The organism is Marinobacter sp. KM021 (genome assembly GCF_050707965.1).
GTDB classification, from domain to species: Bacteria; Pseudomonadota; Gammaproteobacteria; order Pseudomonadales; family Oleiphilaceae; genus Marinobacter; species Marinobacter shengliensis.
Genome location: NZ_CP136129.1, coordinates 224,878 through 452,826 on the forward strand (window position 1 = coordinate 224,878; position 227,949 = coordinate 452,826).

The 227,949-nt window shown below is 57.1% G+C and carries 218 protein-coding genes and 2 pseudogenes (2 of these 220 cut by a window edge); 118 read left to right on the plus strand and 102 right to left on the minus strand.

The features are described from left to right. The 8 genes from xerD to ung form a co-directional block, all read left to right on the plus strand. On the plus strand, positions 1–75 hold the 3' end of the coding sequence (xerD, locus tag RVM24_RS01160; protein ID WP_431474828.1) for a site-specific tyrosine recombinase XerD. It extends 831 nt beyond the left edge of the window; the window shows 75 of its 906 coding nt (coding positions 832–906); its start codon lies beyond the left edge, outside the window; it ends in the stop codon at positions 73–75. A 90-nt stretch (positions 76–165) separates the two neighbouring features. Next, the gene (locus RVM24_RS01165) at positions 166–900 is read left to right on the plus strand and encodes a thioredoxin fold domain-containing protein (RefSeq protein ID WP_431474829.1); all 735 of its coding nucleotides are present in this window, start codon (positions 166–168) and stop codon (positions 898–900) included. 143 nt (positions 901–1,043) lie between these two features. Beyond that, positions 1,044–2,345 carry a homoserine dehydrogenase gene (locus RVM24_RS01170; RefSeq protein ID WP_106693506.1) on the plus strand — a complete coding sequence of 434 codons (1,302 nt, stop codon included), beginning with the start codon at positions 1,044–1,046 and terminating at the stop codon, positions 2,343–2,345. 11 nt (positions 2,346–2,356) lie between these two features. After that, complete coding sequence (thrC, locus tag RVM24_RS01175; RefSeq protein WP_286922233.1) at positions 2,357–3,757, plus strand: threonine synthase; 1,401 nt, start codon at positions 2,357–2,359, stop codon at positions 3,755–3,757. Between the two features lie 6 nt (positions 3,758–3,763). Beyond that, the gene (recJ, locus tag RVM24_RS01180; RefSeq protein WP_230713723.1) at positions 3,764–5,497 is read left to right on the plus strand and encodes a single-stranded-DNA-specific exonuclease RecJ; all 1,734 of its coding nucleotides are present in this window, start codon (positions 3,764–3,766) and stop codon (positions 5,495–5,497) included. Positions 5,498–5,842: 345 nt separating this feature from the next. After that, positions 5,843–6,938 (plus strand): peptide chain release factor 2 gene (prfB, locus tag RVM24_RS01185; protein ID WP_230713722.1). Its coding sequence is split into 2 segments (ribosomal slippage): positions 5,843–5,914 and positions 5,916–6,938, totalling 1,095 coding nucleotides; the frame shifts between segments, so codons are not numbered across the junction. 51 nt (positions 6,939–6,989) lie between these two features. Beyond that, on the plus strand, positions 6,990–8,525 hold the full coding sequence (gene lysS, locus RVM24_RS01190; RefSeq protein ID WP_431474830.1) for a lysine--tRNA ligase: 1,536 nt from the start codon (positions 6,990–6,992) through the stop codon (positions 8,523–8,525). Positions 8,526–8,529: 4 nt separating this feature from the next. Beyond that, a complete protein-coding gene (gene ung, locus RVM24_RS01195) occupies positions 8,530–9,264 on the plus strand; it encodes a uracil-DNA glycosylase (RefSeq protein ID WP_286254157.1) in 735 nt (244 codons plus the stop codon). Between the two features lie 168 nt (positions 9,265–9,432). On the opposite strand, the gene RVM24_RS01200 is transcribed toward ung, so the two are convergent. From RVM24_RS01200 to nadB, 5 genes are all read right to left on the minus strand, one after another. Then, positions 9,433–10,266, minus strand: a complete 834-nt coding sequence (locus tag RVM24_RS01200) for an HDOD domain-containing protein (RefSeq protein WP_431474831.1) — start codon at positions 10,264–10,266, stop codon at positions 9,433–9,435. A gap of 102 nt (positions 10,267–10,368) precedes the next feature. Then, positions 10,369–11,352, minus strand: coding sequence for a YgfZ/GcvT domain-containing protein (locus RVM24_RS01205; protein ID WP_431474832.1), 984 nt, complete (start codon positions 11,350–11,352; stop codon positions 10,369–10,371). Between the two features lie 28 nt (positions 11,353–11,380). Further along, positions 11,381–11,842 carry a hypothetical protein gene (locus tag RVM24_RS01210; RefSeq protein ID WP_286922237.1) on the minus strand — a complete coding sequence of 154 codons (462 nt, stop codon included), beginning with the start codon at positions 11,840–11,842 and terminating at the stop codon, positions 11,381–11,383. Next, complete coding sequence (locus RVM24_RS01215; protein ID WP_061332284.1) at positions 11,826–12,098, minus strand: succinate dehydrogenase assembly factor 2; 273 nt, start codon at positions 12,096–12,098, stop codon at positions 11,826–11,828. Before RVM24_RS01215 ends, RVM24_RS01210 begins: the two co-directional genes overlap by 17 nt. A 43-nt stretch (positions 12,099–12,141) precedes the next feature. Beyond that, the gene (nadB, locus tag RVM24_RS01220; protein ID WP_286922238.1) at positions 12,142–13,749 is read right to left on the minus strand and encodes an L-aspartate oxidase; all 1,608 of its coding nucleotides are present in this window, start codon (positions 13,747–13,749) and stop codon (positions 12,142–12,144) included. A gap of 139 nt (positions 13,750–13,888) precedes the next feature. Between nadB and rpoE the strand changes: the two genes are divergently transcribed. The 13 genes from rpoE (at position 13,889) to pdxJ (ending at position 27,279) form a co-directional block, all read left to right on the plus strand. Beyond that, positions 13,889–14,578 (plus strand): RNA polymerase sigma factor RpoE, encoded by a 690-nt coding sequence (rpoE, locus tag RVM24_RS01225; protein WP_061332282.1) that lies wholly within the window; start codon positions 13,889–13,891, stop codon positions 14,576–14,578. A gap of 15 nt (positions 14,579–14,593) precedes the next feature. Continuing rightward, positions 14,594–15,157 carry a sigma-E factor negative regulatory protein gene (locus RVM24_RS01230; RefSeq protein ID WP_061332281.1) on the plus strand — a complete coding sequence of 188 codons (564 nt, stop codon included), beginning with the start codon at positions 14,594–14,596 and terminating at the stop codon, positions 15,155–15,157. 16 nt (positions 15,158–15,173) lie between these two features. Further along, positions 15,174–16,226 carry a MucB/RseB C-terminal domain-containing protein gene (locus tag RVM24_RS01235; protein ID WP_230713718.1) on the plus strand — a complete coding sequence of 351 codons (1,053 nt, stop codon included), beginning with the start codon at positions 15,174–15,176 and terminating at the stop codon, positions 16,224–16,226. Continuing rightward, positions 16,223–16,672, plus strand: coding sequence for a SoxR reducing system RseC family protein (locus tag RVM24_RS01240; RefSeq protein WP_061332280.1), 450 nt, complete (start codon positions 16,223–16,225; stop codon positions 16,670–16,672). Before RVM24_RS01235 ends, RVM24_RS01240 begins: the two co-directional genes overlap by 4 nt. 81 nt (positions 16,673–16,753) lie before the next feature. Further along, a complete protein-coding gene (locus RVM24_RS01245) occupies positions 16,754–18,232 on the plus strand; it encodes a DegQ family serine endoprotease (RefSeq protein ID WP_431474833.1) in 1,479 nt (492 codons plus the stop codon). Between the two features lie 116 nt (positions 18,233–18,348). After that, positions 18,349–21,075: a bifunctional diguanylate cyclase/phosphodiesterase gene (locus RVM24_RS01250; RefSeq protein WP_431474834.1), complete on the plus strand. Its 2,727-nt coding sequence runs from the start codon at positions 18,349–18,351 to the stop codon at positions 21,073–21,075. 103 nt (positions 21,076–21,178) lie between these two features. After that, on the plus strand, positions 21,179–22,981 hold the full coding sequence (lepA, locus tag RVM24_RS01255) for a translation elongation factor 4 (RefSeq protein WP_061332334.1): 1,803 nt from the start codon (positions 21,179–21,181) through the stop codon (positions 22,979–22,981). Between the two features lie 15 nt (positions 22,982–22,996). After that, positions 22,997–23,785 carry a signal peptidase I gene (gene lepB / locus RVM24_RS01260; protein ID WP_061332277.1) on the plus strand — a complete coding sequence of 263 codons (789 nt, stop codon included), beginning with the start codon at positions 22,997–22,999 and terminating at the stop codon, positions 23,783–23,785. Between the two features lie 25 nt (positions 23,786–23,810). Beyond that, positions 23,811–24,197 (plus strand): DUF4845 domain-containing protein, encoded by a 387-nt coding sequence (locus tag RVM24_RS01265; protein WP_106693647.1) that lies wholly within the window; start codon positions 23,811–23,813, stop codon positions 24,195–24,197. After that, a complete protein-coding gene (rnc, locus tag RVM24_RS01270; protein ID WP_061332276.1) occupies positions 24,194–24,883 on the plus strand; it encodes a ribonuclease III in 690 nt (229 codons plus the stop codon). The genes RVM24_RS01265 and rnc overlap by 4 nt, the downstream gene beginning before the upstream one ends. Continuing rightward, complete coding sequence (era, locus tag RVM24_RS01275; RefSeq protein WP_106693523.1) at positions 24,883–25,800, plus strand: GTPase Era; 918 nt, start codon at positions 24,883–24,885, stop codon at positions 25,798–25,800. The genes rnc and era overlap by 1 nt, the downstream gene beginning before the upstream one ends. Before the next feature lie 7 nt (positions 25,801–25,807). Continuing rightward, a complete protein-coding gene (recO, locus tag RVM24_RS01280; protein ID WP_286922240.1) occupies positions 25,808–26,548 on the plus strand; it encodes a DNA repair protein RecO in 741 nt (246 codons plus the stop codon). Beyond that, positions 26,545–27,279 (plus strand): pyridoxine 5'-phosphate synthase, encoded by a 735-nt coding sequence (pdxJ, locus tag RVM24_RS01285; RefSeq protein WP_061332273.1) that lies wholly within the window; start codon positions 26,545–26,547, stop codon positions 27,277–27,279. Before recO ends, pdxJ begins: the two co-directional genes overlap by 4 nt. 7 nt (positions 27,280–27,286) lie before the next feature. On the opposite strand, the gene RVM24_RS01290 is transcribed toward pdxJ, so the two are convergent. Next, positions 27,287–30,157 (minus strand): ATP-binding protein, encoded by a 2,871-nt coding sequence (locus RVM24_RS01290; protein WP_286922241.1) that lies wholly within the window; start codon positions 30,155–30,157, stop codon positions 27,287–27,289. A gap of 226 nt (positions 30,158–30,383) precedes the next feature. Between RVM24_RS01290 and cysM the strand changes: the two genes are divergently transcribed. The 5 genes from cysM to RVM24_RS01315 all read left to right on the plus strand — a co-directional run bounded on the left by cysM (position 30,384) and on the right by RVM24_RS01315 (position 36,314). Then, the gene (cysM, locus tag RVM24_RS01295) at positions 30,384–31,277 is read left to right on the plus strand and encodes a cysteine synthase CysM (RefSeq protein ID WP_058091714.1); all 894 of its coding nucleotides are present in this window, start codon (positions 30,384–30,386) and stop codon (positions 31,275–31,277) included. A gap of 41 nt (positions 31,278–31,318) precedes the next feature. Then, positions 31,319–32,662, plus strand: coding sequence for a 23S rRNA (uracil(1939)-C(5))-methyltransferase RlmD (rlmD, locus tag RVM24_RS01300; protein WP_106693528.1), 1,344 nt, complete (start codon positions 31,319–31,321; stop codon positions 32,660–32,662). A gap of 85 nt (positions 32,663–32,747) precedes the next feature. After that, positions 32,748–34,985, plus strand: a complete 2,238-nt coding sequence (gene relA, locus RVM24_RS01305) for a GTP diphosphokinase (protein WP_106693529.1) — start codon at positions 32,748–32,750, stop codon at positions 34,983–34,985. Next, positions 34,982–35,821, plus strand: coding sequence for a nucleoside triphosphate pyrophosphohydrolase (mazG, locus tag RVM24_RS01310; RefSeq protein ID WP_431474835.1), 840 nt, complete (start codon positions 34,982–34,984; stop codon positions 35,819–35,821). The genes relA and mazG overlap by 4 nt, the downstream gene beginning before the upstream one ends. Positions 35,822–35,969: 148 nt before the next feature. Further along, complete coding sequence (locus RVM24_RS01315) at positions 35,970–36,314, plus strand: hypothetical protein (protein WP_061332269.1); 345 nt, start codon at positions 35,970–35,972, stop codon at positions 36,312–36,314. Between the two features lie 80 nt (positions 36,315–36,394). Here RVM24_RS01315 and RVM24_RS01320 read toward each other — a convergent pair whose 3' ends face one another. Then, positions 36,395–36,628, minus strand: coding sequence for a hypothetical protein (locus tag RVM24_RS01320; protein ID WP_138437761.1), 234 nt, complete (start codon positions 36,626–36,628; stop codon positions 36,395–36,397). A 104-nt stretch (positions 36,629–36,732) separates the two neighbouring features. On the opposite strand from RVM24_RS01320, the gene ppc reads away from it, so the two are divergent. From ppc to RVM24_RS01350, 6 genes are all read left to right on the plus strand, one after another. Next, a complete protein-coding gene (gene ppc / locus RVM24_RS01325) occupies positions 36,733–39,378 on the plus strand; it encodes a phosphoenolpyruvate carboxylase (RefSeq protein ID WP_286922242.1) in 2,646 nt (881 codons plus the stop codon). A 57-nt stretch (positions 39,379–39,435) separates the two neighbouring features. Beyond that, positions 39,436–40,806 carry an HDOD domain-containing protein gene (locus RVM24_RS01330; protein WP_286922243.1) on the plus strand — a complete coding sequence of 457 codons (1,371 nt, stop codon included), beginning with the start codon at positions 39,436–39,438 and terminating at the stop codon, positions 40,804–40,806. Positions 40,807–41,034: 228 nt separating this feature from the next. Next, positions 41,035–41,688, plus strand: a complete 654-nt coding sequence (gene adk, locus RVM24_RS01335; RefSeq protein ID WP_286922244.1) for an adenylate kinase — start codon at positions 41,035–41,037, stop codon at positions 41,686–41,688. 33 nt (positions 41,689–41,721) lie between these two features. Next, complete coding sequence (gene tsaB, locus RVM24_RS01340) at positions 41,722–42,426, plus strand: tRNA (adenosine(37)-N6)-threonylcarbamoyltransferase complex dimerization subunit type 1 TsaB (protein WP_106693534.1); 705 nt, start codon at positions 41,722–41,724, stop codon at positions 42,424–42,426. Positions 42,427–42,529: 103 nt separating this feature from the next. Further along, positions 42,530–42,904, plus strand: coding sequence for a hypothetical protein (locus RVM24_RS01345; protein ID WP_061332265.1), 375 nt, complete (start codon positions 42,530–42,532; stop codon positions 42,902–42,904). After that, positions 42,904–43,728, plus strand: coding sequence for a class I SAM-dependent methyltransferase (locus RVM24_RS01350; RefSeq protein ID WP_106693536.1), 825 nt, complete (start codon positions 42,904–42,906; stop codon positions 43,726–43,728). Before RVM24_RS01345 ends, RVM24_RS01350 begins: the two co-directional genes overlap by 1 nt. Before the next feature lie 29 nt (positions 43,729–43,757). Here the strand turns inward: RVM24_RS01350 and plsB are convergent, their stop codons facing one another. Further along, entirely contained in the window at positions 43,758–46,229 is a 2,472-nt protein-coding gene (plsB, locus tag RVM24_RS01355) for a glycerol-3-phosphate 1-O-acyltransferase PlsB (RefSeq protein ID WP_431474836.1), read from the minus strand. Positions 46,230–46,369: 140 nt separating this feature from the next. On the opposite strand from plsB, the gene nudC reads away from it, so the two are divergent. Both nudC and murI read left to right on the plus strand, forming a co-directional pair. Next, complete coding sequence (nudC, locus tag RVM24_RS01360) at positions 46,370–47,200, plus strand: NAD(+) diphosphatase (RefSeq protein WP_061332262.1); 831 nt, start codon at positions 46,370–46,372, stop codon at positions 47,198–47,200. Continuing rightward, positions 47,200–48,045 (plus strand): glutamate racemase, encoded by an 846-nt coding sequence (murI, locus tag RVM24_RS01365; protein ID WP_082780564.1) that lies wholly within the window; start codon positions 47,200–47,202, stop codon positions 48,043–48,045. The genes nudC and murI overlap by 1 nt, the downstream gene beginning before the upstream one ends. Here murI and RVM24_RS01370 read toward each other — a convergent pair. From RVM24_RS01370 to RVM24_RS01385, 4 genes are all read right to left on the minus strand, one after another. Then, positions 48,023–49,030, minus strand: coding sequence for a DUF2156 domain-containing protein (locus tag RVM24_RS01370; RefSeq protein ID WP_061332260.1), 1,008 nt, complete (start codon positions 49,028–49,030; stop codon positions 48,023–48,025). The genes murI and RVM24_RS01370 overlap by 23 nt on opposite strands. A 45-nt stretch (positions 49,031–49,075) precedes the next feature. Continuing rightward, positions 49,076–49,729, minus strand: a complete 654-nt coding sequence (locus tag RVM24_RS01375) for a class I SAM-dependent methyltransferase (RefSeq protein ID WP_061332259.1) — start codon at positions 49,727–49,729, stop codon at positions 49,076–49,078. Positions 49,730–49,963: 234 nt separating this feature from the next. Beyond that, positions 49,964–52,141: an EAL domain-containing protein gene (locus RVM24_RS01380; RefSeq protein WP_061332258.1), complete on the minus strand. Its 2,178-nt coding sequence runs from the start codon at positions 52,139–52,141 to the stop codon at positions 49,964–49,966. A 21-nt stretch (positions 52,142–52,162) separates the two neighbouring features. Further along, on the minus strand, positions 52,163–54,139 hold the full coding sequence (locus tag RVM24_RS01385) for an HDOD domain-containing protein (protein ID WP_431474837.1): 1,977 nt from the start codon (positions 54,137–54,139) through the stop codon (positions 52,163–52,165). Positions 54,140–54,366: 227 nt separating this feature from the next. On the opposite strand from RVM24_RS01385, the gene RVM24_RS01390 reads away from it, so the two are divergent. The 5 genes from RVM24_RS01390 (at position 54,367) to RVM24_RS01410 (ending at position 61,875) form a co-directional block, all read left to right on the plus strand. After that, a complete protein-coding gene (locus tag RVM24_RS01390; RefSeq protein WP_286922247.1) occupies positions 54,367–55,683 on the plus strand; it encodes an AAA family ATPase in 1,317 nt (438 codons plus the stop codon). A 254-nt stretch (positions 55,684–55,937) separates the two neighbouring features. Further along, positions 55,938–57,476: a fatty acyl-CoA reductase gene (locus RVM24_RS01395; protein ID WP_286922248.1), complete on the plus strand. Its 1,539-nt coding sequence runs from the start codon at positions 55,938–55,940 to the stop codon at positions 57,474–57,476. Positions 57,477–57,776: 300 nt separating this feature from the next. Next, positions 57,777–59,726: an acetate--CoA ligase gene (gene acs / locus RVM24_RS01400; protein ID WP_431474838.1), complete on the plus strand. Its 1,950-nt coding sequence runs from the start codon at positions 57,777–57,779 to the stop codon at positions 59,724–59,726. Positions 59,727–59,767: 41 nt separating this feature from the next. Next, positions 59,768–60,433 carry a LuxR C-terminal-related transcriptional regulator gene (locus RVM24_RS01405; RefSeq protein WP_058090659.1) on the plus strand — a complete coding sequence of 222 codons (666 nt, stop codon included), beginning with the start codon at positions 59,768–59,770 and terminating at the stop codon, positions 60,431–60,433. 353 nt (positions 60,434–60,786) lie between these two features. Beyond that, positions 60,787–61,875 carry a fatty acid desaturase family protein gene (locus RVM24_RS01410; RefSeq protein ID WP_431474839.1) on the plus strand — a complete coding sequence of 363 codons (1,089 nt, stop codon included), beginning with the start codon at positions 60,787–60,789 and terminating at the stop codon, positions 61,873–61,875. Between the two features lie 351 nt (positions 61,876–62,226). Here the strand turns inward: RVM24_RS01410 and RVM24_RS01415 are convergent, their stop codons facing one another. Beyond that, entirely contained in the window at positions 62,227–63,204 is a 978-nt protein-coding gene (locus RVM24_RS01415; RefSeq protein WP_286922252.1) for a D-2-hydroxyacid dehydrogenase, read from the minus strand. 204 nt (positions 63,205–63,408) lie between these two features. Between RVM24_RS01415 and RVM24_RS01420 the strand changes: the two genes are divergently transcribed. From RVM24_RS01420 to RVM24_RS01430, 3 genes are all read left to right on the plus strand, one after another. Continuing rightward, the gene (locus RVM24_RS01420) at positions 63,409–64,635 is read left to right on the plus strand and encodes a pyridoxal phosphate-dependent aminotransferase (RefSeq protein WP_058090650.1); all 1,227 of its coding nucleotides are present in this window, start codon (positions 63,409–63,411) and stop codon (positions 64,633–64,635) included. 6 nt (positions 64,636–64,641) lie between these two features. Further along, positions 64,642–64,833 carry a CPXCG motif-containing cysteine-rich protein gene (locus tag RVM24_RS01425; protein ID WP_058090649.1) on the plus strand — a complete coding sequence of 64 codons (192 nt, stop codon included), beginning with the start codon at positions 64,642–64,644 and terminating at the stop codon, positions 64,831–64,833. Between the two features lie 85 nt (positions 64,834–64,918). Next, on the plus strand, positions 64,919–65,491 hold the full coding sequence (locus tag RVM24_RS01430; protein WP_058090648.1) for a DUF1439 domain-containing protein: 573 nt from the start codon (positions 64,919–64,921) through the stop codon (positions 65,489–65,491). An 83-nt stretch (positions 65,492–65,574) separates the two neighbouring features. Here RVM24_RS01430 and RVM24_RS01435 read toward each other — a convergent pair whose 3' ends face one another. Together RVM24_RS01435 and RVM24_RS01440 are read right to left on the minus strand one after the other, a co-directional pair. Next, entirely contained in the window at positions 65,575–66,834 is a 1,260-nt protein-coding gene (locus RVM24_RS01435; RefSeq protein WP_058090647.1) for an aspartate aminotransferase family protein, read from the minus strand. 43 nt (positions 66,835–66,877) lie between these two features. Then, on the minus strand, positions 66,878–68,032 hold the full coding sequence (locus RVM24_RS01440; RefSeq protein WP_431474840.1) for an isocitrate/isopropylmalate dehydrogenase family protein: 1,155 nt from the start codon (positions 68,030–68,032) through the stop codon (positions 66,878–66,880). 199 nt (positions 68,033–68,231) lie between these two features. Between RVM24_RS01440 and RVM24_RS01445 the strand changes: the two genes are divergently transcribed. Continuing rightward, entirely contained in the window at positions 68,232–68,996 is a 765-nt protein-coding gene (locus RVM24_RS01445; protein ID WP_208622790.1) for an EAL domain-containing protein, read from the plus strand. A gap of 25 nt (positions 68,997–69,021) precedes the next feature. Further along, entirely contained in the window at positions 69,022–69,378 is a 357-nt protein-coding gene (locus tag RVM24_RS01450; RefSeq protein ID WP_431474841.1) for a hypothetical protein, read from the plus strand. Here the strand turns inward: RVM24_RS01450 and RVM24_RS01455 are convergent. Continuing rightward, positions 69,372–70,274: a LysR family transcriptional regulator gene (locus RVM24_RS01455; protein ID WP_106693559.1), complete on the minus strand. Its 903-nt coding sequence runs from the start codon at positions 70,272–70,274 to the stop codon at positions 69,372–69,374. The genes RVM24_RS01450 and RVM24_RS01455 overlap by 7 nt on opposite strands. Before the next feature lie 147 nt (positions 70,275–70,421). Here RVM24_RS01455 and RVM24_RS01460 point away from each other — a divergent pair, with 147 nt between their 5' ends. The 5 genes from RVM24_RS01460 to RVM24_RS01480 all read left to right on the plus strand — a co-directional run bounded on the left by RVM24_RS01460 (position 70,422) and on the right by RVM24_RS01480 (position 75,371). Continuing rightward, positions 70,422–71,633 carry an acyl-CoA dehydrogenase family protein gene (locus RVM24_RS01460; RefSeq protein WP_431474842.1) on the plus strand — a complete coding sequence of 404 codons (1,212 nt, stop codon included), beginning with the start codon at positions 70,422–70,424 and terminating at the stop codon, positions 71,631–71,633. Between the two features lie 356 nt (positions 71,634–71,989). Further along, positions 71,990–72,811, plus strand: coding sequence for an SDR family oxidoreductase (locus tag RVM24_RS01465; RefSeq protein WP_431474843.1), 822 nt, complete (start codon positions 71,990–71,992; stop codon positions 72,809–72,811). A 21-nt stretch (positions 72,812–72,832) separates the two neighbouring features. Then, a complete protein-coding gene (locus tag RVM24_RS01470; protein WP_431474844.1) occupies positions 72,833–73,897 on the plus strand; it encodes a phosphotransferase family protein in 1,065 nt (354 codons plus the stop codon). Further along, complete coding sequence (locus RVM24_RS01475) at positions 73,897–74,586, plus strand: histidine phosphatase family protein (protein WP_431474845.1); 690 nt, start codon at positions 73,897–73,899, stop codon at positions 74,584–74,586. The genes RVM24_RS01470 and RVM24_RS01475 overlap by 1 nt, the downstream gene beginning before the upstream one ends. A 14-nt stretch (positions 74,587–74,600) precedes the next feature. Beyond that, positions 74,601–75,371 carry an SDR family oxidoreductase gene (locus RVM24_RS01480; protein WP_431474846.1) on the plus strand — a complete coding sequence of 257 codons (771 nt, stop codon included), beginning with the start codon at positions 74,601–74,603 and terminating at the stop codon, positions 75,369–75,371. Between the two features lie 77 nt (positions 75,372–75,448). Here RVM24_RS01480 and RVM24_RS01485 read toward each other — a convergent pair whose 3' ends face one another. Continuing rightward, positions 75,449–76,315: a DUF6279 family lipoprotein gene (locus RVM24_RS01485; RefSeq protein WP_431474847.1), complete on the minus strand. Its 867-nt coding sequence runs from the start codon at positions 76,313–76,315 to the stop codon at positions 75,449–75,451. Positions 76,316–76,681: 366 nt separating this feature from the next. On the opposite strand from RVM24_RS01485, the gene RVM24_RS01490 reads away from it, so the two are divergent. The 7 genes from RVM24_RS01490 (at position 76,682) to RVM24_RS01520 (ending at position 82,791) form a co-directional block, all read left to right on the plus strand. Continuing rightward, positions 76,682–78,079: a DUF4397 domain-containing protein gene (locus RVM24_RS01490; protein WP_431474848.1), complete on the plus strand. Its 1,398-nt coding sequence runs from the start codon at positions 76,682–76,684 to the stop codon at positions 78,077–78,079. A gap of 145 nt (positions 78,080–78,224) precedes the next feature. Continuing rightward, positions 78,225–78,401 (plus strand): periplasmic nitrate reductase, NapE protein, encoded by a 177-nt coding sequence (locus RVM24_RS01495; protein ID WP_072677854.1) that lies wholly within the window; start codon positions 78,225–78,227, stop codon positions 78,399–78,401. A gap of 8 nt (positions 78,402–78,409) precedes the next feature. Beyond that, entirely contained in the window at positions 78,410–78,907 is a 498-nt protein-coding gene (gene napF / locus RVM24_RS01500; protein WP_431474849.1) for a ferredoxin-type protein NapF, read from the plus strand. Beyond that, a complete protein-coding gene (locus tag RVM24_RS01505; RefSeq protein WP_138437734.1) occupies positions 78,900–79,223 on the plus strand; it encodes a chaperone NapD in 324 nt (107 codons plus the stop codon). The genes napF and RVM24_RS01505 overlap by 8 nt, the downstream gene beginning before the upstream one ends. Further along, the gene (gene napA, locus RVM24_RS01510; protein WP_431474850.1) at positions 79,220–81,724 is read left to right on the plus strand and encodes a nitrate reductase catalytic subunit NapA; all 2,505 of its coding nucleotides are present in this window, start codon (positions 79,220–79,222) and stop codon (positions 81,722–81,724) included. Before RVM24_RS01505 ends, napA begins: the two co-directional genes overlap by 4 nt. 12 nt (positions 81,725–81,736) lie before the next feature. After that, entirely contained in the window at positions 81,737–82,207 is a 471-nt protein-coding gene (locus RVM24_RS01515; RefSeq protein WP_058090636.1) for a nitrate reductase cytochrome c-type subunit, read from the plus strand. After that, positions 82,207–82,791 (plus strand): NapC/NirT family cytochrome c, encoded by a 585-nt coding sequence (locus tag RVM24_RS01520; RefSeq protein ID WP_072677850.1) that lies wholly within the window; start codon positions 82,207–82,209, stop codon positions 82,789–82,791. Before RVM24_RS01515 ends, RVM24_RS01520 begins: the two co-directional genes overlap by 1 nt. A gap of 25 nt (positions 82,792–82,816) precedes the next feature. Here the strand turns inward: RVM24_RS01520 and dacB are convergent, their stop codons facing one another. Beyond that, positions 82,817–84,391 (minus strand): D-alanyl-D-alanine carboxypeptidase/D-alanyl-D-alanine endopeptidase, encoded by a 1,575-nt coding sequence (gene dacB, locus RVM24_RS01525; protein ID WP_396631692.1) that lies wholly within the window; start codon positions 84,389–84,391, stop codon positions 82,817–82,819. 267 nt (positions 84,392–84,658) lie between these two features. On the opposite strand from dacB, the gene RVM24_RS01530 reads away from it, so the two are divergent. Further along, positions 84,659–85,429: a glutathione S-transferase N-terminal domain-containing protein gene (locus RVM24_RS01530; RefSeq protein WP_106693583.1), complete on the plus strand. Its 771-nt coding sequence runs from the start codon at positions 84,659–84,661 to the stop codon at positions 85,427–85,429. 92 nt (positions 85,430–85,521) lie between these two features. Next, positions 85,522–85,935, plus strand: coding sequence for a GFA family protein (locus RVM24_RS01535; RefSeq protein WP_230713674.1), 414 nt, complete (start codon positions 85,522–85,524; stop codon positions 85,933–85,935). On the opposite strand, the gene RVM24_RS01540 is transcribed toward RVM24_RS01535, so the two are convergent. The 8 genes from RVM24_RS01540 to RVM24_RS01575 form a co-directional block, all read right to left on the minus strand. Then, entirely contained in the window at positions 85,936–87,057 is a 1,122-nt protein-coding gene (locus tag RVM24_RS01540; RefSeq protein WP_431474851.1) for a PQQ-dependent sugar dehydrogenase, read from the minus strand. It lies immediately after the preceding gene. 134 nt (positions 87,058–87,191) lie between these two features. Then, entirely contained in the window at positions 87,192–89,330 is a 2,139-nt protein-coding gene (locus RVM24_RS01545; protein ID WP_431474852.1) for a TonB-dependent siderophore receptor, read from the minus strand. Positions 89,331–89,527: 197 nt separating this feature from the next. Further along, positions 89,528–90,331, minus strand: coding sequence for a (2Fe-2S)-binding protein (locus RVM24_RS01550; RefSeq protein ID WP_286254244.1), 804 nt, complete (start codon positions 90,329–90,331; stop codon positions 89,528–89,530). Then, on the minus strand, positions 90,318–92,348 hold the full coding sequence (gene fhuB, locus RVM24_RS01555; RefSeq protein ID WP_431474853.1) for a Fe(3+)-hydroxamate ABC transporter permease FhuB: 2,031 nt from the start codon (positions 92,346–92,348) through the stop codon (positions 90,318–90,320). The genes RVM24_RS01550 and fhuB overlap by 14 nt, the downstream gene beginning before the upstream one ends. After that, positions 92,338–93,276, minus strand: a complete 939-nt coding sequence (locus tag RVM24_RS01560) for an iron-siderophore ABC transporter substrate-binding protein (protein ID WP_106693591.1) — start codon at positions 93,274–93,276, stop codon at positions 92,338–92,340. The genes fhuB and RVM24_RS01560 overlap by 11 nt, the downstream gene beginning before the upstream one ends. After that, complete coding sequence (locus RVM24_RS01565; protein WP_106693593.1) at positions 93,266–94,039, minus strand: ABC transporter ATP-binding protein; 774 nt, start codon at positions 94,037–94,039, stop codon at positions 93,266–93,268. The genes RVM24_RS01560 and RVM24_RS01565 overlap by 11 nt, the downstream gene beginning before the upstream one ends. A 62-nt stretch (positions 94,040–94,101) precedes the next feature. Then, a complete protein-coding gene (locus RVM24_RS01570) occupies positions 94,102–95,904 on the minus strand; it encodes an ABC transporter ATP-binding protein (RefSeq protein ID WP_286254250.1) in 1,803 nt (600 codons plus the stop codon). A gap of 84 nt (positions 95,905–95,988) precedes the next feature. After that, entirely contained in the window at positions 95,989–96,441 is a 453-nt protein-coding gene (locus RVM24_RS01575) for a YaiI/YqxD family protein (protein ID WP_106693594.1), read from the minus strand. Between the two features lie 272 nt (positions 96,442–96,713). Between RVM24_RS01575 and RVM24_RS01580 the strand changes: the two genes are divergently transcribed. Genes RVM24_RS01580 through RVM24_RS01590 form a run of 3 tightly spaced genes read left to right on the plus strand, consistent with a single transcriptional unit; the run spans position 96,714 to position 98,203 of the window. After that, a complete protein-coding gene (locus RVM24_RS01580) occupies positions 96,714–97,280 on the plus strand; it encodes a histidine phosphatase family protein (RefSeq protein ID WP_286920518.1) in 567 nt (188 codons plus the stop codon). A 40-nt stretch (positions 97,281–97,320) separates the two neighbouring features. Beyond that, entirely contained in the window at positions 97,321–97,659 is a 339-nt protein-coding gene (locus tag RVM24_RS01585) for a zinc ribbon domain-containing protein YjdM (protein ID WP_431474854.1), read from the plus strand. Positions 97,660–97,693: 34 nt separating this feature from the next. Beyond that, on the plus strand, positions 97,694–98,203 hold the full coding sequence (locus RVM24_RS01590) for a phosphate-starvation-inducible PsiE family protein (protein WP_061333350.1): 510 nt from the start codon (positions 97,694–97,696) through the stop codon (positions 98,201–98,203). Positions 98,204–98,294: 91 nt separating this feature from the next. On the opposite strand, the gene RVM24_RS01595 is transcribed toward RVM24_RS01590, so the two are convergent. Continuing rightward, a complete protein-coding gene (locus tag RVM24_RS01595) occupies positions 98,295–99,014 on the minus strand; it encodes a tellurite resistance TerB family protein (RefSeq protein WP_061333349.1) in 720 nt (239 codons plus the stop codon). A 250-nt stretch (positions 99,015–99,264) separates the two neighbouring features. Here RVM24_RS01595 and pdhA point away from each other — a divergent pair, with 250 nt between their 5' ends. From pdhA to RVM24_RS01615, 4 genes are all read left to right on the plus strand, one after another. Continuing rightward, positions 99,265–100,344, plus strand: a complete 1,080-nt coding sequence (gene pdhA, locus RVM24_RS01600) for a pyruvate dehydrogenase (acetyl-transferring) E1 component subunit alpha (protein ID WP_061333348.1) — start codon at positions 99,265–99,267, stop codon at positions 100,342–100,344. Continuing rightward, a complete protein-coding gene (locus tag RVM24_RS01605; protein WP_431474855.1) occupies positions 100,341–101,345 on the plus strand; it encodes an alpha-ketoacid dehydrogenase subunit beta in 1,005 nt (334 codons plus the stop codon). Before pdhA ends, RVM24_RS01605 begins: the two co-directional genes overlap by 4 nt. Positions 101,346–101,355: 10 nt before the next feature. Then, positions 101,356–102,480, plus strand: a complete 1,125-nt coding sequence (locus RVM24_RS01610) for a dihydrolipoamide acetyltransferase family protein (protein WP_431474856.1) — start codon at positions 101,356–101,358, stop codon at positions 102,478–102,480. A gap of 114 nt (positions 102,481–102,594) precedes the next feature. Next, positions 102,595–103,092 carry a copper chaperone PCu(A)C gene (locus RVM24_RS01615; RefSeq protein ID WP_061333345.1) on the plus strand — a complete coding sequence of 166 codons (498 nt, stop codon included), beginning with the start codon at positions 102,595–102,597 and terminating at the stop codon, positions 103,090–103,092. Between the two features lie 74 nt (positions 103,093–103,166). Here RVM24_RS01615 and RVM24_RS01620 read toward each other — a convergent pair whose 3' ends face one another. Next, positions 103,167–104,894 (minus strand): alkyl sulfatase dimerization domain-containing protein, encoded by a 1,728-nt coding sequence (locus RVM24_RS01620; protein WP_431474857.1) that lies wholly within the window; start codon positions 104,892–104,894, stop codon positions 103,167–103,169. 83 nt (positions 104,895–104,977) lie between these two features. Between RVM24_RS01620 and RVM24_RS01625 the strand changes: the two genes are divergently transcribed. Next, complete coding sequence (locus tag RVM24_RS01625) at positions 104,978–105,931, plus strand: arsenic resistance protein (RefSeq protein WP_431474858.1); 954 nt, start codon at positions 104,978–104,980, stop codon at positions 105,929–105,931. Positions 105,932–105,946: 15 nt separating this feature from the next. Here the strand turns inward: RVM24_RS01625 and RVM24_RS01630 are convergent, their stop codons facing one another. Continuing rightward, positions 105,947–106,225, minus strand: a complete 279-nt coding sequence (locus tag RVM24_RS01630; RefSeq protein ID WP_106693606.1) for a SelT/SelW/SelH family protein — start codon at positions 106,223–106,225, stop codon at positions 105,947–105,949. A 98-nt stretch (positions 106,226–106,323) separates the two neighbouring features. Between RVM24_RS01630 and RVM24_RS01635 the strand changes: the two genes are divergently transcribed. From RVM24_RS01635 to RVM24_RS01645, 3 genes are all read left to right on the plus strand, one after another. Then, a complete protein-coding gene (locus RVM24_RS01635; protein WP_431474859.1) occupies positions 106,324–107,556 on the plus strand; it encodes an RNA polymerase sigma factor in 1,233 nt (410 codons plus the stop codon). A 142-nt stretch (positions 107,557–107,698) separates the two neighbouring features. Next, positions 107,699–108,058, plus strand: a complete 360-nt coding sequence (locus tag RVM24_RS01640; protein ID WP_374787264.1) for a YciI family protein — start codon at positions 107,699–107,701, stop codon at positions 108,056–108,058. A 15-nt stretch (positions 108,059–108,073) separates the two neighbouring features. Next, a complete protein-coding gene (locus RVM24_RS01645) occupies positions 108,074–108,427 on the plus strand; it encodes a DUF1428 domain-containing protein (protein ID WP_061333341.1) in 354 nt (117 codons plus the stop codon). A gap of 25 nt (positions 108,428–108,452) precedes the next feature. On the opposite strand, the gene RVM24_RS01650 is transcribed toward RVM24_RS01645, so the two are convergent. Next, entirely contained in the window at positions 108,453–110,639 is a 2,187-nt protein-coding gene (locus RVM24_RS01650; protein ID WP_431474860.1) for an OsmC domain/YcaO domain-containing protein, read from the minus strand. Positions 110,640–110,663: 24 nt separating this feature from the next. Between RVM24_RS01650 and RVM24_RS01655 the strand changes: the two genes are divergently transcribed. Beyond that, complete coding sequence (locus tag RVM24_RS01655; protein ID WP_138437715.1) at positions 110,664–110,891, plus strand: hypothetical protein; 228 nt, start codon at positions 110,664–110,666, stop codon at positions 110,889–110,891. On the opposite strand, the gene RVM24_RS01660 is transcribed toward RVM24_RS01655, so the two are convergent. Further along, complete coding sequence (locus RVM24_RS01660; protein WP_374813251.1) at positions 110,888–111,721, minus strand: zinc-dependent peptidase; 834 nt, start codon at positions 111,719–111,721, stop codon at positions 110,888–110,890. The genes RVM24_RS01655 and RVM24_RS01660 overlap by 4 nt on opposite strands. 42 nt (positions 111,722–111,763) lie before the next feature. Continuing rightward, positions 111,764–112,183, minus strand: a complete 420-nt coding sequence (locus RVM24_RS01665) for a universal stress protein (RefSeq protein WP_374813253.1) — start codon at positions 112,181–112,183, stop codon at positions 111,764–111,766. A gap of 86 nt (positions 112,184–112,269) precedes the next feature. On the opposite strand from RVM24_RS01665, the gene RVM24_RS01670 reads away from it, so the two are divergent. Further along, positions 112,270–112,590 carry an antibiotic biosynthesis monooxygenase family protein gene (locus RVM24_RS01670; RefSeq protein WP_374813255.1) on the plus strand — a complete coding sequence of 107 codons (321 nt, stop codon included), beginning with the start codon at positions 112,270–112,272 and terminating at the stop codon, positions 112,588–112,590. On the opposite strand, the gene RVM24_RS01675 is transcribed toward RVM24_RS01670, so the two are convergent. Then, positions 112,591–113,562, minus strand: a complete 972-nt coding sequence (locus RVM24_RS01675) for a ribonuclease Z (protein ID WP_374813358.1) — start codon at positions 113,560–113,562, stop codon at positions 112,591–112,593. 71 nt (positions 113,563–113,633) lie between these two features. Here RVM24_RS01675 and RVM24_RS01680 point away from each other — a divergent pair, with 71 nt between their 5' ends. From RVM24_RS01680 to RVM24_RS01690, 3 genes are read left to right on the plus strand one after another with little or no spacing between them, the layout of a single operon-like run. Continuing rightward, positions 113,634–114,005, plus strand: coding sequence for a YidH family protein (locus RVM24_RS01680; protein ID WP_058090609.1), 372 nt, complete (start codon positions 113,634–113,636; stop codon positions 114,003–114,005). 37 nt (positions 114,006–114,042) lie between these two features. Beyond that, the gene (locus RVM24_RS01685) at positions 114,043–114,897 is read left to right on the plus strand and encodes a crotonase/enoyl-CoA hydratase family protein (RefSeq protein WP_374813256.1); all 855 of its coding nucleotides are present in this window, start codon (positions 114,043–114,045) and stop codon (positions 114,895–114,897) included. Positions 114,898–114,900: 3 nt separating this feature from the next. Continuing rightward, positions 114,901–115,485, plus strand: coding sequence for a CPBP family intramembrane glutamic endopeptidase (locus RVM24_RS01690; protein WP_374813257.1), 585 nt, complete (start codon positions 114,901–114,903; stop codon positions 115,483–115,485). Here the strand turns inward: RVM24_RS01690 and RVM24_RS01695 are convergent. Beyond that, positions 115,475–116,374 carry a LysR family transcriptional regulator ArgP gene (locus RVM24_RS01695; protein ID WP_374813259.1) on the minus strand — a complete coding sequence of 300 codons (900 nt, stop codon included), beginning with the start codon at positions 116,372–116,374 and terminating at the stop codon, positions 115,475–115,477. The two genes, RVM24_RS01690 and RVM24_RS01695, sit on opposite strands and share 11 nt — an antisense overlap. An 88-nt stretch (positions 116,375–116,462) precedes the next feature. Between RVM24_RS01695 and RVM24_RS01700 the strand changes: the two genes are divergently transcribed. Both RVM24_RS01700 and RVM24_RS01705 read left to right on the plus strand, forming a co-directional pair. Further along, the gene (locus RVM24_RS01700) at positions 116,463–117,068 is read left to right on the plus strand and encodes a LysE/ArgO family amino acid transporter (protein ID WP_374813261.1); all 606 of its coding nucleotides are present in this window, start codon (positions 116,463–116,465) and stop codon (positions 117,066–117,068) included. Between the two features lie 94 nt (positions 117,069–117,162). Then, the gene (locus RVM24_RS01705; RefSeq protein ID WP_374813262.1) at positions 117,163–119,361 is read left to right on the plus strand and encodes a putative bifunctional diguanylate cyclase/phosphodiesterase; all 2,199 of its coding nucleotides are present in this window, start codon (positions 117,163–117,165) and stop codon (positions 119,359–119,361) included. 7 nt (positions 119,362–119,368) lie between these two features. On the opposite strand, the gene RVM24_RS01710 is transcribed toward RVM24_RS01705, so the two are convergent. After that, positions 119,369–120,424 carry an alpha/beta hydrolase gene (locus tag RVM24_RS01710; RefSeq protein WP_072677821.1) on the minus strand — a complete coding sequence of 352 codons (1,056 nt, stop codon included), beginning with the start codon at positions 120,422–120,424 and terminating at the stop codon, positions 119,369–119,371. An 85-nt stretch (positions 120,425–120,509) separates the two neighbouring features. On the opposite strand from RVM24_RS01710, the gene RVM24_RS01715 reads away from it, so the two are divergent. From RVM24_RS01715 to RVM24_RS01725, 3 genes are all read left to right on the plus strand, one after another. Continuing rightward, the gene (locus RVM24_RS01715) at positions 120,510–120,824 is read left to right on the plus strand and encodes a DUF2007 domain-containing protein (RefSeq protein WP_374813264.1); all 315 of its coding nucleotides are present in this window, start codon (positions 120,510–120,512) and stop codon (positions 120,822–120,824) included. A gap of 92 nt (positions 120,825–120,916) precedes the next feature. Continuing rightward, positions 120,917–121,921, plus strand: a complete 1,005-nt coding sequence (locus RVM24_RS01720) for a CobW family GTP-binding protein (RefSeq protein ID WP_374813266.1) — start codon at positions 120,917–120,919, stop codon at positions 121,919–121,921. A 3-nt stretch (positions 121,922–121,924) separates the two neighbouring features. Next, a complete protein-coding gene (locus RVM24_RS01725; protein WP_072677818.1) occupies positions 121,925–122,584 on the plus strand; it encodes a hypothetical protein in 660 nt (219 codons plus the stop codon). A 33-nt stretch (positions 122,585–122,617) separates the two neighbouring features. Here RVM24_RS01725 and RVM24_RS01730 read toward each other — a convergent pair whose 3' ends face one another. The 3 genes from RVM24_RS01730 to RVM24_RS01740 all read right to left on the minus strand — a co-directional run bounded on the left by RVM24_RS01730 (position 122,618) and on the right by RVM24_RS01740 (position 126,648). Then, positions 122,618–123,460 carry a DUF6160 family protein gene (locus RVM24_RS01730; RefSeq protein WP_374813268.1) on the minus strand — a complete coding sequence of 281 codons (843 nt, stop codon included), beginning with the start codon at positions 123,458–123,460 and terminating at the stop codon, positions 122,618–122,620. A gap of 102 nt (positions 123,461–123,562) precedes the next feature. Further along, positions 123,563–125,377, minus strand: coding sequence for a choice-of-anchor D domain-containing protein (locus tag RVM24_RS01735; RefSeq protein ID WP_374813270.1), 1,815 nt, complete (start codon positions 125,375–125,377; stop codon positions 123,563–123,565). Between the two features lie 248 nt (positions 125,378–125,625). Then, positions 125,626–126,648: a helix-turn-helix transcriptional regulator gene (locus RVM24_RS01740; RefSeq protein ID WP_374813272.1), complete on the minus strand. Its 1,023-nt coding sequence runs from the start codon at positions 126,646–126,648 to the stop codon at positions 125,626–125,628. Between the two features lie 192 nt (positions 126,649–126,840). On the opposite strand from RVM24_RS01740, the gene RVM24_RS01745 reads away from it, so the two are divergent. Continuing rightward, the gene (locus RVM24_RS01745; RefSeq protein ID WP_374813274.1) at positions 126,841–127,500 is read left to right on the plus strand and encodes a class I SAM-dependent methyltransferase; all 660 of its coding nucleotides are present in this window, start codon (positions 126,841–126,843) and stop codon (positions 127,498–127,500) included. On the opposite strand, the gene RVM24_RS01750 is transcribed toward RVM24_RS01745, so the two are convergent. The 5 genes from RVM24_RS01750 to RVM24_RS01770 all read right to left on the minus strand — a co-directional run bounded on the left by RVM24_RS01750 (position 127,497) and on the right by RVM24_RS01770 (position 131,981). After that, positions 127,497–128,519: a PA2778 family cysteine peptidase gene (locus RVM24_RS01750; protein WP_374813276.1), complete on the minus strand. Its 1,023-nt coding sequence runs from the start codon at positions 128,517–128,519 to the stop codon at positions 127,497–127,499. The genes RVM24_RS01745 and RVM24_RS01750 overlap by 4 nt on opposite strands. After that, a complete protein-coding gene (locus RVM24_RS01755; protein WP_374813360.1) occupies positions 128,516–128,875 on the minus strand; it encodes a PA2779 family protein in 360 nt (119 codons plus the stop codon). The genes RVM24_RS01750 and RVM24_RS01755 overlap by 4 nt, the downstream gene beginning before the upstream one ends. A gap of 135 nt (positions 128,876–129,010) precedes the next feature. Next, positions 129,011–130,483 carry a phospholipase D family protein gene (locus RVM24_RS01760; protein ID WP_374813278.1) on the minus strand — a complete coding sequence of 491 codons (1,473 nt, stop codon included), beginning with the start codon at positions 130,481–130,483 and terminating at the stop codon, positions 129,011–129,013. A gap of 10 nt (positions 130,484–130,493) precedes the next feature. Beyond that, positions 130,494–131,237, minus strand: coding sequence for a glutamine amidotransferase (locus RVM24_RS01765; protein ID WP_374813280.1), 744 nt, complete (start codon positions 131,235–131,237; stop codon positions 130,494–130,496). 15 nt (positions 131,238–131,252) lie between these two features. Beyond that, positions 131,253–131,981 (minus strand): YebC/PmpR family DNA-binding transcriptional regulator, encoded by a 729-nt coding sequence (locus RVM24_RS01770; RefSeq protein ID WP_374813282.1) that lies wholly within the window; start codon positions 131,979–131,981, stop codon positions 131,253–131,255. Between the two features lie 182 nt (positions 131,982–132,163). Here RVM24_RS01770 and RVM24_RS01775 point away from each other — a divergent pair, with 182 nt between their 5' ends. Then, positions 132,164–132,586, plus strand: coding sequence for a tetratricopeptide repeat protein (locus RVM24_RS01775; RefSeq protein WP_374813284.1), 423 nt, complete (start codon positions 132,164–132,166; stop codon positions 132,584–132,586). A 25-nt stretch (positions 132,587–132,611) separates the two neighbouring features. On the opposite strand, the gene RVM24_RS01780 is transcribed toward RVM24_RS01775, so the two are convergent. Together RVM24_RS01780 and RVM24_RS01785 are read right to left on the minus strand one after the other, a co-directional pair. Next, the gene (locus RVM24_RS01780; protein WP_058091691.1) at positions 132,612–133,412 is read right to left on the minus strand and encodes an MBL fold metallo-hydrolase; all 801 of its coding nucleotides are present in this window, start codon (positions 133,410–133,412) and stop codon (positions 132,612–132,614) included. Positions 133,413–133,601: 189 nt separating this feature from the next. After that, on the minus strand, positions 133,602–134,030 hold the full coding sequence (locus RVM24_RS01785) for an SRPBCC family protein (RefSeq protein ID WP_374813285.1): 429 nt from the start codon (positions 134,028–134,030) through the stop codon (positions 133,602–133,604). 168 nt (positions 134,031–134,198) lie between these two features. On the opposite strand from RVM24_RS01785, the gene RVM24_RS01790 reads away from it, so the two are divergent. The 9 genes from RVM24_RS01790 (at position 134,199) to RVM24_RS01830 (ending at position 144,266) form a co-directional block, all read left to right on the plus strand. Further along, entirely contained in the window at positions 134,199–136,319 is a 2,121-nt protein-coding gene (locus tag RVM24_RS01790) for a type VI secretion system Vgr family protein (RefSeq protein WP_374813287.1), read from the plus strand. After that, the gene (locus RVM24_RS01795; protein WP_342632017.1) at positions 136,316–137,113 is read left to right on the plus strand and encodes a DUF4123 domain-containing protein; all 798 of its coding nucleotides are present in this window, start codon (positions 136,316–136,318) and stop codon (positions 137,111–137,113) included. Before RVM24_RS01790 ends, RVM24_RS01795 begins: the two co-directional genes overlap by 4 nt. Next, positions 137,110–139,227 (plus strand): LysM peptidoglycan-binding domain-containing protein, encoded by a 2,118-nt coding sequence (locus RVM24_RS01800; protein WP_342632018.1) that lies wholly within the window; start codon positions 137,110–137,112, stop codon positions 139,225–139,227. The genes RVM24_RS01795 and RVM24_RS01800 overlap by 4 nt, the downstream gene beginning before the upstream one ends. Before the next feature lie 13 nt (positions 139,228–139,240). Continuing rightward, entirely contained in the window at positions 139,241–140,179 is a 939-nt protein-coding gene (locus RVM24_RS01805; protein ID WP_342632019.1) for a formylglycine-generating enzyme family protein, read from the plus strand. A 20-nt stretch (positions 140,180–140,199) separates the two neighbouring features. Continuing rightward, positions 140,200–140,520, plus strand: coding sequence for a hypothetical protein (locus tag RVM24_RS01810; protein ID WP_431474861.1), 321 nt, complete (start codon positions 140,200–140,202; stop codon positions 140,518–140,520). Positions 140,521–140,754: 234 nt separating this feature from the next. Next, the gene (locus RVM24_RS01815; protein ID WP_431475389.1) at positions 140,755–141,969 is read left to right on the plus strand and encodes an IS256 family transposase; all 1,215 of its coding nucleotides are present in this window, start codon (positions 140,755–140,757) and stop codon (positions 141,967–141,969) included. 4 nt (positions 141,970–141,973) lie between these two features. Next, positions 141,974–142,843 carry a hypothetical protein gene (locus RVM24_RS01820; protein ID WP_431474862.1) on the plus strand — a complete coding sequence of 290 codons (870 nt, stop codon included), beginning with the start codon at positions 141,974–141,976 and terminating at the stop codon, positions 142,841–142,843. 86 nt (positions 142,844–142,929) lie between these two features. After that, complete coding sequence (locus tag RVM24_RS01825; protein WP_342632021.1) at positions 142,930–143,628, plus strand: DUF3592 domain-containing protein; 699 nt, start codon at positions 142,930–142,932, stop codon at positions 143,626–143,628. A 26-nt stretch (positions 143,629–143,654) separates the two neighbouring features. Further along, on the plus strand, positions 143,655–144,266 hold the full coding sequence (locus RVM24_RS01830; protein ID WP_072677804.1) for a DUF3592 domain-containing protein: 612 nt from the start codon (positions 143,655–143,657) through the stop codon (positions 144,264–144,266). Between the two features lie 140 nt (positions 144,267–144,406). Here the strand turns inward: RVM24_RS01830 and RVM24_RS01835 are convergent, their stop codons facing one another. Next, entirely contained in the window at positions 144,407–144,772 is a 366-nt protein-coding gene (locus tag RVM24_RS01835) for a thiol-disulfide oxidoreductase DCC family protein (RefSeq protein ID WP_342632022.1), read from the minus strand. 215 nt (positions 144,773–144,987) lie between these two features. Between RVM24_RS01835 and RVM24_RS01840 the strand changes: the two genes are divergently transcribed. The 5 genes from RVM24_RS01840 to RVM24_RS01860 all read left to right on the plus strand — a co-directional run bounded on the left by RVM24_RS01840 (position 144,988) and on the right by RVM24_RS01860 (position 152,976). Continuing rightward, complete coding sequence (locus tag RVM24_RS01840) at positions 144,988–146,091, plus strand: AI-2E family transporter (RefSeq protein ID WP_342632023.1); 1,104 nt, start codon at positions 144,988–144,990, stop codon at positions 146,089–146,091. A 252-nt stretch (positions 146,092–146,343) separates the two neighbouring features. Next, positions 146,344–147,495 (plus strand): alcohol dehydrogenase catalytic domain-containing protein, encoded by a 1,152-nt coding sequence (locus RVM24_RS01845; RefSeq protein ID WP_374813292.1) that lies wholly within the window; start codon positions 146,344–146,346, stop codon positions 147,493–147,495. After that, complete coding sequence (locus RVM24_RS01850) at positions 147,492–148,565, plus strand: proline racemase family protein (protein ID WP_374813293.1); 1,074 nt, start codon at positions 147,492–147,494, stop codon at positions 148,563–148,565. The genes RVM24_RS01845 and RVM24_RS01850 overlap by 4 nt, the downstream gene beginning before the upstream one ends. Positions 148,566–148,756: 191 nt before the next feature. Then, positions 148,757–149,866 carry an efflux RND transporter periplasmic adaptor subunit gene (locus RVM24_RS01855; RefSeq protein WP_374813295.1) on the plus strand — a complete coding sequence of 370 codons (1,110 nt, stop codon included), beginning with the start codon at positions 148,757–148,759 and terminating at the stop codon, positions 149,864–149,866. After that, on the plus strand, positions 149,863–152,976 hold the full coding sequence (locus RVM24_RS01860) for an efflux RND transporter permease subunit (protein WP_374813297.1): 3,114 nt from the start codon (positions 149,863–149,865) through the stop codon (positions 152,974–152,976). The genes RVM24_RS01855 and RVM24_RS01860 overlap by 4 nt, the downstream gene beginning before the upstream one ends. Before the next feature lie 27 nt (positions 152,977–153,003). Here RVM24_RS01860 and RVM24_RS01865 read toward each other — a convergent pair whose 3' ends face one another. The 4 genes from RVM24_RS01865 to RVM24_RS01880 are packed head-to-tail and all read right to left on the minus strand — an operon-like array spanning position 153,004 to position 156,976. Beyond that, positions 153,004–153,822, minus strand: a complete 819-nt coding sequence (locus tag RVM24_RS01865) for an ABC transporter permease subunit (RefSeq protein WP_374813299.1) — start codon at positions 153,820–153,822, stop codon at positions 153,004–153,006. Beyond that, complete coding sequence (locus tag RVM24_RS01870; RefSeq protein WP_431474863.1) at positions 153,815–154,744, minus strand: ABC transporter permease subunit; 930 nt, start codon at positions 154,742–154,744, stop codon at positions 153,815–153,817. The genes RVM24_RS01865 and RVM24_RS01870 overlap by 8 nt, the downstream gene beginning before the upstream one ends. A 4-nt stretch (positions 154,745–154,748) precedes the next feature. Beyond that, positions 154,749–155,831 (minus strand): polyamine ABC transporter ATP-binding protein, encoded by a 1,083-nt coding sequence (gene potA / locus RVM24_RS01875; protein ID WP_374787662.1) that lies wholly within the window; start codon positions 155,829–155,831, stop codon positions 154,749–154,751. Positions 155,832–155,869: 38 nt separating this feature from the next. Further along, complete coding sequence (locus RVM24_RS01880; protein WP_431474864.1) at positions 155,870–156,976, minus strand: polyamine ABC transporter substrate-binding protein; 1,107 nt, start codon at positions 156,974–156,976, stop codon at positions 155,870–155,872. A 266-nt stretch (positions 156,977–157,242) separates the two neighbouring features. Here RVM24_RS01880 and RVM24_RS01885 point away from each other — a divergent pair, with 266 nt between their 5' ends. After that, positions 157,243–158,208, plus strand: a complete 966-nt coding sequence (locus RVM24_RS01885) for a hypothetical protein (RefSeq protein ID WP_431474865.1) — start codon at positions 157,243–157,245, stop codon at positions 158,206–158,208. Positions 158,209–158,319: 111 nt separating this feature from the next. Then, positions 158,320–160,818, plus strand: coding sequence for a penicillin acylase family protein (locus RVM24_RS01890; protein WP_431474866.1), 2,499 nt, complete (start codon positions 158,320–158,322; stop codon positions 160,816–160,818). Positions 160,819–160,919: 101 nt separating this feature from the next. Here RVM24_RS01890 and RVM24_RS01895 read toward each other — a convergent pair whose 3' ends face one another. The 5 genes from RVM24_RS01895 to RVM24_RS01915 form a co-directional block, all read right to left on the minus strand. After that, on the minus strand, positions 160,920–161,357 hold the full coding sequence (locus RVM24_RS01895) for a DUF7282 domain-containing protein (RefSeq protein WP_431474867.1): 438 nt from the start codon (positions 161,355–161,357) through the stop codon (positions 160,920–160,922). Between the two features lie 104 nt (positions 161,358–161,461). Next, the gene (locus RVM24_RS01900) at positions 161,462–162,220 is read right to left on the minus strand and encodes an anti-sigma factor (RefSeq protein WP_431474868.1); all 759 of its coding nucleotides are present in this window, start codon (positions 162,218–162,220) and stop codon (positions 161,462–161,464) included. Continuing rightward, complete coding sequence (locus RVM24_RS01905) at positions 162,217–162,825, minus strand: sigma-70 family RNA polymerase sigma factor (RefSeq protein ID WP_431474869.1); 609 nt, start codon at positions 162,823–162,825, stop codon at positions 162,217–162,219. Before RVM24_RS01905 ends, RVM24_RS01900 begins: the two co-directional genes overlap by 4 nt. A gap of 7 nt (positions 162,826–162,832) precedes the next feature. Continuing rightward, entirely contained in the window at positions 162,833–163,366 is a 534-nt protein-coding gene (locus RVM24_RS01910; protein WP_431474870.1) for a hypothetical protein, read from the minus strand. 82 nt (positions 163,367–163,448) lie between these two features. Further along, positions 163,449–164,429, minus strand: a complete 981-nt coding sequence (locus tag RVM24_RS01915; protein ID WP_431474871.1) for an XdhC family protein — start codon at positions 164,427–164,429, stop codon at positions 163,449–163,451. A 100-nt stretch (positions 164,430–164,529) separates the two neighbouring features. On the opposite strand from RVM24_RS01915, the gene RVM24_RS01920 reads away from it, so the two are divergent. Continuing rightward, a complete protein-coding gene (locus RVM24_RS01920) occupies positions 164,530–166,002 on the plus strand; it encodes an amidohydrolase family protein (protein ID WP_431474872.1) in 1,473 nt (490 codons plus the stop codon). Positions 166,003–166,023: 21 nt separating this feature from the next. On the opposite strand, the gene RVM24_RS01925 is transcribed toward RVM24_RS01920, so the two are convergent. After that, positions 166,024–166,944 carry an AraC family transcriptional regulator gene (locus RVM24_RS01925; protein WP_061333501.1) on the minus strand — a complete coding sequence of 307 codons (921 nt, stop codon included), beginning with the start codon at positions 166,942–166,944 and terminating at the stop codon, positions 166,024–166,026. A gap of 115 nt (positions 166,945–167,059) precedes the next feature. On the opposite strand from RVM24_RS01925, the gene RVM24_RS01930 reads away from it, so the two are divergent. From RVM24_RS01930 to mmsB, 5 genes are read left to right on the plus strand one after another with little or no spacing between them, the layout of a single operon-like run. Further along, complete coding sequence (locus tag RVM24_RS01930) at positions 167,060–168,553, plus strand: CoA-acylating methylmalonate-semialdehyde dehydrogenase (protein ID WP_431474873.1); 1,494 nt, start codon at positions 167,060–167,062, stop codon at positions 168,551–168,553. A gap of 15 nt (positions 168,554–168,568) precedes the next feature. Then, a complete protein-coding gene (locus RVM24_RS01935; RefSeq protein WP_431474874.1) occupies positions 168,569–169,735 on the plus strand; it encodes an acyl-CoA dehydrogenase family protein in 1,167 nt (388 codons plus the stop codon). Between the two features lie 29 nt (positions 169,736–169,764). Then, positions 169,765–170,544 (plus strand): enoyl-CoA hydratase, encoded by a 780-nt coding sequence (locus RVM24_RS01940; protein WP_431474875.1) that lies wholly within the window; start codon positions 169,765–169,767, stop codon positions 170,542–170,544. A gap of 14 nt (positions 170,545–170,558) precedes the next feature. Continuing rightward, positions 170,559–171,644 carry an enoyl-CoA hydratase/isomerase family protein gene (locus RVM24_RS01945; RefSeq protein ID WP_431474876.1) on the plus strand — a complete coding sequence of 362 codons (1,086 nt, stop codon included), beginning with the start codon at positions 170,559–170,561 and terminating at the stop codon, positions 171,642–171,644. A gap of 42 nt (positions 171,645–171,686) precedes the next feature. Beyond that, positions 171,687–172,574: a 3-hydroxyisobutyrate dehydrogenase gene (mmsB, locus tag RVM24_RS01950; protein WP_072677785.1), complete on the plus strand. Its 888-nt coding sequence runs from the start codon at positions 171,687–171,689 to the stop codon at positions 172,572–172,574. Between the two features lie 38 nt (positions 172,575–172,612). Here mmsB and RVM24_RS01955 read toward each other — a convergent pair whose 3' ends face one another. The 5 genes from RVM24_RS01955 to RVM24_RS01975 form a co-directional block, all read right to left on the minus strand. Continuing rightward, a complete protein-coding gene (locus RVM24_RS01955) occupies positions 172,613–173,953 on the minus strand; it encodes an acyltransferase family protein (protein WP_431474877.1) in 1,341 nt (446 codons plus the stop codon). Between the two features lie 7 nt (positions 173,954–173,960). After that, positions 173,961–174,665 (minus strand): SGNH/GDSL hydrolase family protein, encoded by a 705-nt coding sequence (locus RVM24_RS01960; protein ID WP_431474878.1) that lies wholly within the window; start codon positions 174,663–174,665, stop codon positions 173,961–173,963. A gap of 79 nt (positions 174,666–174,744) precedes the next feature. Further along, positions 174,745–175,770 carry a DUF2235 domain-containing protein gene (locus RVM24_RS01965; RefSeq protein ID WP_431474879.1) on the minus strand — a complete coding sequence of 342 codons (1,026 nt, stop codon included), beginning with the start codon at positions 175,768–175,770 and terminating at the stop codon, positions 174,745–174,747. A 155-nt stretch (positions 175,771–175,925) separates the two neighbouring features. Next, positions 175,926–176,222 carry a type II toxin-antitoxin system RelE/ParE family toxin gene (locus RVM24_RS01970; RefSeq protein ID WP_286921772.1) on the minus strand — a complete coding sequence of 99 codons (297 nt, stop codon included), beginning with the start codon at positions 176,220–176,222 and terminating at the stop codon, positions 175,926–175,928. Further along, a complete protein-coding gene (locus tag RVM24_RS01975; RefSeq protein WP_058091653.1) occupies positions 176,222–176,461 on the minus strand; it encodes a type II toxin-antitoxin system ParD family antitoxin in 240 nt (79 codons plus the stop codon). Before RVM24_RS01975 ends, RVM24_RS01970 begins: the two co-directional genes overlap by 1 nt. A 113-nt stretch (positions 176,462–176,574) precedes the next feature. Here RVM24_RS01975 and RVM24_RS01980 point away from each other — a divergent pair, with 113 nt between their 5' ends. Together RVM24_RS01980 and RVM24_RS01985 are read left to right on the plus strand one after the other, a co-directional pair. Next, positions 176,575–177,249, plus strand: coding sequence for a thioesterase domain-containing protein (locus tag RVM24_RS01980; RefSeq protein WP_286921771.1), 675 nt, complete (start codon positions 176,575–176,577; stop codon positions 177,247–177,249). Between the two features lie 55 nt (positions 177,250–177,304). Then, on the plus strand, positions 177,305–177,892 hold the full coding sequence (locus RVM24_RS01985; protein WP_286921770.1) for a DJ-1/PfpI family protein: 588 nt from the start codon (positions 177,305–177,307) through the stop codon (positions 177,890–177,892). 30 nt (positions 177,893–177,922) lie between these two features. On the opposite strand, the gene RVM24_RS01990 is transcribed toward RVM24_RS01985, so the two are convergent. Then, the gene (locus tag RVM24_RS01990) at positions 177,923–178,387 is read right to left on the minus strand and encodes a hypothetical protein (RefSeq protein WP_286921769.1); all 465 of its coding nucleotides are present in this window, start codon (positions 178,385–178,387) and stop codon (positions 177,923–177,925) included. 227 nt (positions 178,388–178,614) lie between these two features. Between RVM24_RS01990 and RVM24_RS01995 the strand changes: the two genes are divergently transcribed. The 7 genes from RVM24_RS01995 (at position 178,615) to RVM24_RS02025 (ending at position 185,572) form a co-directional block, all read left to right on the plus strand. Beyond that, complete coding sequence (locus RVM24_RS01995) at positions 178,615–180,264, plus strand: AMP-binding protein (RefSeq protein WP_286921768.1); 1,650 nt, start codon at positions 178,615–178,617, stop codon at positions 180,262–180,264. Beyond that, complete coding sequence (locus RVM24_RS02000; RefSeq protein WP_061333513.1) at positions 180,261–180,677, plus strand: PaaI family thioesterase; 417 nt, start codon at positions 180,261–180,263, stop codon at positions 180,675–180,677. Before RVM24_RS01995 ends, RVM24_RS02000 begins: the two co-directional genes overlap by 4 nt. A gap of 88 nt (positions 180,678–180,765) precedes the next feature. Beyond that, the gene (locus tag RVM24_RS02005; RefSeq protein WP_061333514.1) at positions 180,766–181,569 is read left to right on the plus strand and encodes an ABC transporter ATP-binding protein; all 804 of its coding nucleotides are present in this window, start codon (positions 180,766–180,768) and stop codon (positions 181,567–181,569) included. Continuing rightward, complete coding sequence (locus tag RVM24_RS02010) at positions 181,566–182,288, plus strand: ABC transporter ATP-binding protein (protein WP_061333515.1); 723 nt, start codon at positions 181,566–181,568, stop codon at positions 182,286–182,288. Before RVM24_RS02005 ends, RVM24_RS02010 begins: the two co-directional genes overlap by 4 nt. 79 nt (positions 182,289–182,367) lie before the next feature. After that, entirely contained in the window at positions 182,368–183,579 is a 1,212-nt protein-coding gene (locus tag RVM24_RS02015) for an ABC transporter substrate-binding protein (RefSeq protein WP_061333516.1), read from the plus strand. 107 nt (positions 183,580–183,686) lie between these two features. Further along, a complete protein-coding gene (locus tag RVM24_RS02020) occupies positions 183,687–184,574 on the plus strand; it encodes a branched-chain amino acid ABC transporter permease (protein WP_061333517.1) in 888 nt (295 codons plus the stop codon). A 2-nt stretch (positions 184,575–184,576) separates the two neighbouring features. Further along, positions 184,577–185,572 carry a branched-chain amino acid ABC transporter permease gene (locus RVM24_RS02025; RefSeq protein ID WP_106693751.1) on the plus strand — a complete coding sequence of 332 codons (996 nt, stop codon included), beginning with the start codon at positions 184,577–184,579 and terminating at the stop codon, positions 185,570–185,572. Positions 185,573–185,678: 106 nt separating this feature from the next. Here RVM24_RS02025 and RVM24_RS02030 read toward each other — a convergent pair whose 3' ends face one another. The 10 genes from RVM24_RS02030 to RVM24_RS02075 form a co-directional block, all read right to left on the minus strand. Beyond that, complete coding sequence (locus RVM24_RS02030) at positions 185,679–186,500, minus strand: YciI family protein (protein WP_286921767.1); 822 nt, start codon at positions 186,498–186,500, stop codon at positions 185,679–185,681. A 143-nt stretch (positions 186,501–186,643) separates the two neighbouring features. Next, positions 186,644–187,951 (minus strand): short-chain fatty acid transporter, encoded by a 1,308-nt coding sequence (locus RVM24_RS02035; protein WP_286921766.1) that lies wholly within the window; start codon positions 187,949–187,951, stop codon positions 186,644–186,646. 155 nt (positions 187,952–188,106) lie between these two features. After that, positions 188,107–188,967, minus strand: coding sequence for a LysR family transcriptional regulator (locus tag RVM24_RS02040; RefSeq protein WP_431474880.1), 861 nt, complete (start codon positions 188,965–188,967; stop codon positions 188,107–188,109). Continuing rightward, complete coding sequence (locus RVM24_RS02045; RefSeq protein ID WP_286921764.1) at positions 188,961–189,971, minus strand: phosphonate dehydrogenase; 1,011 nt, start codon at positions 189,969–189,971, stop codon at positions 188,961–188,963. Before RVM24_RS02045 ends, RVM24_RS02040 begins: the two co-directional genes overlap by 7 nt. A 9-nt stretch (positions 189,972–189,980) precedes the next feature. Beyond that, on the minus strand, positions 189,981–190,811 hold the full coding sequence (gene phnE / locus RVM24_RS02050; RefSeq protein WP_286921763.1) for a phosphonate ABC transporter, permease protein PhnE: 831 nt from the start codon (positions 190,809–190,811) through the stop codon (positions 189,981–189,983). A gap of 8 nt (positions 190,812–190,819) precedes the next feature. Beyond that, positions 190,820–191,680, minus strand: a complete 861-nt coding sequence (gene phnD, locus RVM24_RS02055; protein ID WP_431474881.1) for a phosphate/phosphite/phosphonate ABC transporter substrate-binding protein — start codon at positions 191,678–191,680, stop codon at positions 190,820–190,822. Further along, positions 191,677–192,522: a phosphonate ABC transporter ATP-binding protein gene (gene phnC / locus RVM24_RS02060; RefSeq protein ID WP_286921761.1), complete on the minus strand. Its 846-nt coding sequence runs from the start codon at positions 192,520–192,522 to the stop codon at positions 191,677–191,679. The genes phnD and phnC overlap by 4 nt, the downstream gene beginning before the upstream one ends. A gap of 245 nt (positions 192,523–192,767) precedes the next feature. Then, complete coding sequence (locus tag RVM24_RS02065; protein WP_286921760.1) at positions 192,768–193,154, minus strand: hypothetical protein; 387 nt, start codon at positions 193,152–193,154, stop codon at positions 192,768–192,770. A 111-nt stretch (positions 193,155–193,265) separates the two neighbouring features. After that, a complete protein-coding gene (locus RVM24_RS02070) occupies positions 193,266–194,030 on the minus strand; it encodes a dioxygenase family protein (protein ID WP_286921759.1) in 765 nt (254 codons plus the stop codon). Positions 194,031–194,067: 37 nt separating this feature from the next. Continuing rightward, entirely contained in the window at positions 194,068–194,508 is a 441-nt protein-coding gene (locus RVM24_RS02075; RefSeq protein ID WP_058092349.1) for a DoxX family protein, read from the minus strand. Between the two features lie 109 nt (positions 194,509–194,617). Between RVM24_RS02075 and RVM24_RS02080 the strand changes: the two genes are divergently transcribed. After that, positions 194,618–195,508 carry a LysR family transcriptional regulator gene (locus RVM24_RS02080; protein WP_286921758.1) on the plus strand — a complete coding sequence of 297 codons (891 nt, stop codon included), beginning with the start codon at positions 194,618–194,620 and terminating at the stop codon, positions 195,506–195,508. Between the two features lie 37 nt (positions 195,509–195,545). Then, a complete protein-coding gene (locus tag RVM24_RS02085; RefSeq protein WP_286921757.1) occupies positions 195,546–196,823 on the plus strand; it encodes an MFS transporter in 1,278 nt (425 codons plus the stop codon). Positions 196,824–196,848: 25 nt separating this feature from the next. Here RVM24_RS02085 and RVM24_RS02090 read toward each other — a convergent pair. The 4 genes and pseudogenes from RVM24_RS02090 to RVM24_RS02105 all read right to left on the minus strand — a co-directional run. Beyond that, positions 196,849–196,986: pseudogene (locus tag RVM24_RS02090) on the minus strand (aspartate/glutamate racemase); the annotation flags it as partial. 67 nt (positions 196,987–197,053) lie between these two features. Beyond that, positions 197,054–197,788 (minus strand): hypothetical protein, encoded by a 735-nt coding sequence (locus RVM24_RS02095; RefSeq protein ID WP_286921756.1) that lies wholly within the window; start codon positions 197,786–197,788, stop codon positions 197,054–197,056. 285 nt (positions 197,789–198,073) lie between these two features. Then, on the minus strand, positions 198,074–198,376 hold the full coding sequence (locus RVM24_RS02100) for a CopG family antitoxin (RefSeq protein ID WP_286921755.1): 303 nt from the start codon (positions 198,374–198,376) through the stop codon (positions 198,074–198,076). Between the two features lie 227 nt (positions 198,377–198,603). Further along, positions 198,604–199,074 carry a DUF2971 domain-containing protein gene (locus RVM24_RS02105; protein WP_286921754.1) on the minus strand — a complete coding sequence of 157 codons (471 nt, stop codon included), beginning with the start codon at positions 199,072–199,074 and terminating at the stop codon, positions 198,604–198,606. Between the two features lie 424 nt (positions 199,075–199,498). Here RVM24_RS02105 and RVM24_RS02110 point away from each other — a divergent pair, with 424 nt between their 5' ends. Then, on the plus strand, positions 199,499–200,542 hold the full coding sequence (locus RVM24_RS02110; RefSeq protein WP_431474402.1) for an IS110 family transposase: 1,044 nt from the start codon (positions 199,499–199,501) through the stop codon (positions 200,540–200,542). 463 nt (positions 200,543–201,005) lie between these two features. On the opposite strand, the gene RVM24_RS02115 is transcribed toward RVM24_RS02110, so the two are convergent. The 6 genes from RVM24_RS02115 to RVM24_RS02140 all read right to left on the minus strand — a co-directional run bounded on the left by RVM24_RS02115 (position 201,006) and on the right by RVM24_RS02140 (position 207,447). Continuing rightward, on the minus strand, positions 201,006–201,380 hold the full coding sequence (locus tag RVM24_RS02115; protein ID WP_431474882.1) for a hypothetical protein: 375 nt from the start codon (positions 201,378–201,380) through the stop codon (positions 201,006–201,008). 75 nt (positions 201,381–201,455) lie between these two features. After that, on the minus strand, positions 201,456–202,211 hold the full coding sequence (gene istB, locus RVM24_RS02120; RefSeq protein WP_061334047.1) for an IS21-like element ISSpu5 family helper ATPase IstB: 756 nt from the start codon (positions 202,209–202,211) through the stop codon (positions 201,456–201,458). Positions 202,212–202,222: 11 nt separating this feature from the next. After that, complete coding sequence (gene istA / locus RVM24_RS02125; protein WP_061334049.1) at positions 202,223–203,764, minus strand: IS21 family transposase; 1,542 nt, start codon at positions 203,762–203,764, stop codon at positions 202,223–202,225. Between the two features lie 425 nt (positions 203,765–204,189). Further along, a complete protein-coding gene (locus RVM24_RS02130; protein ID WP_286921752.1) occupies positions 204,190–204,885 on the minus strand; it encodes an aspartate/glutamate racemase family protein in 696 nt (231 codons plus the stop codon). A 441-nt stretch (positions 204,886–205,326) separates the two neighbouring features. Next, positions 205,327–205,668 (minus strand): hypothetical protein, encoded by a 342-nt coding sequence (locus RVM24_RS02135; protein ID WP_286921751.1) that lies wholly within the window; start codon positions 205,666–205,668, stop codon positions 205,327–205,329. Between the two features lie 207 nt (positions 205,669–205,875). Beyond that, positions 205,876–207,447 carry a transposase gene (locus RVM24_RS02140; protein WP_286921750.1) on the minus strand — a complete coding sequence of 524 codons (1,572 nt, stop codon included), beginning with the start codon at positions 207,445–207,447 and terminating at the stop codon, positions 205,876–205,878. 230 nt (positions 207,448–207,677) lie between these two features. Here RVM24_RS02140 and RVM24_RS02145 point away from each other — a divergent pair, with 230 nt between their 5' ends. After that, positions 207,678–208,721 (plus strand): IS110 family transposase, encoded by a 1,044-nt coding sequence (locus RVM24_RS02145; protein WP_431474402.1) that lies wholly within the window; start codon positions 207,678–207,680, stop codon positions 208,719–208,721. 470 nt (positions 208,722–209,191) lie between these two features. Here RVM24_RS02145 and RVM24_RS02150 read toward each other — a convergent pair whose 3' ends face one another. The 19 genes and pseudogenes from RVM24_RS02150 to RVM24_RS02240 form a co-directional block, all read right to left on the minus strand. Continuing rightward, the gene (locus tag RVM24_RS02150; RefSeq protein ID WP_286921749.1) at positions 209,192–209,596 is read right to left on the minus strand and encodes a hypothetical protein; all 405 of its coding nucleotides are present in this window, start codon (positions 209,594–209,596) and stop codon (positions 209,192–209,194) included. Between the two features lie 120 nt (positions 209,597–209,716). Continuing rightward, a complete protein-coding gene (locus tag RVM24_RS02155; RefSeq protein WP_286921748.1) occupies positions 209,717–210,001 on the minus strand; it encodes a hypothetical protein in 285 nt (94 codons plus the stop codon). Between the two features lie 67 nt (positions 210,002–210,068). Continuing rightward, positions 210,069–210,749, minus strand: a complete 681-nt coding sequence (locus RVM24_RS02160) for a hypothetical protein (protein ID WP_286921747.1) — start codon at positions 210,747–210,749, stop codon at positions 210,069–210,071. 158 nt (positions 210,750–210,907) lie between these two features. Further along, the gene (locus RVM24_RS02165) at positions 210,908–211,942 is read right to left on the minus strand and encodes an AAA family ATPase (RefSeq protein WP_286921746.1); all 1,035 of its coding nucleotides are present in this window, start codon (positions 211,940–211,942) and stop codon (positions 210,908–210,910) included. Then, positions 211,927–212,232 carry a hypothetical protein gene (locus RVM24_RS02170; RefSeq protein WP_431475428.1) on the minus strand — a complete coding sequence of 102 codons (306 nt, stop codon included), beginning with the start codon at positions 212,230–212,232 and terminating at the stop codon, positions 211,927–211,929. Before RVM24_RS02170 ends, RVM24_RS02165 begins: the two co-directional genes overlap by 16 nt. Before the next feature lie 42 nt (positions 212,233–212,274). Further along, a pseudogene (locus RVM24_RS02175) lies at positions 212,275–213,491 on the minus strand (ATP-dependent nuclease); the annotation flags it as partial. 150 nt (positions 213,492–213,641) lie between these two features. Further along, positions 213,642–213,908, minus strand: a complete 267-nt coding sequence (locus RVM24_RS02180) for a hypothetical protein (protein ID WP_286252655.1) — start codon at positions 213,906–213,908, stop codon at positions 213,642–213,644. A 99-nt stretch (positions 213,909–214,007) separates the two neighbouring features. Next, complete coding sequence (locus RVM24_RS02185; RefSeq protein WP_022992354.1) at positions 214,008–214,307, minus strand: type II toxin-antitoxin system RelE/ParE family toxin; 300 nt, start codon at positions 214,305–214,307, stop codon at positions 214,008–214,010. Then, positions 214,308–214,577 (minus strand): type II toxin-antitoxin system Phd/YefM family antitoxin, encoded by a 270-nt coding sequence (locus tag RVM24_RS02190; protein ID WP_022992353.1) that lies wholly within the window; start codon positions 214,575–214,577, stop codon positions 214,308–214,310. Positions 214,578–215,174: 597 nt separating this feature from the next. Next, entirely contained in the window at positions 215,175–215,759 is a 585-nt protein-coding gene (locus RVM24_RS02195; RefSeq protein WP_431474883.1) for a hypothetical protein, read from the minus strand. Between the two features lie 119 nt (positions 215,760–215,878). Next, positions 215,879–216,163, minus strand: coding sequence for a hypothetical protein (locus RVM24_RS02200; protein ID WP_230714368.1), 285 nt, complete (start codon positions 216,161–216,163; stop codon positions 215,879–215,881). Positions 216,164–216,264: 101 nt separating this feature from the next. Then, on the minus strand, positions 216,265–216,717 hold the full coding sequence (locus tag RVM24_RS02205; protein ID WP_431474884.1) for a hypothetical protein: 453 nt from the start codon (positions 216,715–216,717) through the stop codon (positions 216,265–216,267). Positions 216,718–216,920: 203 nt separating this feature from the next. After that, positions 216,921–218,492, minus strand: coding sequence for a transposase (locus RVM24_RS02210; protein ID WP_431474885.1), 1,572 nt, complete (start codon positions 218,490–218,492; stop codon positions 216,921–216,923). A gap of 541 nt (positions 218,493–219,033) precedes the next feature. Then, positions 219,034–219,606: an abortive infection family protein gene (locus tag RVM24_RS02215; protein ID WP_431474886.1), complete on the minus strand. Its 573-nt coding sequence runs from the start codon at positions 219,604–219,606 to the stop codon at positions 219,034–219,036. A gap of 70 nt (positions 219,607–219,676) precedes the next feature. Beyond that, a complete protein-coding gene (gene tnpC, locus RVM24_RS02220) occupies positions 219,677–221,242 on the minus strand; it encodes an IS66 family transposase (protein ID WP_061333257.1) in 1,566 nt (521 codons plus the stop codon). A gap of 75 nt (positions 221,243–221,317) precedes the next feature. After that, positions 221,318–221,653 carry an IS66 family insertion sequence element accessory protein TnpB gene (gene tnpB / locus RVM24_RS02225; protein ID WP_061333258.1) on the minus strand — a complete coding sequence of 112 codons (336 nt, stop codon included), beginning with the start codon at positions 221,651–221,653 and terminating at the stop codon, positions 221,318–221,320. Further along, a complete protein-coding gene (tnpA, locus tag RVM24_RS02230) occupies positions 221,640–222,023 on the minus strand; it encodes an IS66-like element accessory protein TnpA (RefSeq protein WP_431474396.1) in 384 nt (127 codons plus the stop codon). Before tnpA ends, tnpB begins: the two co-directional genes overlap by 14 nt. Positions 222,024–222,518: 495 nt before the next feature. Further along, a complete protein-coding gene (locus RVM24_RS02235; protein WP_084342486.1) occupies positions 222,519–222,818 on the minus strand; it encodes a hypothetical protein in 300 nt (99 codons plus the stop codon). Positions 222,819–222,941: 123 nt separating this feature from the next. Beyond that, positions 222,942–223,271 carry a hypothetical protein gene (locus tag RVM24_RS02240; protein WP_431474887.1) on the minus strand — a complete coding sequence of 110 codons (330 nt, stop codon included), beginning with the start codon at positions 223,269–223,271 and terminating at the stop codon, positions 222,942–222,944. 112 nt (positions 223,272–223,383) lie between these two features. Between RVM24_RS02240 and RVM24_RS02245 the strand changes: the two genes are divergently transcribed. Together RVM24_RS02245 and RVM24_RS02250 are read left to right on the plus strand one after the other, a co-directional pair. Further along, a complete protein-coding gene (locus RVM24_RS02245) occupies positions 223,384–224,409 on the plus strand; it encodes an IS110 family transposase (RefSeq protein ID WP_058091130.1) in 1,026 nt (341 codons plus the stop codon). Positions 224,410–226,433: 2,024 nt separating this feature from the next. Next, positions 226,434–227,459 (plus strand): IS110 family transposase, encoded by a 1,026-nt coding sequence (locus tag RVM24_RS02250; RefSeq protein WP_431474888.1) that lies wholly within the window; start codon positions 226,434–226,436, stop codon positions 227,457–227,459. 352 nt (positions 227,460–227,811) lie between these two features. Here the strand turns inward: RVM24_RS02250 and RVM24_RS02255 are convergent, their stop codons facing one another. Further along, on the minus strand, positions 227,812–227,949 hold the final stretch of the coding sequence (locus RVM24_RS02255) for a hypothetical protein (protein ID WP_213480196.1). It continues 273 nt past the right edge of the window; only the last 138 of its 411 coding nucleotides appear in the window; the start codon falls outside the window, past its right edge; its stop codon occupies positions 227,812–227,814.

The window sequence follows — 227,949 nt, forward strand, 5'->3', positions numbered from 1 at the left end:
ACGACTCAGATCTACACCCATGTGGCGCGCCAGCGGCTTCAGGATTTGCACCAGGCACACCATCCCCGGGGCTAATCTGGTATGTTAGCCGGATGAACTTTTGCTGAGTGGCGGTGTCGCATCACAAGGTTTCGAAATTACAAACACAGAAGGTAAGTTAACCCTATGAATCTGAATATTGTGGCCGTTGTGGCGGGTCTGGTGATGTTGCTGACCTGGGTTTCCGGGGCGAGTGCTGCCGACGCCGAGGATCGAATTGCCAAGCGCCTGATGGATGCGGTGCCTGGTCTGAAAGTGACCTCGGTGCGGGAATCGGAGGCGGCTGGCCTTTACGAAGTGCAAAGCAACAATGGCGACACCATTTACACCACGGCCGACGGTGTATACCTGCTGACCGGAGATCTGCTGAAGATTACCGACAGCGGTATAGCTAACGTGTCAGAGGCGTCGCGGGCCGGGCAACGGAAAGAGCAGATGGCCGCGTTTGCCGGCAAGGGTGTGATTACCTACCCGGCGAAGGGGGAGCAGAAGGCGGTCATTGATGTGTTTACCGACATTGATTGCCCCTACTGCCGGAAAATGCATGACGAAGTGCCGCAGTTAAACGACTATGGCATCACCGTGAACTACTATGGTTTCCCTCGTTCCGGCCCTGGAACTCCCTCGTTCACAAAGTACGTGTCGGTCTGGTGCGCTGAGGATCAGCAGGAAGCGATGGACGCAGCCAAGGGTGGAAAGTCCGTGCCCCAGAAAAGCTGTGATAACCCGGTCGAGGAACAGTACCGCCTGGGTGGCCAGGTAGGGGTCACCGGTACACCGGCCATTCTTCTCGAAGACGGTAACATGGTCCGGGGCTACGTACCTGCGCGAAACCTGGCCGAGGGTCTAGGGATTCTGTGATTTACCCCGGAGCTGTCGCACAGCTCCGACGTTTATCGTGTTAACTGCAACGGATTCAGGGCTTATTCAGAGGGCCCCGAATCGGTATACTATTGCCCTTTGTTGCAATCCATCAGCACCCCATCGGGATCAGAGGTGAGAGCTTGAAAGACGTTAATGTCGGAATTTGCGGACTGGGAACCGTTGGCGGCGGTACATTCAATGTCCTGACTCGCAATGCCGCGATTATTGCGGGGCGTGCGGGCTGCAATATCCGGATTACCCGGGTGGCCAGTCGCCATAGCCGGGATGACCTGGAGCTTGGCAGCGTTCCTTTCAGTACCGACATCTTCGATGTGGTGAATGATCCTGATATTGATATCGTGGTTGAACTGATTGGTGGTTATGATGCCGCCAAAGAGCTGGTGCTGGCTGCTATTGCCCAGGGCAAGCATGTGGTGACCGCCAACAAGGCGCTGATTGCTGTGCACGGCAACGAGATTTTTGAGGCGGCGGAGAAGGCCGGCGTTGTTGTCGCTTACGAAGCCGGCGTTGCCGGTGGCATTCCGGTGATCAAGGCGGTACGTGAAGGCCTGGCGGCCAACCGCATCGACACCATTGCCGGCATCATCAACGGCACAGGTAACTACATCCTGACCGAGATGCGCGCAGGTCGTGAATTCGGTGAAGTGTTGAAAGAGGCCCAGGCCCTGGGTTACGCAGAGGCAGACCCGACCTTCGATGTGGAAGGCATTGATGCAGCCCATAAGCTGACCATCCTCGCAGCGTCAGGTTTTGGCGTTCCGCTGCAGTTCGAGAAAGCCTACACCGAAGGCATTTCCGGCATTACGCCTTACGACATTTCCCATGCCGAGCTCCTCGGCTACCGGGTAAAGCACCTGGGTATTGCTCGTCGCCGTGATGACGGTATTGAATTGCGTGTCCACCCAACGCTGGTGCCGCAAAGTCACCTGATTGCCCAGGTGGATGGCGTGCTCAATGCGGTGCTGGTAGATGGCGATGCGGTAGGGCAGACCATGTACTACGGCCCTGGTGCCGGTGACGAGGCCACAGCATCTGCGGTGATCGCAGACATCGTTGACGTAGCCCGCGCGGTTGCAAGCAGCAGTCAGCAGCGTGTTCCCTATCTGGGCTTCAGCCCGGAGGCTCTGGAAGACCTGTCGGTTCTGCCTATGGAAGATGTGCAGTCGGCTTACTACCTGCGTATTCAGGCCTTCGACCATCCGGGTGTGCTGGCCAAGATTGCCGCGATCCTGAGTGAGCATGGCATCAACATCGAATCGATCATGCAGAAAGAATCCGAATTCAAGGATGGCCGCATCCCGGTCATCATCCTGACCCACACCGTTCAGGAACGCCAGATGAACCTGGCCATCGAGGAAATGGAAGCCCTGGCCGACATCGATGGCAAGGTTGTCCGCATCCGCGCTGAAAACTTTAACTGACAGGTACGCACGTGAGATACATCAGTACACGGGGTGAAGCGCCCGCTCTGGGCTTTGAAGACGTTCTTCTGACAGGCCTGGCCACAGACGGCGGCCTGTATGTGCCGGAATCACTGCCGCACTTCAGTGTGGAAGAAATCCGCAGCTGGCGTGGGCTCCCTTATGCAGAGCTGGCTTACAAAGTGATGTACCCGTTTGTGGAAGACGCCATTCCAGCGGATGATTTCCGCAAGATGCTGGGCGAAACCTACAGCGTATTCAGTCATCAGGCGGTCGCGCCCCTGGTTCAGCTGGACACCAATGAATGGGTGATGGAGCTGTTCCGCGGCCCCACGCTGGCGTTCAAGGACTTTGCCCTGCAGCTGCTGGGTCGGCTGCTGGATTACGTCCTCGAGAAACGCAAGCAGCACGTGGTGATCATGGGTGCCACCTCCGGTGATACCGGCTCTGCCGCCATCGAAGGGTGCCGCCGTTGCGAGCATGTGGATATTTTTATCCTGCATCCGTACCAGCGAGTATCGGAAGTACAGCGCCGGCAGATGACTACGGTGCAGGGTGACAACATCCATAACATCGCGGTCAAGGGTAACTTCGATGACTGCCAGCGCATGGTAAAAGAAAGCTTCGGCAACCAGTCCTTCCTGAGTGGCAAAACCCAGTTGGCAGCGGTGAACTCCATTAACTGGGCGCGGATCATGGCCCAGATCGTTTACTACTTCCAGGCGTCCCTGGCCCTGGGTGGCCCGGATCGTAGCATGGCGTTCTCGGTACCCACCGGCAACTTCGGTGACATTTTTGCCGGTTACCTGGCCAAGAAAATGGGCCTGCCGATTTCCCAACTGGTGATTGCCACCAACCGCAACGACATACTGCATCGCTTCATGAGCGGCAACAAGTATGAGCAGCATCAGTTGGAGCATACCCTGTCGCCGAGCATGGATATCATGGTGTCCAGCAACTTCGAGCGCCTTCTGTTTGACCTGCACGGTCGTGACGGTGCGGCGGTGAAAGATCTGCTGGAGCGGGCAGCCAAGGGTCCGGTCAGCATCGAAGACTACCGCTGGAAGCATGCCCGTAAGCTGTTCGACAGCGATGCGGTGGACGACAAAGCCACCTGCGATACCATCCGGGACATCTACGAGCAGAACGAATACCTGCTGGACCCGCATACCGCCATCGGTGTGCGCGCCGCCCGCAACTGCCGCCGTGACAGCGCCGTGCCCATGATTACCCTGGGTACCGCCCACCCGGCCAAGTTCCCGGACGCCATCTCCGAGTCTGGCCTGGTTGTGAAGCCGCAACTGCCTGCCCACATGGCGGATCTGTTTGAGCGGGAAGAGCGCTACACCGTGCTGGATAACAGCGTGTCCGAGGTGCAGGGCTTTATCGCCAAGCATTGGAAGAACGCCTGATCCGGCATGACTCCTAAAAAGATCCTGCGTCGCCCCCAGCCGTCCGATGTGACGGGCTGGGGACAAAACCTGCCGCCCATCCTTCGCCGCCTGTACGCCGCTCGCGGTGTACAGTCCGACGATCAGCTCCAATACACCCTGAAACACCTGGCGTCGCCGATGCAGCTTCGCGGTATTGATCGCGCGGTTGAACTGCTGGCCGAGGCCGTTGCCCAGAAGCAACGGGTGATGGTGCTGGGGGATTTCGATGCCGATGGCGCTACCAGTACTGCCGTCGCCATGCTCGGCTTATCCATGTTGGGCGTGGCTGCGATCGACTTCCGGGTACCCAGCCGCTTCTCCGACGGCTACGGCCTGACGCCGGGCATCATTCACCGGTTGCAGGACGAAGGCGATTTACCCGACTTGCTCGTTACGGTTGATAACGGTATTTCCGCCATCGAAGGCGTGCGCGCCGCCCGGGAGTTGGGCATCAAGGTGGTCATCACCGATCACCACCTGGCCGGTGACGAACTGCCAGACGCCGATGCCATCGTTAACCCCAACCAGCCTGGCTGCCCGTTCCTGAGCAAGAACGCTGCCGGTGTTGGCGTGATGTTCTACGTGCTCACCGCCCTGCGCAAACACCTGCGGGACAACAACCTGCTGCCAGACCCGGAGCCCAACCTGGGTAACCTGCTGGACCTGGTGGCCCTGGGTACCGTGGCAGACGTAGTACCGCTGGACCACAACAACCGGATTTTTGTAGAGCAGGGCATCCGCCGCATCCGCAAAGGCGAAGCCCGACCGGGCATCCTGGCCCTGCTGGAAGTGGCTGGCCGCGACTACACCGAAATCAGCGCTACGGACCTCGGCTTCGTGGTTGGCCCGCGCCTGAACGCCGCCGGCCGGCTGGACGACATGAGCATCGGCATCGCCTGCCTGCTCGCCGACAGCCGCGACGAAGCCCTGCGCCTGGCCCGGGAACTGGACAACTTCAACCGCGAACGCCGCAGCATCGAAAAAGACATGAAAACCCAGGCCCAGGACCTGCTTGCCTCCATGTCCCTCGACATCGAAGGCCTGCCCTGGGGCCTGGCCCTGTTCGACCAGGACTGGCACCAGGGCGTGATCGGCATCCTGGCCGCCAGAATCCGCGAGCAGACCCACCGCCCCACCATCGCCTTCGCCCCCGATGACGACGGCGAACACCTGAAAGGCTCCGCCCGCTCTATCCCCGGCCTGCACATCCGCGACGCTCTGGCCGTGGTAGACGCGAAAAATCCAGGCCTGATGAAAAAATACGGCGGCCACGCCATGGCCGCCGGCATGACCATCGTCCGGGACGACCTGGAACGATTCAGCAACGCCTTCGACCAGGCCGTGCGCGATACCTTAAAGGCGGAAGACCTGGAAGCCGCCATCACCACCGACGGACCCCTGGCCCCGGAAGAGTTGAACCTGGACACCGCCTACCTGCTCAAACGCGCCGGCCCCTGGGGGCAGCATTTCCCGGAGCCGGTGTTTGACGGTGAATTCCGGGTAGTGAGCCAGCGCATTGTGGGCGAGAACCATCTGAAGCTGGTGCTGCAGCCGGTGGATGGCGGTGGCATCATTGATGGGATTGCCTTCAATACCGGCCCGGAAGTGCCGGACTTTACCCGGAGTGGCGCGCGGGTGGTTTACAAGCCGGATGCCAATACCTTTCGGGGGAGAACCAACCTTCAGTTGTTGGTGGATTATCTGGAGCCATTGGGCTGAACTCTCTTTGGAGATTGGCGCTAGAGAAGGGTGGGGTCTGACCCCGAGGGTCAGACCCCTTTGAATCCGTCGAGTGTGGGCGCCCCGAACGCAGTATGGGTGCAGGGTGGCTGGTAGCCTTTCCGGGAGTATCGAAAACAGGGATGTTTTCGCTAAGCGTACACGGACGTATTCACAGCGTCTCCCGGAAAGGCTACCAGCCACCCTGTGCTTGCACTGATCTCGGAAAGCCCTACCTCGCACGGTGCTTACTCCAAGCCATGAATAGCTGATTTAACCCACAAATTCCGGTAGAATCCGCCCTCTGTTTTTATCGCACCATTTTCCAAAGCGAGACAAGGTTTCATGGAAATTAATCCCATAGTGACGAAGATCAAAGAGCTTCGCGAGCGCACCGAAGCGCTGAGGGGGTATCTTTGACTACGATCAGCGCAGTGAACGACTGGTCGAAGTAGAACGGGAACTCGAACTCCCCACCGTATGGGACGATCCCGAGCGGGCTCAGAACCTGGGTAAAGAACGCTCCGATCTTGAGCTGATCGTCAAAACCATCGACAACCTCACCAACGGCCTGGCAGACGCAGAAAGCCTGCTCGATATGGCCGTGGAAGAGGACGACGAAGGTACCGTCGACGAAATTCAGGCTGACCTGGAAAGCCTGGATGGAGAGCTGGAAAAACTCGAATTCCGCCGCATGTTCTCCGGTGAAATGGACGCCAACAACGCCTACCTGGACATCCAGGCCGGCTCCGGCGGCACTGAAGCCCAGGACTGGGCCAACATGCTACTGCGCATGTACCTGCGCTGGGCCGAGCGCCGAGGTTTCAAAGCCGAAATCGTCGAACTGCAGGAAGGTGAAGTGGCCGGCATCAAGAGTGCCACCATTCACATCCAGGGCGACTACGCCTACGGCTGGCTGCGTACCGAAACCGGCGTACACCGCCTGGTGCGCAAATCCCCGTTCGATTCCGGCAACCGTCGCCACACCTCCTTCTCTTCCGTGTTTGTGTCACCGGAAGTGGACGACAGCTTCGAAATCGAAATCAACCCGGCGGATCTGCGGGTCGACGTGTACCGCGCCTCCGGTGCCGGTGGTCAGCACGTTAACCGGACCGAATCCGCGGTGCGACTGACCCACAACCCCACAGGGATCGTTGTTGCCTGCCAGGCCGGCCGAAGCCAGCACCAGAACAAAGACCAGGCCATGAAGCAGCTCAAGGCCAAGCTCTTTGAGCTGGAAATGCAGAAGCGCAACGAAGAGAAACAGAAAGCCGAAGACTCCAAGTCTGACATCGGCTGGGGTAGCCAGATCCGTTCCTACGTGCTGGACGACAGCCGTATCAAGGACCTGCGCACCAAGGTGGAAACCAGCAACACCCAGTCGGTGTTGGATGGCGACATCGACAAGTTTATTGAAGCCAGTCTGAAGATGGCGCTGTAATCAGCGTCATTCACCCACACCCGGACAATCCCGACTTCTTAGTGAGCCAACATGACTGAACACACCCAGAACGCTGCACAGCCCGAGGACAACAAGCTGATTGCCGAGCGCCGCGCCAAACTGGCAAACATGCGCGAGCAGGGCAACCCGTTCCCGAACGACTTCCGTCGCGATGCCACCGCTGCCGAGCTGCAGGAAAAATACGGTGACAAATCCAAGGAAGAGCTGGAGTCCCTGGGTATCAAAGTGGCCATTGCCGGCCGCATGATGCTCGACCGCAAGGCGTTCAAGGTGGTTCAGGACATGACTGGCCGCATCCAGATCTACGCGTCCAAGGATGTCCAGAAAGACACCAAGCACTGGGATATGGGCGACATCGTGGGTGTGCGCGGTACCCTGTCGAAATCCGGCAAGGGCGACCTGTACGTCACCATGGACGAATACGTGCTGCTGACCAAGTCCCTTCGCCCGTTGCCGGAGAAGCACAAGGGCCTGACCGACACCGAAGCCCGCTACCGTCACCGGTACGTGGACCTGATGGTGAACGAAGACAGCCGCCGCGTGTTCCATGCCCGGTCGAAGATCATCAACGCCATGCGCCAGTACTTCACCGAGCGTGACTTCATTGAGGTGGAAACCCCCATGCTGCAGGTGATCCCCGGCGGCGCCACCGCCCGTCCGTTCGTGACCCATCACAACGCCCTGGGCATCGACATGTACCTGCGCATTGCCCCGGAGCTGTTCCTCAAGCGCCTGGTGGTTGGCGGCTTTGAGCGGGTGTTCGAGATAAACCGCAACTTCCGCAACGAAGGGCTGTCGACCCGGCACAACCCCGAGTTCACCATGGTCGAGTTCTACCAGGCCTACGCCGACTACCACGACCTGATGGACCTGACCGAAGACATGCTGCGCACCATCGCTCAGAAAGTGCTGGGTACCACCACGGTGATCAACACCCGGGTGCTGAAAGACGGTAGCGAAGAAACCATCGAATACGATTTCGGCAAGCCGTTCGAGCGCCTGACCGTGGTGGACGCCATCCTGCGCTACAACCCCGACATCACCCGCGAGCAACTGGCAGACGACGCACAGGCCCGTGCCGTGGCGAAGAACCTGGGTATCCACGTGAAGGACATCTGGGGCCTGGGCAAGCTGCAGATCGAGATCTTCGAGGCCACGGCTGAGCATCGCCTGATGCAGCCCACCTTTATCACCGAGTACCCGAAAGAGATCTCTCCGCTGGCCCGTTGCAAAGACAGCGACCCGTTCGTCACCGAACGCTTCGAGTTCTTCGTCGGCGGCCGCGAAATCGCCAACGGCTTCTCCGAGCTCAACGACGCCGAAGACCAGGCCGAACGCTTCCAGGCCCAGGTGGCCGAGAAAGACGCCGGCGACGACGAAGCCATGTTTTACGACGACGACTACGTGATGGCGCTGGAATACGGCCTGCCGCCGACCGCCGGTGAGGGCATCGGTATCGACCGCCTGGCCATGCTGCTGACCAACTCGCCGTCCATCCGCGACGTGATCCTGTTCCCGGCCATGCGCCCGGAGCACAAAGCCGAACAGAAACCGGAAAGCGAGTAAGCCCATGCACCCTGCCGAGGCACTGGCTCAACAACTGAAGCCCGGCCGCGGCTGGGATGATTGGCTGGCGGACGAGTTCCGCCAGCCCTACATGCTGCAACTGGCCGAATTCCTGGCCGCCCAGGAACAGGCGGGCAAAGTACTGTTCCCGGAGCAGAGACACTGCTTCAACGCCCTGAACAGCACACCGCTGAACCAGGTCAAAGTCGTCATCCTCGGCCAAGACCCCTACCACGGCCCCGGCCAGGCCCACGGCCTCTGCTTCTCCGTCCGACCGGGCGTGCCTACACCGCCGTCGCTGGTGAACATCTTCAAAGAAATCGAAACCGACCTGGCCATCACCCCGCCAGACCACGGCTGCCTCCAACCCTGGGCAGAACAGGGCGTTTTACTCCTGAACGCGGTGCTTACCGTCGAACAGGGCAACGCCGGTGCGCACCAGAACAAGGGATGGGAAACCTTCACCGACAAAGTAATCGAAACCGTCAACCGGGAGCGGGAGGGCGTGGTGTTTCTGCTCTGGGGCAGCTACGCCAGGAAGAAAGGCCGGCACATCGACCGCAATCGTCATCTGGTTCTGGAAGGACCGCACCCGTCACCGCTGAGTGCTTATCGAGGGTTTTTCGGTTGTCAGCACTTCTCGCAAGCTAATGACTGGCTGCAGAAACAGGGAATAGCTCAAGTTGATTGGGCTCTGCCAGATAAAGTGCAGCTTATCCAGAGATATGCGAAGAGCTGAAGGCTCTCTTGGAAGTAGTCTTTGCGGCGGGGTTGAGCTCACAAAACCTTGCGGAGCCAGGGATGGCGGAGCAGAGCGTACAGGGAAGTATTCACAGCGTGTTTTGGGAGCTCAACCCCGCCGTAAAGACGGGCGTCAAGCTCCTTGATTCTATGGGTGATGTGAAGCTTACTGAAGCAACGCCATCGCCGCTTCCATCTGAGCGTTGAGATCCTCCTCCTCGCTCATGTCGACATTCGGGTCCAGCCCCAAACGCCCAAAGGCCGGAATCGTGTTCCAGTCCATCTCGGTCCAGGGATTGTCCGTCCCGGCAACCAGCTGCAAATTCGCCACCATCACCAAATCGGCATAATCCGCCGCCGGCACCTCACGCTGGAAATTGGCATACTCCAGCGGCACATTCTGAAGATCACTCGGGAAATCCCACTTCTTCAGAATCAGCGCGCCAATGCGCGGGTGCAGCTGATCAATCACATTATCCAGCATGATACTGCTGATCTGGATGTCCCGGTCCTCCACATAGCGCAGAATCGGCAGCACCCCAATCAGGTGAACAAGCCCTGCCAGCGTGGCCTGATCCGGTTTGAGCTTGGTGTAATGCTGGGCCAGAACGTGGCACACGCCGGCCACTTCAGTGCTGGTTTGCCAGGTGGCGCGCAGCCGCTTGTCGACCATGTCTGAGGTGGCCTGGAACATCTGCTCCATGGCCAGACCCATGGCCAGGTTGCTGGTGTAGGCCATGCCAAGGCGGCTGACCGCCATGTTCAGGTTTTCAATCGCGCGGCTACCCCGGAACAGCGGGCTGTTGCACACGCGGATAATCCGGGCAGAGAGGGCTGTGTCGTTACTGATGACCTTGACCAGGTCAGCGATTGCCGAGTCTTCGGACTCGGCGATGTCCCGAACCTGAAGCGCCACCTCCGGCAGGGTTGGCAGCACCAGTTTGTCATTCTCAATGGCGTCGGTCAGGTCAGCCTTGATGGTATCTACAATGTTGGCCATGGTCAGTAACGTTCCGCTTGTCTGGGTGCGCTGCTCGCGCGCACGGGGTAAACCGGTATGTGGTTTAATTTATAGCAAATTTTTCCGGTTTTTCCTGTCAACTTATGTATCTGCCTGCGTTGCGGGCTGTTGCTCGGGCACCGGGTAAGGCAGCGGTTGCATGGTCACGGTCACCGTGTTCATGCCTTCCAGGGCCAGGGTGCCTTGCTGAGCGTCGTGCCGGATAACCGCCAGCATCTCACCCGCCTGTTCAGACGTGAGCTCTGCGTTAACTACCTCGCCAACGCTCTTGCCCTCGCACAGCAGCCTGGTGCCGGGTTCCGGCGCAGTGTCGGAACCCTCAAAACGCAAGCGGAACAGGCTCTTCTTGAGCTGCCCCAGAAAGTGCATTCTGGCGATCACTTCCTGGCCGGTGTAGCAGCCCTTCTTGAAATGAACGCCTTGCAGGTGTTGCAGGTTGAGCATCTGCGGAACATAGGCCTCCCGGGTCTGGGCCGTTAGCCAGGGCACGCCGGCGGAAATGCTGGCAGCGTTCCAATGTGCCATGGGCAACTCGGGCAGTTCCTCCGGCAGCGGTTGATCTCCCTCAAGCTGCCACCATTCGTAGCGGGCCGTCTGGTCACTGGTATCCTCGATTCGAATCAGGATTCCGGAACCGGTGGCCAGCGTCTGCCCCGGCCGGGAAAGCGATTCGGCTGCGTCGCCGCAGGCAGTGATGGCGGCTGGTTTACCGGTCAGGCCAAGGATTCGGGCGGAAGGCAGCACGTCCATGCTGGTCCCACGAAAAAGCATCAGGTACTTGCGGAGGTGGCTCAGGGTGTCATCCGCCAGCTCTGCATCCAGATCCATCAACAGGTCCTGGCCATGCCGTACCATGCGGGTCACGCAGTAAGCTCGTCCCTTGGGTGTGCAGGCGGTTGCCCGCAAAGACTGGGCCTGTGTCACCTCTTCCACATGCTGGGAAAACTGGCCCTGGACAAACTTGTCGGCACCGGGGCCGCTGATGCGTACCACCCGTCTGTTGGTGAGCTGGGTGTACCCGGCGTCAGACGAATAGTGTGGCCGAGGGTTTTCCGTGGGGTTCATCGTGATCTCCATGTTGGGTCAGCGGAGTTCAGTGTGCGTTACGAGTATGGCCGATTCTCAGCCATACCCGCAGGCGTCGGAACTCAGGCTCGGGAGCATTGGCTTGGAATGGCCCCATCTTGCCGGTAATCATTACCATGATGCTACCTGATCTGGAGTCTTGGGGGTGGAGTTTCAAGATCAGACAGGACGCACCCAGGGTACTTGAGGCGCAGACCCGAACGGGTGTCTCGTGGCCATCGCCGAACTGGCAGGTTATGCCGCCGCTGTCGGTGCGCAGGGCCTTAACGGCCCTGGGGCTGCGTAACAGGCCATAGCGCCGGAAGTTTCGCCAGGCGAAAGCGATTGTGACCGGTCCTACCATCAGTAACCAGAGGCTGGTTTCCAGTGCCGCACCAATGGCAAAAGCGCTGAGCAGTATCCAGGGTGCACTGGCCAGCAGGCCCGTGATGCCGGAGGGGGATAGAGTCAGATCAATCCGGCTGGACACGGTTCAGGATGATGTCAACGATGCGCTGAAGATCCGGGTCTTCCGGCCGGCTGCGTTGCATGAACCATTCGAACATATCGGTGTCTTCGCAGCTCAGCAGTTTCTTGTATCGGGCCTGGTCGTCCGGCTCGAGATCCCGGTACGCTTCCTCCAGGAAGGGCAGCAGCAGAACATCCAGTTCCAGCATGCCCCGGCGGCTGTGCCACCACAGGCGGTGAAATTCGGTATGGTCGTTGGACGCATTGGTGTCTGACATAGTCGGTTGCCTTGAAAAAGAGTGGAGTCTCCCTGTCAGCCCGTCAGGGAGACAGCGTGCGATAAGTGGTGGGTACCAGAACCGTGTCTTGCGGATCGTTCAGCAGGCCCGGGTAGTCCAGTGTGTAATGCAGGCCGCGGCTTTCCTTTCGCTGCAGGGCTGAGCAGATGATCAGATCGGAAACCGTCACCAGGTTACGCAGCTCGATCAGGTCATTGGTAACCCGGTAATTGCTGTAGAACTCGCTGATCTCCCGGGACAGCAGATCCACCCGGTGCTTGGCCCGCTGCAGACGTTTGGTGGTGCGCACAATGCCCACGTAGTCCCACATGAAATGACGTAATTCGTCCCAGTTGTGAGAAATCACAACGTCTTCATCGGAGTCCCGTACCTGGCTTTCATCCCAGTCCGGTGCGATGGGCGGCTCCGGTATGTCGGATTCCCGCCGGGCGATGTCAGCGGCGGCAGCGCGGCCGTACACCAGGCATTCCAGCAGGGAGTTGCTGGCCATGCGGTTGGCACCATGCAGGCCGGTGAAGGCAGCTTCGCCCACCACATACAGCTGGTTGATGTCGGTGCGAGCCCGTTCGTCGCTGACAATACCGCCGCAGGTGTAATGGGCGGCCGGCACCACCGGAATGGGCTCCCTGGTGATGTCGATGCCAAACTCCCGACACTTTTCGTAAATGGTGGGGAAGTGGTGCTTGATGAAATCCGCCGGTTTGTGGCTGATGTCCAGGTACAGATGGTCCGCACCCAGGCGTTTCATTTCATGGTCGATGGCCCGGGCGACGATATCCCGGGGCGCCAGTTCGGCACGTTTGTCGAACCGGTCCATGAATCGGCTACCGTCTGGCAGTTTCAGCACGCCGCCTTCGCCACGAACCGCTTCGGTAATCAGAAACGATTTGGCATGTGGATGGTACAGGCAGGTGGGGTGAAACTGGTTGAATTCCATGTTGGCCACCCGGCACCCGGCCCGCCAGGCCATGGCGATGCCGTCGCCGGATGCACCGTCCGGATTGGTGGTGTAGCGGTAGGCCTTGGAGGCGCCCCCGGTGGCAATCACGGTAAACCGGGCGCGGAACAGTTCTACGTGGTTGTCTTCCAGGTTCAGTATGTAAGCGCCTACGCATCGGTTGCCTGGCAGGGCGAGTTTGCGGTTGGTGATCAGGTCTACTGCTACCCGGCCCGCTTTAAGATCAATATTGGGGCGAGCCTGGGCCTGGCTGGCTAGTGTGGTCGACACCGCATGGCCGGTGGCGTCGGCGGCATGGATGATGCGCCGGTGGCTGTGGCCACCTTCCCGGGTCAGGTGGTAGTCTTCGCTGTCGTCCTGGCGGGTAAACTTTACGCCCGAATCAATCAGCCACTGGATGCTCTCTTTGCTGTGCTCCACGGTAAAGCGCACGGCATCTTCATGGCACAGGCCGCCGCCGGCGTTGAGGGTATCCAGGATATGGTTTTCAACGGAGTCGGCATCATCAATCACCGCAGCAATGCCGCCCTGGGCCCAGAGTGTGGCGCCGGAACTGATGTCTGCCTTGCTGACCACGCACACGCTGAGGTGCTCCGGCAGATTGAGCGCTACGGTCAGGCCGGCAGCGCCGCTGCCGATAATGAGAACGTCGTATTCGAAGGACTGTGGCATTGAGTCGTTATCGCGGGCCATAATGTGGACGTGTATTGAACTAAACTTTACGCTTGCTGTCTATTTGGCCTGATGGATAAGCCGCCCGCCGGTTGCTGTCCAGGACCATGGGTTCATGATCGAACGCCGGAAGAGCCGAATGACACAAGCAGCAAATCTTATCAAGGCCACTCCGTTGGCCACCAAGACAGGACATTCTGTTACGTCGTCCATGACTCCTGATAACGACTGGAAACCGGGTGAGCAGACCGACAGTCAGACGGATCTGCAGTTGGTGCGCAAGGTTCGCAATGGCGATCGTGCGGCCTTTGATCTGCTTGTGGTCAAGTATCAGTCGCGGGTGGCCTCCATCATCAGTCGATACGTCTACGACAGCCAGGAAGTAATGGACCTGACTCAGGAAACCTTTGTCAAAGCGTTCCGGGCGGTCGAGCGGTTTCGTGGCGACAGCGCGTTCTACACCTGGCTGTACCGGATTGCCGTTAACACCGCCAAGAACTATCTGGAAGCCCGTGGTCGCCGGCCGCAGGGCTCGGCGGACTCAGCGGATGCAGAGAACTTTGACGATGGTGGTCGGCTGCGGGATGTCGCTTCTCCAGAGCGGCTGTTGCAGCGGGAGCAGCTGCAAAAAGCACTTTCGGAAGCAATAGCAGGCCTGCCTGAGGAACTTCGTTCCGCTTTTCTGCTCAGGGAATATGATGGCCTGAGTTATGAGGATATCGCCCGGATTCTGGAATGCCCGATCGGAACCGTTCGGTCGCGGATATTCAGGGCCCGGGATGCAGTGGACCGGCACTTGGGTCCCTTGCTCAATCATTCAGTGACGTAAATGAGGTTGCATCCGATGGATGAGCGTCTCAGAGAAACCCTGTCCGCGATGATGGACGACGAAGCAGATGAACTATCGGTTCGTCGCCTGTTGTCTCATGGTAATCAGGATGAGGTCAGAAACCAGTGGCAACGCTGGCAACAGGTTCGTGACCTCATGCATGAAAGTCATGGCCCTGAAGAGAGCGTCGATGTGGCGGTGGCTGTACGTGAGGCCCTCGATGGTCATGTACGCCCTGAACCTTCAAGGCTCAAGACTCAGGTTGCCGCAGGCTCCTACTGGCGATGGCCGGTGGCGGCGATGGTCGTTATGGCTCTGGTCATCGGATTTGGCGCCGGCGCCGGATGGGATGGGCAAACCCAGGAGCCGGTGGCTGCGGTGGCAGTGACTGAGCTGTCTGATGAGGATGCACTGGCTTTGTCTGCCAGGGTAGAGGAAGTTGCCTTGCAGCGCCTGGACGAAGAACAGCTTAAACAGATGCGCCAGTTTATGCTCGAACACGCGCAGCATAACAGCGTTGGCGCAGGCCGGGGTTCTGTTGGTTATGCCCGGCTGGTGAGTGCCAGCAGTGGCTACTGACGTTGGGGAACGGCCGATGACGTGGGTGGTGAGCAGCCTGGTGTCCCTGGGCCGAAGCGTGTTCGCCGGTGTGCTTGCCGGAATGTTGATCATGCTGCCTGTTCACGGAGCCAATGCTGAGACGAGCAACGAACCTGCTTCTGCGGATCCCGCTGATGCGATGTCGTGGCTGGAGCGCCTGGGACCGGCTTTGAACATGACCTCTTACCGGGGTGTCTTCGTCTATGCCCGTGGGGATCAGGTCCATTCCATGAAGATTGCCCATCGTTTTCGGGATGGCCAGGTGGAAGAGCGACTGGTCATGCAGGATGGCGGCAGTGGCGAAATTGTCCGTAAAGGCATGAATGTGGTTTGTGTGCTCCCTGACCGTGGTCGTGTGAGCCTTAACGAAGTGATTCCTTCTGGCCCGTTTGCCGAGGCGTTCACTAGTCAGCTGATGCCGTTTGGGCAATGGTATCGCTCAGAGCTCGCGGGTGAAGATCGCATCGCCGGTTATGACGTGGTGACCATTGCGTTAACCGCCCGTGATGACGAGCGATACAGCCATCGGCTGTGGATGGAGAAAGACACCGGCTTGCTGGTCAAAAGCCAGGTGCGCGACGGTGACGGGGAAGTGCTGGAGCACTTTCAATTTACCAGTCTCGAAATTACCGATGAGATCGCCGACGAGGAGCTGGAAATACAGACCCAAGGGCGCGAAATAACCCGCACGCTGGCGTCCAGGGATCCTCAACAGTCGGTGGTCGGCCGCATGAGCGGCTGGACTCTCAACTGGCGGCCGGAGGGCTTCGCGCCAGCGGCCGCGCCGCGGTCTGGCAAGGGCAAAGCGGTCGCGTTCTCTGACGGGCTGGCGGCCTTTTCGGTGTTTGTCGAACCGGTTGGCCAGTTGAAAATGCCGACAGGGGCCTCGCGGGTGGGGGCAACCACCATATACATGCGCGAGATCCTGGTCGCCGACAGACCGTTCCTGGTTGCCGTTGTGGGCGAGATTCCCCCGCGTACGGCCCGGAAAGTGGCAGATGCCGTTGAAATAGATGACGCCCTGGCCCTGGAGTTATCAGGCCTGTGATCACCGAGACTGGCAAAGTGGTGGCCCTGAGTGGCGACAGCGTCTGGGTGCAAACCATCCGTGTCAGTGCCTGTCAGAGCTGTTCCGCCAGGGCCGGTTGCGGCCAGAGGGCGTTGGCCAAGGTATCCGGAGGGCGAGCAAATCAGGTTCTGGTGGCGAATACCGTGGGTGCCAGGGTTGGGGATGAGGTGGTGATCGGTATCGATGAACAGTCACTCCTCGCGGCATCCCTGGCTGTGTACGGTGCTCCGCTGCTGATGATGGTGCTGGCCAGTATCGCCGGTTATCGATGGTTGGGTGGTACTGACGCTGCGGCCATCTTGGGCGCTCTTGCAGGGCTGGGGGCAGGATTCTGGTGGGTACGTCGATGGCAGCGTCGGAGTGGTGATAAATACCAGCCGCGGCTGATCAGGGTGAACAGCACTCATTCCGTGACATGTCTGTGAACCCTACCGTTTTGTAAGTTGAAAAACGGGTTTCCGGCCCCAGAATTACGACGTGATTACAAGCAGAACACGGGGGTCCACATGCCGAGATCAAACACAGAGGTTGCCCGTCTTGCTCCAGTCCGGAGCGCAGGACACTACTGGGCGACCCTACTGATGCTTTCCGTCATGGTTTCAGTTTTCTGGAGCCAGTCCCTCGCCGCGCGCGGCTTGCCGGACTTTACCGAACTGGTTGAAGAGAACTCCAGCGCGGTAGTGAATATCAGCACCACAAGTGAGCCGCGTAATCAGGGCTCCCGTTTCCAGGGATCGCCGTTCGATGAAAGGCAGCTTGAGCAGTTGCCGCCGTTCCTTCAGGAATTTTTTCGTGGCCCGCAATCACCGTTCGGCGGCTCGCCCCGTTCGCAGCAGCCCCAGCGTTCCATGGGCTCTGGCTTCATTGTGTCAACAGACGGTTATGTACTCACCAACAACCATGTAGTGGAAGGTGCTGACGAGGTCATAGTGCGGTTGAACGACCGCCGTGAGTTTCAGGCCACGATTGTTGGCACCGACCCCCGTTCAGACATGGCCGTGCTGAAGATCGAGAACGGTGAGGATCTGCCCGTGGTCAAGGTGGGGCGTTCACGTGACCTCAAGGTTGGCGAATGGGTGTTTGCTATCGGCTCTCCGTTCGGTTTTGACTACACGGTTACGGCAGGCATTGTCAGCGCCCTTGGCCGTTCATTGCCCTCCGAAAACTACGTGCCATTCATCCAGACAGACGTGGCAATCAACCCCGGCAACTCCGGTGGGCCACTGTTCAATCTTGATGGTGAGGTAGTGGGTATCAACTCCCAGATCTATACCCGCTCTGGCGGTTTCATGGGGGTTTCTTTCGCCATTCCCATTGACGATGCGATGAACGTATTCAACCAGATCCGGGACAAGGGCAGCGTTGCGCGGGGCTGGCTTGGTGTGTTGATTCAGGAAGTAAACCGGGACCTGGCGGAATCTTTTGGCCTGAAACGCCCGAGGGGCGCGCTGATTGCGGAAGTCATGCAGGGGTCGCCGGCTGAGAAGGGAGGCCTGGAATCCGGAGATATCGTGCTGGAATACAACAGCGAGCCGGTTCAGTTGTCATCAGACCTGCCGCCGCTGGTGGGCCGGACACCGGTGGGCGAATCGGCCCGGCTGACGGTACTGCGGGGTGGCCGGGAAATTGAGTTGGATGTGACCATTGGCCGCTTGCCGGAAGATGGCGATGACAGCTCAGACCCCGTGGTTGGTGAAAACAATGCGCCGTCACAGGAACCGCTGGGCCTGGCGGTTGAATCCCTGACGCCGGAGCAGGCCAGTGCTGCCGGTGTTCAGGGCGGCGTGCTGGTGACCCGGGTAGGCCAGGGGCCGGCAGCGGAAGCCGGGATTCGTTCCCGGGACATCATCACCGAGATTAATCGCGAACAGGTGCGCTCTGTGGAGGATTTCCGGAACGCCACCCGCAAGCTGCCGTCTAACCGGGCGGTTTCGGTCAGAATCGTCCGCCAGGGCCGTGCCATCTATCTGGTGATGAAGCCCTGACACCCTAGAAAACAGGCGTTTCGCAAGCCCCCGGTGTCTTTGACGACAGGCCCGGGGGCTTTTGCTATAATCGCCCGAACTGATAATAAATGGGGTCATGGAACGGACCGTAAACAATGATGACCAGCAAGGAACTTCCCCTCAGACAGCTTCTGCAATTACGCCATGCCTGGATTGCCTGGCTTGTGTTCTTTGTTGCCGTAGCCGCCACCGTGCTTCTATGGCAGGTTTCAATCCGCCTTGTGGAGGACCGCACCGAGGCCCACTTCCGAACCCAGTCCCTGCAGTTGAAAAGCGCCATTGAAGAACGGTTGCTCAATTATGAGCAGGTGCTGGCAGGCAGTTCCGGTTTGTTCTCGGTAGCCGGGGAAGTCACCAGGGAGCAGTGGCGGGAGTATGTCGAAAAAGTCGATATCGACCGTTACTACCCGGGTATTCAGGGTATCGGTTATGTGCAGCGGATTGGCGTTCGGGATATGGCCGATCACATTGCTTCGGTGCGGGCCGAAGGTGTCTATAACTATCTGGTCAAGCCGCTTGGTACAGGCCCGTTCTATTACCCTATGGTGTACCTGGAACCGGGCACAGATCGCAACCGCAGGGCGCTGGGTTATGATGCCTTCAGTGATCCCATCCATCGGGTAGCAATGGAAAAGGCCCGGGACGATGCTGTGCCAACCGTGACGGGGAAGGTGGTTCTGGTTCAGGAATCGTTGGCGGAAGACCAGGCCGGGTTCCTGATGTACTACCCGGTGTACCAGGGCGGAGAAATTCCGGACATCCGCGCAGAACGGCGAATGATGCTGTCTGGTTATGTGTTCAGTGCCTTCCGGATGAATAACCTGATTGATGGCATTGTCGGCCTTATCTCTCCCTTTCTTGACGTGCGGATCTACGACAGCGGTGTGGTCGCCCGGGATACTCTGATGTATGGCTCCAACCTGGGATCGCTGGACAATGAATTCAGCTTTGAAATGAGCCAGACCATTTCCCACGGCGGCCGGGATTGGCTGTTGCAAACCCGTTCAACACCCGCCTTCGACTTTCTGGCTGCAGACCCTCGTCCACCGATTGTACTGGGTTCCGGGTTGGCCATCAGTGCTTTGTTGTGCCTGTTCGTCTTGGCGCTGACTCGTTCACGGCTGATCGCCCAGATCAGTGCTGGTCGCTACCGGGCCATCACCGAAGGGGCTGCCAATGTCACGCTGGTGATGGACCGCCGTGGTGAACCGCTTTATGCCAGCCCATCCAGCCGGGACATTCTGGGCTTCGACCCCGACAACGTTCATTCCATGCAACTGGAAGCCCAGGTGCATCCGGACGACCTGCCCCTGTTGCAACGCGGTTTTGCGGAATCCATGCGTGCACCTGGCAAACAGATGCCGGTTGTCCGGGCCCGCATCCGGGATGCTGAGGGCCAGTGGCGTGACATGGAAGGCACCTTTACTGCCATGTTGTCGGTGCCGGGTGTTAATGGGGTAGTACTGAGCCTGAGGGACCTGACCCAGCTCAAGGCTGCCCAATCCGAGTTGCATCGACTGGCGTTCTACGACCCGCTCACCGGGCTGGCAAACCGTCAGTTGTTCCGGGACCGTCTGAACCACGTGGTACGCCGGAGTCGCCGCAGCGGTGAACCCGCGGCCCTGATGTTCCTGGATCTCGATGGCTTCAAGCGCATTAACGACACCCTGGGGCACGACGCCGGGGATGAGCTGCTGAAACAGGTGGCGCTGTGGTTGGAAGGCTGTGTGCGTGAGGAAGACTCAGTGGCCCGCCTTGGGGGTGACGAGTTTGTGGTGCTGTTGTCCCAGATCAGCGGGCCGGATGCCGCCGGCAAGGTGGCAGAATCCATACTTCGGCGCCTGTGCCAGCGAATACGCCTGAATGACCACGAAGTGGGCATTACCGTGAGTATCGGCATCACCATGATTCCCCATGACAGTGAGGATGCCGGTACCCTGATGAAGTACGCCGACCTGGCCATGTACCGGGCCAAGGAGCTGGGTCGCAATACTTATCAGTTCTTCACCCCTGCCATGAATATCAAGGCCGCCCGGCGCCTGTTGCAGCAGGAAGAACTGGCCACGGCCCTGGACGGCGAACGGTTTGTTCTGCATTACCAGCCGAAGATCGACCTTGTCAGCCAGCGGGTGATCGGTGTGGAAGCCTTCCTCCGGTGGCACCACCCGGAGAAGGGGCTGGTTTCGGCGCAGCAGTTCATCAACCTGGCGGAAGAGACCGGCCTGATTGTCCGACTGGGCGAGCTGGCCCTGCGGCAAGCCTGTATTCAGGTGCAGGCTCTGGAACGGGCCGGCTTCGAATCCCTGAAGATGGCAGTGAACCTGTCGGTGCGACAGCTGACCGATTCCGGTTTCCTGGACATGATTCGCCAGGTCATTACGGAAACTGGCGTGTCGCCGGAGCGTCTGGAACTGGAAATGCCGGCAGAGTTGTTGAACGAAGACCCTCGCATGCTGCGTGAACTGCTGGTGTCGCTGAATGATCTCGGGGTTTGCCTGATCCTGGATGACTTCGGGACCGGTTCATGCTCGCTGGTCGCGTTACAGCAGCTCCCGCTGGACGTTATCAAGATTGATCATCGCTTCATTCGGGACATTCCCTATAACGTCAGTGCTACCGATGTGGCGTCTGCTGTGATCGCGCTGGCGAAGAAACTGCACCTGACCGTGGTAGCCGAGGGCGTGGAAACCCTGCAGCAGCTGAGTTTCCTGAAATCCGCCGGGTGCGCCCAGTGTCAGGGTAATCTGTTCAGCTACCCTCTGGATGAGGACGCGTTGATCGGGTTCCTGATCCGGCAGTACGAGAAGCCGCTTATTTCCTGATCATGGCAATAGCGGCCGGTAACCGGTAAAATCACGCCGTTCCCGGACCCGGTAGCGGCCATTCCGGGCTCAACCCTACGTCTTATATGAGTAATCATTGTCTGTGACTGAACTGAGCCGAATCCGTAACTTTTCCATTATTGCCCACATTGACCACGGTAAATCCACACTGGCGGATCGTTTTATCCAGATATGCGGTGGCCTGACCGACCGCGAAATGGCCGAACAGGTGCTTGACTCCATGGATCTGGAGCGGGAACGGGGCATTACCATCAAAGCCCAGAGCGTAACGCTCAACTACACCGCCAAAGATGGTGAAACCTACAAGCTGAATTTCATCGACACCCCTGGCCACGTGGATTTTTCCTATGAGGTATCCCGTTCCCTCTACGCCTGTGAGGGTGCGCTTCTGGTGGTAGATGCAGGTCAGGGTGTGGAAGCCCAGTCGGTGGCCAATTGCTATACCGCCATTGAGCAGGGGCTTGAAGTGGTGCCGGTACTGAACAAGATGGACCTGCCCCAGGCGGAGCCGGAGCGGGTGGCGGCGGAAATTGAGGATATCATCGGCATCGAAGCCGCCGATGCAGTGCGCTGCAGTGCCAAAAGCGGTCTGGGCGTGGAAGATGTACTTGAGGATCTGATCAGGAAGATTCCGCCGCCGAAGGGTGACCGCAGTGCACCTCTGCAGGCGCTGATCATCGATTCCTGGTTCGATAACTATCTGGGCGTGGTATCCCTGGTTCGGGTGACCGAGGGCGTTCTGCGCAAAGGCGACAAGATTGTCATTAAATCCACCAAGAAAGCGTGGAATGCCGACAAGGTAGGTATCTTTAATCCGAAGCCCACCGACACTGATGTTCTGGAAGCCGGTGACGTAGGCTTTGTGGTGGCGGGTATCAAGGATATTCACGGTGCACCGGTGGGCGACACCATCGTGCATCAGAAGTTCGCCGACGAAACTCCGATGCTGCCGGGCTTCAAGAAAGTTCAGCCGCAGGTTTACGCAGGCCTGTTCCCGGTCAGCGCTGACGATTATGACGACTTCCGGGATGCCCTCGAAAAGCTGACGCTGAACGACGCCTCCCTGTTTTTTGAGCCTGAGAATTCTGACGCCCTCGGTTTCGGGTTCCGCTGTGGTTTCCTGGGCATGCTGCACATGGAAATTATCCAGGAGCGGCTGGAGCGTGAGTACGATATCGATCTGATTACCACGGCACCCACGGTAATCTATGAAGTCATTACCAAACAGGGTGAGACCCTGTCGGTGGACAACCCCTCGCGGCTTCCGGATATTGGCTCTATCGAGGAAATGCGTGAGCCCATCGTGGAGGCGAATATCCTGGTGCCCCAGGAACACCTGGGTAACGTTATTGCCCTGTGTGAAGAGAAGCGGGGTGTTCAGAAGAACATGCACTTCATGTCGACCCAGGTTCAGCTCACCTACGAGTTGCCGATGGCGGAAGTGGTGATGGATTTCTTCGATCGGATCAAGTCTGCCAGCCGAGGTTTTGCCTCGCTGGATTACCACTTCGTGCGGTTCCAGCAGGCCAATCTGGTTCGCCTGGACGTGTTGATTAACGGTGAACGGGTCGACGCCCTGGCATTGATCGTTCATCGGGATCTGGCGCACCGGAAGGGGCGCCAGCTGATCGAGAAGATGAAAGAGCTGATTCCCAGGCAGATGTTTGATATCGCCATCCAGGCGGCAATCGGAACCCAGGTGGTGTCACGGGTTACGGTCAAGGCATTGCGCAAGAACGTTACCGCCAAGTGTTACGGTGGTGATGTCAGCCGGAAGAAGAAACTGCTTCAGAAGCAGAAAGAAGGTAAAAAACGTATGAAGCAGCTGGGCAATGTCGAGGTGCCTCAGGAAGCGTTTCTTGCTGTATTGAAAGTGGATAACTAAAACTAAGGCTCCCGGATGGATATTGATTTTCCGCTGGTACTGGTGGTTCTGACCTTCGCGACTGGATTGATCTGGCTGGCGGATAAAGTGTTTTTCAGCAAACGGCGGCAGGCAGCTGGCCCGGACGTTGGCGGTGCCGCGTCCGATGAAACTGCCGAGACCAGTGAACCCTGGTTGGTCGACCTGAGCCGATCGTTCTTCCCGGTACTGGCCATCGTTCTGGTGCTTCGTTCGTTTCTGGTAGAACCCTTTCAGATTCCCTCCGGTTCGATGCTGCCGACCCTCGAAGTTGGTGATTTTATCCTGGTAAACAAGTACGCCTACGGGCTTCGGTTGCCAGTGGCCGGCACCAAGGTGGTGTCGATGGGTGATCCCGAGCGTGGTGATGTCATGGTGTTCCGTTATCCGGAGGATGGCGCCACCAATTACATCAAACGCGTGATTGGTTTGCCGGGTGACCGGGTGCGCTATCGCGATAAACAGCTGTTTATCAATGATGAACCAGTGGCCAGGGAGTTTGTGGCCCGTCTTCCGCCAATGGAGCGCTGGCGTGAGGAAGTGGGCGGCGTTGAGCACGATGTGTATCTGACCCTGGGCCGGGTTGCAGGCAACGGGGAAGGTGAATGGCTGGTGCCTGATGGCCACTACTTTGTCATGGGGGACAACCGGGACAACAGTAACGACAGCCGGTTCTGGGGCACTGTGCCCGATGAGCTTGTGGTCGGGAAGGCCTTTGCCATCTGGATGCACTGGAAATCACTGACAAGTCTGCCATCTTTTGATCGAGTGGGTAGCATTGACTAACCCCGTTGTGCCGGAGACAAACATGATGAAAAAGAATAATCCCGTCGGATTGCAGCAGCAGGGCGGCAGCGCTCTGACCATGCTGATTGTGGCGATGTTTTTTGGCAGCCTGCTGGCCCTCGGGCTGAAAATCGGCCCTGCCTACCTGGACGATTTCACCATTCAGGAGGCACTGGAAGGTCTTGATGGCACCGAGGGTTTGTCGCGCATGGGGCCGGCTGAGGTGCGTAGCCTGATTAACCGGCGCCTGAGCGTCAATAACGTCAGGGGCTTCGACGCCAAGCAGATCAGCGTTGAGAAAAGTGGCGAGTTCGTGGTCATCAAGGTGGACTACGAGGTTCGCAATCATCTATTCGGAAACGTGGACACCATCGTTCATTTCCAGCACGAGTATGAGTTAAAGGGACAGTGAGTTCACAACCAGATCTGGATCAGTTGCAGCGTCGTATCGGATACACCTTCAAGGAGCCCGAGCGGTTGCTGCTGGCCCTGACCCACAGAAGTTACGGGAACCAGAATAATGAACGTCTGGAGTTCCTTGGGGATTCCATCGTTAATATGGTGATTGCAGAGCACTTGTACCTGCACTTCGAGAAAGCCCGGGAAGGCCAGTTGAGCCGGCTCCGGGCGCGGATGGTCAAAGGCGTGACCCTCGCCGAGATTGGTCGCGAATTCCAGTTGGGCCAGTATCTGAGGCTGGGCTCCGGTGAGCTCAAGAGTGGTGGCTACCGGCGCGAGTCGATTCTGGCGGATGCGGTGGAGTCCATCATCGGTGCTATTTACCTGGACAGCGATTTTCATACCTGCCGTGAGCAGGTACTGCGCTGGTTCGAGCATCGCCTGGCCAATCTGGACATTCAGGACACCCAGAAAGATCCCAAAACCCGGTTGCAGGAATACCTGCAATCCCGGCAGTTCCCGCTGCCTCGTTACGAAGTGATATCCGTCGACGGTGAAGCCCATGAGCAGACGTTCCATGTCTCCTGTGCCTTACCGTCACTGGATCGAAAGACCAGCGGCACCGGTAGCAGTCGGCGAATTGCTGAACAGCAGGCTGCCCGCAATGCCCTCAAGCAACTGGGCGTGGAGAACTCCTGATGAATGATATTACCCGCCCGGAAGATCCGGACAGCCGTTGTGGTTTTGTCGCCATTGTTGGCCGGCCGAACGTGGGAAAATCCACGCTTCTGAACCATATCCTGGGCCAGAAACTGAGTATTACCTCCCGCAAACCCCAGACCACCCGACATCAGGTGCTGGGTATCAAGACAGACGGACCTGTGCAGGCCATCTATGTGGATACCCCCGGCATGCACGAAGACGAGCCCCGTGCGCTGAACCGTTATATGAACAAAGCGGCGTCGTCTGCCCTGATTGACGTGGACGTGGTGGTGTTTGTGGTGGACCAGCTGGCGTGGACCACTGCCGATGACATGGTGCTGGAGAAATTGTCGCGGTTGAAATGCCCGGTTATCCTTGCAGTTAACAAGGTGGACAAGGTTGAGAACCGTGACAAACTGCTGCCACACCTTGAGGCACTGTCCAAAAAACGGGAATTTGCCGAAATTATCCCTTTGTCTGCGTTGAAAGAAACCAACCTCCAGCCACTGGAGGAAGCTGTGGGACGTTTCCTGCCCCAGAGTGTGCACTTCTACCCGGACGATCAGATTACGGATCGCAGCGAGCGCTTTATGGCGTCAGAGATGGTGCGGGAGAAAATTACCCGCCAACTCGGTGCTGAATTGCCTTATTCCGTGGCAGTAGAGATCGAAGAGTTCAAGCACGAGGGGAAAACCCTGCATATCTCGGCCCTGATTCTGGTGGAACGGGAAGGCCAGAAGAAAATCATTATCGGTGACAAGGGCGAGCGCCTGCGCCGCATTGGCCAGGAAGCCCGGGTGGATATGGAGCGCATGTTCGGCTCCAAGGTCATGTTACGTTTGTGGGTCAAGGTAAAACGCGGCTGGGCAGACAGCGACCGGGCATTGAAAAGCCTTGGTATGAGCGATTTCTGAGGCCGTTATGAAGGGAGCGGTGCAGCAGGAGCCCGCTTATGTGATTCACCGGCGCCCCTGGCGGGAAACCGCCTTGCTGGTGGATCTGTTTACCCTGAATCATGGTCGAATGAGTCTGGTGGCGCGCGGCGCCAACAGTGCCAAAAGCCCCCTCAAGGCTCAGTTGCAGCCGTTTCAGCCGTTAATGGTGGACTGGACCGGAAAAAGCGATCTGAAGACACTGGTGCAGCTTGAGGTTCGGTCGGCGCCGCTGCTTTCGCAAAGCCGTGCCTTGTACAGCGGCCTCTACATCAATGAACTGCTTCAGCGCGTTCTGCCAGCGGCAGACCCTCATCCCACCCTGTTTGCCAGTTACATAGAAAGCCTGCAGGCTCTCGCGGCACTGGCGGCCAAAACCGATGTAGAGCCAATATTGCGGCACTTTGAACGGGCGTTTGCCGGGGCCCTCGGGTATGACTTTGCCTGGGATGAAGCCACTGATACCGGCTTGCCAGTGGTGGCCGGTGGTTACTACGGTTATGATCCGGTGCAGGGCATTGTGTCTGCCGCCGCCACCGGGGTTCGCTTGCAGCAGATTCCGGGCGAGGCTCTGCTGGCCCTGGCCGAAGGCGACTTTACCGGTGAGTTACCGCGCAGGACGGCCAAGCGGATCATGCGTGTTCTGGTGGACTACCTGTTGCAGGGTAAGCCGTTACACAGCCGCAATCTGTTCAGCCATTCCGTTTCATCATCAGGGAGAACCCCATGAATTCCAGAGTGTTGCTCGGTGTGAATATTGACCATGTGGCCACATTACGCCAGGCCCGCGGCACCCGCTATCCAGACCCGGTTCAGGCGGCATTGGTGGCCGAGGAAGCGGGCGCCGATGGCATTACCATTCACCCCCGGGAAGACCGCCGGCACATTCAGGATCGTGACGTACTGTTGCTGCGCGAAGTCCTGCAAACCAAGATGAACCTGGAAATGGCGGTAACCGATGCCATGCTGGCCTTTGCCGAACAGGTGCGTCCGGAGTGTGTCTGCCTGGTGCCGGAGAAGCGCGAAGAATTAACCACCGAGGGTGGGCTGGATGTAGACGGTCAGGAGGAGCGTGTGGCCAAGGCCTGCGACCGGCTGGCAAAGATCGGGGCCGAAGTGTCACTGTTCATTGACCCGGACCCGGTGCAGATAGACGCCGCTGTGCGCTGTGGTGCGCCGGTTGTCGAGCTGCACACTGGCGAATACGCCGAAGCGCAGGACCCGGCTGTTCGGGAAAAAGCGTTCAAACAGCTGGCCGATGCCGTGGCCTATGCCCGAAAGAAAGGGTTGATTGTGAACGCTGGCCACGGCCTGCATTATCACAACACCGAGCGGGTGGCGGCGATTCCGGGTATTAACGAGTTGAACATCGGCCACGCCATTGTTGCCAGGGCAGTGTTCACCGGACTGAAAGAGGCGGTCAGGGAGATGCGCGCCATTCTTGAGCGCGCCCGGCCCTGATCCGACCTCAGGTGGTCTCCGGCTGGCGTTGCTGTTCCCTGAACAGTTGCTGCCAGTCGGTTTGTTCACTCCAGATCTGCAGTCGGTCCATGGCTGCCAATAGCTGGTCTTTCTGTAGTTCCATATCCGGCGCCTGGCACTTCAGTGCGGTTTCAAAACGGTTGGCGGCGGTTCTCAGCTCCGGTACGCCGCAGTAGCGGGTTGCGCCGTGGAGCTTGTGTACGCATTCAAGCAGCTCGTCGGTGTCATTGTTGTTCCACAGATCGGCTACCCGCTCGATGTCGGTGTGCAGCTGTTCCAGCAACATGCTGAACAGTTCCTCTGCCAGGTCGGCCTTGCCAGCGGCCAGCTGAATACTTTCATCAACACTGACGCAATCCTGCTGCATGCGACGGTTTGATGGCCGCAGGGTGCGGCGGGTGTCCCGGACTTCCGAGATTTTGAAACTGTCGTTGCTGCTCTTGCAGTCGTAACCCGTGTATTCACGAATCAACTGGACCAGTTGGCTGCTGCTGATCGGTTTTGGCATGTAACCGTCGAAGCCCTGCTGGGTCAGCCTTTCCTGTTCATCGGCCAGGGCATGGGCGGTCAGGGCGATGATCGGGGTATGATGAGAGCCGGTATCCAGATCCCGGATTCGGGCCGTGGTTTCCACACCATCCATGCCCGGCATTTGCAGGTCCATGAACACCAGGTCAAAGGGTTTCTGCCGGGCCTTGGTCAGCGCCTCGAAGCCGCTTGAGGCCCCCTCTGCTTCAAGCCGGCAGTCCTGCAGCAGGGTCATCACCAGTTTCAGGTTGGCGTCATTGTCGTCCACGGCCAGTACACGAGGGACTCTCGAAGGGCCGCTGCTTCTCAGTGGCAGGGACACTTCTCCTGCTCCCCGGTTGCTGGCCTGGATGCCGTGGATCAACAGCAATAGCTCGTCGTAGAAGGCGTCCCGGCACACCGGTTTGGTAAGGTGTCCGCTGGACAGTCCGGACAGCGGCGTGTCGTGGGTTTCCAGGGTGGGGGTCAGCAGCAGTGTTCGGCAGTCCCGCTCCACTTCCAGCGAACGCACCATGTTGCAGTACTGGCTGGAGTTCAGCAGGTGGCGGGTAATGCCGATAATGGCGGCGGCGTAGCCTTCCTGCTTCCGTTGGGCTTCCTCCACGTGTTCCACCAGGGCGGCTGGCGAGGACACCCGTTGTACCGCCACGCCCCAGTCCCGTAACAGGTGTTCGACCGCGAGCCCGGTGGTTTTCTGCTGTTCGAGGTAGATTATCCGCTCGCCGCGCAGGGCGTCTTTTGGCGCGCTGGTATCGGCAGCGGCAGACAGTTCCGGCGTGAGGGTAAACCAGAAGGTAGAGCCTTTGCCGAGTTCGCTTTCCAGGCCAATCTTGCCGCCCATCTCTTCCACCAGCCGCTTGGAAATGGCCAACCCCAGACCGGTGCCGCCATACTGCCTGGCGGTTGAGGCGTCAGCCTGGCTGAAAGCGTTAAACAACGATTGTTGCTGGGCCCGGGACAGGCCCACGCCGGAGTCCGTGATGCTCAGGCGCAGGGTTACCCGATTGCTGTCGGGTGTTTCGTCTTCCAGGCTGGCCCGCAGCACCACTTCACCGGTCTGGGTGAATTTGATGGCGTTATTGACCAGGTTGGTGATGACCTGCTTCACCCGCAGCGGGTCACCCATGACGTTGTCCGGTACATCGTTATAGACCAGTGGCACCAGGTCCAGGTTCTTGGCGTGGGCTGCCGGTGCCAGCATCACCATCACCTCTTCCACGATATCCCTTAGCTGGAACGGTACCCGGTCAAGAATCAGCTTGCCGGCCTCGATCTTGGAAAAATCCAGGATGTCGTTAATGATCGTCAGCAGAATCTCGGACGATTTCCGGATGGTGTTCAGGTGGTCCCGTTGCTGGCGGGGCAGGGGGCTTTTCAGCAGCAATTCGGTAAAGCCGATGATGCCATTCAGGGGCGTGCGGATTTCGTGGGACATATTGGCCAGGAATTCGGACTTGATCCGGCTGGCTTCCAGGGCTTCCTTGCGGGCGAAATCCAGTTCGATATTCTGAATTTCAATGGTTTCCAGGGTCTCCCGGAGGTCCTCTGTGGCCTGGTCGATGTTCTGCTGCATTTCCGCCTGGGCCTTGCTGAGCTCGGAGGCCATGTCATTCAGGCCGGATTCCAGTTGTTCGAACTCCGGGCCAGCACTGGTGTACACGCGGGTGTCCAGCTTGCCTTCCTTGAGCCTGGCTACGGCTTCATTGAGCTGGAACACAGGATCGGTGAAGGCCCGGCTCAGGCGCAGGGCTATGGCCATGCTGAGCAGTACCCCGCCAATCACCAGGAGCAGGGAAATCAGTAGCGCCTTGTAGGTTTCCTTTTCGGTGCGGACATGGGACATCTCCACCGCAACCCAGCCCAGGGGTTCCTGTAGCCGGGTGGCCGACTGCCGGACATCCGGGTCGAGCATGGTTTCGATCATCAGGTCCTGCAGGTAAACCGGGGTGACAAACCGGGTGCTGCTGTCCCGGGTAATCTTTACCGCCAGGTCCGGCTTCAGGGAGGATTCGTCGATGGCATCGGCGCCACCGGGACCGGTGTGGAGCAAGCGGCGGCCATCTGGCGAGAAGAAGGTGATCGAGCGAACGTCCTGCTCTTCCAGCAGGGCGTTGGACAGGCTGCTCAGCAGGCTGCGGTTGGCGGTGAACAGGCCATACTCGGAGCCGGCAGCAAGCTGGCGGGACAGGGATTCGCCCCGATCCCTCAGCAGGTTCTCGATGTTGTTAACCCAGCTGTAGGTGAAAAACAGCCCCAGCAACAAAGTGGTCAACAAGGTGGGAACCAGCGTTACCACCAGTACTTTTTTGCGAATGCCCCAGCGCCGCATAGATATGTTCCTGCAAGTTTCCTGAGCCTGACCGGGCCGATCTTTCCCGGAACCGGCACTTCCCTGTGTTATGAGCATAGTTGATCTGATTCCCGAAAACTGTGGTAAAGGTTCCGGGAACAAACAGTTATAGCCGCGGGTCATGGATATAGCGACAAGCTGTATTGGGACAATGCGGCCATAAAGCGTATGATTCGAACCCAAAAGTGTATCACAGGGTTTCGCTATGATTTTCCCGACCATTGAAGATTATGTAGGGCATACCCCTCTGGTTCGTTTGCAGCGTCTGCCGGGGGAAACCTCCAATGTCATTCTGGCCAAGCTGGAAGGCAATAACCCGGCCGGGTCGGTGAAGGACCGGCCTGCCATCAGCATGATTCAGGAGGCCGAACGCCGTGGTGAAATCAAGCCAGGCGATACCCTGATTGAAGCGACGTCCGGTAACACTGGCATCGCCCTGGCAATGGCTGCGGCAATCAAAGGTTACCGGATGGTTCTGATCATGCCGGCTCACATGAGTGAGGAGCGCCGCGCTTCCATGCGGGCATACGGAGCGGAGATCGTTACCGTCAGCAAGGAGGAAGGCATGGAAGGGGCGCGGGACCTCGCTGCGCGGATGGAATCTGAAGGCAAGGGCAAGGTGCTGGACCAGTTCAGCAATCCGGATAACCCACTGGCCCATTACCGCACCACCGGCCCGGAAATCTGGGAGCAGACCCAGGGCAAGGTGACTCACTTTGTCAGCTCCATGGGGACCACCGGGACCATTATGGGCGTGTCCCGTTATCTGAAAGAGCGAAATCCTGATATTCAGATTATTGGGTTGCAGCCGGAAGATGGTGCATCCATCCCCGGTATCCGCCGCTGGCCCGAGGCCTATTTGCCGTCGATCTACGACGCTGCCCGGGTAGACCAGGTTCTGGACATTGGCCAGAAAGAAGCAGAAGACACCATGAGGGCGCTGGCCGCCAAAGAAGGAATTTTCTGTGGCGTGTCGTCCGGTGGCTCCATTGCCGCTGCCCTCAAATTGTCCCGTGAGGTTGAAAACGCGGTGATCGTGGCCATTATCTGTGACCGCGGCGACCGATACCTGTCTACCGGTGTTTTTCCCGGCGCCTGAACCGGTCATCCAAGCCGGCTACACAAGAGAGATTAACCCCTATGAGTAAGCGTCGCCGCAAGGTTCTGCCTCAGGAACCGGTGCGTTGTGAAATTGAAACCCTTGGCCACGACGGCCGGGGCATTGCCCGGGCCGAAGGTAAAGTCCAGTTTGTGGACGGTGCTCTGCCGGGTGAAACGGTGATGGCAAAGATGGTCAGCACCCGAAGCAAGTTTGATGAGCTGCGTACCCTGGAGGTTCTGGAAGCGGCTCCAGACCGCCAGCAACCGCCCTGTGACTTTGCCGACCTTTGTGGTGGCTGCAGCCTTCAGCACATGAGTGCCGATGCGCAGATCCGGTTCAAGGAAGACACGCTGAGGGAGCATTTTGCCCATTTTGGGGGCATCGAACCCCAGGAGTGGGTTGAACCCATGCGCTCACCCGCTACCCTTGGCTATCGTCGCAAAGCCCGCCTGGGCGTGCGCTATGTGAAAGCCCGGGAGTCGGTGCTGGTAGGATTCCGGGAAAAGCGTAACAGCTTTCTAACGGATATTGACCGTTGTGTGGTGCTGGACCCGCGTATTGGTGATCGCATCAAGCCCCTGCGGGAACTGCTGCATGGTATGGTGGCCTTCGACCGGATTGCCCAGGTAGAAGTGGCCTGTGGTGATGATGTGGCGGCCATGGTGTTCCGTAACATGGATGAACTGGTTCCCGAAGACCGGGAAAAACTGATTGCCTTTGGCCAGGCCCATGACTTGCATATCTATCTGCAGCCCAAGGGCCCGGATACGGTGCACCGCATCTGGCCGGAATCGTCTGGTCGTGATGGTGAGCGCCTGAGCTACAGCCTGGATGAGTTTGATCTGACCATGAAGTACCATCCGATGGACTTCACTCAGGTCAATGCCGGTATCAATCAGAATATGGTTCATCGTGCAGTGGAGTGGCTGGATGTTCAGCCCGGTGAGCGGGTGCTGGATCTGTTCTGTGGCCTGGGTAACTTTACCCTGCCATTGGCTCGCAAAGGTGGCCGGGTGGTTGGCGTCGAAGGCGATGATGCCATGGTGGTGCGTGGCCGCGAGAACGCACAGCTCAATGGTCTGGATAATGTGGAATTCTTTGGGGCCGATCTGCACGGTGACTTTACCGGGCAAAGCTGGGCCAAAGAGGGTTTCGACAAGATTCTGATCGACCCGCCCCGGTCTGGCGCGGAAGACATCTGCAAGTACCTCACGGCGTTCGGGGCCAGCAGGATTGTCTATGTTTCGTGTAATCCGGCCACTCTGGCAAGAGATGCCGGCGTTATGGTGCGCAACGGTTATCGCCTGGTGCGCGCAGGTGTGATGGATATGTTCCCCCACACCACCCATGTCGAATCCATTGCTCTTTTTGAGCGTGAATGACTCTGACTGATCAGTCGACAGTCAGATGCCGGGGCGCCAGGATCGCGACCCGGGTAACCGGAAAATCAGCGGGTATGCCTCTGCTATGGTAAAAGTTCGGGAAGATTATTCGGTCACTGGTGATGGCGAGATCGACATTGATCGTTGTGTTCGCCACATCGCTGAACAGACGCACCTGGATAATCCGGAGCAGCTCCGGCAGGCCTGTGAAAAAGCGGCCAGGATTGCCGTGCAGGCATTCAGAGAGGATCGCCTCTGGGCGCCCGGCTCCAGTAGTTTCCGTACGGGTCTGGAAATGGCACAGGTGCTGGCCGAACTGCATCTGGACCAGGCCAGTCTGGTGGCTGCGGTGTTGTACCGGGCAGTGCGTGAAGAGCGGGTACCCCTGGAAGAGATCCGCAAAGAATTCGGTGACGAAGTCGCCGGGCTGATCAATGGTGTGCAGCAGATGGCAGCCATTTCGTCGGTGCACCACCCGCTCAAGGGCAATGTGCTGGGCCAGAGTGAAGGGCAACTCGACAATGTCCGGAAAATGCTGGTTACCATGATTGACGACGTCCGGGTGGCGTTGATCAAACTGGCCGAGCGGACCTGTGCGATTCGGGCCGTCAAGGACGCGCCGGAAGAGAAGCGCATGCGGGTGGCCAGGGAAGTCTTCGATATCTACGCGCCCCTGGCACACCGGTTAGGTATTGGTCACATCAAGTGGGAACTCGAAGACCTGTCTTTCCGGTACCTGCACAGCTCAGCGTACAAGAAGATCGCCAAGCTGCTGGATGAGAAGCGGCTGGACCGTGAAGGCTATATCCGGCGAGTCATCGAGACCCTGCAAACCGAACTTCAGGCCTCCGGTATCAAGGGTGAACTCTCTGGCCGGGCCAAGCATATCTACAGTATCTGGCGCAAAATGCGCCGTAAGGGTATCGACTTTTCCCAGGTCTATGATGTCCGTGCAGTGCGTATCCTGGTGCCGGAAGTCCGGGACTGCTATGCCGCTCTGGGCATTGTTCATACCTTGTGGCGGCATATTCCCAACGAGTTTGACGACTACATCGCCAACCCCAAGGAGAACGGCTACCAGTCGCTCCATACCGCGGTGATCGGCCCCGAAGGCAAGGTGATGGAAGTGCAGATCCGCACCCATGCCATGCACGAGGAAGCTGAGTTAGGTGTTTGTGCCCATTGGCTGTACAAGGGCACCGACAAGAACAACAAGTCCACCGGTTACGACGCCAAGATCAACTGGCTGCGGCAGGTGCTGGAGTGGCAGGAAGAGTTGGGCGACTTGTCTGGTTTGGCTGATCACCTGAAGTCAGACGTCGCCTCGGACCGGGTTTATGTCTTCACCCCCGAAGGCCACGTGGTTGACCTGCCCCAGGGTGCCACACCGGTGGATTTCGCTTATCGGGTACACACCGAAATCGGTCACGCCTGCCGGGGTGCCCGGGTGAACAGCCGAATAGTTCCTCTGACCTATCCGCTGAAAACCGGCGACCAAGTATTTATCTTAACCTCCAACAACCCGGCGCCCAGCCGGGACTGGCTGAACCCAAGCCTGGGCTATATCCAGACATCCCGGGCCAGGGCCAAGGTTACCCACTGGTTCAAGCAACAGAATCGTGACCGTAATATCACTGACGGCCACGCTATCCTGGAAGACGAATTCAAGCGTTTGTCGCTGTATGATGTTGATCTGGGGGATTTGGCCAAAAAGGTGAATTACCACTCGCCAGACGATATGTTCGCCGCCATTGGGGCCGGCGATTTGCGGCCTGCGCACGTGGCGAACGTGGCGCAGCAGATGCTGGAGCCGAAGTCTGAACAGCTCGACCTGAAGCTGACCACGGCCCGCAAGAAGGATTATGACACCGAGTCAGACATCCAGATTCTGGGTGTGGGCAAACTCAAGACCCAGGTGGCCAAGTGCTGCAAACCGTTACCGGGTGATGCGATTGGCGGATACATCACGGTTGGGCGTGGCGTCACCGTGCACCGTCAGGACTGCCTGACCTTCCTCAGCCTGAGGGAATTCGAGCCCAACCGGATCATCGAGGTGAACTGGGGTGGCAAGCCGGCCTCTGTTTACCCTGTCGATATCGAAATCGAAGCTTACGATCGCTCGGGGCTGTTGCGGGACATAACCCATGTGTTGTCGTCGTCCCGCAGTGACGTGCTGGCCCTGAATACCTTGACCAACAAGGATGAGAACATCGCTACCATGAGGGTGACGGTGGAAATCTCCAGCCTGGAACAGTTGGCGCGGTTGCTGGCCCAGATTCGCAACCTGCCGAACATCATCGACGTAAGGCGAAAGCGCGGATGAGCTATTCCATTGATGACCTGAAAACCCTGATGGCCCGGCTCCGGGAGCCGGACACGGGCTGCCCCTGGGACACCCGGCAGACGTTCGCCAGCATCGTGCCCCACACGATAGAAGAAGCCTACGAAGTGGCCGACGCCATTGAACAGGCGGATTATCCGCATCTGAAGGATGAGCTGGGAGACCTGCTGTTCCAGGTGATCTTCTACGCTCAGATGGGGCGTGAGGAAGGGCATTTCGATTTCGATAGCATCGTTGATCACCTGGTTCGCAAACTGATTCGCCGGCATCCCCATGTCTTCCCGGAAGGCACTCTGGAAAGCCGCATTGACCCGAGCAACCGTCCCAGCGAAGCCTGGATCAAAGAGAGCTGGGAGCGTATCAAGGCGGAGGAGCGGGCCGAGAAACTTGTTGTTGAGTCGTCGGTCAGCCGGCTGGATGGCATTGCACGAACCCTGCCGGCCATGGCCCGTGCCGAGAAATTGCAGCGCCGGGCTTCGCGCCATGGCTTTGACTGGCCTGAGATTGGCCCGGTCTTCGACAAGCTTCACGAGGAGATCGATGAGCTGAAAGACGCATGGCAGGCCGCCCAGAATGGTAGTGGCGACCAGGATGCGGTCGAGGATGAACTGGGTGATCTGCTGTTCGTGTGCGTGAATTTGGCACGATTCATGAAAGTGGATCCTGAGCAGGCCCTGAACCGAACGAACCGCAAATTCGACGCACGTTTTCGGGCGATCGAAGCGGTGCTGGAAAGTGAGGGGCGTGATCTGGATGAGGAGTCCCTTGAAGCGCTGGATGCCATATGGCAGAAGGTCAAGGGGGTTGAAAACCGTTAACGGTCAGTGCCTCGGAACAGTCGCCGATAAGTACAATCCGTTACCAATTTTCAGTCACTGAAATGTCATTCTTCGTCTACACTTCTAGTACGGCTTGCACCATATCGGTGCGCTGTACCGTCAGATAAGATGCAGGGGTGAAGGCACCATGAAAATCAAAGATCTGGTCAAGCATTGGGACAAGCACGGTCGTGGTCGGCTCACTCGTGATGCCGCGTACCTATCGTTGTCTGACCAGCATCACGAGCTGTTGCAGAAAGTGGCAGCGATGTATCCGATGAAATCCTCTCAAGACCTGATGCGTGATCTGATCTCCGCTGCGCTTGATGAGCTGGAAACCAGCTTTCCCTACGTTCAGGGCGACAAAGTGGTTGCTTATGATGAGGATGGTTTTGAGATCTACGAAGACCAGGGGTTGACTCCGCGGTTTGTAGCCCTTAGCCAGAAGCATATCAAGCGGATCAAAGCCCGCCAGCTTGAATCCGTGGCCTGACGCCAGCACCGATTCAGCTCACCACCGGGTTTCCATCAACCCAGGCGCCGTGCGCTTGGGTTGATGCCTGCTCATCTATATTACTTTCCCTTGTCTGCCAGGCGATCCTTCAGCGGCCCCTGAGTAATCAGGTCGTCCAGGGCAGCGGCAATCATGTCATTGAGAATCTCGCTTTCGCTGCGATCTGGATAGAGTTCCGCCAGCGCGGCTACCCGGGCGGCGTCTTCAAGGGGCAGGCGCAGATTGTATTCGTGTGTACGTTCCATCGCCTGTTTTTCCTGTTCCCAGTGCTGGGGCAAATCGGTCACTTTCATGGTGGCTCCTTGGGGCGAGGGGATTGAATCGCCAATAGACTTTTCGAACGGATCCTTAGTATCGTAAGTTTACTTCGTCTCCGTCAATTCAGAAGGAACTCAACGTGACCGAACTGCACCCCGATCTGCGAGAAAATGTGCGTCTGCTGGGCGAATTGCTGGGCCAGAGCATCCAGCGTTTTCCCGGGCAGGACTGCTACGAGCGGATTGAGGAGATTCGGGCTGCGGCCAAAGCCGACCGTCGGCAGGAGAGTGGCTCCGGGCAGCGCCTGGTAACACTCCTGGGGCAACTGAGCGACGATGAACTGTTGCCGGTCACCCGCGCCTTCAACCAGTTTCTCAACCTGGCGAACCTGGCCGAGCAGTACCATGGCATTCGCCGTAAGCAGGGCCACCCTTCCGACCTGATGGTGGAGTCCCTGGGCGAGGTCTTCGAGCGATTGAAATCCGGGGGCGTTGATCCTGAGGAATTGCACCAGCGGGTGGCTGACCTGCGGATCGAGTTTGTGCTGACTGCCCACCCGACAGAAGTTGCCCGCCGTACCCTGATTCTCAAATACGACGAAATGTCGGATTGCCTGGCCCGGCTCGACCACGACGATCTGATGCCGGCGGAGCGTGATGAGATTGTGGCCCGCCTGTCACAGCTGATTACTGAGGCCTGGCACACCGACGAAATCCGCCATGAGCGGCCGACGGCTGTGGACGAGGCCAAGTGGGGCTTTGCGGTCATCGAGAACAGCCTCTGGCAGGCATTGCCCAGATTCCTTCGAAGCCTGGACCAGTCACTTTCTGATGCAACGGGCAAAGGTCTGCCCCTGCAGAACTCCCCGATTCGCATTGCCTCCTGGATGGGAGGGGACCGAGACGGTAACCCGAACGTGACTCACGATGTGACTCGTCAGGTCTTCCTGCTGGGCCGCTGGATGGCTGCCGATCTTTACCTGCGGGATATTCAGGCTCTGAGGGCCGAGTTATCCATGTGGCAGGCCAGTGATGAACTGAGGGCGCGGGTTGGTGATTGCCGGGAACCCTATCGTCAGGTACTGGCCGAGTTGCGGGAGCGCCTGGTCCGTACCCGGGACTGGGCCGAGGCCGGCGTTAAAGGCCACGTAGTGGACGAGACCGGTATCCTGTTTGAGAACGAAGACCTGACGGCCCCTCTGGAGCTGTGTTATCGATCGCTGATGGATTGCGGCCTGGCGCAAATTGCCAACGGCCCGCTGTTGGACACCATTCGCCGTGCTCACACATTCGGACTGCCGCTGATTCGCCTGGATATCCGGCAGGAGGCTTCCCGGCATGCGGAGGCAGTGGCAGAGATGGTGGATTATCTGGGGCTGGGAGACTATCTGTCCTGGTCGGAAGACGACCGGCAGGCATTCCTGCTGCGCGAGCTGCAAGGCCGCCGGCCACTGGTGCCCCGCAACTGGGAACCCTCAGAGTCCGTCAAGGAAGTGCTGGCTACCTGCGAGGTGGTGGCGGGCCAGACCCCGGAAGCGCTGGGCTCCTACGTTATCTCCATGGCCAGCAAGCCTTCGGATGTATTGAGCGTGATCCTGCTGTTGCGGGAAGCGGGAATGAAGTTCCCGATGCGTGTGGTGCCGCTGTTTGAAACCCTCAGCGATCTTCAGGGCGCGCCAGACAGCATGGCTGCCCTGTATCAGGTTGATTGGTACCGCGAATACTGTCAGGGCCGCCAGGAGGTGATGATCGGCTATTCGGACTCGTCCAAGGACGCCGGCCAGCTGATGGCAGCCTGGGCCCAGTACCAGGCCCAGGAAAAACTCACCCAGGTGGCCCGCCAGTATGGCGTGCACCTGACCCTGTTCCACGGTCGCGGCGGCACGGTGGGCCGTGGTGGCGGCCCGGCGAACCGGGCGATTCTGTCGCAACCGCCGGGATCGGTGAACGGCAGTTTCCGGATTACCGAGCAGGGGGAAATGATCCGATTCAAGTTCGGTTTGCCCCGGCTGGCGGTTCAAAGCCTTACCCTGTACACCACTGCCGTCATTGAGGCGACCCTGGCACCACCGCCACAACCCGAGGACAGCTGGCGTGAGATGATGGACTGGCTGACGGAGCGTTCCCTCAAATCTTACCGGGAAGTGGTGCGGGAGAACCCGGATTTCGTGCCTTATTTCCGGCAGGTTACACCCGAAACTGCGCTGGGTAAGCTGGCCCTGGGCAGTCGACCGGCGCGCCGGAAAGCCACCGGTGGCGTGGAGAGTTTGCGAGCCATTCCCTGGATTTTTGCCTGGACCCAAATGCGCCTGATGCTGCCCAGCTGGCTGGGCAGCGATGTGGCCCTGGAGGAAGCCGCCCGGCACCAGCGCCTGCCAGAGCTGCGCGAGATGATGCGGGGCTGGCCGTTTTTCCGCACCTATGTCGACATGCTGGAAATGGTGCTGGCCAAAGCCGACCTGCGCATTGCCAGTTATTACGAGCAGACCCTGGTGGAGGATGAAAGCCTCAGGGCCCTGGGGAGTAGCCTCAGGGAACGGCTGAACGGCTGTATCGAGCGTGTGCTGGAGCTCAAGGATCAGCAAGCCCTGTTGGAGAGCGAACCGGTGTTTGCCCATTCCATGAGAGTGCGCAACCCCTACACGGACCCATTGCATTACCTTCAGGCGGAGTTGCTCAAACGCGACCGCGAAAGTGAGGGCAAAGGTGAGGTGCCGGATATGGTGGAGCGGGCGCTGAAAGTCACCATGGCAGGCATCGCCGCTGGTATGCGTAATACGGGCTAACGTGCATAATAACGCCGGGGCCGGAAAGCCCTGAACCGGATAAAGGAGTCTTCCCCGTTGGCACTGTCAGAGCGACTGTCGCATTACCTCGCCCGTAAGGGTATCAGCTATCAGCAGATCGAAATTGCACCGGTAAGCAATCTCGATGCGGCGGTTCTTGCCTCTGGCAAGCCCCAGCATGATTTTATCCAGCCCAGGCTGCTGATCGACATCAATGGTGTGGTCATGGCGGTGCATCGCTTCGACAGTACGTTGGATATGGACACCCTGCATCAGTTTACCGGGCGTCGCCTGCAGCCGCTGACCGCGCGCCAGACGGCGAGGCTGTTTGGCGACTGCGAGCCAGGATTCGTGCCACCGGTCGGGAATGCCTGGGATCTGCCGGTGCTGATTGACGAAGATCTCACCACCGCCGACCAAGTGGTGTTCTCAGCTGGCACCAACGATACCCTGGTTGTGATGGATGGCCGCTCGTTCCGGTTGGCACTGGCGGGTGCCCGCGAAGGGCACCTGGTTATCCGGGGGCAGGGTAATGGTTCCCGTGGCGCGCTGAGCCTCGACGAAGTGGCTGACAAACTGCAGAAACTCTATCGTCTTCCGCCCATGCCGGCGCTGGCGTTGCGGATTCTGCGCCTGACCGCCAATACGGAAGCCACCGCCAGAGAGCTGGCGGAACTGATTGAGTTTGACCCGAGCATGACGGCCCAGATCATGCGCTACGCACGGTCGGCACTGTTCAATTACCCTGGCCAGATCAACTCGGTTCAGGAGGCCGTTACCCGGGTGCTGGGGTTTGATCGGGTCGCCCATATTGCCATGGGTATTGCATCGGTGAGGGCTTTTGATGTGCCCAGGGGTGGAATGCTGGGCATGGATAATTTCTGGCGTCACTCACTTTACTGTGCCTTCCTGTGCCAAAGCCTGGCGGCGCGTTCGGGCCGGGACAAGGGGCTGGCGTATCTGTGCGGGCTGTTGCACAACTTTGGCCTGTTGCTGGTGGGGCACCTGTTTCCCTCTGAATTTCAGGAACTGAACGCTCTTCGGGAGATCAACCCTGAAGCAAGCATGCATTCACTGGAACAGGAAGTGTTTGGCCATAGCGAGCGCCAGGATATCCTGGCGGTTGGCCATGGCGCCATTGGCGGTATTCTGCATCGGCTCTGGCAACTGCCGGAACCTGTCATCAAGGCTGCAGGCATGCACCAGCACCCGGGTTACCATGGTGAGCATGAAGAGTATGTTTTGATGGTCCAACTGGCGAATGCCCTGCTGAAAGAGCAGGGTATTGGCGACGAGTTCAACCCGGATGATATCCCCGCACTGACAGAAGCGCTTGGCCTGGAGCCAGCAACACTGGCGCTGGTTCAGGAGGAAATCCAGGCCGTTGCAACCGACCTGGATGTGCTGGCGTCGTCGCTTGCATCCTGAGCAAAACGGCGTCAGGCTTCTGTGCCTGAAGCCCCCTGTGTTCCGGTAATTCCAACCATGATACGGAGGTCGACTTTCTCTGTCGGGGCGGACTTCGTATAATGCTGCCTCAATTTTGGGCAGGCGCGCCAGCAAGTGGGCCTGGAGGCCCTGAGAGGTTGTCGCAAAGGCGACGGTTTTTGCCGCAACTTTTCAAACGATAATATAAGACAACGGGAGCACAACGTTATGAGAATCATCATGTTAGGCGCGCCAGGCGCTGGAAAGGGTACTCAGGCTCAGTTCATTACCGAGCGTTTCGAGATCCCCCAGATCTCTACAGGCGACATGCTCCGTGCCGCCGTCAAGGCCGAGTCCGAGCTGGGCAAACAGGTCAAGGAAGTGATGGCCTCCGGTGGTCTGGTGTCTGACGATATCATCATCGCCCTGATCGATGAGCGTATTCAGCAGCCGGATTGCAAGAACGGTTTCCTGCTGGACGGCTTCCCACGCACCATTCCCCAGGCTGAAGCGCTGAAGAACCAGGGTATCGCCATCGATTACGTGGTGGAAATCGCCGTTGAAGACGAAGAAATTGTCAGTCGTCTGTCTGGCCGTCGTGTGCACGAGGGCAGTGGCCGTATCTATCACGTGAAATACGATCCACCCAAAGTAGAGGGCAAGGACGACGAGACTGGCGAGCCGTTGGTACAGCGTGAAGACGACAAGGAAGAAACCGTACGCAAGCGCCTGAACATCTACCACGAGCAAACAGCGCCGCTGATCGGCTTCTACCAGGACTGGGCCAGCAAGGCACCTGCCGACGCGCCCAAGTACGTGCGCGTGGACGGCATTGGTAGCCTGGACAGCATCCGCGACCAGATCCTGTCCCAGCTTAAGTAATCGAAACCGGAGTAGCCCGGGAGGCTTGATTCTGTGAAGCTTTTAGCACTGGATACGTCTTCTGAGGGCTGCTCCGCCGCTCTATGGCTGGATGGCCAGATCAGCGAGCGGTTTGAACTGGCCCCACGGGGCCACACCCGCCTTCTAATGCCCATGGTTCGCGAACTGCTCGCCGAACAGGGGCTTTCCCCGAACGATCTTGACGCCCTGGCTTTTGCCCGTGGCCCGGGCTCCTTCACCGGTTTGCGTATTGCGACCGGGGTTATCCAGGGGCTGGCCTGGGGGCTTAACTTACCGGTTGTGCCGGTGTCGTCGCTGTCGGCTGTCGCCCTGGACGCCATTGAACAGCACCAGTTGGCCGATGGTGAACACATTGCGGTGGCCTTTGATGCCCGTATGGGCGAAGTGTACTGGGGTACCTTCCTGTGTCAGCAGGGGTTGCCGGTGTTGATCGGCGAGGAGCGGGTCTGCCCGCCCGGGGCGGTGAGCCTGCCGGACTCAGACGTATCAGCGAACTGGACTGGTGCCGGCCAGGGCTGGACATTAAAGGGCGATATGCCCGAAGTGGTGGTCTGCCGGATCAGAGCGGTGGATGACACCCTGGTGCCCCGGGCCGCCATGGTGGCACGATTGGCAGAACAGGATTTTCGCCATGGCATCGCGGTGCCGGCGGAGCTGGCGCAGCCGGTCTATATCCGGGATGAAGTGGCCTGGAAGAAACTGCCCGGTCGTGCGTGAAAGGTCGTTTTCTGATCAGAAATGTTGCCGCCTGCCTTTCCAAGAGGCCCTGGTTCTTCCATAATGCAGCAACACACTTGAACCGTTTCTGTGGTTGCGCATTATGATCGGTGGTATTAATCCGGCCAATTCCTCCCTGATTCAAACGGGTAACAACAACCCGGCACGAGAGCGTACCGATGTCGCCAGGTCCCCGGCCGCTTCTCCCCAGGCCCCCGGCGCCGAGTCGGTTCGCCGTGACCTGAATGCGCCCCAGCAAAGCCGGGATACTGCTCCCGGTAACCAGACGGCTAGTGAAGCGACCGATCGTCGCGTTGAAGCCCGCAGGGCCGCTGAGGATGCCCGGCTTGAACGATTCCGCGCCGACGAGCTGCCTTTGCCAGCCTCAAGAGCGCTTTCGACCTTTGCCGGTGTGGCCGCCGCCGGGCAGGAATTCGAGGGTGGCTCGGTTATTTCCGGTATCGACATTCTCGTCTGATGCCAAACCCTTCCCATGATACTTGCCACTCCCTGACGGCGACCGTTGCCGTTGGTTGCAGCCCGCTGGGTGACCAGATGGCTGCACGACAGTTGGCGGAAGAGCTGGAGTTGCGTTGGCTGGGTATCGTCAAACCCAAACAGGTCCGGGAATTTCCGGTGCTGCTGTACATGGACGACGAAGGGCTTGCCCTCCAGTTGACCGGCAAAGGGGCGCCAGGACCGGTGCGGGCGGAGTTCGTGACCGGCAAAATGGGCTACCGTCGAGAGCATGGCGGCGGTACCGGCCAGTTGGTGGCCCGGGCGGTTGGTTTGCAGAAAACCAGGGCCCAGCTGCACGTACTGGATGCCACTGCCGGCCTCGGCCAGGACGCTTTCGTGCTTGCCAGCCTGGGTTGCCGGTTAACCCTGCTGGAGCGAAACCCGGTGATCCATGCCTTGCTGGCAGATGGCCTGGCAAGGGCCGCACTGAATATCGATTGCGCGCCCCTGGTGGCGCACATGCAGCTTGAAGCCGGCAGTTCCATTGACTGGCTTGAGAGCGCCGGCAAGGATGCGGCGGATGTGGTGTATCTGGACCCGATGTTCCCCCACCGGGACAAAGCCGCCCTGGTCAAAAAGGAAATGCAGGTGTTCCGGCAGGTTGTGGGAGACGATGACGATTCTGAACAGCTGCTTGCCGCAGCCCTGGCCTGTGCCCGTTACCGGGTGGTTGTGAAACGCCCCCGGAAGGCGCCCGCGGTGGCGGGGCCGGAGCCCACTACGCGGCTGGAAGGTAAAAGCAGCCGATACGATATCTATTCCATCAAGGCGCTGCCGGCCTGAGATAACCCGGGCCGGCCCGCCTCAAAGACTCACGCATCCAGCATGGTGACCTGCTGAATGGCTTGTCTTTTCTCAACGCTCAATACCAGCCGGGCATCTTCGGCCACCTCATCCAGACCTTCTCCGTAACAAAGCAGGCCGTTGTCATCGGTGGTCAGCACGCCGGTTTTCTGCATATTGGCGATGAAGTTCCGGAACAGGGTTTTGTCGAAGAACTCCGGCGCATTAAGGCCAAACAGGATAGACATCCGCTCGGCCAGCAGCGTGCTTTGCTCTTCCAGTTCCGCCGCGGTCAGTTTGCCCGAACCATACTTGCGCAGAATGCCCAGGGTAATGTGGTAGCGCTCCAGGGTCTGGATGATAAACCGGGACAGGATGCGGGCCCGCAGCATGGCTTCGGTGCCTACTTCGGGGCGACCCAGGCGCTCGTCATCCAGTTGGATAACCAAGCCCTGATCAATCAGCACGTCGATCCACTTGTTAATAACCGATTCCACTTCATCCTGACCGAATTTCAGGAACAGTTCGGACTGCAGGTAAGGGTAGGCAACACTGGTAAGGAACAGAACCTTGTCTCTGCGCAGGCTGGTTTTGTTCTCGAACAGGCTGACAATCAGCGCCGGCAGTGCAAACAGGTGCTGGATGTTGTTGCGGTAGTAAGTCATCAGAATGGCGTTGGCGCCTTCCAGGGCAATGATATCGCCCAGTTTCTGGGGTTGGCGGGTGATCAGCCCCATGTTCTCACAGTAAGCAACCCAGTCCCGCGCAGAACCCTCTGGCAAGGTGACGGTGTTGGCGTACGGGTAGGCCCTGAGCAAGTGGGCATACTGGTCCATCAGCCTGATCAGCTGCCCCTCATCCATGGCCAGGCGCTCGGTGCCCAGTAAAACCGTGGCGGTCATACCAATCGGGTTGACCGCCACCGAAGCGTTGATGTTGCTGGCTACCCGCTTGGACAGTTCATCCACGGCCTCGGTGAGCCACGTAGGCCGGTACTCGGCGTCGTAAGCCTCGCTGCGCCAGCTTTCATGGACTTCGTCCAGAACATCGGCCAGTGGTATGGCGTCACCAAAGTTCACCGCTACCCGGCCGAACGAGTTGGTCAGTTTCCGGGCCGTCTTGGCCAGGCCGAAGACGCTCTCCTTTTGTTTCTTCTTGCCGCGCAGCTCGCCCAGGTAGGAGCGGCCCTCCATCACTTTCTCATAACCGATGTAAACCGGCACGAAGACGATGGGTTTGCGGTGATCCCGCAGGAAACTGCGCACCGTCATCGACAGCATGCCCGGACGTGGTGGCAGCATGCGCCCGGTGCGGGAGCGGCCGCCCTCGACAAAGTATTCCACCGAGTAGCCGCGGGTGAACATCACGTGCATGTATTCGTTGAAAACCGTGGCGTACAGCGGGTTATCCCGAAAGCTGCGGCGCATGAAGAAAGCTCCGCCCCTGCGCAGGATAGGGCCAACAACAGGCATGTTCAGGTTGATGCCGGCGGCAATGTGGGGCGGCATCAGGCCGTTCTTGTAAAGCACGTAGGACAGCAACAGGTAATCGATGTGCGAACGATGGCAGGGAACATAGACCACGGCATGGTCCTGGGCGACTTCCTTGGCCACCTTGATGTTGTTGACGGCGATGCCGTTGTAGATGCGGTTCCAGAGCCAGGCCAGCGCCAGTTCCAGGAACCGGATGGTCACGATGGACATGCTGGCGGCAATTTCGTCCGCGTACTTGTAGGCTTTGGCGCGAACCTTTTCAGGCGGGATGTCGTCTTTGGCGGCGGTTTCCCTTATCGCTTCCTTGACAGCCTGGGTGCGCACCAGGCCTTCCACCAGGGTACGGCGGTGAGACAGGTCAGGCCCCAGCACCGCCTGGCGAACCCGGCGGAAATGGGTGCGCAGAATACGTGCGAGTTTCCGCTTGGCTTTTTCTTCGTTGTTCCGGTATTCGTCGACCACCTGCTTGAGTGACAGGGGCTGGTTAAACTGCACATAGGTGTTGCGACCATGCACCAGAATGATCAGGAACTTCTGCAGCCGCCCGGCAACCGACCAGGTGTCTGACAACAACAGCTTGACCAGGGATTTCTCTTTATCCGGAGAACGGCCCCAAAACAATGAGACAGGAACAATCTGTACGTCCTGTTCGGGATGCTCCAGGCCAAACTGCACGAGGCCGGTGAACTCTTTGGTGGGAACCGGGGTTTGCCGACCTCCGCTGAACGGCCCGCCAATGCGTTTGTACAGATAGAAAAAGGAGTGGGCCGGCCCGTTTTTTACGGGCAGGCTGTCGGTTGCGCCGGGCAGTCGGGCATGGATGACCTCTTGCTCCAGCACCAGGCGGCTGGACAACGAGCTGTATTGGAGCACATAGCACACCGGTTTGTCCGGATCGAGCCCCAGGGCCTCCAGGGTATTGCCGCTGACATCGGTCCTGACCCATAAAAACAGGATCTTGCGGAAAAGAGACAGGATCAGGCTGCGAATGCCCTGATAAAGTCGCATAAGATGTTACTCCGGTACTGGAAACAGGCGCCAAGTTTAACGGGTTGAGGCGGGTGCGGAAAGCGGTATACAGATTCTTGGTAGTGATTGTGATGTGTTACATTGCCGCTCAGACAAACGGTTGCTGATAAGGCAAAAGCATGGTGAGCAAAAGCGAGCAGTGGTTGCCGGGCTGGCATGAGGACGCCCCAGTGCAGGGGGACCTGCTTCTGGCGTTTTCCGGAAACAATGTCCTTAAGCCGGATAACGGCTGGTTGTTGGCCTGGGGCGGTCCGGAAATGGGCGACAGTCGCCCGGAGGCCCTTGCGCTGGGTACCTGGAATGGTCGGCGTCTGTTTGTTTGTACCTTGCCAGACTCCGGGCTACCTGGCGCCCAGTTGGTTACCTTGAGGGACGCCCTGCTGGTGTCACCCGACGCGCCTGCAGATTTGCTCAGTACCGGCTTCCAGGTATTGCAGTGGTGGCAGGATCACCGCTTTTGCGGTCGCTGTGGAGAGCGAACCGAGTCACATCCCCGGGAGCGGGCTCGCTGGTGCAGCCGTTGCAATATTCCCTGGTATCCCCGAATCGCACCCTGTGTGATTGTGGTTATCCGGCGCGGCAGCCAGTTCCTGCTGGCGAGGTCTTCCAGGGTGACCCGGAATTTCTACAGCCTGATTGCCGGTTTTGTCGAGCCAGGGGAAAGCCTTGAGCAGGCCGTGGCCCGGGAAGTAAAAGAAGAGACCGGATTGGACGTTGGCAACATCCGCTACCGGAGTTCCCAACCCTGGCCTTTTCCCCATCAGATGATGGTGGGCTTTTTTGCCGATTTTCAGGGTGGCGAACTCAGCCTGCAGGAAGATGAGCTGGCGGATGCCGGCTGGTTCAGTGCCGACGATCATCCACCCATTCCGCCCGATACCACCATTGCCGGCCGCCTGATCAGTGCCATGAAACAGGAAATTGCCGAGAATGGGAGCGATGCCGGATGATGGCCGGGGCGTCTCCTCGGGTGCTGGTATTTGATTCCGGGGTTGGCGGGCTCAGCGTGGCTGCCCGAATTCACCAGTCGCTTCCCGGTGCGGACCTGGTGTATCTGGCGGACAACGCTGGTTTTCCCTACGGCGGTCAGAGCGAACAGGTGGTGATTGAGCGCTGCTGCTCTCTGATCCGGCAAAGTCTGCAACAGTCGCCTTGTGACATCATCGTGGTGGCCTGCAACACCGCCAGCACGGTGGTGCTTCCGCACCTGCGGGCCATGACGGAGCTGCCGGTTGTGGGTGTGGTGCCAGCTATCAAGCCCGCCGCCGCCTGCACCGTAAATGGTCGGGTTGGGCTACTGGCAACGCCGGCAACGGTACAGCGACCCTATCTGGACAAGCTCATTGCCGAGTTTGCCAGTGACTGCGACGTGGTGCGGCTTGGCCACCCTGGGCTCGTGTGCTGGGCAGAGCAGCTGGTGCAAGGCGCAGAACCGCCCCAGGCAGAACTGGATGCGGCTATGGCGCCACTGCGTGAGGCGGGTGTCGATACCGTAGTGCTCGGCTGTACTCACTATCCGCTGTTGTTACCCTGGCTCCGGAAAAGCCTGCCGGAGGTCACTGCATGGGTGGATTCCGGTGACGCCATCGCTCGCCGGGTCGCCTTTTTGCTGGGTGAATCCGGGCGTTTGGCGGCAGCGGAAACCCCCAGAGCGGATACCGGTGGCGTGGTGTCAGAGGCCCGCTTCACCGGGGACGCCCCGCCGGATGTTGCCCTGTTCATGGCCGAAATGGGGATTTCAGTGGCGCGGGTTTGCGAGCATTGGCCCGGCGTTACAACAGCCGGGTCAGCTTGAACATGGCGAGGAATTCCAGAGCCGGAATAGCGCGTTTATGGCAGCAGTAGGTTTTGAAGTTGTCACCCCGGAAGCGGGATTTGGTGAACTCCAGGCCTTTGAAGTTGTATAGGAAATTGCCTTTCTCGTAGATGCCGTGCATCAAACGTTTCAGTAATCGGCTTTCCTGGTGTTCCGTGGCCTGGTCCAGCGAGAGCGGAATCAGGCCCAGGTCCAGGAAGGGCACACCTTCGGCCTTGAAGGTGTCCATGGCGTGGGCCATCAGGGTGTAGAAAATGCCCTGTCGAAAATCGGCGTTGGCGCGGGAGATATTCGGTACGTAACTGATGATCTCGTTGTTGCGGTAGATCGGATCAAAATAGATGAAGCCCACCGCCTTGCCGTCCTGGTAGGCGTAAAAGTGTCGCTCGTTTTCCCGGTAGTCCATTTCCATGGGGCGAATCAGGAAGCGGATCTCGTTGCTCTTGCATTTGCGGGTGCGTATCCAGGCCTCGGAGATTTCTCGGGTGTGGTCGTCACTGAACCGCTCCATGACCGTAATGCCACTCTTCTCAGCCTGATTCAGTGCAGTGCGCAGAATCTGCTTTTTCTTGCCGGTCAGAGACCAGGACTTGAGATCAATCCGGGATTCGCAGCCAAACTGGGTGCCATACAGGCCGAAGCGAAGGTGTAGAAAATCCACCACCGATTTCGAAACCTGGATGTAGCAGGCGTTGGGAAAGGTCTGCTGGAACTTCTCCAGCATGGCGGGGAAATGTTCGGGTGCGCTCACTGGATCTGACAGGACAAAGGTACCGCCCCATTTGCGCATATAGGCAATGTAGCCCATACCCGGCACATCAAAATACTGCATGCCCGGCTGCAGGGTTGAGAACGACTGAGAGTGCTGACCGTATTTCTTGAGGTAGTTGACGCGCTCGGCGAAGCTGAACTGGCCGTCTGCCAGTTCCCTGATGTTGTCGAGGGCAAGAATCTGATCTGACATGATGAGGCTCCCGGTAACCTGTTGTTATTTTGAGTCGGAAGAGATTCAGGCTTGCTTGCGGCCAAGAATCGACCAGTAGCAATCCATGTTCAGAAGTTTGAAATGCTTTTTCTCGGTAACCTGAAGGCCCAGGCGCTGCATGTGTTCCGGGTAGTTGTAGATCTTGTGGAAGGCGTTGTTGGCAAACAGCCAGAAGATGAACACCGCCATGTACCAGTAAAGCTTCTTGAACATGCGGGAGAGGATGTTGCCGGTGGGGTAGCAGAAGTCACCAACCACCACGCTGGCGTCTGCCTTGCCCAGGCGAATCAGGTGTTCCAGCACTTTCACCATCATGTCTTCGTCAAACACGTTGAGGAAAAAGTTCGCCACTACCATGTCGTACTGCTCGAACTCGTTCACCTTCATGATGTCGCTGTGAATGCGGCGGATGGTCAGGTTCGGCGCTTCTTTCTGCTGGGCATCGGCAAACTTGCGGAGCATGGTTTCAGACAAGTCGACCACGGTCACATCGGCGCCCAGTTCGGCGGCGCGGATGGCGTCCCGGCCGTGCCCAACGCCGGCAAACAGGATGCGGTCACCGGGTTTGACGGTTTCCACGTCGAGCATGGCGGTTTTACAGCGGTGAATGTTCTTGCCGCTGTACAGGTTGCTCAGAAAGTCATAGACGGGGCCGATGTACTTGTACTTGTCGCGCATGATGACTGCTGCCTTCTTCTTGTTCGCTGGTTGAACGTCACCGTTATTGTGATTGTTATTCCGACAGCCTGTCGGACAGTCCGGTGATCGGTTACTGATAACCTGAGCTTAGAGAAGGGGTGGGTTCAAAGATGTGCAGTACTGCGCAATTCCAGATACACAAAGTAACGTATCGAAACACTTTGCAAACCGGGTCAATGTTTTAGTTAGGAGTGTCCTACAATCGAAAACCGGTTATCCGGTGTGGGCGAAGGCCAGGCCATCGCGGCTCAGCAGCCGGTCAATATCGGCCGCTGGTCGGGCGGGGCCGTAGAAGAATCCCTGCACCTGATGGCAGCCCAGGCTTGTCAGGTAGTTGAGCTGGTCGTCTGTTTCCACGCCCTCTGCGACGATCTCCAGTTTCAGGCCGTGGGCCATGGCAACGATGGCGTTCACTATGCAGGCGCCGTCCTCTCCGCTGCGAATGGCCCTGACAAAGGATTGATCCACTTTCAGGGTGTGGATGGGCAACCGGTGCAAATAGTTGAGGGAGGAGTAGCCGGTGCCGAAGTCGTCAATGGCGATGCGTACACCGCAATCCGCCAGTTCTTTCAGTTTCCGGCTGATCTGTTCCAGATCGTTCATGATCACGTTCTCGGTGATCTCGATTTCCAGATTGCCGACAGGAAAACGATGGGACTGGACCTGCTCCAGCAATGTCTCGACAAAGCGCGGATGCTCTACCTGGCTGGGTGACAGGTTGACTGCCAGGCGCAGGTTCGGATGCCCGCTGTTGATCCAGTGTCCTACGTCTCTGCAGGCCTGGTCCAGCACCCGCTCACTGAGCTTGCCGATTAGCCGGGTTTCTTCCGCCAGTGGCAGGAAGTCGCCCGGATAGATCAGCCCCCGTTCCGGATGTTGCCAGCGCACCAGAGCCTCCAGCCCCACCACCTGGTTGGACTTGGAGCAGACTTGAGGCTGGTAGAACACCCTGAGTTCGTCTCGCTCCAGGGCCAGCCGTAAATCCCGCTCAAGGCTGAGCCGGTTGGCGGTATTGATGCTCATGCTGTCGGAATAGAAACGATAGCCATCTTTACCGCGGGCTTTGACGTGATACATGGCAATATCCGCGTTCTGGATCAGCTGGTCCATGGAGTTTCCAGCATCCGGGAACACTGCGATGCCAATACTGACCCCCACAAAGACTTCGTGGTTACCCAGCTGGAAAGGATCTTTCAGGGTCTGTATCAGTTTCCTGGCAATGCCCCGGGCGTCTTCCGGGCTGTTTACCGAGGGCAGCAGCAGGGTGAATTCGTCACCGCCGAAGCGCGACAGGGTGTCGCCACGCCGCAGGCACTTTTCCAGCCTGTGGGTGACGGCCTGTAGCAGGCGGTCACCCATGGCGTGGCCCAGGGTGTCGTTGACCACTTTGAACCGATCCAGATCCAGGAACATAACCGCCAGTTTTTGCTTGGCCCGCCGGGCCTGGGTGATGGCCAGCTCCAGGCGGTCCTTGAACAGGGCGCGGTTGGGCAGTCTGGTGAGCAGGTCGTGGTAGGCCTGGAAATTGATGAACGCTTCGGCCTCCTTGCGCTCTGTTACATCCCGGGCGATGCCGTAATAACGGGCCGGCTGGGTGGTCGAGCCGCCCCGGGTGTCGCCGGTCTGGGGCCAGGTTTGCGGGTCTACCGGGAAGGCGGTGATTTCGAAATGCCGGGTTGCCTTGCTACTGCCTCGGGTTTTCAGGCGCACTTCCAGCGTTCTGGGGTTATCCACCGAGATATCCGGCCCCTGCAGGGCATAGGTGCCCCTGGCCACGTCCCGGTCGTCCAGAATGTGCCCGAAATGACGACCGCAGAGCTCCGAAGGCTGATAGCCCAGCAGGCTTTCCACCTTGTTGTTGATGAAACAGATATGGCCGGTTTTATCGAGCATGAATACGATATCCGGTGAACTGTTGACGATGTAGCGGTGCAGGGCTTCGGATTTCTCCAACCGGGTCTGGATCATTTCGTGGGCTTTGATCAGAGACTGTTTGCCCAGTACGCCCTCAACCGTGGTCAGCAGTTCCTCGGGATCAAACGGCTTGCGTATGTAGTCCAGGGCTCCCCGGCGCAATGCCCGACTGACGGTACCGAAAGATCCTTCGCCGCTGACCACAACCACACCGCAATCCGGCTGCTGGCTGGCGATGCGCTCCATCACTGCGAAACCATCGGTGTCTGGCATGTTGAGGTCGAGCAGTGCCAGGTCAAAGGCCTTCCCGGCCAGTTGTTCACAAGCCTGCTTTCCGCCATTGGCTTCGGTTACCTCGAAACCTCGGCCTCTCAGTAACTTGGCCAGGCTGGCCAGGAGGCGTGGTTCGTCATCGGCTATCAGAATCCTGGCCGGTTCGGACCCATGGAAGGGCTGCTTGCTCTGCTCTAATGCCATTGGTCTGCTTCCGCTAATTCGTCAGTCGGTACCATGCTTGTTGTGGCCTGCCGCCGGGAGCAGAATCCGGAAGGTAGTGCCTTCCTGCCCCGTGTGACAAGCGATGATGCCCTCCATGTCATCAATCAGCTGCTTGACAATGCTCAGGCCAAGGCCGCTGTGGCCCTGACCCTTCGAACTGGCTGCCGGCGCATACAGGTTGCGCCTGACGGCCTCGGGAATGCCGGGGCCATTGTCGGTAATCTGTAATTCAACCCAGCGGCGCTGGTTCTGGAATATTGGTGCCGCAGTACTCAGGGAAATCTCGCCATTGCCGGGCCCCAGGCTCTCAACGGCGTTGCGGATCAGATTGATGATGATCTGCCGGACGGCAGAGGCGCTGCCCTGCACTTGGGTGTCCTCACGGCATGGCTTCAGTTTGAGGGTGCGGTCGTTGCTGTTGAACAGGCTGTCCTGAAGGATGCGGGCAAGGCTTTCAAGTTCCCGGTTCAGGTCTGTACCACTGGCAGTGCCGGGTGCATCGCCGGTGCTGATTTGCAGCAAAAGGTAGCCTGCCCGATCCAGTTCCTCCTGGATTATGTCGAGGTCTTCCTGAACGGTCTCGTCATGCATCCGGGCACGAAGCTGGAAAATGTACTGTTTGATGATGGTCAGGGGGTTACTGACTTCATGTACCTGGCGACGTATCCGGTCGTGGGCGATCTGGCTGTCGACGCCTGGCCCTTCGGTTGTCTGACTCTCAATCAGCTGGGTAAGCTCGTGGATGAACAGCCGAACCAGCTGGGTAGTGACCTCCATTGATTCGGAGTCCGTGCCCAAGGCAAAGATCGCGTGTTTTTGCCCACCCTGTTGAACAGGAATCGCCAGGAGAGACGGCGTTCTCAGAATGGCCAGCAGTTGTCGGTCAAGTACGCTGGGCTCGCGTTCGTTCAGGCTGACCAGGGTGCCGCCGTTCCACGCATCGGTCAGGACGCTGCCGCCAGGCTGGGGCGACAGGCGCAGGTCCGGAAGGTTGGTGCCGGTACCGGAAAGCAGCCTGAGCTCCTCTGCCTCGGGGCCAAAGCACAGGGCCGGCAGTCCGGTCAGGACGCCTAGACCGCTGACGGTACTGGCGATCAGATCGCACGGGGTCGCGCTGTCTGTGGCTCGCAGCTCAAGGGTTTTGCTGGCGATCGCCTGGTGTATCAGCGTTTGCCTGAGCTGCCGGGCGCCTTCCTCACTTTGGTAGGCGGTGTCCAGAGGAATTCCGAAGGAGGCCGCCATGGTGGCTACTTCTTCGTTGATTCTGTCGCAGATTTCCCGTGTCAGGTCTTCCTGCAACCCAAAGATCGTTCCTGCAGCAGCAATGCCCGCTGAATCTGAGAGGGCAAGCCGGGTCGACAGGCTGATCAGTTTCACCAGGTGGCTGGCGTCCCGGAGCTGGGTTGGTAGCGACTGCTGATATCGCATGGCGTCTGCCGCCAACGGTCCTAACCCCCATACGGTTACAAAATGGGCGGCAATCTCATTCTGGTGGTTGAGGATGTCCTGTTTGCGTTCCTGGGGCTGGGTCTTGATGGCGATCAGTTCACCAATGTTGTGAACCATGCCAAGCAGGAACGCTTCTTCAGGGCTCGGATAGCGTGTCAGTGTGGCCAGGGCCCGGGCGGTCAGGGCTGTGGTCAGAGAGTGGCGCCAGAAATCCCTCAGTTGCTGCCACTCGTCGCCGCCGAGTTCAAATAGCAATTGTCGCAATGCCGATGTCAGCAGCAGGGTCTGGAAGCGGCGGGTGCCCAGGCGAAGCAGTGCCTGCTCAACGGAGCGGATGGGAGGATTACTTCTGTACAGGGCGGAGTTGGCCAATGACAGAAGTCGGGCGACGAGTGCGGTGTCCGTGGCGACAATCTGGCTGATCTCGCGGTAACTGTCTCCGGCATGACATGCTTTCAGCGCCCGCAGGGTTACCTCCGGCAGGCTCGGTAGTTGAAGATCAGCTGCAATATCCATCGCATTAGTCATCGCGCGCCCTTTGTCCTTGCTCCGTGCCATTGTGTTTGCGGGGCAAGGTTCCCTGTTCTGTATCAGAGTTTTATGACAGGGTGTTCATTCTTCTTATAAGTCAGTGAGCTTAGACAATAATCCACCTGTGTTAAACCTTTATTGCTGATTTTTTAAGCAGGGTATTTCAACTCTGTGATATGTGTACCCTTTTTACAGGTTAAAATGTCGCTTATAGTGACAAGCCTATGGATTCGTCTGTTTTCGGTTGCTCAAGCTACGAGGGAAGGCAAAAGTTGCGCCAACCAAGAACCATCGCGGTAACAGGCGGTAAAGGTGGAGTGGGAAAGACCACCGTTGCCGTCAATCTGGCGCTTGCCCTGGCCAAAGCCGGGCAGAAAGTGCTGTTGCTGGACGCGGACACAGACCTTGCCAACGTGAGTCTTCTGGTGGGGCTCTATCCGGAACGCACGCTTGCCGATGTGATTGCCGGCCGGAGTGGTCTGGCTGATGCCATTCTGCAAACCCACTATGGGCTGGACATTGTTCCAGGTGCCTCCGGGGTTCAGACGTGTATGGAGATGACCCGCGAAGACAGCCTGAAGCTCCTGAAGTCGCTGCATGAGCTGGAGCATTGTTACGATTATGTGATTATTGACACGGCATCAGGACTGCAGACTGTAGGTCTTCATATGATCGCAGCGGCAGAGTTGGCCTGTGTGGTCGTAACCCCTGACCCAGCCTCACTCACCGATGCTTTCTCCCTAATGAAAGTTCTCAAGCGCCGAGGGTACAGGCGCAGGCCGTCCGTGATCGTCAACATGGCACAAGGCGCCAGCCAGGCAAGATCGGTGTTCCAGCGTCTGAACGGTGCCTGCCAGCGGCATCTGCAGTGGACATTGCATTACCTGGGGGCACTTTGGCGGGATGAAACACTTCGGCAGTCCGTGCTCAATCAACACCCTGTGACCCTGCTGCCCACCTCTGACCCCTCATGCCGGCAGTTTCACACCCTGGCGGAAATGCTCAATGTTCACCTGGCGGCACTGCCTCGGCGCAAAGCCGGTATAGCGGCTTACTGGCATCAGGCCGCGCGCCGGCAAGCCGGGCAGGCTGAAGCCGCCATTCCCGGTGGTGAATCCGTCGGCGAGCAATGTCGGGCCCTGGTCGGGCAGTTGGAAAAATTGCTGGCGGCAAAGCCGGACGATGCCATGCTCCGGTATGACGCATTTACCCGTCTTTTTGCACTGTTGGGGCGCAACCCTGATGCCGATACCGTGGAGATCGTACAAACCGGGTTGGCATCAATGAAATGGGAGCATCTGCGCCAGGTTGACCGAGATAGGCTGGCGGCTCACCTGCGGCACCTGGCCGAGGATCTGGCGTCACCCCCGGCTCAGCCGGAGCCTGCTGCATTGCCCCAAGGGGTGGAGGGACCACTGTACGATCGAATCAGTTTTGGCGAGCAGGATCAATTACTTCGTGTGCTGCGGGAGAAACCTTCGGATGTTTCCCTGGATGACCTCTTGCGTTCACTGGCAGGCAGGGATCCTACCCGATCGTGAACGAGCCAAGAGTATGTGCCCACTTGCTGGTCATTTTTTTAAGGATTTATGTGTCGTAATTTTGCAGTCTGTCACCGCCCTGTAACGATCATTGTGCAAGAATTGACCGAAATCGTGGCCCGCATTATGCAGGCAGCTCTGACAGGCGGATGCAAAACGGATGCATACATGTCGGGGCAAAGGAAACCGGCCCCCCGCGACTTTTGACCGGCGTTGATCGCTGGTGACATCGATCTCAGAGAAGGAGTTCTACCATGGCAAACCAGCAAGTGAATCAAAAAGAGTCTTCGTCGAAGGTGCTCGGGCAGCTCCGCGGCAAGCGGGTGCTGATTACCGGAACCACCGGCTTCCTGGGAAAGGTGGTTCTGGAGAAGCTGATCAGGTCCGTCCCGGACATTGGTGGCATTTACTTGCTGATTCGGGGCAATAAACGTCATCCTGATGCCCGCAGCCGCTTTGACAATGAGATTGCCACGTCATCGGTATTTGATCGCTTGAGGAGTGTCGATGCGGACTGGTTTGAAACCTTCCTCGAAGAGCGGGTTCATTGCATTACCGGTGAAGTGACGGAACCTTGTTTCGGTATGGGTGAGGACGCCTGGCAGAAACTGGCCGGAGAACTGGATGCCGTGATCAACTCTGCTGCCAGCGTGAACTTCCGGGAGGAGCTGGACAAAGCCCTGACGATCAACACCCTGTGTCTTGAGAATATCGCCGGGCTGGCCCGGCAGAATGCGGAGCTGGCAGTTCTGCAGGTGTCTACCTGCTATGTTAACGGCATGAATTCCGGGCCGGTCACCGAATCGGTGATCAAGCCTGCAGGTGAGTCAGTTCCCCGCTCAAGCGAGGGGTATTACGAGATTGAAGAGCTGGTGCAGTTACTGCAAGACAAGATTGCCGATGTTCGCGCCCGCTACTCTGGCAAAACCCTTGAAAAGAAACTGGTGGACCTGGGTATTCGGGAAGCAAACCGCTACGGCTGGAGCGACACTTATACCTTTACCAAGTGGTTGGGCGAACAGCTGTTGATGAAGGCGCTGAACGGCCGAAGCCTGACTATTGTTCGGCCCTCCATCATTGAAAGTGCCCTGGAAGAGCCTGTCCCTGGCTGGATTGAGGGGGTCAAGGTAGCGGATGCCATTATCCTGGCCTATGCCCGGGAGAAGGTGACCCTGTTCCCGGGTAAGCGCTCGGGTGTGATTGATGTCATTCCGGTGGACCTGGTGGCCAACGCGATTGTTTTGTCGCTTTCCGAAGCCCTGGCAGAACCTGGTCGGCGGAGGATCTACCAGTGCTGCAGTGGCAGCTCCAATCCGGTCTCACTGGGGCAGTTCATCGACCATCTGATGGCGGAATCCAAAGCCAATTACGCCGCCTACGATCATCTGTTCTACCGGCAGCCCAGCAAGCCGTTCATTGCGGTTAACCGTACCCTGTTTGACCTGGTGGTCAGCGGTGTGCGCCTGCCCCTGAGTGTGACAGACAAGGTATTGAAGTTGTTGGGTAATTCCCGTGACCTGAAAATGCTCAAGAACCTGGATACCACCCAGTCACTGGCCACTATTTTTGGTTTTTACACAGCCCCGGATTACGTCTTCCACAACGATGAACTGCAGGCGTTGTCTGCCAGAATGGGTGAGGTCGACAAGGGGCTTTTCCCGGTGGATGCACGCCAAATTGATTGGGAAGTCTATCTGCGCAAGATCCACCTGGCGGGTTTGAACCGCTATGCCCTGAAAGAAAGAAAGGTCTACAGTCTTCGGGCTACCAAGCAGCGCAAAAAAGCTGCCTGATCATCCTTCCTGGGTCCGGCCAGCGGCCGGGCCTGCTCTCCCCACGTCATGTTTTGCCATTCCCCGATCTGCAACTATTCTTGATAAAGCCGCTGTTAAAGCTGCTAAGCCCTGCCTTGATCGACGCATTGCTGAACAGGTTAGCCCGAAAATGGCGGTAGGTTAGGACGTTAGTCTAATTCATTGTGCGGTGGCACACATGTTGAACTACATGCATCTGTCTTAAGGGCAAAAATCGCCCGATCACCCTGAATTTAAAAAACCGACAATGACAACAGACTCTGATTAAGGGGGAGCACAATGACTAATAAACAGGTATATCCGGTGAGTCCGGAAGTTGCAGAGCGTGCACTGGTCAGCAAAGAGCAGTATGAAGCAATGTATCGCCAGTCAGTAGAAGACCCGGATACGTTCTGGGGTGAGCACGGCAAGCGACTTGACTGGATCAAGCCCTACAGCAAGGTCAAGAACAGCACCTACGATTACAACAACCTGTCCATCAAATGGTTTGAAGACGGTGTACTGAACGCCTCCGCCAACTGTCTGGACCGCCACCTGGAGAAACGCGGCGATCAGACGGCCATCATCTTTGAAGGTGACGATCCTTCGGTATCCCGTAACGTTACCTACCGGGAGCTTTACGAAGAGACCTGCAAGTTTGCCAATGCGCTCAAAGCCCAGGGCGTTAAGAAAGGTGATGTGGTCACCATCTACATGCCGATGATCGTGCAGACCGCGGTTGCCATGTTGGCCTGTGCCCGGATCGGTGCGATTCACTCGGTGGTGTTCGGTGGCTTCTCCCCGGAAGCACTCGCGGCCCGGGTGGTTAACGGCAAATCCCGTTTTGTGATTACCGCTGATGAAGGTTTGCGCGGTGGCCGTGCCATCCCGTTGAAGAAGAACGTGGATCACGCGCTCAAGCACGAGGAAGACGCCAAGGTCGACAAGGTGATCGTGGTTACCCACACCGGCAACAAAGAAGTCCCCTGGACCGAAGGCCGTGACGTTCGTTACGAAGACCTGATCAAAGATGCGCCGGCCGAGTGTAAGCCGGAGCCGATGAAGGCGGAAGACCCTCTGTTCATGCTCTATACCTCCGGTTCCACCGGTGCGCCGAAGGGCGTTCTGCACACCACTGGCGGTTACATGGTCTATGCCTCCATGACCCACCAGTATGTGTTCGACTACCACGACGGTGACGTTTACTGGTGTACCGCCGACTTTGGTTGGGTAACCGGCCACAGCTACATTCTGTACGGCCCGCTGGCCAATGGCGCCATCACCCTGCTGTTTGAAGGTGTGCCCAACTACCCGGACAGCTCCCGCATGGGCCAGGTTGTCGACAAGCACAAGGTCAACATCCTGTACACCGCGCCCACCGCCATCCGTGCGCTGATGGCCCAGGGTGAGTCCTGTATGGACGGCACTAACCGCGAAAGCCTCAAACTCTTGGGTTCGGTGGGTGAGCCGATCAACCCGGAGGCGTGGGAGTGGTACCACCGGGTCATTGGTAACAGCAAGTGCCCGATTGTGGACACCTGGTGGCAGACCGAGACCGGCGGCATTCTGATTTCTCCGCTGCCTGGTGCGGTCGACCTGAAGCCGGGTTCCGCCACCAAGCCGTTCTTCGGCGTTCAGCCGGCATTGGTGGATAACGAAGGCAACATCCTGGAAGGTAAGACCGAGGGTAACCTGGTCATCCTGGACAGCTGGCCGGGTCAGATGCGCACCATTTACGGTGATCACGAGCGGTTCATCCAGACCTACTTCAGCACCTACAAGGGCATGTACTTCACCGGCGACGGTGCCCGTCGCGATGAAGACGGCTACTACTGGATCACTGGCCGTGTGGATGACGTTCTGAATGTGTCCGGCCACCGCCTGGGTACTGCCGAGGTTGAGAGTGCCCTGGTGGCTCATGACAAGGTGGCCGAGGCTGCGGTGGTTGGCTACCCCCATGAAATCAAGGGGCAGGGCATCTACGTGTACGTGACCCTGGTACAGGGTGAGGAGCCATCGGACGAGCTGAAGAAGGAGCTGGTTCAGTGGGTTCGTAAAGAAATTGGCCCGATTGCGTCTCCGGATGTGATTCAATGGGCGCCTGGACTGCCGAAAACTCGTTCTGGCAAGATTATGCGCAGGATTTTGCGTAAGATTGCTGCTAACGAGCACGATCAGTTGGGTGATACGTCTACCCTGGCTGATCCGGGCGTAGTGGATGATCTGATCAGCAGCCGGGCGTTCCAGTAACGCCGGCGGTTGACAGCCCTAACCTGTGAGGAATCTGTTGAATGACACAAACAATTATCGTCGCTGATGATCACCCGTTGTTTCGGGCTGCATTGAAACAAGCGGTCAATCAGGCGGTGCCGGATGTCGAGACTGTAGAGGTCGACAGCATCAAGTCACTGCAGGCGGCGGTAGAGTCGCACCCGGATGCAGACCTGATCCTGCTGGATCTGAATATGCCGGGTGCCCATGGTTTCTCGGGGCTGGTGTTCATGCGAGGCCAGTATCCGGGGTTGCCGGTGGTGGTTGTGTCTGGCTCCGAAGACTTGCAGGCCATGCGTCGCTCGATTGACTACGGTGCCTCCGGGTTTATTCCCAAGAGTGCACCGCTGCCAACCATTACCCTGGCCATTCAGGCGGTTCTGGAAGGCGATGTCTGGCTGCCTGAGGGCATAGCCGACAAGATTGAGCGGATGCAGTCTGAATCCACCGATTTCTCGGAGCGCCTGGCGTCTTTGACGCCGCAGCAGTTCCGGGTGTTGGGTATGTTGGCTGAGGGGCTTCTGAACAAGCAGATTGCTTATGATCTGGATGTGTCTGAGGCTACCATCAAGGCGCACATCACGGCGGTGTTCCGCAAGCTGGGTGTTCGTAACCGGACTCAGGCGGTGATTGCCATTCAGCAGATGGAGCTTGATCCTTCGGAGCAGTCGCTTTCGGGGGGCTGACTTTCAGATTTTTGAGTTCTTATCGAGAAAAGGAGCCTCCGGGCTCCTTTTTTGTTCTCGGGTTTTGGCGGCAGGGATAAGGTTGGAGGGCTTTTCTGAAACACGCTGTGAATACGTCCGTGTACGCTCCGCTCCGCCATCCATGGCTCCGCAGGGTTTCAGAAAAGCCCTCCAACCTTCTCCCCCGTAGTCCGGCAGTGAATTTAGAGTACATATGTAACCCCCTATGTCTGGAATGATTAACAAAAATCCGCTGTAGCCATTGTTTAGTTGATTTTCTTGTTATAAATTCGGCGCACACATGTACGCTGTAAATTTATTATTGTCGAAATTCAACTAAGCAAAGGTGCAAAATGAACGCAGCAGTGAAACCGGGAGCGGCGGAGGCCGTGGTGTATGGTAAGCCGGACGAGCGGGAGCTTCGGGACCGGATGAAGAAGGAGCTTCCCGCTGATACGTTCAAGGCCCAGACCTGGCGGGTGATCTGGTTCTTGCCCCTGCAGGCGATTATCTGGGGTGGGCTAGCGGCGATTCTGATGGCGGGGTTGCCGTGGTATGCCAATCTTGGCCTGGCGTTGCTGGTGGGGCATACCATTGGTTGCCAGGCTTTGTTGGCTCATGAGGTGTTGCACGGGGCATTGGGCATGAGCCGGCGTTGGCAGAATTTTTTTGGCTGGCTGGGGTTTGGTCCGTTGATGGTGCCGCCGGAGTTCTGGCGTAAGTGGCACAACGTGGTGCATCACGGTAATACCAACACCGGAGATACAGATCCGGACAGCTTCGGCACGCTGCGCCGTTATAAAACCAATCCCGGGCAGAAGAAGTTTCACAAGCTGGCGCCGGGTTCAAGCACCTGGTACAGCTATCTGTTCCTGACTTATTCGTTCACTTTTCACGCCCAACTGGTGCTGTGGATTCAGGCGAAACATCGAAAGCAGTTCAAGGGCTTTAACCGCAATCTGGCCATTGCTCAGGTGTTTCTGTGTCTGGCGTTGTGGGTTGCTTTGGCGGTTGTCTCGGGCCCGCTGGCGGTGTTCACGGTGCTGATTCCGTTCATGACGGCCAATGCCTTGGGGCAGGGCTATATCCTGACCAATCACTTCCTGCGGCCGCAAACGCCCACAAACAATCCGTTGGATAACTCTATGAGCCTGCGCAGCAATCCGGTTCTTGATCGATTGCATTTCCGGTTCAGTCATCACATCGAACACCATTTCTTTCCGAAGATGGCCCACAACATGGCACCGCGGGTTCGGAAGTGGTTGGAGGAGAATGAGCCTGAGCGCTATATGGCGATGCCTCATGGCAAGGCTCTGAAAATGCTCTACACCACGCCTCGGGTATACAAGTCCGCCACAGAGCTGGTGGACCCCAACGACGAGACTCGCGTTTTTGATTTGTTGCCGTTGCAGCGGGAGTTTTCTGCGGCCAATCGGGTGTAGGTTTCGGAGTGGGAGCGTGTTGGGTGATGCCGTCCAAAACACGCTGTGAATACTTCCCTGTACGCTCTGCTCCGCCATCCCTGGCTCCGCAAGGTTTTGGACGGCATCACCCAACACGCTCAATCTGACTCCATCCGTGGATTCAGAGAGGCATAGGCGAGAACTTATGTTGAACGGCAAACTCGTAGGAGCGGATGACCGGTAGGGCTTTTCAAAACTCTGCGGAGCCATGGATGGCGGAGCCGAAGCGTCACATGGATGTGCCGAAGGAGCGTGTTTTGGAAAGCCCTACCGGTTAGCCGCTCCGGGCTTTAACCAAAAGGCAAAGAACCCGAGCGGCGATCACAAAGGTTAACCGGCGTACCCAAGCTCCTTGTTAACAAGATTGAACAGCTCGCCACCCTTGTGCCAGCGGTCAAAGTTCTCCAGGAACTGGTCCGTCAGCGCCCGCTTCCAGCCGATGAAATCGCCCGCCATATGCGCCGTCATGATCACATTCTCCCGCTCCCAAAGCGGATGATCTTCCGGCAATGGCTCCTCCTCGAACACATCCAGGGCCGCGCCGGCAATCTCGCCGTCGTCCAGCGCCTGGATCAGGTCATCCGTCTTCACAATGGGCCCGCGGCCAATATTGATCAGCCTGGCCGACTTCTTCATCGCCGCAAACGCCTTGCTGTCGAACAGTCCCTCAGTTTGCGGTGTCAGTGGTGCGGCAATCACCACAAAGTCCGCATGGCTCAGCTGGTCATACAATTCATCGTTGCCGTGCACCGCTACAAAGTCCGGGTCTTTCTGCCGGGGTGTGCGGGCAATGCCATGGGCATGCATGCCTGCGGCGTTAACCAGTCGGCCGATTTGGCGGCCGATGGAGCCGGCGCCCACCACCAGCACCTGCTTGCCTTCGGCCCGCTCCGTGTCTCGATGCTTCCACTCGTGCTTCAGTTGTAAGCGGATGGACCGGGGGAAATCCTTGGCGAACATCAGAATGCTGCACAGCACATACTCGGCGATGGTCCGGTCGAAGATGCCCCGGGCATTGGTCACGGTAACGTCGCCTTTGATCAGCGCCGGGAACATGAGTGCATCGACACCGGCGCTGGTGGCGTGAATCCATTTCAACCGGTCTGCGGTTGGCCAGGCGGCTTCCAGAGCTTCAGTCCGGAAATCAGTCACCATCATGACATCGGTGCCGGGCAGGGTGTCCCGGAGTGTCTGTTCATCGCAGGCGAAGCGAACTTCCGCTCTGGCCTGAACGGCTTCTATGCCGGGAGGCGGTGCCTCGCCAGGCGCTGTCAGAACCGTGACAACCGGTTTGTTGGACGCTGTCATTTCACCTCCGCAGGAATCGCAACGATTAGTTTTAGTCCATCGTTGTAGTCTGGTAGGCGAGTGGGTGTGGGTCAACCTGGCTTGACGGATCCATTGCCTCGGCGGCTTTGTTCAGTCTTTCGTCCCACGGGCCTTGTACCGCTGATTTTTACTGACTAACCTGCAGGGGTAGGTCTTTATTTACCCTGTTATCGGGAGGTGCGTATGGCGGAATCCGCGAACAAGGATACCGGCGAGACCAAGCCGCGGAAAGTGAAATACCGCAAGACCAAGGCCAGCTGGAACCCGGCCATGCAGGCCATTCCTGTTTCGGGGATTCGCCGGCTGGTGAATATGGCATCCACCATGAAGGATGTGATTCACCTGTCGATAGGGCAGCCAGACCTGCCAACACCAAAGCATATTATTGATGCCTACATTGACGCGCTGAACGCCGGCCAAACCGGCTACACCATGGATGCCGGCCTGCCGGAACTGCTGGTGGCCCTGCGGGATTACTATGGCAAGCGCTACAATCGCAAGCTCACCCGCGATAATATTCTGGTGACAAGCGGTGCCACCGAGGCCATGTACCTGGCCATTTCGGCGACTTCGGCGCCCGGTCGGCAGTTTATCGTGACGGACCCGTCGTTCCTGCTCTATGCACCCCTTATCCGGATGACCGGCGGTGAGGTGAAGTTTGTGCCCACCCGGGCTGAGAACAACCACCAGCTGGACCCGGATGATGTGATCCGGGCCATGGGGGCACGGACATTCGCCCTTATCCTGAATAACCCCAACAATCCGACCGGAGCGGTGTATCCCCGCAGTACGGTCGAGACGATTCTCGAGGAGTGCGCCTATCGCGGGATTCAGGTATACGCAGATGAGGTCTATGACCACCTGATCTTTGATGATGATGATTTTGCCAGCGTCCTGAACTGTTCTATGGATCTGGATAACATCATGTGCATCAGCAGCTTCTCCAAGACCTACAGCATGGCGGGTTTGCGGGTTGGTTGGGTCATCTCCAGCCAGGCGGCAATCAAGTCGCTACGGCGCTACCATATGTTTACCACCTCGGTGGCCAATACACCGTCGCAGTTTGCCGGTGTGGCTGCCCTGACGGCAGACCAGCAGTGCGTGCGCGACATGGTGGATATTTATCGCGAGCGTCGGGACAAGATTGTGGAGCTGATCGACCAGACTCCCTATCTGACCGGCTACAAGCCCGGCGGCGCGTTCTTCGCTTTTCCGGATTTGCCGCCCCATGTGGATGGTTCTGATCTGGCGCTCCGGATGCTGAAGGAAACCGGGGTATGTGTGGTGCCGGGTGACGCCTTCGGTGAGCACTGCACCAATGCCCTGCGCTTCAGTTTCTCGACGACCTGTGAGCGGATGGAAGAGGCGTTCGACCGGATCATCCCCTGGATGGCCAAGCAGCAGTTCTGAGCTCGCATGTCTGCGCTTGATTCAGTTCTCGTTCAATGCCCTTACTGCTGGGAGACGCTGGAAATCAGCGTCGACCCCTCGGTGGCTGAACAGGAGTATGTCGAGGATTGCCAGGTGTGCTGTCAGCCCATCGTGCTGACCGTAACGTTTGATGAACGGCTGACCCCAACCGTGCAGGCCCGTGCTGAGAACGACTGACTCCCTCACCAATCGTTAATCAACACGGCTTGCGTGGAAGGCATGCCTGCCGCAGGATAGGGGGCTCGGTTTCAGAGGAAGAAAAATGAAAACATTCATGCAGGTTCGGGCCTGGTTCCCGGTTCTGGTGCTGGCGGTACTGGCCAGTGGTTGTGCGAGCATTTCACCTTATGCCATCTCCGAGGGCGAGATTGAGCGGCATCTCAAGCGGGCCGTGGCCGACTATGATCGGCAGCATTTGCAGAGTGGATCGCCGCTCAGCCTGAGTCTTAGTGATGCAGATATTACCCTGGGGCCGGATGGTCGCGATGTGGCGGTGATTGATCTTCGAGGGCAGGTGGCTTTGAATGCACTGATGGCCAAGCTGCCGGTGGACCTGGCGCTCAAGGTTGAAGGTGCACCAGTGTATGACAGTCAGGAAAAAGCGGTGTACATCCGCCGGCTCCAGCTTCTGGAGAGCTCCATTGATTCACCCTTTTTCAAGGGCGACCTGGCGCCGGTCACGGACAACGTGATGCGGGTGGTGGCCCAGATGCTGGAAACCATGCCGGTGTATCGCCTCAATGAAGAAGACTTTGCCCAGCGGATGCTGGGCATTGTACCCGTGGATATCCGGGTTGCTCCCGGGCGCCTGGAGTTTGTCACCGCCGACAGATGATACCGCCGCGGTTCCAGGATAGGTTCTGTGAGAAAGGCCGAATGATGGATGTCATCCGGCCTTTTCGTTTCTCGAAATGGGTCTCAGGCGGTGGCTTTCAGAGCCTCCTCGAAGATGCCGGTCGCTTCATCAATCTGGTTCTGGGTGACGATCAGTGGCGGCAGCCATCGGACGATTTCCTGGTAAGGCCCGCAGCGCAGCATCAGTAACCCCCGGTTTTCGCATTCCTTGAGGATCTTGCCGGCGCGTTCGCCATCGGGGCAGTCGCCCCGGCGCATTTCAACTCCTACCATCAGGCCTTTGCCCCGGACATCGGCCATCTCCGGATAATCCTTTTTCAGGGCGTGCAGGTTGTCCCACAGGCGTTTGCCCATGCGGTCTGCATTCTCCACCAGGCCTTCTTCGCGAATGACATCAATGGTAGCAATAGCCGCCGCCGCAGCCACGGCATTGCCTCCGTAGGTGCCACCCTGTGAACCGGGCCAGCCTTTGGACATGGTTTCCTCGGAAGCCGCCAGGGCAGAGATCGGGAAGCCGCTGGCCAGGCCCTTGGCGATCATGATGGCGTCCGGGGTTACACCAAAATGCTCATGTGCCCAGAACTTGCCGCTGCGGCCGAAGCCGGCCTGAACTTCATCGAACACCAGCATGATACCGTGTTTGTCGCACCGTTCCCGAAGGCCCTTCAGGAAGCGGGCGTTGGCGGGTACGTAGCCGCCTTCACCCTGAACCGGCTCAATCAGCATGGCGGCGGTTTCCTTGGGGGCGGAATAGGTCACGAAGATTCTGTCCAGCTCCCGCAGGCAGAAGTCGGTGGCTTCATCCAGGCTCCAGCCATAGTGAAAAGCGTGTGGAAAGGGGGCAACCACAACGCCACCCATCATCGGGCTGACACCGGCCCGAAGGGCAACGCTGGAGGTGGTCATGGACAATGACCCCATGGTGCGGCCATGGAAACCGCCATGGAATACAATCACGTTGGGTCGTCCGGTGGCCTGGCGAACCAGTCGAACTGCACCCTCGGCCACCTCGGTGCCAGAGTTGGAGAAGAAAAAGGCATTCAGAGGGTCTGGTGTCAGCTCTCCGAGTTTTTCCGCCAGTTCCGGCAGCCTGGGGTTCATCACCGTGGTGGCCTGGGCGTGAATCATGGTAGCCACCTGTTTTTGGGCAGCGGCCACCACTTTCGGGTGGCAATGGCCAGTGCTGGTGACACCGATGCCGGAGGTGAAATCCAGATACCGACGGCCCTCGGGGTCAATAATATAGGCGCCTTCGCCCTTGGCGGCAGTAATGCCGGTAGCCTGCTTGAGCAGGGGAGACAATTTGCCTTTGTGGTCGGTCATGGGCACCTCCCGAAGTGAATGAAATACCTCTTTAGCAGACTAGTCAGGCCTGCAGGCGTTTACAAATGGCATCGCCAATCTGGCTGGTAGCCCGTTGCTGGTTACCCTGTTCGGCAAGGTCAGCGGCTACTGCGTCGAACAGCTCCTTCCCGGCCTGTGCCAGTTTGGGGTCTTTACGGCCAAGCCAATCGAGCATGCGTGCCGTGGTAAACAGCATGGCGGTGGGGTCTGCAATGCCCTGGCCGGCAATATCCGGTGCGCTGCCATGGGTGGGCTCGAACATGGACGGCATGTTCGGTTCGGTCGGGTTGAGGTTGCAGGAGGGAGCAACGCCCATGCCGCCAGACAAGACGGCTGCCAGGTCGGTCAGGATATCGCCCTGCAGGTTGCTGGCCACCACCACATCAAAGGCCCAGGGGCACTGAACAAACTTCATGCAGGCGGCGTCTACCAGTTCGTGATGGGTGGCGACGTCGGGAAAGTCGTGGCTGACTTCCTCAAAGACTTCGGTGTACATGTCACCCCAGTAACGCAAGGCATTGCGCTTGGTCACCAGACACACCTGGCTTTCACAGCTTCGGCCATCGAGTGTGCGGAAGGCGCGGGTACGGCCTTCCTGCACCCGCTCACCAGCCCGCTTGCGGGCCTGCTCAAAGCCGTAACGGATGATCCGTTCGGTGGCCCGGCGGGTGAAGACCTCCATCTGGGTGGCCACTTCGTCTGGCTTGCCCTGACGCAGTCGCCCGCCCTGACTGACGTACTCGCCTTCACTGTTCTCGCGAATCACCAGCATATCGATGTCCTTGGCGCGATCATCTTTCAGGTACTGCCTGGCGCCGGGCAACAGTCGCGCAGGGCGTTCACACACCCACTGGTCGAAACCTTTACGCATGTCCAGCAGGGGGGCGAGGGAAATGCTGTCTGGCAGGAGGTACCGATTGGTGTCGTCCATAGGGCCGGGATCGCCCAGGGCGCCCAGCAGGATGGCATCATAGGCCTTTAGCTGGGTAAGCGCGTCTTCCGGCCAGGATTCTCCGTACTCTTCGTGCCAGGCATGGGATGGCCAGGGAAATCGGGTCCATTCCAGTGCCAGGTTGTGCTTCGCGCGCAGGGTCTCCAGACAACGGACTGCCTCGGCGACAACTTCCGGGCCGATGCCGTCTCCGGGGGTAACTGCGATGCGAGTGGTCTGGGCCATTCCGGAGCCTCCTAACGTGCGGTGTTTGCGGGTTTTGAGCAACAACCCCAGTGTAGTCCTCGGGCTGGCAGATGCCAGTGGTGGTGGCTTTAATTAATTGACGAAGTTTTACGACCCGTTGGTTGATAGCTATAGTGGAAACTAATTGATTCTTTTAAGCTTCAAGTGACATGTATCTGTTTTTTGTTCCGGAGCCCGTGTGAATAAACCCGAAGTACTATTTGATGAGTCACATTGTGAGCAGTGTGCCTGTGGGAACGGTCTGGATTTTGCGTTCAGTTTTGCTTTCCAGCCCATCGTGGACGCGGACAACAAAACGGTGTTTGCCTACGAGGCGCTGGTGCGCGGCCCCGAAGGAGAGGGCGCCATGTCGGTGCTGTCCAGGGTCAATGAAAACAACCGTTATGCGTTTGACCAGATTTGCCGGGTCAAAGCGGTCAAGCTGGCAGCCAAGCTCGACATGCAGCCGCTTCTCAGCATCAACTTCATGCCGAACGCGGTGTACAAGGCTGAATATTGCATCCGGACCACTCTGGCTGCGGCGAAAACCTACAACTTTGATACCCGGAAAATCATCTTCGAGATGATTGAAAACGAAGACCTCAGTTCGGTGGAGCATCTGTCCTCCATTATTGAAGCCTACCAATCCATGGGGTTCAGCACTGCGATTGACGATTTCGGGGCCGGTTACTCCCGCTACAACATCATGATGCTGAGCCCGCCGGATCTCCTGAAGCTGGATATGGCGCTGGTGCGGAATATTCATGACGATTCCAATAAACAGGCGGTTGTGCTTGGAATCATCACCATGATGCGCCATCTTGGTGGTCGGATTATCGCGGAAGGCGTAGAAACCAAAGAGGAATACTTCTGGCTGCGCTCCCAGGGAATTGCGCTCTATCAGGGCTACCTGTTCGCCAAGCCGGGGTTTGAGTGCCTGCCGGAGCCCGTGTTCCCGGACTGACCACCTAAATGTAAAGGATAACTCTGTGCTGTACCGGATTATTACGCTTGTTGGCGGCCTGGTCTTTGTGGTTGCCCTGTTTGCCCTGCTGTGGTTCTTCTGCAAAAAGTTTCTGGAACACCACGGTGTAAAAGAGCAGAGTTCGGATCGGGCCATGGTGCTGGCTACCTGGACCTTTGCCGGCATTGCAGTTGGCCTGGTATTTGCTGTCGTGGGCTCGTTTGTGCTCGGCCCCTGGGCTTTCTATCGCACCTTGCGGGGCCACGACGTGCCTGTGTCAGACGCCGCCGCCATCTGGTGGGGTTTTGGTATTGTAGTGCTTTCCCTGGGCATTACCGCTGCCGGTTTCTTCGGCTTCCTTGCCCTGGTAGCCGCCTACTGATGTTGTGGCAGGCTGCGTAGCAGGTCCCGGAACCACACCAGCGCAGGCTCCCGCTCATAAGCCTTGTGCCAGTACAGATGCACATCAATGGAGGGCATCTGTGCCGGCGGGCTCATCACTTCTATCTCCCCCCGCTCGGCAATGATCCGTGCGTAGGTTTCCGGCATGGTCAACAGCAAGTCGGAATTCTCCACCACCCGGCAGGCAGCATAATAGTGCTGGCAACGCAGCCTTATGCTGCGCTGCACGCCGTGCCGGGACAGCTCAAAGTCCTCAATACCCGGGCCCTCGGTACGGGACGAAACCAGTACATGTTTTGCCTTCAGGTACGCCGGCATATCCAGCCCGTCTTTAATGGCCGGGTGCCCCTTGCGCGCCAACACCACCAGGCGGTCCTGCCGAAGCAGTTCATGGCTGGTCTGATTGCTGACCGGCAGCAATACATCAATGGCGAAATCCAGTTTGCCGGCGGCTAACTGGGTTTCCATATCCCGCCTTGGTATCCGCTGGGAGACAATCTCCATGTCAGGGTAGGGTGCCAGTTTGCCCATCAACTGGGGCAGAAAGGTAGACTCCAGTACATCCCGCAACCCCAGTGTGTAAGTCTTGCGCTGACTGGCCGGATCAAAGGCGTGGAACTGGTTTACCGCGCTTTGCACCTGATTCAGTCCCGGCCGCATCGACTCCAGAAACCGGCGTGCTAACGGAGTGGGCACCATCTGGTTACCCTGGCGGGTAAACAATGGGTCATCAAAGTGATCCCGCAGCCGCGCCAGGGAATGGCTCACCGCGGGCTGCGTCAGGTGCAGCGCCCTGGCGGCGCGGGTCAGGCTGCCCTCCCGATAAATGGTATCGAAAACATGCAGCAGGTTAAGGTCCAGTCGATTCAGGGCCATAAGGCGCGTCCGGTTTCGGAATAAGTAAGGGTAATGATAAACGATAAGAACAATTCAGTCGCGTAATAGCGCGTTGGCTCCTAGACTGTTTTCCATCTGAACAAAAGTGCGCCCCGGTTGGGGCAGGCAAGCGCGAGGAGCTGCACCATGGATTTCAATATTTCCGAAAAAGGCCAGGATTACCTCAAGCGCGTGAAGCAGTTCATGCGTGACGAGATCTTTCCCATTGAAGAGCAGTACCACAAGGAGCTTGCCTCCCTGGAAAACCGCTGGGTGGTGTTGCCGATCATCAAAGAACTGAAAGAAAAAGCCAAGGCCCAGGGCCTGTGGAACATGTTCTTCCCGGACGACAAATACGGCTGCGGCCTGCTGAACTCCGACTACGCCCTGATTGCCGAAGAAACCGGCCGCAGCTTCATCGCCCCGGAAATCTTCAACTGCAACGCGCCGGACACCGGCAACATGGAAGTGCTGATCCACTACGGCTCTGAAGAACAGAAAGCCGAGTGGCTGCCGAAACTGCTGAGCGGCGAAATCCGCTCCGCCTTCTGCATGACCGAACCGGCGGTTGCCTCCTCCGACGCCACCAACATGGAAGCCACCGCGATGGTTGAAGGTGACGAAGTGGTGCTCAACGGCCGTAAATGGTGGAGCACCGGTATCGGCCATCCGGACTGCAAAGTGGGTATTTTCATGGGCGTGACAGACCCGGACGCCCAGAAACACCGCCGCCACTCCATGGTGCTGGTGCCGCTGGACACCCCGGGCATCACCGTTGAGCGCATGTTGCCGGTTTTCGGGGCCTACGACGAACCCTACGGCCACGGCCAGGTGTTGTTCGACAACGTACGCCTGCCCAAAAGCGCCATCATCGCCGGCCCCGGCCGCGGCTTCGAAATCGCCCAGGGCCGCCTTGGCCCGGGCCGCGTACACCACTGCATGCGCGCCATCGGCGCCGCCGAACGCACCCTGGAGATCATGATCAAGCGCGCCATGACCCGCGAAGCCTTCGGTCGGCCCATCGCCAAGTTGGGTGGCAACCCGGATGTCATCGCCAATGCCCGCATGAACATTGAGCAGGCGCGTTTGTTGACGTTGAAGTGTGCCTGGGCGTTGGATACCAAGGGCATTATGGGCGCGCTGCAGGAGGTGTCGATGATCAAGGCGGTGGTGCCGGCGATGTTGCAGCAGATTGTGGATGATGCGATTCAGATTCACGGTGGGGCCGGTGTCAGTGACGATGATTTCCCGCTGACCGCATTGTTCGGTTACGCTCGGGTATTAAGGTTGGCCGATGGCCCTGACGAGGTTCATCGGGCGATGGTGGCTCGGCTGGAGCTTCGGAAGTATAAGTCCTGAGCCTGTAACCCAAACATTGAGTGCCGGGAGCAGGTGGGAGAAGCTTTCTGAAACACGCTCCTTCGGCACATCCATGTGGCGCTTGGGCTCCGCCATCCCTGGCTCCGCACAGTTTCAGAAAGCTTCTCCCACCTGCTCCATCAGACATGGTCAGGGAATTCTGAACAGCTAACGCAACTGTTTGGGAGCTGATGCCGGGTAGGCCTTTCCAAAACCTTGCGGAGCCATGGATGGCGGAGCAGAGCGTACACGGACGTATTCACAGCGTGTTTTGGAAAGGCCTATCCGGTAGCAGCTCCTACTCCAAAACAAAGAACACGAACTCCAGAACATAAACATAACGGAGAGAAACACCGATGACACAACGGGTATTTATAACCGGCGGGGCCAGTGGCCTGGGCCGGGCGATTGCATTGCGGTATGCCAAAGAGGGTGCGAAAGTCTGCATTGGGGACATTAACCCGGAGCAGGGCGTTGCCGTTGAGGCGGAACTGAACAACGCTGGGGGCGAGGGCTATTTCGTTGAATGCGACGTTCGCCGCCTGAGCGACTTCGAGAAAGTCCGTGATGACCTGGTTCAGAAATGGGGCGGCGTGGACGTTGTCGTCAACAACGCTGGCGTTGCCTCCGCAGGCTCCATCGAAGACACCACCATCGGCGACTGGGAGTGGATCCTCGATATCAACGTACTGGGCGTGGTGCGTGGCTGCAAAGCCTTTACGCCGCTGTTCAAGGAACAGGGTTCCGGCGCGTTTGTGAATGTGGCCTCCATGGCCGGGCTTATGCTGGCGCCGTTGATGGACAGCTACAATGTTTCCAAGGCCGGGGTGATTGCCCTGTCTGAAACCCTCAGCCAGGAGCTGCGGGATTCCGGTATTCACGTCAGCTGTGTGTGCCCGGCGTTTTTCCAGACCAACCTGGCCAGTACCATGCGCTCAGATATTCCCGGCATTCAGCAGAACGTCAACAAACTGATGAAGCGGTCCAACATCACCGCCGAAGACGTGGCCGAAGATATCTTCCGCAGTGTGAAAGACAAAGACTTCTGGGTACTGCCCCACGCCAAAGAGCGCCGTATGTGGATGCTCAAGCGCCATGCGCCCTGGGCGTTTGACTGGTTGATGCACCAGGAAACCAAGCGCTGGATGAGCAAGATGGGTGGCAAGGCGAACGCCTGAATACATCACAGGAGAGATTGAATGACTCAGATCGACCAGGCCGTAGACATCCGGGAAGGCGAAGAGCTGGATATCAGCGCCGTCGACCAGTTCATGAAGCAGGCCATTCCCGGCCTGGAAGGGCAGCCGAGTATCAAACAGTATCCCGGCGGCGCGTCCAACCTGACCTATCAGGTGGACTACGGCGAGCAGTCTTACGTATTGCGCCGGCCGCCGTTCGGCAAGATTGCCAAGTCCGCCCACGACATGCTGCGGGAAGCGCGGGTGATGGACGCGTTGAAGCCGGTTTACCCCTATGTGCCCAACATTGTCGCCATCTGCGATGACCACAGCGTACTGGGGTGTGATTTCTATGTGATGGAGAGGCTCAAGGGCATCATCCTGCGTCAGGATTTCCCCAAGGATTTCGAGCTGAGTGCCGAAGACACCCGCAAGCTGTGCCTGAACGTGATCGACAAGCTGGTAGACCTGCACACCGTGGATGCCACGGCAGCCGGCCTGGACAAACTGGGTAAGGGTGCCGGCTACGTGCAGCGCCAGATTGGAGGCTGGAGTGACCGTTTCCGCAAGGCCCGCACCGAGGATGTTGGTGACTTTGAACAAGTGATGGCCTGGCTGAACGACAAAATGCCCGATGATATCGCTCAGGTGGTCATCCACAACGATTTCCGTTTCGACAATGTGGTGCTGAACCCGGACAACCCGTTTGAAGTGATTGGCGTGCTGGACTGGGAAATGGCCACCATCGGTGACCCGCTGATGGACCTGGGCAACAGCCTGGCGTACTGGATTGAAGCGGACGACGAAGGCCCATTCCAGATGCTACGGCGCCAGCCCACCCATCGCCCGGGCATGCTGGCCCGCAAGGAAGTGGTGGACTATTACATGGAAAAGTCGGGATTTCGTGCCGAAAAGTTCGATTTTTACGAAATCTATGGCCTGTTCAGACTGGCGGTGATCATCCAGCAAATTTATTACCGCTTCTACCACGGCCAGACCAAAGACAAGCGTTTTGCTGCCTTCGGCCACGCTGCCAATTATCTCGAGAAGCGTTGCCAGCGCCTGATTAGTGAGAGTTCCCTGTAATGGCCACGATCTATCTGGTGCGCCATGGCCAGGCCAGTTTCGGCAAGGAAAATTACGACCAGCTCTCTCCGCGGGGCTGGGAGCAGGGCAGGATCCTGGGCCGCTGGCTGGCGGACAAGGTGGAGCCGGGTGCCATTTTTGGCGGTAACCTGCAGCGCCATCGGGAAACCGTGGAAGCGATCACCACCGGTTACGGTGCAAGCCTGCCGGATATGCAGGTGATGGAAGGCTTGAACGAGTTTGATCACGTTGAAGTGGTGGAGCGCCTGCGCCCGGAATGGGCGGACAAACAGGTGATGGCCCGGGACCTGGCGAGTTTCCCGAAACCGGCGAGAGCGTTTCAACAGGCCTTTGAAAAAGCGGTCGCCCGTTGGGTGAGTGGTGAACACGACCACGAATACGCGGAGTCCTGGCAGTGTTTCCGGCAGCGGGTGAGCAGTGCGCTGGATCAACTGATTGAGCTGGCGGACGGTGCCGACGTGATTGTCTCAACCTCCGGCGGGCCCATTGCGGTGATTGCCCAGCACCTGCTGGATTTGTCCGACCACAAGGCGCTGGAGATGAACAACGTGATTGCCAACACCAGCGTGTCCCGCATTCTGTTTTCCGGCCCCCGGCGCAGCCTGGCCGTATTCAACAACTATAGCCACCTGGAAGCGGAAGACCCCGCCCTGGTGACATTCCGATAAGCTGAGGGAATTCCATGAGCAACAAAAACCTGTTCGACCTGACTGGCAAAGTCGCCCTGGTAACCGGTGCCAGCCGCGGCATCGGTGAGAGCATCGCCCGCACACTGGCCCACTACGGCGCCCACGTGATCGTCAGCAGTCGCAAGATTGACGGTTGTGAAGCCGTGGCCAGTAGTATCCGTGCCGATGGTGGCAGCGCCGAGGCCTTCGCTTGCCACATCGGTGAAATGGATCAGATTGAAGCGGTGTGGGAGCATATTGCCAAAGCGCACGGCAAGCTGGATATTTTGGTCAACAACGCCGCTGCCAACCCCTACTTCGGCCCGGTAGAAGATACCGACCTGAGCGCTTTCCACAAAACCGTGGACGTGAACATCCGTGGTTACTTCTTCATGTGTGCCCGTGGCGCCCAGTTGATGAAGAACAACGGTGGCGGGTCCATTGTGAACGTGGCGTCTGTAAACGGTGTAAATCCCGGCCACTTCCAGGGCATCTACTCGGTGACCAAGGCGGCGGTGATTTCCATGACCAAGTCCTTCGCCATGGAGTTGGGTCAGCAGAATGTTCGGGTGAATGCCCTGCTGCCGGGCCTGACCGACACCAAGTTCGCCAGTGCCCTGACCACCAACGAAGCCATCAAAAAACAGGCCATGGCCCACATTCCGATGAAGCGGGTGGCAGATCCGGACGAAATGGCCGGTACGGTTCTGTACCTGGTGTCCAATGCTTCCAGCTACACCACCGGCGCCTGCATTAATGCTGATGGTGGTTACCTGACGGTTTAATATCCGCCGAAACGAAAAAGGGCCGGAGAGTTCGTTAGCTTCGGCCCTTTTTTGTGTCTGGTGGTTAGCTGGCCAGATCAGGAGCAGGTCAGGGCGGTGAAGTCCTGGTTCAATTTGCTTGCCCGGGCCTGTAGGTGCTCCCGGTGCTGTTGATCGCCAGCCTGGATCAATTCATGCATCAGGTTCGCCATGGCTTGCTGGCTCTCCGTCATCATGGCCTGGTATTCCGGGCCCCGGGCTTCCTCTGAGTTAACCACCAGTTCTCGGATAGCTCCTTCAAAACCGGGCTGGCCCCGGTTTTCCAAGGTCTCCAGCAGGGCCTGTTGCCAGTTTTCGCGGCCCTGCAACCAGATTTCCGTCTGCCGGCCTCGATCAGCAGACCATTCTTCAACCAGAGCCTGCTGCTGCCCATTCAGGCTGCCCAGCCACCGTTCAACCCGTTTGGCGGTTCGCTCTGCCCGCGCCTTGGCAGTTTGCTGCGGGTCACCAGCCAGCATTTCCTGCTCAAGCTCAGACTGATCTTCCGCCATGTTTCGAGCCAACTCGGTCACCTGATCATCAGACAGACTGGCCAGCAGATTCACAGCCACTGGTACGGCTCTATCCAACAAGTCCGGTACAAAGACCAGTAGTTGTTGTTGGTGATACTCAATGGTGTCGATATCCGGTGCGCCATCGGCTATGTCGGCCTCAAGTTCGTCCAGCCAGGCGCGGTAGCGGGGTAGCTCCGTTGAGCAATGCCACTGGCGCAGGCTATCCAGGTCCTGGTTCAGCTGCTGTTTCTGCGCCCGGCTCAGGGTGACATAATCTTCTACCCACCAAACCACACCCCAGTCCGCATAGCGATAGGCCATGCGGGTAGAGCTGCAGCCAGCCAGGACGAACAGGGCGACAAGGGAAAGCGTTGTCAGCTTCAGGGTTTTCGTGCGGTGCCGCTGATCCATGGTGCCTGTCTCTCGGTGGTAAAACTTTACATCCCTATTATGATGTTGCGATCGCCTATCTGCGCGCTAATCACTTTAGTCTAGGTACGGATTGGCGAAAATTTCAGATGCTGTTCGCGCACAATTGCCGAGGAGGTGTCATGTCTTCCGATAAAATGACGCGTGTAGAGGATCGTTTCTGAGTGCCTGCCAGCATAGAGAAAATTGTATTCAGCTCACATTCGTGAGCTCGAATGTAAAAAATTGTGAATCCGTTTTTTTACCCTCCCCGTAGATTGCTTTGACGCATTAGTCAGGGACTGAACTGATGCAGGTTCGAACCAAATAAACCGATCGTCAAGCTTTGTACAGTGAGGAACAGCGACAATGAAAACGATAGTGGCTTTACCGGTTTTGATGGCCGGCAGCGTTTTGCTTTCTGGTTGTTTTGATGGTTCGAGCAGTACTCCAAGAACCGATGTTCGGGTTGTTCATGCCGTATCCGACGCCCCTTCTGTTAACGTCAGTTTCAATGGCGAGGCACTGGTTACCGGTGCGGATTTCAAGCAGGCTGCGACCTTGCGGCCAAATCGCGGCAATTATTCAGTTGATGTTGATGCGCTCTTACCAACAGGCGATCAGTTGACCGTCATCGAGGTCGGAAGCACCCGGTTTGAGGCAAACACCCGATACGATATTATTGCGACCGGTACCGTTGGCGGCAGCGACATCGAGCCGGTGGTGCTGACAGACGATGGCCAGCGGGATGATCCGAACTCGGCTCGCTTGAGGGTGGCCCACCTGTCACCAGCGGCTGACAGCCTGGTGCCGGCTGTGTCTGTTTATGTGACCGCTGATGGCGCCGACCTGCCAGCAGAACCCGCTTTCAGTTTTGCATTCCGTGATTCCGTTGGGCCGCTGGAGCTGGACGCCGGAACCTACCAGATCCGGGTGACCGCCGAGGGCAGCACCGATGTGGTGTATGACAGCGGTGCCGTCGAATTGCCTGCAGGCTCTGATCTGTTGATTGCCGCTATCGATAACACGGTGTACGGCCAGTCTCCGGTCAGCCTGCTAGTGATTAATGGCAGCGAGACGTCTGAAATTCTGGACAAGGATACCGGAGCAGGCATTCGCGCGGTTCACAACTCTTCAGATGCACCTAATGTTGATATTTATCTGAACGAAGACCCGGACGGTTCCGCAGCCGCTACCGACGTGGCCTTCGGTGAGACAGTGCCGACGTTCGCCAGACTGGGCGAGTACGTGGGATTGGAGACCGGCGATAACCGCGTCGCGGTGACAGCAACTGGTGAACTGACTGCGGTGTTGGATGAAGACCTGGCCCTCGATAACGGTAGCCTTCTGACCATTCTGGCAGCCGGTTCTGTAGGGGCGGGAACACTCGAAGCCCTGGCCTTTGCAGACGACAACCGCCGTATTGCCACAGAGGCTCGCCTCCGGGTTATCCACGGCGCGGTAGAAGCACCGCTGGTGGATGTATTCCTGGTTCCTGCGGCGGACGCCGGTACCAACCAGGGCAATGCCATGCCGGCACTGGATGACTTCGCCTATGGGGACTCGTCGGGCTATCTTGGAGTGCCGGCCGGTGATTATGTCGTGTTTATCACCTCCGCCGATGGCACCGAGGTGCTCTTCCGTTCCGGTGAAATCAGTCTCGCAGCCGGTGGAGTTTATACGGCAGTTGCTCGTCTCGCTCCTGAAGATACCGAGAATACAGCTGGTCTGACGCTGCTGGACGATTTCGTGCCGCCAGCGACCTGATTCCTGCCTCCAGGACCCAGATGAAAGCCCCGGCCCCGTCCGGGGCTTTTTCGTCTATACCCCCAAAGAAATACCAAATTTGATTTTTGCCAAGTTTGCTCTGTTTGACTAGGGTAATGAATACACACATAAAAAAGGCGGGTTTATGGACGACCTCCAACAACTGACGCCGGAGCAGCGCAAGAGCAGCGAATTCCGGTTATTTGTCTTCATCATCGTCTTCCTGTTTCCCATCCTGGCCGTTGCCGTGGTGGGCGGCTACGGCTTCCTGGTCTGGATGTCCCAGGTATTCATGGGCCCGCCGGGGCCACCCGGGGGATAGGGGCGAACATGGCTGTGAACGAGTCCCGCCGGCTTTTTCTGCGCGGCGGCAGAGCGGTTGCGTCGAAGTGGCGACCGCCCTGGACAAGCCAGGCCATCACTGACCAGTGCACCCGTTGCGATCGCTGCATTGAGGCCTGCCCGGAAGACGTGCTGTTTCGTGGTGATGGCGGTTTTCCGCAAATCCGCTTTACCGGCGAAGGCTGCACATTGTGTGGGGAATGCGCCAGGTCCTGCCCGGAACCGGTGTTTGACCTGGCCCCTGAGGCATTCCCCTGGCGTGCCCAGGTGCAGGATAACTGCCTTGCCAAAGCCAATATCCATTGCCAGACCTGCCGCGACGCCTGCGAGCCAATGGCCATCCGATTTCCACCCAGGCTTGCTCATGTCGCCGTCCCGGAGATTGCCGAAGACGAGTGTACCGGATGCGGTGCCTGCGTCGCCGTGTGCCCTGAAGATGCCATCAGTCTGATTACTCAGGAACAGAGAGAGCCAGCCCATGCCTGATTCGCAGAAAGCCGAAATTCACATTGCCAGTTTTCTGGTACACGTGCGCCCGGAGTCTCTGGATGCTGTTCTTGAACTGCTTGAGCAAACGCCGGGCCTGGAGGAGGGCACTCGAGACCCGATTGGCAAACTGGTGGTTCTGGCAGAGGGTAGTAGCCATCAGGATTTGCTCGGTGCCATGGAGTTGATTGAGAGTGCGCCAGGCGTTCTGGAATGCATTCTGGTTTACCACGAAGTGATGTCGCCCGAAGAGGCGAGGCAACAGTTGATTGCTACAGGACAGTCAGAAACAGAACAACAGGAAGCAATGTCATGAACCTGACACGACGTGAATTCGCAAAAGCCAATGCGCTGGCCATGGCGGCATCTGCTGCCGGCCTGTCGATACCGGCGGCGGCCAGTAATCTGATCACGAATGCTGAGCTCACTGAGCTCAAGTGGAGCAAGGCGCCCTGTCGTTTTTGTGGCACCGGTTGCAGTGTGATGGTCGCAACCAGGGACAACCAGATTGTGGCGACCCATGGCGACACGCAATCGGAAGTGAACCGTGGTCTGAACTGTGTGAAGGGCTACTTTCTGTCGAAGATTCTGTACGGTCGCGACCGGCTGACCAAGCCCTTGCTGCGTAAACGCGACGGTAAATTTCACAAAGAGGGCGATTTTCAGGAGGTCAGCTGGGACGAAGCCCTGGATGTGATGGCAGAAAAATTCACCAGTGCCATCAAGGAGCACGGACCGGAAAGCGTTGGCATGTTTGGTTCCGGCCAGTGGACCATCTGGGAAGGTTACGCGGCCAGCAAGCTGTTCAAGGCCGGCTTCCGCTCCAACAATATCGATCCTAATGCCCGCCATTGTATGGCATCGGCGGTGGCAGGCTTCATGCGGGCCTTTGGGTCCGATGAGCCGATGGGGGTCTATGACGACATCGAAAGCGCTGATGCCTTCGTGCTTTGGGGCGCCAACATGGCGGAAATGCACCCGATCCTCTGGACTCGGGTAACGGACCGTCGCTTGTCCCATCCCGGTACCGAAGTGGCCGTGCTCTCAACCTACGAACATCGCTGCTTTGATCTGGCCGACCTGCCGATGGTGATGGAGCCCCACGCCGATGTGGCAATTCTGAACTACATTGCCAATTACATCATCCAGAGCAACGCGGTGAACCGGGATTTCGTCAGTAAACATACCCGGTTTGTGCGTGGCGCAGACGACATTGGCTACGGTCTGAGGCCGGAAGACCCGCGCGAGCAGAATGCCAAGAACGCCAATAATGCCAACGACTGGGAAGACATGTCGTTTGAGGATTTTGCCCGGCATGTCCGTGAGTACGATGTGAAGAAGGCCGCCGAGATCTCCGGCGTCTCTGAAGCACGGCTCGAACGCCTGGCAAAGCTATATGCTGATCCGGACAAGCGTGTCACCACCTTCTGGACCATGGGCGTAAACCAGCATACCCGCGGCGTTTGGGTGAACAACCTGATCTATAACATCCACTTGCTGACAGGCAAGATTGCCACCCCGGGCAACAGCCCGTTCTCGCTGACTGGTCAGCCTTCCGCTTGCGGTACCGCCCGTGAAGTAGGCACCTTCGCCCATCGCCTGCCAGCCGATATGGTGGTGGCTAATCCGGAGCATCGGGCCAAGGCCGAGAAAATCTGGAAACTGCCGGAGGGCACCATCCCGGCCAAGCCAGGTTATCACGCAGTGCTGCAAAGCCGGATGCTGAAAGACAGCAAACTGAAGGTGTACTGGACCCAGGTCACCAACAATATCCAGGCTGGCCCCAATACCATGCAGGAAACCCTGCCGGGCTGGCGTAATCCCGACACCTTTATCATTGTCTCCGACATTTATCCCACGGTTTCGGCGCAGGCCGCAGACCTGATTCTGCCCGCCGCCGGTTGGGTTGAAAAAGAAGGGGCGTTTGGTAACGCTGAGCGCCGGACTCAGCTCTGGCGCCAGCTTGTGAACGCACCAGGAGACGCCCGCTCAGACCTCTGGCAAACCGTGGCCCTGTCTCAGCGAATCAAAGTGGCCGATGTGTGGCCAGAGGATCTGATTGCCAAGGCACCCGAAACGCGGGACAAAACCCTGTTTGACGTGCTATTCCGCAACGGCAATGTGGACCGTTATCCACTGGACGACCTGCACCCGGATTATGAGAACCAGGAGTCGAAAGACTTTGGTTTCTACATCCAGAAGGGCATTTTCGAGGAGTACCGCCAGTTTGGTGCCGGCAAAGGCAAAGACCTGGCCGATTTCGAGACCTACCACGCCACCCGCGGCCTGAGATGGCCAGTCGTTGACGGCAAGGAAACCCTGTGGCGCTATCGCGAAGGGTCAGACCCATACGTGGCGGAGGGCAGTGGTTTCCAGTTTTACGGCAACCCGGACAACCGGGCACGAATCTTCGCGGTACCCCATGAGCCGCCTGCGGAATCTCCGGACGACGAATACCCGTTCTGGCTGTGCACTGGCCGGGTATTGGAGCACTGGCACACTGGTTCGATGACCCGCCGTGTGTCCGAGCTGCACAAGGCAGTACCGGATGCGCTGTTGTACATGAACGCCGATGATGCCCGTGACAGGGGCTGGCGGCGCGGCAGTGAGGTGAAGGTGATCAGCCGCCGGGGAGAAGTCCGGGTTCGGGTGGAAACCCGTGGCCGTGTTCGTATGCCCAAGGGCATGGTGTATGTGCCTTTCTTTGATGCCGGAAAGCTGATCAACAAGGTCACGCTGGACGCAACTGACCCCATTTCCAAACAGAGCGACTTCAAGAAGTGCGCTGTCCGTCTGGAACTGGTTAACCTGGCTTAAGGAGACGTCACCATGAGAACGCTTGTATTTTTTCTGGCCGCCTCCCTGGCCTTCCTGGCGTATGCCGAGAGCGATCATTTGTCACCCTCTTCACCGGATGGACTGCGCAAAGGCGGAACTCTCGGACAAGATCTGCCCGCACCGCCTATCGCCGGTGATCCCAGAGAGGTGAAACGGGAAGTGCGTAACTATCCGGAGCAACCGCCGGTGATTCCCCATGCCATCCGCGACTATCAGGTAGACAAGAACTTCAACCGTTGCCTGGATTGCCACAGCCGCGAGGCAGCCGTGCAGGCGGGTGCGCCCATGGTGAGCGTGACTCACTTTATGGATCGTCACTTTCAGGTGCGGGCTGAGGTAACGCCGGGGCGCTATTTCTGTACCCAGTGCCATGTGCCCCAAACCGATGCCCAGCCGCTGGTGGAGTCAGATTTCAAAGCCGTGGATGAAGTGATCCGTGCCTCCAACAGAGGAGATCGCTGATGATGAAACGGCTGAAGCTCTACTGGAATCTGTTGCGCAAGCCCAGTGTGCACTACAGCCTCGGTTTCCTGACGCTCAGCGGCTTTATTGCCGGGATCATCTTCTGGGGTGGTTTCAACACGGCGCTGGAAGTGACCAACACCGAGCAGTTCTGCATAGGGTGTCATGAGATGTACAGCAACCCGTATCAGGAGCTGAAAACAACCATCCATTACACTAACCGATCAGGTGTACGTGCCGAATGTTCAGATTGCCACGTGCCCCACGGCTGGACTCACAAGATTGGCCGAAAGATGGAAGCCTCGAAAGAAGTCTGGGGTTGGATATTTGGCTCCATCAACACCCCGGAGAAATTCGAGGCCAAGCGACGTGAGCTGGCGGAGCGGGAGTGGCAGCGGCTGAAAGCCAACGATTCCCTTGAGTGTCGTAATTGCCATGAGTTCGATTCGATGGACTTCACGCTGCAGGATCCAAGGGCGTCCCAGGCGCACTCAACGGCATTGGCAGACGGCGAGCAAACCTGCATCGATTGCCACAAGGGTATCGCGCACAAGCTGCCTGACATGGCTGGGGTATCCCGGTAGGTTCAGGCTTTTACTGGCCGGTGCCTTACTGGATGGAAGGCCCCGAGCCATCAGCCGGTGACTGGGACAGGGACGTTCCGACCGGTGGCCGGAAATGCAGGGAGTAAAGCACGCGATCCAGCACCGCCTGGCCATTCCATGCCGGGTTGTTATTGACCATGCCGACGATGGCCCAGGTGGTGTTCCTGTCATCACGAGTAAAGCCGGCGATGGAGCGCACATGCTCAAGGTAGCCGGTTTTGATCCGGCCCTGGCCGTCCATGCCGGTATTTCTCAGGCGCCGGGACATGGTGCCATCCATCGCAATGATCGGCATGGAGGCCATCAAGTCTGAAGAATAGGGACTGTTCCAGGCGTGCTGCAAAATCTGGGCGCCCTGGCGCGCGGTAATCCGGCCGTGGCGTGTCAGTCCTGCGCCATTATCAATCACCATGCCCGCCGTATTGATGCCAAGCCCTTCCAGCCAGTCATATATGGCGCGGATGCCCGCCACCCGGTCATCCTGTTCATCATCCTTGCGAAATTCGGCGCCAATGGTCAGCAGCATTTGCCGGGCCATGACGTTACTGCTCCACTTGTTGATGTCCCGCACCATGGTTACGAGGTCTGGTGAGGTGGTGCGCATAACCAAGCGTGCTTCATCCGGTGTAGTCTCGAAGCGATCGCCGCCACTGACAATCACGCCCATTTCAGACAGCACGGAACGGATCAGGGAGGCGGAATAGCGCTCATGGGGCAGCAAAGACAGATAGGTTGTGGTCCGGCAACCCTGCGGAAGTTCGCCGGTAACCTGAACGGTTACCCTGTGATCGTTATGGAACACCGGTTTCCAGTCAAAGCGGCTGCGAGCGGGGCAGGGGCCTTCCGGCAGGGCGGTTACCCGGTTATCAATGGTGACTTCACCAAGATCGGGCGTAGTCCAGGCCTGGGTACCCCGTTCATCTGCGCGCACCTGAAAATGCAACAGGTTAAGGTTGGTCAGGTAAGCGGAGGGCTCCACCAGAAACGGCGCGTGGGGATTGTTGCCGTTGTCTTCAAAGGCAGGGAAACCACCATCCACCCGAAAATAACTGCCATCCAGAACCAGATCGCCTTCAATCCGGTTAATACCCATGCTGCGCAGTTCCCGAAGGGTACCCCAAAGTCGCTCAAAGGTGAGTTTGGGGTCGCCACCGAAACGCACATACAGGTTGCCCTGCAGGGTATCGCCAACCATGGTACCGTCGGTCAGGAAGTCGGTATTCCAGTGATGAGTCGGGCCCAACAATTCCAGAGCGGCGTAGGTGGTGACCAGTTTCATGATGGAGCCAGGGCTCATCAGTTCGTCAGCGTTCACATACTGCTCAATGCCCGGCCCGTTAAGGGGAATGGCTGCAACACTGAGGGCCTGCTCGCTATTCAGGGACTTGTTTGCGTAGTCTTTGATCTGACTGGCCCAGAGACGGGATTCCGCAAAGGCTGCGGCAGCGGTATTGCTTTCCTGGGCCAGGGCCGGCGTGCTTGCCATGGTGCAGGCAGCCGCAATGGCCAATACCAGCCGCTTGGGTGAGGTTACACACCTTGAAGCGCAGGTCCTCGCCTGCAAACCCTGAATCAGCATCACACCAGCCCGTTGTTATGTTCTCTTTGTACAATAGCTCATCCCGTGGTTTTGTACTATGCAGAAAAGCTATACATGACGTTAAAAAATGGCAGTAGAGTCGTTGTTTATATTGAGTTTTTGTGACAGCACGTAAGTGCCTTTCAGAATCATGGGGTTAGCTTTGACCGGACCTTGCTGACACCCAGGCCAATGGGGCAGACAGCGATTGTGAGACAATGCCGCCCCAGAGCCCGTGAACCGAATACAACGAACAAAGGGAACAATATGCTCAAAGCGATCAGACATCAGGTGAACGTACTGGAATCCGTGGCAACCTCTTCCTTTGCTGCCTGGCGTGGATGCCTGGTGATCAAGGCTATTCCGCAGCCGGAGAAACCTATCATTCTGTATGATATGGAAGCCTGCCCCTACTGTCGCCGTGTGCGGGAAGTGCTGACCGCGCTGCACCTGGATGTGGAAATACGACCCTGCCCCAAAGGCGGCCGTTTCTTCCGCCCGGAAGCCGAGGCCCTGGGCGGCAAACAGCAGTTTCCGTTGTTGGTGGATCAGAACACCAACAAGGTGATCTACGAATCTGAGGATATTGTTGCGTACCTGTTCAGTCAGTATGCCGGTCGGTCTGTGCCCGGCTACTATCAGTCCAAAGCCTGGCAGCCAGCTTTAAATTCAATCGGATCGGCCGCCAGTGAACTGCGCGGCTTGCGTGCCACCTCTGGTAGCCGCCCGGAGCAGGGGCTGCACCTTTGGAGTTTTGAGGGTAGCCCGTATTCGCGTCTGGTGCGGGAAAGATTGTGCGAGTTGGAGATTCCCTACACACTGCATAACCTGGGCAAGGAGCACTGGACCGAAATCGGCCCGGCCAAACAACGTTTAAAGCCAGGCGAGTACAGGCCCATACCGGGCGGCAAGCGGGATGCGTTTTTTCAGCAACACGGCCGTGTTCAGGTGCCTTACCTGGAAGACCCCAATACTGGCCAGCAGCTGTTTGAATCAGGCCGGATCATGGCTTACCTGAACAGTCAGTACGGCGGCTGAGAGTCGCGCAATGGCTGGCCCGGGGTGGCATTCCGGGCCCGACACGGTATGATCAGCGCCCATAGTTTGTGAGCCAGAATCGGGAGCGCGTGATGTACTCCGGCCAATGCCTTTGTGGTGATATCCAGTTTGAATACGATGGCCCGCTTGGCCCGGTTGCCCTGTGCCATTGCAGCCAGTGCCGTCGGGCGCACGGCAGTGCTTTCTCAGCCAGTGTGCCGGTTCAGACGGTGCGCTTCCGGTATGTTGCCGGACAGGATCAAGTGCGTGAATTCGAATCCCGGCCCGGCAAATACCGGGCTTTCTGCCCCCGTTGTGGCAGTCAGCTATACAGCCGTGTTGACGCCATCCCCGGTATCCTGAGACTGCGTGTGGGCGTGATCAACGAACCCCTGGGAAAAAAGGCGGCCCAGCACGTCTACGTGGGGTCAAAGTCTGACTGGTTTGATATCACCGACAACCTGCCCCAGTTCGAGAAAACCGAACGCACCAACGATCCGCACTGATCACTCGGCCGGCACCACCCGGTACACCTTGCCCTGGCGTGAATCGGTCAGCAGCCACAGGGCGCCATCCGGCCCCATGCGCACATCCCGGATTCGCTCACCGAGATTGGTGAGCAGATCTTCTTCCTCAATCACTTGTTCGTTGTTAATGGTCAGACGCACCAGTTTTTGACTCCTCAGGGCACCGACAAACAAATCCCCCTGCCATTCGGGGAAAAGGTCGCCGGTATAAAAAGCCATGCCAGAGGGGGCAATAGACGGGTCCCAGTAGTGCAGTGGATCGGTTACACCGTCCATAGTGGTCTTGTCTGAGATGGGGATGCCGGAGTAGTCGATGCCGTAGGTGACCTTCGGCCAGCCGTAGTCATTCCCCGCCCTGATGATGTTGATCTCGTCACCACCCCGGGGGCCATGTTCATGGCTCCAGACTTCACCGGTGTCCGGGTGCAGGGTCATGCCCTGGATGTTGCGGTTGCCGTAGGTGTAGAAGGTGTTGTTGGTGCGGGAATCATCTATAAAAGGGTTGTCTGGAGTTGCGTCACCGTTGGTGGAAATGCGATGAACACCACCGGCATCGTCCCGATTGTCCTGGGCTCTGTCCATTTCACCCCGGTCACCGATGGCCACGTAGAGATGGCCGCTCCGGTCAAAAACCATCCTGCCCGCAAAGTGCCTGCCATTGCTGGAGCGGGGTAAAGCTTCAAAAATCACTTCAACCTTCTCAAGCGCTTCGCCGTTGTACGTGGCACGGGCAACCCGGGTAGTCATGCCGTCACTGTTGCGGTGTGCGTAACTCAGAAACAGGGTCTGATTGTCGGTGAACTGCGGGTGCAGCACCACATCCAGAAGGCCGCCCTGGCCGGAGGCAACCAGCTCCGGCAATCCCTTCACCGGCTCTCGCACAAGATTGCCGTTTTCAATCTGGCGAAGCCGACCCTCACGTTCGGTGACCAGCATGGTGCCGTCGGGCAGGAAAGCCAGGCTCCAGGGGTGCTCAAGGCCCTGGGCGACGGTTTCTATCCGGAAATCGGTTTTGTTGGATGAGAACGTCTGGTCAGACCATACTGGGGACGTTACCAGTACTGATAAGCCCGCGGCGATGACGATAGTCGAGCGGTTCATGAGGTCTCCTCCACGCTAAGGTAGTGTCAGCGGTGCCACGCCGACGACTAGTGAGTAATCTAGACGATACCAGAGTGTACGACACAAAAAAGCCACCGGTTTGCGGTGGCTTTTTCGTGTTCGTCAGGAAAGACTCAGAAACGGTAACTCAAGGTGCCCGTTACTGTGCGTTTGGTGCCTATGAAACAATCGCCCCGAGCCAAGCAGGTCGTGAAGTAGGTCTCATTGGTCAGGTTGTTGACGTTCAAAGCCAGTTCCCAGTTGTCACGACCGTAGGCAATCATGGCGTCCAGCAGGGTTTCTGCGGGGGTCTTGAGTTGGTCTGTGCCATCCCAGCTTGACCCGACATAGCGCACACCGGCACCGGCCCGAAGCCCCGGAATACCAACTGAACGCAGGTCATGTTGGCTCCAGATCGATGCTGTGTGGGCGGGAATGCTTGGCAGTCGGGCACCTTTGTTGTTGCCCTCCTCAACCTCGGTATCAGTGTAGGCATAGTTGGCGATCAGGTCCCAGTGGGCATTCACGTCCACTTTCGCTTCCAATTCGATGCCACGGGCGCTGGTCTCGCCATTCTGAATCTGATTGTTCGGATTCACGGGGTCAGGAGCCTGGCGGTTCTTTTCGCGCAGATCGTATACCGTAGCGGTATACAGGCTCGCGGAGTCAGCCGGCTGATACTTTACGCCGACTTCAACCTGCTCACCTTTTAACGGCTCGAACGGATTGTTGAAAGCATCAAGACCGGTGACCGGTTTGAAGGATTCCGAGTAGCTGATGAAAGGCGTGATACCGTTGCTGAACTTGTACATCAGGCCAGCCCTGCCGGTGACCTCCTCGTCGGTGAAGGCCGAGCCGCCCTCGGTCTTGTTGCGGGCGCTGTCGTGCCGAAGGCCCAGCACGGCAATCCAGCGATCATTAATGGTCATCTGATTCTGGGCGTAGAACCCACTCTGGATGATGGTATTTTCCGGCGTGTCACTGAAATCACTTTCGGTCAAACGGTCATAGTTTCCGTAGACCGGATTAAACACGTTCAAGTCGCCGATGTCTGCCTTGTAGGCTCGGCGGCTGCTGCTGACCGCATGCTGGTAATCCCAGCCAAGCAGTACCGTGTGATCCACATTGCCCGTTGAGAACAAAGCCTCTGCCTGATGATCTGCGGTCAGGGTGTCCAGGTTTGGCTTGTTGGCGTAGGCGACCCGAGCGATATCCCCGTTCTCCTTGAGGGCAGGAGTAAATTGAGGGTAGATGCTCTGGTAGTCTACCTCGGTCTCCGAGTAACGGAGGCTTTGCCGCACTGTCCAAACGTTGTTGAGCTGGTGGCTTAACAACGATGTCACCGCGTTTTCCTTAGTGTTGTAGCGGTCGAAATCTGGTTCGCTGATGAACAGATCGATGGGGATCTGTGGCAGGCCAAATGGTGACGGTTTCAGGGTCCCTTCGATAGGCAGGAACTGCGTGGTGGTGCCTGAACGGTCCTCCTGGTGCAGCGCCATAACAGTCCACTCGGTCTGATTCGTTGGGCGCCAGGTGATCGAAGGTGCGATGACCACTCGATTGTCCTCAACCTTGTTGACCTGTGTGTCGCTATCGCGGCCCAGGGCAATAAAACGATAAAGCAGGGTGCCGTCCTCATTAAGCGCCCCTGTTGAATCGACTGCTGCCTGCTTTCGGGAGTGGTTCCCTACCTGCAGTTTCAGTTCGGTAGACTGTTCTGCCTGTGGGCGTTTGGTGGCGAGATTTACCAGGCCCCCCACGTTGCCCTGGCCGTAAAGCACGGAAGAGGGCCCACGAATGACTTCAATGCGTTCCAGCAGGTAAGGCTCTGTGCGAGGGCTCTGATAGAAACCGAAAGTCTTTTGCATGCCATCGAGGAAGATCACTGGATCGCCGCCGCGCACGGACTGCCAGTCGCCCCGGCTATCAAGACCAAACTGCTCGGCTCCTACGCCCACGGTGTAGCGTAAGGCTTCCTGAACACTGGCAACGCCCTGGTCTTGCATCTGATCGGCGGTAACCACAGAGATAGACTGTGGAATTTCGGTAATCGGGGTGTTGGTTTTCGTTCCTGCCCGGCTAGAGGTCGCAATATACCCATCTACTGGGGCAGATGGGTCTTCAATACGCTCGCCACTGACATCGATTGGAGTAAGCGTTTCCTGGGCCAGAACCGGTGTGGTTGTCACTGCTAGCGTCAGGAGCCCTGCGGTCCACGAACCGCGCGGCGGATGCTTGTATTCCTTGTTGTTGGTGGAATTGGGCAACTGCATTCCTGGATATTCCTCTGATGGGTTGGGGGTCGGGTGTAAAAATTGTAACGCGGATTGTAATGATAAAGGTTGTCGTTTACAAATGGTGTTTGTGGCTGATCAGGTGATCCATTGTTTGTCCATTGGAATGGGAGCAAGTATGGCTATGGAGCATGAAGTACGGGAAGGGCTGAAAATTGCGGTGTCTGCCATCAGTGTTATGTCGGTGGCCCTGGCTTGTCTGATGCTGATTCCCTGACGTTGCCCATGCGGTCGCGACGGTAGATCCCGCAAGTCCCGCAGTATCCGCCGTCGGGTAAGAGGTACTTCAGGCAGCAGCCTCGCCGTTGAGGCAGTGCACAGCGCTGTTGGCTGAATTCAGCCGGTATCCAGTCGATGTATCTGTTTGCCTCACACTCAAACCGGGCCAGCCAGCTGGTGGCCAGGGCGCAGAGCGCTTCCGGGTCCACCTGATTCCAGACCGCGGAAAATGGTGCACCCAGTGCCAAGCCAACACTGCTCCAGTAGGCGCCGGGACTGACCCCGAAAGACTGCCGGAAGACCGGATACCACGCCTGCATCTGATCAGCGGTTATCTCAATAAATGCCCCGGGCGCCAGGGGTGTCTGGCCGTCATTCAAGTTAACCCAGCGAGACGGCGCGTCAGCGAGTTCCAGCGGGCACAGGAAAATTCGATCGGGGTTCAGGGGGGCGCAGACTCCATCCCGGAACAGCTGTAGCACCCGGGGGGCGATGACCTGCAAAGCCAAGCTCTGGTGTAGCACCGACACGCGGGCCTTGTGCATCCTGGGGCGGCACGCGTCCGGATAATCCTCCAGCAGCTGATTTTCCAGCAGCTCCGGCTTAGCCAGAACCTGTGCCAGGGAAAACAGCGCAGGGCGCTGCCCGGCGTCTTGAGCCAGTGCGCTGTTCAGGGTGTTCTGTGGGCTCAGGCCATGTCCGGTTAACAGATGGCGATAACTGGCCAGCCAGGGATCACCACAAACCTCAGTGACGGCCATGGCGGCTCAATCCCCAGAGAAAGTACAGGCCGCCCACCAGGGCCGCTAATAGCCCGGATGGCAACTGGTTGGGAAACACGACGACCCGCGCCAGATAATCGGCGATGGCCAGCAGCAATCCGCCTGCCAGCGCCGCAACCACAAGCTGACGCCCCACCGTTTGCTGGCCCAGCACCCTGGCAAGATGGGGTGCGATCAGCCCAACAAAGCTCAGCGGGCCGATCACCACGGTGGCGGCTGCAGTGAGTACCGAAGCCATAAGCAGGAGCAGAAGCCGGGCCCGCGCAACCGGCAGCCCCAGTGATGATGCGGCCGAATCCCCCAGAGGCAAAAGGGTAAGCGGTCGTATAACCAGCGAAAGCAGTGCTCCAAGCCCCAGCACAAGTGCCAGCAAACCAATGGCTTCCGGTTCAGACACCAACCAGGTGGAGCCGTACATCCAGTTCAGCAGTCGCGACGCAACGGTTCCCCCGGAAGCCATTACCAGCCTCAACCCGGCATCCATAAAGACGTAAAGCGCCAGCCCGCCCAACAACAGTTGGTTGCCGGCAAAGCGATGACGGCGGGCCAGCAGAATCAACAGGCCCAATGCAGCAGCGGCCCCCGCAGTGGCTCCGACCAGTTGGCCGCCACGGCCGATGTCGAGGCCGGTGAGCACCAGGACCACCATCACTAAAGCCGCACCACCGCTAATACCCAGTAATTCCGGGCTGCCCATGGGGTTGCCGGTCATGCGCTGTATCAGGGTGCCGGCCATGCCCAGAGCCATGCCGGCAAGAATGGCCGCCATCAGCCGGGGGCCACGCCACACCCAGGCATCGCTCCAGTTCGAAACCGGTGTCCAGTTCCAGGAACTCAGGCCGGGCGACCAAGCCATGGACACAGCGATGGTAAGCACCAGCAGCGCCATTAGAATGCCGGCGATCAGAACTGTTGGCTTGCGGGTGGGCATGAACCCGGCCGGGCTCGAATCTGCTCCGGGCATATGGTGAGTGTTTCGAATGCCCTGCAATGCCATCAGGATAATGGGGCCGCCGATCAGGGCGGTGGTGGTGCCGGTGGGCACAATGGAGCCGTTACCCAGGGTTGTTGCCCAGTGCGCCAGGGTGTCTGCCAGCAGCAAGAGCCCGCCGCCGGTGATCGTGCTCCAAAGCAGTCTCTCACCCAGCGTGCGGGCGCCCAGTAGCTTGGCCAGCACCGGGGCGGCCAGCCCCACGAATGCCACCACACCTACCCGGCTGACCACCACGGAACTCATCAGCACCACCAGAATCAGGGCGCCGCCCCGAACCAGCGCAACCTTGGCCCCGAGTGCCGAAGCCGAAGCCTGCCCCAGTTGCAGCAGTGCCAGTGGCCGCATCAACATCAGCATGGCAATCGCCAGAATCAGTACTCGCGGCAGCAACTCCAGGAAGGGCCCCCAGTTATTCTGGACCAGTGAGCCTGCACCCCAGATGAACAGGTTGCCCAGCCATTCGCCTTTGAGCAGAAGAAAGGCCATGTTCATGGCGCCGAGGAAGAAGGTAATCACCAGCCCCGCCAGAATGACGGTGACCGGTGAAAAGCCCAGGCGCCATGTCAGCGCGATCACCAGGCCAATGGCCAGAAGGCCACCCGCCACGGCGGCAAGGTCGGGGCTGAAGGCCAGCAAACCCGGTACAAAAAGGGTGGCAATGGTCACCCCGAACTGCCCGCCGGCTTCCACGCCCAGCGTGGTGGGCGAGGCCAGGGGGTTGCCAAGGATTTGCTGAGTAACAGCGCCTGCCAGGCCCAGTCCGCAGCCGATCAGAACGGCTATTGAGACCCTGGGGGCCCAGCTGTAGTGAGCGAGCACAGATGGGTAATGATCTTCGGTATAGCTCCAGAACGCCGCGAACAGCTCGCCTGGTGTCATCTGGCCCAGCCAGGGAAGGGAGCTGGCCGCCAGGGCGACAAGCCAGAGCAGGGCAATGGCAACCGGAAGTCTTCTGGGGAGGGACGGGGCGGTTGCAGGTACGCGTGCCGAGTCAGCGAACATTGTTGCGGCCTCCCTCCAACAGGGCATCAGCCAGCAAGATCGCCAGGCGTTTTACCGGGTACACCCCGCCGAATGGCCACACCGGCTCAATTTGATAAACCTGGTTTCGCTTGACGGGCGGCAGATAGGTCCAGAAGGGACTGCCTGCCAGGTGATCCGAGAGCCCGGGCAGGGTGGGTGAAATGACAACGATACGACTGTCGTGGTAGGGCGCAATGGCCTCCAGGCCAACCACAGAGAACCCCCAATAGTTACCCTCGTGTGGCCATGCATTGCGCAGCCCCAAGGCTTTGAGGGTGGTCTGATATAGGCCGTTGTGCGCGTAGATACGAACATGTCGGTCATCCAGAAAGTTGACCAGGGCCACCGGCTGCTGATTCATGCCGGCCTCGGCCAGGCGGGTGCGTTGCTCCTCGAGAGTTTGGTCAATATCCGTAAGGATAGCCTCGGCCTGGTGTTCGAGGTTCAGCATCTCGCCAAGCGTGGTCAGCATTTCCCGGGCTTTGGCGAAGGGGGCGGAGCCCTCTTTGTAGACGCTGATGACGTAGGTGGGGGCAATGCGTTCCAGTAATTCGGCCGCAGGCGCCATTTCGGCACTGGTGACAATCAGGTCTGGCTTCAGCTCGGCAATCGCTTCCAGGCTGGGAGCGACCCGGGTACCAACATTGGCAATGCCGCCGGGTAATTCCGGGGCCTGGACCCAGGCGCTATAGCCGTCCCGGTCTGCCACGCCCACCGGGGTCACCCCCAATAGCAAAAGCGCCTCGGTTGCGGCCCAGTTGAGGGCAACGATGCGCTCAGGCGGCCGGGGCAGGGTGATTGAGCCATTTTCGTGGCTCCAGGTTCCGGGGTGCGCGGGTTGGCTGATCATCAATGCAAGTAAGCAGAGATACGCCAGTGGGCGGTAAGCCCGTTGTTCAGTGCACATAAGACACCCACTGGCCGGGCGCCCGTTCCATTACACCCATGGCGACGCCGTAGATGGATTCCAATATGCCACTGTCCATAATCTCATTGGGCGTTCCATCCGCCACAACCTGTCCGGCCTTCAGGGCCACGAGGCGGTCGCAGAATCTGGCCGCGAGATCCACATCGTGTAATACCACAATGACGGTCAGTTCCCGCTCCTCGGCAAGGCGGTGGACAAGGCGCAGGGTCTCCACCTGGTGCTTCACATCCAGGGCGGAAATGGGTTCATCCAACAGCAGGCAGCGGGTTTGCTGGGCCAGCAACATGGCTATCCAGGCCCGTTGCCGCTCGCCACCCGACAGGGTGTCGACCGCGCGGCCAGCGAATCGTGCCAGGCCGGTGTCATGGATGGCCTGATCAATCAGTGTCTGGTCGCCGGCAGTGTAACGGCCGAGGGGGCCGCGCCAGGGATAGCGTCCGAGTGCGACCAGCTCTCTCACTGTGAGTCCGTCGGTTGCCGGGGGATGTTGTGGCAGGTAGCCCACGGTTCTTGCGAATGCTCGGGCACCTGTAGCCCGGAAAGACTGGCCATGGAGCAGGACTTCGCCGTGGGAGGGCGATATCTGCCGGGCCAGGGTCTTCAACAAGGTGGATTTGCCCGAGCCGTTATGACCGAGCAGCGCCGTTACCTCGCCTTCCTGAAACGCCAGGCTGACATTGTGCAATATGGCGGTGTCACCCAGGCGAACCGCCAGTTGGTCGACTTCAAAAAACGCTGGCATTCAGACTCTCCCTTGGCTTTGGCGGGCAGGATAATCTAAATGCGAATTACTATCAATGTATATCAGGTGTCAGCATTGTTCACCTGGCCGGTTTGAACGCGCCATTGCGCAGCGTAGGCGCCGTTTAGCGCCAGCAGTGTCTTGTGGTCGCCTTGTTCGACCACCTGGCCTCCGTCGATCACCGCGATGTTGTCCGCGTCAACAATGGTCGACAATCGGTGGGCGATCATGATCACGGTTCGGTTGTGGCCAATGCGCCGGAGCGAACGCTGAATTGCCGCTTCGGTTTCGTTGTCCACGGCGCTGGTGGCTTCATCGAGTACCAGAACCGGAGGATCTTTCAACAGCGCACGGGCCAGAGACAGTCTTTGGCGCTGGCCGCCGGAGAGGCGTACCCCGCGTTCGCCAACCGGAGTATCCAGGCCCTGGGGTAACTGGCTGATGAACGACCAGGCCTCTGCTGTTCGGGCCGCTTCGATAATCTCTTCATCGGTGGCGTCGGGCTTACCGTAGGCCAGATTGTCGCGAATGCTGCCTTCAAACAGGTAGACATCCTGGCTGACCAGACCGATGGCGTCCCGCAGGGATTTCAGGCTCACGTTCCGAATAGCCTGACCATCCAGGCGGATCTCGCCGTGGGTGGGGTCATAGAATCGCAACAGCAGTTTGATCAGGGTTGATTTGCCAGAGCCGGTTGCGCCCACCAAGGCCAGGGTATTGCCGGCGGGTACCTCCAGGCTGATGCCGTTAACACCAGCACCGCTACTGGCATAGTGAAAGCCCACCTGGTCAAACGCCACGCTGCCCTGAACCGGTTGTTCAAGGTCTTTGCCAGCCTGGTCCCGAACGTTGACCGGTTCTGCCAGCAGATCGAGAATTCGTCGGGTGCTGGCCATGGCGCGCTCGAACAGGTCAATAACCTCAGCGAGGCCCGTCAGGGGCCAGAGCAGGCGTTGGGTCAGGAATACCAGCACGCCGTAGGCACCGACGTTGAGGTCGCCGTTCAATGCCATCATGCCACCGACTGTAAAGGTCGCCAGAAAGCCGGCGAGAATGGCCATGCGAATCACGGGTATGAACGCTGAACTGATACGGATGGCTTGCCGGTTGGCCTCCACATAGGCCTCGCTGGCCTGTTTCAGTCGGCGAGCTTCACGCAGTTCCGCGGTAAAGCTTTTGATGGTGGCAATACCGCCGAGGTTATTGGCAAGACGGCTGGACAAATCACCAACTTTCTCGCGCACATCGGCGTACAGCGGCCCGGCTTTACGCTGGAAATAGAAGGCGCCCCAGATAATCAGGGGGATCGGTGTAAACGCCAGCAGGGCAATCAGCGGGGACAACACAAAGAACACGGCACCCACCGCGACCACAGTGACCACCACCTGAATCATGGCGTTGGCACCCCCATCGAGAAAACGCTCAAGCTGGTTAACGTCGTCATTCATGGTGGCAACCAGCTGCCCGGAGCTTCGAGCTTCAAAGAAGCTCATATCCAGACGCTGGGCGTGCTCATAGGCGTCTTGCCGAAGATCCGACTGCAGGCGTTGGGCCAGATTGCGCCAGAGGATCTGGTACAGGTATTCGAACAGGGATTCGCCCGCCCAGATGAAAAAGGTCAGTACCGCCAGGATGGTGATCTGTTGCTGGGCGGTCTCAAACCCAAGCCGGGCGACAAAGCTCTGTTCCTGGTTCACAACCACATCGATGGCCACGCCAATCAGGATTTCGGGGGCAATATCAAACAGTTTGTTGATCACGGAGCAGGTGGTGGCGGCGATGATCCGCCGACGATAACCCCGGGCATAACGCAACAGGCGGCCGAGTGCCGCAAAGCTGCTGGTGTGTTGGCTGCTTGTGGCCATGTTCCGCTTCCTTCTCGCCGTGGCTGATCTCACTGAAGGCGGGAAGGTTAGCGGATTTTTGACTGAGTTAAAATAGAATCATTATCACCTTCGGCCGTTGCGTTGCAGCCAGCGGTCCAGTTGATCGGCGAATTCTTTGCGGTCTGCCTGGCCGAAGGGGGCGGGCCCGCCGGTGACTTGCCCGGCGTTGCGCATCTCTTCCATGAAGTTTCTCATGGCCAGGCGCTGGCGGATGTTTTCCTTGGTGAAGGCCTGGCCTCTGGGGTTAAAAACGTCGGCGCCTTTTTCGATGGCTTCAGCAGCCAGGGGGATATCCTGGGTGATGACCAGGTCGCCTTTGGTCATCTGGTCCATGATTTCGTTGTCGGCGACGTCAAAGCCCTGGGGTACCTGGCGGCGGCTGATGTAGGGGCTCGGCGGCAGGGTGATGGCGTGGTTGGCGATGAAGGTGGTCTGGATTTGCCAGCGGGTGGCGGCGCGGCAGAGAATTTCCCGGATGGGGACGGGGCAGGCGTCGGCGTCGACCCAGATTGGCATTTTGGTGTTCCTTTGTTGGCTTGTCGTTGGTGCATTTTAACTGTTCATCGGGTGAGCTTGTTAGATTTGGGTCGCGTATTTACTTCCATGCCGTCTGGGTTTGGCGATAGGCGCGGTTAGAGATAGCTTCCAAAAAACCGCTACGAGCACATCCATGTGCGCTTCTCTCAGGCCGTCCCTGGCCTTCGAGATTTTTTGGAAGCTATCTCTAACCACGCCAATGAGAGTTGTCAGTACCTCCGCGGATTTCTAATGACTTTGAGGTTGGGACTATGAAAGCCACGTTGACCTGCATCTTCATTATCTTGGGCCTGCTGCCTGCTAATAGTATTGCCTCTGAGGATCAGGCCTGGACCGCCCTGCGCGAAGGCCGAGCGGTGTTGATGATGCGCCATGCTTTGGCGCCAGGTACCGGCGATCCCGGCGGGTTTGATCTGGAGGATTGCAGCACACAGCGCAATCTCAATTCGGTTGGGCGGGAGCAAGCGCGTTCGTGGAAGCCGTTTCTGGAGTCTCGGGGTATTGCCGAGGCCAGGGTGTTTTCCAGTCAGTGGTGTCGGTGTCTGGATACGGCTCGGGAAATGGAGATGGGTGAGGTGACGGGGTGGCCGGCGTTGAATTCGTTTTTTCGGAATCGAGGTGATGGCGATACCCAAACGCGGCAAACGATTGCGTTGGTGAATGAGCTTGAGCCGGGGGCGGCGGTGATTTTGGTGTCGCATCAGGTGAATGTGACGGCGCTGACCGGGGTTTTTCCGGCTTCCAATGAGGGGGTGATTCTGGCGTTGCCGCTGTCGGAGAATCCGACCGTTCTTGCGAGGGTGTCTCCCGGGCGGTAGTGGTATAATCCTGTGCTCATTTAATTAACAGGAAATGATAATGTCTCAATTGCCCCCATGCCCCCAGTGCAATTCTGAATACACCTATGAAGACGGCGTTCAGCTGGTTTGCCCCGAGTGCGGGCATGAGTGGAGCGCGGCGGAACAGGCTGAGGCCGAGGCCGGTAAGGTGGTTCGGGATTCCAACGGTAATGAACTTCAGGATGGTGATACGGTCACTGTGATCAAGGACTTGAAGGTTAAGGGGTCCAGTCTGGTGGTTAAGGTAGGCACCAAGGTCAAGAACATTCGCCTGGTGGATGGCGATCACGATATTGATTGCAAGATTGACGGTGTTGGTGCTATAAAACTCAAGTCGGAGTTTGTGAAGAAAGCCTGATTCCCGTCGTCATCGGCAGCACAGGAGCGGTGCCATGGTGGATAAAGAAAAGGACGTTTTGCCGGAGCAATCTGCCCGGAATCATGAACTTCATCAGGAGCTGCCGATTGATTTCCCCGACCCTTTCTTCCGGGGGCTGCACCGGGTTATTCGCTTTGCCATAAGGGTGCTCGCGGTGCTGATGGTGGCGGTAATCCTGTGGGGCGTGGGTGATGTAGTGTATATCATTTACGAACGCCTGCTGACGCCACCTTTTCTGCTGTTGGATATCAACGATATCTTCTTCACCTTCGGTGCCTTCATGGCGGTGCTGATTGCGGTGGAGATTTTCATCAACATCCGGCTTTATTTGGGCACCAATGTGTTCCCGGTTCAGCTGGTGGTTGCTACGGCACTGATGGCGATTTCCCGGAAGGTCATTGTTCTGGATTTCGATACGCTTACTCCCATGTACCTGCTGGGTATTGCCGCAACCACGCTGGCTCTGGGTATCACATACTGGTTGCTCAGCCGAAAGAATTCTGGTGAACACTGGCACGACTAAGTTATATGCCAAGTACTTGATGTGTTCGATATCGGGTAGAAACAGGCTTCTGCCCAGATTCCCTAAGCCTGTCTCTTTTAACCGCGGATAGTTAGGCCTCTAAAGCCTGCACCTGCTGTTCCAGCTCCTTAGCCAGACGGGGGTCGAGCTTCAGGGCTGCGGCGAGTTGGTCAAGCCAGGCCCGCTCCATTGGGTTCTGGTCGTTGATCATCACCGCGCTGACGACATAGATTTCACGGCTTGCTTGTGGCGAATCGGAGTTTCTGGCGAGGGCTTGCGCATCCAGGGGGCCGTCAAACTGTTGCTGAATCCAGGCGTGTAATTCGTCGTCTGGTCCTAATTTCTCGATTTCCTGAGTGAGCAAAGCCCGTTCATTGGCGTCTATGTGGCCATCGGCCCTGGCGGCCATGATCATGGCCTGGAGTATTTCCAGTCCTCGCCTCTCCTGGTCAGCACCTTGAAGCTGTTCCAGAGGTCGCCCTTGTTGGGTGGGCGCTTGTTGCGGTACCCCCTGGGCGTTGTTCTGATAATTTTGGTAAGCCTTGTAAGCCAGCGCGCCAACGCCAGCCAGGGCCCCGTATTTGAGCGCAGTGCCTCCCATTTTCCTGCCGCGTTTAGAACCCAGCATCAGGCCCAGGGCGCCGCCGCCCAACAGGCTTTTCACGTCAACCCCGCTGCTGCCACCTTTGCTGCCAGAAAGCTGGTTGCCTAAACCTCCCATGAGGCCCTTTACATCCATTCCGCCGCCGCTCTGGGATTGGCCACCCTGAGCCTGACCCATGATCTGATTCAGTACCGACATGACATTCATTACTCATCTCCTGATGACGTTGTTGCCCGTGGCTTGTTGGTTGATTGTAGCTTCAGTAAACCATGACCAACAAGAACCGGGGGTGAACGTATTGTCAGGCGCCCGCCGGTAAAGTTCCTTTGATCATTCGTGGACCTTCGACTAAACCTTAAACAGAGTGCCAACCACCCCAACGCTGCCGCTGCCCGCCACAAGCAGGTTGTCTGTGCAGCCAGGCTTTTATCCCGAGGCCGGGGGACAGGAGGATGGAATGAGACGAATCCACGAATTCCATGTGGATAGCACCCGCTATCTGGATGACCACGGCAGACCACTTGCGGAACTGCCACCGCAGGCCGAGAACATTGACAGAGTGTTGGATGCCTATCGAAATATGGTGCTGACACGCACCTTCGATGCCAAAGCCATTGCGCTGCAACGCACTGGAAAATGCGGTACCTATCCGTCTGTGCTGGGGCACGAGGTGGTGGGCACAGCCATTGGTCAGAGCATGGCGAAATCTGACGTGTTCGTGCCCTATTACCGGGATCAGGCTAGTCATATTTTGCGGGGCGTGAGCCTGACTGAATTGCTGCTTTACTGGGGTGGCGATGAGCGTGGAAGCGCCTGGAAGAATTGCCCGGAAGACCTACCAATATCCGTGCCGATTGCCACCCAATGTTGTCATGCGATGGGCGTGGCGGCGGCCATGAAGATCCGGGATCAGAGCCGGGCTGTGGTGTGTTGTATTGGTGATGGAGGCACATCAAAAGGCGACTTTCTGGAGAGCATTAATCTGGCCGGTGCCTGGCATTTGCCCGTTGTATTTGTAGTGATCAATAACCAATGGGCGATTTCCACGCCGCGTAGCCTGCAAAGCGGCGCGGAGACCATTGCGCAGAAAGCCATCAGCGCCGGATTGCCGGGCCACATTGTCGATGGTAACGACTATTTTGCGGCGGTTGAAGCCATGGATGCTGCCATTGAGCGGGCCCATGCGGGCAAAGGTGCGACGGTGATTGAAGCCGTTACCTATCGCCTGGGCGATCACACCACCGCCGATGATGCTACCCGCTACCGAACCGCGGAGGATCTCAAACGTGCCTGGGAAAAAGATGGCATCAAGCGCTTGCAAAACTGGTTGCATGACAACGCTTTGTGGAGCCCGGATCAAGAAAAAGCCCTGCAGGCTGAGTGCAAGCAAACCGTAGAAAAGGCCGTTGAATCCTACCTGGCCACCGAGGCCGAGCCGCCCACTGTCATGCTGGATTATCTGTTTGAAGCCCTCCCCGCCGCGCTGCAACAACAGCGTGAGCAGATTGCCACTAAATACCGGGAAGGTGACGTATGAGCAAGGCGCAGGTTGTTGGATATACAAGAGATGTCACTCTGGTGGAAGCCGTCAATATGGCCTTGCACCGGGCGATGGCAGATGATGCTAACGTGGTGGTGCTGGGCGAAGATATTGCCACCAATGGTGGCGTGTTCCGGGCCACCGTTGGTCTGAAAGAAGCGTTTGGCTTCAAGCGGGTGATGGATACACCCCTGGCGGAAAACCTGATTGCAGGCACGGCTATCGGTATGGCCACTCAGGGTTTGAGGCCGGTGGCGGAATTTCAGTTTATGGGGTTTATCTACGCCGGTATGGAGCAGATCATCAGCCACGCCGCCCGCATGCGTAACCGCACCCGGGGCCGGCTGCATTGCCCGCTGGTATTCCGCGCTCCATTCGGGGGCGGCATCCACGCCCCGGAACACCATTCCGAAAGCACCGAAGCCCTGTTTGCCCACATCCCCGGCCTGCGGGTGGTCATTCCAAGTTCACCGCAACGGGCGTATGGCCTTCTACTGGCGGCCATCCGCAATCCGGACCCGGTGGTCTTCCTTGAGCCCAAGCGTATTTACCGGGCCGTCACCCAAAGTGTGAAAGATGACGGCGAAGGGTTACCGCTGGACACTTGTTTCACCCTGAGGGAGGGAGATGATGTCACTCTGATTACCTGGGGTGCCTGTGTGCAGGAAACCCTGCAGGCGGCCGACAAACTGTCGGAGCAGGGCGTCAGCTGCGAGGTGATCGACGTCGCCACCGTCAGCCCACTGGATCGGGAAACCCTGCTGAGCTCGGTGGCCAAAACCGGCCGGGCCGTGATCATCCACGAAGCCTGCCGTAATGGCGGTGTTGGTGCGGAGGTGGCTGCCTCCATTGCCGAAGGCGCCTTCCTGGACCTTCAGGCCCCGGTGGTGCGAGTCACCGGGTACGACACCATCATGCCTTACTACCGAAACGAGCAGTATTATCTTCCGCAGGTGGAAGACATCGTTAAAGCCGTCGAACAGGTGATCGCGCTCTAGGAGGATAACCATGAAAAACTTCAAACTCCCAGACCTGGGCGAAGGCCTCCCCGAAGCCGAAATCGTCGAATGGCACATCAAGGTGGGTGACACGGTGGATGTGGACCAGGTACTGGTCAGCGTCGAAACCGCCAAAGCCATCGTTGAAGTGCCGTCGCCCCAGGCCGGTACCATTGCCAAACTTTATGGCGAGCCCGGGGACATCATTCACACCGGCGAACCCTTGCTGGCTTTTGAAGGAGAGGGTGACGACACAGGCACTGTGGTGGGGGAACTGAAATCATCCGGAAAAGGCGATGGCAACGGCGCGCAGCAAGATCAGTTTATCGTCGGTGCGGCCCCTTCCAGCAAGCGGGCCCGGGCCAATCGCGCCACACCCGGAGTGCGTGCACTGGCAGAACGACTGGGGGTTGGCCTGGAATCCATCAAGGGCAGCGGCCCGGGTGGTCTGATCACCACTGACGACGTGCACAAACAGGCCAGCCACCAGAAACAACTGGGCGACGCCGCCCCCCTGCGCGGCACCCGTCGCACCATGGCCAAGAACATGGCGTTGTCCCACGCCCAGGTAGTGCCGGTGTCTATCTTTGAGGACGTGGATATCGGTGACTGGAAAAAGGGCACCGACATCACCATGCGCCTGGTGCAGGCCATCGGCAAGGCCTGCGAAACTGTGCCGGAACTGAATTGCTGGTTTGATGGCGACAACCTGAGCCGGCAACTCCTGAACGAGGTGCATGTGGGCATCGCCGTAGACACTGCGGACGGCCTGTTTGTGCCGGTGTTGCGGGACATTACCCATCGTAGCCAGAAGGACCTGCGCCAGGGCCTGGAGAACCTGCGCGAGGCGGTAGCCACCCGCAAGATACCGCCGAAAGAGATGCAGGGCGCCACCATTACCCTGTCCAATTTCGGAACTATGACCGGCCAGTACGCCAACCCTATTGTCAGCCCGCCACAAGTGGCCATCGTGGGGGCTGGGCGAATCCGGGATAAGGTTGTGCCACATAACGGCACTGCGACCATTCGTCGCATCCTGCCGCTGTCGCTTACCTTCGACCATCGGGCGGCAACCGGCGGAGAAGCCTCGCGGTTTCTGGGGGCGATGGTCCAGGCCCTGAATAACGCATCGTGACCAGCCAACACTATTTGATGAAAACGGGTTAAAACACACTTGCCATCACGGCAAGTGATGGCAACACTTACTTCGAAAAGACTTCAAGACCACATAACAACAGAGTTAGTACCCATGAAACGCACACATTTATTCAACGTCGGCCTCCTGTTGGCTGCCGCGACACTGGCTGCTCCTGTCCTGGCTCACGATTACAGCCAGGGCGACATTCACATAGAGCACCCCTGGAGCCGACCAACCCCCCCGGGCACGCCCATGGGCGTGGGTTACATGATCATCAGTAATCACGGTAATCAGGATGTCACCCTCACCAGTGCCCAATCACCCCGGGCGGGTAACGTGTCGATCCACGAAACCCACATGCACGACGGCGTGATGCGCATGAGCCCTGTCAAAGGCGGTCTCGTGATTCCCGCCGGGGAGACGGTTGAATTGAAACCTCACAGCTACCATCTGATGTTGGAACAGCTCACCCAGCCATTGGCGGAGGGTGAGTTCATTCCTGTGGAATTGGCTTTTGACGGTGCTGAGGGCATGGCCGTAGAGCTGGAGGTGCATCCCCTGGACGGCAAAGAAAAGGCAATGGACCATTCCGGGATGCATCATCACTGACTTTACGCCACGCTCCAGGTAAATGGTGCCTGCCTCTGTCTGCGGTGACCTGGTGGTTACTGTTCTGCGTTGAATCAGGTTTCCAGATTCGGCTCAAACAGCTGAATAAACCGGGTAAAGCCAATCCGCCCCCCTTTGACATACTCAAAATCCGACAGAATGGCCAATGCGGGGTTGCGGATGCCGGCAAGCATCCGCTTGAAGTCGAGGCTGTCAATGCGCACATGGATGCTGGCATCTTCCGAGACGCCCTTCCGGAGTTCTGACGCGCCACCTCTCACCGTGAGCGTGAAGCTCTGCTCCAGGTCGGGAAACTCAAACACGACGGATTGATAGATGTCCCATGCGGCTTCACCTTCAAGGTTGACACTCATACCGTCGAAGAAGGCCCTGATGGGAATGCCTTCAAGCATCGTATCGTTGGGAGTTACCGCCATCAGTGGCAGGATGATGTCGCCCGCCAATTCGGCGGCGGAGGTCAGGTAGTAATGGCGGGCTCCGGGATTGGTTTCGGCTGACGCCAGGGCATGCAAGGCGAGAATGCGATGCTCTGTGGCGGCCTGGTGTTCCGGACTCAGCCGCAGCACATAGTCCGTCAGCTCCAGCACCCATTGATGGTCTTCGTTATTGGCAGCCTTCTCCACAGCAGTCATCAATGCATCTTCACCGCCGGCCAGTTGGGCCATGCGCTTGGCTTTTTCTCCGGGTGGCGTAGGGTGCAGATTGCTGGGGTTGCCATCGAACCAGCCAAGTGTTCCGCCAAAGACCATACGGGCAGACCACTCCGGTTTGCCATAAAACTCCTGCAGGAACGGGGACCGTGCCAGGCGGGGTGGCAGACGGATTTCATGAGCGATTTCACTAGGGGTTTTGCCGGCATTCATCATTCGGATGGTCTGATCATAAACGTAGCGAATAGCATCCCGGTAGTCGGTCAGGTGCTTGCGGATCTCCGCTTTGCCTGTCACCGGGCGTGAGTGGCCGGGTACCAAATATTCCGGCTCCAGATCCCTCATCATTTCCAGGCTGTCAGCCCAGGTTTTCGGGTCGCGGTAGCTGGTGCCGCGAATGGTGTAGAGGTTGGGAAAGGCGCGGTAGAAGTTGTCGCCCGGCAGCAGCACTTTCTGTTTTGGTAGCCACACCACCACCTGGTCGTCGGTCTCGCCAGGTGCGTGCTTGAGTATCATCTCCACACCGCCTACGGTAATGCTCAGCTCGTCTTGAAAGGTCTGAGTCGGTCGCAGAATCTGCAGGGTGCTGTGTTCCTGTAAATCCACAAAGGGGCCGATACCCACATTGGTTCGGTCGGCATCGGGCAGCCGGCTGCCGTACATACGAAAAGAACGCTGGGTGATGATGGGCTGGAGTACACTCACGGTCTGGTCGACTGCTTTCTCCAGAGAGTGGTGAGCATAAATTTCGACCGGGTCGCCGTTGTTGATAAAAGCTGGCGCCCCATGGATATGGTCTGGATGCGAGTGGGTATAGATAATGGCCCGCACTGGCTTGTCAGTGATTGCCCTGAAGCGCTTGGCGATTCGTTCCGCCGCTTCCAGGGATTCCATGGTGTCGACAATCGTGACGGCATCATCGCCTTCGATCATGATGGAATTGGCGATGCCGAAGCCAACGGCAACGTAAACGCCGTCGGTGACTTCAATCACGTCTTCCCGGAATTCTTCGCCATGGCGGTCAAGCGCTTCGGGTGTCAGGGTTCCGGATGCCGGCGGCCTGTCGGTGCCGGAAGGGCTGCAGGCGGAAATCAGGAGGACGCTCAGTAACAGGAAGGCGATGCGGGGCATGGTGAGATCCTTAATGTTGTTGTTTCTGGTAGCGCACATGAGTGTTGCACTGATCGTGACTGTTGAACCAGGAGGCTTTACTGTTGGCCCGTGAAGTGATGGAAGAGTATCAGGTCTTTATCTATCTGATGGCTATCTGCCTGGGCCTTTTGGTGGGAGTGTGGGTGCCCGACCTTGGTGGGCGTCTGGAATGGATTCTTTGGCCTCTACTGGGCTCTTTGCTCTACGCGACTTTTACCCAGGTGCCTCTGGTGCGCCTGCGGGATGCGTTTGCAGCGCCTCGATATATGTTCGCGGCGGTGATTGGCAACTTTCTTTTGCTACCGTGCATCGTCTGGGGATTAATGGCGCTTGGCCCGGCTATTCCAGCTCTCCAGTTGGGTCTGTTGCTGGTCTTGTTGGTGCCCTGTACTGACTGGTTTATCACCTTTACCCATCTGGGGGGCGGTGACACCAGAAGTGCCATTGCGTTCACGCCCATTAGCCTTTTGCTCCAGCTGCTGCTGTTGCCATTTTACGTGTGGTTGTTCCTGGGCACAGAGATCACCGCCAGTGTGGCCCAGCAGGAGTTGATACTGGCATTCGTCGGGTTGATAGTCGCGCCCTTGATTGCGGCTTATCTGACGGAAACCTGGGTGGCGCGGAGCAAAAACCGGCAATCTGTTGTGATAGCTCTTGGTTGGCTGCCGGTACCGTTGTTGGCCCTGGTGGTCTTCTGTATTGCAGCCGCGCAAGTGAATCTGGTCTTGGCGTCGGTTGGAATTCTTCCCTGGCTATTGCTGCTCTTTGCCGCATTCTTGCTGGCTGCCGGGATGTTGTCGGTGGTCGTCGCCAGGGTTGCGCGGTTACCGGTCAAGCAGGGCAGGGTGTTGGCGTTCAGCTTTGGCAGCCGGAATTCGTTTGTCGTCCTCCCACTGGCGCTGTCATTACCCGCCTCGTATGAGCTGGCCGTCGTTGTGGTGGTGTTTCAATCCCTGGTGGAGCTTTTCGGGATGGCTTTTTTCCTGTGGTGGGTTCCCAAGAAGCTCCACCGTTAACCTCCCTGGCCTGAATTACGCTGGTTTGTCTGAATGCCCGAGGGAGTGCTCCGGCGCTATCTGATCCCGCACCAATTGCTTCAATTGCTTGATGTCCGGGAAACCTCCCTGTTCCTTGCGGGACCAGATACGGGTGTCGTTTACCCAGACTTCGAAGATGCCGCCGGTGCCGGGTTTCAGGGTAAGTTCGTCGACCATGCCGTCGAAGGTGGTGAGGAGTTCCTGGGCCATCCAGGTGGATCTCAGCATCCAGTTACAGCCGGTGCAGTAATGTAGGGTGATTCGCGTTGCCATTTGTTAATGCTTCCTGCATGGAAAAATCTATGTGCCATGCTATCAAATGATGTGTGGTGTTTCCTTCGCTCAAGGCAATGGACGGCAGTGTGCAATCAATGTCATCAGACTATCCGGCAATCGGCCAACTATACCATCAGCATTCCCGGCAGGTGCTGGCTACCCTTATTCGTTTGTTAGGCGACTTTGAACTGGCCGAGGAAGCCATGCAGGAGGCGTTTGCCGCTGCTGTGCGCCAGTGGCCTGAAGAAGGGCATCCGGATAATCCGGTTGCCTGGCTGATCCGGGCCGGCCATCACAAGGGCATTGATCATATCCGCCGGGGTCAGACCGCCAGGCGCTATTCGCATCTGATGGCGGTAGACGAAGAAAACTCTGAAGCTGCCGCTCCAGAGGGTATCGAAGACGACCAGCTTCGGTTGCTGTTTATCTGTTGCCACCCGGCGTTATCGTTGAATGCACGAGTTGCGCTAACCCTCCGGGAAATGTGCGGCCTGACCACAGAGCAGGTAGCCAGCGCCCTTCTGCAAAAGCCGGCCACCCTGGCCCAGCGGATTGTACGAGCCAAGAAGAAGATCCGTGAGGCGGGGATTCCCTACGAGGTGCCGGAACCGAGGCAGCTTTCCGAGCGCTTGCCCGGGGTGCTTCGGGTCATTTACCTGGTGTTTAACGAGGGCTATTCCCGGAGCGATGGGGATTCGCTGGTGGATGTGAGCCTGTCGGGCGAGGCCATTCGGCTGGCTGAGGTGCTGGCAAGATTGCTTCCCGAGGGTGAAGTGTTCGGCCTGTTGTCACTGATGCTACTGCACGATTCCCGCCGAAGCGCCCGTGAGGACGAGCAGGGCGATCTGATTACGCTCGAGGATCAGGACCGTTCAAGGTGGGACCAGAAGCAGATCGAACTCGGGCTGAAGTGGCTGGAGCAGGCACTGGCGAGAACGCCGGCCTCTCCGTATACCCTGCAGGCATCCATAGCGGCGGTGCACGCCCAGGCTCGCCGGGCGGAAGACACGGATTGGCGGCGAATTGCCCGGTTATACGATGCCCTGTATCGCCAACACCCATCGCCGGTAATAGCACTTAACCACGCTGTGGCCGTTGCCATGCGGGATGAGCCGGAAGCCGGACTGGCGCTCCTGGATGGCTTGCTGGGCAACAAGGAAATCCTGACCTACCACCTGTTCCATGCGGCCCGTGCCGACCTGTTGCGCAGAGCCGGTGATTTCGAATCTGCGATCGTTGCCTACCAGCGTGCCCTGGAACTTGCGACTCAGGGGCCGGAGCGCCGTTTTCTGAAGCGACGGCTTCAATCCCTTTCTGGCGGTGTTTGAAAAAATATTCCCGACCTGTCGATTTCCGGGGTGTTGGCTCGACTAAACAGTAGAACACCCCCCGCAGGAGACGTTTATCGCGCAAAGCGGGCGAACCCAGTTCAAACCAGATCCTGCCCCACTGGCAGAAGGAGGGTAATCCATGAAATACGTTGCTCTGGTGTATTACCAGGAGAGCATTATCAACGCCATGACCGATCAGCAGTGGCATGACCTGAACCAGGAGTGTGTGGCCGGAGTAGAGCGGCTGACCGAACAGGGAAATTACGTCACCGGCCAGCCTCTGCAGCCAACCGACACGGCAACCACCGTGCAGGTTCGCAATGGTGACGTGTTGATATCCGACGGCCCGTTTGCCGAAACCAAAGAGCAGCTGGCCGGGTTTTACCTGCTCGAGGCCAGAGACCTGAACGAAGCCCTGCACCTGGCCAGCCGGATTCCACCGGCACGCTTCGGCAGCATTGAAGTGCGGCCGGTACGGGAGCTGCCACCGAAGGACTGAATCAGGAGAAAGATTATGAGCTATATCGATGGATTTGTGGCCGCCGTGCCAACTGCAAACAAACAGAAGTACATCCAGCACGCCAGCGATGCCGCAGCGGTGTTCAAGGAATACGGCGCTACCAAAATGGTGGAGTGTTGGGGGGATGACGTGCCAGACGGCAAGGTCACGTCGTTTCCCATGGCTGTGAAGTGTCAGCCCGAGGAAACGGTCGTGTTCTCATGGATTGAATGGCCGTCCCGCGCAGTGAGGGACAAAGCCATGCCCAGAATCATGGACGATCCGCGCCTGCAGCCGGATGTGAACCCTATGCCGTTTGATGGCAAGCGACTGATCTACGGCGGCTTTGAAGCGGTGGTGCTGGAGTAGCGGTGCCTGCTGGCACCGCCTGTGGTCAGAGCCCGGCTTTGCGGGCCCTGGCCGCATGCAGCTTCTTGTAGCTCTCGATCATCTTCAGGTGCCGGTCCAGGCCGCGCAGGTCCATGCCGGTTTCCTCCAGGCCATAGAAGCGCACCGTGCCGTTAATGGAGCCGACCACGGCGTTCATCACCTCATCGCCAAACATACGGCGGAAGTTGTAGAGGTAGTCATCCAGCTCCAGTTCTTCGTTCAACGTGGCTTCCAGCGCCGCGTTCATGGCCTGATAGAACAGGCCCCGTTCGACGGTGTTGTCATTGAACTGCAGGAACATATCCACCAGCTCCTGGGCCTCTTCCAGTTCGCCCAACGCCAGGTAGATCAGCAGTTTCAGTTCCAGAATGGTCAGCTGGCCCCACACGGTGTTCTCATCAAACTCGATGCCGGTGAGGGTGACGATAGTCATGTACACGTCCAGCTCAGCCTCTTCCAGGCGCTGCACCAGATCGGTCAGTTCGTCTTCATCCAAACGGTGCAGGTTCAGGATGTCTTCCCGGAATGCCAGCGCCATGTTGGTGTTGTCCCACACCAGGTCTTCCACCGGATACACCTCGGAGTAGCCCGGCACCAGAATGCGGCACACCGGAGCGCCCAGGTCTTCGAATACCGCCATGTAACATTCCTTACCCATGTCCGCGAGGATGCCGAACAGGGTGGCGGCTTCTTCTTCGTTGGTGCCGGAGAAATCCCACTCCACAAAATCGTAGTCGGATCTGGCACTGAAGAAGCGCCAGGACACCACGCCGCTGGAATCGATAAAGTGCTCAACGTAGTTGTTGGGCTCAGTTACCGCCATGGAGTTGAACGTAGGCGCGGGCAGGTCGTTCAGGCCTTCAAAGCTGCGGCCTTGCAGCAGTTCGGTCAAACTGCGTTCCAGTGCCACGTGGAAGCTGGGGTGCGCACCGAAGGAGGCAAACACGCCGCCGGTTTTTGGGTTCATCAGGGTCACGCACATCACCGGGAACTGACCACCCAGTGAGGCATCTTTCACCAGTACCGGGAAACCCTGTTCTTCCAGGGCTTTGATGCCCTCAACGATCTCCGGGTACTTGGTCAGCACACTCTCGGGCACGTCCGGCAGGGCGATTTCGTTTTCGATGATCTCTTTCTTCACCGCCCGCTCGAAGATTTCCGACAGGCACTGTACCTGGGCTTCCTGCAGGGTGTTACCGGCACTCATGCCGTTGCTCAGGTACAGGTTCTCGATCAGGTTGGAGGGGAAGTACACGGTTTCCCCATCCGACTGGCGCACGTAGGGAATGCTGCAGATACCCCGCTCCGGTGTGCCGGAGTTGGTGTCGAACAGGTGGGTACCGAGCAGTTCGCCATCCGGGTTGAAGATCTCCAGGCAGTAATCGTCCAGGATGCCCTCGGGCAGCTCGCCGTCCGGGCCGGGCTGGAACCATTTCTCGTTCGGGTAATGCACGAACTCGCTGTTGGCGATGTCTTGGCCGAAGTACTGGTCGTTGTAGAAGAAGTTGCAGTTCAGCCGCTCAATAAACTCACCCAGGGCAGAGCACAGGGCGGCCTCCTTGGTGGCGCCCTTGCCGTTGGTAAAACACATGTGGGCGGCGGTATCGCGCACGTGCAGGGACCACACGTGAGGCACAATGTTGCGCCAGGAGGCAATTTCGATTTTCATGCCCAGGTCTGCCAATATGCCGCTCATATTGGCAATCGTGGTTTCCAGGGGCAGGTCTTTGCCTTCGATGTAGGTGCTGGAGTCGGTGCCCGGTGCAGCGGTGAGCAGGGCCTGGGCGTCTTCGTCCAGGTTTTCGACCACTTCAATCTGGAAGTCCGGACCGGTTTGCACCACCTTTTTGACCGTGCAGCGGTCGATGGAGCGGATGATGCCCTGGCGGTCCTTATCGGAAATGTCTTCCGGCAGCTCCACCTGAATCTTGAAAATCTGCTTGTAGCGGTTTTCCGGGTCTACAATGTTGTTTTGCGACAGGCGGATGTTATCTGTGGGAATATCCCGGGCGTTGCAGTAAACCTTTACAAAGTAGGCTGCGCACATGGCGGACGAGGCCAGGAAATAATCAAAGGGGCCGGGTGCCGAGCCATCGCCCTTGTAGCGGACGGGCTGGTCTGAGACGACGGTGAAATCGTCGAATTTGGCCTCAAGCCTCAGGTTGTCGAGATAATTGACTTTGATTTCCATGGGCAGCTTACCGGATTCAGAAATATGAGCAGTTTACGCGGAATAGACGAGGTAATCCCCGATGCGCGGGATGGTCTCACAAAAACCGAAAGGACGATACTTTACGTCCTCAGTGAAACCCAGAAGGAGCTGGGTGGCCGCAATGTGCCGACGGTGATGCTCTACGGCCGAGTGCTGGAGCATGTGAACATCAGCGAGCAGGAGTTGCACCTGTACCTGGACCGGCTTGGTGTAAAGGGTGATGGCTGTTAACGGCGTTGGCGGCTGAAGTCTCTCGGGTCCAGCCGATAATAGCCGCACAGGGCTTTGTAGACATCTGGTTGGGCTTCAAGCAGGTGCTCCGGCTGTTGAAAGAAGGTTTCCGTCAGTACCGCAAAGAACTCAGCGGGTTCAGTGGCGCCGTAAGGGTCAAGCCAGGGCTTGTGGTGGTGTGCCAGCCGATGTTGCAGGTGGTCCCAGGCCTTGGTCATGGTTTCCTGCCAGTTCCGGGCCTGCTCGCCATACAGTGGTGGTGCGCCATCAGCGGTGCCGTCCAGGTAGTCCAGCTGGTGGGCGAATTCGTGAAGGATCACGTTATGGGGGCTGTGTGGCTCGGCGATGGCGTTTTCGCACTCGCTCCAGGCCAGTACCACCTGGCCACGGGAGGAAGCTTCGCCGGCGCGGACCTGGTCACTGTGGCTTACCACCAGGCCGTCGCTCTCAGTGCCCTGAGCCCGGTAGACGTCCGGATACACCAGAATACTCTGCACCTCGTCGTAGTCTGAAAACGGCCGTTCCAGAATCAGCAGGCAGGCGTGGCCAGCGATGGTCACGCGTACTCTGTCGTCTACCTCAAAGCCATCGCAGCCGTAATAGTCCTTCTCTGAGACAAACAGCTGCACCAGGCGCTCAAGCCGCTTCCTTTGCTGCGGTGCCAACCGTTTGTAGGCGGGTACCTGCTTTTTCAGATAGCTTCGCCAGGGTTTGGGGAAGGGCTGCTGCAGTTCCCGCTTTCGCCGCCAGGTGCGATAGAAAAACAGGTAAAACAACGACCCGGCAAGCAGAGTGGTGGCAAAGACAGCAAAAATGACAGGCGCAGACATCAACAACTTCCCTAGGCGTGTCTGGCCAGTCTACCTCAACGATCAGCGAACCACGAAAACCGAAATGTCGCTGTGTTTTACGATCTCAGCGGCGTTAGAACGCAGCAGGTGCAGCTTATCTCCCAGTCCGGGCGTGTGCGATGCCATCACAACAAGGTCTGCGCCAGTATCTTTGATGGCGCCCAGTAACTTGGAATCCAGTTCCACGGCCGTATCGGCAGACTCAAGTACCTTGGCGTCCGTTTTTATGCCGTGGGCTTGGCCTTGCTCATGGGCAAACCCGGCAAGTTTCTCGGCAAGCTCTTTCGGGTTGTGGGCGGCGGCGCCGGGCGTGCTATTGGTGACCGTCACGTAGCACAGGCTTGCCTGATAGTGCTTTGCCATGTCGATGGCGGTGCTCAGGGTTTTGGGAATCTTGTCCATGTGAGAAAGATCCACAGGTACGAGTATTTTTTTGTACATGGTTCAGTCTCCATTGCTCAGAATTTGAACTTATGTCTTCAAGTCTGGACCATGAAACGACAGGTCGGCAAATCAGAGGCAGCTTTATGAAGTATATTTTTGAAGTCACCGTGAAGGACGGCCACACGGCGGAGGATTATGCAGATGCTTGGGTAAGAGCCAGCGAGCTGATTCAGCAGGCGCCGGGGGCGCGGGGCACTGAACTGCACCGCAAGATCGGCGAGCCGAACAAGCTGATTGCCATCGCCAGCTGGGACAGCAAGGCAGACCGGGATGCCATGGACGCAACCAAGGACCCCCGGATTATGGACATCATCAAAAGCGCGGCGCCGTTTGTGGAGATCCGGCCTTTGGGTGAATTTGAAGACCCGGAATGGGTGGTGATGCCGCCCGGGGGCAACGGGTAATCAATGGCCATCGAGCTTGTTCAGCGTCAGGTCTTTGTCCAAACGATAGGTATCAAAATCTTTGGCCAGAAACAGGTGACCTCTGTAGTGCTGTAACGCCTCCGCTGCTAATTGATTAATATGGGGCGTGCCACCAGGTACCGACTGGTAGCGTGAGCTGAAATGAGTCAGCACCAGGTTAGGCAGTTTCGCGCTCTGGGCGAATCGGGCTACCTGTTGGGCTGAGCTGTGTTGGGGCCAAGGGCCAACCCGGTCGGCCACGTCCTGTGTATAAGTGGCTTCGTGGATGAGTACATGAGTGCCTTGGCTGGCCTCTTTCAGAAGCTCCGGTGTGTCGTTATCGCCACCCACAATGATGCGCCGGGCGGTTCTGGGTATGTGCGTGTAATCATCGCTCCGCAACAACCGGCCGTCATCCAGCAACACGTCTTTGCCCTTCTGCAGATCGCCCCAGGCCGGGCCGGCCTCTATGCGGTCCGCCGCCAGTTTCTCCTGCTTTAGCTGGCGCTCCAGGTTTCTTTCGGTAAAGACATAGGCCCGGCAGGCCACGCGGTGGGAGAGCGCCACGTTGGTAACGCCCATATGGTCATCTTGCCAGTAGAAATCCGGCGCCTCGGAGTTGATGAAGTTCAGCGGGTAGCTCAGGCTCGAATCACTGTTTTCGATCACGGCATCAATAAAGCGGCGCACCTGTGGCGGCGCAATGATATCCAATGGTTCTGTGCGGCCGAGCATGGAGGCACTGGTGAGCAGACCGGGCAGGCCGAAAATGTGGTCGCCATGGATGTGAGTGATGAAAATGGCGCGTAGCTGCATCACCGAATACCGGGTGCGCATCAGTTGGTGCTGGGTACCCTCACCGCAGTCGATCAGGTACCAGGGTTTCGGGCCGGAGCGGCTCAGGGCCAGCCCGGTGACATTGCGTGACCGGGTTGGTGTTCCGGCGGATGTGCCCAGGAAAGTAAATTCCATCATGCCTCGTTTCGCGGTAATGTGCCCCCTGATGATACGAAACCTTTTACCGAGAGGATACGTGCCGCACCATGTCCGACCTGAAAGACCCCCGGGTACTGTTCGCCGCAGAGCGCACTCTACTGGCCTGGAACCGCACCAGCCTTGGGCTGACAGCCTTCGGCTTTCTGGTAGAACGGGCGGGTTTGCTGCTGGCGGCATTAGCTCCGGAGACGGGCAACAGCATGAACCTGGTGGCCATGTATTGGTTGGGAATGCTGTTCATTCTGCTGGGTGCCGCAACAGCGTTTTACGCCACCCGCCAGTTTGCAGCGGTGTTGAAAACCCTGAGCCCGGAAGAATTTCCCAATGGCTATAACGCCCGCTGGGGAATGACCATCAACCTGATCGTGGCGTTCCTCAGCCTGGCACTGGCAGCCGCCCTGTTTGTCAGCCAGTACTAACACAATCCAAGAACGACAGAATCAAAGGAGTCACACCTTGTCTGAACTAGCGAACTACGAAAGCTTCGATATCGAAGTAAAAGACCAGATTGCCCACGTGCAGTTCAGCCGCCCGGATGCCCTGAACACCATGAACAAGGCATTCTGGCTGGAGCTGCCCCGCTGCGTGCAGGACATCGAAGCCAATACCGATGCCCGAGTGATTGTGATTTCCTCCACCGGCAAACACTTTTCCGCCGGTATGGATCTGGGCGTATTCTCCGATCCCAAATCTGTGCCCATGAGCGGTGATCCGGGCCGGATGGCGGAGAACCTCCGCCGGGTGGTGCTACAGCTGCAGGATACCCTCACGTCTCTGGAGAGAGTGCGTTTGCCGGTGTTGGCAGCGGTTCATGGCGGCTGCATTGGCGGTGCCCTGGATCTGGTGTGTGCGGCCGACAGCCGTTACTGCACCGCCGATGCCTATTTCACCATCAAGGAAACCGAACTGGGCATGACCGCCGATGTGGGCACCCTGCAGCGCCTGCCCAAGCTGATGCCCGAGGGCGTGGTGCGGGAACTGGCCTACACCGGGCGTAAGTTCGGGGCAGAGGAAGCTCATCGTCTTGGTTTCGTAAACACGGTATACGAATCCCAGGAAGCGATGCTGGAAGGCGTCATGGCCATTGCAGCGCAGATTGCGGCCAATTCGCCCCTGGCGGTAACCGGTTGCAAGGAAATGATTAACTTCAGCCGTGATCACAGTGTGGAAGACAGCCTCAAGTACATGGCTACCTGGCAGTCTGGCATGTTTCGCCCCACCGACATGATGAAATCCTTCCAGGCAAAGGCCCAGAAACAGGCGCCCGTTTACGATGACCTGTTCCCGGTCAAGGATTTGTTCTCTAACTGATCCATGCCTGACCGCCGGAGCTCTTCAATCTCAACATCTGCCGCCCTGTTGTTTCAGGGCGGCATTGGTGTGGTTGGCCTTCTGGCCATCTGGCTGTTCGGTATTCCGATACTGTCGGGCGGCCTGAGCCTTGCCGAGGCGGTTTTGTTTGGCGTGATTGGTGCTTCTGTTACCTATCTTTCGCTGCTGTTGCTGACCCAGAACTCCTGGTTGTTTCCCGATGACCTCAGCAGCCAGATGCAAGCGCTCTATGATTTTGTGTCCGGTTACCGCTGGCCGGTGTTACTGGCATTGGCTGTGCTCGCCGGCGTTGGTGAAGAACTCCTGTTCCGGGGCGCGGTTCAGGGCTGGTTGCTGCAATACACCGGGCCCTGGACGGCGGTACTGGCGGCCTCGGTGCTGTTCGGACTTGTACACTATGTGTCATTCACCTACTTTCTGGTTGCCACTGGCCTGGGCCTGGTGTTGGGGGCTGCTTACCAGTTCAGCGGCAGCCTTGAGCTGGTGATGGTGTGGCATGCGGTTTATGACATGTTGGCGATATACTGCCTGCTGAGGTATCCGCACTGGTTTGGTGTCAGGGCCTGACCTGCGTGTGGGGACTTTGCCCTAGTAATCGGTTGTTGGTAAGTGCCTGAGTCAGCCGTTCCAGAGCTTCCCCGCTATGGCGCCAGAAATGCCAGTAGAGTGGTACCTCCAGTGATTGCCCCGGGGCGAGACTGATCAGTTCCCCGGCTTGCAGCTCCCTGCTTGCCTGTATCTCCGGGATCATGCCGTATCCCAGCCCCGCGCAGGCGAGCTTGACGAAACCCTCCGATGACGGACAAAGGTGATGGGGGAAGGCGCCATCGTATCCACATTGCGCAAGAAAACGGTGCTGGAGCAGGTCGTCTGGCCCGAAGACAATTGCCGGGGCTTGTTTCAGGCTTTGAGGATTGATGCCATCCGGAAAATAACGGCGGACATAGTCGGGCGTTGCCAGGGGGAGATAATACATTGTGCCCAGCGCAACGCATCGAGCGCCGGCAAGGGGTTGCGGGCTGCTGCAAAGACAAGCGGCGACATCGCCCTCCCGCATCCGCCGCAGGCCAATATCCTGATCTTCAATCACCAGATCCAGCAGTAATTCGTCTTCAATGCATACTTCGCCGATGACATGGGCCCACCAGGTCGCCAAACTGTCCGCGTTCAGCGCAATGCGTAATCGGCTGGCTCGTTCGGTCAAAGCGGGCAAAGTTCTGGCCAGGTCTCTTTCGAGTAGTTGTACCTGTTGAACGTGATTGAGCAGCCGCCGGCCGGCGGGGGTTGGCGCGAGCGTGGGACTGCGAACCAACACCGGTTGGCCCAGTCTGATCTCCAGTGTACGAATGCGCTGGGAAACTGCGGACTGAGTGAGCCCCAGGGTGTCCCCGGCACGCTCAAATCCGCCGCATTCAACCACGGTTGCCAGTGCTTCCAGCAGCTTGTAATCAATCATAAGTATAATTAATGCAGTATTAGCAGGATGAATTTCAAGTATATAGGTTTGCGGTTAGTCTGGCCCCTCAATCTTCGGAGGAGCGGGCGTGTTTGAAAGTTATCTAACCGGCTTGCTGGTGTGTGGCGGTATTATTGTCGCAATTGGTGCACAGAATGCCTACGTACTGAGCCAGGCGATTCGTCGCGAGCATCACTGGTGGTCGGCCGGCGTATGCATGACATCCGATATCCTGCTGTTCACTCTGGGTATGTTTGGAGTAACCGCTGCCTTGATGGCTATGCCAGAAGCTCTGGAGATGTTGCGCTGGCTCGGTGTGGTATTCCTGAGCTGGTTGGCAATTCAAGCGTTTGTCAGGGCCGGCCGGGGCAGGGCAGCGCTTGAAGCTGGGGCAGAGGCCCGAAGAAGTCTGAAAGGCGTGCTGTTGACTACTCTGGCGGTCACCCTGCTCAACCCTCAGGTATACCTGGATACCTTATTGTTGATCCCGGCCGTAGGCGCCCAACAATCCAGTGCCCCCAGTTTTGTTGCAGGCGCAAGCAGCGCGTCCGTTATCTGGTTTGGTGGGCTGGCCTGGCTGGGTTCTTCATTGGCGCCGTTACTGTCGCGGCCGGGCGCCTGGCGGGTGATTGATGGTGTTATTGGTTTGATGATGCTCGCTATCGCCCTTCAACTGGCGTTTTCAGGTCTGTGAAATTCAAGTGATCGTGCGAAGTCCGTTTTTCTGCCTATACTCACGTCAGTAACAGAGGAATAGCTTTAACAACAACCACTCTGGCGGAGTTAATTTGGGAATCTTCAAACGCAATCTTTGGATGTTGTTCTGGCTGGTTGTTGCTGTTGGTGTGCTTGTCCTGTCGTTTATCCTGACCAGTATCTGGCAATCCACACTGCGTGCCCAGGAAGCTTACCATCAGTCCCGCGTTCAACTGATCAGTCAATCTGCCATCAACGTGTTACGTACCCAGGAGTTGATCCTGGATGTAGCCGCCGCTGAGCTTGTGCGCCTGGATCTTGTCAACGCCACCCCCGAGGTGTTGCCCTTTCTCGACAATATCATGGAGGCCAGCCCGGCGCTCGCAGGTTTCGGTATGGCCTTGCCGGATGGGCAATTGGTGAAAGTGACATCCACTGTGGATGTCAGCCTGATGCCGAATCTGTTGGAGCAGGAGGAATCCCGGGACGGCTTCCAGCGGGCTATGGAGTCTGATCGGTTGGTGGTGGGCCGCACCTACTATTTGCCGGCGGTCGGAGCCTGGATTATTCCCGCCCGCAAAGCCATCAGGGATGCCAACGGCCAAGTGATTGCGGTGATGTCTGCCGGAATCCGCGCCGATGGCGAAAAAGGGGTGTTCGGAAACAATCTGCACACCGGCGCGGACGACTCTGTGATGATCTTCCGGGAGCACGATGGCTATTTGCAGTTTATGTCCAGCGAAGGCGTCACGCCGGATATGTACGCCCACATCCAGCGGACACCGGAACAGCGTGAAGAGGACAGGCAAAGTCTGATAGCGGCCAACGATGCGTCTCTTGAGGAACTGAAAGTAAGCCCGGAACCCAGTATCTATTACAGCCATAGAGACGGTGATACGTTCATTGGTGGCGCCTGGTATTCCCCGGACTATGAACTCTGGATTGTTTCGGAATCCAATATTCGTTCGGTCTGGAGTACCTTTCTGGATCGTGCCCTGATGTATCAATCTCGTCATGATGACCTGACGTCGTTACTCAACCGGGTAGGCATGATTGACCAGATCCAGCAGCTTGTGAATCGCGACGAGGGCTTTGGCGTTGTCTTGCTCGACATCGATAATTTTCGAGGTATCAACGATCGGTTCGGGCAGGAACACGGCGACAAGGTACTGAACGAGTTCGCCCGGTGTTTACGTGAGCTGACCAGTGAACAATACGGCGCATCGCGACTTGGCGGTGATGAGTTCGCAGTGATCAGCCGTATCCGTGAGCCTGAAAAGCTGCTGGCGTTCTGTAGCGATCTGCTGCGAGGGCTGGCCCGCCATATGGCCACCGGCCCGCTGGGGCTCCAATTGGGCGCCAGTGTGGGGGCTGCTGCGTTTCCGGACCACGGAGATTCATTCAACAGCGTTATTCGAAGTGCCCACCTGGCGCTATACCAGGCCAAGAGGACCCGCAACGATGTGTGCCTGTACCGGAACGAATTTGAGGCAGGCTATTTGCGGCGCGTACACATTGAACAGCGACTTCGTGGGGCCATTCACCAGGGAAGGATATTTATGGCGTACCAGCCGCAGCTGGACGCCTGTGGCCGGGTAGTGGGCGTCGAGGCGCTGGCCCGATGGGATGATGAAGAGCTAGGGTATGTGCCGCCCAATGAATTTGTTGAAGTGGCAGAATCCTGTGGCTTGATGGTGGAGCTCGGCAACTATGTGTTGGGCCGGAGTCTCTCAGACTTCCGGACGATTCTTGACCAGGCGCGAATGCCATTGGAGCTGTCGGTGAACATCTCCGCCATGCAGTTTATGCAGTCAGGCTTTGCCGAACTGGTGTTGTCTGAATTGCAAAAGCATGGCGTGCACCCCCATTACCTGACCCTGGAAATCACCGAAACGGTTTTCATGGCAGGTTTTGACCAGGTCATCCCCGTGCTGGAACACCTTCGGCGCGAAGGCATCAGTTTGTCCATGGACGATTTCGGTACCGGTTATTCGTCCCTGAGCCTGTTGCGCAAGCTGCCGATTGATGAACTGAAGATCGACAAGAACTTTGTGGATAACATCATTGATGACGAGCCTGCCCGAAACATGGTCGAGAGCATCATTGCCATTGGCAAGAATCATCGCATGCGGCTGGTGGCCGAGGGGGTGGAAGAGCAAGCGCAGTTTTCAACGCTGGTAGCGATGGGGTGCGGTCGCTTCCAGGGTTACCTGTTCAGCCGTCCGGTGCCGGCGAGCAACGTGGCTTCCGTGGTCCGTCAGTGCAATGACAAGGCTATGCCCTCCGCCTGAGCCAACCTCAGGCATGTTGGTTCTCCACCTGGCTCAGAAACTCCCCGATGTCCTCAAAGGCTTGTTCCGCTTCCGGCAATAGGGGTGAGAAGATGTGCCACACGTGCACCATGTTCTGCCAGGTGTGAAGTTGCACCGGTGAGCCTTCGGCCCGGGCTTTGGCGGCATATCGGGTGGCGTTGTCCAGCAGCATCTCCGTGCTGCTGGCGTGAATCAGCGTGGGCGGCAAGTCGTTAAGGTTTCCGCGCAGGGGCGACGCCACGGGATTGGTGGGGGAAATGCGAAACGCCGCCAGGGTACCCCACCAGAGTACCGGTAGCGGAATCTTCGACAACCCTCCGAAAACCGGCCCAAGTAAGGGATCGGTACGGATGTTTTCCCGGTTGCTGGGGGCGGTCAGGGTGAGGTCGGTGGACGGTGACAGGGCAATAGCGGCATCGGCCTGGCGCACCCCGTTATCCCGAATCCAGGCCAGCAGAGACAGGGTATGGCTACCGCCGGCAGAATCGCCCGCTACCACTATGAACTCCGCCTTCTCTTCGCCATCCGGGCCGTGGTTCAGCAGCCAGGTATAGGCCTGGCGGCAGTCGCGAATGCCGTCCATAAAACGGTGTTCCGGCATCAATCGGTAATCCAAGGCAAACACCGCCGCATTGGCCAGTTGTGAGAACCGGTCGGTAATGGCGCGATGACTGCGGGGGCTTCCTGCGGCCCAGGCGCCACCGTGAATGTAGAGCACCCGGCGACGGGTGTCGGCACCCGATGCAAGCACCCATTCGCCCCGGGGGTGCTCGCTGTGGCGAATCTCGGATTTAACCTCCACACCTTCACCGAGACTGTCCAGATGGTTTCTCAGTGCAATCAGGCGGGCTTTGCCCTTCAGGCCCCGGGACGCCCGCCCCATGTCTTTGATGCGTTCCATCACCTCGTCGTGGGCGGGGTTCGGAGCCACTTCCCGCACCGCCCAGTCACCGCCATCGTAGTGGGAAAGGTCATGCACCCGGAACAGCAAGAAGGTTGAGAGAACGATGAGCGCAACAACAGCGAGCAGAATCCAGAGCATGGGTTTTCCTTTTGGGGCCCTGTAAAAAGGGAACTATGCTGAAACTATATTCGTACCATGGCCAAGCATACAGAGGAAAGTCATCTTGCAAATAGCCTATCGGGCCCGGGATATCACCGAGGCACACATTGTTGCCGGCATGTTGGAGGCCAATGGCATCGACACCTATGTGGGCGGGCACTACCTGCAGGGTGCGATGGGGGAGATTGGTGCTGCCGGATTCAGCAATGTTCATGTGGACGATGAGGATGTTTACCGGGCCAGAGTTCTGATTGACCAGTACGAATCCGAGCGGGCGGTAGCGGCCTCGCAACGCGACGAGCAGGACAAGCCGGATCATTATGCTCGCTGGTTTATTGTTGTAATCGTTGCTTTGGCCTGGCTTCTATGGCGATTCTGAGCTGATCGAATGGTTTGGCTTTTGTTGTTGCGCTCCCACTGGTACTGGGTGCCTCATTTTTGTTATGTTGTAACGCTTTTGAGGCCGCACTCATGTCTGATCCCGTCCGTCCTGTTCCTACCAATCTGATCCTTGGTTTTCTTGGTGTAGGCAAAACCACCGCCATCCTTGATTTGCTCCGGCAGAAGCCGGAAGGCGAGGTTTGGGCGGTTCTGGTCAACGAATTCGGTGAAGTTGGTATTGATGGTGCCATTCTGGAAACCGAGGGTGCCGTGGTTCGCGAGATTCCCGGGGGCTGTATGTGTTGTGTTGCCGGCCTGCCCATGCAAATCGGCCTGAACCAGCTTATTGCCCGTGCCAAGCCCGACCGGCTGTTGATTGAACCCACCGGTCTTGGCCATCCCTCCCAGATTCTGGACACCTTGACGGGCGAGTATTATCAGGACGTCTTGAAGCTGGGACCGGTGATTACCCTGGTTGACCCCCGTAAACTGGAAGACCCCAGGGTGCTGGACAACATTCAGTTCCGAGACCAGGTGGCGGCGGCGGATATCCTGGTCGCGAACAAGACGGACTTGTGCACAGACAACCAGGTGCACGCATTTGATCAATGGGCGGCCCGGCTTGCACCGGAGGGCCGCCCGGTGTATCACACCGACCATGGCCACCTTTCGGTTGCCTGGCTTGATGGCGCGGCCGCGTTACCCGAGGTGTCTGAGCCTCATGCGCACCATCATCACCATGCCAAGGAGGGGGATACACCACCGCCGCCGTCAATTCATGAGAACCCATGGCAATTGGTTACCAACCGGGGGCAAGGTCACAATAGTATAGGCTGGCGGATTCATCCTGAGTTGATGCTGGAGGAAAATGTGATACTGGCGATGGCCATGGATGACCGGCTGCTGCGCTTCAAGGCCGTTATTCATACCCGGGATGGCTGGCGCGTTGTAAACGTTGTGGACGGCGCTGTTACCATCCTGCCGGGCGAGCCCAGGGAGCTTTCCCGGGTGGAATTGATTTCAGCCGAGGCACTGGATGCCTCGGAAATGGACCAGCTGCTGCGGGCCGCAGCCGGGCTGACCGACCAGGATTAAGGTATGAGAATTCGGATTACTCACCAGAGAATCACCCTGTTTCTGCAATCCATTCTGTTGCTTGAGGCGGTGCTTGCGATCTGGGGGCAGCGCTGGTTTACCGCTTTCCTGACCAGCATGATCATTGTGATCACGCTGTTCCCGATACTGTTTGAGCGGCGGTTCCGGATTCACATTCCCCCGGAACTGCAGTTGGCGGCCATTGGGTTCGTGTTCGCGTCACTGTTCCTTGGGGAGATTCACGACTACTACAACCGGTTCTGGTGGTGGGACATGGCGCTGCATACTATGTCTGGCTTCCTGCTGGGGATTCTCGGTTTCTTGCTGGTTCACATCATGAACGAGACCGAAAAGATCCACGTTCACATGAAGCCCGGGTTTGTAGCGTTCTTTGCCTTTATGTTCGCGCTGGGCGTTGGCGCCCTGTGGGAGATTTTCGAATTTACCATGGACAGCCTGTTTGGCATGAACATGCAGAAGCCGATGCTGGGCGATCCCTCGGGGCTGACCGATACCATGTGGGACCTGATCGTTGACGCACTGGGCGCGCTGATTATTTCGATCCTTGGCTGGCGATACCTGAAAAACCCTGAGCGGAACTCGTTCCTGGAACGCTGGATTGATTCGTTTATCGAGCGTAATCCACGCTTTTTCAGAAAGTGAGGGAAAGCCCGGCAAGCGCCGGGCTTTTGGGTTTTAATGGCCGTAGATGCGCATGGTGGTGTCTTGAACCACCAGGTTGTCCATCATCACCGAGCCGATCGAGGTGCCGCCCACCAGCACTTGGTCAATCGACATGTCCGCCGCGAAGGTGTTCAGGTCGATGGCCAGGGCGTCGCCGGCACCACCCAGGCGGGTACCCTTGTACACGTCCATATCAATGGTGGCGCCAAGAGTCAGGACGCCCGGGTTCGCGGCGGAGCCGTCGAGCCGGGTGCCCATGTAGTCAGCGCCGGTCATCTTCAGGCCGCGGATGCCCAAGGCCAGGAAGTCGAAATCAACGTTCAGCTCGGAGATGCCCACCTGGGTATTCAGGTTGAGGGTGTCGGTGGCGGTATCAACGCGGATGCCAACCTTGGTGAAGGCGCCAACCATGTTGAAGTTGCTGGCCAGCAAGGTCGAATCGGTATGACCCTCCAGCGTCCAGTCACCGGTGCTGATACCGAAATCGATCGGCGCTGCGGTGATCGGGAAGATGTTGATCAGTGCGTCACCGTCATCCGCGATGTCGATGTCGATCTTGATGTTGTCGATCAAATCACTGGTCTGACCGAACAGGGCGTCGCGGAAATCGGTGATCTCCTCGAACAGATCGGTACGGTTGGCGCCACCAATCTTGATGTCTTTGATGGACAGTGAGCCCTCATCGGTGTACCGGAATTCGCCGATGTCCAACCGGGTTTCCAGCTCAATGGTGACACCGGCCTGACCAGTGATGTTGCCCATATGGGCGTCGTCAAGAGGCTTGAGGTCGGCTTGTGCGGCAAACGGCAAACCCGCCATGGCCAGCACTAACGCAGTTTTTTTCAGGCTTTTCATTGTATTGTTCCTTTTTGGATTTGTTATTCGACGTTTTCAACGACACAGCCACAGCCGGCGATCGCCAGCTGTGGCTGTGTTATCCGGCTAAGCCGGATTTCCTTACTGTTCCGGGGTCAACTCCAGTTCAATGGTGTTGCCGGAACCGGTGAGGAACTGGTTGAGCAGACCAGTCAGCAGTCCGCAGTTCTCCAGCGGTGGCAGATCGTAGACACCGTTGACGGTGCCGCCGGTCGCTGGCGAGAAGTTGGAGCCTTCAACCGAAGCGAGGTCGATGCTGACGGGCTCGCGAGTCATACACTCGGAACCCCCTCCAACCCGAAGCGGCAGGCCGAAGATCTTGATAGCCACCTTGGGCACTTTCACGTACAGCTGTGAGTTGGCGGTGAGCTTGCCGTTGATCAGCGTGCCGGTGGTGACGTCTGCCTGTTCAAATTCAACATTGGCTGAGGCATTCAGCCTGCTGAAAAGCAGTTTGATGGAGAAGTTGCCATACGTTGGGTCCAGTTCCAGGTCGGCTTCGAAGGTGCCCGCCGCGAGATCCAGCAGGGTGGCAATGGAACCGTTCAAGGGCAGGGTGCCGCCCGAGGACTTAATGAAGGTAGAGCCTTCCAGGCCGAGTAGCAGCTCAAGTTCTGAACCGGTTTGCTCAAAGGCCTCAGCGGAGACAGGAACGTTGACTTCCGGTGTTTCCGGGTCGTCTGAACGGATCACCAGGTTGGCGTTGCTGACGCCAACCGCGTTGGCGGTATAGCTCAACTCAACGGTACAGCTTTCGTTGGCGGCAATGGTTGTGCAGTTGTTGGTTTGAACAAAGTCTGCAGCGCCGGCACCTTCAAGCGCAACGCTGTCAATCAGCAGGACTTCATTACCGCTGTTGCTGATGGCCACTTCCGCCGATGCGCTCTGGCCCAGCTGGATTCGGCCCAGGTCAATAGCGTCTGGATTAACGCCGATTTCCGGTGTCGGGGCCAGTACACCACGGCCGGTCAGCGCCACATCAACCGCAGGGTTGTCGGCATCGGTCGACTCGATGGTGAGGGTTGCATTGCGAGTGCCTTCGGTGCTTGGAGCGAAGGTCACGTTCACGTCACAGGATTCACTCGGAGCCAGGCTTGCGCAGTTGTTGGTCTGCAGGAAGGCGTCGGCATCGGTGCCGCTGATGACAACGTTGTTAATGCCCAGCGCGGCACTACCGGTGTTGGAAACGGTGACGGTTTGCTCTGCCGTCAAACCCGCTTGCACGTTTCCGAAGGCCAGGTCTTCCCGGTTTACGCCAATACGCGGCGCTTCGGACACCTCACCGCTAACCAGAATGGTTTGCAGCAGATTGTCCTGATCCGGAAGTTGCACGCAGTCGGTGAGAATCTCGCCGATGGGGGCCGGCGCAATATCGCCATTCGGGGTGCGGGCTGTCAGGTCAAGGGTAAGCCCGCCAACGCGAATCTCAGCTTCACCGATATCGTCTTCGGTAAAGAGCACTTCAGGCGCCTGGCCTGAGGCTGGAACATCGAATTCGCCGCTTACATTGGGAATGAATGTGGGCGGAATCGTCAGTTCGACAATCTGTTCCAGACTGCGATTGGCGGTCACCACGGTGTTGAAGCTGGTTGCGATGCCTTCGACCGTTTCCGAGCCAACCAGCTTGAGCCCGGTGCGGGCGTCGTCGTTCACTACGGTAATGGCGGTGACTTCAAACTGCGGGGTGGGCTCACCAACGTTGGCCACTGTGGGAATGTCTGCGCTGATCTGGGCGCGGATGGGTTGGGTTCCGATCAGGGGGAACGGGCATTCGAACGCCAGTTCAATGGATACCGGCTCTGCGGCTACGTTGCTTGCACCACCGGCCATCAAGGCCGCTGCCGCAACGGCCGGGCCGAGCTTGCGGACACTCGTATTGAGGTTCCTGAGTTTCATGAGTTCGTCCTCTGTCTATCTGTAGTTGTTGTAGTCGGGTTGCAGACAACACCGATGACGGACCGCTCAATCGGACTTGCAAAGATCCCTTTGCCACACGTGCGGGGCACGCATGAGTGCAGGGTCATTTAACGGTCTTGGGGCGGCGTGGGTCATTGCTTGCCCCGGCAGGGTTTTTGTCCAAAACGGAGAAGAGGGGAGGGATTGCCTAAAGCGTGAACAGCATCAACCTAATAGCTGAACCCTGTTCACTTTTTTTTGCGTGCCTTGCGACGAACGTCGCCGGGCGTATGGCCGGTCCATGACCGGTAAGCTTTGGTGAAGCCGGCCTGATCACTAAAGCCCAGTTTTTCAGCAATGGATTCCAGTGGCACATTGGTGTCTTTCAGGTACAGCGTGGCAAAGCTTTCCCGGATGTCGTTTCTCAGTTCGCGGAACGAGGTGCCTGCGCTGGCCAGGTGTTGCCTGAGCGTCCTCGGGCTGATGTCCAGGCGCCGGGCAATGTTTTCAGTGGTGCAGGGGCGGCCGGGCTGGCTCATCATCAGTTCCCGCACCTGCATGACCGTCTCGTCAGCCTCCAGGATATGCTGTTTGCGGTCGTGGCGGGTGCGGGCCACCAGGAATTCCAGGCTGGCGTCGTCTTTTCGGATCGGTAGTCCGTTGAGCGGCATGGTTACCTGGCTTACGTTGGCATTGAATTCAAACTCGCAGCCGGGCGCGAGCCGTTTCCAGTCCTCTTCGGGTATGACACTGGGGAAGTCGAACTGGAAGCTGAAATGGCTGCACACCTGGCTGGATACCCGGTGAATGCTACCCATGTAAATTTTGGTCAGGCAGGGGCGAAGGCTCCCAAGCCCCCAGGTATCTATCAGCCGGATTCGAAAGGTAGAGCCGGTGGAAGCCAGTTCCATATCCATCAATGGCAGCCCCACCCGGAGATACTGCACGATCATGCTGATCAACCGCCTCGGATTCTCCTGGCCGAGCACCGCAAACCCCAGCAGCCCATGGCTTGGGAGATCCAGTTGCTGGCCGAACTCGAAGGCGGCTCGTTCATCGGTCATTAACCAGTCCGCTTTGCCGAGCACCGCCAGAACCTGGTTCATCGACAGGCTGGCCTCCGGACTTTCGAGCATGTCTTCAGTAACGCCGGTATCCTCAAGAATGGTGTGGCGCTTTACGCCCCGGCTTTCCATGAACCGGATGAACCGGTAAGCATAGCGGGCCGACACAATTGGCACTTCCAGGGCAAGACTGTTCAACGTATCCATGTTTTGTCTCTGGGCCGGATTACCCCGGCGTTTCGTCATAAACCATACTGTTGTTATTATTCATGCCTTTTACAGGCTGCTTCAGGCGCCAGTATAGGCACCGTAAGGGAGTGGTTTTCCGGCAGCTGGTCACAAACTGGTTTCATGGCCGGATATGACAATGAAACTTTCGACAGGTTGGGAATTGCCAAAATGGTAGAGGGTGATGGCGGCCGGCTCCTGTGCCCGGTGTGTGATTCGGGCACTTTGCAGACGTTTCGCACGGTTATGGAAAAACGCTACCTGCGCTGCGGGCAATGCCTGGCAACGGTCATGGCGCCTGAGTGTCACCTGACGGCAGATGAGGAGCGCGCCATATACGCGCTGCATAACAATGACACCGGGGACGCCGGCTATCGCCGGTTTCTGTCGAAGCTGTCAGAGCCCCTGTTGGCGAAGCTGGCTGATGGTGCCCGGGGGCTGGACTTCGGCTGTGGGCCAGGGCCGGCGCTTGCGGACATGATGCGGGAAGCGGGTTTTGACATGACCCTGTACGATCCGTTCTTCCACCCTGCCAGGTCGGCTCTTGAGCAACAGTATGATTTCATCACCTGTACCGAGGTGGTAGAGCACCTTCATCGCCCCGCCGAGGTGTTCAGGCAACTGGATTCACTACTCATGCCGGAAGGCTGGCTCGGGATTATGACGTGCTTCCAGACCGACGATGATCGGTTTGATCAATGGCACTATCGGCGCGACCCAACCCACGTGGTGTTTTATCGGGAACAGACGTTCGCCTGGCTGGCTGGCCGCTACGGTTGGCAGTATGAAGTGCCTCGTAAAGACGTGGTGCTGATTCGCAAGCCGGGCTAGCGCTCTGTCGTGTCAGCGGGGCAATCCGGTATCGGCGGGCACGAGCTTCGGCTACCTCCGGTTGTGCCTTTTGGCAGCTCCGGTGCCTGGCCAAAACGTTCCGGGTTCAGGTTTGCCGCGCAGGCCATAGCCTTGCTGGCCTGCTCTGGGCAAGACCGGGCGCTCAGGGCGTAGGCCAGGTTATTCCAGGCCTCCGAGAAGCCAGGAAAGCGGTTAACGGCGCGCAGGAAGTGTGATGCCGCGCCCTCGGCATTGCCCTGGTCGTAAGCCAGGTTGCCCTGGGCCATGATCGGTGCGGGTTGGTCTGGCCATTGCTGTTCGGCGGCCTGATAGGCTTGCTGAGCGGCCCGGGTGTGCCCGGTGCTTTCGAGATCGTGGGCCGCTCGCAGATAGGGCAGGGTTTCCGCTGTCGCTGGTAGTGAATCTGGCGGCAGAATGACCACCGCCCATCGGTCTGCCCGGTTCCAGGTGGCGTGAAACACCTTGTAGGGCATCCGGTAATGGCGCCGGGTGTCTGTGTTCAGTATCAGGACTTCCTCTTCACTGTCGTAGCCCACCACCACGGCAAAGTGCCATTGCGGCCACCAGTTGAATCTCAGGTTCTGCATAATGAGAACCGGATTGCCGGCGGTCACCTCGCCCAGTACCGCCTCAAGGTTTGGCCTTAGTGGATACACCACCATGTCGTGGGAACGGGCGCCAGCGACCATTTCAACTTGCAGTGAACCCTGGCGGCCGGGCAGGTAAACCAGTTCTTTCAGGATTTCAGGGTCCGTTGCCAGGCCCTGTGTGTTCAGCATGGTTGCCAATGAGGCCGGCCCACACTGGTACTTTTCCTGAGGATAGAAAGGGACATGATCCAGCAACGCCTGGTCCAGCACCGTATCGCCTTGTGGCGTGGGGGCTGGTGTTTCTGGCCAGGGCGGTGTGCTGGCACAGCCTGCCAGCAGGATCAGCCCCAGAAGGGCTGCAAACCTGCCGGCAAGGCCGGGCTTGTTGGCGGGGGCGGAAGGTGTCAACGAATGCAATTGATGAAGGAGAACAGGTTCGTGGCACACAGCATGTCAGTGATGATGAATACCAGGAGGAACAGCACGATAACGCCAACAACGCCTTCCCCGGCGGGGGCCTCAGCCAGTTGTTGCTCGAAGTCTGCCAGTTCAGCCGGTGTCAGATTCTGGATACGTTCGACAACCTGAGCTTCGCTGACACCCATCTGGGCCAGTTTGTCCTGCACGTTCTGGTCTTCGAGCATGTCCAGCAGTTGTTGGCGGTCAAGGTCCGTCTGTTGCTGCTGAATCAGCTCGCCTGTGCCCACCATGCCGGCATGGGCCGAGACGGAGAAGGTGGTTGCGAACGACATCAAGATGACCATGATCAGGGAAAGCTGCTTCATGTGACGTCTCAGGCTGTTCATATCAGACTCCTTGGTTCTTGGGTTATCGAAAAACCTTAGATGGGAATGTGTACTGATTCAACATACAAAACGTTCACGCTTTCATGCTAAAGCTCAGAATGTGGAGAGTCCCGTGGCTTCCATAATCCGGTATTGCCAGTATTTGCGCCTGGAGTGATCGGCCCAGGCTGAATAGGGCAGACTCAGGGCCTGCTCGTTGTCCGGGCCGTGTGTCCAGTAGTCGTCAAAGAAGGCGTTGGCCTTCTGCGCGACAGGGTCATCCTGTTGCACGGCCAGCCACACGTTGGATTCCAGGTTCAGGTCATCCAGATTACGACGGGTAAAGTTGGCGGAGCCCAGCAGCAGTTCGATTTGCTCATTCTGCCCACGGTAGATGACAAGTTTGCTGTGGCACTGCTCGCCCCGGGTGTTGCACCAGCGCACCGGAATGCCGGCTTCGTGCAGTTCACGGGCAACAGGTCGGTTGGGAATGCCGTTTTTCTCGTGGCCAAAGGCATCTTTGTTGGCATCCAGCAGCAGGCGGATTTCGACGCCCCTGCGTTGCGCTTCCAGCAGCCCGTTGATAATGGGGCGGTGGGAGAGGTAGAACATGGCCATGTCTAACTGCTCCCCCGGCTGGCTTCGATTGATCATATCCAGAGCAGCGTCCCGGATGGCGGATTCGGTCAGAAGCTTGAGGGTGCCCTGTGAATGGTCGGGCAACTGGCTGTGTCGAGGCGTCCGTTCCAGCCAGCGCTCGAGTGTGCTGCTGTCGACACCGGACATCCGGATAACCGCCTGTTCGCTACGGATAACATCCATAACTGCGGGGCCACTGAAGGCCAGACCGATATTGCTGTGCCGGCTGCTGCCGTTGTGGGGATTTGCGGAGGTGACAACCGCCCGTAACCGGTCGCCTTCGTCGGCCACCAGAAGCTTCCGGTGATTGGCTTTGAAATTCGGTAGCGCCAGGTAGCTGCGGATGGTGGCGGGCTGGTTGCCAAGGGCATTGGGCAGCCAGCCACCATCCGGGTTGTTGCCCAGCCACCGGCAACACAATCGCCACAGGGATGACCATGCGGGGTTGCTGTCACGCAGCGGTTCCAGATCAGTGACCACAACCTCAATGCCAGCGGCAGACAGCGTATCAAAGTGAGGTGAGTGGGTGCCCCCGTAGAAGGTGTTCAAGGGGTCTGAAATCAGAACAATATCCATGTTTGGTCGAGCATCTTTACGCTCAAGCAAAGCCTGGGTGAGCTGTTCGGCCAGGGGGCGAAGGTGGATGTCCTCGGGGCCGGTACTGTTAAACAGAAACATGTCCAGCAAGATAAAGGTTTCGGCCTGTTCGATCAGGCGGAAGATTTCATCGAATATCTCATGATCCAGCGTTGACTGCCCGTCACTGAAATGTCGGGTGGTATCTGTCAGAAGTTCAGCGTCTTCCAGTGGTGCCGCATCGCCTTGATAGCGAATGCCGGGTGGAAGTGGTTTGAAAGAATGCCATAGGCCAAGGCCGATCAGGCTGAGCAGGACAACGCCGACAATGAACTTGAGGATCATGGTGGGTTCGTTCCATCGAATGGGCATGGGTGCTGGTTCAGTGCTGCTGCATCATCACCCAGTCGGCGAAAAGCCGGAGCAATTGGCTGGCCTCCGGCGCTGGCTGAACGGAACTCAGCAAGGCGTTTGCGTCCAGGCCTTCGGTCTCAAGATCAGGGTACTGGACTTCCAGGTAGGCTTTCATGATCTGTTCGTCGAATTCCGGATGAAACTGAACACCCCAGGCATTCTTGCCAACCCGGAAGGCCTGATGGGGTTCAAAGGTGGATCGGCCCAGAAGCACAGCGCCCGGTGGCAGCTCTATTACTGACTGCTTGTGGGTCAGTTGGGCCGGGAACTGTTTCGGCAGCTGGCTGAACAGTGGGTCGTGCTGGGCGCTGTCAAACAGGGTAACCGACTGGGTGCCGGTCTCCCGGCCGCCAGGGTGGTAATCCACTTTGCCGCCAAGCGCGTGGGCCAATAATTGGTGCCCATAACACACGCCCAGAAGCGGAACGCCCGCTTCAACCGCTTGCCGAACCCACGCTGCCGTCGTTTCACTCCAGGCCGCACGCTCGCTCACCATCGCCGGTGAACCCGTAATGACGATGCCTTGCCAGTCGCCAGGTTGCCCAGGCGGCGGTGCTTGAGTGACGTCTGCAATCGTGAGTTCTAAATGGCTGGAAAGTGCCCGCGCAAACCAGGCATCAAAGTCCCCGAACTGATCCCTGATCTGAGGGTAGGTAGACCCGGTTTTCAGGATCACGACGCGGGTTTTGTGGGGTGTTTGTGTTCCAGCCATAGCCAGCTCCAACTCTTATGACTCTTCCGGGAGTTCCGCGTTGTGGAACACGTTCTGAACGTCGTCCAGATCGTTCAGCATGTCGAGGAACTTCTCGAACATCGGAATATCGTCGCCTTCCACCACGGTGGTGGTTTTGGGCAGGAACTGGATTTCGTCAACATCAAACTCGATGCCTTCAAACGTCGATTCCAGGGCCTGTTTGGCTTTGGCGTATTCGGTGTTGGGGGCAAAAACAGTGATCTTGCCATCTTCGTTTTCGATGTCGGTTACATCTACATCGGCTTCCATCAATGCTTCCAGAACGGCCTCTTCATCCTGGCCGGAAAAGGCGAAAATGGCGCAATGGTCAAACATGTGTGCCACAACACCAGGGGTGCCGATTTTGCACTTGGTTTTGGTGAAGGCCAGGCGCACATCGCCGAAAGTGCGGTTGGGGTTGTCGGTCAGGCAGTCGACAATCACCATGCAGTTGCCGGGGCCGTAACCCTCGTAACGAGCCGGGGAGTAATCTTCGCCCGCGCCACCCTTGGCTTTGTCGATGGCTTTTTCAATCACGTGTGCGGGAACCTGGTCTTTCTTTGCCCGCTCAATGAGTCCGCGAAGCGACAGGTTGGCCTGGGGATCTGTGCCGCCAGACTTGGCGCTCATGTAGATTTCCCGACCGTACTTACTGTAGACCTTGGTTTTTGCCGCAGCCGTCTTGGCCATGGATTCTTTGCGGTTCTGGTAGGCTCTGCCCATCTGTGGTGCCTCTCGTGCTCTCGGTAAAAGGACGGATTTTACTCAACTAGCGGCCTCGGTGACAGCCTATTTTGCTGGCTGGTGGTTCGAAGGTACCAGTTGAATGATGCTTTGGTAGCGGCGACGTGGTGGGCACCGGCTGTTAGCGTGTCAGGGTGTATCAGTCTCGGTGGAGTTTCGCTATGAACGTTGTCCGGCCAACGGTTTTACTGGTTATTGTCATGGCCTTGGCACCCGTTACGGGGATCAGTGCCCAGGAAAATGATGAACAAACCCGCATAGCCCGGGATATGGTCAAGGCGTTGCAGGCCTATGCGGTATACAAAATGGGGCAATACGACGAAGCGTTTGATCGTTACTGCGAGCTGGCTGAGCGGGGCAACAGCCAGGGCATGCTGAATGTGGCCAACATGTATGCCGCCGGCCTAGGAACCGAGAAGAACCTGGAAAAGGCGTTCCAGTGGTATCTGGAAGCCGCGGAAGCTGGCGATGCCATCGGCATGGAGGAAGTGGCCAGTGCCTATCGCCAGGGCCTGGGTGTGCCCAGAGACGAAAATCTGGCCGATGAATGGCTGGCACGAGCACAGGCTACGCGCCAGCCGTGATTCACGGAACCATAAACCGAGCGAATCAGACGTATTCCACCGGCTGTCGGTAGTTATCCTGTGAAACCAGATCAATCCCGCAGTCCATCTCGCTGACCCAGTTCAGGAAGCGGTCAACCATCACCGGCCCCTCGAAACGCTTGCCGTGCTGGGGCACGATCATAGCCACATCCATGCCGCGAACCATATTGGCCCAAAGGCCGCACACCTTCTTGGAGGCGATGTAGCGCCGATGGAAACCGATCATATTGGGGATGTGCTTGTCGAAATCCTTGACCGGCTCGTGGTCATCTTCACCGCCCATAGAGGCGCCAAGATCGCCTGAGAACAGGATCTTGGAGACCGGATCATAGAACTGCAGGTTGCCCACGGAGTGCATGAAGTGCGCAGGCAGGCACTGAAGGTAGCTGTCACCGAACCGGACGTTGGCGCCGCCATCAGGAATGCTGACAATTCGGTCGTAAACGCTTCCACTGAGCTGATTGGTGACATAACTGGACACCAGGTGTGGCAGGAATCTGGCCCACAGCTTGGAAGTCACAATCTTGGCGCGAGTGTGAACAATCCAGCGATCGATGGCGCCGATGATGTCTGGGTCCTGGTGAGACGCAAAAACATAATCCATATCGCGGATGTTCATATACTTCGAAGCAGCTACCGAGAGCGGCGTGTAAGTGAGGTCTCCGCCGGGATCAATCAGGGCTTCATGTTTGCCATCGACAACCAGGAACTGGTTCGACTGGACGCCTTCGCCAGTCACCAGTGAATCAAACATCAGGCACTTGTGGTGTCCGTTGTCGAAAAGCACAATCGGTTCAGCCGCCATTTCGCTCTCCCGCAGAGGATTGGTTGTGCCATCAGGAAGCCCGGTCAGGCCCCCTGATGGCCGGATATTGCAAGTTGCGCGGGAGGTTACAGAATTGACAAATGTGAAGTGTTGCCTCAGGTCAATTATCTGATATTCATCAAGTAACGGTTTGTCACGCCGGCTGCCCGGGCCGGGGCTCTCATGGCATCAAGCCAGCTTGGGGACCCGTTTGATGCCCCGGCGCAGGCCCTGCTCCAGAGCGACGCTGACCACTTTCCCGGAAAACGGCACTATGTCTTCAAAGGTGATGGTGTAGTTCAGCTGGGTTTGGCCATCCGGAGTGTCCGAAAAGCGAATCCTGCCCAGATGGTTCTTTATCGGGCTCATGCTGGTGATGGCGTACTCAATCAGCGTCTCGGGCTCGAAGTTCAGTACGGTTTCCTCCAGAGAGAGGGGGCCGATGCCGATCTTGCGCACAGAGCCAAGGCCGTTCGGGTCTGCCTGGTCACTGTCTTTGATCCGTTTGACCGGTGCGCCAAGCATTTTTCCGAAACGCTGGTGATCTGCAAACAGGGCGAATACCTTTTTGCGAGGGACATTAAAAGTCTCACTGATTTCAATGGTGTACATGGCCATGGTTGCTCTCTTGTTGTAGGCATTGGGACAAGAGTAACCGTTCACAGAGTTCAACAAAAGTCGCAGTTGTGGGCAGATGCAAGGTTGGCCTTACAATCCACACTGGTTATACTCATGCACGCTCAGGACGAGTAAGCAGTTCATCATCAATCTTCAGGGACCGAAGTCATGCCCCAGGCAAGCGGATTGCAGTTCACCGCCCGTGTAGGCGAATTCCCCTCAGATCATTTCGTTGTCGTCAGCTTCGCGCTGACCGAAAGCCTCTCCCAGCTGTTTCAGGGCCGTGTGCATCTGGCCAGTACTGACCCAGACGTGCAAGCGGCGGATATCCTGGAACAACCGGTAGACCTGGTGGTGTGGCAAGACGGCCAGCCGTTACGGCGCTTCACCGGCGTGGTCAACGAATTCGTCCGGGGCAACACCGGCCACCGCCGCACCGCCTATCAAGTGGTCATCCAGCCCCCGGCCTGGCGCCTGGGCCTGATGCACAACAGCCGCATCTTCCAGACCCAGACCACCGAAGCGATCGTGCGCACCTTGCTCGAAGAGCGGGGCATCATTGATACCGTGTTCGACTTCAAACGCCCCCCTGAAGAACGGGAATACTGCGTCCAGCACCGGGAAAGCGACCTGCAGTTCATTGAACGACTGGCCGCCGAAGAAGGCTGGCATTACCGTTACCAGCACGGCAGCGTGGATGGCGAAGAACAACCGGCGTTAATCATCGCCGACCACCACGGCGACGCCCCGAAACTGGACCCGGTGCCCTGCAACACCCAGGCCGGCGGCAGCAGCAAACAGGCCTGCGTGTTCAGCTTCGCCTACGAAGAGCGCATCAAAGCCGCCTCCGTGGCCATGAAAGACTACACCTTCAAGAACCCCGCCTACGCCCTGATGCACGAGCACAGTGCAGGTGAGGTAAGTCACCGTGAAGACTACCAACACTACGACTACCCCGGCCGCTACAAGGCTGACGCCAGTGGCCAGCCCTTCACCCAGGCCAAACTGGACGCCCTGAGAAACGACGCCTCCCTGGCCAAGGGCGAAAGCAACCGCCCGGACTTCACCCCCGGCGCCAAAGTGGAATTGGAGGAACACGACAGCCAGAGCCTGAACCGGGAATGGCTGTTGACCGCCATCACCCACACCGGCAAACAGCCCCAGGCCATGGAAGAAGAGGGTGGCAGCGAACCCACCAGCTACCACAACGACTTCACCGCCATCCCGGCCGACAAAACCTGGCGGCCAGTGTGCGAACACAAACCCATGATGGACGGCCCCCAGATGGCCATCGTCACCGGCCCCGAGGGTGAAGAGATCCACTGTGACCAGTACGGCCGGGTGAAAGTTCGTTTCCCCTGGGACCGCTATTCGAAAAACGACGAACACTCCAGCGCCTGGCTGCGTGTGGCCCAAGGTTGGGCCGGCGGCCAATACGGCTTTATGGCCCTGCCCAGAATCGGCAATGAAGTAATAGTTTCCTTCCTGGACGGCGACCCGGACCAGCCCATCATCACTGGAAGGACTTACCACGCCACCAACACACCGCCCTACGCGCTGCCGGAACACAAAACAAGAACCACTCTGAAAACCAAGACCCACAAGGGTGAGGGCAGTAACGAACTCAGGTTTGAAGACGAAGCTGATCAAGAGCAAATCTACGTTCACGCCCAGAAAGACCTGGACTTGCTGACCGAAAACAACCGCACCGAAGTCATCAAGAACGACAGCCACCTGACGGTGGAGAACAACCGCTTCAGCCACACCAAAGGCAACAGCCACCACACCACCGAAGGCGAACACCGGGAAAGCATCGGCGCCGACTACAGCCTTAACGTCAACGGCAGCCACCACAGCAAGCAGGGCAAAAACCAACTGGTGGAAGCCGGCACCGAAATCCATCACAAGGCTGGTATGAAAATTGTGATTGAAGCCGGCGCTGAGGTAACGCTTAAAGCCGGCGGCAGCTTTGTGAAGGTGGACCCGAGTGGGGTGACGATTTCTGGGCCGCTGGTGCGGATGAACTCCGGGGGTGGGCCTGGGAGTGGTAGTGGGGTTGGGGTCACGGGGCCGTTGTTGCCCGAGAGTTTGAACGAATTAACGGCCAACGATGAACCTGTGCTGGTGGCGGAAACCGGCACCAGAGCGACAGCGGGGCCTTCTGCAGCCTCGGTGCCTGCGTTGAAATCCGCAGCTAAAAAGGATGTTGCTCTTGTGAAGCAATGCGGCCGCCAACCAGATGGTACTTGTGCCATGGACGCCTGTGCATGTGAGGGAGACATTGCATGATGAGCCTGGATGAGAAGACCATTGAGCGAGCATGGCTACTGATTGATGGTGCGGTATTTGATGCTCCCAGATTCATCTATGAATACGATGATCAGCCGGAACTCGAATACCTGTACCTTGGCACGCCCCATGAGTCGGTCATCGAGGTGAGCCCCTGCCTTGTAAAGCCTTCGCCATCATCGCGAATATGGTCAGAGCAGGTAAGGTGGCAGGACCATGCCGTTGTCCTGATGGCAGACGAGATCCTGTCCGTATTGGCCGATCATTTGCGGAGCCTGTTGAGCGTCAAGTTGCATGATGGTGGCTATTCCTATCTCAGGTTCTATTCCCCAAAGCAGCTGGTCAGGTTGATGGGAGCGTTCAGTGATCTAGAGCGAGACCAATTCAGTGGCCCGATAACAGACTGGCTGGCTTTCCAAACTGATGGTCAATGGCGGCGATTCAGTGCCGATGGCCAGAGACCAGCCAGGCCGGCTTCTGAAGAAGGCTGGTTTGTTCTTGCTGATCACCATATTGAGGCCCTGGCCGCTATGGCCAAAGACGAGTTCGTGACCCGGTTGGCCCAATACCTTTCCCTGAACGATGCATCCAGGCTGAATGCACTGATTCAGCAGGCCAGCTCGTTTGGGTTCCGTACAGAGAAAGACGTAAGCCGATTTGCAGAGCTAGCTGTAGTGCACGGAGAGCGCATTGAGCATCCAGAATTTCAGGCTATTTTGTCCAGTCCTGAAATGCCAGCAGGTATGCGCTTGAGTGAAGTGGATAAACGTTTGGCATATGGAGTTGCCTCATGAGTTCCGAGTATACCGTCAAGTCCGGCGACACCCTCAGTGCAATTGCACAGCGACACCAAACTACCTTAAGCAGCCTCCTGAGACTGAATCCGGATATCGACAATCCTGATCGGATTTTTCCCGGGCAGCGGCTCAAACTTCCCGCTGCGAACGATGCAAATTTCTCCAGCTGCGAGGTCGGACAGGTTGCTCAGGAACCGCCATGTGCAGAAGAAATTGTGGAAGTTGTCCATGTCACAGGCTCTGATGAGTTGATCCTGTTGACGGAAGAGGAGCTCTCCGAGTGGCTTGAGGAAGAAGAGTTCGTTTGCGGCCCGATGAACGAGTTTTATGCAAGGCTGGACGAGCTCGACGACGGCGATGAGGATTCCGAATTGAGTCCGGCTGATGGTGAAGGCCAGTCGCTGTCAGAAGTGCAGGAAGAGAAAGAGCGCCTTATAGAGGAGCTGGAAGCTCGCTCTGTTCTTACTAACGATATGCAGAGCATACCGCCGATAACCGAGATCAAGAGGCTCGCCGGTAACAAGCATAAAACGTACGTGCGTTCAGACAAAATGAAGTTTCACGAGCGACGTTATTCCATAGCTGCCAGAGACCGAGCGCGGAGTGATGGATGGTTAACCGAGAATGGTGTTGATCCGGCAAAGCTTCGAGATGCTATTCGAAGTGAGCTGAACATCAAGTTCAACGCAAAATTGTGGGAGCCAGACCAGAATGGTGCCCTCATGACGACATTGAACAAGTTCTACGATGAGGCGTCCTGGTCTATTTGGGGTGATGCCGAGGCAAGACAACAAGCGGTTGACGAAACTGGCTTTGATGCTTCGGCAGAGGCTCAGTTTATGCGTTTTGCTGCGGGTTCAAGTGCTTCTGGTGAGTTTGATCCGCGAAAAGGCAAAGTTCACTTTCAAGCGAAGTTAGAAGGGCAGTTTGCTCTGGCTCAAGGAAAAGTGGGTATAGAGCAGGCGTTTCCTGTGAATAATCGGTCTGAAATTCACATCCCTTACCGGGTTGGCGGTTGGGACGGCGAGCGGAGAATTGCTTCGCTGGGGCATTTTCAGGCGGCGATTATGGCTTCGCTTTCGGGATTTGCCGGAGCCTCAGCACTTGTTGCCGGTAATGTTCATGTATCTACTACCGATGGCCTCCCAACTATAAAAGGAATTGCTGCTAGGCAGAACGGGCAGAAAGCAGAGATAGAAGGTGGTGTATTTGCGGGTATCCGAGGCGGGTGTGAAGTTTCAGGTGAGCTGCGCTGGAGAGATGTTCTAACTGAAGCGCGAGAGTGGGATAAGCTCTGCAGTATCGGGAAGAAGGTCGAGGCTGCGTTTGGCGCGGGAGCGGAGCTTAATATTCGGTTGTTATTCAGTGATAACACAGGAAAGTTCTACTGCAATGTCCATGCGGGGCTCGTCGTGGGTGTCGGAGCCTCAGGAAGTTTTCTTCTGGAAGTAGAAACCCATAAAATTATGCGAATGCTGCATTTTGTATATAACGCGTTGCTTGATGTGGACTTCAGGCATTTGGAGTTATTCGATCCTGAGTCGGAAGCGTTCGGTTGGTATAAACGGATGAGCTTGTTTGCATTAGGACGTGGGCTAACTGCTGTTGCGGCAGCTCAGGAGTTTTCAACGAGCTTGGTGGCGGGGCTTGCTGAGTTTGTAGAAGATGTATTCGTTGGACGGAATCGTGAGCGGTTGGGAGCAGAGCTTGCTCAAAATGTTGTCAGTGATCTCGCTCTAGAAGAGAACGCCGTTTTCTTGCATTCCCCTCCGGAAGTCAAAGGCATAGTCTTGGACAATATTCTCTACGATTGGTGGGTTACCCCCGACATTTGGAGTAGTAACGATATAAAGATTCAAGCTGTGAGTGAGATTCTTGCATCGTTTCAGAGTTGGCGTGATTTCGAAGAAACGGTATTTCGGATGAATCCGGAGGGCGTTGCCAATCGTGAGGATTTTCAAGTGAACCTTGATCGCCTATTTGAGTTCTTAGGAAAAGGTGAAGCTGATCAAAGGTTATTCATTTATGAGCTGAGGAGTAAAGTCGCAATCGCGGGTAGACCAGTCAAAATGGACCCATTTAATGCCTGTCGAATATGCGGGATAGCTTAGGAGGCGTTGATAGATGTCGGGTGTTGATCCACTGAAAGTAGCTTGTTTGGTGGTAGTGCAAGTGTTTATTTCTGGCTGCGGCGAGGATGATCCAGTTTCTCTCGTACTGGAACAGGCAACAGACAATCAGGTGTTTGTGAAAGGCGGTGAGTTCGTTCTTGGAGATATTGGGAAGCCTGACGGTAGCCCTTACGTGACTCTGACTGACCATAGCCGCCCTGTAGTCAAAGTTAGAGTCGATAGTTACTCCATATCTCGATACGAGACGACTTGGGGCGAGATGGCGGTTTACTACGAAGAACTCGATCGACGTCACCTGTACGCAGAAGAATTTACGCTCAAAAAGTATTTGTTAGTCTCGGATGACCCCTTGTCACCGAACTATTACCGGAAGCCCGCCCGAGTACCAAATTACGGAGAGGCTGAGGGGTATTGCGCTTGGCTCGCAGAACGTACCGGGCTGCCTTTTGCTTTGCCTACCGAAGCCCAGTGGGAGTATGCGGCTCGAAGCCGGGGGAGGGAGGTGCCCTATGCCACGGATACAGGAGATGTCGAGAGGGATCCCTACCTGCGCCGCCCAAAAGAGTATGTTGACCCTTCGATACCGCCCTCTGGCAACACCCTAATGCACTCTTCGCTGAAGTTCGAGCGGCGCCCGGTTGGCAGCTACCCACCAAATCCGTTAGGCCTATACGACATGACGGGAAACGTAGCGGAATGGACGCAGGATTGGTTTCAGGAGGATTACTATAGATATGCTCCTTATGATAATCCGCGAGGCCCAGACTCACCGTCCGGTGAGGGACTGCCCAGTAAAACGGTGCGAGATTGGGGCGGCCGTGGCGACTGGTTTGGAGGCGGTGGGACTGTTTTCGCGCGGGGTGGTCGACCCGTAGATTTTGCAGGTATGGGCTTCCGCTGCGTCATCAACCACCCGGAGCCAATAAATTGAGGGCGCGGAATGGTTGTGTGATGTTGCTCCTTGCCCTTTCAACTGGTTGCTCCTCACCTCAAGCGCCTTCCGATATTAAAATCGATGGGGTGCTCACAAGTGCCAAAAGCAATCTGTTCCTTGTCGAAGGCGGCGAGTTTTGGCTGGGAGATGTTGAAAACGAATCGGGAGTGCTTTTTAACCCAATCTCCGATGTCAACAAGCCACCAAAGCTGGCGGAGATCGAGAGCTTTTCAATTCTCAAGACAGAAGTAACTTGGGGAGAGTTTGTGGCGTTTCTGCAGGATGTGGGTCGAGTGGACGACTATACCATCCCTATCAGGGATTTCGTTGCGTGGTAAATAAGCCGGAACCTATTAACTGACCATTACAAGGAAACTCCTCCACATCGCTAAGTGGGGCCTCACTGACTGGGTATCGTATTTGTGAGGGCAAAGGAAGCACGGGAAACTTTTAGTGGAGCAAAACAGGGACGTTACTATTAATGCAGTATATTTCAGGAGGCTGTAAACCAAATTGTGTAACTGCTCACGACTGAGTAATCTTTTCAAAAGGATACCATCGTGGGTACACAAGTGGACCAAGAAAAACTCAAAGCTATGGCCGCCGAGCTGGCCAAGGACATCAAGTCTGAAAAAGATCTCGGAGCCCTCACTCAGCAACTGGTCAAACTGACGGTCGAGACCGCCCTCAATGCCGAACTGGACGAGCATCTCGGATACGAGAAGCATGCGCCTGAAGGCCGTGGCACCGGCAACAGTCGAAATGGCTATACCGCCAAGCGCCTGAAGGGCCAGCACGGAGATGTGCCGATAGAGGCTCCCCGTGACCGTGATGGCTCTTTCGAACCTCAGTTCGTCCGCAAGGGCCAGTCCCGCCTGACCCAGATGGATGACCAGATCCTGGCGCTATACGCCAAGGGCCTGAGCACCCGGGATATCGTGGACGCCTTCAAGGAGATGTATGACGCCGACATCTCGGCCACTCTGGTGTCCAAGGTGACGGAGCGGGTGATCGAGCAGGTTCAGGAGTGGCAGAACCGTCCGCTGGATCCGATCTATCCCATCGTCTATCTGGACTGCATCGTGCTGAAAATTCGTCAGGACAAGAGGGTGATCAACAAGTCCCTATACCTGGCCCTGGGCATCAACATGGAAGGCCAGAAGGAGCTGCTAGGCCTCTGGCTGGCCGAGACCGAAGGCGCGAAGTTCTGGTTGTCGGTACTGACGGAACTGAAGAACCGTGGTCTGGAGGACATCCTGATCGCCTGCGTGGACGGCCTCAAGGGCTTCCCGGATGCTATTGCTGCTGAGTACCCTCAGACCAAGGTGCAGCTGTGCATCGTGCACATGGTTCGCAACTCGCTGCGCTACGTGTCCTGGAAGGACTATAAGGCCGTGACGGCCGATCTGAAGCAGATCTACCAGTCTGCCTCGGAACACGAAGCCCGGCAGGCGTTGGAGGCCTTCGGAGAACGCTGGGACGGTCAGTACCCACAGATCTCCCGATCCTGGCACAGCCATTGGGACAACCTGATCACCATCTTCGAGTATCCTCCGGCCATCCGAAAAGTGATCTACACCACCAATGCCATTGAGTCGCTGAACAGCGTCATCCGCAAAGCCACCAAGCGCCGTAAGCTGTTCCCCAGCGATGACTCGGCACTGAAAGTGGCCTTCCTGGCGATCCAGCAGGCCTCAAAGAAATGGACGATGCCGATCCGTGATTGGAAGCCGGCATTGAATCGCTTTATTATCGAATTCGGTGACCGTCTGGACGGTCACCTGTAATGGGATGGGCAGTTACACAGATTTATTTACAGGCTCTATTTCAGCCTTTCTCCTCTTACCCTCAACGCTCGTTCTTCTCAGCTATGTGACGACGACACTGGCCGGCGGTTCAGGGTATTCTCTTCTGGAAATCGAGAACGGGATTCTGAACATCGGGTTTCTGATTGTCTTCTTTGTGAGCAGCTTGGCCGGATGGTTGACCGTCGTTTTCAATGTGCCTTTTCGAGATGGAGATCGTATCACTGTCTTGGGTAAAGGCTTGCTGATTGGGCTTCTGGCCTGGCCTTTCGTATTTGTCACCCTTTTTTTCGAAGGTAGGATTGTTCTCGCAAGTTGCTTGCTAATAGGTTGGTTCGGTCTAGCTTTTCAGCTACTTCCCGCGCTGAGTTCAGAATGGAATCGCCGGTTGCCGATGTTTGGCGCTCTTGCCGCTGCACTTGCAATCCCGGTTCTCGTCAACCCGGCCGTGTGGACCAGCTCCAAATCGACTCCGATTCCCGAGGCTCATTGGGGTGTCTATTACCCAGACTATGCAGTGGAACAGGGAGCAAATTTTGTAGCCCACTATCAGGATCATGAGAGGCGCTTCAACAAACCTGCACGGGTAATTATTTCCAAAACGGGGATGTTCATGGTTAACGTCCTGGGCCGCCCGCTTTCTAACACATTCAACCATTGTGGGGTTGGAGATCGGTTCCACGTATTTGCCAGTAGTTTCGTGGATGGATGTGGTTCGGATAAAGCAGATATTTCAGGACATACCCTTGAAATTGAGTTTTACGCACCGGGCAAGCTGCGTTGCGTTAACTGCCGTGAGTTCGGTAAGCCAGAACATTGGATGTGGATCGAATCTCTGAAGGATTTCTACGATTAGTCTAATCGTGCGAAAGAAGCGGGTCAGGATGCTTGATTCAATCCGATGTTCAACATAGTCGACAATGAGTTTCAAGGAACGAAAAAATGAAAACCCTGAAAATCCTCAAGTACACCTTCACTGCCATCGGCGCAGCCATGCTGTTTGGCGCCTTTGCCAGTTACAACAGCACCTCCGCGTTCATCGACCGGGCGACTGAAACCAGCGGGATAGTGACTGAGCTTGTATATTCCCGCTCCAGTGATTCCACCAGCTACTATCCGGTCGTGGCATTTCAGGATGCCAGTGGCCGAGAGATCGTGTTTCAGTCGCGTTCCGGTTCAAACCCTCCCTCCTTCAGGCGCGGTGAGCGGGTTTCTGTACTTTATGAGCCCTCGGCGCCGGAGAATGCGCAGATCAACAGTTTCTTTTCCCTGTGGGGGATGTCATTGATCGTTGGTGGGCTCGGCCTGGTATTTGCGTTGGTCGGTGGCGGGATGGTGCTGTTTGGTGTTCTGAAGGGGCGTTCAAAAGCCTACCTGGAGCAGCATGGCACTGAAGTACTCGCAAACTTTGCGTCGGTTGAGCAGAACACCAGCCTCACGGTCAACGGCCGGAATCCTTTTCGCATTGTTTGCCAGTGGCAACACCCGCAAACGGGGGAGCTGCATGTGTTTCGAAGCGACAACCTGTGGTTTGATCCCAGCGATCACATCCAGCAGGAGACAGTGCCGGTTCTGGTTGATGAATCCAACCTCAAACGTTACTGGGTGAACACGTCATTTCTGCCCAAGTTAGCCGGTTAGTTTTTTCGACCCTGACGGAGACCAACATGCGCAGAAAAGGCACTACTGACTGGCCGCTTCTAAGGGCAGCGGTAAAAGATCATCTCGACTTCTTTTTCATGTTGCTGGGCATGGGGCTCGTTTTCGGAATTGTTGGGGGAGGCGTTTTCTACCTGGGCTTTGGCGAGTGGGGCGCCATGATCTTCGGAGCCTTTTTCGCGTTGATAGGTTTGGCCCTGTTCATTTCTTCGTTTGTCACTGCCTACTCAAGCATCAGCTATTACTACGAACAGGCCCTGTTGCGTAAACACGGTGTGGAGGTAGATGGCGTTCTGACCAGAAAAGAGGCGGACTGCCAGTTTCACCAGGAGTATGACAAACACAACCGGCCATTGGACGAGGGACACTACCAATGCAATCTGTTGGTTGAGTTTGATTTTCAGTTTAACGGTCAAAATTGCAGTGGTGCTTTCTATCTGAATAAGGCTGAGCTGTTCGACAAACTCAAGGAAGGGGATCCGCTGCCACTGAAAGTTCTGAGGCTTGACCCTTCCGTTCATACGGTTCGTGAGCGGCGCCTCGCGAATATGCTTAAGGGCCGGGAACCACAGGCGCCGTCTCTGATTCCGGAAGGGGCAGAGATCAGCCAGTTGGCGTAGGTGTACTGTCGCTATACCGGTGGACCCTGCTCATCGGGTTAAGTGTCAGTAACTCCCGCCAGCCAAAGTAGCTGGCGGGCACTCCCCATCAAAGATTCACTCTCACCAGAAAATTCAATGCCTACTGCAATAAATGTTGTTTACGATGGGCCAACGGAGCAGGCGTACTTCTGTTCGAACCGGCGATCAGCCCAGCCTTCATACACCCGTTTTGCGACCGGGTAAACCACTGGCCACAACAGAGGCTTGAGCAACCAGCCAAACGGCGTGTGAGACCAGGCACGAACATTGGCCGGCAAGCCGATCACCCATTCACCACTCCAGGTCATCAGGTGCAATCGTTTAAGAAGTTCTTCACGTGTTGGCAACTGTGCGTTGTGCGCATTCTGCTCGTGGATATCGGCAAAAATCAGGTCGCCACGTTGTAACTTTCTGAGCGTACGGATTTCCTTGGCGCACAGTGGGCAATGTCCGTCGTAGAAAAGGGTGTCGTAACGTGGTGGCATCTGGTTCTCCGGTTCAACTCAGGCTTGGTGACTTTGTATACGCTGTCGGCAATGCCCCCGGTTCAGTTTTGTGCTCGGGCGAATGGTAATTGTTTGATAATGCAAGCAAGATGCTGGAACGCTACACTAGCTAGCTACGTGCAACCCGCTTCTGCGGGCCTAACCGGCGTTGTCGATGACACGGCGCCATCCTGATCTGAAGGTATTGAAACAGCATGGATGATTCCTCAACAGAAAACCGCTCTCCCGAGAACCCGTCCGGGAAGAGTGTGCTGGCTGAGCTCTCTACGCCCATCTATGGCCTGTTTATCCTGGGCATCCTGTACACACTCTATCTTGCTCACCAAATTATCCTGCCTATTGTTCTGGCGGTACTGACCAGTTTGCTGCTCTCACCGTTGGTGAAGAAAGCCTACCTGAATTGGCGGTTGCCAAAAGTGGTGAGCTCGCTGGTACTGGTGTTGGTTGTGCTTGCAGGTATCGTGGGTATTGGCGCTGCCGTTGCAACCCCGGCGCTCGAGTGGGCCCAGAAAGCACCGGAGGGCATATCCAGGCTGTTGGTGGGTGACAGTGAAATCATGCGCCAGCTCGATAAGGTCAGCCAGTCAGCGGAGCAGGTGGAGAAGTCCGTGGATGAGCTGTCGGAGAACAATCAGTCGAAGCCCACAACAGTGGTCTTGCAAACGGAATCCTGGCGGAGCCAGCTGATGTCCAAAGCCCGTAACGGTGTGGCGGGCCTGGCGTTGGCACTGGCGCTAACCTATTTCCTGCTGGTGAGCGGTGACAGGTTGATCTTTAACTTCGTCAAACAGCTGCCAAGGCCGCAGCGCAAGACTGTTCTGAGAATCACCCACGACTCCCAGCAACAGATTGCCCAGTATCTCGCCGTGCTGGGGTTGAGTAACCTATCCGTTGGCGTGCTTACCGGACTCATCTGTTGGGCCATCGGTTTGCCAGACCCAGCCATGTGGGGCCTGATCGCTGGCCTTGCCCGGTTTATCCCCTATCTCGGCAATATGCTCACGATTGCGTTGCTGGCAGTGGTTTCCGCCATTACCCTGGATACGCTTTGGATGATGGCCATCGCGCCGCTGAGTTTTATCCTACTGACCACCATTGTTGGCTTTTTCCTGGAACCCTGGATTCACGGCTTTCGCATGGCCATCAACCCGGTCATCATCTTCGTATCCATCTTCTTCTGGGGCTGGCTCTGGGGCCCGGTGGGCGTTCTGCTGGCGGTGCCGCTGATGACGGTCATTCAGGTCGTCCTCAAACAAATACCCCGACTACGCCCAGTGTACAAAGTCATAGCCCGATAACCAGCCCATTCAGTTGATGGCTTTTCCCCCAAAGTTATGCCGGCGGGAGGTGGGGCGTGTTTTTCTGGCAGGAAAAAAGATGTCTGAGCAAAGCGAGTTATTTTTTCCAGAAGAAAAACACGCCCCACCTCCCAGCCCGCCCCCAAACCCAACGGATGGGCAATAAAACCACGAACCAACGCCCCCTGACACAAAGCCAGATCTCTCCTATGCTCTGAAGATCACTGAAACCACCAGAACAGGGAGGAGCCAATGTCCGAGATCCCGGCTTCCATGAAAGCCATGGTCCTCACCGGCCATGGCGGCATCGACAAACTCGAATACCAGGACATATCAGTGCCCAAACCGGCTGCCGGTCAGGTACTGGTGCAGGTAACCGCCACCGCCAAGAACAACACCGATCGCAAAGCCCGGGAAGGACTTTACCCCACCAAAAAAGGCGAGATGACGTCGTTCCAGATGGGAGGCAAGCCCACGTTGACGTTCCCGCGTATTCAGGGCGCCGACATCGCCGGCAGAGTGGTGGCGGTGGGCGAGGGCGTCAGTGAAACCCGTATCGGAGAGCGGGGCCTCCTGGACTTTAACATCTACGCCAACTACCGCACCGATATCAATCTCACTCCGGACTACTATGGTCATGGCGCCGATGGCGGTTACGCCGAATACGTGGCTCTGCCGTCCGATCAGTTTCACCATATCCCCAACCCTGAGCTGGCCGATGCCGAACTGGCGGCCATGGGCATGTGTTCCTACCAGACCGCCTACCACATGCTCACCTCCGCAAACGTTCAGGCCGGTGAGCGGGTGTTGGTGACCGGTGCCAGCGGCGGCGTGGGCACCGCACTGATCCAGCTTTGCCGGATCATCGGCGCTGTCCCTTACGCATTGAGCCAGAAAGACAAAGCCCAAACCCTGCTCGATCTGGGCACCGAAGCGGTGTTGGATCGTAACGACATGAGCACCTTTGTAGACCGGGTCAAGAAAGAAACCGGCGGCAAACCCCTCGATGCGGTGATGGATCTGGTGGGCGGCGAAATGACGGACATATTCATCGATGCCATGATCTTCGACATGAACGCCCGCAGCACCTACCCGCGCCTGAGCATCGCAGGAGCCAGTGGCGGCAACATCAGTGAAATCCTCTGGACCCGAATCTACCTGTATCAGGTGCAGATTTTCGGGGTATCCCACGGCACCCGTGAAGAAGCAAACCAGCTGATGACCTGGATACGCGACGGCCATCTGAAACCCGTGCTGCACGGCGCCTTCAAACTGTCGGAGCTGCACCGGGCGGAGGAGTACTTCGTCAATCGGGGTGGTAATTATCTGGGCAAGATCGTCATCGTGCCGGATGCCCAATGGCCGGCACACGGCCAACCTTTTGCGCTGGAGGCAGGCGGATGAAACCGGAACTCACCATTCAGTTGATGGATACCCACGCCGGCGGCGATGTCAGCCGTATTGTGACCGGTGGCATCACCGCGTTGCCCGGCGATACCGTGCGAGCCCAGATGGAATATCTGCGGGACGACGCCGACGGCCTGCGCCGGCTGCTGTTGGAAGAACCCTACGGCATCCCCGAAATGTCTGTCGACCTGCTGGTGCCCGCCACCGATCCGGAAGCCGCCGCCGGATATATCATCATGGAAGTCATGGGCTACCCCATCTACTCCGGCTCTAACACCATCTGCACGGCAATGGCGGTTCTGGAAGCCGGTATCGTCCGCAAACAGGAAGGCAAACAACACTTCAAACTGGAATCCCCCGCCGGCCTGGTGAGCATTGAGGCCACCGTGCATGACGGGGTGGTGGAAGCCATCACCTGCGAAGGCCTGCCCAGCTACATCCACACCCACAACGCCAGTATCAATGTGCCCGGCATCGGCCAGGTCCGCTACAGCGTGGCCTACAGTGGCGGCTTTTACGCCCTGGTCGACGCCAAATCACTGGGCTTCGATCTTACCCTGGACGAAGAACGCCACCTGGCCGAAACCGCCCATGCCATCGTTGAGGCTATCCAGGCTGAACGGGGTTTCTCCCATTACACTCTGGGCGACGTGGGCCCGCTGCCGTTCCTGCACTTCATGGGCCCGGTAGAACAAGTGGCCGAGGGATACTACCGCTCCCGCTCCGCCACCTATGTGCACCCCGGTGTTATCTGCCGAAGCACTACCGGCACCGGAACCTCGGCGCGGCTGGCCTTGATGAATCTCGAAGGCCGAATCAAACCCGGCGATAAACTGGAAACCATCTCCCTGCGGGAAACCGGGTTTATTGGGCAGTTCACGGCGGTCGAGCAGGAGGGGGAATACCAGGTGGTCAAAAACAAGATAACCGGCAAAGCCTATGTCATCGCCCGTTCGGATATCGTCGTGAACTGTGATGACCCGATGGTGGAGTGTGATGGTTTGCATCACGTTCTTGCCAGTGGTCGCTCCCGTCTCCCGGTTGAAACTGACGCTTCTCAAGGCTAATGCCGTGGCTGTAGCTTGCGCTGGCGTCTAATATTGTTCTGTAACTCTATACGTCGCTTTGTGCCGTAAGTGAAGAGGTGCACCTCTAAGAGCGGCTTTACCAGCTACCGGGGATGGTATTTATGCAGCCTAACGAAGTAAGTCAGAGGAAGAGTCACTATTTTATTGGGCTAGTATTTGTTGCAGTTCTAATGACTGGATGCTCAGAACAAGGTGATGCGCCACCCGGGGCTGTCGCCGTCTCGATCGTTAAACTTCAAACCTCTGAGGTGCGTCCATCCCGGGAATTCGTCGCTCGAACCTCAGCATCTGCCCGAGCAGATGTTACCGCTCGAATTGAAGCGGAAATTCGGGAGGTATTGTTCGCGGAGGGCGCGCGCGTTGCGCAGGGACAGGTTCTTATCAGGCTGGAAGACACTCGCGCTAGCGCGGAACTGCGGCAAGCGGAAGCTGAGATGACGGCAGCACGTGCTGAGTTGGACTCTGCGCGACGGAACCTGCAGCGTGGTGAGGATGTTGCAGGCAAGGGGTTCCTTTCTGCCGCTGACCTCGACAAGTTGAAAGACCGATTCAGCGCGGCGCAGAGCCGGTTGCAGGCGGCGGAGGCCGGTATTGAAAAAGCCCGTACCAATTTGGAGTACGCGGAGCTTAAAGCCCCCTTTGATGGTTGGGTTGGACGTTTGAACTACGATGTGGGCGCCGTCGTTGGGCCTGGAGCCGGCCCCATTACCTCTGTTCTGGTGACGGACCCGATGTATGTGGAGTTCCAGGTGAACGAAGTGGACTTTATCAACTTCCGTCGGGGCGGAGCCGATTCTGCGGAGGCCATGGCGAGATCGCTGGATTTGTCTCTCAGGCTTCCGGATGGCGAGCCCTACGAGCAACCCGGAGCGTTGGATTTTGCCGATGTCCAGACTGATGCCAGCACCGGAACGGTTGCTGTCCGTGCCGTTTTCCCCAACCCGGGGGCTGTGTTAGTGCCGGGTCTTTACGTGACCCTGAGAGTCGCAGGTCAATCCGGGGAAACTCGTGTATTGGTTCCTCAGGTTGCGATTCAGGAGACGATCGAGGGTAAGTTTGTTCTTCTGGTGGATGAGCAAGACCGAATCGTTCAAAGATTCATTAAGACAGGTCCGCGTGAGGGTGCATTACTGGCGGTTGAAGCCGGACTCGAAGAGGGGAATCGGGTGGTTGTCGAGGGTTTGCAAAAAGTCCGAGCCGGGGTCGCGGTCAACCCGGTTGAAAAGCTCATTGATCCGGACACCGGAGCGCTTGCCCCAAACAATGGGAATAGCCAATGATCAGCAGAGTGTTTGTAGAGCGTCCCAAGTTCGCCTTCGTTATCTCTGTTTTAATTACCCTCGCGGGGCTGCTGGCGCTGCGTATCCTGCCAGTCAATATGTACCCGGATATGGCGCCACCTCAGATTCAGGTAACGGCTACGTTGCCCGGAGCCAGTGCGCAAGTAGTGGAAGAGGCCGTCATAAGGCCCGTTGAGCAGCAACTCAACGGAGTCGAGGGCATGATCTACATAGAATCCACGGCATCCAGCGAGGGGACTGCAAAGATTACGCTAACGTTCGAAAGCGGTACCGATACCGATATTGCCCAGGTGAACGTGCAGAATCGGGTGGCGCTCGCTGAACCATTCTTGCCTGATGAAGTGCGGCGCCAGGGAGTGGTGGTCAGTAAACAATCAGGCAACATGTTGTTGGGTATAAACCTGACATCCAGCAGGGACGACCTGGATGGTGTTTTTCTAAGCAACTATGCATCGAACAACCTTGTTGAAGCCCTGGGACGAGTGCCTGGGGTGGGCTCAGCGGAGGTAATGGGTGCCAGGGATTACAGTATGCGGGTGTGGCTGGATCCGCGCCACATGGCCGCGCTGGATGTCACGGTTGCTGAGGTGGCAGCCGCGCTTCGCGAACAGAATCAAATCGTGGCGGCAGGAAAACTCGGGCAGCCACCGGTGCCGTCGGGCCAGCAGTTCGTGTACAGCATCCAGACCCGGGAGCGTTTATCTGATCCGGAGGAGTTCGGCCAGACTATTTTACGTTCTCGTGCCGACGGTGGCTTCGTTCGGCTGAGAGATGTCGGACGCATTGAGCTCGGTTCCCGCTCCTACACCTCAACAGCCAAGCTGAATAATCGGGACACCGCGTTTCTGGTTATTTATCAATTACCGGATGCCAACGCGCTTGATGTGGCTGCGAGGGTTAAACGATTGGTAGAGGAGGCCTCGTCCAGTTTCCCTGAAGGCGTCGAGTACAGCATCCTATATGACACCACTGAGTTTATCAGTCGGTCAATCAGTGAGGTGGTCGTTACCTTATTTCAAGCGGTCGGCTTGGTGATTCTCGTGGTTTTCCTGTTCCTCCAGAGCTGGCGGGCCACGCTTATCCCGAGCATTGCCATCCCGGTGTCCCTGATCGGTACTTTCGCGGTCATGTCCGTGCTCGGATACTCCATCAACACTGTTACGTTGTTCGGTCTGGTTCTGGCGATCGGTATTGTGGTCGACGACGCCATCGTTGTGATAGAAAATGTGGAGCGTATTCTAAAAGAAGAGGCACTACCAATCCGGGAAGCCGTAACCAAGGCGATGAATGAGGTTACGGGGCCCGTCATTGCAACCACACTGGTGCTGCTCGCGGTGTTTGTGCCGGTAGCATTCATGCCAGGTATCACTGGCAAACTTTACCAGCAATTTTCCGTCACGATTTCGGTTGCGGTCATCATTTCCTCTATTAATGCACTGACTCTCAGTCCGGCGCTTTGCGTCTCGTTGTTGGGAGGGGGCGGTGATAAGTCAATTCGGTGGCTTCGGCCTTTTGAACTTCTGATTTCCCGTAGCACAAATGGCTATTCGGGAGCCGTTTCGCATTTATTGCGTAAAGGCTCTTTGGTTGGCGTCATACTATTGGTGGTGCTGGTTGCCGGGGGCGGATTTTTTAAATCTGTGCCGACGGCCTTTGTGCCGGCAGAGGACCAGGGATTCCTGTTTGTCGATGTTCAGTTGCCAGATGCGGCTTCCCTCGAGCGAACAGATGCGGTTCTGGAGAAAGTTACCGAGATGGTACTTGAAGATCCGGCTGTGACAGATTTTATTACCGTCTCAGGGTTTTCGTTGCTTGCAGGATCCTCCTCGAACAGTGGTCTTGGTATTGCCATGCTTAAAGACTGGGAGGATCGGGAAGAACCGGCACTCGGCCTAAGGTCAGTCATCCCAAGGCTATATTCAAAACTGTGGACGCTGCCCGAGGCTCAGGTGATGGTTTTCAATCCGCCGCCAATACCCGGGCTGGGAACATCATCCGGTTTTGACTATCGCTTGCAGGACAATCAGGGTCGAGACGTATCCGAACTCGCGCAGGTAATGAACGGTTTGATTTTTGAAGCCAATCAGCATCCTGCCCTGTCTCGGGTATACAGTACCTATCGTGCCAACATTCCCCAGTACCTTTTGGAAGTGGACCGTAATAAGGCCAAGGCACTTGGCCTCCAGTTGTCTGATGTTTTCACCACTCTACAGACCCAGCTGGGCTCGTTATATGTCAATGACTTTACCCGTTTCGGGAAAAATTACCGTGTCCTTTTACAGGCAGAGGGGGAGTTTCGGCAGAAACCAGAGGATCTCTCCCACTATTTCGTACGTAACCGGGACGGTGCCATGGTGCCTCTGACAACTCTGGCAACTCTGGAGCCGGTGTTGGGTCCGTCCAGTATCCAGCACTTCAACCTCAAGCGCTCGGTAACCATTTCCGGGGAAGCAGCTCCCGGTTTCGCCAGCGGGGATGCGATAGCTGCCATGGCAGCCCTGTCCGACAATCTCCCTCAGGGGTATGAGTACTCCTGGTCTGGTCAAAGCCTCCAGGAAATTGAGGCAGGGAGTCTTGCAGCAGCGATCTTCGTGTTGGCCCTAGTCTTCGTTTATTTATTCCTGGTGGCTCAGTATGAGAGTTGGAGCCTACCGGTTGCGGTTCTCGGCGCCGTGCCTTTGGCACTAGCCGGCGCAATGGCAGGTCTTTGGTTGGTGGGGTTGGCAAACAATATATATGCTCAGGTGGGGCTGGTCTTGCTGATCGGCCTATCGACTAAAACCGCTATCCTCATTGTCGAGTTTGCTATGCAGCTACGTCAGTCAGGTATGCCAACGATCGAAGCGGCTCAAAAAGCCGCCGTTCTGCGTTTCCGGGCGGTTCTGATGACGGCGTTATCGTTTGTGTTGGGCGTATTACCTCTGGTCTTTGCTAGTGGAGCCGGTGCAGCGAGTAGGGTGAGTCTGGGTATTACTGTACTTAGTGGTATGGTTGCCGCAACGATTCTGGGAACATTACTTGTACCGGTGTTTTACAAATGGATTCAGAGCTTGCGTGATCGACGTTGTGAGGCCGGCAAGGTTTCCTGACCCTGCCGGCCCAATAGTTCTCTGGCTTTATTGCCTGAGCCGCCGCTTCTCCGCCCGCCGCATCCAGAACCACGCGATAAACGCGATCACCGACACCACGGCAATAATGATGGTCGCCAGCGCGTTGATCTCCGGCGACACTCCCATCCGTACAGATGAAAACACCACCATCGGCAACGTCGTTGCCCCGGGCCCGGAGACAAAGCTGGCAATCACCAGGTCATCCAGAGACAGGGTGAACGCCAGCAACCAGCCCGACACCAGGGCCGGTGCAATCACCGGCAGCGTAATCACAAAGAACGTTTTCAATGGCGTACAACCCAGATCCATGGCGGCTTCCTCAATAGAGAGGTCTACCTCTCGCAGCCGCGCACTCACCACCACCGCCACATAGGCACTGCAGAAGGTGGTGTGGGCGATCCAGATGGTCGCCATGCCACGGTCGGTTGGCCAGCCGATCAACTGGGCCATCTGCACAAACAGCAGCAACAGTGACAGGCCCGTGATCACTTCCGGCATCACCAGGGGAGCGGTGATCATGCTGGACAGCAGGGTGCGGCCGCGCATTTTCTTGAACCGGGCAATCACAAACGCGCACAGGGTGCCCAGGCACACCGCCATGCTGGCGGAGTAGAAGGCAATGCGCAGGCTCATCCAGACGGCAGACAGGATCTGCTCGTTGGCGAACAGAGCCCCATACCACTTGGTGGAAAAACCGGCCCACACGGACACCAGCCGGGAGGCGTTGAACGAGTACACGATCAATACCACCATCGGCAGGTACAAGAACAGCATGCCCAGCACCAGCATGGTTTTGGAGAAACCAGGAGCTCTTAACCTAACCATTCTTTTCCATCTCCCGTGCCTGGAAGCGATGAAACAGCACAATGGGCACCAGCAGAAGTGCCAGCATCACAATCGCCAGGGCAGACGCCACCGGCCAGTCACGGTTGTTGAAGAACTCTTCCCACAGCACCTTGCCGATCATCAGGGTATCCGGCCCGCCCAGCAGTTCCGGAATCACGAATTCGCCCACGGCGGGTATAAATACCAGCATGGAGCCCGCGAGGATTCCGGCCTTGGATAGGGGTAGTGTGATCGCCCAGAAAGTGGTCAGGCTGCGGCAGCCAAGATCCGACGCCGCTTCCAGCAGACGTATATCCAGCTTCACCAGGTTGGTGTAGATAGGCAGGATCATGAACGGCAGGTAGGCGTAGACGATGCCCAGAATCACCGCAAAGTTGGTGTTCAGCATTTTCAGGGGCGAGTCGATTAGCCCCAGCCACATCAGGAACGTGTTCAGCAGGCCTTGGTTGCCGAGAATGCCCATCCAAGCGTATACCCGAATCAGGAACGAGGTCCAGGACGGCAGCATCACCATCAGCAGGAACACCAGTTGCCAGTGCTTGGGTGCCCGGGCGATAGCGTAAGCCATCGGATAACCGATCAGCAGGCAGAACAGGGTCGCGAGGAACGCCGTTTTCACCGAGCCCCAGTAGGCGGCCACGTACAAGCTGTCGGAGGCCAGGAACAGGTAATTGCCAAAGTTCACCACCACCGACAGGGTGTTGTCGACAAAGCGGAATACCGGCTCGTAGGGCGGAATGGCCATCACTGCCGAGGTCAGACTGATTTTCAGCACCAGCGCAAACGGCAGCAGGAAAAACAGCAGCAGCCAGGCGAACGGTACGCCGAACACAACTCGCCGATGGAATACCACTGCCCGCACCCGCTCCACCACCGGGGCAGGAAACAGCTTTCGATTCATCGCGTCAGTTCCAGAGCAGGATCGGGCTGGAGGCTTCCCAGGACACATAGACCCGGTCGCCCCAGGTGGGCCGTTCACCACGGCGTTCCACGTTGGCCATGGTGGCCTGAACCCGCTTGCCACTGGCCAGCTTCACGTAATAAGACGTGATATCGCCCAGGTAGGCGATGTTGTCGACCGTACCGCAGCTCCAGTTGGTGTCACCTTCCGGTTTCTCTGTGGTCAGGTAGATCTTTTCCGGGCGCAGGGCAATCAGGGTTTCCGTGGTTTCTGCTGGCGTGGTTACGCCCCGGTCAATAAACACCGGTGCATCCAGCAGCTCACTGGTCAGTGAAATGCTGTCGGAGTTGTCTTCCAGGATGTTCGACTCAAAGATATTCACCGAGCCGATAAACTCCGCCGTCATGCGGCTGTTCGGGCTCTCGTAGATATCAATGGGGGACCCCACCTGGGCAATCCGGCCGTGAGACATAATGGCAATGCGACTGGCCATTGTCATGGCCTCTTCCTGGTCGTGGGTGACCATCAGGCAGGTTACGCCCACCTTTTCCAGGATATCCACCAGCTCCAGCTGCATTTCCGTGCGCAGTTTTTTGTCGAGTGCGCCCATGGGCTCGTCCAGCAATAACAGCTTGGGGCGTTTGGCCAGGGATCGGGCCAGGGCCACGCGCTGTTGCTGTCCGCCAGACAACTGTTGTGGCCGGCGCTTGCCGTAGGCTTCCATTTTCACCAGTTTGAGCATGGCCGCCACGCGGTCGGCGATTTCGTTTTTCGGCAGCTTGTCCTGTTTCAGGCCCATGGCAATGTTCTGCTCCACCGTCATGTGGGGGAACAGGGCATAGGACTGGAACATCATGTTGGTGGGGCGCAGGTATGGGGGCAAGGCCGTGATGTCCTGGCCGTCCAGCACGATGCGACCGGAATCCGGGGTTTCAAAGCCTGCCAGCATGCGCAGCAGAGTGGATTTGCCGGAACCGGAGCCACCCAGCAGGGCGAAGATCTCACCCTTGTGGATGTCCAGGCTGACGTCGTCCACCGCCAGGGTGCTGTCAAAGCTCTTGGAAATGCCCTTGATGCTGAGAAGCACCTCCGCTTGCGCGGAGGTGCTGTTGGTTACGGCCACCGTCAGCGACCAGACTTCACGCTGGTCCAGGTGCGGGTCATCAGGCGCTGGGCGTCCTGGGGCCGACCTTCCATGATGTACAGATTCTTCATCACCTCATCCGTGGGGTAGATGCTGGTGTCTTCCAGGATCTCCGGGTTCACAAACTCGTCCGCCACCTTGTTCGGGTTGGCGTACCACACGTAGTTGGTGACGTCTGCGATGATCTCCGGGCGCATCAGGAAGTCCATCAGTTTATGGGCGTTGTCCACGTTCGGCGCGCCGGCCGGAATGGTCATCATGTCAAACCACAGCACCGCACCTTCCTTCGGGATGGTGTAGCGGATGACGTTGCCGTTCTTTGCTTCGTCAGCGCGGGCAGCGGCCTGCAGGATGTCGCCGGAGTAGCCGGCAGCCACGCACAGGTCACCGTTGGCCAGATCGCCAATGTAGCGGGACGAATGGAAGTAGGTGATGTTCGGGCGCACAGCCCGGATCACCTCTCCGCCTTTCTTTATGTCATCAGCGTTGTTGCTGTTCGGGTCCAGGCCGATGTAGGCCATGGCGGCGCGCACCATTTCCTCGCCGGAATCCAGCATGGCAATGCCACAGCCGCCAGCGGCCAGCTTGCTGGTTACTTGCGGGTCAAACACCAGGGCCCAGGAGTCCACGGGTGCGTCGTCACCCAGGATTTTCTGGATGCGGCCTTCGTTGTAGCCATAGCCGTTGGTGCCCCACAGGTAAGGCAGGGAAAACTGGCTGCCCGGGTCAACCTTTTCCAGGTTGTCCATCAGGTCCGGGTTCAGGTTGGCCATGTTTGGCAGTTTGCTGTGGTCCAGCGCCACGAAGGCCTTGGCAGAGATCTGCTTGGCCACGTAGTGGTTGGAGGGCACAACAAGGTCGTAACCGGAGCGGCCAGAAAGCAGCGCAGCTTCCAGCACCTCGTTGCTGTCGTACACATCGTAGACAACCTTGATGCCGGTTTCCTGGGTGAACTTCGCCAGAGTGTCCTCGGCGATGTAGTCAGACCAGTTATAAACACGCACTTCTCCGGCGGCAAAAACCGAAGAGGCACCCAGAGACAACGCAACAGCGGCGGCAAGCGCCTGTGGCTTACACAACTTGAACATTGGATGGTGTCCCTCACTGAAAAGGGATGGATACAAAGCGTGCAGGACGCACGCAGTTCTTGGTGGGATTCGAGCGATTTTTAACACGAGAACCCGGCGCGCGCTACAAAAATTTCAATGTTGGGATTGGGGGTTGTGCGTACCCTAATCCATGCTGCTCAAGCCCTTGGTTTTGTACGCCTTTACCTGGTCTTTACATGGGTTGACGGACACAGCGCCCGGTCTGCGGGAATATAGATGCAAACAACAGGTCCTGGAGCATAACGATGGAAAAAACGAGCAGGTTGTGGGTAGTGGGGGTACTGACCCTGGCGGCCGTGACGCTTTCTGGCTGCAAGGTGAGCGCCACATCCGGGGATCGCTACTACGACCGGGATGAACAGCACTTTAGCCGCGGCTATTTCCTGGATGCCCGAGACACCGGGCGCTACTTCCCCGAGGGCCGATGGAGCCTGAATTACGAGACGGAAGCGTGCATTGGCGACACCCTGTATTTTGAAACAGCGGACCGGCGGGTACGTGTCTACGGCTCACCCGCCTTCAGCGAAAATACCTTTCGTGCTGCCGCAACAGAGGTGAGCAACCGCATAGACGTCGTGCTTAACCGGTTCAGAATGAGCTGGCGTGATTTCGTCGATGAGCGCAGCTCAGCCGTGCCGTACCCGGAACAGGTCATCGCCTGCTTGAGCCCGAGAGTCAGCAACAGCAATCTTGCCTCAGGTACCCTCGCCGCCGTGGCCGTCGCCCCCTATCACCGAAGCTGGCCCTACGAGGCCGGGCAGATCTTCACCCATGAACTGGCCCACTACGTTCAGGAAAACCTGAGCCGCTACACTGCCTCCACGTCTTTGCTACCGTACTGGTTTGCGGAAGGCCAGGCAGCCCTGGTGGCCGGTGATCCCGTAGCACCTGCCTATCGGCATTTCGACTATGACCCCCTGCGAGACGCCACCAGAAACGACGCCAGCAATGTCAGCTACCGTTTCGAACATTACGCGCTGGCCTACCGCTATCTGGAGCGGGCCAACGGCGCTCTGGAGATGACGCTGCTGCTGGATCTGGTTCAGTTTATGGACTGGACGGGTGACTACTGCGGGGTGATCAGCACGGGCGAATCACGGGCCTTTGTGGAAGCCTTTGATGCCATGGAGCTGGTGGACCATCGGGGGCGGTACCTGAGCTTTGCCCGGTTTCGGGCGGACTACCATGCACTGGTTGGGGCAGGTGGATGATATGGTTGGCATGAGTGGTATTATGCTATAAATTAGTCGTGTGATGGATAAATGCTGACCATTTGGCCAGCCACCACAACAAAAAAATCCAAACACGATGGAGCAACCCTCATGATGATAACTAAGCGAGCCCTATTGCTGGCGGCGCTGGTGGCTGGCACAACTGGCTGCCTGAGTTCTGGTGGCGGTAATTCCGCATCGGATAACCTCACGGGCCCCGCTGCAGATGCCCCCGGGCTTGATCGCTACCGCGCAACCGTTACCCGGACTTCTTTCGGTATTCCTCATATCGAAGCGCCAGACTTCGCCAGTATGGGCTATGCCTATGGCTATGTGCAGGCGGAGGACAACCTTTGTCTGCTGGCTGAAGACACCCTAACGGTTCGGGGCCTGCGCGCGCGTTACCTGGGTGGGGAAGGGCAATACACCATTCCTGCCAACGGTGCCGTGGCCAGCAATGTGGATGCCGATTTCTTCTGGCGTACCGCCATCACAGACGCGGCTCTGGAATCACAGCGCAGTAACAGTGACCCGGAGGTGATTGAGGCATCCCAGGGTTATGTAGATGGCTTCAATCGCTACGTTGATGAAATCCGTCGTGGCGAACACCCGGGGCGGCACCAGGCATGCCGTGATTCAGACTGGCTGTTGCCGTTAACCCTGGATGACATGTTCCGGCGTTACTTCCGACTTGCGGTTCTGGCCAGTTCGTCGGTGTTTGTTGAGGGCGTTGCCAATGCCCAGCCTCCGGCCCTGGATTTCATTGGTGGCGACGAGCCGGATGAGGGGTTGATCGATACCCTGCTGAATACCCTCGAAGGGCCTCTGCCTTTCCCGCTCTCACGGGAGTTGAACATCGGCAGCAACATGTATGCGTTTGGTTCCGAGACCACCCGCGATGGCCAGTCCCTGCTGTTCGGCAACCCCCATTTCCCGTGGGAGAAGACCGAACGACTGTACCTCGCTCATCTCAAAGTGGGTGATCAGGCGGAAATCATGGGCGCTGCCCTGTACGGCTTGCCGGCGGTGCTCATCGGTTTCAACGAGCACTTCGCCTGGAGCCACACGGTGTCTACCGCTTTCCGTTTCTCGTTCTACGAGCTGACTCTGACCCCGGCAGACCCCACGCAATACCTGTTTGACGGCGAATTTGTAGACATGACCTCTGAGGACATTACCGTGGAGGTGCTTGAGGCGGATGGGTCGGTTTCCGAGCAAACCCGCACGCTCTACCACTCGCACTATGGCCCCATGCTGGAGTTTGCCGTGTCCGGTGTGCCGGTCTTGTCCTGGTCGCCCCTTAAAGCCTATACCTTGCGTGATGCCAACGCCGAGAACGACCGCTTGCTGAACCAGTTTTTTCGGTGGAACCAGGCGTCCAGCTTTGAGGAGTTTGTGGATCTGCACGGCAGCGTGCTGGGGGTGCCCTGGGTGAACACCATTGCTACCGGCCCGGGCAAGCCCGCGTATTACGGTGACCTGACGGTGGTCCCCAACGTAACGGATGAGTTGGCCATGCAGTGCCCAACCGCACTCACACCGGTTCTTGGCCAACTGATGCCGGGGCTGCCGATACTGGATGGAAGCCGTTCTGACTGTGCCTGGGGCACAGATGCCGATGCCCCGGCGCCTGGCGTGTTTGGTCCTGGCAACCTGCCCACCTTGTCCCGGAACGATTGGGTGCACAATTGTAACGACAGCTATTGGCTGACTAACCCCGATGAACCGTTGACCGGTTTTGCCAGCATCATCGGGGATGAGGGCACAGCAAGAACGTTGCGTACCCGGTTGTGCATTGCGCATGTAGAGGAACGGTTGGACGGCACTGATGGCCGTTCTGGCAGCCTGGGGTTCGACATGGACAACCTTCAGGATGTTGTTCTGGAAAGCAGCTTGAAGTCGGAACGACTGGCCAGAGAGTCAGTTGTCACAGCCTACTGCAACCCGGTGTCTGATTTGCTCAGCGGCGTGACCCAAACCGAGATTGCCGAGGCCTGCGACGCGCTCGAAGCCTGGGATGGCACCTATAATCTGGATTCGCGGGGCGGCCATATCTGGCGGGAGTTCTGGGCACGTTTGAATCCGCTGCCGGTGCCTTCGCCCCTGCAGTGGCTGGTGCCATTCGATGCTAACGATCCGGTGAATACCCCCAGAATGTTGAACGTGGCAGACCCGCTCACCATTCAGGCTTTCGTAGGCGCGGTGCAGGCGATTCAGTCTGCCGGCATTCCATTCGATGCCAGGATGGGCGACCTGCAACGCTCAGGGATTCACGAGGGTGCCGACATTCCGGTGTTTGGCGGCGAAAGCTTCGAGGGGGCGTTTACCATCGCGTCCAGCCGAGACTCCAACCTGGAGGAGGCTCAGGGCTACTCTGTGACCTATGGCAACAGCTACATCCAGACGGTGACCTGGGGTGACGACGGCAACCCGATTGCTGAGGGATTTGTCACCTATTCCCAGTCGACCGATCCGGCATCGCCCTACTACCGGGATATGACGGAAGCCTATTCCAATAAAGAGTGGATTCGGTTCCCCTACACAGAGCAGGAGATTCGACAGGACCCGGCACGAGTGGTGGTTCGGTTGAGCGAGCTTGCGACGCCATGATGGGAGCAGCGCTTAGTTGAAATGAAAAATCCCCCGGTAGCGAGCGCAGCCGGGGGATTCTGTCAGGCCTTAATGAAACGGCGGTTAACGCCCACGAACCTTTAGTTCGCGGTAATAACCGTCATCACCAGCTTGCCGTCTTTGCGAATGGGGCCATCTTCCTTGGCACCCAGAGTGTATTCAAAGATACCGGTCTGGCTGCCTCCTTCCTCGTTGTGAATCATCAGCATCAGCTTGTCGCCGCTGGCCACTTCCTCAGTCAGGATGGCAGCGACATCCATATTCTTGCCCTTTTTCAGAGGGGCATGGCCAACTACCGGGCCTGGCTTCATGGCTTCGTCAGTGCGGTGCACCACCAGCCAGCCGTTCTCCTCTGTCACCACTTTCTTGGCGGTCACTGTGCCTTCGGATACAGACTGGTCATCGCCCCAGACACCTACTTTATTGCCATGCTCCATCGCCAGTGCTGAGCCGGATGCCAGTGCGCCGGAAATCAAGGTGGCCGCCAGGAATGCAGTATTTTTGATGTGCTTCTTCATTGTGTGCTCCTTAGGTTCGGTTGTACCCATCCATCACCTTGTTTTCGATGGGAGTACAAGCAGCTACGGAGCGGCGCCTGAAAAGTTTCAGGCGCGATCACAATTTAGTTGCGACCTTTGCCTTGGTCGGCAGAAGTGGGATAAAGGAAGCCGTGAATAGCCGGCCCAGTCGGTTGCCCTGTGGGTGAACCACCCTTCGGCTCAAGGCTGATGCCAAAGGTGGCGCCACGCAGAGTTTCCGGGTCGTAATCACGCAGTGCAGCCTGGTCCAGGGTGAAGTTCTCGCCGATCACGCCCACCGATCGTGGGTTAGGGCCATACTCCTCTGCCACCATCCAGAGCTGGTAAGATTTGTCTGCTTGAGGTTCGGCTGTTACCGGTTGGATATTCAGCTGGCGGCTGTTCAGGTCCACCGTCAACAGGAACGCAGGCTGTTCATCGTTGTGCTGGAATACCGCCACAAAGGATTGCGCTTGTGTGTCTGGCTCCGGTTGCGTGGCCAGCACGGCAACCAGTACCAGCGCCGCTGCAGAAGCAATGGCCGTACTCCAGCGCCAGCGGGTCAGCTGTTTGCGAAGGCTGACGACGTTGTCCGGCGCCGCGCGCTGCACCTCTTGTGCAGCGCGTTGTTGCGCAGTGTGCTGCTCGATCGTTTGCTGAATTCTGGCAAATAGCTCCGGGCCGGGCGCTACAGGTTCAACACCATCAAGCATGCCAGCCAGCCGGGCCTCCCATCGCTGAATTAATGCTTCCAGCTCAGGTTCGCGAGCACGGCGAGCCTGTAAGGCGTCCCGCTCTTTTTCTGGCAGAGTTCCCAGAACGAACTCTGCAACCATCATATCCAGGTCGTCATGTTCGCTCATGGTTCAAGACACCTTTTGATCTGTTTCAGGGCTCGGTGCAACCAGGTTTTTACCGTGTTGATCGGCTGGTCAAAATGCTTCGCCAGCTGATCCCGCGACCAACCGTTCAGATACGCCAGACGAACCATGTCCTGGCGATCTTTTTCGAGTTGGTCAATACAATGGTTCAAGTGCTTTACCGTTTGTTGATCTGAGATTTGTTCATGGGCCGCCGGCGAATGGTCCGCAATGCTGTCCAGTTCGTCGCTTGCGGTCTCCCGCCTTGCCGGATGCCGCCGCAGTTCGTCGATAGCGCCGTGCCGGGCAATGGCTGCAAGCCAGGTGATCGGTGAGGAACGTTCCGCATCGAACTGGTCCGCCTTATGCCAGACTTTGACATAGGTGTCGTGAATCACATCATCTGCCCAAGCCCTGTCTTTGACGATACGCAGCACGGTGGCCAGAAGTTTCGGGGCGGTGGTTTCGTATAACTCGGCAAACGCTTTTCTGTCCTGCTGGGCAACCCTGTGCAGGAGCCGGGTGATACCGGAACTGCCGTCCTGATCGGCGCTCAGGTAGTCAGTGGCGCCGGGCGACGCGTCTGGCTGATGTGAATCAGAGTACATGCGCGCCTCAGTCGGTCTGTTGCGGGGAACGGGCGTTGGCCCCGATGAACAGGTACACGGAATGTCGGCGGTGGTCTTCTACCCGGTGCAAGGCGACGGCCGGTGCCTTGGCCTCGCCACTTGTGAACTGAATTCGCTCGCCCGCGGGCTTGCCATCACGCTCTCGAACGCCCTTTTCGGCCTGCCAAGTTGGCCCAAGGCACTCAGACAGCTCGCTTGCGGCACGGGCGTGCATGGTTTCCGCAACCTCTTTGTCCGGAGCAGACACTGTGCAGGTATAGGCAGAGTCTCCGTCGCCCCAGGCCCAGATCTCGCAATGGCCCTTGATCAGTTGCTCTTTTGCCCGGTAGATGGTCACAGAATTGAAGTTGCTGCTGCTTCCCCGGTAATCCGCAAAGCCAGTAGGATAATCCGCCACTATGTTCTGAAGGGTTGCGCAGGGATCTTCTGTTCCGCTGGTTACAGGCTGAAAACTGCTGCAGCCGGCAAGTGTGGCGCTCGCCGCAGTAATAACGAGAGCCGCGGTTGTGTTTCTGACCATCGATCGGTTCCTTCGCTGAATAGGGGGCCAAAGAGCATTTGAGCTTAACTGTAGAAGCGATGCAAAGGCCATACAAGAAAGATCATAGTTCTTGGCGCGAGATGCCTTGCCGAACCCGGATAATATCTGCCATCACCGCCAGGGCAATTTCTGCGGGCGTTTTGCTGCCAATATTCAAACCTACGGGCATATGGATCCTGCGGATCTGTTGCTCGGTCAGTCCGCCAATGCGCACCAGACGTTCCCGCCGCTTTTCTGAGGTTTTCATGGATCCCATCACGCCGATGTAAAAAGCGTCGGTATTCACGGCTTCCATCATAGCGGTATCGTCAATGCGCGGGTCATGGGTGAGAGCGACCACTGCTGTAGCGCGATGGCATCCCTCACGGGCAATATATACCGAGGGCAGCTCCTGTTGGAGTGTGACGTTTGCCAGGCTGAAGTGCCGAACTTCCTCGGGCCTTGGGTCGCACACAATTACCTCAAAGCCCAGGCTGTGTGCAAAGCTCGCGCAGGCGGTGGCAACCGGTGACAGCCCTGCAATAACCAATCGCGAAACCGCGCCAACACGCAATCTCAGACGGGCCCGGTCTGTCTCTTCGGTAACCTGTGCGCCTAACTCGCTCTCTGGCTCCAGGTGAATGTCTCCGGTTTCCAGCGATACTACCCGGGCAATCGGCCCGTCTCCCGATAGTGCTGACTGCAGCGCCAGGAAATGTTCACGGGTAATGGAGGATGCTGGCCAGTGCTCTATCAGAACATCCAGTATTCCGCCACAGGGGAGGGTGACGCGGGCATTATCCGGGCCGTCCGGAGCGCCATAGCGAATTCGATTAATGCGTCCTTTGAACGTGTTGTCCTGCAGGCGGGCCAGAAAATCTTCTTCCACGCACCCACCAGAGAGCGAGCCACAGTGGGCGCCATCCTGCCGGGCGATCAGCCAGGAACCCGACGCTCGGGGCGAGGAACCAAAGGTGCTCACCACCGTACAGAACCAGAAGTCATGCCCCTCATCACACCAGTGCAGGGCTTGGTCAACAACTTTACTATCTAATGGCTGCATGCAGAGATCGCTGTGTTGATGGATTCAAGGGCGGCCGGGCCCGGCTCGCAGCATAGCCCAGATTGTCTATAATCGGGTACTCATCACAAGGAGCTGTCTGATGCCTGCGATACCCCACGCCGTTAAATTTCATCCGTTGCATCACCACCACGCCCACGGCGCCTGCCAATGTGGCTCACCTTTATTGACACAGTTCCATGAGCGCATGATGGCGGACATCAGTCGCCGCCAATTCATCGGAGGTATGGCCGGTGTGATGGCGATGTTTGCGGCATTGCACGCCCCGAGCGTACTGAGCCAGCAGCCAAAAGATGATAACCGGCCGATGCTGCTGAAAAACCTGAGGTTGTTTGATGGCAGCGGCGGGCCACTGCGTGACGGCGTAGCCATTCGCATTCAGGACGGCCGTATTCAGGCCCTGCTAACCAACGGCACAGACGCCGGTGATGCAGAGGTCATTGATTGCGGCGGTCGTGTTGTCATGCCGGGGCTGATTGACGCCCACTGGCACACCACGCTGGCGGGCATCAGCCAGCTGGAAGCCATGACCGCAGACCCAGGCTACGTGCATCTGGTTGCAGCCAAAGAGGCCGAACGCACCCTGATGCGTGGTGTTACCTCGGTTCGAGACGTAGGCGGCCCCTCGTTCGCCCTAAAACGCGCCATCGACAAGGGCATTGTGGATGGTCCAAGAATTTTCCCGGCCGGTGCCATGATTTCCCAAACTTCCGGCCATGGCGATTTTCGCATGCGGCACGAAGTGCCGAGGGGGACAGCCTCGCCTCTGAGTGAGCAGGAAAAACAGGGCGTTGCCGTGATTGCTGATGGTGAAGCCGAAGTGCTCCGGCGCACCCGTGAACAGCTGATGCTGGGTGCCTCCCAGATCAAACTGATGGCCGGCGGTGGTGTGGCCTCCACCTATGACCCGCTGGACAGCACCCAGTTTACCGAACGGGAACTGCGCGCCGCCGTAGAGGCAGCAGACGACTGGGGTACCTACGTGGCCGTACACGTTTACACATCCAAGGGCATTCAGCGATCTTTGCGCGCAGGGGTAAAGTCCATCGAGCATGGCCAGCTGGCTGATGAGGAAAGCGTACGGATGATGGCCGGCGAGGGCGCCTGGTGGAGCCTGCAACCTTTCCTGCAGGATGAAGATTCCAATGTCTATCCCGATGCCGCGCGCCGCGAATCACAACGTCTGGTGGCCGAAGGCACCGTGCGGGCCTACGAGATGGCCCAACGCTTTGACGTCAAGACAGCTTGGGGCACCGATATACTCTTCAGCCCACAGAACACCCACAATCAGTTGCGCCACCTGACCAAGCTTACGCGCTTTTACGACTCGCTCACCACACTGGCCATGGCGACCGGCCGTAATGGTGAACTGCTTGCCATGTCTGGCCCGAGGAATCCATACCAGGGCAAGCTCGGCACCCTGGAGCCGGAGGCTCTGGCAGACCTGTTGGTGGTGGATGGCAATCCGGAGCAGGGGCTGGAATTTCTGAATGATCCGAATACCAATTTACGGCTAATCATGAAGGGCGGGCGAGTCCACAAGAACACTCTGTAGCGCCCCTTTCCCCGGTGGCTATCAATGCCGCGCAGTATGGCGATAGTCACTGGGGGACTTGCCCATCACCTTCTTGAATAACCGGGAAAAGTAATAGGCATCGTCATAACCCAGCTGACGGCTGATGTCGGCAAAGCTCTGGCTGGTGGTGTCCAGTAACTGGCAGGCCCGCTCCACCTTCAGGTGCAGGAAGTGCTGAATGGGTGAGGTGCCGGTCTGCGCCCGGTAGCGGGTGGCAAAATGCGCCGGCGACAGGCCGGACAGTTCCGCCAGTTGCTGCAACGTTAGCCGTTCCTCAAGATGTTCCCGCATGTAGTTATGTATGGTCTCCAGCTCCGCCTGTTGCGCCAGGCCGGTTTCGTCGGCATTCAGGGGCACGGCGGCCAGCAGTTGTCGCAAACGGTTGCTGGCGTGAATCAGCCCCCGGGCGCGAAAACCGGTCTGGCGAACCGACAACAATCCGTTGAAATCCACCAACAGCCTCGGTTGCCGGCCCAGATGGCGAACGTGGTTGTTGCCATCAAAGCCCATGTAGTTTCTGAACTCTTCTGCCAGCGGCCCGGTGTAGTGCACCCAGTGAATGGTCCATGGGTTGTCCGGTGCGGCGGTGTAGCGATGGCTGGCACCGGCGGGTAACAGCAGAAGATCCCCCGCGTTAACCGTCAGGGGCTCGCCCGCGACATTCAGGAAGGCCTGGCCTTCAGTGCAATAGATCAAAAGATTGTCACGATGGTGTTCCCGGTGCATGTGATGGCCAGCGGCCCTGCGGTAGTGGCCAAAAGCCAATGGGTACAGCTCGCGGGTTAATGGGTGCTTGGCTAGCAAGCGCACAATTGGTTCCGGCACCACATAGCGCACGCTGTCTGGCGGCACCGGCCATTGCGAGGTTTGGGTGGTTTTCGGGGTTCTCGGTTCCTGTGGCATCGAAAAATAATCCATCATGGGCGAAATTTAGTCAATCACCCTTTGCCAAACCCCATGCTACGCTCTTTTCATATCGTGCCGCTTCCCGTTGGGAAACGGCGCTCCCGCATAACAACAAACAGGGATTATCAGCATGAAGAAGATACCTCAGTACATCGCCGGTGAATTTACCCAGAGCCAGACCGAAAACTGGATCGACGTCACCAACCCCGCCACCAACGAAGTGATCGCCCAGGTGCCCTGTGCCACCGAAGCCGAAATGCGCCGGGCCATCGATAACGCCGGGGAAGTGTTCAAGAGCTGGAAAGAAACCCCGGTGTCCGAGCGTGCCCGTGTGATGCTGCGTTACCAGGCACTGCTGAAACAGCACCACGATGAGATTGCCGAAATCCTGTCCCAGGAAACCGGCAAGACCTTTGACGACGCCAAGGGCGATGTCTGGCGCGGTATTGAAGTGGTGGAGCACGCAGCCAACGTGGCCTCCATGATGATGGGGGAGACCGTTGAAAACGTCGCCCGCGAAGTGGATACCCATTCCTGGATTCAGCCTCTGGGCGTGTGCGCGGGCATCACCCCGTTTAACTTCCCGGCGATGATCCCGCTGTGGATGTTCCCCATGGCCATCGCCTGCGGTAACACCTTTATCCTGAAGCCCTCCGAGCAAGACCCAATGACCCCCATGCGCCTGGCCGAACTGTTCGAGCAGGCGGGTGCGCCGAAGGGCGTCCTACAGGTAGTGCATGGCGCGAAAGAGCAAGTGGATACCTTGCTCACAGACCCGGCCATCAAAGCCATTTCCTTCGTCGGCTCGGTTCCGGTGGGTCGTTATATATACGAAACCGGCACCAGCCATATGAAGCGGGTACAGAGCTTTGCGGGCGCCAAGAACCACATGGTGATCATGCCGGATGCCGACAAACAGCAAGTGATCAATGCCCTGGTAGGCGCCTCCGTGGGAGCCGCCGGTCAGCGTTGCATGGCCATTTCCGTCGCGGTATTCGTGGGCGCGGCGCAGGAGTGGATTCCGGAACTGAAAGAGGCCATGGCGAAAGTGCGCCCCGGTGCCTGGAACGATTCCGGTGCCAGCTACGGCCCGGTGATCAGCCCCAAGGCCAAGGAGCGTATTGAGCAACTGATTGCCACCGGCGAGAAACAGGGTGCGCAACTTCTGCTGGACGGCCGGAATTGCACCGTGGACGGCCTGCCCGACGGCAACTGGGTTGGGCCAACCCTGTTTGGCAACGTGACTCCGGAGATGGATATCTATGAGGAGGAAATCTTCGGGCCGGTGCTGACCTGCATGAATGCCAACGACCTGGGCGAAGCCATCGCGCTGATCAACAACAGCCCCTACGGTAACGGTACCTCTATCTTCACCAACCACGGTGGCGCCGCGCGCCGGTTCCAGCATGAGATTGATGTGGGCCAGGTGGGTATCAACGTGCCGATTCCGGTGCCCCTGCCGTTCTTCTCCTTCACCGGCTGGAAAGGTTCCTTCTACGGCGATCAGCACGCCTATGGCAAGCAGGCGGTTCGCTTCTACACCGAAACCAAAACCGTGACATCCCGGTGGTTCTCCAGCGAAGCCACCTCATCCGAGGCGAACTTCTCAATTCAGCTTCGCTAAAGGAGGAGCCGGGTAATGGACTTCAACCTGACCGAAGACCAACTGGCCTTCCGCGATGCCGCCCGTGCCTTCGCCGAGAAATCCATGGCACCGCACGCGGCCCAATGGGATGCCGAACACATCTTCCCGGTGGAGGTGATGAAGCAGGCGGGTGAGATGGGCTTTATGGGTATGTACACGCCCGAAGCCCTGGGCGGCATGGGGCTGTCCCGCCTGGATACCTCGGTGATCGTGGAAGAGCTGGCCATGGCTTGCCCCTCCACCGCTGCGTTTATCACCATCCACAACATGGCCACCTGGATGGTAGCCAGCTTTGCCTCGGACGATCTGAAGCAGGCGTTTGTGCCCAAACTGGCCAGCGGCGAATGGCTGGCCAGCTATTGCCTGACCGAGCCTGGGGCCGGCTCCGATGCCGTCAGCCTGCGTACCCGTGCGGTGCGAGACGGCGACAGCTATGTGATCAACGGCAGCAAGATGTTTATCTCCGGTGCCGGTGCCACCGATATTCTGGTGTTGATGGCCCGAACCGGAGATGCCGACAGCGGCGCCAAGGGTATCTCGACTTTCGTGATTCCGGCCGATGCCGAAGGCATTTCCTACGGCAAGAACGAAGAGAAAATGGGCTGGCACAGCCAGCCAACCCGTATGGTCACCCTGGAAGATGTGCGCATTCCCGCCAGTAACCGGGTTGGTGAGGAAGGCGACGGCTTTGCCATTGCCATGAAAGGGCTGGACGGCGGTCGCCTGAACATTGCCACCTGTTCCCTGGGTGGAGCCCAGGCGGCCCTGTTGCGGGCCCGCAATTATATGCACGAACGCCAGCAGTTCGGCAAACCGTTAGCGGCATTCCAGGCCTTGCAGTTCAAGCTGGCGGATATGGCCACCAACCTGGTAGCGGCCCGCCAAATGGTACGTTTGGGGGCCTTCAAGCTGGACAGCGCAGACCCGGAAGCCACCCTGCATTGCGCCTTGGCCAAACGCTTCGCCACCGATGTCTGTTTTGAGGTGGCCAACGAGGCCCTGCAGCTGCACGGCGGCTATGGTTATATCCGTGAGTATCCGCTCGAGCGCTACCTGCGGGATTTGCGGGTGCACCAGATCCTGGAAGGCACCAACGAAATCATGCGCCTGATTATCGCCCGCCGGCTGCTGGAGGATGGCGTGGTAGAAGCCATCCAGTAACCGGCTAGAGACAAAACAAGGAACCGATCATGAGTGACCTGATTCAACTTGAGAAACGCGACCACATTGCCATGCTGACCATCGCCAATCCACCGGCCAACACCTGGACGGCGGATTCCCTGGCAGCACTGGCGAAACTGGTGGAAGAACTCAACCAGGACCGCAACATCTTTGCCCTGGTCGTCACCGGCCAGGGCGAAAAGTTCTTCTCCGCCGGGGCGGACCTGAAAACCTTCGCCGACGGGGATCTTGCCCGCGCCAACGACATGGCCCAGCGTTTTGGCGAAGCCTTCGCCGCACTCACCGCCTTCCGGGGCGTGTCTATCGCCGCCATCAACGGCTACGCCATGGGCGGTGGCCTGGAGTGTGCGTTGTCCTGCGATATCCGCATCGCCGAGGAGCACGCCCAGATGGCCCTGCCGGAAGCCAGCGTTGGCCTCTTGCCCTGTGCCGGCGGCACCCAGAACCTGCCCTGGCTGGTGGGTGAAGGCTGGGCCAAGCGCATGATCCTGTGCGGCGAGCGCGTAGATGCCCAGAAAGCCCTGCAGATTGGCTTGGTGGAAGAAGTCGTGCCCTCTGGCGAGGGGCTGGCAGCCGCCCTGAAACTGGCCGAAGGCGCCTGCAAGCAAAGCCCGTCGTCCATTGCGCGCTGCAAGCAACTGGTGATGAGTGCCCGTGACGGTCGCAGCCACAGCGATGGCTGGCGCATGGAGCGGGAACTGTTCGTCGAACTGTTCCACACCGATGACCAGAAAGAAGGCGTGAATGCCTTCCTGGAAAAGCGCAAGCCAGCATGGAAGAACCAATAACCGTTGAGACTGCTATGAGCGAGCAACCCATTATTTTTGAAGAGTGGACAACCACCGGTGGTGAGCTGATTGCCGTGGCGCGGCTGAACACACCGCGCAACCTCAACTCGTTGTCGATGGAGATGATCCGCCTGCTTAAACCCCAACTGACCCGCTGGGCGGAAGACGAAAGGGTGTGCGCGGTCTGGCTGGAGGCCGAGGGTGACAAGGCCTTCTGCGCCGGCGGCGACATCGTGTCTTTGTACCGCAGCATGACCGAGCCGGGAAAATTCGGCGAGGGCGACCAGTTCTTCACCGAAGAGTACGAGCTGGACTACCAGATTCACACCTTCCCGAAACCGATCATTTGCTGGGGCCACGGCATTGTGATGGGCGGCGGCATCGGCCTGATGGTAGGCGCTTCCCACCGGGTGGTTACCGAGCACTCGAAACTGGCGATGCCGGAAGTAAGCATCGGCCTGTACCCGGACATCGGCGCCGGCTGGTTCCTCAACCGCATGCCCGGGCGAACCGGCCTGTTCCTGGGCTTGACTGGTGCCCGGATGAACGCTGCCGACGCGTTGTTCACCGGCATGGCGGACCGATTCGTGAAGCAGGAACTCAAAGCGCAGGTGGTCGACACTCTGGTTGCAGCCGACTGGCAAGGTGCCGATAGCCACGCAGTGGTCAGTCAGGTACTGCGCAGGTACGAGCAGCAAAGCCAGGATGCTGTGCTGGAATCACCGGTGCGGCAGCATTACGACGAGATCCAGCAAGCCACCGATGCCGATTCCCTGGAACAGGTGGTTGGTCGCCTGCAGGAATTCGGCAGCCGCAACGACTGGCTGGGCAAATCTGTGAAAGGCCTGGCCGCGGCCAGCCCGACGTCGCTGGCGCTGCATTGGCAGCATTACCACCGCAGCCGTTTGCACAGTCTGGCCCAGGTATTGGACAACGAACTGGTCATGGCGAAGCAATGCCTCAGAAAAGGCGAATTCGCCGAGGGCATCCGCGCCCTGCTGATTGATAAAGACATGCAACCCCGCTGGCGCTACGCCGCGCTGGGGGAAATCGACAACAGCTGGGTAGACGAGTTTTTCAGCCAGGAAGCCGAGGGCTAACCACTGCCCCTTGGCTTCACTACAACAACAAGGAGAAGCAACATGGCGAAGATTACCTTTATCGGCCTGGGCAACATGGGCGCGCCCATGGCCTCTAACCTGCTCAAGGCCGGGCATGATGTGACCGTATTCGACCTGTCACAGCCCGCCGTTGAAGCGCTGGTGGCCGAAGGTGCGAGCACCGCGGATTCCGGCAAGGCCGCGGCCGAGGGTGCAGAATGCATCATTACCATGCTGCCGGCCGGCAAACATGTGGAAGCGGTGTACCTGGGCGACGACGGCCTGCTCTCAGCCTTGCCGGAAGGCACCCTGGTGATTGATTCCTCCACCATTGCCCCGGAGACTGCCCGCGCCGTGGCGGAAGCCGCTGCAGCACGGCGCCTGGCGTTCATCGATGCCCCGGTGTCTGGCGGCGTAGGCGGCGCCAAAGCCGGCACCCTCACCTTCATCTGCGGTGGCGAAGAAGACACTTTCAATCGCGCCAAACCTGTCCTGGAAGGCATGGGAAAAAACATCTTCCACGCGGGCCCCCACGGCGCCGGGCAGGTGGCCAAGATCTGCAACAACATGATGCTGGCCATCCTGATGGCGGGCACCAGCGAGGCGCTGGCATTGGGCGCCAAGAACGGCCTGGACCCTGCGGTACTGTCAGAAATCATGAAGCAGAGCTCTGGCGGCAACTGGGCGCTGAACGTGTACAACCCCTGGCCGGGTGTGATGGAGGGCGTACCGGCATCGCGAGAGTATCAGGGTGGCTTCCTGGTGAACCTGATGACCAAAGATTTGGGCCTGGCGTTTGATAACGCGGTGAAGAACCAGGCGTCTATCCCCATGGGCTCACTGGCCCGCAACCTGTTCCAGCTGCATGCGGGGCAGGGTAATGGTGAGCTGGATTTTTCCAGCATCCTCCGGCTCTACAAGGCGGACTGAGCGGCTCAGCTTTGTAAGGCGGCGCTGTAAAGATCCGGTTATCGTCCTGGCTGGGGATGCACCCGCAACAGCCAGGACGCAGCCGCAACTCCGAGCAGACCAATCAGGGCGCCCGGTAGCGCACCGAGTGCCAGGCTGACAACCAGCCCGGCCATCAGCGAGAAGCCGCCGGCCAGGATGATTCGGGGCCTGGAGGTTGTCACAACGCCTTGCTTGCGGCGCATTTCAAAAGCCACCACCAGCGCGATGACCGGCACCACCATCAGGCTGCAGAGCACAATCCACCAGAATCGCCCCATCCAGAAGCCGGGTTCACCGGGCAAACCGGCGTCGACAGGCAACCCGAAACGGTCGCCCAGCCAGGCGGCTGGTAGTTCTGCCAGTTTGTGCCAGAGGTACAGCGGCATGCTCAAGGCGCTGAGCATGGTGACCGCCCCGCTGATTCTGCGCCTGTCCAGCAGCCAACGCCCCGGCCGCTCGAAGAACAGAACCGCGCCAACCTGAAGCCACATCACGCCCACCAGCGCCAGGGTGGGGGGCAGCATGTTGCTGTCGCCGTGAAAATCCCGGCCTACCATGCCGATGGGATAACCACTAGCCAGGGCGGCCACCAGCCAGAAGCCGCCCAGCACCAGGAAAAATAGACCTGTCCACACGCCCCTGAAGCGACCCCGCTTCCAGGCGATGCCCAGCTGCTGGGGTAACAGCCAAACCAGCACGGCATTGATCCAGCCGATGCTGTCTGCAGAATCCGTTACCCGCTGTCCCAGGCGCAGAATATCCGCCGCTGAGCCGGGCATGGCCCGCACAACATCCACCACCGCGGCTGCCACAACCAGCCCAACGACCGCCCCCAGGCCCCAGCGCCTGTCGGCCTCCACGCTCAGGGGCAACAGCGCCTGCACGGCCAGCAGCATGATCAGAAACCACAAGTGTATGGTGAGCGACTGGTTAAACGGCCCCAACACCCGGCCGCCGGTGTAGAGTGAAAGCAGGGCAATCAGGGTAATGGCGGCAAGATACGTCACCGTAGGCCTGGCCAGCGCCAGCGCTCTCCCTGCCCACCAATGCATCTGCCGGTGCCCCTGAGCCATCCGGTGCGCCACACCATCGGCACTGACGGTGGCAGATACAAACACGAACAGCGGCACCACCTGCACAAACCAGGTGATAAACCCTGACGGCTCCCAGATCTTTAACAGGTGTTCTGTTTGAATTTCCAGGCCACCATCAAACCGGGGCAGGGTGGCTATCCAGTGCCCGAATACCACCACCAGCAAAGCACCGGCACGCAGGGCGTCCAGGTACAGGTCCCGTTCGGTAGGTGACGAAGGCGACTTGGTGTGTTTATCGGATGCCAGCGTGGATTGTGTTGCCATGAAACTCCTAAGGAAGGGCTGCCAGGGCTTGCGCGATGTAACGGTAACCTTTCTCCCCGGGGTGATAGCCATCACTGGCCAGCAATTCCGGGTCTGAAATGACAGGGTAGTGAGCGTAAGAGAACCGCTCCGGCGTTTCGCTGGCAAGTGTCTTGTACAGGTGATCCAGCAACCGTGCCCGCCACCCGATAACGTGCCGCAACGGCGCGGGCAGTGCGGTAAACAGGTGCATGGGCGGAACACTGAGCAGCACCAACGGCGCTGGGTAACGTGTACCGAGTAAATCTCGTAACTCCAGTAATTGCTGGCGGAAACGATACCTCGGGGTAAACCCGGTAGTGTCGTTCACCCCCATGCTCAGGATCACCAGGTCTGCTTCTGGCAGGTCCGCCCTCGCGAGCTGCTTGTTCAAGGCTCCAAGGCGAATACCGTTCACCCCGAAGGTATGCCAGGCAATGGCCTGGCCGGTACGTTCATGGATCTGCTTCGCCAACTGGCTGGCCAGCCCCTGCTCGTGGTTATCAACACCCACGCCGGCGGCGGTGGATTCTCCGATCACCAGAACGCGCCTGGCGGGCTCGCCCTCGCCATACTGCCCACACGGAGAGCCAGAGGCCTCCGGTAATCGGGGCGTGGTACGCCGGGTGCGTTTCCCCTGGTACAGCAATACCGGAAACAATAGGGCCGTTGTCAGCCAGAATGGAAGATGCATTGCGTGGGTCTCAGCTTTAATTAACCAACTTGGGGCTACAGTTAATCTCACCAGACTAGCACGAAACACAAAGGGCTGATCACCCGCCCCAGAGTGGTGGCCACTGGCCATGGCTTTTGATGTACTGCTCAATCGGCTCGCTGCGGTAACCGCTGCTGTAGCGCGTCTTAACGCTGGGGTGTACGTAGGTCAGGTTGGCCTCGGGTACGGGGATGGTGCGAACCAGCTTACCCAGCAGCCGGTACTTGCCCTTGTATTCATTGTGCTGCTCGGCCGTTACAAGGGTTTGGGAGGGCAGATTGTTATTGAACAACAGTTTCTGTTTCTTTGCCTCGTCTGCCATCCAGAGTAGCGGAATGTCTGCCAGAATCTGATTCGACTTGTCCGGGCCGTAGCCGCCACCCACATCCGAGTGCACCCCGGCAAACCACACCTGCTGGATGTCTGTGCCGTTCCTCGGCTCCCACAGCGTGGGTTCAAAATCCTCCCGCTGCTCATCCAGAGACAACGCGTGCCGGGCCGTTGCGATGTTGCTGCTAATCTCCCTGTCATAAAACAGGTCTTTATCCTTAATCAGCCCGAAAAAGGTAAACGGCAGCCCCAGGGCACCTACGGTATCCCACACACCCACAAACTTGATGGGAGTGCGCAGCTCTAACGAATGTGTCTTCTTCCAGGCCATGGCATGTTCGCCATTGGCGGGATGCTTCTTGGTTTTGTACAGCTTGAACGCGTTTTCAATTTGATTAGCGTGAACCTTCTTCAGAATGCTGCAGTTATTGATCATGCCGCACAGGCTGCGAGCCGTGTAGGCGCCGCGGCTGAAACCAAACAGAAAGATCTCATCACCCGGCTCGTAGTTGTGAACCAGAAACCGGTAGCCATCCATCACATTCTTCTCCAGCCCTTTGCCCGTCGCACCGGCCCGAAGCTGGTCGTGATAAGAGCCAATGCCCCAATCGTAAAACACCACCTGCTCCACGCCCTGGTCATCCGTGGGCCGAATAGCCCGGGCAAACTGCAGAACATTGGTGGGGAAATCCTCGCCGATGTTTTCCTCTGGCCGATTCCAGGTGCCGTCAAAGCAAATGGCGATGCGCTTCATGGTGATGACCTCCTGTCACGCCCACACCTTGCTGACATACACCAGAGCTAAAACTCCGGCAGGCAAGTACCGCCTGGCTGTTGTGAATGAGTAACTCAGATAATTAAAGCCGATAGGTGAGGCGTGCGCCAGCAAACCCTGGCGGGCGTTATGCCCTAAAGGAGATGCCCCTCTGGCAACATGCGTTTGTTTAGAATACGGATAATCTCAACGACACTGTCGGTCGCTACCCGATAGAATATGATGTGACTTCCTTGGGGATACTGTCGGTAGTCCGCGCGGATCCCATCGCAGGTTTGCCCCAGATTCGGGTTTTCGCCCAGTAGGTGGAAGCACTGGTCAAACTGGAGAATGTAGTGGTTTCGTTGATCTCGGCCCCATTTACGCTCCGCGTACAGTGCAATAGATTTGAGATCAGCTTTGGCCTTCCTGGAAAGCTTGAAATTCAGCATTAGCGCTCTTCGTTGTCCAGTTCGCGAATGAAAGAGTCATAGGAGTAGTCCTCAAAGCCACTATCTTCGCCTTCCTTAAGAAGTTTTCGGAGCGTAGTCAGGCGGGTTTCGGACTCTTCAAGCAGGCGCAATCCTGCACGAACAACTTCGCTGGTTGAGCTGTATCGGCCAGTTTTGAGTTGTTCCGCAATGAACGCATCAAAATGTTGGCCTAGAGTGATGCTGGTGTTCTTTTGCATGATGCTATCTCGCTAGTACCAATAATTGGTATATTTTGGTTCAGGTGGCATAACAAATCAATCCACACGACAAGCGCTCGATTGCGGGCGTTAGGCATGCAAGGTGACGCTTCTTGGATAGTAAACTTCTGAGCTTAGTTCAACGGTTGCAGATCCCTGACCGACCAAAGACAAACCGCGGCTACGCTGGTCCGCGAGTTGCGGTGATTCACGGCTTCATGGCCCGACGACTGATGCAGCGCAACCTGCTGCGTTACCTGAGAAGCAAGGGGTTGTCAGACGTGACAATGTACGGTCACCTGCACTCGGTTGATTCGATCTCAGATGAATTGCAAGCATCACGTCGCGAGGGGCGGAAGCTCGTGATTCTCGGGTATAGTCAGGGCGGGTTCCACGCGGTCAAGGTTGCACGCGAGCTTGAGCGACGAGGTGTGGAGGTTGCCCTGCTCGTCAGCATCGCCGCAGGAGGGCTGGGGCGAGTATTCCCCGGACGGTGGGGGTTTGATCCTCGTAACGTACCGACAAATGTTGATATGTGCCTTAATTTCTTCTCGCAGGGAGACTTGCTCGGGTGCGACCAAAGTCACCAAATGAACGAGGCTTTCGGGAGCAGTGCAACGCAACGGGTCGAAAACCACATGTTCCATGCGCACGAGGGCGTAAGTCATATTGATCTGGTCCGATGTTATCCAGAAGAAAGGATCAAACCTGCGGTGCGAACACAGGTTATTGAAAGGATCATGACGGAGATTAGCGGGCTCAACACGTCCGGCTTCCAACACATGTAAGCCTTCAGCGGAATGCACCATCCAACATCCGGCGTTCTGTGTTTTGGAGAACCAAGTGAATATTGGCATTTATATCTACCCTGAGGCTGAAGTTCTGGACTTTTCCGGACCGTTCGAAGTTTTCTCAACAGCGTCGCGCCTGTGTGGGGCGGAAGCGCCGTTTTCTGTCTATTTGATTGCTGAGAACAGCGAAGCCGTACCGGCCCGCGGTGGCTACAAGGTCCTTCCAGATTATTCAATCAAAGATCACCCGCCGCTGGATGTACTGATTATTTCTGGCGGTGTTCATACTTCAGAAATGAAAAATAAGACGGTGGCCAACTGGATTGAGCGCCAAGCTGAGTCCGTCGAGATTATGGCTACCGTTTGTACCGGCGTCTTTCTATTGGCCAATGCCGTTCAGTCCTTGTCATGCAAGGTGACGACGCACTGGGAAGACATTCCGGAGCTCAGAAGATTGTTCGGCCAACTCGATGTGCTTGAGGGGGTTCGGTGGGTTGATGAGGGCAGTATCGTGAGTTCTGGTGGCATATCCGCCGGTATTGATATGAGTCTGCATCTGGTGAGCAGGTTGCACAGTGCGGCGTTGGCAGAGAAGACCGCTCATCAGATGGAGTTCACCTGGACGAAAAATACACAATAGCGGTCAAAGATATGCGAGACGCATGCATTCCTACAAAGGATCGTTTGAGTTACCGTCGTCTGCTTTATAGCTGCGCGCTTTCAGCTGAATGCCCAGACTCTCGATCTTTTCGCTTGCGTCCCCCCGCATAAGTTTCAGTAATTCGTGCCTGGCGGTTTTATTGTCCATTCCACGGCTTTCCAGGTGGGCCAGCAGTTTGCCGAATATCTGGCGTCGTTTCAGGCCCGCCCGGGATGTTTCCCGCCGGTCTGAGAAAAAGTCCATCAGCGTTGAGCCACATACACAGTTGCGAAAAAGTTCAACTACCGGGCGGTCGTCATCGTCGTAGCCGAGCTTAAGACCGGACCGGCCAGCAATGTCATCTGACTGTTGCACAAAATCCTGTGGTGACCGGTAAACGCGACCGCAAGTGGCACATTCTTTTGGAAAGGCACTGTCAGAAAGGGCTTTGAGTCCCTCGAACAATTCCTTCTCTCGGGAGGGGGCGTCGCTCATCGTAACTAGTCTCCGCGCTCTGGTGCTGTTCGCTGTTGATGAGAGGGAGCATGTCAGTAAAACCGATAGTATCTAACATAGCAGCTTCCAACCCTTCGAAATAACCATCACTCCAGATGTTAATAGGCTCTCTATTTAGCCAAAAGTTTACCTTTACGTAAAGTGAAGGCTGTGCTAAACCTGATTGAAGTTTGTACAACCAACAACGACAACAAACGGAGTGTACGATGAGCCTTCCGCAATACAATGACGTGTACAACCAGTTTGATGCGGCCGCACTGGAAGCGGACATCCTGGACGGACGCCTGGAGAGTGGCCTGAACGTATGCCACGAAATTTGTGACCGATGGGCCGTTGACCCGCAAAAGGTTGCGCTCTACTACGAAAAAATCGGCGGCGGTGACGGAACCCTGACCTTCGCTGAGCTCAAAGCCGCGTCTGCACGTTTCGCCAACTACCTGAAGTCTCTTGGTGTCACCAAAGGTGACCGGGTAGCCGGCCTTCTGCCCAGGGGGCCGGAGCTGTTGATTGTGATTGCCGGAACCCTGCGCCTGGGCGCGGTGTACCAGCCGTTGTTCACCGCCTTTGGTTCCGGCGCTATCGAGTATCGCCTGGAGAAGGCTAGCACCCGGCTGGTGGTGACCGATCCAGATAACTACCCCAAGCTGGAAGAAGTCAAAAACTGCCCGCCGGTACTGTGCCTGAACGCGGCGGCCACCGGTGCGGATGTGCGCGATTTCGATGCGGTGTTGGCGGAGCAGTCAGACCAGTGCGAGCCGGTAATGATCACTGGCAACGATCCGTTCCTGCAGATGTTTACCTCCGGTACTGTTGGCAAGGCCAAAGGTGTAGCCGTGCCCGCCAAAGCGTTGCTGGCATTCTACGTTTACATGAAATACGCCATCGACCTGCGCGAAGACGACGTATTCTGGAACGTGGCAGACCCCGGTTGGGCCTATGGCCTGTACTACGCGGTAACCGGTCCGCTGCTGATGGGCCACGCCACCCATTTCAATCCCAATCCGTTCACCCCGGAATCCACCTACGAGATGATCCGCAAGTACCGGATCACCAACCTTGCAGCGGCGCCGACGGCCTATCGTTTGCTCAAGGCGAACGATCAGGTTCTGCCGGAAGGGGAGAATCTTGGCCTGAGGGTGTGCAGCAGCGCCGGCGAGCCCCTGAATCCGGAGGTGGTGAACTGGATTGCTCGACGTCACTTCTGCCCGGTGAAGGATCATTATGGCCAGACTGAAACCGGCATGACCTGTTGCAACTTCCACGGCCTGGACCACCCGATTCGCCAGGGCTCCATGGGGTTCTCATCGCCTGGCCACAGAGTAGTGGCGTTGAACGAAAAAAATGAAGAAGTGGGCGAGGGCGAAATCGGCCAGTTGGCAGTGGATCTCAAGGCGTCGCCGCTGTTCCATTTTGATGGCTACACCTGGGGCGAGAAAGACCCGTTCGTGAACGGCTACTACCTGACCGGCGACATGGTGATCTGCCATGGCGATGGCAGTTTCTCCTTCAGCGGCCGTGACGACGACATTATCACCACAGCAGGTTACCGCGTAGGGCCAGCGGATGTGGAAAGCACACTGCTGGAGCACGCGGCGGTGGCCGAATCCGGTGTGGTGGCCAAGCCGGATGAAAAGCGTGGCTCGATCATCAAGGCTTATGTGGTTATCAAATCCGGTCAGGAGCCGGCAGACGACGCCGTGCTCAAGGAAGAGCTGCAGGACCTGGTTCGCCACCGCTTGTCGACCCATGCCTACCCGCGGGAAATCGAGTTTGTGGAAGAGTTGCCGAAAACACCCAGCGGCAAGATCCAACGCTTTGTGTTGCGCAACCGGGCCAAAGAGGAAGTCGCCGTATGAAGATTACCTTTGAGGAGCTGCGCTATTTCCTTGAAGAGCAGTTTCCGCAGGGGGCCTCATACGGCACCCTGCAGGAACTGGGTGATGGCTGGGCAGAAATGAAGCTGGAGGTAGACGAAGAACACCTGCGCCCCGGGGGGACCGTGTCTGGCCCCGCCATGATGGGGCTGGCCGATGTTGCCATGTATGCCGCGTTGCTCAGCAAGATTGGCCTGGTGCCTTTGGCCGTCACCACCAACCTGAATATCAACTTCCTCAGGAAGCCCGTGGCTCATGCGCCTATCTGGGCCAGGGCGACCATTCTCAAGGTGGGGCGAACCATCGGTGTGGGTGAAGTATTTGTGTATTCCGAGGGCTCGGAAGAGCCCGTTGCGCACTCCACCATGACCTATTCCATACCGCCGGAAAAATAACCAAGTTTGTTCTTGACGTTTACGTATACGTCAATCTAATCTGTGGGTTGATTGTTAAATACAACAATAACAAAAGGTGAAGTGGCTCATGAGTGAACAGTTCGTTCTCGAGACCCGTAACCTGGTCAAGGAATTCAAAGGATTTGTAGCGGTTGATAACGTCAACCTGCAGGTCCGGCAGGGTGATATCCATGCACTGATCGGGCCCAATGGCGCGGGCAAGACCACGGTCTTTAACCTGCTGACCAAATTCCTGAGCCCGACCAGAGGCCAGATCCTCTACCACGGTGAAGACATTACCTCCCTGAAGTCTGCCGCCATTGCCCGTAAGGGTATCGTCCGCTCTTTCCAGATATCGGCGGTGTTTCCCCATATGACGGCGCTGGAGAATATCCGCATTGCGTTGCAAACCGCAGAGGGCACGTCTTTCAGCTTCTGGAAATCCGGCGCCTCCCTGAACAGGCTGAACCAGCGCTGCATGGAATTGCTCGATTCCGTCGGCCTTATCGAATTTGCCAACACCACCACCGTAGAACTGGCCTATGGCCGCAAGCGCGCGCTGGAACTGGCCACCACCCTGGCGATGGAGCCCAAGCTGCTGTTGCTGGACGAACCAACCCAGGGCATGGGCTCGGAAGACGTAGAGCGGGTGGTGGAGTTGGTGCGCAAGGCCGCCGCAGGCCGCACCGTCTTGATGGTGGAGCACAACCTGAGTGTGGTCAGCAAATTGTGCGACCGCATTACGGTGCTGGCCCAGGGTGCTGTGCTGACGGAAGGCGATTATCAAGCTGTCTCTGCAGACCCGAGAGTGCGCGAAGTGTACATGGGCAGCGATGGCAGCGGAGAACGCGGTGGCAACAGTCCCGCCGAGCAGGCGGAGGCAGCACAATGAGCCAGAATCCCCAGAAAGACTACGAACAGTTGCGGGTGTCTGGCCTGCACGCCTTTTACGGCGAATCTCACATTCTCCATGGCGTCGACCTGGTGGTTAAGCGTGGCGAGCTGGTCACCCTGCTTGGCCGCAACGGCGCCGGCCGCAGCACCACCCTCAAGGCCATTATGAATATGGTGGGCCGCCGCACCGGGTCCATCATGATCAACGGCGAAGAAACCATGCAGTGCGCGCCGCACCATATTGCGAGGTTGGGAGTGGGGTATTGCCCCGAACATCGGGGCATTTTTTCATCTCTCAACGTCCAGGAAAACCTCACTTTGCCGCCGGTGGTGCGCAGTGGCGGTATGAGCCTGGAAGACATCTACAACATGTTCCCAAACCTGTATGAACGTCGGTTCAGCCAGGGCACCAAGCTGTCCGGTGGTGAGCAGCAGATGCTGGCGATGGCCCGTATCCTGCGCACCGGCGCCAACATGCTCCTGCTGGATGAGATCACAGAAGGGCTTGCGCCCGTGATCGTAGAAAAGTTGGGCGAGGTGCTGATGGCGCTCAAAGAGAAAGGCCTGACCATCATACTGGTTGAACAGAATTTCCACTTTGCAGCCCCGCTGGCTGACCGGCATTACGTGGTTGAGCATGGGCAGATTGTGGAAGAAATCCACGCCGATGAACTGAGTGCCAAACAATCGGTGCTGGACGGCTATTTGGGGGTCTGAACTCCGGATAGAACAGGTGCAACAAAACCAATAACTCCAACAACATCAACCAACGCAAGACAGTAGCGGAGATACAATAATGACAATGACCAAAAAGCTTCTGACCTCAGCCGTTGCCTCAGCTCTGATGGTGAGTGGCGCGCAGGCGGCCATTTCCGACAATACGGTGAAGATCGGCTACCTGGCCGATATGTCTGGTACCTATCGTGACCTGGCGGGCCCCAATGGCCTCAAGGCCCTGCAGATGGCCATCAAGGATTTCGGTGGCACTGTGAACGGCGCCAAGATCGAAGTCCTCAGTGCCGATGACCGTAACAACCCCGATGCGTCTTCCAGCACGGTTCGCCGATGGGTGGAAAACGACAAGGTAGACATGGTTGCCGGCCTGGTGGCTTCGTCTGTCACCATCGCAGTCAGCAAGATCCTTGAAGAAAACGACAGACTGGGCATTGTCTCCGGTTCTGCCGCCTCAAGCATCACCAATGAGCACTGCACCCCCAACCACATCCACTATGTGTATGACACCTATCCGCTGGCCAACGGCACCGCCAGTGCGGTGGTTAAAGAGGGCGGCAAGAGCTGGTACCTGATGACTGCAGACTACGCCTTCGGCCACGCCCTGGAAGCAGACGTTACCCGCGTGGTGGAGGCCAACGGAGGTGAGATCGTCGGTTCTGTTCGCCATCCGTTCCCGACCCAGGATTTCTCCTCCTTCGTGCTACAGGCCCAGGCTTCCGGTGCGGATGTCGTTGGCCTGGCCAACGCCGGTTCAGACACCACCAACGCCATCACCACCGCCAGTGAATTCGGTGTTACCCAGGCGGGCCAAACCCTGGCCGCCTTGCTGCTGTTCCTGACCGACGTGCATGCGCTGGGTGTCGACACAGCGCAAGGTATCCAGCTCACCACCGGGTGGTACTGGGACATGAACGACGACACCCGTGAGTGGTCAGACCGCTTCATGAAAGAAACCGGTGTGCGGCCCACCATGGTGCATGCGGGTATCTATTCCAGCACCCTGCATTACCTGAATGCGGTAGCCGCGGCAGGCTCGGACGATGCCCAAACCGTTCGCAAGCAGATGATGGACACACCCATCAACGACATGTTCGCCACCAATGGTCGTATCCGCGAAGACGGCCGGATGGTGCACGACATGTATCTGGCCGAGGTGAAAACGCCGGCGGAGTCCAAGAACGAATGGGATCTTTACAAGATCCTGCGGACCATACCGGCCGACGAAGCCTACCGCCCACTCTCTGAGAGCAAGTGCAAACTGGTGACTAACTGAGGCTGAGGAAAGCCGGGCGCGCCCTGCAACAGGGCAGGGTGCGCCCGGCATATCACTGAGCCAACAAGCTCAATACCAACGTACGTGCTGCTTGTGGAGTTAAACCCATGACCATGATTTTCGGCGTCCCTCTTGCTGTGCTCTCCGGTCAGCTTTTGATCGGGTTCATCAATGGCGCCTTCTATGCCCTGTTAAGCCTGGGCCTTGCCATCATCTTCGGCCTGCTGAAGATCATCAACTTCGCCCACGGTGCCATGTACATGCTGGGTGCCCTGTTGACGGTGGTTATGTTCAACACCCTGGGCGTCAACTATTGGGTCGCCTTGTTTATGGCGCCGCTATTGGTCGGCGTGTTCGGGGTGCTGATTGAATATTTCCTGCTGCGGCGAATTGCCGGGCAAGATCACATTTACAGCCTGCTGCTTACCTTCGGGGTGGCGCTGATTATTCAGGGCGTGCTCACCAATATCTACGGTGTGTCTGGCCTGCGCTATGCCATGCCCGATATGTTCAAGGGCGGCATCACACTGGACTTTATGTTCCTGCCTTATTACCGGGCCTGGGTGATTGTGGTGGCGCTGCTGGTGTGTTTTGGCACCTGGTTCATGATCGAGAAAACCAAACTGGGGGCCTATTTGCGGGCCGGCACGGAAGATTCCCAGCTCATGCAGGGCTTTGGCATCAACGTGCCCTTGCTGGTCAGCCTCACTTACGGCTTTGGTGTGGCGCTGGCGGCTTTTGCCGGTGTGCTTGCCGCACCCATCTACTCCGTCACGCCCGGCATGGGCGCCAATACTCTGATCGTGGTGTTTGCCGTGGTGGTGATTGGCGGTATGGGCTCCATTGGCGGGGCGATTATCACGGGCATTATGATGGGCGTGATTGAAGGCCTCACCAAAACCTTTTATCCACCCGCGTCGTCTGCCGTTATTTTCCTGGTCATGGTGGTGGTGTTGATGTTCCGACCCTCAGGCCTGTTCGGTAAGGAAGCATAATCATGAGCCAATCCTTTAATCCCGCCGACGTGCGAAAGGCGATCATCGACCAGCAAAAGGCCCAGGATCGCCGGAAGATGCTCCTCAACGGCGTACTGCTGCTCTTGCTGCTGGCGGCGCCATTCGCGATGTACCCGGTCTTCCTGATGAAGATCCTGTGCTTCGCACTCTTTGCGGTGGCCTTTAACCTGCTGTTCGGTTTTACCGGGCTGTTGTCCTTTGGCCATGCCGCGTTTCTCGCCACCGGCGGTTACACCACCGGTTACCTGCTCAGCAATTATTCAGGCCTGACCACAGAAGTGGGCATTATTGCAGGCACGCTGGTCGCAACGGCCCTGGGCCTGGCGTTCGCCTTGTTGTCCATTCGCCGGCAAGGCATCTACTTTGCCATGGTCACCCTGGCCCTGGCCCAGCTGGTCTATTTCTTCTTTGTTCAGTCGGAATTTACCGGCGGTGAAGATGGCATGCACGGCATCCCCCGGGGCCACCTGTTCGGGCTGATTGACCTGTCGAAAAACCTGAATATGTACTACTTCGTGCTGGCCGTGTTTATCGGTTGCTACCTGCTGGTTCAGCGCATTGTCAGCAGCCCCTATGGTCAGGTGCTCAAGGCCATCAAGCAGAACGAACCCCGCGCGGTGTCACTCGGTTACAACGTGGACCGCTACAAAGTGCTGGCGTTCGTGATTTCGGCGGCACTGGCGGGCCTGGCTGGTTCCATGAAATCGGTGGTGTTCCAGCTGGCCTCGCTCAACGACGCCCACTGGCACATGTCCGGTGAGGTCATCCTGATGACACTGGTCGGCGGTATGGGTACCTTGCTCGGCCCGGTGGTGGGCGCCACCTTTGTGGTCAACATCGAATACCAGTTGTCCCAGGGGCCACTGCGGGACTGGGTGAACCCGATCCTCGGCGGTATCTTCGTGCTGACCGTACTGGCGTTCCGCAGCGGGATCGTCGGCGAAATCCAGAAATTCCTGCGCAAAAACCTGGGGTGAATCCCGCCGGTACGGCGTTCATCAAACACATCGGGCTACAGGAGGTGTGGGACATTACCCCCACACCTCCTGCCGGGTAGCGCACTTGCCTGGCCGAACGCCGGGCCTACTGACACTGCTCCAGTTCGGCACTGATCATCCACTGAACACCAAAGCGGTCCTTCACCATTCCAAACCGGTGCGCCCAGAACGTCTCTTCAAATGGCATGATTGTTGTGCCTCCCTCAGACAGCGCCTGGAAAACCTGCTCTGCCCGTGCCGCATCAGCGTAATCCAGGTGAACCTGGGCGCCCTGGGGTGCTTGATAGCAGTCGCCTGCCATGTCCGCCCCCATCAATCGGCGCCCCCTCAGGTTCAGGGAGGAGTGAACGATGCGGTCGTGCATCGCTTCGGGTACATCCGCCTTTGCCGGTGTTTCTCCATAGGTAATCATGGCTTCCAGGTGACCGGCGGTTACCTCAGCATAGAATTCCATCGCCTCCCGGCAATTGCCGCCGAAGGCCACATGCACGTTCATTTCACGGGGCAAATTTCCCATGGAGCGGTGCTTCTCGAGGGCCGCGCCTGGCTCAAAGTCTTCCAGGGTGAAGTAACGGCGTAATTCCAGGGTCACGTTGCCGCCAGAATCTTCCCGGGGCCACTGCTTTGCCCAGGCGATGGCGTCTTCCAGGGAATCCGCCTCAAGCACGCTGTAGCCAGCGAGCAGTTCGTGGGTGTGCTCAAAGGGCCCGCGCACCACCGTTGGTTCACCATTACGGAACTGTATGCGGCATCCTTCGCGGGTTGGCCGCAAGCCATTGCCATCAACGAACACCCCGGCGTGCAGCATGCGTTCGTTGTAGTCAGCCATCGCCTGCAGGATCTCTTCGGTCGGCAATACGGCGTTTTCAGTGTCTGTATCGGCCTTGCGCATCAGCATGTATCTCATACCAGCTTTCTCCAGTGATTGTGGGTTGTCTTCACTGGTAAGTCGGGCAGGGCTGATGGAAATCGACAACCGGTTTTAAGGATATCGTCGGGAAAGTACCGGCTGTTGGCGAAGAGCCTCGCCAACAGCCGGCAGGGGGAGGGTTAAAGCCAGGTCAGGCCGATGCTAATGATGGCGCCGGTAATAAACAGCAGCATCAGACAATAGCCCATGATGTCTTTGGCTTTCAGCCCGGCAATCGCCAGCACGGGCAGGGCCCAGAAAGGTTGCAGCAGGTTGGTCCAGGCGTCACCCCAGGCTACCGCCATGGCAACCCTGGGGATATCGGCACCCAGTTCCTGGGCAGCTGGCAGCATGACCGGCGCCTGCACCGCCCATTGCCCACCCCCAGACGGCACAAAAATGTTCACCAGGCCTGCGCTTATAAAGCTCCAGAAAGGCAGGCTTTGCGCGCTGGCGATGGAAACGAAGCCCGAGGAAATGCTGGCGGCCAGGCCGGATGCAGTCATAACCCCCATGATGCCTGCATAGAAGGGGAACTGAATCACGATGCCGGAGCCACCTTTAACCGCCTCGTTCAGGCTGGCCAGCAGGCGTTTGGGAGTCTGGTGCAGAATGATTGCCAGGAACAGGAACATGAAGTTGACGATGTTCAGGTTCAGGCCGCCACCGTTAATGAAATACTGGAAGATGAACGCGATGCCGCTGAAGCCAATCAGCCACGCCAGAATCCTGCTGTTTTCCAGGTGGTCCGCCGGGCGATTGATCACAACGGCGGTGTCTGGCTCGTCGTCCAGCACTTTCGGGTCTGCGTACACGCTGTTTCGTTCCTCGGGCAACATGAGCCGGTTAACCAGCGGCACCACGATAAACAGGGCCACCACGATGGCCAGGTTGAAAAACGCGAAAATGGTTTCGCTGGTACCGATAACGCCGATCACGTTTTCCGTGAAGTGGCCATCGGTGGCAATTACCAGCGGAATGGACCCCGCCAGCCCGCCGTGCCACACGATAAACCCAGAGTAGGCGCTGGCGATCAACAGCGGATAGTGCACCCGAATCTGCCGGGCCAGGGCTTTGGCAAACAGCGCCCCCACCACCAGGCCGAACCCCCAGTTGATCCAGCTGGCAATCAGGGCCACGAAGGTAACCAGCACAATTGCCTGCCCGGGCGTTCTTGCCAGGCCCGCAATCCGGTTGAGTATGCCGCGCACCAGTGGTGTGCTGGCCAGCATAAACCCGGTAACCAGCACCAGCAGCATCTGCATGGAGAACGTCAGCAGGTTCCAGAAGCCATTACCCCACATCTCGATCACCGCCAACGGGCCATGGCCTTCAAAGACCATGGCGGCGATGAACGACAGTAGCGTGAGGATAATAACGAACAGGTAGGGGTCTGGCAGGTACTTCTCCACCAGACTGACAAAGGGTTTGGATGCTCTGTCTAACATGGTGTTCTCCTTTATTATTTTTGGGTCATCACAAGCTTAGCAATCAAACGGAAAAACGCACCATAAGCCCTTAATCGCAGAACTCGTGGTTCCCACGCCGGCATCAGGTATATCCCCAAGCCGCATTGTCGCAAAACAGGTTCAGTTCCAACTCATCAGTAACAGAGGTGTCGAATAAAGGCAGACACGGATGGGTGTGATGTCAGGGCTTCCGGGTTGATCACCATCAGCGACTTTGCCAGCCCTGAATCACTCACAGGAATGGCTTTCAGGGTGCCCGCCTGCACTTCCTCACTGACGCACGCCGCCAGCACCAGCGAAACACCCAGCCCGGCTTTTACCGCTTGCTTCACGGCCTCGGTGCTGCCCAGTTGCATTGACACGCTGGGAAACGGTCCCGAATCACCAAAGAAGTTGGCCAGAATCCGGCCTGTTCCTGTCCCGGGCTCGCCGCCCAGCAGAGTCATACCCGATAACGTATCGCGATCAATTTCTTTCATATGGGCGCACGGGTGGTCAGGTGGCGTGATCAGTACCATCGGTTCCTGTCGCCAGTCTCTGGCCAGGAAGCCCGATGTCGGACGCCACCATTCCATGATAGCGATATCCAGCTCTCCCTGGGTCAGCTGATCGGCAATAGCGGGGTTGTTATCAATCACCAGGTCTACTTCCGGAGCGGTGGGAGCGTTTCGGAATGAGCGCACATGGGGTTGCAGCAAGTAGATTCCAATGTTTGAGCTAGCCCCGACCCGGAGCCGGGTTCCACCAACGGCGTCACGAGCGCGCTGCTCCAGGCGCAACATGCTGAGGGCAATCGGCATTAGCGCGAGGGCGGCGCGGGTGGGCTCGCATCCGGCTTTGCTTCTGCGAATCAACAGTGTATCCAACTGCCCCTCAAGCTTCTGGATATGCTGGGATAGCGTAGGTTGGGCAATCCCTAGATGCTGGGCCGCAGCATGAAAGCTCCTATGGTTTACCAGCGTTGTGAAGCTTTTCAGCCAGACCAGGCTCAGCATGGCTGTTTCTCCGCAGCCTGTGGTGTGTTCACTGCATCTCGGGGACGCTCTCCTCGCAAAGCCTGGAGAATATTATCAGCCGCTCGCTGCTCAATGGCCAAACGCACATTTTTCACTGCTGAGCCAATGTGGGCCGTAAATAATGTATTGGGGTGCGCTCTCAGTGCTTCGCTGATTTGCCTCGGACGGTCTGCTCTCGCCCAATCCTCCATCTCGAAAACATCGGCCGCGTAGCCGCCCAGGTGTCCGGAAGCCAGTGCTTCAAGTACTGCAGATTCGTCTACCACCGACCCCCGGCACGGATTCACCAGGAACGCGCCTGGTTTCATGTGCCTCAGGCGTGCAGCATTCATGGTATGGAGAGTATGAGTGTTCAAGGCCAGAGCCAGTACAACGATATCTGACTGTGAGAGAACATCATCCAAACTGGCGCGGGTCAGGCTGAGCGCAGCTTCCTCCTCTCCCGGCAGGGCATCTGGTTGGGCGTAAAGTAAGTTGGCACCCCAGCCCTGAAAGCGCTTGGCGACCGCTTTACCGATGGCGCCCATACCCACAATACCGAGGGTCGAACCTTCAATTCCAAGGCCGTAGAACTGCGGCTGCCAGCCTACGAAATCACCGGAACGGACAAACTGGTCAGCTGCTCGAATCTGCCGTGTCAAGCCGATGGTCAGCCCGACGGTCAGCTCTGCAGTGGGCACTGTAAGAAGATCCGGCACGAAGGTCAGCCACACGCCATGACGAGTACAGGCGTGCACGTCGAAATTGTCGTAGCCTTTCAGGGCAGCCCCAATCACCTTCAGGTTCGGACAGGCGGCCAGAAAATCGTCGCTGACCGTGTCTGGCATGAAAGCCATCATAGCATCGGCGTTGGCAACGTGTGATCTGATGCAGCTCGCCGGCAGGGTGATGTCTGACTGGTTGGTAATTAGCTCACAATGAGGTTCCATGTTAGCTAGCACGCTCTCATGCACCCGATGAGTGATGATGACTCGTGGTTTCATTCGTTGTCCTTACTTGAATTTTTTACGGAGATGACCACTCAGGCTGTCAACCATCGTCACCATAATAAGGATGACAATCAGGATGGCGCTGACTTCCTGGTATTGCATGATGCGTAACGATCCCATCAGCTCGAAACCTATGCCGCCTGCACCGACCATGCCCATCACTGTTGAGGCGCGGAAGTTGTATTCCCAGCGATAGATAGAAACGTCAGCAAACTGTGGAAGCACCTGGGGCAGAACTGCATGCCAGAGCACCTGCAGCCGGGTTGCGCCTGCTGCATCGGCCGCTTCCACCGGAGCTGCATCCACATGTTCGATCGCCTCGGCAAAGAACTTGCCGACCATACCAATGGAGTGAAGCCCAAGGGCGAGAACACCGGGCAGGGCACCAAAGCCAACTGCTGCTACGAAGATTATGCCCATGATCAGTTCAGGCACCGAACGCAGGCCATTCAGGATCGTACGAGTTATGTGGAATACCGCCGGATGTGGTGAAGTGTTCCGAGCCGCCAGGAATGCCAGCGGCACAGAGACGCTAACCGCGATGGCCGTGCCGGCTATGCTCATGGCCAGAGTGTCGATCAACGGCGAGACCCAGTCCAGGGCGTTGGTGAAATCCGGTGGAAGTGACTCACCCAACAGTGTCCCGATGGCAGGTATACCATTGGCCAGGGTACGGAAATCCAGCAGATCCACGTACCAGCTGGCTACGAAAATCACCGCCAGTACCAAGGCTGCTTGCCAGAATGTTTTCCGCCAGCCCCGTGCATGCTCATCCAGCACGGAAGCTGACGGGGCCGGCGACAGGGTCGCCGGTTCCGTCTTGGTGTGTGTCATGGGGCTCCTTACATCTTCGCGAAATCTAGGTTGAGTAGACTGCCCATCTTGCGGATAACGTCATAATCGGCATCGGATATGGCGGCGAAGCCTTCGGCCTTCAGATTGCCGAGAATCTCTTCGTCGTCAATATTTAGGAAGGCTTCCCGTACACTGGCTTTGAGCTCCGGATCCAGGTTTGACCGCATGGCCCAGGGATACTGGGGAAATTCACCGCTGTAGCCGAGCACCCGAACTTTCTTTCTGTCGATCAGGCCTCGGTCCATAACGTGTTGGAAAATAACTTCGGACAGACCACCAGCCTGGGCATTGCCGTTGGCCACATTCACCGCTACCGAATCATGGGAGCCCACAAAGTGAGCTTCATAATCTCGTTCAGCTTCCAGGCCGGCGGATTCCATGAGCACTGTCTTGGGGATCAGGTGGCTGGACGTAGAAGCACGGTCGCCATACGCCATTTTTTTTCCTTTGATATCAGCATAGGTCTCTACACCCGATTCAGTATTGGCGATGATAATAGAGCGATAAGTTGGTTTGCCATCCACCATCATGGCGGCAAATGGTTCGATGTCGCTCTTGCTTTTAGCCATCACATAGGAGATTGGGCCAAAGTATGCCAGGTCGATGCGGCCGAAGCGCATGGCTTCGATCATGGAGGAATAATCCGTGGTTACGATGAGCTTCACTTCCTTGCCAAGGGTCGTTTCAAGGTAATCCTTCAGCGGCTGGTTGCGCTTGATCAGTTCTGATGCGTTTTCATCCGGGAGCAAAGCGACTTTCAATAAGTCAGGATTGGAATCAGCAGCGGCGTGCAGACTGAATCCTGCCATTAAACAAATTGCTATCAGAGCATTGATTACGAATTTCATCGTGCTATCTCCAGTTGCGTGGGTTGGGGCATTACAGGTTGGGTTTTGGCTGCTGGGGCTTTGCCCGGCATCGGTGTTGAGTTCGATCCACCGTGGTAGATCTCGTTAAGGTGGTGTGGTTGCAGCTCCTCTGGTGCTGCATCGAACACGATCTGGGCGTTAGCCAGACCGATAATCCGGTCGGCGAAGCGCTGTGCGTATTCCAATTGGTGCAGCGAAATTACTGTGGTAATGCCATCTTCGCGGCAGATATCGCGAAGCAAGCCGAGAACTTTCTCCGAGGTTGCCGGGTCGAGGCTGGCTACCGGTTCGTCGGCCAGAATCATGGAAGGCTGCTGCGCCAGCGCCCGTGCGATGCCCACACGCTGTTGCTGGCCGCCAGAAAGCTGGTCAACTCGAGTAAGGGCTTTGTCCGCTAGGCCAACTCGCTCAAGGCAGTGCAGGGCCAGCTCAAGATCCTGTCTGGGAAAGGGCAGAAGACTGCGTAAGGTGTTGTGATAGGCCAGGCGGCCAGTTAGAACATTCTGCAGCGCCGTGTGACGTTCAATCAATTGGTGATGCTGAAACACCATGGCGGTGCGCGACCGGTGCTGTCTAACGGTACGCCGGCTATTTAGTGGGCCAAACTCTGCCGAGATCACGCTCCCGGCGGTGGGCAGAACAAGATGATTGAGTGAGCGGAGCAAGGTGGATTTGCCAGCGCCAGATAGGCCGAGCAAAACAGTAAACTCGCCCCTGTGAAAATCGACGGTGGTGGGCCGCAGCGCAAGTACATTTCTGGGGTAGGTCACACCCATGTCTTCGATACGGAGCATCATGCTTTGGGATGGGATAGATGCCATCGGATCACCTTTTACAATTGATAAGCTCGCTTGATTGCGACTTACAATGAAACGGTAAATCCAAACGGTGACAAAGCCGTGTCATTCAAATGACAGGACGGTGATGATTTTGGGGGCGGTTCTCAGCATCCACTGCATACTAAAAACTGTCTGCGGCGATCGACATTGCGTCGATGAGAACCGGCAATTCGCGAAAAGCCGCCGCCAATCGGCGGCGAAAGATTAAGTTTCAGGGTTTGACCGATTCAGCCAGCGACCTGTCTCCGGATGTGATCAATCACCAACCCGTGCTCATGCTGCGGGCTGAACATCACAATGTCGGTGTCTTGCTCGGCGCGCACACTGTGCCCGGGTGGCCAGTAGAACAGATCCCCGTTACGGGAGGTTTCTTCACTGCCATCCAAATACAGTGCTGTGATTTCCCCTTTCACCACATAACCCCAGTGGGGGCATTGGCAACGGTTGCCCTCAAGCCCGTGTAGCAACTCGGTGATGTCGGTGCCAGCACCAAAGGAGAAGTATTCGGCCCCCATGGTGTTGTAACCGGATACATCGCCAAATTCGGTTTGTTGTCGTGCTTTTGCCCCCGGTACATCAATTCGAACAGGTATATCCTCTTTTGCGATACGCATAGAAATCACCTCCGTGGTGCTTCTTTCTGGCTGCTCCTACTTCATACATACATCTCGGCAGCTATTTATAAAGGTAGCAGAAAGAATCGAGGCGGGATTAACGCTCGCCCGTCAGAAAACAAACGAATCCATCGAAAGCACCCCGTGCTCAATGCCACCTTCAATAACCGTGGCCGGGGCATTGGAATCAGCAGCTCCAAGGGCAACCAGTAGCGGCAGGAAATGCTCAACGGTGGGGTGTGCGCGGCGAGCATGGGGAGCCAGGGCCAGGGCGTTTACCAGTCGCTCGTGATCGCCTGCAATCGCCGCTTCCCGAATCCAGTGGCTGAAGTCCCGGGCGTATTCGCTTGCCTGTTCGTCGCGCCAGCGGACCTCATACAGGTTGTGGGTCAGGCTGCCGGAGCCGACGATCAGAACACCCTCTTTTTGCAAAGGGGCGAGCGTCTGGCCCAGGCGCCAGGCAGAGTGGCTGTCGAGCCAATCCGGCAGGGATACCTGAAATACCGGCACGGACGCATCCGGGTAAAGATGCCGCAACGGCACCCAAGCCCCGTGGTCGAGGCCGCGTTGAGCGTCGGCGACTGGCTTCCAGCCCGCTTCCTCAAGGAGAGAAAGCGCCATTCTGGCAAAAGCCGGGTGACCCGGAGCCGGGTATTCGAGCTCATAAAGCGCGGGTTCGAAACCGTTGAAGTCGTGGATGGTTGCCGGTGTTTCGGCAAGGCCTACCCGCACCTCGGGTGTCATCCAGTGGGGCGACACCACCAGCACAGCAGCCGGCCGTGGAAGTTGCTGCCCCAGCCTGGTGAGGGCCGGGCCTGCCAGGCCCGGCTCCAGTGCAAAGGTGGGGGCGCCGTGGGATACGAACAGACTGGTCATGGCGCGTTGCTCCTTTGGGTTGAGTTCGGTGTACTGTTTAGCGAGCGGCCACAAGCCGGTCAACCGATGCGCGCCCGGCACCGCTGAACATCAGCGAAACAGAAGCCGCCAGCAAGGCCAGTCCGAATTCGTAGCCATTGTTGCTCATGAACAGGCCGTTCTGGATGTGCACGCTGAAAATGGCAATCACCATGGCGAAAGCCAGAGCCGCGCTGGCAGGGCGAACCAGCAGGCCGATGATCAGCGCCAGACCGCCGAAGAACTCCGTACCGCCGGCCAGCAAGGCCATCAGGTAGCCCGGGCTTAAACCAATAGAATCCATCCATTGGCCAGTGCCTTCAAGGCCGTAGCCTCCGAACCAGCCGAACAGCTTCTGGGCACCGTGGGCGGCGAAGATAATGCCTACCGGAATACGCAGGGCTAGGGCGCCCCAGCCAGCGTTGGTATCGAGCAGTTTGTTGATGAGTGCGTTGTTCATGATCGTGCTTCCTTCTGTGTGGTTGAGTATGGGGCTACTTTACAGGGATCTTTTTTTGGGATAAACATACGTTTAATGGATTGACTGTTTCAAAAAGTGGAACAATAAAATGGATCGATTACTGGAAATGCAGACCTTCTGCGCCGTTGTGGAAGCCGGCAGTTTTGTCGCCGCCTCCGAGACCATGGGTATGTCCAAGGCTGCCGTATCGCGCTACATCAACGAGCTGGAGTCGCGCCTTACCGTGCGGCTGCTACACCGCACCACCCGGCGGTTGTCCCTGACAGCGGAAGGGGAGGTGTTTTACGTTCGTTGCCGGGAACTGCTGGCGGGGGTGGAAGAAGCCGAAGCAGAACTGACCTCGCGCACCAGCGTGGCCAAAGGGGTGCTGCGCATCAACGCACCGGTGAGTTTCGGTATTCGACACCTGGCCCCGCTGTGGGGTGAGTTCCACGCCCGGTTTCCGGATGTGGAACTGAACATCGAGCTGTCTGATCGCATCGTGGATATCGTTGAAGAAGGCTTTGACCTGGCCATTCGTATTGCCAGCCTGCGAACCTCCACCCTGGTGAGCCGTCGCCTCACCAACACCCGGCTGATGGTGTGCGCCTCGCCCGAATACATCCGGGCGCACGGAGCCCCGGAAACGCCGGAAGACCTGATGCACCACAAGGTCATTGCCTACAGCAACCTGGCCAGCGGTAACGAATGGCAGTTTCAGGGGCCGGAGGGGCTGGTCAGCACGCGGGTACGCCCGTGGATGTACGCCAACAACGGTGACACCTGTTGCGCCGCCGCGGTGGCTCACCAGGGGGTGGTGTACCAGCCGAGCTTCCTGTTGCGTGATGATCTGGACTCGGGCAGGCTGGTGGAGTTGCTGCCGGAATACTGCTCTACCGAGCTGGGGGTGTATGCGGTTTATCCCACCCGCAAGTTTGTTACGCCCAAGGTGAGGGCGTTGGTGGACTTCCTGGTGGCAACGTTGCCAGACGCTGTGTAGTGCCGCCGTAAATTTACAGTAGCCTGCCGGAGGTGACATGAAGTTTCCTTCAAGTACCTCGTTTGCTCTTCTGGGTGCCGCCCTGATTGCCATCAGCTTCGGGCTGGCCCGTTTCGCCTTCGGCTTGTTCGTGCCGCCGATCCGGGCGGAGCTGGAACTCTCGCCAGACATGATCGGCATCATCGGCGCGCTTCCCCTCATCAGTTTTATCCTGGCTACCCTGGTCGCGCCGCTGGCGGCTGATCGCTTGGGCGCCCGCAACACGGCGGTGCTGTCTGGTGGCTTTGGTGCAGTGGGCCTGGTGTTGATCAGCCAGGCGGCGGGCGTTTTGTCGCTGGGTGTGGGCGTAGTCGCTTGTGGTATCTGCACCGGCTTGATGATGCCGGCACTGACCGCCGCCATGCAGGCGCTGGTAAAACGCTCCCTGCATGGGCGCGTGAGCTCGGTGATGAACGCCGGTACCAGCGTGGGTGTGGTGATTGCCGCGTCGGCCATTCTGTTACTGGCCGGGGCCTGGCGTTATGCCTATTTCTCCTTCGCGTTTTTGGCCATTATCGGGGTGTTGGCAACCTGGTATTTAATCCCCTCGGTTTCACGAGTCATGCCGGCGAACGCAGCGCCGCCGCCTGCCATTACTACCCTGCAGTGGGTGCGCCTGCTGCGGCTCTCATTGTTCGCCTTCGTGATGGGCTTTGTGTCTGCCGCGTACTGGATTTTTGCGCCGGACCTGGCGGTTACCGTGGGTGCCTTGCCATCGGGTTCCACCGGCTGGTTGTGGCTGGGGGTAGGCCTGGCCGGGCTGGGCGGTGCCGTGGTTGCAGACCTTGCCGATCGCAACAACCCGCCCATCACCCAGGCCCTGATGCTGATGATGCTGTCTGCCAGCCTGGCCCTGCTGGCAGCCAGCCCCGGCAATATAGTGATTGCGGTGTTTTCCGCCCTGGTATTTGGCCTGGCCTACATGAGCCTGACCGGCCTGTACCTGATGACCGGCATCCGCCTGCTACCCGGCCGGTTGTCTGTGGGGCCGGTGCTGCCCTTTATATCGGTATCCCTTGGCCAGGCCGTCGGCTCGCCCATCGTGGGTATGTTGGTGAACGAGTTCAGTTATGCGGATGCGTTTGCCATGTTTGCCGCCATCGGCATACTGGCGGCACTGCTGTCGCCGCTTTACCCGCGCTCCCTTGAATCGAGCGCAGAAGAGCAGGGCGAGGACGAAACCGGCTTGCAGGCGGCTTATGATTATCAGTTGCAGACTGAGGAGGGGGAGCCCTATCGGGCCGTCAAGATTGAGGCCCCGAGTGAGGGCAACTGACCATGATCCTGAAGACGACTAAGGTAAAAGTCTGTTCCATCGTAAATCGTGTGCCCAGCAGCCCGACGCAGGTTACCCCATCCTCTTTGAGGACTTTGGCGGTGGCGTCTGCAATGTGAAGCAGGGAAATGCTCATCGCCCGTTCAATCCCGGCGGCGACCTTGTCTTCACATACCCCGCACTTTTCTAGGGTAGTCCGGGAGCAAGGAATCACCACTTCGCGCGGCCTCTCAGCCCGATTCGGAGAGGTCACTATTGGTTGAGTCGATCGGCATGCGCCAGGAGCGATACAGGCTTTTCTGACCATGCGTCCCCCGCAATTCCAGTAGCCAGTAGTAACTTGGCAGGTCATTAATGGGCAGTCCTGAAGGCACATCAAAACTGAATAGCACAACACGCTCCCTGCCTTCAGGCTTCACCCGAATCTGCTGCTTTATGCTCCAGTATTCAGCGTCACGCGACGAATTATCATTACTAACGATTGCGTCCTTCTTATAACAAACCAGCTTCACCTCCACTGGCTGGTTTCCCCGCAGAGGCTTCAGAAAACGTATGATTCCTGAAGCGTTGCCACCTACCTCAGGTTCCGTGTCCAGTTTTAGCAACGTGGCTCCGTATTTGAGCAGTTTCCGTGTGGTGTTCAGTCGAGAGGAAAGCATGCAAATCCCGAAAAACGGACCGCACAACAAAACAGGATGGAAATAGTTGCCCAGCGTTACCGCGTAGACAGTCAGTGGCAACAGCAGAAAAAACAGCCCGATAAGGTACTGTATCTTTGATCCTGTTGCCTGCGCACTGCGTGTCCAACGGCCAACTCCCGGATATCCCAGCTCCTCACGGGACTTTGGTTTCAGGCCGGGGATAGGAATGCTTTTTTTGTATGACACACTAAAGCCCAGAGCAGGGCTTCGCTGACTTACGGAAATTGTTTGCGGACTGTTATCGCGACACTCTGTTCCTGACATAAATACTATTCTTCCCTGAAGTACACTGATCGCAGAGGTTGCCACAGCCAAACGATGCTTTCTCTGTTTCAGCTAACAATTATGAGCATCAGTCGTGATGCTATCTTGGATCGAGCGCCGCTGCGCCCCATTGTGGAATGCCACTTCATGAAGAGAAAGGCGAGGGGCTGGCTGCTTGGCAACTAATCTCTTTGCGAGAGTGCTTTTACCAGCGCCAGCATTTCCAAGAAGTATCGTTCTCACAGCGCTGTCTTTCCTGGCTAACGCAGAAGGCGGTGGCGCGCTTTAGCGCGTCCGCTGGCCCGACTTGTTGGCACAGATGTCTTTGAGACCGCCGGAGACATACTTGTGCAGGACACTGGAAACCAGGGACTGGTAAGGAAGTCCCTCTTCCAGGGCTCGACGTTGCAGTGCTTCCAGATCTCGACTGGAGATGCGTATATTGATCCGCTTGTCCTTCTTGAATGTTTCTTCCGCTGCCGTCGTCAAGTACTCCCGACGATCGGCATCCAGATCTGACTCGAACTCTCCGGACTCGTAAGCCTCCAGCAGTTCTTGCTCTTCGGGATCTAATTTGGTCTTAGCCATGCTACCTCCCTAGAAATTTCTTGGTGGCCTTGCGACTGGGGATGACCGTCTTGAGAAAAATTTCGCTATCATTTTCAACGTACGGCACCTGAACCGCCCCGGGTTTGAGGAGGCCCCAGGAATCGAAATCCAGAAGAGGAAAGCTCCTAGTAGTAATTTTTTCGACATTTCTCCTCTCCTAGAAAACTTAACGCTGCAATCACGCGCTTGTCGCGTGCATTGCCTTGTTAAATTTTGAAATGTTTGGCGAGAGGCGATCTACTTACCGAAATTCGATTAAAGCCGAATTGATCCCTTACCAAACTCTCTATCGTTGAAACCATCCAATCAGGCGCCTGTGGAGAAACATACACTTGCTCGATAAACTCTTCTATTTCCCCAATTGGGACACGAATTGCCGGATCGCTAGTGTTCTTCTTATTCAGGACAACTCGCCACTCTTGCTCGTAGCTGAACGCCTTCGCCTTCATGAAAAGAGTCAATGTGCTCTTTGAGATCGGAAGCTCTTTGTAGCCAAACGGGATACCAAGCGTTTGTACATTAAGCGTTCCGTTGCTCACATAGTCGTCGTAGACAACTTCTCCGAACATTCCTGCTGCAGACGAGTCAGTGCAGTAATCGTGGCACGCAGACATCACTTTCCCCACATTGCTCACTACAGCAACAGAGAAGGCATTGGCGCCATAGATCTTCCACATTGCAAGACTCTCCGATGAGGAGAGGTGCCAGCATGACACGAAGCACTCTAGATTCTGGCGGTGTAACGCCTGCCTCGCTTTCTCATGTAGTTCCGACGGCATAGTGGACAGCAAGGCCTCCAAGCCAACATAGCCTTCCTGTGTATCCTCGAACTTATCTGCCCTCGAAAATCTCAACTCCCCAGTTTGGAGAAAATCCAATAGCGAGATAAGGGGCATATATCGCCACAACTTTTTCTTTTCTGTCTCGATACTGCTCACCTTTAGAATTTAACGCTGAGGTAACGGGCCGCTTTGGAGCGAAGCCAAAGGCGTAGCGGAAAACGGTCCCGTTGACCGAATTGATACTGATTGAGCCTTCTCCCCAGCCCAGCGGTTACCCGCTAAGCTGGAAGGCGACCAAGCACTACAAGGGAGAAGACTCATGAACTTTTACCATAGCACCCACCGCCATTATTGTGGAATCGATCTGCATGCCCGCAGCCTGTATGTCTGCATCATCGACCAACAGGGCGAGGTACTTCTGCACAAGGAAATCAAAGCGCGCCCAGAACCGCTACTGGCCCTGCTCGAACCGTTTCGTGATGATCTGGTGATCGGTGTCGAATGCATGCACTGCTGGTACTGGATATCAGACCTGTGCGAAGAACACGGCATTCACTTTATCCTGGGCCATGCCTTGTATATGAAGGCCATTCACGGTGGTAAAACCAAGAACGACCGTATCGATTCTTTCAAAATCGCCATGCTCATGAAGGGCGGCAATTTCCCCCTGGCCTACGTTTATCCCAAGGAGATGCGGGCAACCCGGGATTTACTGCGCCGACGCACCCGCATCGTCCAGCACGGAGCCATGCTCAAGGCCCATGTGGTCAACACCACGAGCCAATACAACCTGCCGCCCAACAAGGTCAACCTGAAGAATGTGGGGGCCCGGGAACAGGTTCAGGCGGCCTTTGCCGGGCAGGATGTTCAGCGCAACATCGATCTCGACCTGGCCATCATCGAATGCTATCACCGGGAACTCAGCAAGCTGGAAGAACACCTGGAACGGCAAGCCAAACAACATGATCCCGCTTCCCTGAGTGTGCTGAGGACCATTCCCGGTGTGGGGCGCATCCTGGCGCTGACCATTCTCTACGAAGTCGGCGATGTTCAACGCTTCGAATCGGTCCAGAAATTTGCTTCTTACGCCCGGCTCATCAAGTGCAAAGCCGAGTCTGCCGGCAAGGTCTACGGCACCCAGGGCAACAAGATTGGCAACGCCCATCTGAAGTGGGCATTCTCGGAGGCCGCCGTGCTGTACCTGCGGGGTAATGACAAGGCCCAGCGCTATCTACAGAAACTCCAGAAACGAATGAGCAAACCCAAGGCGCTGTCCGCGCTGGCCCACAAGCTGGGCCGGGCTGCCTACTTCATGCTCAAGCATCAGAGGGTGTTCGATGAACAACGATTCCTGAAGGGTTAGTCACGCCACGGGGTGAGCATGACGTCTAACTGGATCAAACAGGATGATGACCGAAAGCCGGGTGTCCGCTGACTGGTACCCGATACCGAACCGGCCTTCTATCACCGCCGTTGAAGCCAGTCGCTTTGATTAGCCACCCCGTGGGCGTGCCTTAATACCATGAGCCAGTGCGCTTACACCGGTCCTGAGCCTGAAACTAACTGGAGCCATGCAGCCCGTCGTTTGAATAGTGCCAGTGACCGGTTAACCGATGAATGTCTGGTGCCCCTGACCCACCGATGGAACGACCGGTCAGGCCGTGGTCTAAAGCCACGTAAGAGAGCCCCTATATGTGTTTGCTGTGAGTGCCTGACAGCCCCGCGAGACTGACGAAGCAGGCGTTCTCGCTCATGGATTTAGGTTGGCCGCTGGCGCGGCCAAAAAAATCACTATTGCCTATTGATTCCGAGAAGGCTCATATGTGTTATATCCTTTTCGCCGATGGGATTGCTGTTTGTAGCCAATTACTCGAATCCGATGAAACCATAAATGGAATCGATTCAGAACCCATGTAACGGGCCACTGTTAATCTGTGTTTACCATCTGCGACCAATGCCATTGCGAGAGAACTATGCTTCACTAAAAACATCGGCGAGAGCGCTGTTCCGTGCTTCCATGCATCAATGACTTTTGCAATTTTTCTCGGGTCGTGAACATCTTCCCAAAGGGTATCTTTGTCGTAGACCCCCGGTTCGTAGATGCCACTCCAAACCTGCTCAAAGTGAGCGCAATAGATATCAATACCTTTCTCTACAATCGAATCATCAATGTGCGTAAACCGCTGAAGGTTGCCACCCATTCCACGTGAAGCCTGCCACCCGGACCGGAGCAAGGCTGCCACCCATCGGAGCGTAGCGACGCGGGGTTTCTCTTCTTACTCCGAAGTGTCGGTGGCCGTCAACTTTGCCTGCTGTTTTCGCATGGACTCGCCCCGCAGATTGATCTTGTAGGCGTTGTGAACGAGCCGGTCCAGAATGGCGTCTGCCAGCGTGGCGTCACCGATGATGCCATGCCATTCCTCGATGGGCAGTTGGCTGGTGGCGATGGTGGCGCGCCGGCCATGTCGGTCTTCCAGCACCTCCAGCAAGTCTCGTCGGTTCTCTGCGCTCAGCTTCATCAACCCCCAGTCATCCAGGATCAGCACGTCGACCTTGGCCAGGCTGGTCAGGAGCTTTGAGTATTGGCCATCGCCCTTGGCGATGGCCAGCTCTCGTAGCAGCCGGGTCAGGCGGACGTACTGGGCGGTGTAACCCTCTCGGCAGGCTTTGTGTGCCAGTGCACAGGCCAGCCAGGTTTTCCCGACCCCGGTGGGGCCGGTGATGAGCACGTTCAGGTGTTCCTTCACCCACTGGCAGCTGGCCAGACTCTGGATAAGCCCTTTATCCAGGCCCCGCGAGTTCCGGTAATCAATGTCTTCGAGGATCGCGGCGTGTCGCAGCTTGGCCCGACGCAGCCGGCTGGTCATACGCCGGTTGTCTCTTTCGGTCATTTCCCGGTCGACCAGCAGGCCAAGGCGCTCCTCGAAGCTCAGGTCGGTAATGTCGGGGGTAGCCGATTGATCCGCCAGGGCGGCCGCCATACCAGTCAGCTTGAGGGCGTGGAGCTTATCCAGTGCGGGATGTTTCAACATGTCAGGTTCCTTCAGTGATAGTAGGCGGGGCCGCGGATGTTGTCGTGTGTGTCGGGTAAGGCCAGTTCTTGTTGCTCTTCCAGGGGCTGCTGATCCAGACGGTGTTTGAGGATGGATTCGATGCTCTTGTATCGGCAACTGCCCAGCATCAGGGCGCGTTGGCAGGCGCGTTCTAATCGTGCCTCGCCGTAGCTCTGGCCCAGCCGGAGAATGCCCAGGCAGGACCTATAGGCCTGCTGAGGGTGCTTTCTCGCCCCCAGCGCGGCGCGGATGAGCTTTTCAGTTGCCGGTCCGATCTTGGTAGCCCACGCGATCAGCCGTTCCGGTGACCACTCGCCGGCCTGGCGATGGGATTCCGGCATGTGCGCGGCGATGGTGGTGTGCCGTCCCTTCTGGTCTGAGCGCCGGTGGCTGGCGATCCGGTTGCCTCGGTGGAAGCATTCGATGGTGTTATGGGTGATCCGGACCTCCACTTCTTTCTTGATCAGGGTATAGGGCACCGAGTAGTAATGGCCATCGATGGCGACGTGGTAGTCGATGTGTACCCGGGCTTTTTTCCACTCGGCGTAGACATACGGCTCGGCGGGTAGCGGTTGTAGAACCGGCTGGTCCAGCTGTTTGAAGTGATCAAGCCGGCACCCGGGCAACTTGCGGAAGGGGCGGCTATTGAGCTTCTCCAACAGCTCACGGATGGTGGCGTTGAGCTGCCCCAGGGAGAAGTGTTGACGGTGGCGCAGGGCCGCCAGTATCCAGCGCTCGACGATCAAGACGCCGCCTTCCACCTTGGCCTTGTCACGGGGCTTGCGAACTCTTGTCGGGACAACGGCCACACCATAATGGCCAGCCATATCCTGATAGGTCGGATTGAGGTCCGGCTCGTAGCGATGGGCCTTGCTGACGCCGGAGCGGAGGTTGTCCGGAACCACCAGTTCCGGCACGCCGCCCAGGAACTCGAAGGCTCGGGTGTGGGAGCCGATCCAGTCCGGCAGGGTCTGGCTCCAGGTGGCCTCGGCGTAGGTGTAATTGGACGCGCCCATCACCGCCACAAAGACTTGCGCCTCATGGATCTCACCGGTGGTGCGGTCAATAACGGGCACCGTGTGCCCGGCATAGTCCACGAACAGCTTCTCACCGGCCCGATGGTCCTGCCGCATCACCAGATCCAGCTTGCCTTGCCAGGCCCGGTAATGGTCGCAGAACCAGCTGTACTGATAACCGTCCGGGTTGGCTTGCCGGTACTCCTGCCAGAGCAGGAACAGGGTGACATTCTTGCCCGTGAGTTCGTCGCGGATGTGTTGCCAGTCGGGTATACCTCTGGCCTGTGCCGGCAGATCCGGTGGTGGCGGGAACAACCGCTGCTCCAACTGAGCGTCACTCAGATCCTCTGGCAACGGCCAGCCAAGATCCTCTTCGGCGGCACGCCGCAGATACTCGCTCACGGTGGGGCGGCTGATGCCGCAGGCTGCGGCAACCTGCCGGTTGCTCAGCCCTCGCTCCCACTTGAGGCGAAGGACTTCTTTGATTTTACGCATGGATAACCTCTTCGCTGGCATCTGGCCCTCTCCGGATGAAAAGGAGCAGAGTACCGTTAGTTATCCCGCGCCGGACGTTTTGATGGGGAAATCAGGCAGCTTGCCAGGGTGGCAGCTTTGCCGTGGAATCAGTGGCAGCTTTCGTGTGGAATGGGTGGCAGGCTTCGTCTGGAATCAGTGGCAACCTTGGTCTGGAATACGCACATCAATGTCGTTGAATGACACCGACTGTGGCGAAGTATCCCATCTGGGTTGGACTTGGGGGGTGTTGCTCCTGTAGATCATAACAAGTTTGTCTAGCAACTCTAACTCCTCACGTAAGCGAGCCCTTTCTTCCAAAAAATTTTCTATGTCATCCATACTTTCTACTAGAGATATAACGCCGGGCTTTGCGGCGGTTTGGAAGGAGCAAAGCGACGGACAAACCGTCCGACAACAGCCCTTGGTTAAATCCTGTCCAAGGCATACTGAACTGCCTGCTCGGCATGTATTTCTGTTGTGTCATACAGTTTGACCTCTGTATCCGAGCCCTGAATCAAAAGACCAATTTCCGTGCATCCCAAAATTACTCCTTGTGCACCGCGCTCAGCCAATGATGCTACAACATCCAGATACCCATTTTTTGAATCAGACTTAACCATACCTTGGCACAACTCATTGTAAATCACGGAATGAACAAGCTCCCTTTGGGACTCATCTGGCACAATGACCTGGATACCATGCTCCTGAAGACGACCTAGGTAAAACGTCTGCTCCATAGTGAATCGTGTCCCCAGCAGTCCCACACAGGTTACTCCATCCTGTTTGAGTACGTTGGCAGTGGCATCTGCGATGTGAAGCAGAGGGACGTTTGCTGAGCGTTCAATTTGGGAGGCGACTTTATGCATCGTGTTCGTACAAAGAACCAGAAACTCTGCACCTGCCGATTCAACCGACTGGGCGGCTGATCCCAATATTTCCCCTGTTGTCTGCCAATCACCCTGATGCTGCAAGGCCTCAATCTCGGCAAAATCCACGCTATAGAGAACGAGCTTTGCCGAATGAAGCCCGCCAAGTTCGTCTCTTACTTTCTGGTTGATCAGTCGGTAATAAGTCTGAGTTGACTCCCAGCTCATTCCGCCTATTAGGCCTATTTTTTTCAAAGGGAACCTCCGTGTTGTTGCTTCGATTTAACGCTAGCGGTAACCAGCGCCGGAGCGCAGCGGAGGGAACCAAAAGCGCCACGCTTTTGGCGTCCGGTTGACCGCCTGGTTAAGGGCCGTTTACCCGTTGTTTTGTGTTGGCACTCAATACCGAATGCCTACTCCTGATACCTTGTACCAACTTGACCCATAGCGCCAGGAACCAGAGCACCGAATGGGCGGGTTTGTCCGAGGTTATACCGGATGGCCCCGCGACCTTTGCACCGAATGACCGGCCAACGCCGATGCCAGACCAAGGGGTGTGTTTCTGCGGAGGCCAAGCACCGAAACCAGCCCCAAACACCATACCCAAGAACACGACTGCCAGGCCTTTAACGCCCGCCATAAACGGCGCGAGGAACGAGCGTCCGGCGACCGAAGGGAGCGAATTTAATGGCTTGGTTATATGCTCGCATGTTGCATTTCCAAAATACCGAAAGCCGCTATCGCTGCGATACCCACGCCGCAACCCAGACCAATCGCGATAACTTGTATTTGCCACCTTTTGAAGGCTAATGCTTGATAGACAGATGGCACTAAACATCCAGCTGAAAAAGAAACCCCCAATGCAAAAAATGTAAAAGGATACTGAAGCTTGGTGCCGTCACCATGAACTTGCATTACCAGGGCGACCGCAATAGCTGAGAGCGCGATAACTGACAATTCTAAACAATGCCAGATGCGCTTCCATTTTCTGCATTCTGGCTCTCTGTACCACTGAACCTTTTCAGATAGTGTCTTCACAGCTCACTCGATTCATATAACGAGGCTGTAGAAAAACCCGATTCCGAGCCTTCCCCAGCACCTGGTTCCTAAAATTTTCTTAGCGGCCATCAGTTAGCCGATTATCATCGTTCCGATGTTCAGCCATGAGTTTCAGCCCTTTTGACGGTGTCAGTGCCGGTATAGCTGACATCCAGCAGACACATTTGTAACCGCCTGATCCCGACATCACGCTGCTAACCGCCCGTAATTCGCCAACTTCTCAATATTGTGCACCAGGCAGTATAGCTGCCATTGGCCTTGCACCTTCTTCTTGCCTCGCAAGCTGAAGCGATTCAGCCGTTTGTTCGTGCCGATGTTGCCGAACACCGGCTCCACCACCGACATTCGGTGGCTGTATATCTCTTTGCCCTGTTGGCTGTCGACCCGGTGCTTCATCCAGTCCGTGTAGTTCGGCAGACGCTTGTTCTCAATGGTGAACGACACCTGTCGGCCAGACCCATTTCGGTGGTTAGCGGATGCAGGGTTCTGCATGCATTGGTGCTTCTTGGGACAGTGGCGACATTGCAGCAATCGACCTTCGAAGTGAACTCGGACCTTGCCATTCTCGGCTTCCCTTTGACCCCGATAGGTAAGCTCTTCGTCAGTCGGGCAGACGCAGATCAGGTTCACGGGATCGAACTGGAATTCACTGGCCGGAATGATGTCTTTCCAACCCTTGTCCGGCAGGTTTTGATGCCGCTTGCCGTACTTGTCTTTCTGGTTTGTGAACTTCGGGTCCCGGCTGCGGAATTTGTTGTCCGGCACGTAGCCATTGATCTGCCGTTCGTGCAGGTACTTCATATTGGCTTCGTTGGCGAAGCCGGTGTCAGCGGTAACGATGGTGCCTTGCTGATAAATGCTGTCAGCGATACCCAGTTTCTTGAAACGGGCTTCGACGGTTTCCAGTACCGGTTGCAGGGTATGATGTTCCTGGCCTTCGCCAAAGGCCTGGGCGTCGATGATGATTTGGTGTTTCTTATCCACCGTGGCGACCCCATTGTAGCCCTGGATCGTGCCTTTGCTGGTGGTCATCTTGGCGCTTTCGTTATCGGTGACGTTGCTCTTCACTTCCTTGCTCCGTTTCCCCCGGCCCATCCGTGGGCGGCTCGTCTTTAGGAAACGATCAATCTTTTTAGCGGCCTCATCCAACGACAGAATGGTCTTCGCTCGGCGGATGTCGCGGTCCAGTTCGGCCTCGGTGTCTGCCTCGTCCCGCTCGTAATGCGCCCTGAGGTGATGACGGATCAGTCGTCGCAGTTTCTCCCGCTTCTCGCCCAGCTCTTTAAAGGTGCCGGACCATTCCTTGGCCGCGTTGGAGGACATTTTGCAGCCGTCGATGGCAAACAGCTCGTTACCCAACAGACCTTCTTCGTGGCACACCAGCAGAACTTGTTCGAACAGCTCTTCGATCTCATCGGCGTGGCTGCTGACAAACTTGGCCAGGGTCGTGAAATGCGGAACGGTATCGCAGGAGAGAGCTTTGAAGATGATGTTGGTCTCGCAACACCACTGCATTTCGCGACTGGAGGTGATGCCCTTGGAGTAGGCAAACAGGATGATCTTCAGCAGGATGGCCGGATCGTAGGCCAGCCGGCCAGTGTCTTCGTTGCGGTACTTGGGATGAAACACCGTCAGGTCCAGCTTGTGCTCGATCAGGTAGTGCACCGCGTGTTCAAAGGTGCCGGGCTGGAGCTGTTCCTGGTAGTTGATGACGACCATAGTGTCCTGGTCGTAGTTGTAATGCTTGAAGCGGGGCATCTGACCACTCCTTGTCCGTTTGCCTGATCCTATCAAAACACAGGGGATTTCGGGGTTTTTCTACAGCCTCAACGCTGATGGTAACCGGCGCCGGAGCGCAGCGGAGGGTACCAAAAGCGGTACGCTTTTGGCGTCCGGTTGACCGTTTTGATACTGATTGAGCCTTCTCCCCAGCCCAGCGGTTACCCGCTAAGCTGGAAGGCGACCAAGCACTACAAGGGAGAAGACTCATGAACTTTTACCATAGCACCCACCGCCATTATTGTGGAATCGATCTGCATGCCCGCAGCCTGTATGTCTGCATCATCGACCAACAGGGCGAGGTACTTCTGCACAAGGAAATCAAAGCGCGCCCAGAACCGCTACTGGCCCTGCTCGAACCGTTTCGTGATGATCTGGTGATCGGTGTCGAATGCATGCACTGCTGGTACTGGATATCAGACCTGTGCGAAGAACACGGCATTCACTTTATCCTGGGCCATGCCTTGTATATGAAGGCCATTCACGGTGGTAAAACCAAGAACGACCGTATCGATTCTTTCAAAATCGCCATGCTCATGAAGGGCGGCAATTTCCCCCTGGCCTACGTTTATCCCAAGGAGATGCGGGCAACCCGGGATTTACTGCGCCGACGCACCCGCATCGTCCAGCACGGAGCCATGCTCAAGGCCCATGTGGTCAACACCACGAGCCAATACAACCTGCCGCCCAACAAGGTCAACCTGAAGAATGTGGGGGCCCGGGAACAGGTTCAGGCGGCCTTTGCCGGGCAGGATGTTCAGCGCAACATCGATCTCGACCTGGCCATCATCGAATGCTATCACCGGGAACTCAGCAAGCTGGAAGAACACCTGGAACGGCAAGCCAAACAACATGATCCCGCTTCCCTGAGTGTGCTGAGGACCATTCCCGGTGTGGGGCGCATCCTGGCGCTGACCATTCTCTACGAAGTCGGCGATGTTCAACGCTTCGAATCGGTCCAGAAATTTGCTTCTTACGCCCGGCTCATCAAGTGCAAAGCCGAGTCTGCCGGCAAGGTCTACGGCACCCAGGGCAACAAGATTGGCAACGCCCATCTGAAGTGGGCATTCTCGGAGGCCGCCGTGCTGTACCTGCGGGGTAATGACAAGGCCCAGCGCTATCTACAGAAACTCCAGAAACGAATGAGCAAACCCAAGGCGCTGTCCGCGCTGGCCCACAAGCTGGGCCGGGCTGCCTACTTCATGCTCAAGCATCAGAGGGTGTTCGATGAACAACGATTCCTGAAGGGTTAGTCACGCCACGGGGTGAGCATGACGTCTAACTGGATCAAACAGGATGATGACCGAAAGCCGGGTGTCCGCTGACTGGTACCCGATACCGAACCGGCCTTCTATCACCGCCGTTGAAGCCAGTCGCTTTGATTAGCCACCCCGTGGGCGTGCCTTAATACCATGAGCCAGTGCGCTTACACCGGTCCTGAGCCTGAAACTAACTGGAGCCATGCAGCCCGTCGTTTGAATAGTGCCAGTGACCGGTTAACCGATGAATGTCTGGTGCCCCTGACCCACCGATGGAACGACCGGTCAGGCCGTGGTCTAAAGCCACGTAAGAGAGCCCCTATATGTGTTTGCTGTGAGTGCCTGACAGCCCCGCGAGACTGACGAAGCAGGCGTTCTCGCTCATGGATTTAGGTTGGCCGCTGGCGCGGCCAAAAAAATCACTATTGCCTATTGATTCCGAGAAGGCTCATATGGGTTATACATTAGATTTGGACCGAACCTGGGTTCTCTTGAAGAAATTGATCGCGCTCTTTCGGTGCCCAAGGAACATAGACGATGTCAGTAGCACGATAATCAGACATCAACTTATTGAGCAATTTCAACGACACAAATGGACCGAGTATTGGCCCCTTCTTGAAGGCTGACTTAGTACGTTCAGTCTCTAGGAAGATCGTCACCCCTTCTACAGATGTCTTTCTATTCTTCTTGAAGGATTTGACGAAATTTTCACCAAGTACGTTCGATATCACGCCTTCAAGATTGTCTAGCGTATGAGTTGAGATCAGAACTTCATTGGTTCCATCTTTGATCGCAAGAGATAGGGCCTTTTTCAAGGCGTCGATAAACCCGTTGTCGTCAGGTCCTGTTGTATTTGTGTGGTAAGGCATAATTCATCCTTGGTGTATAACGCCCTGGTTTAGCGGCGCCCATGAAGCGCAGCGAAATGGGCGTCCGGTGGAGGGCCGAAGGCCCGGAACGAACTACAACAGATTGTTAAAATTTCTCGATCAGGCCAGCTTAAAGTACACCAACGCCCCAACTGGAATCACAATGAAAAAGTACAGGGTAAGGCGGACCCAATCCCTCGCCATAGTCCAGATAAACGCTGGCAAAAATACGTAAACGCCCACGCCAAGGTAGAAAGACCACAGAACTACGGCGTCGTCTGCGACCCGCGCAGCCAAATTATTGCCTGTGGCGGCATAGGAAAGCATCACGATCGCAACAACCGCGGTAAATATGTAAAAACCTCTCGCCCAGAGGCGGAAAACTCTATCTGCTGTATCGCTCATCTAAACTTTTAACGATAAGCTCAGCCGCGGCCGCTGCGCAGCAGTGGACGTCGGCTGGAGCGCATGGTTAAACCCTTTTCCGGAGCCAACAATCTTCTACAACACTGATGACCAGCTGACCGATGAACCCAATCGCAAACCAGTTCGCCAGCCCTGCAACAAAAAACGGGAGGCTCGAATTCGAGACGCTAAATTCCATTCCAAATACATTTAGGAGCCAGGCCAAGCCCATAAAAGCCACGAATATAAAAGCTGAAAAAATTGTCGTAACTGGCATTCTGTGTTTCTTCGGCGATTTAATCTCTTCTTCCCAAAAGTAGAACCCCAGCCTGGAAGCCAATAGCCCTATAAGAAAAGAAACAGGGTATGCTGAAGCCGGAAAAACAAAGCCCAAGCCGGCCACGGCAGGAATAGCTAAAGCAACAAATTGGCCGCGATTTAGCCTCTCTTCGAGGCTCACAATTTCGCTAGTCGCTGTTCGCCGATGAAACTTCGTGATCACCCACCTGTATGCTCTGCCTGAAGGTGAATGCCCATTGGCTTGTTGAAGCTCAGATAGAATTGCGTAGAGTAAAAAAACGAAAAAACCTGCGAAAAAAAGACCTGGATATGGGTTTGTGGGAGATTTGCCGTCACCATACACAATCCCCCATATACTCAAGCCACAGTAAACCGCAACGACTCGGCCAACAAAGCGCCAATTCCTGTCTAAAAAATCTGCTCGTTCCTTGCTGCAATCGTACTTCATGAAAACCTTTGATATGCCTGACTTTAGGTTTAACGCCGCGCTCTGCGGCAAATTTGTAGCGCAGCGGAAAATTTGTCCGACAGCAGCGCCTTGTTATACGGGACGTATGTAATGGCCTTATCCATTCATTGTCGATCAATGATATAGCGATCAACAAATTATATCCTGTACTTCTTTAACATTTTTTCGCTTACAAAGTACAAGTTACCTTTAGCTCTGGTACAGGCTACATAAAGCTTATTTTTAGTAGTTGGAGGCAACTGAGCTAGCTGACCAGACTCAAAGGCTTTAAAAGTCGTTGGGTTAAGTGCCACACATACGTCCTGAAAGTGATCAAGCCCTTTAGTATTCCCCCAATTTTCACTGTACCCATAGTAGGAATTGCTTTTCTGATAAAACAGCTTAACTATGGAATCATTAAAATAGATATCTTCAACCTCCTGACTGTCGTCAACGAGGCGAACTTCTACTTGATCTTTACGATGAGACTGAATTTCAATTGCCAATTCGTTTTCCACAAAAGAACATACGCTTGGACTACAACGATAACTGTGAGACAGTGATTCCAAGTCAATAGCAAATCCGGCATTAGATATCTTTTTACAATATTTACCGAAGCAGCCGTGTAGATTTTTTTGAGTATTTCCGTCTCTGCTGGTATCGAATGTGTGTTGATAGAAATCCCCTACAAGAAGCATCTCAACATTGACTTTAGCCAAGGCGCATATGAAGTTAAAATCGTTCGCTGCAAAATCCTGAACTTCGTCGATGCATACGAGATCAAAAAACGTCTCTATTCGTTCTATCACTTCAGGAACAACGCCAAATTCGATTAACAATTTGGCTATACGGCTTGCAAAAAGTCGATCGTTTTTGTCAAAGTAGTGTTTCCTAGTATCTTTGGCGCTTCGCTGAGAATTCATTGGCAATGGATAGTTAAAGTTGATCCCTTTTGTTTTCAATTCGTAGCCGCACAAAGGTCTATAGCAAAATGAATACAAAAAGGTAAAATACGAATATACTCGAACTCCTGCTGGAAGCTTTCCTAGTTTTTGAATTATTCTGTTTCTAAGGTGCTTAGTATTATTGTCAGTGTATGTAACAATGAGACATCGACTGTCTTCTTCTACTCTATCAATGATGCTTGATGTTTTACCTGAACCAGCGACAGCAAAGACTACTCGTTTATCCATGCGATGGCCTGCTTAATATAGCTTGGTATATCTAAATTTTCTTCGTCATGGTCTACAAGTCTAAATGCAGCCTCAGCCTTATTGTCTAGCATGAACTCAAGGGGTTGCTTTTTTATCTTTCCTCCTGAAAATAATTTATCGCAAACGGATTTATTGTCTTGATACATACATACCTCAAATGTGTATCGGGAATTATCTGCATCTGAAAATACCTTGATATGGTCAGCAACATGATCCTCATAATTGTCTACACAATTGGATTGATAATCTCCGTCATTGTCGCGAATCACGGCTACTCTTATTTTCAAGGTTTTTGCTAACTCCATGTACCGTTTAAAACTGGTTCCGCCAACAAAAATACATGAACAGAGTCTTCATCGAGACTTCTACCCGTTTCTCGAGAATATAGTGCATCCAACAGCATGTATTCGGCATCGCCTTCTACAAGGATTACCTTGGCGGAAAGAACAAACTCTAGAATGTTGTTGTCAGGCGCCTTCATAAAAAACTTGGCCGTTGACTCTGAAAGGTTTTTAAGCATCAGAGGGCTATCACTAGAGCTATTGAGCAGTATCGAATAACGCAAATCTAGGCGTGTGCTGATTAGGCTATTGTGTGTAGCAATAATTATTTGATTCTGGTGAGAGTCTGATATTTTTGAGATCAGCCTCTTCATATTGGAATGACTTAAATGATTTTCAGGCTCTTCTAACAATATGGTATCTATAGATTTTTTGTCTGCATTTCTACTTAACGCGAACTCGGTTTTTATGAAGCATTGCTGGCCCTTTCCTCTTTCATCTATCGGAATTTGATCTTGAATAAGAGCTATATCAGTTTCTAAATTAAACTTTGACCCAGAGCGAACTGAAAAGTCATAGTCTCCTAACCTATCGTTCACATCTTTTAAATTGTTTTCTTTAAACTGAGTCTTATGATAGCGGTATTCGTTTTTTAGCCTAACTCTAGTTGCATGATCAACAGTTGAATCATATACGGACTTTGTATATTCCCTGTTTGCATATTCGCTATTGATTTGTGAGCTATCAATAGTTAAACACTTTAGGAAACGGCGATATCCAGAATAGGCCTCTCCATTGAATGTCACAAACTTGACCACATAATATTCAAACGGAAAATTTTCGTTTCCTTCAGCAAGGACCTGATTTATCTCGGCAGCAAGATCTTCACTCGGATGGCAAATCATGTGCAATCCGCTTAAGCTAGCATTATCTGAATTGTGCTTTCCCACGAGATCGGGATTGCCATCATTACTTAAATAAATTTCTACGTGTATTTCTGGAATCTTTTCAAAAGACTTGTCGGTAGTAAAAAATTCAGCGATAGCATCTTTATTTAGGATTGACTCAATGCCAATAGTCTCTACCTTATTTCGACTACCACTCGCCACTAGCTCTATCGCTTGAAGAATCGAGCTTTTTCCTGACTCATTATCACCAATTATCGTATTAGTCTCAGAGCTAAACTCAACCTCAAATTGTCTAAATCTTTTAAAGTTGAAAAGCTTGAGCTTTTTAATATATTGCATTTCTCACTTCCTCACGAGTCATCAAGGCAATACACGCACATGTTTCGGTTGCCCGTATAACGCCAGCGCACAACGGCGCCCTTGGAATGGAGGCGCAGCCGCAATGTAAAGGGCGTCCGGCGGCCACCGGCCGCGTATTGATGCGCCTTGTTATAGCTTGGTCTTGAGGGCATGATCCACAGCCTCTTTTAACCAACATATACCGAAAGCTAACACACCACACACAGCGATCGCTTGGGCGTAGATCATCAACGCATCGGCAAAACCGTGAAACTGGATGAAGCCAGCGACTCCAGATTCTCCGATTACCTCTCCGGAATCGCTGTACTCCATTACCGGACCGACAGTGACAAACAGAAAATAGGTCCAGGGCAAGGCCAGACCGACAATAAGGCTTGTGAGGAGTTTCGATTTCAAGCTACCAACTGTCCCTTTGGTTTGTGGCTATAACGCCCGCCATCACCGGTGACAAAACCGCAGCGAAGCGGAGAGTTTGGCATCCGGTGCATGGCTTGGTTATGTTTCGTTTGCTGGTAATTCGAGCTGCCTCTCACTCCGCCAGACTCGTATGAGCACAACCTCTTTAGCCTGCCTGAGATAGACAACTCGAAACGGCGCGTGAATCAATTCGCGAATATGATCCATGTTGAATTCAGGAACAACTCGGCCAGCATCAGGGTGGATTTGAATCATTTCACAGTGCTCCAGGATAGCAGCCACGAAATCATCACCGATATGTGGCACATCCTGCTCTTTGTAATACTCCTGAATAGCCTGTAAGTCCTCAAGAGCGGACTGTGCGATGCGTAATTCCATTTACTTGATACCCAACGTTTTCCTGGCGTCCTCCAACGATACGGTGTTGCCCTCGCGAACATCCATAAGCCCCCGCGCCACCGCCTTTACAAACCGCAATTCCTCTGCGGTTCTCTCATAATCCTCGAGCCCCTGAACAACAGCTATGCCGCGGCCACGGCTGGTGAGCAGGATGGGGCGATGCGTATCTTGCGCTCGACCAACCACCTTTCCGGGATTGATCTTCAGGTCTGATAGAGGAATGACATCCTCGGAAAATTTCACTTGCATAGTGATTACCTAGTCAACGATTTGGCACCATTAATAGCACCAGTTAACAGGTGCGGTCAAGAAACATAACGCTGCCAGCATGCGCGCCTTTGTAGTGGAGGCGAAGCCGCAACGAAAAAGGCGTCGCTGTGCCTGGCCTGGTTATGTGGTTTACCGACCTTCACCCAAACTTCCGACAGTTGCTGACTTCGAATCTATCGAGAGCCACCAGTCACGCCAACCGATATGGTAAACCACCGAGAAGATAGCTACGTCATGGCCTCGGTTTGGCCCTAAGCCACGGAAATAGGTATCAGCAGGCTGCTCAATAGTGCAACGGAGAGCGCCGTTCAATTCGTACACCAATATCTTTTTAGAATCCTGGTCACTACCCGCCAGTACAACCACTGCATCCTGCTCAGTGCTATAAACTGCTTGATCAACGCCGGAGACTGATACCAATATCTCGCTGCCGTTGCACTCCCACGCAACCTGACTCCGACTGAATTTACAGTTCATACTCTGAAATCCTGAAACACATAACGCCCGGCTCACGCGCCGATTTGGAGCCGCGAAGCGGCGGAAAATCGGTCGCTGTGCAGCCGATTGTTATATTTTCTACTTCCCATGCTCTTTCTGAGCTTCGAGCAACGGATCAAGTAGCTTCCAGATTTCTTGCTCTGGGTCGAACTCGAAATAGAGTGACCTACTCGGAGTACTCAGCTTCTCCGCAATTTCGGTGATGCTATCGCTAGGGTACATCTGGAAGTGCTCTGACAAGAGGCTGTACATCGAATCAACCGCAACCTCATATTTTTCGAGAGACACACCTTCTGGGAAAACAAACTTCAGAGACCTTCCATCTTGCAAAGGCACTATGGTTGAAAACAGCAATGATCGCTTCCGATCTCTGCGTTCAGGATGTTCTCCGTAGAGCCTGCGAGCAAGCTGCAAAATACCTTTCTTCAGGGCCTGATAATGATCCTTCCCGGCCTCTTGGAGAAATCCCTCAAAGTACGGTTTTGCCAAATACGCGATTACCAAAGTTGGCAAGGCCCACTCAATAGAGGCGTAAAAACCACGAGATCGAGATTCAATTTTTAGCTGAAGGCGGGGGTCAGAAACTGTCGCAGAGAACTCATCTATGAAGTCCTGAGGAATGTCTTCCTGATACGAAATACCGATATGTATTTCTTGACTCATATTCCCTGCCTATAAATATAACGCCTGCATAAACGGCGGCTTTTTTGTAGCGAAGCGGAGAAAAAGCCGTCCGGTGGAGGCCCTTCGGGCCGGAACGTATTTAATGCACTGGTTATACGTTACTCAATTTCGATACCTGAGCCATCGTTTGAAGACCCGGGTGAGCCGCGATTCATACGTGACCGGCAGTCGCCAATGGGGAGTTCCGAAGCAGAACTTGCCAAATCAGGCTTTTGTTTCCCGCCCTTGCTACTTGCCCACGGCCAGATACCCGAGAACAAAATAAGCCCAACGAAACCAGCAAGATAAAACATCTCCGCCTGTTCACTAAACCAGCCAAACAGAGCCAGACCGGCTGAACCGACCAGAATTAACGCTGAAATCACTTTTCGAGCTTTAAGCACTTTGTCTCGAACCTACTTCCGTATAACGCGAAGCTAAGCGGCGGCCCGTCAGGGACGTCCGGTGGACGGCCCTCAGGCCGGGAACGTACTTAAGCGATTGGTTATGCATTGTTGCCCGCAGCACGAATCTTTCGGAATATCTTGGCGATAAAGCTGTTACCGAGAATCAGACCGACAGACAAGACCAAAACCACACACCAACCATAGTTTATCGACACCTGAGAGCCCACTTGAGTCAGCAGCACACTTACAGAGCGAACGAACCAATAAACGCCAATTAAAAACACGCCAGCAGATACGACACCGCTTTCTGGAATGACAGGCCCGCTGGCTTCTGCGGAAAGAGCAGCCTTGGAGATCTTTGGCGCTCTGAGCCACAAAACCATGCCGATAACGATTGGCACAGAGAGGCCTGCGGCAAGGAACCAAATGTGTGGCGAATGTTGGCCACTAAATGCGTCTGGAACCAGAGCAAGCGGAATATAATTTCCCAAAGTGCTAAATACCAGGTAGGCAGCAAAAACCTTGATAACTATCTCGATGAGTTCTCTCATAACTCTCTATGCATAACGAGGCTGTAGAAAAACCCGATTCCGAGCCTTCCCCAGCACCTGGTTCCTAAAATTTTCTTAGCGGCCATCAGTTAGCCGATTATCATCGTTCCGATGTTCAGCCATGAGTTTCAGCCCTTTTGACGGTGTCAGTGCCGGTATAGCTGACATCCAGCAGACACATTTGTAACCGCCTGATCCCGACATCACGCTGCTAACCGCCCGTAATTCGCCAACTTCTCAATATTGTGTACGAGGCAGTATAGCTGCCATTGGCCTTGCACCTTCTTCTTGCCTCGCAAGCTGAAGCGATTCAGCCGCTTGTTCGTACCGATGTTGCCGAACACCGGCTCCACCACCGACATTCGGTGGCTGTATATCTCTTTGCCCTGTTGGCTGTCGACCCGGTGCTTCATCCAGTCCGTGTAGTTCGGCAGACGCTTGTTCTCAATGGTGAACGACACCTGTCGGCCAGACCCATTTCGGTGGTTGGCGGATGCAGGGTTCTGCATGCATTGGTGCTTCTTGGGGCAGTGGCGACATTGCAGCAATCGACCTTCGAAGTGCACTCGGACCTTGCCATTCTCGGCTTCCCTTTGACCCCGATAGGTAAGCTCTTCGCCAGTTGGGCAGACGCAGATCAGGTTCACGGGATCGAACTGGAATTCACTGGCCGGAATGATGTCTTTCCAACCTTTGTCCGGCAGGTTTTGATGCCGCTTGCCGTACTTGTCTTTCTGGTTTGTGAACTTCGGGTCCCGGCTGCGGAACTGGTTGTCTGGCACAAAGCCGTTGATCTGACGGTCATGCAGGTACTGCATGTTGGCCTCGTTGGCGAAGCCGGTGTCGGCAGTGACAATAGCACCAGACTGGTAGATGTTGTCAGCGATACCCAGTTTCTTGAAACGGGCTTCGACGGTTTCCAGTACCGGTTGCAGGGTATGATGTTCCTGGCCTTCGCCAAAGGCCTGGGCGTCGATGATGATTTGGTGTTTCTTATCCACCGTGGCGACCCCATTGTAGCCCTGGATCGTGCCTTTGCTGGTGGTCATCTTGGCGCTTTCGTTATCGGTGACGTTGCTCTTCACTTCCTTGCTCCGTTTCCCCCGGCCCATCCGTGGGCGGCTCGTCTTTAGGAAACGATCAATCTTTTTAGCGGCCTCATCCAACGACAGAATGGTCTTCGCTCGGCGGATGTCGCGGTCCAGTTCGGCCTCGGTGTCTGCCTCGTCCCGCTCGTAATGCGCCCTGAGGTGATGACGGATCAGTCGTCGCAGTTTCTCCCGCTTCTCGCCCAGCTCTTTAAAGGTGCCGGACCATTCCTTGGCCGCGTTGGAGGACATTTTGCAGCCGTCGATGGCAAACAGCTCGTTACCCAACAGACCTTCTTCGTGGCACACCAGCAGAACTTGTTCGAACAGCGCTTCGATCTCATCGGCGTGGCTGCTGACAAACTTGGCCAGGGTCGTGAAATGCGGAACGGTATCGCAGGAGAGGGCTTTGAAGAGGATGTTGGTCTCGCAACACCACTGCATTTCGCGACTGGAGGTGATGCCCTTGGAGTAGGCAAACAGGATGATCTTCAGCAGGATGGCCGGATCGTAGGCCAGCCGGCCAGTGTCTTCGTTGCGGTACTTGGGATGAAACACCGCCAGGTCCAGCTTGTGCTCGATCAGGTAGTGCACCGCGTGTTCAAAGGTGCCGGGCTGGAGCTGTTCCTGGTAGTTGATGACGACCATGGTGTCCTGGTCGTAGTTGTAGTGCTTGAAGCGGGGCATCTGACCACTCCTTGTCCGTTTGCCTGATCCTATCAAAACACAGGGTGATTTCGGGGTTTTTCTACAGCCTCAACGCAAAGCGCAGCGGCGCCCTTGTAATGGAGGCGAAGCCGCAATGAAAAGGGCGTCCGGCGGCCATCGGCCGCGTACTGACGCGACTGGTTAAGTGACAGCACTGGTTAACATCCCGTACGAAGAAAGACCAAATAACGTGAGTGGTAAGATGATATATGCGACTGCATCGGAATACCCCCAACGAGACTCACGTCTGCGCTTTGAACGCAACTTGCAGACGGAATATCCGAAAAAGGCAAAGATGCACGCTCCAGCGTAAGGCATCCAGAACACTTCGTCAGAAGCCATCAACGACACCGGAATTAAAGGAGAGAAGCACCATAGAGTTGCTACGAAATGGGCGCCATCTACCAACTCAACGATTCTGCTCATATCAATTAACGCTTTTGTTTAGCGGCGGCCCGACAGGGGCGTCCGGTGGAGGCCGCAGGCCGGAACGAACTACAACAATTTGTTATGTGACTTTTTACCCAAACTCAGAGCAAAGGAGCAGGATAGCAGACGCCGTGGAATTCACTGCGTATGTGGCCACATGCTCGGATGTAACTTTGTCTTGAGCTCCTGCTCCGTGCGCTGAACTCAGGCGATTTCTAAGTGTCGCGATCAAAATCAATGGCTGCTCCCAGAATTGATCAAGCTGCCCATTTCCCAACAATGCCTTGAGTAGCGCGGAAGCAGTGTCTTTCTCCTTAAATGGGATCGAGTTCTTAGCACAGAGAACCTTCATTACACTTTCGAACGCGCTGCCGCATTTAGCGAGGCAATCCCGATGATCTCTCTTTCGATGATCTTCCAGCGCCTTCAAAAACTCGTCGTTTGCATGTTTGAACTCTGGCGCGCTCAACAGGGTAAGCGCGGGCTCCATCGCACTTTGATGCACCACCTCGCTATCCCTGCGAATGATCTGAGGAAATTCCGCAATCCGAAACGACATAGCCGGAGCCCCGCGGAAGGATGTTTCAATTTCTTCCATTGAGTATCCGGTCAGGTGGTAAGGAAGCGCGTCAATACGGAAAAAATCATTAATACCCTGAATCATTGGATTATCCGGCCACGTAATACCAGGAAGATCCGACCGAAAGATTAGCTCAATCGTAAGCGTCCGGCCATCACACCTTGTCAGGTATAGCCGGGGTCCAGTTGTGGGGCAATAGCTCGTTGATGGCGTTGTTCTTCTGCGTCGGCAGTCGGGTCAGCACATCCTTCAGATAGGCATACGGATCATGCGCGTTCAGCTTGGCCGACTGGATCAGCGTCATCACCGCAGCCGCACGCTGACCACTGCGCAGTGATCCCGCGAACAGCCAGTTGCTGCGCCCCAGCGCCCAGGGTCGGATCTGGTTTTCCACCCAGTTATTGTCGATGGGCACAGAACCATCGTCCAGATAGCGCGTCAGCGCTGCCCAACGTTTGAGGCTGTAATCCAACGCTTTGGCGGTGCCGGAGCCATCCGGTACTTTCTGGCGATGCGCCAGCATCCATTGATGCAGGGCGTCAGCAAGTGGTTTGGCTCTGGTTTGTCGGATTTTCCGGCGCTTATCCGGCGGCAGGTCTTTGGTATCCCGCTCGATCTCGTAGAGTCCGCCGATGTAGTCCAATGCTTTGGCTGCCAGTTCGCTTTTGTTGGCTTCGTGCAGGTCGTAGAACTTGCGCCGGGCGTGGGCCATACAGCCGATTTCAGTGATGCCATTACCGAACCCGGCCTTGTAGCCGGCGTAGTCGTCACAGACCAGCTTGCCCTGCCAGTCACCCAGGAAGGTGCGGGCGTGTTCACCCGCCCGGCTTGGGGCGAAGTCATAAACGGTGGCTTTCAGATCCGAGAACGGTGTGGTGCAGTAGGCCCAGACGTAGGCCTTATGGGTTTTCTTCTTGCCCGGAGCCAGCATGCTGACCGGCGTTTCATCGGCGTGCAGAACGTTGTGTTCCAGCAAGGCGTTTCTCAGTGCATCGACCAGGGGCTGCAACTGCACACCGCAGGCACCGACCCATTCGGCGAGTGTGGAACGGGGTATTTCCAGGCCAGCACGGCCGAAGATACGTTCCTGACGGTACAGAGGCAGATGGTCCGCGTACTTGGCCACCAACACCTGAGCCAGCAGGCCGGCGGTGGGGATGCCCTTGTCGATCACCTGCGGTGGTACCGGTGCCTGGACCAAGGTCTCGCACTGGTTGCAGGCCCACTTGCCCCGGATGTGGCGTTCCACCGTGAACTCACCGGGGACGTAGTCCAGCTTCTCACTGACGTCTTCGCCAATACGCTTGAGCTGGCAGCCGCATTGGCAGTGGGTATTGTCCGGTTCGTGGTGGATCAGGGTACGGGGCAGTTCCGGTGGCAGCGGGGTGCGCTTAGGCTTCTGCTTGGGCTGGGCAGCCTTCTGCTCCTCAGTCATCGCCTGGTCCAGCTCGGCTTCGATCGCCGCCAGGTCGCTGTCGATCAGCTCATCCAGGAGCTTGCCCTGAACGGCATCGAGTTGCTCACTGCGGCGGGCGAACTTGTGACGTTTGAGGATGGCGACTTCGTGGGTCAGTTTCTCGATGACGGCATTCCTGCGCACCAACTCCCGCTCCTTCCGGCCCAAGGCTTGATCCTTGGCGTCCAGGGAGTCCATCAGTTCCGTCGCCAGAGCGCGGAGCTGATCGGCTGAGAGTTGGTTGATATCGGGGCGCTGAGTCATGCCGCCTAGTATGCCAAGCCCGTATGCCACAAGCGATTCGCGGTTCTGGTTATAGCGAGACCGCAGGGCTTGTGGTTACAGGATAGAGATCACGCCTTCAGCGCCTATGCGCTGCCAGGGCAGGCCCTGAACGAGGGCGGACAACTGTTCTTCGGTCAGGCGCAATTGGTCACCACGCCAGGCTTCGCCCCAGTGGAATTTGCCCCGGTTCAGCCTGCGGGCACACAACCAGATGCCGAGCCCATCATGGATCAGCACCTTCATCCGATTGCCTCGCTTGTTGGCGAACAGGTAGGCGCAATGGGGTTTGGCCGAACCGAATACCTGAATAACCCGCGCCAGGGCCTTGTCGGGCCCGGCCCGCATATCCAGCGGTTCGGTGGCCAGCCAGATCTCGTCAATGCGGATCATCCCAACAGATCCCGAAGCAAAGCCGCACACTGATGGGCTTGCTCCGCAGGCCACTCCACCACAACCGTGCCGCCGGCGCGGGGATTTCGATGCGGATGGTGCTACATTGACTCGAGACTGACGGAGTGTCCGGCACAGGCGCTGCGGCTGGCAGACGGACCGGAACGAATCCAGGTGTTTCCGGTGTTTTACCCGCTCTTCGCGCTTCGCTCATCCAGCGCCGGACCATGTTGGCGTTGAGGCCATTATCCAGCGAAATCCGGGAAACAGACGCTCCGGGCTTCAGGCATTCGGCGACGATACGAGCCTTCAGCTCTTTGGAGTAACGACGACGTTTTTGGTAGGGCTTGGTTACGCTTATGTTGGTCATATTAAGTGTCCACTTAAAAATAAGTGGACACTATCCTGACGGCCGCAGCGCCTGGCTCAAGATGGGTTTACCGGACGGTTACGCTCAATCAAGTCAAGAAACTGCTCATCACTACAAGTGCCGAAGAAATTTAGAAGGTCATCTTCCGGCGATGAATGAGCGGATGCTTCGGAGAGCCCAAATTTTCCATAGAGGTATGCAGCCTTCTGGTGCAGCCCACCGAGGAATGAATGAAATTGATTTCGAAGAGTATCGCGTAGCAACATCAAGACCCGATTCCGAAACTCCCTCGTTAGCGGTTTGATCGCCACATTCGGGAGATTCTGCTCACGTCTTGAAAAAACGTCGAATAACTTTTCAAACACTTTGAGGTCCCCGTATCACATAACGCCGCGAAGCACGCGCGGTTGCGGAATGGAGGCGAAGCCGCAATGCAGTAACCGTCGCCGTGGCTTGCCTGGTTAGCACTGCTCAACTGAACGCCTGTGGCTAAAGTCAAAATGGTATTCCGTCTTCATCTTCCTCTGTTGCACCTGATTCGGTAGGCGGCTCAGGGCCAGAAAGAGCGTCTTCAACCGGCATCAGCTCCCACAACTCGCTCTGATGGAGCCAAATCGGATCAGCATTCTCCTCGATGAACTGATCTACAGGCATACCATCCACGGTTGGTGGCCGCTTTATTCTGACTTGCTTACCGTTCATAAAGACCCACTGGTACTTCCTTTGCCGCTCTGCCTTCGCGGCTTTCTTTGCTCTCTTTTGAGCCGGAGTGAGCTTTTTCTTAACCTTTGCCATATCTGAACTTTTTGGTGCTAACGCGAAGCTTAGCGGCGACCTTGTAATGGAGGCGAAGCCGCAATGAAAAGGGCGTCCGGCGGCCATCGGCCGCGTACTACAGCGACTTGTTAAAAGGTTTAGCTACCCATGCCACTGGTTCACAGTTATTGAAAACTGAACACGCGAAACAGCTTCTTGCGAAGAGCTCAATTTTCCGCCCAAGTCAGCATCGACAACAGCAAGCTTAAACTTAACCCCACCACTGCCTTCATCTCTGCTCTGCGTTGTGATCGCAACATCGAAATGAACGCCATGGCTTTGCTCTTTGGCTGTCCCTGCTGGAAGCAAGAAAAGCTTGGGTAGCTCGGAACCGTCTTCGTTCTTTCTCTCGTCAGAAAGCGCATCATTGGCAGAACTCACACCCTTCGAGATCTGAGCCAATGTTTCCTTGATGAAACTCTCCAGATCCATATGGACTCCTATACTTTTAACGAATGATATGGACTCCCCTGCTCCCACGGCATCAGTCATGTGCCACATTGAAGGTGTCTGACATCTTCAATCCGAAGCAGGAGGAGTCATCATGAATGTTACAACCATTGGCATCGATCTGGCGAAAACTGTGTTCAGTATTCATGGCACCAATCAACACGGCAAGGTCGTGGTTCGCAAACGGCTCAATCGCCCCAAACTGTTGGCGTTCTTCGCACAACTGCCGCCGTGCCTGATCGGCATGGAAGCCTGTTCCGGTGCCCATTACTGGGCTCGGGAGTTAACCAAACTCGGCCACGATGCCCGGATCATTGCGCCCCGCTTTGTCGCTCCGTATCGCAAGAGCAGCAAGAACGACGACAACGATGCCGAGGCCATCTGCGAAGCCGTCAGCCGGCCCAATATGCGCTTTGTTCCAGTTAAGACTGAGGACCAACAAGCGGTACTGTGCCTTCACCGCATTCGCCGTGGGTTAACCAAAGAGCGCACAGCCCAGATCAATCAGATTCGCGGGCTGTTAGCCGAGTTCGGACTGATCATCCCCCAGGGGCGCTATCATGCCCGACACCGGATTCCCGAAATCCTGGAAGATGCCGAAAACGGTTTACCCATGCTGGCCCGGCGTTTACTCAACAACATCAACCAGCGCATTCTCCAGCTCGATGAAGAGATCCTGGCCTATGACCGGGAAATCGAAGCCATGGCCCGGCGCGACGAGCAGGCCAAACGGTTGATGGCCATTCCCGGCATCGGCCCACAAACAGCCACTGCGATATTGGCCAGTGCGCCGGATCCCAGACAGTTCAAAAGCGGACGACACTTTGCCGCCTGGCTCGGGCTCGTGCCCAGGCAGTACTCGACCGGAGGCAAGCCCCGGCTGGGTAGAATCACCAAGCGCGGGGACAAGTACCTGCGAACACTATTAATCCACGGCACTCGAGCGGTGATTGCCAAACTCGACGACAAACACGATCAACTCAGCGAGTGGGCCAAAGGGTTGGTGGAACGCCGCGGCTACAAACGAGCCGCCGTGGCATTGGCCGCCAAGAATGCCCGGATTATCTGGGCACTGTTGATGAACCAAACTGAGTTTAAAACACAGCCTGCAGAGGGCTGATAACGGGCAACAACGACAGGCAGAACACGCCTGCCAGCCGAGTCTTGCAACGGCAAGCGATGACGGAACGGTCAGACCGAGAGTGATTGAACCTGTTGTGCTTTGCGGCTGATACAAGCCGACTAACGAATGAGGTCATCACTCACACGCATCATCATCCTGGCCCGGGCTGAAACGCCCACACAGAGGCCGAATGTAGAGCTGCAGTCTCAAACCGCTTCGAAATCAAATGGCGTTGCTTGACCGCAGGGGGAGTCCATGTAGCTGAGCACAGCGGCGACCTTGGAATGGCGACGAAGGAGCCATGGAAAGGGCGTCCGGCGGCCATCGGCCGCGTACTGCTGCGACTTGTTAAAAATTGGTCCAACTCTGAGGGTAGCGCAAACGAAAGATGACCGACATCACATCAGCGAACCTCAAGCGACCAAGTAAGACCAGAGAGAAAAAGACTCCCTGGACGCAAATGATCATAGACACTACCAACAGCAAAACCATAGTGATTGCAAAGAACGCAGTCGGATCCCCAGGTTGGGCAGAGTTGGCAACATCAATGCCTAGCGAGGCAGCTAAGAGGGGAACCAAAGTGAAGTACCATAGGCCGATTCCGATCACTACTCCCAAACCCGCAGCTACATTTGAACAGACCCTGTAGTAGGGCTTTAGCCTCGCAGCGTCATGAAAGAACTTCCGTATGCGGCCCATGTTCACCTGATTTTTAACGCGGAGATAAGCGGCGGCCCGTCAGGGGCGTCCGGCGGACGGCCCTCTGGCCGGGAGCGAACTTAATTGACTGGTTAAAGGCAGGTACTGACGCTGCCTGCTCCCTGGCAATGACCACGACGGCCTACTCCGTTTCCTTGCACCGGCTTACGCCGATACCGTTTGTTTGAAACCACCGCCAAGCCAGCGGTGGATGAATCTGTACTCAAAGGTACCAGATCCAGAATAAATTGTCGGCGGACGGCCCCAAACGGCGAACACCGAATTTACTACCAACACCGTTGCTGATTGAAGCAACCAACTCCGACGCGGGCTCTGACGGCCTTGGTGCTCACACAGTTGCCGGGTTTGGCTACGAAGCCCAGCACCAAGGCCACTGGCACTTAGCCACCCCAAAGACCGAAGCCTTTGCCATTAACGCTGCGCACAACGGCGCCCTTGGAATGGAGGCGAAGCCGCAATGCAAAGGGCGTCCGGCGGCCACCGGCCGCGAATTGATGCGCCTGGTTAGATGCCGGTTACCCCGGTAATGGATTACGGCACCCAATGCTGAATGCCCACTCCCGATACTTTGCACCAACAGGACCCATGGCGCCAGGAACCAGAGCACCGAGTACGCGGAAGTTGCCCGATGTTTTCGCCGGATTGCCCCACAACCTCAACACCGCGTTACCAGTCAACACTGATGCCTGACTGGCGGCTGTGTTTTGCCCAAAACCAACTGCCAAATCGCGCCCGAGCACCACACCCACGAACACGGGAGCCAAGGCATTTAACGCGAAGCTTAGCGGCGCCCTTGCAATGGAGGCGAAGCCGCAATGAAAAGGGCGTCCGGCGGCCATCGGCCGCGTACTACAGCGGCTGGTTAGTGGCAGGTAATGACACTGCCTACTACATGGCACTGACCGTGACGGCCTACTCCGTAACCCTGCACCGGCATAAGCCGATGCACTGTAATTGAAAACACCGCCATCGATGCGGTGAACGAACCTGAACTCAAAGGTAGCAGATCCAGACCGAGTTTTCGGCGGACAGCCCCACACGGTGAACACCAAAACCGCTACCAACGCCACCGCCTGCTAAAGCAACCAAACCGAACGCGGATTTTGACGGCCTTGGTGCTCACCAGATTATGCGGGTCTGGCAACCAGGCCCGGCACCAAGGCTATTGGCACGCCGCAGCCAAAAAGGACCGAGGCCACAGCCACTAACGAATGATATGGACTCCCCCTGCTCCCACGGCATCAGTCATGTGCCACATTGAAGGTGTCTGGCATCTTCAATCCGAAGCAGGAGGAGTCACCATGAATGTTACAACCATTGGCATCGATCTGGCGAAAACTGTGTTCAGTATTCATGGCACCAATCAACACGGCAAGGTCGTGGTTCGCAAACGGCTCAATCGCCCTAAACTGTTGGCGTTCTTCGCACAACTGCCACCATGCCTGGTTGGCATGGAAGCCTGTTCCGGTGCCCATTACTGGGCTCGGGAGTTAACCAAACTCGGCCACGATGCCCGGATCATTGCGCCCCGATTTGTCGCTCCGTATCGCAAGAGCAGCAAGAACGACGACAACGATGCCGAGGCCATCTGCGAAGCCGTCAGCCGGCCCAATATGCGCTTTGTTCCAGTCAAGACTGAGGACCAACAAGCGGTACTGTGCCTTCACCGCATTCGCCGTGGGTTAACCAAAGAGCGCACAGCCCAGATCAATCAGATTCGCGGGCTGTTAGCCGAGTTCGGACTGATCATCCCCCAGGGGCGCTATCATGCCCGACACCGGATTCCCGAAATCCTGGAAGATGCCGAAAACGGTTTGCCCATGCTCGCACGGCGTTTACTCAACAACATCAACCAGCGCATTCTCCAGCTCGATGAAGAGATCCTGGCCTATGACCGGGAAATCGAAGCCATGGCCCGGCGCGACGAGCAGGCCAAACGGCTAATGGCCATTCCAGGAATAGGACCACAAACTGCCACCGCGATCTTGGCCAGTGCGCCCGATCCCAGACAGTTCAAAAGCGGACGACACTTCGCCGCCTGGCTGGGGCTTGTACCCAGGCAGTACTCGACCGGAGGCAAGCCCCGGCTGGGTAGAATCACCAAGCGCGGGGACAAGTACCTGCGAATGTTGCTGATCCATGGCACCCGAGCGGTGATTGCCAAACTCGCCGACAAACACGATCAACTCAGCGAGTGGGCTAAAGAGTTGGTGGAACGCCGCGGCTACAAACGAGCCGCCGTAGCATTGGCCGCCAAGAATGCCCGGATTATCTGGGCGCTGTTGATGAACCAAACCGAGTTTAAAACACAGCCTATGGAGGGCTGATAACCAGGCACCAACGACAGGCAGAACATGCCTGCCAGCCGAGTCTAGCAACGGCAAGCGATGACGGAACGGTCAGACCGAGAGTGATTGAACCTGTTAAGCCTTGCGGCTGATACAAGCCGACTAACGAATGAGGTCATCACTCACACGCATCATCATCCTGGCCCGGGCAAAAGCGCCCAACAAGAGGCCGAATGTAGAGCTGCAGTCTCAAACCGCTTCGAAATCAAATGGCGTTGCTTGACCGCAGGGGGAGTCCATGTAGCGAAGCTTAGCGGCGCCCTTGTAATGGAGGCGAAGCCGCAATGTAAAGGGCGTCCGGCGGCCATCGGCCGCGAACTACAGCGACTTGTTAATTGGATACTTCAATGTACCACTTCGGTTTGATACGCCCGAAATCTCTACGAGTGTTGGATTTCAGTGCTTTCTTGGAATCCAACACCTTTGCCTCGCCATACTCCCGGGTAAAAACAACCCAATGCCAAAACGG

Excerpts from the sequence above, each read along its gene's own strand:
- RVM24_RS01165 (WP_431474829.1), top strand. The coding sequence starts at position 166 with ATGAATCTGAATATTGTGGCCGTTGTGGCGGGTCTGGTGATGTTGCTG.
- recJ (WP_230713723.1), top strand. The coding sequence starts at position 3,764 with ATGACTCCTAAAAAGATCCTGCGTCGCCCCCAGCCGTCCGATGTGACG.
- lysS (WP_431474830.1), top strand. The coding sequence starts at position 6,990 with ATGACTGAACACACCCAGAACGCTGCACAGCCCGAGGACAACAAGCTG.
- ung (WP_286254157.1), top strand. The coding sequence starts at position 8,530 with ATGCACCCTGCCGAGGCACTGGCTCAACAACTGAAGCCCGGCCGCGGC.
- RVM24_RS01200 (WP_431474831.1), bottom strand. The coding sequence starts at position 10,266 with ATGGCCAACATTGTAGATACCATCAAGGCTGACCTGACCGACGCCATT.
- RVM24_RS01205 (WP_431474832.1), bottom strand. The coding sequence starts at position 11,352 with ATGAACCCCACGGAAAACCCTCGGCCACACTATTCGTCTGACGCCGGG.
- RVM24_RS01215 (WP_061332284.1), bottom strand. The coding sequence starts at position 12,098 with ATGTCAGACACCAATGCGTCCAACGACCATACCGAATTTCACCGCCTG.
- nadB (WP_286922238.1), bottom strand. The coding sequence starts at position 13,749 with ATGCCACAGTCCTTCGAATACGACGTTCTCATTATCGGCAGCGGCGCT.
- rpoE (WP_061332282.1), top strand. The coding sequence starts at position 13,889 with ATGACACAAGCAGCAAATCTTATCAAGGCCACTCCGTTGGCCACCAAG.
- RVM24_RS01230 (WP_061332281.1), top strand. The coding sequence starts at position 14,594 with ATGGATGAGCGTCTCAGAGAAACCCTGTCCGCGATGATGGACGACGAA.
- RVM24_RS01235 (WP_230713718.1), top strand. The coding sequence starts at position 15,174 with ATGACGTGGGTGGTGAGCAGCCTGGTGTCCCTGGGCCGAAGCGTGTTC.
- RVM24_RS01245 (WP_431474833.1), top strand. The coding sequence starts at position 16,754 with ATGCCGAGATCAAACACAGAGGTTGCCCGTCTTGCTCCAGTCCGGAGC.
- RVM24_RS01250 (WP_431474834.1), top strand. The coding sequence starts at position 18,349 with ATGATGACCAGCAAGGAACTTCCCCTCAGACAGCTTCTGCAATTACGC.
- lepB (WP_061332277.1), top strand. The coding sequence starts at position 22,997 with ATGGATATTGATTTTCCGCTGGTACTGGTGGTTCTGACCTTCGCGACT.
- RVM24_RS01265 (WP_106693647.1), top strand. The coding sequence starts at position 23,811 with ATGAAAAAGAATAATCCCGTCGGATTGCAGCAGCAGGGCGGCAGCGCT.
- era (WP_106693523.1), top strand. The coding sequence starts at position 24,883 with ATGAATGATATTACCCGCCCGGAAGATCCGGACAGCCGTTGTGGTTTT.
- recO (WP_286922240.1), top strand. The coding sequence starts at position 25,808 with ATGAAGGGAGCGGTGCAGCAGGAGCCCGCTTATGTGATTCACCGGCGC.
- pdxJ (WP_061332273.1), top strand. The coding sequence starts at position 26,545 with ATGAATTCCAGAGTGTTGCTCGGTGTGAATATTGACCATGTGGCCACA.
- RVM24_RS01290 (WP_286922241.1), bottom strand. The coding sequence starts at position 30,157 with ATGCGGCGCTGGGGCATTCGCAAAAAAGTACTGGTGGTAACGCTGGTT.
- cysM (WP_058091714.1), top strand. The coding sequence starts at position 30,384 with ATGATTTTCCCGACCATTGAAGATTATGTAGGGCATACCCCTCTGGTT.
- rlmD (WP_106693528.1), top strand. The coding sequence starts at position 31,319 with ATGAGTAAGCGTCGCCGCAAGGTTCTGCCTCAGGAACCGGTGCGTTGT.
- relA (WP_106693529.1), top strand. The coding sequence starts at position 32,748 with ATGGTAAAAGTTCGGGAAGATTATTCGGTCACTGGTGATGGCGAGATC.
- mazG (WP_431474835.1), top strand. The coding sequence starts at position 34,982 with ATGAGCTATTCCATTGATGACCTGAAAACCCTGATGGCCCGGCTCCGG.
- RVM24_RS01315 (WP_061332269.1), top strand. The coding sequence starts at position 35,970 with ATGAAAATCAAAGATCTGGTCAAGCATTGGGACAAGCACGGTCGTGGT.
- RVM24_RS01320 (WP_138437761.1), bottom strand. The coding sequence starts at position 36,628 with ATGAAAGTGACCGATTTGCCCCAGCACTGGGAACAGGAAAAACAGGCG.
- adk (WP_286922244.1), top strand. The coding sequence starts at position 41,035 with ATGAGAATCATCATGTTAGGCGCGCCAGGCGCTGGAAAGGGTACTCAG.
- RVM24_RS01345 (WP_061332265.1), top strand. The coding sequence starts at position 42,530 with ATGATCGGTGGTATTAATCCGGCCAATTCCTCCCTGATTCAAACGGGT.
- RVM24_RS01350 (WP_106693536.1), top strand. The coding sequence starts at position 42,904 with ATGCCAAACCCTTCCCATGATACTTGCCACTCCCTGACGGCGACCGTT.
- plsB (WP_431474836.1), bottom strand. The coding sequence starts at position 46,229 with ATGCGACTTTATCAGGGCATTCGCAGCCTGATCCTGTCTCTTTTCCGC.
- nudC (WP_061332262.1), top strand. The coding sequence starts at position 46,370 with ATGGTGAGCAAAAGCGAGCAGTGGTTGCCGGGCTGGCATGAGGACGCC.
- murI (WP_082780564.1), top strand. The coding sequence starts at position 47,200 with ATGGCCGGGGCGTCTCCTCGGGTGCTGGTATTTGATTCCGGGGTTGGC.
- RVM24_RS01370 (WP_061332260.1), bottom strand. The coding sequence starts at position 49,030 with ATGTCAGATCAGATTCTTGCCCTCGACAACATCAGGGAACTGGCAGAC.
- RVM24_RS01375 (WP_061332259.1), bottom strand. The coding sequence starts at position 49,729 with ATGCGCGACAAGTACAAGTACATCGGCCCCGTCTATGACTTTCTGAGC.
- RVM24_RS01380 (WP_061332258.1), bottom strand. The coding sequence starts at position 52,141 with ATGGCATTAGAGCAGAGCAAGCAGCCCTTCCATGGGTCCGAACCGGCC.
- RVM24_RS01385 (WP_431474837.1), bottom strand. The coding sequence starts at position 54,139 with ATGACTAATGCGATGGATATTGCAGCTGATCTTCAACTACCGAGCCTG.
- RVM24_RS01390 (WP_286922247.1), top strand. The coding sequence starts at position 54,367 with ATGGATTCGTCTGTTTTCGGTTGCTCAAGCTACGAGGGAAGGCAAAAG.
- RVM24_RS01395 (WP_286922248.1), top strand. The coding sequence starts at position 55,938 with ATGGCAAACCAGCAAGTGAATCAAAAAGAGTCTTCGTCGAAGGTGCTC.
- acs (WP_431474838.1), top strand. The coding sequence starts at position 57,777 with ATGACTAATAAACAGGTATATCCGGTGAGTCCGGAAGTTGCAGAGCGT.
- RVM24_RS01405 (WP_058090659.1), top strand. The coding sequence starts at position 59,768 with ATGACACAAACAATTATCGTCGCTGATGATCACCCGTTGTTTCGGGCT.
- RVM24_RS01410 (WP_431474839.1), top strand. The coding sequence starts at position 60,787 with ATGAACGCAGCAGTGAAACCGGGAGCGGCGGAGGCCGTGGTGTATGGT.
- RVM24_RS01415 (WP_286922252.1), bottom strand. The coding sequence starts at position 63,204 with ATGACAGCGTCCAACAAACCGGTTGTCACGGTTCTGACAGCGCCTGGC.
- RVM24_RS01420 (WP_058090650.1), top strand. The coding sequence starts at position 63,409 with ATGGCGGAATCCGCGAACAAGGATACCGGCGAGACCAAGCCGCGGAAA.
- RVM24_RS01425 (WP_058090649.1), top strand. The coding sequence starts at position 64,642 with ATGTCTGCGCTTGATTCAGTTCTCGTTCAATGCCCTTACTGCTGGGAG.
- RVM24_RS01430 (WP_058090648.1), top strand. The coding sequence starts at position 64,919 with ATGAAAACATTCATGCAGGTTCGGGCCTGGTTCCCGGTTCTGGTGCTG.
- RVM24_RS01435 (WP_058090647.1), bottom strand. The coding sequence starts at position 66,834 with ATGACCGACCACAAAGGCAAATTGTCTCCCCTGCTCAAGCAGGCTACC.
- RVM24_RS01440 (WP_431474840.1), bottom strand. The coding sequence starts at position 68,032 with ATGGCCCAGACCACTCGCATCGCAGTTACCCCCGGAGACGGCATCGGC.
- RVM24_RS01455 (WP_106693559.1), bottom strand. The coding sequence starts at position 70,274 with ATGGCCCTGAATCGACTGGACCTTAACCTGCTGCATGTTTTCGATACC.
- RVM24_RS01460 (WP_431474842.1), top strand. The coding sequence starts at position 70,422 with ATGGATTTCAATATTTCCGAAAAAGGCCAGGATTACCTCAAGCGCGTG.
- RVM24_RS01465 (WP_431474843.1), top strand. The coding sequence starts at position 71,990 with ATGACACAACGGGTATTTATAACCGGCGGGGCCAGTGGCCTGGGCCGG.
- RVM24_RS01470 (WP_431474844.1), top strand. The coding sequence starts at position 72,833 with ATGACTCAGATCGACCAGGCCGTAGACATCCGGGAAGGCGAAGAGCTG.
- RVM24_RS01475 (WP_431474845.1), top strand. The coding sequence starts at position 73,897 with ATGGCCACGATCTATCTGGTGCGCCATGGCCAGGCCAGTTTCGGCAAG.
- RVM24_RS01480 (WP_431474846.1), top strand. The coding sequence starts at position 74,601 with ATGAGCAACAAAAACCTGTTCGACCTGACTGGCAAAGTCGCCCTGGTA.
- RVM24_RS01485 (WP_431474847.1), bottom strand. The coding sequence starts at position 76,315 with ATGGATCAGCGGCACCGCACGAAAACCCTGAAGCTGACAACGCTTTCC.
- RVM24_RS01490 (WP_431474848.1), top strand. The coding sequence starts at position 76,682 with ATGAAAACGATAGTGGCTTTACCGGTTTTGATGGCCGGCAGCGTTTTG.
- RVM24_RS01495 (WP_072677854.1), top strand. The coding sequence starts at position 78,225 with ATGGACGACCTCCAACAACTGACGCCGGAGCAGCGCAAGAGCAGCGAA.
- napF (WP_431474849.1), top strand. The coding sequence starts at position 78,410 with ATGGCTGTGAACGAGTCCCGCCGGCTTTTTCTGCGCGGCGGCAGAGCG.
- RVM24_RS01505 (WP_138437734.1), top strand. The coding sequence starts at position 78,900 with ATGCCTGATTCGCAGAAAGCCGAAATTCACATTGCCAGTTTTCTGGTA.
- napA (WP_431474850.1), top strand. The coding sequence starts at position 79,220 with ATGAACCTGACACGACGTGAATTCGCAAAAGCCAATGCGCTGGCCATG.
- RVM24_RS01515 (WP_058090636.1), top strand. The coding sequence starts at position 81,737 with ATGAGAACGCTTGTATTTTTTCTGGCCGCCTCCCTGGCCTTCCTGGCG.
- RVM24_RS01520 (WP_072677850.1), top strand. The coding sequence starts at position 82,207 with ATGATGAAACGGCTGAAGCTCTACTGGAATCTGTTGCGCAAGCCCAGT.
- dacB (WP_396631692.1), bottom strand. The coding sequence starts at position 84,391 with ATGCTGATTCAGGGTTTGCAGGCGAGGACCTGCGCTTCAAGGTGTGTA.
- RVM24_RS01530 (WP_106693583.1), top strand. The coding sequence starts at position 84,659 with ATGCTCAAAGCGATCAGACATCAGGTGAACGTACTGGAATCCGTGGCA.
- RVM24_RS01535 (WP_230713674.1), top strand. The coding sequence starts at position 85,522 with ATGTACTCCGGCCAATGCCTTTGTGGTGATATCCAGTTTGAATACGAT.
- RVM24_RS01540 (WP_431474851.1), bottom strand. The coding sequence starts at position 87,057 with ATGAACCGCTCGACTATCGTCATCGCCGCGGGCTTATCAGTACTGGTA.
- RVM24_RS01545 (WP_431474852.1), bottom strand. The coding sequence starts at position 89,330 with ATGCAGTTGCCCAATTCCACCAACAACAAGGAATACAAGCATCCGCCG.
- RVM24_RS01550 (WP_286254244.1), bottom strand. The coding sequence starts at position 90,331 with ATGGCCGTCACTGAGGTTTGTGGTGATCCCTGGCTGGCCAGTTATCGC.
- fhuB (WP_431474853.1), bottom strand. The coding sequence starts at position 92,348 with ATGTTCGCTGACTCGGCACGCGTACCTGCAACCGCCCCGTCCCTCCCC.
- RVM24_RS01560 (WP_106693591.1), bottom strand. The coding sequence starts at position 93,276 with ATGTGCACTGAACAACGGGCTTACCGCCCACTGGCGTATCTCTGCTTA.
- RVM24_RS01565 (WP_106693593.1), bottom strand. The coding sequence starts at position 94,039 with ATGCCAGCGTTTTTTGAAGTCGACCAACTGGCGGTTCGCCTGGGTGAC.
- RVM24_RS01570 (WP_286254250.1), bottom strand. The coding sequence starts at position 95,904 with ATGGCCACAAGCAGCCAACACACCAGCAGCTTTGCGGCACTCGGCCGC.
- RVM24_RS01575 (WP_106693594.1), bottom strand. The coding sequence starts at position 96,441 with ATGCCAATCTGGGTCGACGCCGACGCCTGCCCCGTCCCCATCCGGGAA.
- RVM24_RS01580 (WP_286920518.1), top strand. The coding sequence starts at position 96,714 with ATGAAAGCCACGTTGACCTGCATCTTCATTATCTTGGGCCTGCTGCCT.
- RVM24_RS01585 (WP_431474854.1), top strand. The coding sequence starts at position 97,321 with ATGTCTCAATTGCCCCCATGCCCCCAGTGCAATTCTGAATACACCTAT.
- RVM24_RS01590 (WP_061333350.1), top strand. The coding sequence starts at position 97,694 with ATGGTGGATAAAGAAAAGGACGTTTTGCCGGAGCAATCTGCCCGGAAT.
- RVM24_RS01595 (WP_061333349.1), bottom strand. The coding sequence starts at position 99,014 with ATGAATGTCATGTCGGTACTGAATCAGATCATGGGTCAGGCTCAGGGT.
- pdhA (WP_061333348.1), top strand. The coding sequence starts at position 99,265 with ATGAGACGAATCCACGAATTCCATGTGGATAGCACCCGCTATCTGGAT.
- RVM24_RS01605 (WP_431474855.1), top strand. The coding sequence starts at position 100,341 with ATGAGCAAGGCGCAGGTTGTTGGATATACAAGAGATGTCACTCTGGTG.
- RVM24_RS01610 (WP_431474856.1), top strand. The coding sequence starts at position 101,356 with ATGAAAAACTTCAAACTCCCAGACCTGGGCGAAGGCCTCCCCGAAGCC.
- RVM24_RS01615 (WP_061333345.1), top strand. The coding sequence starts at position 102,595 with ATGAAACGCACACATTTATTCAACGTCGGCCTCCTGTTGGCTGCCGCG.
- RVM24_RS01620 (WP_431474857.1), bottom strand. The coding sequence starts at position 104,894 with ATGCCCCGCATCGCCTTCCTGTTACTGAGCGTCCTCCTGATTTCCGCC.
- RVM24_RS01630 (WP_106693606.1), bottom strand. The coding sequence starts at position 106,225 with ATGGCAACGCGAATCACCCTACATTACTGCACCGGCTGTAACTGGATG.
- RVM24_RS01635 (WP_431474859.1), top strand. The coding sequence starts at position 106,324 with ATGTCATCAGACTATCCGGCAATCGGCCAACTATACCATCAGCATTCC.
- RVM24_RS01640 (WP_374787264.1), top strand. The coding sequence starts at position 107,699 with ATGAAATACGTTGCTCTGGTGTATTACCAGGAGAGCATTATCAACGCC.
- RVM24_RS01645 (WP_061333341.1), top strand. The coding sequence starts at position 108,074 with ATGAGCTATATCGATGGATTTGTGGCCGCCGTGCCAACTGCAAACAAA.
- RVM24_RS01650 (WP_431474860.1), bottom strand. The coding sequence starts at position 110,639 with ATGGAAATCAAAGTCAATTATCTCGACAACCTGAGGCTTGAGGCCAAA.
- RVM24_RS01655 (WP_138437715.1), top strand. The coding sequence starts at position 110,664 with ATGAGCAGTTTACGCGGAATAGACGAGGTAATCCCCGATGCGCGGGAT.
- RVM24_RS01660 (WP_374813251.1), bottom strand. The coding sequence starts at position 111,721 with ATGTCTGCGCCTGTCATTTTTGCTGTCTTTGCCACCACTCTGCTTGCC.
- RVM24_RS01665 (WP_374813253.1), bottom strand. The coding sequence starts at position 112,183 with ATGTACAAAAAAATACTCGTACCTGTGGATCTTTCTCACATGGACAAG.
- RVM24_RS01670 (WP_374813255.1), top strand. The coding sequence starts at position 112,270 with ATGAAGTATATTTTTGAAGTCACCGTGAAGGACGGCCACACGGCGGAG.
- RVM24_RS01675 (WP_374813358.1), bottom strand. The coding sequence starts at position 113,562 with ATGGAATTTACTTTCCTGGGCACATCCGCCGGAACACCAACCCGGTCA.
- RVM24_RS01680 (WP_058090609.1), top strand. The coding sequence starts at position 113,634 with ATGTCCGACCTGAAAGACCCCCGGGTACTGTTCGCCGCAGAGCGCACT.
- RVM24_RS01690 (WP_374813257.1), top strand. The coding sequence starts at position 114,901 with ATGCCTGACCGCCGGAGCTCTTCAATCTCAACATCTGCCGCCCTGTTG.
- RVM24_RS01695 (WP_374813259.1), bottom strand. The coding sequence starts at position 116,374 with ATGATTGATTACAAGCTGCTGGAAGCACTGGCAACCGTGGTTGAATGC.
- RVM24_RS01710 (WP_072677821.1), bottom strand. The coding sequence starts at position 120,424 with ATGCTCTGGATTCTGCTCGCTGTTGTTGCGCTCATCGTTCTCTCAACC.
- RVM24_RS01720 (WP_374813266.1), top strand. The coding sequence starts at position 120,917 with ATGTCTGATCCCGTCCGTCCTGTTCCTACCAATCTGATCCTTGGTTTT.
- RVM24_RS01725 (WP_072677818.1), top strand. The coding sequence starts at position 121,925 with ATGAGAATTCGGATTACTCACCAGAGAATCACCCTGTTTCTGCAATCC.
- RVM24_RS01730 (WP_374813268.1), bottom strand. The coding sequence starts at position 123,460 with ATGAAAAGCCTGAAAAAAACTGCGTTAGTGCTGGCCATGGCGGGTTTG.
- RVM24_RS01735 (WP_374813270.1), bottom strand. The coding sequence starts at position 125,377 with ATGAAACTCAGGAACCTCAATACGAGTGTCCGCAAGCTCGGCCCGGCC.
- RVM24_RS01740 (WP_374813272.1), bottom strand. The coding sequence starts at position 126,648 with ATGGATACGTTGAACAGTCTTGCCCTGGAAGTGCCAATTGTGTCGGCC.
- RVM24_RS01745 (WP_374813274.1), top strand. The coding sequence starts at position 126,841 with ATGGTAGAGGGTGATGGCGGCCGGCTCCTGTGCCCGGTGTGTGATTCG.
- RVM24_RS01755 (WP_374813360.1), bottom strand. The coding sequence starts at position 128,875 with ATGGTCATCTTGATGTCGTTCGCAACCACCTTCTCCGTCTCGGCCCAT.
- RVM24_RS01760 (WP_374813278.1), bottom strand. The coding sequence starts at position 130,483 with ATGCCCATTCGATGGAACGAACCCACCATGATCCTCAAGTTCATTGTC.
- RVM24_RS01765 (WP_374813280.1), bottom strand. The coding sequence starts at position 131,237 with ATGGCTGGAACACAAACACCCCACAAAACCCGCGTCGTGATCCTGAAA.
- RVM24_RS01770 (WP_374813282.1), bottom strand. The coding sequence starts at position 131,981 with ATGGGCAGAGCCTACCAGAACCGCAAAGAATCCATGGCCAAGACGGCT.
- RVM24_RS01775 (WP_374813284.1), top strand. The coding sequence starts at position 132,164 with ATGAACGTTGTCCGGCCAACGGTTTTACTGGTTATTGTCATGGCCTTG.
- RVM24_RS01780 (WP_058091691.1), bottom strand. The coding sequence starts at position 133,412 with ATGGCGGCTGAACCGATTGTGCTTTTCGACAACGGACACCACAAGTGC.
- RVM24_RS01785 (WP_374813285.1), bottom strand. The coding sequence starts at position 134,030 with ATGGCCATGTACACCATTGAAATCAGTGAGACTTTTAATGTCCCTCGC.
- RVM24_RS01790 (WP_374813287.1), top strand. The coding sequence starts at position 134,199 with ATGCCCCAGGCAAGCGGATTGCAGTTCACCGCCCGTGTAGGCGAATTC.
- RVM24_RS01795 (WP_342632017.1), top strand. The coding sequence starts at position 136,316 with ATGATGAGCCTGGATGAGAAGACCATTGAGCGAGCATGGCTACTGATT.
- RVM24_RS01800 (WP_342632018.1), top strand. The coding sequence starts at position 137,110 with ATGAGTTCCGAGTATACCGTCAAGTCCGGCGACACCCTCAGTGCAATT.
- RVM24_RS01805 (WP_342632019.1), top strand. The coding sequence starts at position 139,241 with ATGTCGGGTGTTGATCCACTGAAAGTAGCTTGTTTGGTGGTAGTGCAA.
- RVM24_RS01810 (WP_431474861.1), top strand. The coding sequence starts at position 140,200 with ATGTTGCTCCTTGCCCTTTCAACTGGTTGCTCCTCACCTCAAGCGCCT.
- RVM24_RS01820 (WP_431474862.1), top strand. The coding sequence starts at position 141,974 with ATGGGCAGTTACACAGATTTATTTACAGGCTCTATTTCAGCCTTTCTC.
- RVM24_RS01825 (WP_342632021.1), top strand. The coding sequence starts at position 142,930 with ATGAAAACCCTGAAAATCCTCAAGTACACCTTCACTGCCATCGGCGCA.
- RVM24_RS01830 (WP_072677804.1), top strand. The coding sequence starts at position 143,655 with ATGCGCAGAAAAGGCACTACTGACTGGCCGCTTCTAAGGGCAGCGGTA.
- RVM24_RS01835 (WP_342632022.1), bottom strand. The coding sequence starts at position 144,772 with ATGCCACCACGTTACGACACCCTTTTCTACGACGGACATTGCCCACTG.
- RVM24_RS01840 (WP_342632023.1), top strand. The coding sequence starts at position 144,988 with ATGGATGATTCCTCAACAGAAAACCGCTCTCCCGAGAACCCGTCCGGG.
- RVM24_RS01845 (WP_374813292.1), top strand. The coding sequence starts at position 146,344 with ATGTCCGAGATCCCGGCTTCCATGAAAGCCATGGTCCTCACCGGCCAT.
- RVM24_RS01850 (WP_374813293.1), top strand. The coding sequence starts at position 147,492 with ATGAAACCGGAACTCACCATTCAGTTGATGGATACCCACGCCGGCGGC.
- RVM24_RS01855 (WP_374813295.1), top strand. The coding sequence starts at position 148,757 with ATGACTGGATGCTCAGAACAAGGTGATGCGCCACCCGGGGCTGTCGCC.
- RVM24_RS01860 (WP_374813297.1), top strand. The coding sequence starts at position 149,863 with ATGATCAGCAGAGTGTTTGTAGAGCGTCCCAAGTTCGCCTTCGTTATC.
- RVM24_RS01865 (WP_374813299.1), bottom strand. The coding sequence starts at position 153,822 with ATGGTTAGGTTAAGAGCTCCTGGTTTCTCCAAAACCATGCTGGTGCTG.
- RVM24_RS01870 (WP_431474863.1), bottom strand. The coding sequence starts at position 154,744 with ATGAATCGAAAGCTGTTTCCTGCCCCGGTGGTGGAGCGGGTGCGGGCA.
- RVM24_RS01880 (WP_431474864.1), bottom strand. The coding sequence starts at position 156,976 with ATGTTCAAGTTGTGTAAGCCACAGGCGCTTGCCGCCGCTGTTGCGTTG.
- RVM24_RS01885 (WP_431474865.1), top strand. The coding sequence starts at position 157,243 with ATGGAAAAAACGAGCAGGTTGTGGGTAGTGGGGGTACTGACCCTGGCG.
- RVM24_RS01890 (WP_431474866.1), top strand. The coding sequence starts at position 158,320 with ATGATGATAACTAAGCGAGCCCTATTGCTGGCGGCGCTGGTGGCTGGC.
- RVM24_RS01895 (WP_431474867.1), bottom strand. The coding sequence starts at position 161,357 with ATGAAGAAGCACATCAAAAATACTGCATTCCTGGCGGCCACCTTGATT.
- RVM24_RS01900 (WP_431474868.1), bottom strand. The coding sequence starts at position 162,220 with ATGAGCGAACATGACGACCTGGATATGATGGTTGCAGAGTTCGTTCTG.
- RVM24_RS01905 (WP_431474869.1), bottom strand. The coding sequence starts at position 162,825 with ATGTACTCTGATTCACATCAGCCAGACGCGTCGCCCGGCGCCACTGAC.
- RVM24_RS01910 (WP_431474870.1), bottom strand. The coding sequence starts at position 163,366 with ATGGTCAGAAACACAACCGCGGCTCTCGTTATTACTGCGGCGAGCGCC.
- RVM24_RS01915 (WP_431474871.1), bottom strand. The coding sequence starts at position 164,429 with ATGCAGCCATTAGATAGTAAAGTTGTTGACCAAGCCCTGCACTGGTGT.
- RVM24_RS01920 (WP_431474872.1), top strand. The coding sequence starts at position 164,530 with ATGCCTGCGATACCCCACGCCGTTAAATTTCATCCGTTGCATCACCAC.
- RVM24_RS01925 (WP_061333501.1), bottom strand. The coding sequence starts at position 166,944 with ATGATGGATTATTTTTCGATGCCACAGGAACCGAGAACCCCGAAAACC.
- RVM24_RS01930 (WP_431474873.1), top strand. The coding sequence starts at position 167,060 with ATGAAGAAGATACCTCAGTACATCGCCGGTGAATTTACCCAGAGCCAG.
- RVM24_RS01935 (WP_431474874.1), top strand. The coding sequence starts at position 168,569 with ATGGACTTCAACCTGACCGAAGACCAACTGGCCTTCCGCGATGCCGCC.
- RVM24_RS01940 (WP_431474875.1), top strand. The coding sequence starts at position 169,765 with ATGAGTGACCTGATTCAACTTGAGAAACGCGACCACATTGCCATGCTG.
- RVM24_RS01945 (WP_431474876.1), top strand. The coding sequence starts at position 170,559 with ATGAGCGAGCAACCCATTATTTTTGAAGAGTGGACAACCACCGGTGGT.
- mmsB (WP_072677785.1), top strand. The coding sequence starts at position 171,687 with ATGGCGAAGATTACCTTTATCGGCCTGGGCAACATGGGCGCGCCCATG.
- RVM24_RS01955 (WP_431474877.1), bottom strand. The coding sequence starts at position 173,953 with ATGGCAACACAATCCACGCTGGCATCCGATAAACACACCAAGTCGCCT.
- RVM24_RS01960 (WP_431474878.1), bottom strand. The coding sequence starts at position 174,665 with ATGCATCTTCCATTCTGGCTGACAACGGCCCTATTGTTTCCGGTATTG.
- RVM24_RS01965 (WP_431474879.1), bottom strand. The coding sequence starts at position 175,770 with ATGAAGCGCATCGCCATTTGCTTTGACGGCACCTGGAATCGGCCAGAG.
- RVM24_RS01970 (WP_286921772.1), bottom strand. The coding sequence starts at position 176,222 with ATGCTGAATTTCAAGCTTTCCAGGAAGGCCAAAGCTGATCTCAAATCT.
- RVM24_RS01975 (WP_058091653.1), bottom strand. The coding sequence starts at position 176,461 with ATGCAAAAGAACACCAGCATCACTCTAGGCCAACATTTTGATGCGTTC.
- RVM24_RS01990 (WP_286921769.1), bottom strand. The coding sequence starts at position 178,387 with ATGAGCGACGCCCCCTCCCGAGAGAAGGAATTGTTCGAGGGACTCAAA.
- RVM24_RS01995 (WP_286921768.1), top strand. The coding sequence starts at position 178,615 with ATGAGCCTTCCGCAATACAATGACGTGTACAACCAGTTTGATGCGGCC.
- RVM24_RS02000 (WP_061333513.1), top strand. The coding sequence starts at position 180,261 with ATGAAGATTACCTTTGAGGAGCTGCGCTATTTCCTTGAAGAGCAGTTT.
- RVM24_RS02005 (WP_061333514.1), top strand. The coding sequence starts at position 180,766 with ATGAGTGAACAGTTCGTTCTCGAGACCCGTAACCTGGTCAAGGAATTC.
- RVM24_RS02010 (WP_061333515.1), top strand. The coding sequence starts at position 181,566 with ATGAGCCAGAATCCCCAGAAAGACTACGAACAGTTGCGGGTGTCTGGC.
- RVM24_RS02015 (WP_061333516.1), top strand. The coding sequence starts at position 182,368 with ATGACAATGACCAAAAAGCTTCTGACCTCAGCCGTTGCCTCAGCTCTG.
- RVM24_RS02020 (WP_061333517.1), top strand. The coding sequence starts at position 183,687 with ATGACCATGATTTTCGGCGTCCCTCTTGCTGTGCTCTCCGGTCAGCTT.
- RVM24_RS02025 (WP_106693751.1), top strand. The coding sequence starts at position 184,577 with ATGAGCCAATCCTTTAATCCCGCCGACGTGCGAAAGGCGATCATCGAC.
- RVM24_RS02030 (WP_286921767.1), bottom strand. The coding sequence starts at position 186,500 with ATGAGATACATGCTGATGCGCAAGGCCGATACAGACACTGAAAACGCC.
- RVM24_RS02035 (WP_286921766.1), bottom strand. The coding sequence starts at position 187,951 with ATGTTAGACAGAGCATCCAAACCCTTTGTCAGTCTGGTGGAGAAGTAC.
- RVM24_RS02040 (WP_431474880.1), bottom strand. The coding sequence starts at position 188,967 with ATGCTGAGCCTGGTCTGGCTGAAAAGCTTCACAACGCTGGTAAACCAT.
- RVM24_RS02045 (WP_286921764.1), bottom strand. The coding sequence starts at position 189,971 with ATGAAACCACGAGTCATCATCACTCATCGGGTGCATGAGAGCGTGCTA.
- phnE (WP_286921763.1), bottom strand. The coding sequence starts at position 190,811 with ATGACACACACCAAGACGGAACCGGCGACCCTGTCGCCGGCCCCGTCA.
- phnD (WP_431474881.1), bottom strand. The coding sequence starts at position 191,680 with ATGAAATTCGTAATCAATGCTCTGATAGCAATTTGTTTAATGGCAGGA.
- phnC (WP_286921761.1), bottom strand. The coding sequence starts at position 192,522 with ATGGCATCTATCCCATCCCAAAGCATGATGCTCCGTATCGAAGACATG.
- RVM24_RS02065 (WP_286921760.1), bottom strand. The coding sequence starts at position 193,154 with ATGCGTATCGCAAAAGAGGATATACCTGTTCGAATTGATGTACCGGGG.
- RVM24_RS02070 (WP_286921759.1), bottom strand. The coding sequence starts at position 194,030 with ATGACCAGTCTGTTCGTATCCCACGGCGCCCCCACCTTTGCACTGGAG.
- RVM24_RS02075 (WP_058092349.1), bottom strand. The coding sequence starts at position 194,508 with ATGAACAACGCACTCATCAACAAACTGCTCGATACCAACGCTGGCTGG.
- RVM24_RS02080 (WP_286921758.1), top strand. The coding sequence starts at position 194,618 with ATGGATCGATTACTGGAAATGCAGACCTTCTGCGCCGTTGTGGAAGCC.
- RVM24_RS02085 (WP_286921757.1), top strand. The coding sequence starts at position 195,546 with ATGAAGTTTCCTTCAAGTACCTCGTTTGCTCTTCTGGGTGCCGCCCTG.
- RVM24_RS02095 (WP_286921756.1), bottom strand. The coding sequence starts at position 197,788 with ATGTCAGGAACAGAGTGTCGCGATAACAGTCCGCAAACAATTTCCGTA.
- RVM24_RS02100 (WP_286921755.1), bottom strand. The coding sequence starts at position 198,376 with ATGGCTAAGACCAAATTAGATCCCGAAGAGCAAGAACTGCTGGAGGCT.
- RVM24_RS02105 (WP_286921754.1), bottom strand. The coding sequence starts at position 199,074 with ATGTGGAAGATCTATGGCGCCAATGCCTTCTCTGTTGCTGTAGTGAGC.
- RVM24_RS02110 (WP_431474402.1), top strand. The coding sequence starts at position 199,499 with ATGAACTTTTACCATAGCACCCACCGCCATTATTGTGGAATCGATCTG.
- RVM24_RS02115 (WP_431474882.1), bottom strand. The coding sequence starts at position 201,380 with ATGGGTGGCAACCTTCAGCGGTTTACGCACATTGATGATTCGATTGTA.
- istB (WP_061334047.1), bottom strand. The coding sequence starts at position 202,211 with ATGTTGAAACATCCCGCACTGGATAAGCTCCACGCCCTCAAGCTGACT.
- istA (WP_061334049.1), bottom strand. The coding sequence starts at position 203,764 with ATGCCAGCGAAGAGGTTATCCATGCGTAAAATCAAAGAAGTCCTTCGC.
- RVM24_RS02140 (WP_286921750.1), bottom strand. The coding sequence starts at position 207,447 with ATGCCCCGCTTCAAGCATTACAACTACGACCAGGACACTATGGTCGTC.
- RVM24_RS02145 (WP_431474402.1), top strand. The coding sequence starts at position 207,678 with ATGAACTTTTACCATAGCACCCACCGCCATTATTGTGGAATCGATCTG.
- RVM24_RS02150 (WP_286921749.1), bottom strand. The coding sequence starts at position 209,596 with ATGCCTTACCACACAAATACAACAGGACCTGACGACAACGGGTTTATC.
- RVM24_RS02155 (WP_286921748.1), bottom strand. The coding sequence starts at position 210,001 with ATGAGCGATACAGCAGATAGAGTTTTCCGCCTCTGGGCGAGAGGTTTT.
- RVM24_RS02160 (WP_286921747.1), bottom strand. The coding sequence starts at position 210,749 with ATGAAGTACGATTGCAGCAAGGAACGAGCAGATTTTTTAGACAGGAAT.
- RVM24_RS02165 (WP_286921746.1), bottom strand. The coding sequence starts at position 211,942 with ATGGATAAACGAGTAGTCTTTGCTGTCGCTGGTTCAGGTAAAACATCA.
- RVM24_RS02185 (WP_022992354.1), bottom strand. The coding sequence starts at position 214,307 with ATGGAATTACGCATCGCACAGTCCGCTCTTGAGGACTTACAGGCTATT.
- RVM24_RS02190 (WP_022992353.1), bottom strand. The coding sequence starts at position 214,577 with ATGCAAGTGAAATTTTCCGAGGATGTCATTCCTCTATCAGACCTGAAG.
- RVM24_RS02195 (WP_431474883.1), bottom strand. The coding sequence starts at position 215,759 with ATGAGTCAAGAAATACATATCGGTATTTCGTATCAGGAAGACATTCCT.
- RVM24_RS02205 (WP_431474884.1), bottom strand. The coding sequence starts at position 216,717 with ATGAGAGAACTCATCGAGATAGTTATCAAGGTTTTTGCTGCCTACCTG.
- RVM24_RS02210 (WP_431474885.1), bottom strand. The coding sequence starts at position 218,492 with ATGCCCCGCTTCAAGCACTACAACTACGACCAGGACACCATGGTCGTC.
- RVM24_RS02215 (WP_431474886.1), bottom strand. The coding sequence starts at position 219,606 with ATGATTCAGGGTATTAATGATTTTTTCCGTATTGACGCGCTTCCTTAC.
- tnpC (WP_061333257.1), bottom strand. The coding sequence starts at position 221,242 with ATGACTCAGCGCCCCGATATCAACCAACTCTCAGCCGATCAGCTCCGC.
- tnpB (WP_061333258.1), bottom strand. The coding sequence starts at position 221,653 with ATGATCCGCATTGACGAGATCTGGCTGGCCACCGAACCGCTGGATATG.
- tnpA (WP_431474396.1), bottom strand. The coding sequence starts at position 222,023 with ATGACCAACATAAGCGTAACCAAGCCCTACCAAAAACGTCGTCGTTAC.
- RVM24_RS02235 (WP_084342486.1), bottom strand. The coding sequence starts at position 222,818 with ATGGCAAAGGTTAAGAAAAAGCTCACTCCGGCTCAAAAGAGAGCAAAG.
- RVM24_RS02240 (WP_431474887.1), bottom strand. The coding sequence starts at position 223,271 with ATGGATCTGGAGAGTTTCATCAAGGAAACATTGGCTCAGATCTCGAAG.
- RVM24_RS02245 (WP_058091130.1), top strand. The coding sequence starts at position 223,384 with ATGAATGTTACAACCATTGGCATCGATCTGGCGAAAACTGTGTTCAGT.
- RVM24_RS02250 (WP_431474888.1), top strand. The coding sequence starts at position 226,434 with ATGAATGTTACAACCATTGGCATCGATCTGGCGAAAACTGTGTTCAGT.